The 230,686-nt window shown below is 61.4% G+C and carries 196 protein-coding genes, 1 tRNA gene and 1 riboswitch (2 of these 198 only partly in view); of the genes, 93 read left to right on the top strand and 104 right to left on the bottom strand.

Annotation, left to right across the window (positions count from 1 at the left end; translation table 11 throughout):
- Window positions 1-113, bottom strand: partial view of a serine/threonine protein kinase gene (locus tag JIN84_RS04265; protein WP_325099553.1) — the 5' end (the start) only. Its footprint begins 2,083 nt before the window's first position; only the first 113 of its 2,196 coding nucleotides appear in the window; it begins with the start codon at window positions 111-113; the stop codon falls past the left edge of the window.
- Window positions 114-445: 332 nt separating this feature from the next.
- Here JIN84_RS04265 and JIN84_RS04260 point away from each other — a divergent pair, with 332 nt between their 5' ends.
- The gene (locus tag JIN84_RS04260) at window positions 446-5,287 is read left to right on the top strand and encodes a beta strand repeat-containing protein (protein WP_200349764.1); all 4,842 of its coding nucleotides are present in this window, start codon (window positions 446-448) and stop codon (window positions 5,285-5,287) included.
- A 94-nt stretch (window positions 5,288-5,381) separates the two neighbouring features.
- Here JIN84_RS04260 and JIN84_RS04255 read toward each other — a convergent pair whose 3' ends face one another.
- The 10 genes from JIN84_RS04255 to murG form a co-directional block, all read right to left on the bottom strand.
- Window positions 5,382-5,936: an ECF-type sigma factor gene (locus JIN84_RS04255; protein WP_200349763.1), complete on the bottom strand. Its 555-nt coding sequence runs from the start codon at window positions 5,934-5,936 to the stop codon at window positions 5,382-5,384.
- Between the two features lie 62 nt (window positions 5,937-5,998).
- On the bottom strand, window positions 5,999-7,312 hold the full coding sequence (locus JIN84_RS04250; RefSeq protein WP_200349762.1) for a DUF1552 domain-containing protein: 1,314 nt from the start codon (window positions 7,310-7,312) through the stop codon (window positions 5,999-6,001).
- The gene (locus tag JIN84_RS04245) at window positions 7,309-9,618 is read right to left on the bottom strand and encodes a DUF1592 domain-containing protein (protein WP_200349761.1); all 2,310 of its coding nucleotides are present in this window, start codon (window positions 9,616-9,618) and stop codon (window positions 7,309-7,311) included. The genes JIN84_RS04250 and JIN84_RS04245 overlap by 4 nt, the downstream gene beginning before the upstream one ends.
- Before the next feature lie 108 nt (window positions 9,619-9,726).
- A complete protein-coding gene (locus JIN84_RS04240; RefSeq protein ID WP_200349760.1) occupies window positions 9,727-10,587 on the bottom strand; it encodes a D-hexose-6-phosphate mutarotase in 861 nt (286 codons plus the stop codon).
- 7 nt (window positions 10,588-10,594) lie between these two features.
- The gene (locus JIN84_RS04235) at window positions 10,595-12,412 is read right to left on the bottom strand and encodes a cell division protein FtsZ (protein ID WP_200349759.1); all 1,818 of its coding nucleotides are present in this window, start codon (window positions 12,410-12,412) and stop codon (window positions 10,595-10,597) included.
- A gap of 52 nt (window positions 12,413-12,464) precedes the next feature.
- Window positions 12,465-13,679 carry a cell division protein FtsA gene (gene ftsA, locus JIN84_RS04230; protein ID WP_200349758.1) on the bottom strand — a complete coding sequence of 405 codons (1,215 nt, stop codon included), beginning with the start codon at window positions 13,677-13,679 and terminating at the stop codon, window positions 12,465-12,467.
- Window positions 13,680-13,700: 21 nt separating this feature from the next.
- Window positions 13,701-14,684, bottom strand: a complete 984-nt coding sequence (locus JIN84_RS04225) for a cell division protein FtsQ/DivIB (protein ID WP_200349757.1) — start codon at window positions 14,682-14,684, stop codon at window positions 13,701-13,703.
- A 1-nt stretch (window position 14,685) separates the two neighbouring features.
- Window positions 14,686-15,606: a D-alanine--D-alanine ligase gene (locus JIN84_RS04220; protein WP_200349756.1), complete on the bottom strand. Its 921-nt coding sequence runs from the start codon at window positions 15,604-15,606 to the stop codon at window positions 14,686-14,688.
- Window positions 15,607-15,625: 19 nt separating this feature from the next.
- A complete protein-coding gene (gene murC, locus JIN84_RS04215; protein WP_200349755.1) occupies window positions 15,626-17,926 on the bottom strand; it encodes a UDP-N-acetylmuramate--L-alanine ligase in 2,301 nt (766 codons plus the stop codon).
- Window positions 17,923-19,020 carry an undecaprenyldiphospho-muramoylpentapeptide beta-N-acetylglucosaminyltransferase gene (gene murG / locus JIN84_RS04210; protein ID WP_200349754.1) on the bottom strand — a complete coding sequence of 366 codons (1,098 nt, stop codon included), beginning with the start codon at window positions 19,018-19,020 and terminating at the stop codon, window positions 17,923-17,925. The genes murC and murG overlap by 4 nt, the downstream gene beginning before the upstream one ends.
- A 409-nt stretch (window positions 19,021-19,429) precedes the next feature.
- Here murG and JIN84_RS04205 point away from each other — a divergent pair, with 409 nt between their 5' ends.
- On the top strand, window positions 19,430-22,855 hold the full coding sequence (locus JIN84_RS04205) for a response regulator (protein ID WP_200349753.1): 3,426 nt from the start codon (window positions 19,430-19,432) through the stop codon (window positions 22,853-22,855).
- Window positions 22,856-22,886: 31 nt separating this feature from the next.
- On the opposite strand, the gene JIN84_RS04200 is transcribed toward JIN84_RS04205, so the two are convergent.
- Window positions 22,887-23,348, bottom strand: a complete 462-nt coding sequence (locus tag JIN84_RS04200; RefSeq protein ID WP_200349752.1) for a hypothetical protein — start codon at window positions 23,346-23,348, stop codon at window positions 22,887-22,889.
- A 272-nt stretch (window positions 23,349-23,620) separates the two neighbouring features.
- Between JIN84_RS04200 and JIN84_RS04195 the strand changes: the two genes are divergently transcribed.
- Both JIN84_RS04195 and JIN84_RS23345 read left to right on the top strand, forming a co-directional pair.
- Complete coding sequence (locus tag JIN84_RS04195) at window positions 23,621-24,847, top strand: aspartate kinase (protein WP_200349751.1); 1,227 nt, start codon at window positions 23,621-23,623, stop codon at window positions 24,845-24,847.
- A 59-nt stretch (window positions 24,848-24,906) separates the two neighbouring features.
- Entirely contained in the window at window positions 24,907-26,151 is a 1,245-nt protein-coding gene (locus tag JIN84_RS23345; protein ID WP_200349750.1) for a GNAT family N-acetyltransferase, read from the top strand.
- A 62-nt stretch (window positions 26,152-26,213) separates the two neighbouring features.
- Here the strand turns inward: JIN84_RS23345 and JIN84_RS04185 are convergent, their stop codons facing one another.
- Entirely contained in the window at window positions 26,214-26,810 is a 597-nt protein-coding gene (locus tag JIN84_RS04185; protein ID WP_200349749.1) for a redoxin family protein, read from the bottom strand.
- Between the two features lie 67 nt (window positions 26,811-26,877).
- Window positions 26,878-27,660, bottom strand: coding sequence for a protein-disulfide reductase DsbD domain-containing protein (locus JIN84_RS04180; protein ID WP_200349748.1), 783 nt, complete (start codon window positions 27,658-27,660; stop codon window positions 26,878-26,880).
- Window positions 27,661-27,794: 134 nt separating this feature from the next.
- Here JIN84_RS04180 and JIN84_RS04175 point away from each other — a divergent pair, with 134 nt between their 5' ends.
- Together JIN84_RS04175 and JIN84_RS04170 are read left to right on the top strand one after the other, a co-directional pair.
- Window positions 27,795-28,715 (top strand): alpha/beta hydrolase, encoded by a 921-nt coding sequence (locus JIN84_RS04175; RefSeq protein WP_200349747.1) that lies wholly within the window; start codon window positions 27,795-27,797, stop codon window positions 28,713-28,715.
- Between the two features lie 194 nt (window positions 28,716-28,909).
- Entirely contained in the window at window positions 28,910-29,260 is a 351-nt protein-coding gene (locus tag JIN84_RS04170) for a hypothetical protein (RefSeq protein ID WP_200349746.1), read from the top strand.
- A gap of 7 nt (window positions 29,261-29,267) precedes the next feature.
- On the opposite strand, the gene JIN84_RS04165 is transcribed toward JIN84_RS04170, so the two are convergent.
- From JIN84_RS04165 to JIN84_RS04135, 6 genes are all read right to left on the bottom strand, one after another.
- Complete coding sequence (locus JIN84_RS04165; RefSeq protein WP_200349745.1) at window positions 29,268-30,110, bottom strand: TIGR03915 family putative DNA repair protein; 843 nt, start codon at window positions 30,108-30,110, stop codon at window positions 29,268-29,270.
- Entirely contained in the window at window positions 30,107-31,336 is a 1,230-nt protein-coding gene (locus JIN84_RS04160) for a putative DNA modification/repair radical SAM protein (RefSeq protein ID WP_200349744.1), read from the bottom strand. Before JIN84_RS04160 ends, JIN84_RS04165 begins: the two co-directional genes overlap by 4 nt.
- 51 nt (window positions 31,337-31,387) lie before the next feature.
- Window positions 31,388-32,107: a hypothetical protein gene (locus JIN84_RS04155; protein ID WP_200349743.1), complete on the bottom strand. Its 720-nt coding sequence runs from the start codon at window positions 32,105-32,107 to the stop codon at window positions 31,388-31,390.
- Window positions 32,108-32,146: 39 nt separating this feature from the next.
- A complete protein-coding gene (locus JIN84_RS04150; protein ID WP_200349742.1) occupies window positions 32,147-32,773 on the bottom strand; it encodes a hypothetical protein in 627 nt (208 codons plus the stop codon).
- A 759-nt stretch (window positions 32,774-33,532) separates the two neighbouring features.
- A complete protein-coding gene (polA, locus tag JIN84_RS04140) occupies window positions 33,533-36,310 on the bottom strand; it encodes a DNA polymerase I (RefSeq protein WP_234043177.1) in 2,778 nt (925 codons plus the stop codon).
- Window positions 36,311-36,350: 40 nt separating this feature from the next.
- Window positions 36,351-37,436, bottom strand: a complete 1,086-nt coding sequence (locus JIN84_RS04135) for a hypothetical protein (RefSeq protein WP_234043176.1) — start codon at window positions 37,434-37,436, stop codon at window positions 36,351-36,353.
- A 35-nt stretch (window positions 37,437-37,471) separates the two neighbouring features.
- Between JIN84_RS04135 and JIN84_RS04130 the strand changes: the two genes are divergently transcribed.
- Window positions 37,472-38,662: a metallophosphoesterase family protein gene (locus tag JIN84_RS04130; RefSeq protein WP_200349739.1), complete on the top strand. Its 1,191-nt coding sequence runs from the start codon at window positions 37,472-37,474 to the stop codon at window positions 38,660-38,662.
- Between the two features lie 6 nt (window positions 38,663-38,668).
- Here JIN84_RS04130 and argF read toward each other — a convergent pair whose 3' ends face one another.
- The 5 genes from argF to JIN84_RS04105 all read right to left on the bottom strand — a co-directional run bounded on the left by argF (window position 38,669) and on the right by JIN84_RS04105 (window position 43,362).
- Window positions 38,669-39,565, bottom strand: a complete 897-nt coding sequence (gene argF / locus JIN84_RS04125) for an ornithine carbamoyltransferase (protein ID WP_200349738.1) — start codon at window positions 39,563-39,565, stop codon at window positions 38,669-38,671.
- A 14-nt stretch (window positions 39,566-39,579) separates the two neighbouring features.
- Window positions 39,580-40,830, bottom strand: coding sequence for an aspartate aminotransferase family protein (locus tag JIN84_RS04120; RefSeq protein ID WP_200349737.1), 1,251 nt, complete (start codon window positions 40,828-40,830; stop codon window positions 39,580-39,582).
- Window positions 40,831-40,955: 125 nt separating this feature from the next.
- Entirely contained in the window at window positions 40,956-41,225 is a 270-nt protein-coding gene (locus tag JIN84_RS04115) for a hypothetical protein (RefSeq protein WP_200349736.1), read from the bottom strand.
- Window positions 41,226-41,337: 112 nt separating this feature from the next.
- The gene (locus JIN84_RS04110) at window positions 41,338-41,877 is read right to left on the bottom strand and encodes a hypothetical protein (protein ID WP_200349735.1); all 540 of its coding nucleotides are present in this window, start codon (window positions 41,875-41,877) and stop codon (window positions 41,338-41,340) included.
- Between the two features lie 387 nt (window positions 41,878-42,264).
- Window positions 42,265-43,362 carry a sugar kinase gene (locus JIN84_RS04105; protein WP_200349734.1) on the bottom strand — a complete coding sequence of 366 codons (1,098 nt, stop codon included), beginning with the start codon at window positions 43,360-43,362 and terminating at the stop codon, window positions 42,265-42,267.
- A gap of 209 nt (window positions 43,363-43,571) precedes the next feature.
- Here JIN84_RS04105 and JIN84_RS04100 point away from each other — a divergent pair, with 209 nt between their 5' ends.
- Both JIN84_RS04100 and JIN84_RS04095 read left to right on the top strand, forming a co-directional pair.
- Window positions 43,572-44,750 carry a J domain-containing protein gene (locus tag JIN84_RS04100; RefSeq protein ID WP_200349733.1) on the top strand — a complete coding sequence of 393 codons (1,179 nt, stop codon included), beginning with the start codon at window positions 43,572-43,574 and terminating at the stop codon, window positions 44,748-44,750.
- A 53-nt stretch (window positions 44,751-44,803) separates the two neighbouring features.
- Window positions 44,804-45,571, top strand: coding sequence for an endonuclease/exonuclease/phosphatase family protein (locus JIN84_RS04095; protein ID WP_200349732.1), 768 nt, complete (start codon window positions 44,804-44,806; stop codon window positions 45,569-45,571).
- Between the two features lie 12 nt (window positions 45,572-45,583).
- Here the strand turns inward: JIN84_RS04095 and JIN84_RS04090 are convergent, their stop codons facing one another.
- Window positions 45,584-46,630, bottom strand: a complete 1,047-nt coding sequence (locus tag JIN84_RS04090) for a tetratricopeptide repeat protein (protein WP_200349731.1) — start codon at window positions 46,628-46,630, stop codon at window positions 45,584-45,586.
- 242 nt (window positions 46,631-46,872) lie between these two features.
- On the opposite strand from JIN84_RS04090, the gene menA reads away from it, so the two are divergent.
- The 10 genes from menA (at window position 46,873) to JIN84_RS04040 (ending at window position 57,673) form a co-directional block, all read left to right on the top strand.
- Window positions 46,873-47,757, top strand: a complete 885-nt coding sequence (gene menA, locus JIN84_RS04085; protein ID WP_200349730.1) for a 1,4-dihydroxy-2-naphthoate octaprenyltransferase — start codon at window positions 46,873-46,875, stop codon at window positions 47,755-47,757.
- A 1-nt stretch (window position 47,758) separates the two neighbouring features.
- Window positions 47,759-48,727, top strand: coding sequence for an enolase C-terminal domain-like protein (locus JIN84_RS04080; protein ID WP_200349729.1), 969 nt, complete (start codon window positions 47,759-47,761; stop codon window positions 48,725-48,727).
- A complete protein-coding gene (locus tag JIN84_RS04075) occupies window positions 48,709-49,794 on the top strand; it encodes an AMP-binding protein (protein ID WP_200349728.1) in 1,086 nt (361 codons plus the stop codon). The genes JIN84_RS04080 and JIN84_RS04075 overlap by 19 nt, the downstream gene beginning before the upstream one ends.
- A 324-nt stretch (window positions 49,795-50,118) precedes the next feature.
- Window positions 50,119-51,654: a PhoH family protein gene (locus JIN84_RS04070; protein ID WP_200349727.1), complete on the top strand. Its 1,536-nt coding sequence runs from the start codon at window positions 50,119-50,121 to the stop codon at window positions 51,652-51,654.
- 343 nt (window positions 51,655-51,997) lie between these two features.
- Complete coding sequence (locus JIN84_RS04065; RefSeq protein WP_200349726.1) at window positions 51,998-52,933, top strand: family 2A encapsulin nanocompartment shell protein; 936 nt, start codon at window positions 51,998-52,000, stop codon at window positions 52,931-52,933.
- Entirely contained in the window at window positions 52,926-54,710 is a 1,785-nt protein-coding gene (locus tag JIN84_RS04060; protein WP_200349725.1) for a cysteine desulfurase, read from the top strand. Before JIN84_RS04065 ends, JIN84_RS04060 begins: the two co-directional genes overlap by 8 nt.
- A gap of 19 nt (window positions 54,711-54,729) precedes the next feature.
- Entirely contained in the window at window positions 54,730-55,200 is a 471-nt protein-coding gene (locus JIN84_RS04055) for an HAD family hydrolase (protein WP_200349724.1), read from the top strand.
- A 3-nt stretch (window positions 55,201-55,203) separates the two neighbouring features.
- Window positions 55,204-55,740, top strand: coding sequence for a rhodanese-like domain-containing protein (locus JIN84_RS04050; protein WP_200349723.1), 537 nt, complete (start codon window positions 55,204-55,206; stop codon window positions 55,738-55,740).
- Window positions 55,716-56,690 carry a serine O-acetyltransferase EpsC gene (epsC, locus tag JIN84_RS04045; protein ID WP_234043175.1) on the top strand — a complete coding sequence of 325 codons (975 nt, stop codon included), beginning with the start codon at window positions 55,716-55,718 and terminating at the stop codon, window positions 56,688-56,690. Before JIN84_RS04050 ends, epsC begins: the two co-directional genes overlap by 25 nt.
- Window positions 56,691-56,704: 14 nt before the next feature.
- The gene (locus JIN84_RS04040; RefSeq protein WP_200349722.1) at window positions 56,705-57,673 is read left to right on the top strand and encodes a cysteine synthase A; all 969 of its coding nucleotides are present in this window, start codon (window positions 56,705-56,707) and stop codon (window positions 57,671-57,673) included.
- A gap of 19 nt (window positions 57,674-57,692) precedes the next feature.
- On the opposite strand, the gene JIN84_RS04035 is transcribed toward JIN84_RS04040, so the two are convergent.
- The 4 genes from JIN84_RS04035 to JIN84_RS04020 are packed head-to-tail and all read right to left on the bottom strand — an operon-like array spanning window position 57,693 to window position 63,156.
- Window positions 57,693-61,046: a hypothetical protein gene (locus JIN84_RS04035; protein ID WP_200349721.1), complete on the bottom strand. Its 3,354-nt coding sequence runs from the start codon at window positions 61,044-61,046 to the stop codon at window positions 57,693-57,695.
- 50 nt (window positions 61,047-61,096) lie between these two features.
- Window positions 61,097-62,500 (bottom strand): DUF3142 domain-containing protein, encoded by a 1,404-nt coding sequence (locus JIN84_RS04030; protein ID WP_200349720.1) that lies wholly within the window; start codon window positions 62,498-62,500, stop codon window positions 61,097-61,099.
- A 34-nt stretch (window positions 62,501-62,534) separates the two neighbouring features.
- Window positions 62,535-62,921: a molybdopterin synthase catalytic subunit gene (locus tag JIN84_RS04025; RefSeq protein WP_200349719.1), complete on the bottom strand. Its 387-nt coding sequence runs from the start codon at window positions 62,919-62,921 to the stop codon at window positions 62,535-62,537.
- Window positions 62,922-62,925: 4 nt separating this feature from the next.
- Window positions 62,926-63,156: a MoaD/ThiS family protein gene (locus JIN84_RS04020; protein WP_200349718.1), complete on the bottom strand. Its 231-nt coding sequence runs from the start codon at window positions 63,154-63,156 to the stop codon at window positions 62,926-62,928.
- A gap of 78 nt (window positions 63,157-63,234) precedes the next feature.
- Here JIN84_RS04020 and JIN84_RS04015 point away from each other — a divergent pair, with 78 nt between their 5' ends.
- Genes JIN84_RS04015 through mog form a run of 3 tightly spaced genes read left to right on the top strand, consistent with a single transcriptional unit; the run spans window position 63,235 to window position 65,353 of the window.
- Window positions 63,235-64,419 (top strand): molybdopterin molybdotransferase MoeA, encoded by a 1,185-nt coding sequence (locus tag JIN84_RS04015; RefSeq protein WP_200349717.1) that lies wholly within the window; start codon window positions 63,235-63,237, stop codon window positions 64,417-64,419.
- 14 nt (window positions 64,420-64,433) lie between these two features.
- Window positions 64,434-64,886 (top strand): cyclic pyranopterin monophosphate synthase MoaC, encoded by a 453-nt coding sequence (gene moaC / locus JIN84_RS04010; protein WP_200349716.1) that lies wholly within the window; start codon window positions 64,434-64,436, stop codon window positions 64,884-64,886.
- Window positions 64,883-65,353 carry a molybdopterin adenylyltransferase gene (gene mog, locus JIN84_RS04005; RefSeq protein ID WP_200349715.1) on the top strand — a complete coding sequence of 157 codons (471 nt, stop codon included), beginning with the start codon at window positions 64,883-64,885 and terminating at the stop codon, window positions 65,351-65,353. The genes moaC and mog overlap by 4 nt, the downstream gene beginning before the upstream one ends.
- A gap of 25 nt (window positions 65,354-65,378) precedes the next feature.
- Here mog and moaA read toward each other — a convergent pair whose 3' ends face one another.
- The 4 genes from moaA to ald all read right to left on the bottom strand — a co-directional run bounded on the left by moaA (window position 65,379) and on the right by ald (window position 69,885).
- Window positions 65,379-66,434 (bottom strand): GTP 3',8-cyclase MoaA, encoded by a 1,056-nt coding sequence (gene moaA / locus JIN84_RS04000; protein WP_425602304.1) that lies wholly within the window; start codon window positions 66,432-66,434, stop codon window positions 65,379-65,381.
- A gap of 102 nt (window positions 66,435-66,536) precedes the next feature.
- Window positions 66,537-67,790: a sulfite oxidase gene (locus tag JIN84_RS03995; RefSeq protein ID WP_200349713.1), complete on the bottom strand. Its 1,254-nt coding sequence runs from the start codon at window positions 67,788-67,790 to the stop codon at window positions 66,537-66,539.
- Window positions 67,791-67,821: 31 nt separating this feature from the next.
- Window positions 67,822-68,478 (bottom strand): PEP-CTERM sorting domain-containing protein, encoded by a 657-nt coding sequence (locus JIN84_RS03990; RefSeq protein WP_200349712.1) that lies wholly within the window; start codon window positions 68,476-68,478, stop codon window positions 67,822-67,824.
- A 300-nt stretch (window positions 68,479-68,778) separates the two neighbouring features.
- Complete coding sequence (ald, locus tag JIN84_RS03985; RefSeq protein ID WP_200349711.1) at window positions 68,779-69,885, bottom strand: alanine dehydrogenase; 1,107 nt, start codon at window positions 69,883-69,885, stop codon at window positions 68,779-68,781.
- Between the two features lie 140 nt (window positions 69,886-70,025).
- Between ald and JIN84_RS03980 the strand changes: the two genes are divergently transcribed.
- The 3 genes from JIN84_RS03980 to JIN84_RS03970 are packed head-to-tail and all read left to right on the top strand — an operon-like array spanning window position 70,026 to window position 72,321.
- Window positions 70,026-70,586 carry an RbsD/FucU domain-containing protein gene (locus JIN84_RS03980; RefSeq protein ID WP_200349710.1) on the top strand — a complete coding sequence of 187 codons (561 nt, stop codon included), beginning with the start codon at window positions 70,026-70,028 and terminating at the stop codon, window positions 70,584-70,586.
- 19 nt (window positions 70,587-70,605) lie between these two features.
- Window positions 70,606-70,896, top strand: a complete 291-nt coding sequence (locus JIN84_RS03975; protein ID WP_200349709.1) for a ribonuclease III domain-containing protein — start codon at window positions 70,606-70,608, stop codon at window positions 70,894-70,896.
- A 24-nt stretch (window positions 70,897-70,920) separates the two neighbouring features.
- Complete coding sequence (locus JIN84_RS03970) at window positions 70,921-72,321, top strand: DUF2868 domain-containing protein (RefSeq protein ID WP_200349708.1); 1,401 nt, start codon at window positions 70,921-70,923, stop codon at window positions 72,319-72,321.
- A 13-nt stretch (window positions 72,322-72,334) separates the two neighbouring features.
- Here JIN84_RS03970 and JIN84_RS03965 read toward each other — a convergent pair whose 3' ends face one another.
- Together JIN84_RS03965 and JIN84_RS03960 are read right to left on the bottom strand one after the other, a co-directional pair.
- Window positions 72,335-73,462 (bottom strand): PIN/TRAM domain-containing protein, encoded by a 1,128-nt coding sequence (locus JIN84_RS03965; RefSeq protein WP_200349707.1) that lies wholly within the window; start codon window positions 73,460-73,462, stop codon window positions 72,335-72,337.
- Window positions 73,463-73,521: 59 nt separating this feature from the next.
- Entirely contained in the window at window positions 73,522-73,731 is a 210-nt protein-coding gene (locus JIN84_RS03960) for an RNA-binding protein (RefSeq protein WP_200349706.1), read from the bottom strand.
- A 113-nt stretch (window positions 73,732-73,844) separates the two neighbouring features.
- Between JIN84_RS03960 and JIN84_RS03955 the strand changes: the two genes are divergently transcribed.
- Window positions 73,845-74,897 (top strand): tRNA dihydrouridine synthase, encoded by a 1,053-nt coding sequence (locus JIN84_RS03955; protein ID WP_200349705.1) that lies wholly within the window; start codon window positions 73,845-73,847, stop codon window positions 74,895-74,897.
- A gap of 52 nt (window positions 74,898-74,949) precedes the next feature.
- On the opposite strand, the gene JIN84_RS03950 is transcribed toward JIN84_RS03955, so the two are convergent.
- From JIN84_RS03950 to JIN84_RS03940, 3 genes are read right to left on the bottom strand one after another with little or no spacing between them, the layout of a single operon-like run.
- Entirely contained in the window at window positions 74,950-75,360 is a 411-nt protein-coding gene (locus JIN84_RS03950; protein WP_200349704.1) for a hypothetical protein, read from the bottom strand.
- Window positions 75,357-76,178, bottom strand: a complete 822-nt coding sequence (locus tag JIN84_RS03945; RefSeq protein ID WP_200349703.1) for a hypothetical protein — start codon at window positions 76,176-76,178, stop codon at window positions 75,357-75,359. Before JIN84_RS03945 ends, JIN84_RS03950 begins: the two co-directional genes overlap by 4 nt.
- Complete coding sequence (locus tag JIN84_RS03940) at window positions 76,175-76,852, bottom strand: hypothetical protein (RefSeq protein ID WP_200349702.1); 678 nt, start codon at window positions 76,850-76,852, stop codon at window positions 76,175-76,177. Before JIN84_RS03940 ends, JIN84_RS03945 begins: the two co-directional genes overlap by 4 nt.
- A 95-nt stretch (window positions 76,853-76,947) precedes the next feature.
- Between JIN84_RS03940 and JIN84_RS03935 the strand changes: the two genes are divergently transcribed.
- Window positions 76,948-77,289 (top strand): hypothetical protein, encoded by a 342-nt coding sequence (locus tag JIN84_RS03935; RefSeq protein ID WP_200349701.1) that lies wholly within the window; start codon window positions 76,948-76,950, stop codon window positions 77,287-77,289.
- A 71-nt stretch (window positions 77,290-77,360) separates the two neighbouring features.
- Here the strand turns inward: JIN84_RS03935 and argB are convergent, their stop codons facing one another.
- From argB to JIN84_RS23190, 5 genes are read right to left on the bottom strand one after another with little or no spacing between them, the layout of a single operon-like run.
- Window positions 77,361-78,230 (bottom strand): acetylglutamate kinase, encoded by an 870-nt coding sequence (argB, locus tag JIN84_RS03930; RefSeq protein ID WP_200349700.1) that lies wholly within the window; start codon window positions 78,228-78,230, stop codon window positions 77,361-77,363.
- 13 nt (window positions 78,231-78,243) lie between these two features.
- Window positions 78,244-79,587, bottom strand: coding sequence for a hypothetical protein (locus JIN84_RS03925; protein ID WP_200349699.1), 1,344 nt, complete (start codon window positions 79,585-79,587; stop codon window positions 78,244-78,246).
- Entirely contained in the window at window positions 79,584-80,552 is a 969-nt protein-coding gene (locus tag JIN84_RS03920) for a phosphotransferase (protein WP_200349698.1), read from the bottom strand. Before JIN84_RS03920 ends, JIN84_RS03925 begins: the two co-directional genes overlap by 4 nt.
- 55 nt (window positions 80,553-80,607) lie before the next feature.
- Entirely contained in the window at window positions 80,608-80,820 is a 213-nt protein-coding gene (locus JIN84_RS03915) for a hypothetical protein (protein WP_200349697.1), read from the bottom strand.
- A gap of 16 nt (window positions 80,821-80,836) precedes the next feature.
- A complete protein-coding gene (locus JIN84_RS23190) occupies window positions 80,837-80,965 on the bottom strand; it encodes a hypothetical protein (RefSeq protein ID WP_267908156.1) in 129 nt (42 codons plus the stop codon).
- A gap of 21 nt (window positions 80,966-80,986) precedes the next feature.
- Between JIN84_RS23190 and JIN84_RS03910 the strand changes: the two genes are divergently transcribed.
- The 3 genes from JIN84_RS03910 to JIN84_RS03900 all read left to right on the top strand — a co-directional run bounded on the left by JIN84_RS03910 (window position 80,987) and on the right by JIN84_RS03900 (window position 87,434).
- Window positions 80,987-82,129 (top strand): serine hydrolase domain-containing protein, encoded by a 1,143-nt coding sequence (locus tag JIN84_RS03910; RefSeq protein ID WP_200349696.1) that lies wholly within the window; start codon window positions 80,987-80,989, stop codon window positions 82,127-82,129.
- A 24-nt stretch (window positions 82,130-82,153) separates the two neighbouring features.
- Complete coding sequence (locus tag JIN84_RS03905; RefSeq protein WP_200349695.1) at window positions 82,154-82,969, top strand: NAD-dependent epimerase/dehydratase family protein; 816 nt, start codon at window positions 82,154-82,156, stop codon at window positions 82,967-82,969.
- A gap of 67 nt (window positions 82,970-83,036) precedes the next feature.
- Window positions 83,037-87,434: a DUF7133 domain-containing protein gene (locus JIN84_RS03900; RefSeq protein WP_200349694.1), complete on the top strand. Its 4,398-nt coding sequence runs from the start codon at window positions 83,037-83,039 to the stop codon at window positions 87,432-87,434.
- A gap of 6 nt (window positions 87,435-87,440) precedes the next feature.
- On the opposite strand, the gene JIN84_RS03895 is transcribed toward JIN84_RS03900, so the two are convergent.
- Window positions 87,441-87,857, bottom strand: a complete 417-nt coding sequence (locus JIN84_RS03895; RefSeq protein ID WP_200349693.1) for a hypothetical protein — start codon at window positions 87,855-87,857, stop codon at window positions 87,441-87,443.
- 110 nt (window positions 87,858-87,967) lie between these two features.
- On the opposite strand from JIN84_RS03895, the gene pheS reads away from it, so the two are divergent.
- From pheS to JIN84_RS03865, 6 genes are all read left to right on the top strand, one after another.
- Window positions 87,968-88,984 carry a phenylalanine--tRNA ligase subunit alpha gene (pheS, locus tag JIN84_RS03890; protein ID WP_200349692.1) on the top strand — a complete coding sequence of 339 codons (1,017 nt, stop codon included), beginning with the start codon at window positions 87,968-87,970 and terminating at the stop codon, window positions 88,982-88,984.
- A gap of 121 nt (window positions 88,985-89,105) precedes the next feature.
- Window positions 89,106-89,420, top strand: a complete 315-nt coding sequence (locus JIN84_RS03885; protein ID WP_234043173.1) for a four helix bundle protein — start codon at window positions 89,106-89,108, stop codon at window positions 89,418-89,420.
- A 52-nt stretch (window positions 89,421-89,472) separates the two neighbouring features.
- The gene (pheT, locus tag JIN84_RS03880) at window positions 89,473-91,851 is read left to right on the top strand and encodes a phenylalanine--tRNA ligase subunit beta (RefSeq protein WP_200349690.1); all 2,379 of its coding nucleotides are present in this window, start codon (window positions 89,473-89,475) and stop codon (window positions 91,849-91,851) included.
- Window positions 91,852-92,351: 500 nt separating this feature from the next.
- Window positions 92,352-94,412, top strand: a complete 2,061-nt coding sequence (locus tag JIN84_RS03875; protein WP_234043172.1) for a S46 family peptidase — start codon at window positions 92,352-92,354, stop codon at window positions 94,410-94,412.
- A 65-nt stretch (window positions 94,413-94,477) separates the two neighbouring features.
- A complete protein-coding gene (locus tag JIN84_RS03870) occupies window positions 94,478-95,797 on the top strand; it encodes a hypothetical protein (RefSeq protein WP_234043171.1) in 1,320 nt (439 codons plus the stop codon).
- A 68-nt stretch (window positions 95,798-95,865) separates the two neighbouring features.
- Window positions 95,866-96,606, top strand: coding sequence for a dienelactone hydrolase family protein (locus JIN84_RS03865; protein WP_200349688.1), 741 nt, complete (start codon window positions 95,866-95,868; stop codon window positions 96,604-96,606).
- Between the two features lie 94 nt (window positions 96,607-96,700).
- On the opposite strand, the gene JIN84_RS03860 is transcribed toward JIN84_RS03865, so the two are convergent.
- Window positions 96,701-98,491, bottom strand: coding sequence for a TonB-dependent receptor plug domain-containing protein (locus tag JIN84_RS03860; protein WP_200349687.1), 1,791 nt, complete (start codon window positions 98,489-98,491; stop codon window positions 96,701-96,703).
- Window positions 98,492-98,524: 33 nt separating this feature from the next.
- Window positions 98,525-98,673, bottom strand: a riboswitch (cobalamin riboswitch).
- Between the two features lie 180 nt (window positions 98,674-98,853).
- Here JIN84_RS03860 and JIN84_RS03855 point away from each other — a divergent pair.
- The 3 genes from JIN84_RS03855 to JIN84_RS03845 all read left to right on the top strand — a co-directional run bounded on the left by JIN84_RS03855 (window position 98,854) and on the right by JIN84_RS03845 (window position 100,369).
- Window positions 98,854-99,201: an aspartate 1-decarboxylase gene (locus JIN84_RS03855; protein WP_200349686.1), complete on the top strand. Its 348-nt coding sequence runs from the start codon at window positions 98,854-98,856 to the stop codon at window positions 99,199-99,201.
- Between the two features lie 64 nt (window positions 99,202-99,265).
- Window positions 99,266-99,910, top strand: coding sequence for an SH3 domain-containing protein (locus JIN84_RS03850; protein WP_200349685.1), 645 nt, complete (start codon window positions 99,266-99,268; stop codon window positions 99,908-99,910).
- 21 nt (window positions 99,911-99,931) lie between these two features.
- A complete protein-coding gene (locus JIN84_RS03845) occupies window positions 99,932-100,369 on the top strand; it encodes a DUF5069 domain-containing protein (protein ID WP_200349684.1) in 438 nt (145 codons plus the stop codon).
- On the opposite strand, the gene JIN84_RS03840 is transcribed toward JIN84_RS03845, so the two are convergent.
- Window positions 100,347-102,857, bottom strand: a complete 2,511-nt coding sequence (locus JIN84_RS03840) for a M16 family metallopeptidase (RefSeq protein ID WP_200349683.1) — start codon at window positions 102,855-102,857, stop codon at window positions 100,347-100,349. The two genes, JIN84_RS03845 and JIN84_RS03840, sit on opposite strands and share 23 nt — an antisense overlap.
- A 47-nt stretch (window positions 102,858-102,904) precedes the next feature.
- On the opposite strand from JIN84_RS03840, the gene JIN84_RS03835 reads away from it, so the two are divergent.
- Window positions 102,905-103,351: a hypothetical protein gene (locus JIN84_RS03835; RefSeq protein WP_200349682.1), complete on the top strand. Its 447-nt coding sequence runs from the start codon at window positions 102,905-102,907 to the stop codon at window positions 103,349-103,351.
- A 39-nt stretch (window positions 103,352-103,390) separates the two neighbouring features.
- Here JIN84_RS03835 and JIN84_RS03830 read toward each other — a convergent pair whose 3' ends face one another.
- The 6 genes from JIN84_RS03830 to JIN84_RS03805 form a co-directional block, all read right to left on the bottom strand.
- A complete protein-coding gene (locus tag JIN84_RS03830) occupies window positions 103,391-104,062 on the bottom strand; it encodes a response regulator transcription factor (RefSeq protein ID WP_200349681.1) in 672 nt (223 codons plus the stop codon).
- Window positions 104,059-105,582, bottom strand: coding sequence for a sensor histidine kinase (locus tag JIN84_RS03825; protein WP_200349680.1), 1,524 nt, complete (start codon window positions 105,580-105,582; stop codon window positions 104,059-104,061). Before JIN84_RS03825 ends, JIN84_RS03830 begins: the two co-directional genes overlap by 4 nt.
- 32 nt (window positions 105,583-105,614) lie before the next feature.
- On the bottom strand, window positions 105,615-106,997 hold the full coding sequence (locus JIN84_RS03820; RefSeq protein ID WP_200349679.1) for a hypothetical protein: 1,383 nt from the start codon (window positions 106,995-106,997) through the stop codon (window positions 105,615-105,617).
- 24 nt (window positions 106,998-107,021) lie between these two features.
- Complete coding sequence (locus JIN84_RS03815; protein WP_200349678.1) at window positions 107,022-108,476, bottom strand: hypothetical protein; 1,455 nt, start codon at window positions 108,474-108,476, stop codon at window positions 107,022-107,024.
- Between the two features lie 215 nt (window positions 108,477-108,691).
- Entirely contained in the window at window positions 108,692-109,336 is a 645-nt protein-coding gene (locus JIN84_RS03810) for an NAD(P)H-dependent oxidoreductase (RefSeq protein ID WP_200349677.1), read from the bottom strand.
- A 10-nt stretch (window positions 109,337-109,346) separates the two neighbouring features.
- On the bottom strand, window positions 109,347-111,803 hold the full coding sequence (locus JIN84_RS03805) for an LPS-assembly protein LptD (protein WP_200349676.1): 2,457 nt from the start codon (window positions 111,801-111,803) through the stop codon (window positions 109,347-109,349).
- A 145-nt stretch (window positions 111,804-111,948) separates the two neighbouring features.
- Between JIN84_RS03805 and JIN84_RS03800 the strand changes: the two genes are divergently transcribed.
- Window positions 111,949-112,845, top strand: coding sequence for a TIGR01777 family oxidoreductase (locus JIN84_RS03800; protein ID WP_200349675.1), 897 nt, complete (start codon window positions 111,949-111,951; stop codon window positions 112,843-112,845).
- On the opposite strand, the gene JIN84_RS03795 is transcribed toward JIN84_RS03800, so the two are convergent.
- Both JIN84_RS03795 and JIN84_RS03790 read right to left on the bottom strand, forming a co-directional pair.
- Window positions 112,825-113,574, bottom strand: a complete 750-nt coding sequence (locus JIN84_RS03795; protein WP_200349674.1) for a M14 family metallopeptidase — start codon at window positions 113,572-113,574, stop codon at window positions 112,825-112,827. The two genes, JIN84_RS03800 and JIN84_RS03795, sit on opposite strands and share 21 nt — an antisense overlap.
- Before the next feature lie 19 nt (window positions 113,575-113,593).
- Entirely contained in the window at window positions 113,594-114,373 is a 780-nt protein-coding gene (locus JIN84_RS03790) for a dienelactone hydrolase family protein (protein WP_200349673.1), read from the bottom strand.
- Between the two features lie 196 nt (window positions 114,374-114,569).
- Between JIN84_RS03790 and JIN84_RS03785 the strand changes: the two genes are divergently transcribed.
- Complete coding sequence (locus tag JIN84_RS03785) at window positions 114,570-115,223, top strand: OmpH/Skp family outer membrane protein (RefSeq protein WP_200349672.1); 654 nt, start codon at window positions 114,570-114,572, stop codon at window positions 115,221-115,223.
- A 16-nt stretch (window positions 115,224-115,239) separates the two neighbouring features.
- Window positions 115,240-116,289, top strand: coding sequence for a UDP-3-O-(3-hydroxymyristoyl)glucosamine N-acyltransferase (gene lpxD / locus JIN84_RS03780; protein WP_200349671.1), 1,050 nt, complete (start codon window positions 115,240-115,242; stop codon window positions 116,287-116,289).
- Between the two features lie 187 nt (window positions 116,290-116,476).
- On the opposite strand, the gene JIN84_RS03775 is transcribed toward lpxD, so the two are convergent.
- Window positions 116,477-117,220: an SDR family oxidoreductase gene (locus JIN84_RS03775; protein WP_345715834.1), complete on the bottom strand. Its 744-nt coding sequence runs from the start codon at window positions 117,218-117,220 to the stop codon at window positions 116,477-116,479.
- 98 nt (window positions 117,221-117,318) lie between these two features.
- Here JIN84_RS03775 and JIN84_RS03770 point away from each other — a divergent pair, with 98 nt between their 5' ends.
- Window positions 117,319-118,242: a LysR family transcriptional regulator gene (locus JIN84_RS03770; protein ID WP_200349669.1), complete on the top strand. Its 924-nt coding sequence runs from the start codon at window positions 117,319-117,321 to the stop codon at window positions 118,240-118,242.
- A 75-nt stretch (window positions 118,243-118,317) separates the two neighbouring features.
- On the opposite strand, the gene JIN84_RS03765 is transcribed toward JIN84_RS03770, so the two are convergent.
- The 7 genes from JIN84_RS03765 to JIN84_RS03735 form a co-directional block, all read right to left on the bottom strand.
- Entirely contained in the window at window positions 118,318-118,680 is a 363-nt protein-coding gene (locus JIN84_RS03765; protein WP_200349668.1) for a putative quinol monooxygenase, read from the bottom strand.
- 75 nt (window positions 118,681-118,755) lie between these two features.
- Window positions 118,756-119,424 carry a D-Ala-D-Ala carboxypeptidase family metallohydrolase gene (locus JIN84_RS03760; protein WP_200349667.1) on the bottom strand — a complete coding sequence of 223 codons (669 nt, stop codon included), beginning with the start codon at window positions 119,422-119,424 and terminating at the stop codon, window positions 118,756-118,758.
- A 128-nt stretch (window positions 119,425-119,552) separates the two neighbouring features.
- The gene (gene lnt / locus JIN84_RS03755) at window positions 119,553-121,232 is read right to left on the bottom strand and encodes an apolipoprotein N-acyltransferase (RefSeq protein ID WP_200349666.1); all 1,680 of its coding nucleotides are present in this window, start codon (window positions 121,230-121,232) and stop codon (window positions 119,553-119,555) included.
- Window positions 121,233-121,274: 42 nt separating this feature from the next.
- Complete coding sequence (locus JIN84_RS03750) at window positions 121,275-121,595, bottom strand: low molecular weight protein tyrosine phosphatase family protein (protein ID WP_200349665.1); 321 nt, start codon at window positions 121,593-121,595, stop codon at window positions 121,275-121,277.
- Window positions 121,596-121,597: 2 nt separating this feature from the next.
- Window positions 121,598-122,440 carry an alpha/beta hydrolase gene (locus JIN84_RS03745; protein ID WP_200349664.1) on the bottom strand — a complete coding sequence of 281 codons (843 nt, stop codon included), beginning with the start codon at window positions 122,438-122,440 and terminating at the stop codon, window positions 121,598-121,600.
- 33 nt (window positions 122,441-122,473) lie between these two features.
- The gene (locus tag JIN84_RS03740; protein ID WP_200349663.1) at window positions 122,474-123,841 is read right to left on the bottom strand and encodes a DUF1552 domain-containing protein; all 1,368 of its coding nucleotides are present in this window, start codon (window positions 123,839-123,841) and stop codon (window positions 122,474-122,476) included.
- A complete protein-coding gene (locus JIN84_RS03735) occupies window positions 123,838-126,369 on the bottom strand; it encodes a DUF1592 domain-containing protein (protein WP_200349662.1) in 2,532 nt (843 codons plus the stop codon). Before JIN84_RS03735 ends, JIN84_RS03740 begins: the two co-directional genes overlap by 4 nt.
- Window positions 126,370-126,555: 186 nt before the next feature.
- Between JIN84_RS03735 and JIN84_RS03730 the strand changes: the two genes are divergently transcribed.
- The gene (locus JIN84_RS03730; RefSeq protein ID WP_200349661.1) at window positions 126,556-127,806 is read left to right on the top strand and encodes an NAD(P)/FAD-dependent oxidoreductase; all 1,251 of its coding nucleotides are present in this window, start codon (window positions 126,556-126,558) and stop codon (window positions 127,804-127,806) included.
- Window positions 127,807-127,833: 27 nt separating this feature from the next.
- Here JIN84_RS03730 and JIN84_RS03725 read toward each other — a convergent pair whose 3' ends face one another.
- Window positions 127,834-128,580: an AraC family transcriptional regulator gene (locus JIN84_RS03725; RefSeq protein ID WP_200349660.1), complete on the bottom strand. Its 747-nt coding sequence runs from the start codon at window positions 128,578-128,580 to the stop codon at window positions 127,834-127,836.
- Between the two features lie 92 nt (window positions 128,581-128,672).
- On the opposite strand from JIN84_RS03725, the gene JIN84_RS03720 reads away from it, so the two are divergent.
- The 4 genes from JIN84_RS03720 to JIN84_RS03705 all read left to right on the top strand — a co-directional run bounded on the left by JIN84_RS03720 (window position 128,673) and on the right by JIN84_RS03705 (window position 132,683).
- Entirely contained in the window at window positions 128,673-129,644 is a 972-nt protein-coding gene (locus JIN84_RS03720) for a proline racemase family protein (RefSeq protein WP_345715832.1), read from the top strand.
- Window positions 129,641-130,546: a dihydrodipicolinate synthase family protein gene (locus JIN84_RS03715; RefSeq protein ID WP_200349659.1), complete on the top strand. Its 906-nt coding sequence runs from the start codon at window positions 129,641-129,643 to the stop codon at window positions 130,544-130,546. The genes JIN84_RS03720 and JIN84_RS03715 overlap by 4 nt, the downstream gene beginning before the upstream one ends.
- 77 nt (window positions 130,547-130,623) lie before the next feature.
- Window positions 130,624-132,183, top strand: a complete 1,560-nt coding sequence (locus JIN84_RS03710; RefSeq protein ID WP_200349658.1) for an aldehyde dehydrogenase (NADP(+)) — start codon at window positions 130,624-130,626, stop codon at window positions 132,181-132,183.
- Between the two features lie 44 nt (window positions 132,184-132,227).
- On the top strand, window positions 132,228-132,683 hold the full coding sequence (locus tag JIN84_RS03705; protein WP_200349657.1) for a hypothetical protein: 456 nt from the start codon (window positions 132,228-132,230) through the stop codon (window positions 132,681-132,683).
- Between the two features lie 61 nt (window positions 132,684-132,744).
- On the opposite strand, the gene JIN84_RS03700 is transcribed toward JIN84_RS03705, so the two are convergent.
- The 4 genes from JIN84_RS03700 to proB are packed head-to-tail and all read right to left on the bottom strand — an operon-like array spanning window position 132,745 to window position 135,316.
- Complete coding sequence (locus JIN84_RS03700) at window positions 132,745-133,989, bottom strand: glutamate-5-semialdehyde dehydrogenase (protein WP_200349656.1); 1,245 nt, start codon at window positions 133,987-133,989, stop codon at window positions 132,745-132,747.
- Window positions 133,990-133,995: 6 nt separating this feature from the next.
- Complete coding sequence (locus JIN84_RS03695) at window positions 133,996-134,304, bottom strand: type II toxin-antitoxin system RelE/ParE family toxin (RefSeq protein ID WP_200349655.1); 309 nt, start codon at window positions 134,302-134,304, stop codon at window positions 133,996-133,998.
- Window positions 134,297-134,515: an addiction module protein gene (locus tag JIN84_RS03690; protein WP_200349654.1), complete on the bottom strand. Its 219-nt coding sequence runs from the start codon at window positions 134,513-134,515 to the stop codon at window positions 134,297-134,299. Before JIN84_RS03690 ends, JIN84_RS03695 begins: the two co-directional genes overlap by 8 nt.
- A 30-nt stretch (window positions 134,516-134,545) precedes the next feature.
- Window positions 134,546-135,316, bottom strand: coding sequence for a glutamate 5-kinase (proB, locus tag JIN84_RS03685; RefSeq protein WP_200349653.1), 771 nt, complete (start codon window positions 135,314-135,316; stop codon window positions 134,546-134,548).
- 163 nt (window positions 135,317-135,479) lie between these two features.
- On the opposite strand from proB, the gene JIN84_RS03680 reads away from it, so the two are divergent.
- Window positions 135,480-137,729, top strand: coding sequence for a hypothetical protein (locus JIN84_RS03680; protein WP_200349652.1), 2,250 nt, complete (start codon window positions 135,480-135,482; stop codon window positions 137,727-137,729).
- 71 nt (window positions 137,730-137,800) lie between these two features.
- Complete coding sequence (locus JIN84_RS03675) at window positions 137,801-138,535, top strand: hypothetical protein (protein WP_200349651.1); 735 nt, start codon at window positions 137,801-137,803, stop codon at window positions 138,533-138,535.
- A 68-nt stretch (window positions 138,536-138,603) separates the two neighbouring features.
- Here JIN84_RS03675 and prfB read toward each other — a convergent pair.
- Window positions 138,604-139,744 (bottom strand): peptide chain release factor 2 gene (gene prfB / locus JIN84_RS03670; protein WP_200349650.1). Its coding sequence is split into 2 segments (ribosomal slippage): window positions 138,604-139,665 and window positions 139,667-139,744, totalling 1,140 coding nucleotides; the frame shifts between segments, so codons are not numbered across the junction.
- Between the two features lie 190 nt (window positions 139,745-139,934).
- Here prfB and JIN84_RS03665 point away from each other — a divergent pair.
- The 5 genes from JIN84_RS03665 to JIN84_RS03645 all read left to right on the top strand — a co-directional run bounded on the left by JIN84_RS03665 (window position 139,935) and on the right by JIN84_RS03645 (window position 142,455).
- Window positions 139,935-140,318, top strand: a complete 384-nt coding sequence (locus tag JIN84_RS03665) for a hypothetical protein (RefSeq protein WP_200349649.1) — start codon at window positions 139,935-139,937, stop codon at window positions 140,316-140,318.
- Window positions 140,318-140,521: a helix-turn-helix transcriptional regulator gene (locus JIN84_RS03660; protein WP_234043168.1), complete on the top strand. Its 204-nt coding sequence runs from the start codon at window positions 140,318-140,320 to the stop codon at window positions 140,519-140,521. Before JIN84_RS03665 ends, JIN84_RS03660 begins: the two co-directional genes overlap by 1 nt.
- A 69-nt stretch (window positions 140,522-140,590) precedes the next feature.
- Window positions 140,591-140,956, top strand: a complete 366-nt coding sequence (gene rsfS / locus JIN84_RS03655) for a ribosome silencing factor (RefSeq protein ID WP_234043166.1) — start codon at window positions 140,591-140,593, stop codon at window positions 140,954-140,956.
- 73 nt (window positions 140,957-141,029) lie between these two features.
- Window positions 141,030-141,578, top strand: a complete 549-nt coding sequence (locus JIN84_RS03650) for an RNA polymerase sigma factor (protein WP_200349648.1) — start codon at window positions 141,030-141,032, stop codon at window positions 141,576-141,578.
- The gene (locus tag JIN84_RS03645) at window positions 141,571-142,455 is read left to right on the top strand and encodes a hypothetical protein (RefSeq protein WP_200349647.1); all 885 of its coding nucleotides are present in this window, start codon (window positions 141,571-141,573) and stop codon (window positions 142,453-142,455) included. Before JIN84_RS03650 ends, JIN84_RS03645 begins: the two co-directional genes overlap by 8 nt.
- 75 nt (window positions 142,456-142,530) lie before the next feature.
- Here JIN84_RS03645 and JIN84_RS03640 read toward each other — a convergent pair whose 3' ends face one another.
- On the bottom strand, window positions 142,531-144,807 hold the full coding sequence (locus JIN84_RS03640) for a hypothetical protein (protein WP_200349646.1): 2,277 nt from the start codon (window positions 144,805-144,807) through the stop codon (window positions 142,531-142,533).
- Between the two features lie 169 nt (window positions 144,808-144,976).
- Here JIN84_RS03640 and JIN84_RS03635 point away from each other — a divergent pair, with 169 nt between their 5' ends.
- Both JIN84_RS03635 and JIN84_RS03630 read left to right on the top strand, forming a co-directional pair.
- A complete protein-coding gene (locus JIN84_RS03635) occupies window positions 144,977-145,549 on the top strand; it encodes a sigma-70 family RNA polymerase sigma factor (RefSeq protein ID WP_267908154.1) in 573 nt (190 codons plus the stop codon).
- A 51-nt stretch (window positions 145,550-145,600) separates the two neighbouring features.
- Window positions 145,601-147,130, top strand: a complete 1,530-nt coding sequence (locus tag JIN84_RS03630) for a FecR family protein (RefSeq protein ID WP_200349644.1) — start codon at window positions 145,601-145,603, stop codon at window positions 147,128-147,130.
- Window positions 147,131-147,135: 5 nt separating this feature from the next.
- Here JIN84_RS03630 and JIN84_RS03625 read toward each other — a convergent pair whose 3' ends face one another.
- The 3 genes from JIN84_RS03625 to JIN84_RS03615 are packed head-to-tail and all read right to left on the bottom strand — an operon-like array spanning window position 147,136 to window position 150,115.
- Window positions 147,136-148,590 (bottom strand): GTPase/DUF3482 domain-containing protein, encoded by a 1,455-nt coding sequence (locus tag JIN84_RS03625; protein WP_200349643.1) that lies wholly within the window; start codon window positions 148,588-148,590, stop codon window positions 147,136-147,138.
- Window positions 148,587-149,468, bottom strand: a complete 882-nt coding sequence (locus JIN84_RS03620; RefSeq protein WP_200349642.1) for a serine/threonine-protein kinase — start codon at window positions 149,466-149,468, stop codon at window positions 148,587-148,589. Before JIN84_RS03620 ends, JIN84_RS03625 begins: the two co-directional genes overlap by 4 nt.
- Window positions 149,469-149,509: 41 nt before the next feature.
- Window positions 149,510-150,115: a DOMON domain-containing protein gene (locus JIN84_RS03615; protein ID WP_200349641.1), complete on the bottom strand. Its 606-nt coding sequence runs from the start codon at window positions 150,113-150,115 to the stop codon at window positions 149,510-149,512.
- A gap of 130 nt (window positions 150,116-150,245) precedes the next feature.
- Between JIN84_RS03615 and JIN84_RS03610 the strand changes: the two genes are divergently transcribed.
- On the top strand, window positions 150,246-151,001 hold the full coding sequence (locus tag JIN84_RS03610) for a DUF1287 domain-containing protein (RefSeq protein WP_200349640.1): 756 nt from the start codon (window positions 150,246-150,248) through the stop codon (window positions 150,999-151,001).
- An 82-nt stretch (window positions 151,002-151,083) separates the two neighbouring features.
- Here the strand turns inward: JIN84_RS03610 and JIN84_RS03605 are convergent, their stop codons facing one another.
- The 3 genes from JIN84_RS03605 to JIN84_RS03595 all read right to left on the bottom strand — a co-directional run bounded on the left by JIN84_RS03605 (window position 151,084) and on the right by JIN84_RS03595 (window position 153,838).
- On the bottom strand, window positions 151,084-152,058 hold the full coding sequence (locus JIN84_RS03605; protein ID WP_200349639.1) for a 5-formyltetrahydrofolate cyclo-ligase family protein: 975 nt from the start codon (window positions 152,056-152,058) through the stop codon (window positions 151,084-151,086).
- A gap of 93 nt (window positions 152,059-152,151) precedes the next feature.
- Entirely contained in the window at window positions 152,152-153,477 is a 1,326-nt protein-coding gene (locus tag JIN84_RS03600) for a homoserine dehydrogenase (RefSeq protein ID WP_325099552.1), read from the bottom strand.
- 52 nt (window positions 153,478-153,529) lie between these two features.
- A complete protein-coding gene (locus tag JIN84_RS03595) occupies window positions 153,530-153,838 on the bottom strand; it encodes a hypothetical protein (RefSeq protein ID WP_200349637.1) in 309 nt (102 codons plus the stop codon).
- Between the two features lie 197 nt (window positions 153,839-154,035).
- Between JIN84_RS03595 and JIN84_RS03590 the strand changes: the two genes are divergently transcribed.
- The 4 genes from JIN84_RS03590 (at window position 154,036) to JIN84_RS03575 (ending at window position 159,494) form a co-directional block, all read left to right on the top strand.
- A complete protein-coding gene (locus JIN84_RS03590) occupies window positions 154,036-155,322 on the top strand; it encodes an OmpA family protein (protein WP_200349636.1) in 1,287 nt (428 codons plus the stop codon).
- Window positions 155,323-155,447: 125 nt separating this feature from the next.
- Window positions 155,448-158,294, top strand: coding sequence for an alanine--tRNA ligase (alaS, locus tag JIN84_RS03585; protein WP_200349635.1), 2,847 nt, complete (start codon window positions 155,448-155,450; stop codon window positions 158,292-158,294).
- A 150-nt stretch (window positions 158,295-158,444) separates the two neighbouring features.
- Complete coding sequence (locus tag JIN84_RS03580; RefSeq protein ID WP_200349634.1) at window positions 158,445-158,717, top strand: GNAT family N-acetyltransferase; 273 nt, start codon at window positions 158,445-158,447, stop codon at window positions 158,715-158,717.
- Window positions 158,718-158,777: 60 nt separating this feature from the next.
- Window positions 158,778-159,494 carry a Bax inhibitor-1/YccA family protein gene (locus JIN84_RS03575; RefSeq protein ID WP_200349633.1) on the top strand — a complete coding sequence of 239 codons (717 nt, stop codon included), beginning with the start codon at window positions 158,778-158,780 and terminating at the stop codon, window positions 159,492-159,494.
- A 252-nt stretch (window positions 159,495-159,746) separates the two neighbouring features.
- On the opposite strand, the gene menB is transcribed toward JIN84_RS03575, so the two are convergent.
- Window positions 159,747-160,562 (bottom strand): 1,4-dihydroxy-2-naphthoyl-CoA synthase, encoded by an 816-nt coding sequence (gene menB, locus JIN84_RS03570; protein WP_200350018.1) that lies wholly within the window; start codon window positions 160,560-160,562, stop codon window positions 159,747-159,749.
- 264 nt (window positions 160,563-160,826) lie between these two features.
- On the opposite strand from menB, the gene carB reads away from it, so the two are divergent.
- Together carB and JIN84_RS03560 are read left to right on the top strand one after the other, a co-directional pair.
- Complete coding sequence (carB, locus tag JIN84_RS03565; protein WP_200349632.1) at window positions 160,827-164,120, top strand: carbamoyl-phosphate synthase large subunit; 3,294 nt, start codon at window positions 160,827-160,829, stop codon at window positions 164,118-164,120.
- A gap of 109 nt (window positions 164,121-164,229) precedes the next feature.
- Entirely contained in the window at window positions 164,230-165,231 is a 1,002-nt protein-coding gene (locus JIN84_RS03560) for a hypothetical protein (RefSeq protein WP_200349631.1), read from the top strand.
- A 6-nt stretch (window positions 165,232-165,237) separates the two neighbouring features.
- Here JIN84_RS03560 and JIN84_RS03555 read toward each other — a convergent pair whose 3' ends face one another.
- From JIN84_RS03555 to JIN84_RS03525, 7 genes are all read right to left on the bottom strand, one after another.
- Window positions 165,238-166,086, bottom strand: coding sequence for an ABC transporter permease (locus JIN84_RS03555; RefSeq protein WP_200349630.1), 849 nt, complete (start codon window positions 166,084-166,086; stop codon window positions 165,238-165,240).
- A 58-nt stretch (window positions 166,087-166,144) separates the two neighbouring features.
- A complete protein-coding gene (gene murJ / locus JIN84_RS03550) occupies window positions 166,145-167,770 on the bottom strand; it encodes a murein biosynthesis integral membrane protein MurJ (protein WP_200349629.1) in 1,626 nt (541 codons plus the stop codon).
- A 194-nt stretch (window positions 167,771-167,964) separates the two neighbouring features.
- Window positions 167,965-168,861 carry an ABC transporter ATP-binding protein gene (locus JIN84_RS03545; RefSeq protein ID WP_200349628.1) on the bottom strand — a complete coding sequence of 299 codons (897 nt, stop codon included), beginning with the start codon at window positions 168,859-168,861 and terminating at the stop codon, window positions 167,965-167,967.
- A 13-nt stretch (window positions 168,862-168,874) separates the two neighbouring features.
- Entirely contained in the window at window positions 168,875-169,387 is a 513-nt protein-coding gene (locus tag JIN84_RS03540; RefSeq protein WP_234043162.1) for a type II secretion system protein, read from the bottom strand.
- Complete coding sequence (locus JIN84_RS03535; protein ID WP_200349626.1) at window positions 169,384-170,010, bottom strand: hypothetical protein; 627 nt, start codon at window positions 170,008-170,010, stop codon at window positions 169,384-169,386. Before JIN84_RS03535 ends, JIN84_RS03540 begins: the two co-directional genes overlap by 4 nt.
- A 109-nt stretch (window positions 170,011-170,119) precedes the next feature.
- A complete protein-coding gene (locus tag JIN84_RS03530; RefSeq protein WP_200349625.1) occupies window positions 170,120-171,736 on the bottom strand; it encodes a hypothetical protein in 1,617 nt (538 codons plus the stop codon).
- On the bottom strand, window positions 171,733-172,503 hold the full coding sequence (locus JIN84_RS03525) for an ABC transporter ATP-binding protein (RefSeq protein ID WP_200349624.1): 771 nt from the start codon (window positions 172,501-172,503) through the stop codon (window positions 171,733-171,735). Before JIN84_RS03525 ends, JIN84_RS03530 begins: the two co-directional genes overlap by 4 nt.
- A 119-nt stretch (window positions 172,504-172,622) precedes the next feature.
- Between JIN84_RS03525 and rfbB the strand changes: the two genes are divergently transcribed.
- Complete coding sequence (gene rfbB, locus JIN84_RS03520) at window positions 172,623-173,699, top strand: dTDP-glucose 4,6-dehydratase (RefSeq protein WP_345715830.1); 1,077 nt, start codon at window positions 172,623-172,625, stop codon at window positions 173,697-173,699.
- Window positions 173,700-173,747: 48 nt separating this feature from the next.
- On the opposite strand, the gene JIN84_RS03515 is transcribed toward rfbB, so the two are convergent.
- The 3 genes from JIN84_RS03515 to nth form a co-directional block, all read right to left on the bottom strand.
- The gene (locus JIN84_RS03515) at window positions 173,748-174,761 is read right to left on the bottom strand and encodes a metallophosphoesterase (RefSeq protein WP_200349622.1); all 1,014 of its coding nucleotides are present in this window, start codon (window positions 174,759-174,761) and stop codon (window positions 173,748-173,750) included.
- Between the two features lie 70 nt (window positions 174,762-174,831).
- The gene (locus tag JIN84_RS03510; RefSeq protein WP_200349621.1) at window positions 174,832-176,574 is read right to left on the bottom strand and encodes a tetratricopeptide repeat protein; all 1,743 of its coding nucleotides are present in this window, start codon (window positions 176,572-176,574) and stop codon (window positions 174,832-174,834) included.
- Between the two features lie 77 nt (window positions 176,575-176,651).
- Window positions 176,652-177,275, bottom strand: a complete 624-nt coding sequence (nth, locus tag JIN84_RS03505) for an endonuclease III (protein ID WP_200349620.1) — start codon at window positions 177,273-177,275, stop codon at window positions 176,652-176,654.
- Between the two features lie 53 nt (window positions 177,276-177,328).
- On the opposite strand from nth, the gene JIN84_RS03500 reads away from it, so the two are divergent.
- The 4 genes from JIN84_RS03500 to JIN84_RS03485 all read left to right on the top strand — a co-directional run bounded on the left by JIN84_RS03500 (window position 177,329) and on the right by JIN84_RS03485 (window position 180,386).
- Window positions 177,329-178,102: a hypothetical protein gene (locus tag JIN84_RS03500; protein WP_200349619.1), complete on the top strand. Its 774-nt coding sequence runs from the start codon at window positions 177,329-177,331 to the stop codon at window positions 178,100-178,102.
- Window positions 178,103-178,209: 107 nt separating this feature from the next.
- Window positions 178,210-178,692, top strand: a complete 483-nt coding sequence (locus JIN84_RS03495) for a DUF6530 family protein (RefSeq protein ID WP_200349618.1) — start codon at window positions 178,210-178,212, stop codon at window positions 178,690-178,692.
- Window positions 178,693-178,833: 141 nt separating this feature from the next.
- A complete protein-coding gene (locus JIN84_RS03490; RefSeq protein WP_200349617.1) occupies window positions 178,834-179,601 on the top strand; it encodes a DUF4339 domain-containing protein in 768 nt (255 codons plus the stop codon).
- A complete protein-coding gene (locus JIN84_RS03485; protein ID WP_200349616.1) occupies window positions 179,598-180,386 on the top strand; it encodes an alpha/beta fold hydrolase in 789 nt (262 codons plus the stop codon). The genes JIN84_RS03490 and JIN84_RS03485 overlap by 4 nt, the downstream gene beginning before the upstream one ends.
- Before the next feature lie 23 nt (window positions 180,387-180,409).
- Here JIN84_RS03485 and JIN84_RS03480 read toward each other — a convergent pair whose 3' ends face one another.
- Window positions 180,410-180,934, bottom strand: coding sequence for an NUDIX hydrolase (locus JIN84_RS03480; RefSeq protein ID WP_200349615.1), 525 nt, complete (start codon window positions 180,932-180,934; stop codon window positions 180,410-180,412).
- Between the two features lie 68 nt (window positions 180,935-181,002).
- Between JIN84_RS03480 and JIN84_RS03475 the strand changes: the two genes are divergently transcribed.
- From JIN84_RS03475 to JIN84_RS03450, 6 genes are all read left to right on the top strand, one after another.
- Window positions 181,003-182,154 carry a 3-dehydroquinate synthase gene (locus JIN84_RS03475; protein WP_200349614.1) on the top strand — a complete coding sequence of 384 codons (1,152 nt, stop codon included), beginning with the start codon at window positions 181,003-181,005 and terminating at the stop codon, window positions 182,152-182,154.
- A 51-nt stretch (window positions 182,155-182,205) separates the two neighbouring features.
- Window positions 182,206-183,759, top strand: coding sequence for a tetratricopeptide repeat protein (locus JIN84_RS03470; RefSeq protein ID WP_200349613.1), 1,554 nt, complete (start codon window positions 182,206-182,208; stop codon window positions 183,757-183,759).
- A 101-nt stretch (window positions 183,760-183,860) separates the two neighbouring features.
- On the top strand, window positions 183,861-184,508 hold the full coding sequence (locus tag JIN84_RS03465) for a phosphopantothenoylcysteine decarboxylase domain-containing protein (protein ID WP_200349612.1): 648 nt from the start codon (window positions 183,861-183,863) through the stop codon (window positions 184,506-184,508).
- Between the two features lie 92 nt (window positions 184,509-184,600).
- Window positions 184,601-185,350, top strand: coding sequence for an inositol monophosphatase family protein (locus JIN84_RS03460; RefSeq protein ID WP_200349611.1), 750 nt, complete (start codon window positions 184,601-184,603; stop codon window positions 185,348-185,350).
- Window positions 185,351-185,420: 70 nt separating this feature from the next.
- Window positions 185,421-185,885, top strand: a complete 465-nt coding sequence (gene ispF, locus JIN84_RS03455) for a 2-C-methyl-D-erythritol 2,4-cyclodiphosphate synthase (protein WP_234043208.1) — start codon at window positions 185,421-185,423, stop codon at window positions 185,883-185,885.
- Between the two features lie 624 nt (window positions 185,886-186,509).
- A complete protein-coding gene (locus JIN84_RS03450; RefSeq protein WP_200349609.1) occupies window positions 186,510-187,823 on the top strand; it encodes a PcfJ domain-containing protein in 1,314 nt (437 codons plus the stop codon).
- A gap of 65 nt (window positions 187,824-187,888) precedes the next feature.
- On the opposite strand, the gene JIN84_RS03445 is transcribed toward JIN84_RS03450, so the two are convergent.
- Together JIN84_RS03445 and recO are read right to left on the bottom strand one after the other, a co-directional pair.
- Complete coding sequence (locus JIN84_RS03445) at window positions 187,889-188,785, bottom strand: tetratricopeptide repeat protein (RefSeq protein WP_200349608.1); 897 nt, start codon at window positions 188,783-188,785, stop codon at window positions 187,889-187,891.
- 56 nt (window positions 188,786-188,841) lie between these two features.
- Window positions 188,842-189,378, bottom strand: a complete 537-nt coding sequence (gene recO, locus JIN84_RS03440) for a DNA repair protein RecO (protein ID WP_200349607.1) — start codon at window positions 189,376-189,378, stop codon at window positions 188,842-188,844.
- Window positions 189,379-189,600: 222 nt separating this feature from the next.
- On the opposite strand from recO, the gene JIN84_RS03435 reads away from it, so the two are divergent.
- Complete coding sequence (locus JIN84_RS03435) at window positions 189,601-189,984, top strand: helix-turn-helix domain-containing protein (RefSeq protein WP_234043161.1); 384 nt, start codon at window positions 189,601-189,603, stop codon at window positions 189,982-189,984.
- A gap of 18 nt (window positions 189,985-190,002) precedes the next feature.
- On the opposite strand, the gene JIN84_RS03430 is transcribed toward JIN84_RS03435, so the two are convergent.
- Window positions 190,003-190,608: a LysM peptidoglycan-binding domain-containing protein gene (locus tag JIN84_RS03430; protein WP_200349605.1), complete on the bottom strand. Its 606-nt coding sequence runs from the start codon at window positions 190,606-190,608 to the stop codon at window positions 190,003-190,005.
- A gap of 150 nt (window positions 190,609-190,758) precedes the next feature.
- On the opposite strand from JIN84_RS03430, the gene JIN84_RS03425 reads away from it, so the two are divergent.
- Window positions 190,759-190,831, top strand: a tRNA-Ala gene (locus tag JIN84_RS03425).
- Window positions 190,832-191,051: 220 nt separating this feature from the next.
- Here the strand turns inward: JIN84_RS03425 and JIN84_RS03420 are convergent.
- The gene (locus JIN84_RS03420) at window positions 191,052-193,778 is read right to left on the bottom strand and encodes a hypothetical protein (RefSeq protein WP_200349604.1); all 2,727 of its coding nucleotides are present in this window, start codon (window positions 193,776-193,778) and stop codon (window positions 191,052-191,054) included.
- A gap of 197 nt (window positions 193,779-193,975) precedes the next feature.
- Between JIN84_RS03420 and JIN84_RS03415 the strand changes: the two genes are divergently transcribed.
- Complete coding sequence (locus JIN84_RS03415) at window positions 193,976-196,942, top strand: glycoside hydrolase domain-containing protein (protein WP_200349603.1); 2,967 nt, start codon at window positions 193,976-193,978, stop codon at window positions 196,940-196,942.
- Here JIN84_RS03415 and JIN84_RS03410 read toward each other — a convergent pair.
- The 4 genes from JIN84_RS03410 to JIN84_RS03395 form a co-directional block, all read right to left on the bottom strand.
- Entirely contained in the window at window positions 196,896-198,449 is a 1,554-nt protein-coding gene (locus tag JIN84_RS03410) for a sulfatase family protein (protein WP_200349602.1), read from the bottom strand. The genes JIN84_RS03415 and JIN84_RS03410 overlap by 47 nt on opposite strands.
- A 116-nt stretch (window positions 198,450-198,565) precedes the next feature.
- The gene (locus JIN84_RS03405; RefSeq protein WP_200349601.1) at window positions 198,566-200,635 is read right to left on the bottom strand and encodes an arylsulfatase; all 2,070 of its coding nucleotides are present in this window, start codon (window positions 200,633-200,635) and stop codon (window positions 198,566-198,568) included.
- A gap of 45 nt (window positions 200,636-200,680) precedes the next feature.
- Window positions 200,681-202,081, bottom strand: a complete 1,401-nt coding sequence (locus tag JIN84_RS03400; RefSeq protein WP_200349600.1) for a sulfatase — start codon at window positions 202,079-202,081, stop codon at window positions 200,681-200,683.
- 11 nt (window positions 202,082-202,092) lie between these two features.
- Window positions 202,093-203,466: an arylsulfatase B gene (locus tag JIN84_RS03395; protein WP_200349599.1), complete on the bottom strand. Its 1,374-nt coding sequence runs from the start codon at window positions 203,464-203,466 to the stop codon at window positions 202,093-202,095.
- A gap of 665 nt (window positions 203,467-204,131) precedes the next feature.
- Here JIN84_RS03395 and JIN84_RS03390 point away from each other — a divergent pair.
- The 8 genes from JIN84_RS03390 (at window position 204,132) to JIN84_RS03355 (ending at window position 219,283) form a co-directional block, all read left to right on the top strand.
- A complete protein-coding gene (locus JIN84_RS03390) occupies window positions 204,132-207,677 on the top strand; it encodes a LamG-like jellyroll fold domain-containing protein (protein WP_200349598.1) in 3,546 nt (1,181 codons plus the stop codon).
- Window positions 207,678-207,723: 46 nt separating this feature from the next.
- The gene (locus JIN84_RS03385; protein WP_200349597.1) at window positions 207,724-211,188 is read left to right on the top strand and encodes a pilus assembly PilX family protein; all 3,465 of its coding nucleotides are present in this window, start codon (window positions 207,724-207,726) and stop codon (window positions 211,186-211,188) included.
- Window positions 211,185-211,886, top strand: a complete 702-nt coding sequence (locus JIN84_RS03380) for a hypothetical protein (protein ID WP_200349596.1) — start codon at window positions 211,185-211,187, stop codon at window positions 211,884-211,886. The genes JIN84_RS03385 and JIN84_RS03380 overlap by 4 nt, the downstream gene beginning before the upstream one ends.
- 95 nt (window positions 211,887-211,981) lie before the next feature.
- Complete coding sequence (locus JIN84_RS03375; RefSeq protein WP_200349595.1) at window positions 211,982-213,832, top strand: sulfatase-like hydrolase/transferase; 1,851 nt, start codon at window positions 211,982-211,984, stop codon at window positions 213,830-213,832.
- An 18-nt stretch (window positions 213,833-213,850) separates the two neighbouring features.
- Window positions 213,851-216,442 carry a PSD1 and planctomycete cytochrome C domain-containing protein gene (locus JIN84_RS03370; RefSeq protein ID WP_200349594.1) on the top strand — a complete coding sequence of 864 codons (2,592 nt, stop codon included), beginning with the start codon at window positions 213,851-213,853 and terminating at the stop codon, window positions 216,440-216,442.
- Between the two features lie 150 nt (window positions 216,443-216,592).
- Window positions 216,593-217,963 (top strand): DUF1501 domain-containing protein, encoded by a 1,371-nt coding sequence (locus JIN84_RS03365; protein ID WP_200349593.1) that lies wholly within the window; start codon window positions 216,593-216,595, stop codon window positions 217,961-217,963.
- Window positions 217,964-218,339: 376 nt separating this feature from the next.
- Window positions 218,340-218,675, top strand: a complete 336-nt coding sequence (locus JIN84_RS03360) for a hypothetical protein (protein ID WP_200349592.1) — start codon at window positions 218,340-218,342, stop codon at window positions 218,673-218,675.
- Between the two features lie 11 nt (window positions 218,676-218,686).
- On the top strand, window positions 218,687-219,283 hold the full coding sequence (locus JIN84_RS03355) for a hypothetical protein (protein WP_200349591.1): 597 nt from the start codon (window positions 218,687-218,689) through the stop codon (window positions 219,281-219,283).
- A 76-nt stretch (window positions 219,284-219,359) separates the two neighbouring features.
- On the opposite strand, the gene JIN84_RS03350 is transcribed toward JIN84_RS03355, so the two are convergent.
- From JIN84_RS03350 to JIN84_RS03320, 7 genes are all read right to left on the bottom strand, one after another.
- The gene (locus JIN84_RS03350; protein WP_200349590.1) at window positions 219,360-219,539 is read right to left on the bottom strand and encodes a hypothetical protein; all 180 of its coding nucleotides are present in this window, start codon (window positions 219,537-219,539) and stop codon (window positions 219,360-219,362) included.
- A gap of 71 nt (window positions 219,540-219,610) precedes the next feature.
- Window positions 219,611-220,213 carry a YiiX/YebB-like N1pC/P60 family cysteine hydrolase gene (locus tag JIN84_RS03345; RefSeq protein WP_200349589.1) on the bottom strand — a complete coding sequence of 201 codons (603 nt, stop codon included), beginning with the start codon at window positions 220,211-220,213 and terminating at the stop codon, window positions 219,611-219,613.
- A gap of 33 nt (window positions 220,214-220,246) precedes the next feature.
- The gene (locus tag JIN84_RS03340) at window positions 220,247-220,795 is read right to left on the bottom strand and encodes a hypothetical protein (RefSeq protein ID WP_200349588.1); all 549 of its coding nucleotides are present in this window, start codon (window positions 220,793-220,795) and stop codon (window positions 220,247-220,249) included.
- A 195-nt stretch (window positions 220,796-220,990) separates the two neighbouring features.
- A complete protein-coding gene (locus JIN84_RS03335) occupies window positions 220,991-222,517 on the bottom strand; it encodes a family 43 glycosylhydrolase (protein WP_200349587.1) in 1,527 nt (508 codons plus the stop codon).
- Window positions 222,518-222,595: 78 nt separating this feature from the next.
- A complete protein-coding gene (locus tag JIN84_RS03330) occupies window positions 222,596-222,766 on the bottom strand; it encodes a hypothetical protein (RefSeq protein ID WP_200349586.1) in 171 nt (56 codons plus the stop codon).
- Between the two features lie 34 nt (window positions 222,767-222,800).
- A complete protein-coding gene (locus JIN84_RS03325; protein ID WP_200349585.1) occupies window positions 222,801-223,376 on the bottom strand; it encodes a hypothetical protein in 576 nt (191 codons plus the stop codon).
- Window positions 223,377-223,385: 9 nt separating this feature from the next.
- Complete coding sequence (locus JIN84_RS03320) at window positions 223,386-224,618, bottom strand: LL-diaminopimelate aminotransferase (RefSeq protein ID WP_200349584.1); 1,233 nt, start codon at window positions 224,616-224,618, stop codon at window positions 223,386-223,388.
- Window positions 224,619-224,831: 213 nt separating this feature from the next.
- Here JIN84_RS03320 and JIN84_RS03315 point away from each other — a divergent pair, with 213 nt between their 5' ends.
- Window positions 224,832-225,746 (top strand): alkaline phosphatase family protein, encoded by a 915-nt coding sequence (locus tag JIN84_RS03315; protein ID WP_200349583.1) that lies wholly within the window; start codon window positions 224,832-224,834, stop codon window positions 225,744-225,746.
- Between the two features lie 130 nt (window positions 225,747-225,876).
- Window positions 225,877-226,482 carry a hypothetical protein gene (locus JIN84_RS03310; protein ID WP_200349582.1) on the top strand — a complete coding sequence of 202 codons (606 nt, stop codon included), beginning with the start codon at window positions 225,877-225,879 and terminating at the stop codon, window positions 226,480-226,482.
- A 13-nt stretch (window positions 226,483-226,495) separates the two neighbouring features.
- On the opposite strand, the gene JIN84_RS03305 is transcribed toward JIN84_RS03310, so the two are convergent.
- On the bottom strand, window positions 226,496-227,500 hold the full coding sequence (locus tag JIN84_RS03305; protein WP_200349581.1) for an MDR family NADPH-dependent oxidoreductase: 1,005 nt from the start codon (window positions 227,498-227,500) through the stop codon (window positions 226,496-226,498).
- Window positions 227,501-227,668: 168 nt separating this feature from the next.
- On the opposite strand from JIN84_RS03305, the gene JIN84_RS03300 reads away from it, so the two are divergent.
- From JIN84_RS03300 to JIN84_RS03285, 4 genes are all read left to right on the top strand, one after another.
- Window positions 227,669-228,412 carry a hypothetical protein gene (locus JIN84_RS03300; RefSeq protein ID WP_200349580.1) on the top strand — a complete coding sequence of 248 codons (744 nt, stop codon included), beginning with the start codon at window positions 227,669-227,671 and terminating at the stop codon, window positions 228,410-228,412.
- 54 nt (window positions 228,413-228,466) lie between these two features.
- Window positions 228,467-228,820 carry a hypothetical protein gene (locus JIN84_RS03295; protein WP_200349579.1) on the top strand — a complete coding sequence of 118 codons (354 nt, stop codon included), beginning with the start codon at window positions 228,467-228,469 and terminating at the stop codon, window positions 228,818-228,820.
- 139 nt (window positions 228,821-228,959) lie between these two features.
- Window positions 228,960-230,186 carry a TolC family protein gene (locus tag JIN84_RS03290; protein ID WP_200349578.1) on the top strand — a complete coding sequence of 409 codons (1,227 nt, stop codon included), beginning with the start codon at window positions 228,960-228,962 and terminating at the stop codon, window positions 230,184-230,186.
- A gap of 20 nt (window positions 230,187-230,206) precedes the next feature.
- A protein-coding gene (locus tag JIN84_RS03285) for an efflux RND transporter periplasmic adaptor subunit (RefSeq protein WP_200349577.1) crosses the window boundary here: on the top strand, window positions 230,207-230,686 show its start. Its footprint extends 675 nt past the window's final position; 480 of the gene's 1,155 nt are visible here — the first part of the coding sequence; it begins with the start codon at window positions 230,207-230,209; the stop codon falls past the right edge of the window.

The raw sequence follows: 230,686 nt of genomic DNA, 5'->3' as shown, positions 1-230,686 counted from the left end.
AGAATCCTCATTTCGGAAAGTCCCTCCGCGTCGTTCTGGAACGTTCGCGTCAGAAACTCCCTCCGCGCCTCTTCATCAAGCGACAACGCGACCTCCAGAATCGCGCATTCCACCTCTCTTGAAGACTCGGCTTTTGTCACTGGGGGTTGGGATTTGAAAATGTCGGGCCGGACTTTTTGCGGGATCCGCAGGCGTTCTTTTCGCCACGGCTTTCCGCAACGGGGCCAGCGGGAGATTGCGCGGAGTTCGGGCCGGGGCGCAATGCCTTTAAACCCAAAAAGCCCAACCTGCTGATCATCAGGATAATCGTTGGCGGATTCTGCCAAAAGAAACTTTTTTGATCTTTTTTGGCGGAAATCGGCAGGGGACGTCGCAGTCCGTCGGAATTCCCCGATTGAGAGGATCGCGATTCGAAAATCCACAAAACCATACAAACCCACATTTCATGAAGTCTAAGCCAAATTTATTCGGGCGGGCCGCCCGATTCCCCCTCGCCGCCAGTTCCGCCGCCGTGTCCATCTGCTTCGGGGGTGCGGCGTTCGCAACCGTCTGGGACGGCACCGGCACCGTGGTGACGGAGTGGAACGACAACGGCAACTGGGTAGGTGACATTGGCACCACCGGTTCGGCCGCCACCATCAACATCAGTTCGCCGGTCGCCACCATTTCCTCGAACATCACGACCCAGCCGGCGGATATCCTGATCGGTGCGGGAGCCTCCACCAATGGCCGGTTGGATCAAACCGCCGGCACGGCACAAACGGGCAGCGGCAACTGGATGAAAATCGGTCACAACGGCGGCACCGGCGTGTTCAACCTGGCCAACACCGCGGCGACCGGCGGAACCCTCACCGGATTCGGCCAAGGCTCCGGCAGCATGAACGTGCGGGGGGAGCTCCGCATCGGCGGTGGTGACGGGGGCAGCGGCGGCAACGGCCGGGTGAACGTCCACACCACGGGGACGCTTTCCTCCACCAGCGCGCTTCACGTCGGCACGAATACCAGCACCGGGGTTCTGAACATCGACAGCGGCACGGTGGCCCCCAATGGCACGGTCAATATCGGCAACGGCGCCGCAGGTGCCGGCGGCGTCACCGGAACACTCAACATGTCCGGCGGGGCTTTCACCAAAACCGGTGCCAACAATTTCATCGTCGGTGATGCCGGAGGAAACGGCTTCGTGAACCTGAATGGCGGAACCATCACCAGTAACAACAACTTCGCGGCAGCCCAGGCCGGAGGAAAGGCCACGGTCACCGTCAACGGCGGAACCATCAGCAACAACGGCGAGTTCTGGGTCGGCACCGGCGCGGGAAGCATCGGAACCGCGACGTTGAAGAGCGGAGTGATCAACACGAACAGCTGGTTCTGCGTGGGACGGCAGACCGGAACCGGGACCCTGAATGTCGAGGGAGGCACCATCAACAAAACCAACAATGGAGGAGCCTTCATCGTGGGAGACGGCGCGAACGGCACCCTGAATCAGACGAACGGGACGATCTCGGTGAATGGAGCGGAGTTCTGGGTTGGATCGGGAGCCGGCGCCAGCGGGACCTACGCGATGAGCGGAGGAACGCTCAACCTGGGCAACTGGGTGGTCATCGGGCGCAATGGCGGCGCGGCCTCTTTCACCCAGACCGGCGGAACCATCAACAAGAGCGGTACCGGGGACTTCATCCTCGCCGCGGGTGGCGGAAACGGCGGTTCGACGGCGGATTACACGTTCAAGGGCGGCTTGGTCGATGTGACTGGCGGGGTCACCCACATCGGCAAGGAGGCCAACAACACGGCCGTGCTCACGATGAAGGAAACGGCGGTTTTCCGCACTTCCCAGATGGTCGTCGGGTTCTCGGGCAGCACCGGAACCGTCAATCTTTCCGGCGGAACACTTGAAACCCCCAGCCTCATCGGCGGATCGGGGACTTCCACCGCCCACTTCGACGGCACCACCCTCCGTGCGACGGCAAGCACCGACTCGCTGGTCTCCGGAATCAGCACGGCGGACATCGTCACCGGTGGCGCGCTCATCGACACCCAGGGATTCACCGCCACGGCCTCCCAGGTCTTCGGCGGCGGCGGCACTCTCACCAAGCTCGGCAGCGGCACGCTGAATCTCACAGGCGACAGCACCCACACCGGTCCCACCCAGGTGACCGATGGCAAGCTTGTCGTCACAACCCGGAACACGGAGGCGGGCGCTTTCACCGTGGCGAACGGCAAGACGCTCGGCGTGACACGCCGCTCGGCGGGCCAGTCCCTGAACGTGTCCAATCTCACGTTGGGAACGTCGGCGTCGGCCACCACGCTCGAGATGAATCTGGGGAGCTTCGGCAATCCGGGATCCGCGACGTTGAATGTCGTGGGAAATCTCGCCGTCAACGGGACCACGACCATCAATATCAGCAACGGCTACCCCGAGGTCGGATCACTGCCATTGATCCAGTTCGGCTCCAAGTCCGGCACGGGCACGTTCGTTCTCGGCTCCCTGCCACCGGGCGTGGTTGCCGAGCTGGACACCACCACGGATCCCAACATCGTCTATCTGGTCATCGACCAGGCGAAATTGCTGGAATGGGATGATTCGGAACTCACCGGCGGGGTCTGGAATACGGCGAATACGAATTGGAACGACGTCCTCACCGGAGCCCCGGCGCCGTTCACCACCGGCGCCCCGGTGGCGTTCCTGGATCGCGGGCTCGTCGATTTTGAGAATCCGCCGAATCCGGATGTGGTCATCGCCGCGGAGGGAGTGAGTCCCGGGCTCGTGACTTTCAACAACGACGTCATCAGTTATTCGATCACCGGCGCGGGCGGCATCAATGGAACAGCCAGCGTGCTCAAGCAAGGTCCCGGAACCGTGACCATCAGCACCCCGAACGCCTATACTGGCGTGACCCGCATCGAGGCCGGCACCCTGAGTGTGGGCGGCATCGCGAACGCTGGAAGCCCGAGCGGCATCGGAGCTTCTCCGGTCAATCCGGCGAACCTCGTGCTGGCCGGCGGCAAGCTGAGTTACACCGGCCCCGCGGCGACCACGGACCGTGGCTTCACCATTGCGGCAAGCAACAGCGCGATCGAGGTCGCGAATTCACTCACGGTGGGTGGAACGGTCACCGCCACCGCGGGACTGTGGGCCAAAACCGGCGCCGGAACGCTCAGGCTGACAAACCCCGGTGCGAATATTCTCGCCGGTGGTCTCAGCCCCGGCGTCCGGGTCGAACAAGGCAGCCTGGTGCTGAGCGGCGGCGGCACCCAGACGAACTCCGTCACCGGTGACGTATGGGTAGGCACCGTGCTCACTTCCGGTGCGGACCTGGTGCTGGACCACACCACGCTGAACAGCACCGGTTACCTGGCGCTCGCCCGTGGCAACGGAACGGAGGGACACGTGTCCACCGCCACGTTCACGAGTTCGACGGTCGCCACCGCCAATCTATCCCTCGGCTATAACAACGGATTGGCCGAATACGTTGGAACCTCCGTCCTCACGCTGAACGACTCCAGTTATACCACGGGATTCAGCAAGATCGGTGAAAGCTCCGGAGCCACCGCGACGGTGACCCTCAACGGCGCCTCCTCCATGGTCTCCGACAATACCGACGTGGCCCAGAACACCGGCTCGACCGGGACGCTGAATATCAAAGGTACATCGACCTATCGCTCGAACAACCGTCTGTGGATCGCTCCGAGTGTTGGAACCACCGGCTCGGTCTCTCTGGAAAACTCCGGCAGTCTGACCGTCCTGGCCGATGCGGATGTCGGTCGCGGTGGAAGCGGCAGCCTGAGCCTCAAGGACAACGCCTCATTCAGCACCACCGGGAGCTTGTATGTCGGAAGGGATGTCACCCAGCAGGGGACCGTCACCCAGACGGGCGGCACCGTGACAGGCGGCGGAAACGAATTCCAGATCGGTAAATCCGGCACCGGCACCTGGCTGCAAAGCGGCGGTGTCACCAACGCCGGAGGCTGGGTCGCCATCGCGCGTGAAACCGCCGGTGTCGGCGTGCTGACCGTCTCCGGAACAGGAACATTCAACCAAACCGGAGCGGACCGTGCCATCGTCGTCGGGGAAAATGGAAACGGAACCCTGAACATCCAGGGAACCGGCACGGTTTCTTCCGTCGGCTCGGGAGGAATCATCCTTTCCCGTGGCGGAGCCACCGCCGCGGTGAATCTTGACGGAGGAACGCTCGTCGCCCTGAAAATCAGCGACGCGGGTGGTACCAGCAGCTTCAGTTTTAACGGCGGCCTGCTCAAGGCCGGCACCGGAGCTGCGGCCGAATTCATGACGGGCATCGACACGGTGACGGTGAAGGCCGGAGGGGCGAAAATCGACACCAACGGCAATTCGATCACGATCGCACAACAACTGCTGGATGGCGAGACCGGTGGCGGCCTCGTCAAATCAGGAGCGGGAGTGCTGACCCTGACCGGTTCCAACACCTACGCCGGCGCCACGCTCGTGAACGCGGGCAAACTGGTGGTGGATGCGAACTATTACGGCCAGGGGAACTTCACCGTCGCGGACGGTGCGGCGCTCGGGGTGAATCTTGTTTCCCCAGGCACCCAGTTGTCGGTGAACCATCTCACCTTGGGTACCTCCGCTTCCTCCACCCTGGATATCAGCTTGGTCAGCGATGCGCCGGATCCGGCCTTTGCCCCGGTGAATGTGGCGGGAAATCTCACGGTGAACGGCACCGTGACCATCAACGTCACCAATCCGGCACCTGTGCTCGGCCAGTTCCCGTTGATCAAATATGACGGCTCCAAGGTCGGAACCGGCACGTTTGTCCTCGGAACCCTCCCGGCGGGACTTGGTGCCATGCTGGTCGTCAACAACGGCAACAAATCCATCGACCTGCAGATCAACACGCTGCCGGGCACTCCTTATGGCAGCTTCGAGGCCAGCAACGGCATTGCCGGAGCCGGAGCGGGGGCGGACTCCGACCAGGATGGGATCAAGAATGGCATCGAGTTCGTCATCGGCGGCGATCCATCCGGACCGGGTTCCGACTCCAGCGCGTTGTTGCCCACGTCGAAGGTCAACGGAGCCTATCTCGACTTCGTCTACCGCCGCACCTCGGTATCCGCCAGCAGCAATCCCTATGTGGAGTATGGCTCGGACCTGACGGGTTGGACGACCGCGGTGGCTGGTACGAACGGGGTCGTCATCAACGTGGAGGCGAACGGCTTCGGCACCGGAGTGGACAAGGTCACCGTACGTATTCCGCAATCCCTCGCGACCAATTCCAAACTGTTCGCCAAGCTCGGCATCCGGATCCCGTGATCCGGAGAACCGCCCGCTGAAAATCAGAAGGCCTCCCGGTTCCGCCGGGAGGTCTTTTTTCTTGCGGAGGGTGCGGTGCGGGAGATGCCGCCGCTCACGTCAGGTGTTTCGTGATCAGGCGGTACAGCTGTGCCTTCGCGAACATCCATTGGCGTTCGACGGAACGCACGCTGCGTCCGGTGATCTGGCCGATCTCGCCGCTGCTCAATCCACCGTAGAATTTCAACAAAACCACTTTCGCGGATTCCGGATCACTTTTCTCCAGAAGTGTGAGGCACTCGTGGATCATGATGATGTGGTCGTCGTTCTCCACCCAGTCCTGATCCATGAAGGACAGGTCGTCCGGGCGTCTCCGTTTGATGCGGGCCTTGCTCCTCGCCCTCTCGACCAGGATCCGCCGCATCGCCAGGGCTGCCGCGTTGAAGAAATGGATCTGGTCATCCCACGATCTCTCCTCGTTCCCCGAGATACGGAGCCACGCCTCGTGCACCAGCGCGGTCGGCTGGAGGGTTTGATTGCCCATCTCGTTTTTCAAGCGGAACGCCGCCAGGCGCCGGAGTTCTTCGTAAACCAACGGCAACAGTTTGTCGGATGCGGAAATATCCGCGGTTCCGCTGAACTCGAAGGCATGGGTGGCCGAATCCGACATGCACGCACGTTAGAGGCGGGATCTTGGGGCGCAAGCCGAATGAAAACGAGGGGACGTGCGCGTCACGCCAGCGCCAGCGCCCCGCCCTCGCAGAATTTTTCCTGCCCGAAGACGGGAATATGGTGACCGAACGCATGCGCGATGGAAAGCCACAGCCGGTTGTGGGCCACGTTGTCGAACTGCATGGCCTGCCCTGTCTTGAAACCGAGTCCCCCGCCGAGCAGGACGAAGGGAATGTTGTCCAGACTGTGGCTGTTGCCTTTCCCAAGCTCGTTGGTCCAGACAATGGTGGTGTGGTCCAGCATCGTCCCCTGGCCACCGGGTTCGGGGATGCTTTCCAGTTTCTTCGCGAGGTAGGCGAGTTGTTCGCAGAGCCAGGTGTTGATCTTCACCAGTTTTTCCTGGGCGTCGGCATTGTTGTCCGGCTCATGGGAGAGGTGGTGGTGGTCGTCATGAATGTCCAGCCAGCGCATGCGGGCCTGGCCGACGCTGTTGGTGTATTGCAGCGTGGCGACACGGGCCATGCCGTTCGCCATCGCATTCACCAGAAGGTCCGCCTGCATGGTGCTGATCTTCGGGATTCCGTCGTTGTCCAGCGCGACTCCCTGTTCGAGGGAAGGTGGCGGAAGCAGCAGGTTTGTCGTCCCGCTGCTCTGCAGGTCCTTCTCCATGTCCCGCACGAAGGTTACGTGCTGGTCCAGCAGGTCCCTTTCCTCGCGATCCACCTTCGCGGCGATGCTGCTGAGGTCCTCACGCACTTCATCCAGAACGCTGCCGAGATTTTCACGATCCTTGGTACTGCCGTAGAGTTTCTCAAACAGCGCGTAGGGATCGCTGGCGGGAGCCAGCGGCTGGTTCGGGCCCGCGTAGGATTCGCGGGTCCACGGGTCCGCCCGGTTCGGCACCGCCACGCCGAGTTCCAGCGAGCCGAAGCGTGTCGCGGTTTCCTTGCGGGCTTGCAGGAAATTGCGGATTTCCTGGTCGATGGAGATGTTCCTCGCCCATCCGGCGGGCTTGTCGCTGCCGCCCTGGATGTTTCCCGGCAGAAGCTCGTCCGCCGTGAGAAGGCAGCTGATGCCGCGCATGTGGCCGTCGCCGTCGCCCCGGATCTTGTTGCAGACGCCCTTGAGCGTCATCAGGCGGTTTTTGAACGGATCCAGCGGAGCGAGGATGCGCTTGAGCTTGAAGTCCGCGCCCACCTGGTCCGGCCAGAATTCCGGAGGCACGGTTCCGTTGGGGGTGAAGAGGAAGATGATCCGTTGCATTTTCGAACCGGCGGCATCCTGCGCGAGGGAGGGCAAGGCGGGAAGGAACGGAAGCGCGGCGGCGGACAATCCGAGCTGGCGGAGAAACGAGCGGCGGGTGGTGATGTTCATCGTTTTGCTTGGTCTGGATTCGGGATGCCCTGCAGGGCGGCGACGGTGTTGATTTCGGCGAAGAGATTCCGGACGTGGTAGCCGGAGGCGGTGAAAGAGGCGTCGAGCTTGCGGACGGCGTCGTAGCCGTAGACGGCGGGATTCTGTTTGATGGTGCTCTGGAACAGCTGGCGGATGAAACCCTGCCGCGCGGTGTCGGATCTCACCGCGTACGCGGCCACATCGCGCGGTCCCGCGAGATGCAGGATCTCGCCCTCGGTGGTGGGAAACTCCGAGGCGGGGTTGATCGGTTTCCCGCCATCCAGCGTGCGGAAGCGTCCTACGGGGTCGAAGTTCTCCAGCGAGAATCCGAGCGGGTTGATCGTCTCGTGGCAGGTCATGCATGAGGCGTTGCGCGTCATTTCGGCCACCTTTTCCCGCATGGTCAGTTTGGGATCGAACTTGTGGTCTTCAAAGGCGATGGCCTCCGGCGGCGGCTTGAGGATGCCACCCAGCACGTTCCGCGAGAGAAACACCCCGCGGTGGATGGGAGAGGTGATGTTGGGATGGGCGAGCCGTGCCAGCAGATAAGGATGGGTGAGGACGCCCGCCCGCTCGGAGGGATCGAATTTCACCGGTTTGAATCCGCCTCCATCCGGCACCGGCATTCCATAAAATTCCGCCAGACGGTCGTTGAAGAGCAGGTAGTCCGCTTCGATCAGCTCGCGGTAGTCGGATTTGTCACTCCAGACGACGCCTTCCACAAATAGCTCCAACGACCGCCGCAGATCGGCGACAAGCGGGGCGTCGAAGCCGGGAAATGCGGCGGGGTCCTTGCTCAGCTCGCTCTCCACATCCAGCTTCAGCCAGCGTTGGAAAAACTCCCCGAGCTTTGCCCTGGCCCGGGCGTCGGAAGCCATCCGGCGCGCCTGGGCCGCCACCTGTTCCGGGGTGTGGAGCTGGCCGGCTTTTGCCAGATCCAGCAACGTCTGGTCCGGCAGCGAATCCCAAAGACCGAGGGCCAGCCGGTTGGCGACGGTGAAATCATCGTGTTCCCCACCCACTTCGGGATAGAGGAACCGCGGTGATTTCAAGACGAGGATGACCGCGCGCTTCACCGACTGATCCGGCGTCAGATCTCCGGTGAACGGCCGCTCGACGTAGATTTGCCGGAGTTCGTCGGTGAGCGGCCGGCGGAAGGCCCGCTCGGCGAAGGTGGCGACCCATTGTTTCAATTTCGCCACCCTGTCTTCCGCATCCATCCTGACGTTGGCCAGAATCTCCAGGCGGTCCGTCACCTGGTTCGCCGCCTCGATGGCCGCGGCGGTGGTGGCCTCGTGCCAGTCTTTTGAGATCCCGGTCCCACGTTCGTAACCTTCGCTCGCGTCATCCGCCGGGAAGGTGGTGGAAATCACCGGGACATGTGCGGCTCCGGCGGGCGAGAGATAAGGTGTCGAAACCACGGTCCAGCCGCCACGCGGGAGCTTCCACTCCAGGCTCACCATCCCCTTCTTGTCCTGGTATTTGAAGTAGTCGAAACGCATCGCGTAGCCGCGCCCGCCCAGCAGATAGACGCGCGCGGCGGACTCGCGGACATCCGTGCCGGAGCTCACCCAGGAATCGATGAGCGCCACCTGCCTCTTCGCGCCGCTGTCATCACGATGGTTGCCATCACCCGCCTGCCGGTCGCGGTTCAGATAGAGGCGCGCGCCGTTCGGCGTGCGGATCCTGAACTCATACCACCCCGTTTCCGGCGCGATGAGCGAGCCGTCCCAGGCGATGGAAAACTGATCCGCCGTGATGCCGTCCGCCGGCGAACCCTCGCCGAAATCGAACGAGATCCGCGCATCCTGGCGGTCCATCACCTTGCGCGCCTTCTTGTTCATCCCGTCGGATTGGAAATACTGCCCCTTCAATCCGGTCCCCTCCCCCGGCGCTGTGGTTTCTCCGAAACTTCCTATCAGGTCCGCCACCGATTCGCGGAACTGGCGGTTGGTGAGACGGGCGAAGGCGGCCTTGGGCGGCGGCGAGTTCCTCGCACGAGCCTCGGGTGAATAAAACGCGCCGTAGATGTATTCCGCCACCCGTTGGGACTGCTCGGCATCAAGTAGTTCCGGATGGTCCTCCGGCATGCGTTTGTCGATGTAGCGGCTGAGCGAGGCCAGCGAACGCTCGCCGATCAATGGTTCGTCCACCTCGTCCTCCACCCCCTCCCCGTTTTTGCCATGGCAAGACGCGCAGTGCTCCGCATAGATCGCCGGGCCGTCCTGCGCGGACAGCACACCCGTCAATCCGAGCAGGAGATGGCAGGAAAGGCGACGTATCACCCGGACGAATACGGCACCTCCCGGAGAATTCTACCGGAAAATAAAATCTCCGGAAGCACCGGCCCCGCCGTCGGGTTCACCAAAGGGCGGGGACGGTGGAAACGATGCTCACAGCGCGCTGCTGGAAATCTCCACCTTCAGGGTGGAGCTGGCGGATGGCGCGAGGGTGATCTGGTTTTTGGCAATGTTTCCGGATTCCACGCAGAGCATTTGCAGGTACTCCTCGTCACCGAAGTCGGGCATGCGGATGGACTTGTCGATCCATGGGTTCCACACGACGGTCGAATTGGAGCCGGATTTCGCAACGTGGATGGTGCGGCCCAGCGATGGATCGTGGATGTCGACCGTGGCGGTGGTGTCCTGATAGATGCGGTCCACCTCCCGGTCGATGAGGATGGAGGGCCCGGCCTCGACTTCGGATCGGGCGGTGAGCGAGTCCGTATAACCGGTGCCCTGCAGGCCGCTGATGGAAACCTTGTGGATGTCGCCGACCTGGAAATAAGTGTGCAGGCAGTTCGCGAAGGATCGCCCGGCGTCACCCGTATTTTTCACGGTCAGCTCCATGCCGAGGCTGTCGCCCGCGGTGACGACGAAACCGACCTCGAAATCGTCCGCTCCGGCCAGCGCGAGATCCACCCGCACGGAGCCGTCAGGCAGCAGCGCCGTCTGAAGGATGGTCCACTCGCTGAGGCGGGCGGTGCCATGGGACGGAAACCCCTCGCGCGGGCCGAACCATGGGAAAATGACCGGTACGCCGCCACGGATCGGAGCTCCGGCGACAAACTCGCTCCTGGCGCTCATGAAAAGCAACGGCGGTTCACCCTTTTTCTGAAACCCCGTGACGTGCGCGCCGTGCAGATAGATCTCCGCGGTGCTTCCTCCGGTTTCGATCAGAAGTTTCGGCAGGCCGCCGTTGCCCGGTGTGATCCGGAGATGTCCGGGGATTTCGAATTTTTCGAGGTCGCTCATGGTGGTGTTATTTTTTCTTCCGCAGGAACGGAGGAAGATCGAGATCCTCCCCGTCGAAAACGTTCGGTGACTCGCCTTCGAAACGGCCCCGTGGTGCGGAGTCGAGGGAAAGCTCGCTCTGGGAACCGCCGGATTTGATGCCGAGTTTCAGCTTTGGCAGCTCTGCCTCGACAGGTGCCGCCGCGGCAGGCTCCGGGGCGGCGAATGCCTCGGGTTCCACCGGTGGAGCGGGCTCCGCCAGGTCCTCGGGGAATTCCGCAGGTTTGGTCTTGCCCCACGGGATCGAGATCGAAGGACGTCTTTTCGGTCCCGGAACGAATACGGCGGGCTGGGGCACCGCTTCGATGGCTTCGATCGGCTCGGGGTCGGGCTCGTCCGCCTCGGCATAGACAGGTTCGGTGCGGGCCGCGGTTGGAGCTTCATCCGTGGCAGCCGGTTCCGGAGCGGGTTCCGCGAAGGTGAAGGCGTCCATCGGAGACTCGGGTTCCGGCTCGGGCGCGGGTGGCGCCGCCTGCTCCGGTTTCGTGGCGTAGTCTGGTTCGGCGAAGGGGCGCTCGTCGTCGAACAAGGAAGGAATCGCGGCGACCGTGGCGGCCGCGCGGCGGAACTTGGAGAGCGGAGAAACGGCGGCGGGTTCCGTCGCGGGCGCGGCTGCCGGTTCCGGGGCGGCTGTGAACTCAGGGATGGGAGCGATGAAATTCCTGACCGGTTCCGGTTCCGGCCGGGGCTCGGCAGCCTTCACCACCTCGGGCTCCACGGTTTTTTCGGCAGGCGGGGTGAACCCTTGGCTGGGATCCAGCAGCGGGTTTTCCGGCGTGTGGTGGCTCAGCGACTCCCGGGGGGCGCTGGCGAGATAATCCTCGGGCAGGGCGCTGATGAGGGTGATGGAGAGGGAGTCCCCCATCGCCGGGTCGATCGCGGCGCCGAACAGGACGTGGGCCTTGTCCGGAACGAACTTTTGCAGGCGCTGCATGAGCAGCTCGATTTCGAAAAGTGTCAGGTCCTCGCCACCGGAAAGATGGACGAGCACGGTTTGTGCGTCCTTCAGCAGCGCGCCCTGATCCAGCAACGGGCTGTTGAGGGCGTTTTTGAGAGCCTTCGACGCCCGGTCCTTGCCGGATGAAATGCCGGAACCGAACAGGCAGCGCGAGCGGTTCGTGCGCAGCGCGCTCATGAGATCGTCGAGGCCCACGTTGATCAGTCCGGGCCTTACCACCAGGCGGATGACCGCCTTGATGGACTCGCAGATCATGTGGTCCGCGGCGGCGAAAGCCTCGTGTATTCCTTGTTTCGCCAGCACGAGCTCGCCCATGCGGTTGTTGTCGAAAGTGACCAGCGCGTTTGACAGGACCGCGAGCTCGTTGAGAGCGGTCTCGGCCTGTTCGCGGCGGCGTTTGCCCTCGAAGGCGAAGGGCATGGTGGCGAAGACAACGACAAACGCGCCTTCCTCCCGGGCGATCCGGGTGATGATGGGAGCCGCGCCGGAACCGGTGCCGCCACCGAGCCCGGTGCAGAGGAAGACAATGCGGCGGCCCTGGATGGCGGCGCGGATCTGTTCCTCCGACTCCAGAATCGCCTGGTGCCCGAGCACCGGATCCCCACCGGCACCGAGGCCCTTGGTGAGGTTCACGCCCAGTTGGATCTTTTCCCGGGCGAGGCACGAGGCCAGCGTGCGGATGTCCGTGTTCAGGGCCAGCAGTTCGGCGCCCTCCATGCCGTCGAGGGCGATCCTCTCCAACATGTTCGCCCCCGCCCCGCCGAGGCCGATGATTTTGACTGCGGAGGTGGGGATCGTTTGCTGGGGATCTCGGGTGTAGGGGATCATGGAGATGGGAAGGTTGGACGTTGGTTGTTGGAAATGGTCAGGGGTGCCACCGTCATTTTCCGAACGGCCAGAACATGCGGCCGATCTTTCCGATGATTCCCGGCGGGGTGGCGCGCTCGGTTTCGAGAATCTGCGCGTAGCGGATGAGGCCGATGGCGGTGGCGTAGTGGGGATCCTTGAAACTCGCCTGCACGCCGCTGATCTCCGGAGTCTCGGGACGGTAGATGTCGCGGCCGAAGACGTCGAACGCGAGACCGTCGAACCCGCGCATGAGGCTGGTGCCGCCTGTCAGGAATATTCCGGCACCGATGTTTTCAACGGCACCGATGGGCAGGCGCGCGCGGACGAGCTTCAGCGTCTCCTCAAGCCGCTGGCGGATGATTTCGTTGAGCACGCCGCGGCCGACCTCCACTTCCGCGAAGCCGCGGTCGTCGGTGAGTTTCGCCGTGCCGACGGATTTCACCGGATCCGCGGAGGCATCCCCTTCCAGGATCTTCAGCCGGTCCGCTTTCGAAAACGGCAGGCCGGTGACCAGGTGGATGTCATTCGTCACGTGGTCTCCGCCGACGGGAATGCAGCCGGACGCGGCGATGGCGCCGTTCAGATAGAGCGCGTAATCCGTGGTCCCCGCCCCGATGTCGATGACGAGGGCTCCACGCTCCCGCTGCTCGCGGTCCAGCGCCATCTGCGCGGTGGCGATGGGTGAGAAGACGATGTCATCCACCTCCAGCGGCATTTCCCTCACCAGCTTGATGCTGTTCTGAATGCGCGTGCCGATGCCGTGGACGATGTGGAAATCCGCCTCGACGGTTTTTCCGAACAATCCGACCGGGGAGGTCGAGTGTTCGAGTCCGTCCAGCCAGTAGTTCCGGATGATGGGGTGCAGATAGACGTGGTCCTGCGGGATGTGAACCTCGCGGGCGATGGTGCGGGCTTCCTCGACGTGCTCGGGAGCGACGGTGGGTTCTCCATCCGGCAGGCGGAAGGTGCCGCGGTTGTTGACGCCCTGGATGTGGGAGCCGGTCACCGCGAGGAAAACGCTGCCGATGACCACGTCGCTTGCGTCTTCCGCCTTGGCGAGCGCGTCTTTCAGACAGGCGCGGGCCTGGGAGAAATCATAGATCTCCCCTTTCCGGACACCCGCGGTTTTCGTCACTCCGATGCCGAGGATCTTTACGGCGCTGTCCGGCTTCACCTCGCCGACGACCATGCAGGTCTTGCTGGTGCCGATTTCGAGTCCGACATGAATTTTCGTGCGACGGGCCATGGGTAAATTGAACGGAGGAAATCAGTTGCGGTTGAGAAGGGTCTTGAGATCGCTGGAGCGGCGCTGCTCGCGAAGCTCCCCTGCGGTCGGCTCGGCGATGGGGACCGCCCGGGGAGGCGTGGCCTCGGTCCGCAGTGTGATGGGGATGTTGTGCTTCGGAATGAGATTGATGGTGGCGATGTCGTAACCCTCCTCGCCCGAGTGATCCATCGCGGCGCGCAGGCTGGCGATCTGGCGCTCGTGGTCTCCGAGCCCGAAGGTGGCGGAGATGCCTTCACGGGTGACGAGCAGCAGGGACCATGCGTTCACCTGTTTCACCGAGTCGATCCAGTGGATGGCGTCGGGATCGGCGGCGCGGGCGGACTCCAGCAGCCGGAAACAATGCGCGAGTTCGGGGTGCGGGATCCTGCCGCCGGGTTGGATCGGGTGTTCCTCCGATGAAGGCAGTTGGATGCATGGCAGGTTTGCCGCGGACTCAAGCTGCAGTTCCGGACACGGGTACGCGACACCGTCTTGATCGACCAGCATCGCACCGGCGCCGCGGGTGTCTTGCAAGCCCGCCTCCGGACAGGAGATCCAGGCACGGGGGGTGCGGGGACTGACACGGACCACGAGTTTTCCCGGCAGGTGCCGCTCGACATGGGCTTCCCGAATGGCCGGCATCGCCTTGAGCTTTGCTGTCACCGCGTCCACGTCGATGTCGAACAGGCTGCCGGTCAGGTTGATTTCCGCCACCTCGGCCACACCACCTTCGTCGATAACCGGATTCGGGTTGAGGTCGATGACCTGCAGCCGGAAATCCGGATTTTTATAAAACGCCTGCTGGATGCCGAGCCAGCATCCCCAGCCGATGCCGCCGAGAATGGCGAGAAGGCAGGCGATCTTGGCAAGCTTTCCCACGATCCGGAGGAAACCAAACCAAACAATGCGCGGCGACATGACGCGGACTTCCAGAATCTGGGAGCGCGAGCGGCGGCGGGGTTTGCTGGTCTGGCGTTTGAACATGTCAGGAACGGAGTTTGAGCGACAGCTCGGCGATGGTCACGCAGAGCTCGGGAAAGGGAATCCCGGCGGCGGCGGCGGATTTGGGCAACAAGCTGGTGGCAGTCATACCGGGGATGGTGTTCGCCTCTAACACGAACGGCCGGTTTTCGGAATCCAGCAGGACATCGACACGTGAGTAAACCTCGATGCCCAGCGCGCGGTGCGCGGCGGCGGCGGCGGCTTGCACGGCCATGGTGGTCTCCAGGTCGAGATCGGCGGGGCATTGGTATTCGCTGCCTTTTTTGCCGCTGAGCCATGGATACTTGCTGTCCATGTCATAGACCCCCTCGGGTGGGGTGATCTGGACGATGGGCATGGCCTTGCCGTCAAGAATGCCCACGGTCAGCTCTTTTCCTTCGATGAACTCCTCGACGAGGACGGTGCCGTACTTCTCCGCCGCCTTCGCGAGGGCGGCGGGGAGATCCGCCTGGGATTTGACGATCTGGATGCCGACGCTGGACCCTTCGAGCGGTGGCTTGATGACGAGCGGTGCGCTGATGGTCAGGGTTGGAATGGTGCCGGGAGCGAGTGCGACCGTTTCCGAACGTGCGGTCGGCACTCCGGCGGCGACGAATTTTTCCTTCGCCAGGGTTTTGTCGATGGCGAGCTTGCTGCTGGCGGGACCGGCGCCGGTGTAGGGCACGCCCAGCCGCTCCATCGCGTCCTGGAGCTGGCCATCTTCACCGAATGTCCCGTGGATGACGTTGTAGGCAAGGTCGGTACCTTCCGGCAGATGGATCTCCGTGGTGGTGACATCGACGGGCGTGGCGTCCAGGCCCAGATCCAGCAGTGCCTCGAGCACGGCTTTTCCCGAGACCAGCGAGACTTCCCGCTCGGCTCCGGGGCCACCCATCAGGACGGCGATTTTTTTTCCAGTAAGCATTTTGGTGAATTGTTGGATATCAGAAGGCGGGTTCGTCATCGCCGAGGATCTTGACCTCCGTTTCGAGGGTCACGCTGCGTTCTTCCTGTGCTTTTTCCTGGATGAATTCGATGAGGGTCAGGATTTCCAATGCGGTGGCTCCGCCCTGGTTGACGACGAAATTTCCATGCACCTCCGAAACCGCGGCGTGACCGCAGGTGGAGCCTTTCAGTCCGAGCGAGTCGATCACGCGGCCGGCCGGAATATATTCGAGATTCTTGAACGTGCAGCCAGCGGATGCGGCGATCGGCTGTGAGAGTTTCCGCTTCTCGCGCGAGGCGTCCCAACGGGCCTTGATGTTCTCGGCACTGTCGTTCTTGCCCTTGAAAACGGCCTGTAGGGCGAAGTTCCGCCGCAGTTCGGGGACGTTCCGGTACTGGCTGACGATCTCCGCCCGCTCGCGGGTGCGGATGACGCCGTCTTCATCGAGGAAGGTGACCCGCACCACCTGGTCGAAGGTTTCCACACCCATCGCTCCGGCGTTCATGCGGAGCGCTCCTCCGACATTGCCGGGGATGCCTTCCATCCATTCGAAGCCGCCGATTCCGCTGCCCCCCGCGATGCTGGCGAGCTTTTTCAAGCGCACGCCGGCTCCGGCGGTGATTTCCCCACGGGTGCCGACGGAAACTTCGGAGAAGACGCCGCCTGTCGGGTGGATGACGGCACCGCGGATGCCCCCGTCGCGGACAAGAAGATTGGACCCGCGGCCCACCACCCGGACAGGGATGCCGCGCTCGCGACAGTAATCGACGAGGAAGGCGAAGCCATAGAAGCTGTGGGGCTCGATCCAGAATTGCGCCGGTCCGCCCACCAGCAGGGTCGTGTGGCGCGACATCGGCTCGTAGAGCTTTCCGTCGATCTCGCCGGGAGGCATGAGACCGCGCATTTCCTCAAGGATCTTCAGGTCCGCGGCGAGGCGGGTGCCCGCTTCGTGCACGTTTCCTGCGCCCAGCGTGATCAGCAGGTCCCCCGGCTGCAGGGCATGTCCGAGCGCGTGGTGTGCGGTATCGAGGTCCGGCAGGTACGTCGCGGGGATGTCGCCGTGGGCTTGCATCGCATCCACGATGGTCTGGCCGGAGATGCCCTTGATGGGCTTCTCGGACGCCGCGTAAACGTCGGTGACAAAAACAACATCCGCATCCTGGAGGACTTTGCCGAAATCATCCGCGAGCGCCTTCGTCCGCGAATAACGGTGCGGCTGGAACAGGACGATGATGCGCTTCGACTTCAGCGAACGCGCCGTCTGGAGCGTGGCGGCGAGCTCGGACGGGTGGTGGCCGTAGTCGTCGATGATGCGGTAGGCGGGTGAAAGATACTTGGTTTCGAAACGGCGCTTGGCTCCGGCAAAGGTGGCGAGCGCCCGCGCGACGAGGGCGAACTCCGCGCCGCAACTGTCCGCCAGGGCGATGGCCGCCAGCGAGTTGAGAATGTTGTGGTTCCCGGGAATGCCCAGTTCCACATCGCCCAGAACGACGCCGTTCTTCTTCACGGTGAAAGCGGAGGAGCCCTTGAGATCCCGGATGTCCGTGGCGGTGTAGTCCGCATCTTCCCAGCCGTAGGAAATGGCGTTTTCACGGCTGGCACAGACTTCCGTCGCGACCGGATCCTCGGCGCAGTAAACGAGTTTCCCGGTCGTCTGGTCCGCCAGCTTGGAAAAGACTTCCTTGATGTGGTCGATGCCTTTGTAGAAATCGAGATGCTCGGCCTCGATGTTGAGGATGACGGCATGCTCCGGGTGGTAGAGGGCGAGCGTGCCATCGGATTCATCCCCTTCGGCGACCATGTGCTCGCCGTCCTTCGACCATTTCGCATTGGCTCCCAGGATCGGGATTTCCGCGCCTACGTAATGGGATGGCTTCTGGCCGGCCTCGCGCAGGACATGGGCGGTCATGGAGGACGTCGTGGTCTTGCCGTGTGTTCCGGAGATGACGATGCCTTTTTTCGTATGCAGGATGGCGGCAAGGCACTCGGCGCGGCGGAGCAGCGGGATCTTCGCTTTTTTCGCGGCGGAGTAGGCCGGATTGTCGGATTTGATCGCGGAGGAATAAACCACCAGGTCCGCGCCCTTCACGGCGGCGGCGGCGTGTGGCGACGAGAAAATGAGACCCACGCCCTGCATGCGCTCGGTTTCCGCCGTGGTCACGCGGTCCGAACCACTCACCTTGTGACCCATTCCCAGCAGGAGCAGGGCAAGTCCGCTCATGCCGGAACCGGCCACGCCGATGAGGTGGATGTGAAGCGGATTGCTCCGGTCGGTGAGGCGCTGGCTGAGATCGGTCATGATGAGGTGAGAGTGGCTTCGATTGCGGCGCACACCCGGTCCGCTGCGTCGGGGACGGCGAGTGCGTGGGCCGCTTTTGCCATGCGTTTGTAGGTTGGCAAGTCTTGCAAAATGGAAGTTGCGAGTCCGGCCAGCTTTTCCGCGTCCAGATCACGCTCTTGAACGAGAATGGAAGCTCCGGCATTCGCGAAAACCTCCGCATTCCGCGTCTGGTGGTCGTCCGCCGCATACGGGAATGGAACAAGAATGGACGGGTGTCCGGCGATGGAGATCTCCGTCAGGCTGGAAGCGCCGGATCGGGCGATGACGAGATCCGCCACGGCGTAGGCGGATGGCATCTGGTCGCAGAACCCCAGCACCTTGTATCCTTCACGGCCTTGGGTGATTTCGGTGACCCGTTGGAAATCAAGCGCTCCCGCGATGTGGAGCACCTGCGTCTGGGGTGGAAGGCTTGCGGCCGCCTGGGCGCAAAGTTCGTTCAGGCGTTTCGCTCCCTGGCTGCCGCCGGTGACGACGATGGTGGGGCGGCCGACCTCCAGTCCGAACGTCGCTGCAGCCTCTTCCAACGAAGGAAGATGGATGATTTCCGGGCGCACCGGTGTACCGGTTGTCACGGTCTCCCGATTCGGGAAAAAACTCTTCGCCGGTTCCAGACCGAGGAACACCCGTGTGCAGAAACGGCTCGTCAGGACATTCGCGCGACCGGGCCGGGCGTTGGAGTCGTGGATGAACGTCTTCAACCCCATCTTGTGTCCCGCGTAAACCGGCGGCAATGAAGTGAAGCCGCCCATTCCCAGCACCGCATCCGCCTTGAATCCACGGATGACCTTCCTGCAATGCCTCACGCTGCCCCACATTTTCCAGAGAAACGGCAGCATCCGCAACGACAAGGTCGGCGGCTTTGCCACCGCGGGCATGGTCTTGAAGGTCAGATGCTTGTACTTCGCCGATGCCTCGGAATCCACCTTCTTCTCCGAGATCAGCAGGAGCACTTCATGACCCCGCGCGAGCAGGGCTTCCGCCACGGCGATGCCGGGGAACAAATGGCCGCCCGTGCCGCCACAGGCGATGAGAATTTTTAGGGATCGAGACACGCGCGGAAGAGTGAAAAGCCATCGCCAGGTGTTGGGAAACCTTTTCCCGCACCTCTCCGGCAGAAATTACGCAAATCGGTATTATCCGGCAATCCTGAAAGTGAATCGAGCTTCTGAAGTCCACTGCCGGCAAAGCGGAATCAGGCGAAGGATGATTGATGGGATCTTCTGAAAACAAGCACGCGGAGGGCGGCCATTTTGTATGGCCATTTTGATGTTAAATGATTCCAAATGAATTGACTGTGTATCTGACGGTTCCTTGCCAGACTTGACACAGGGGGGCATCCAATTTACGCCCGTCGCCCCCCATCACCAATGTTGGAAATTCCTGATTTTCAGGTTGGTGAGTTTTGTTGAGTCCATGCCCCCCGATAAGTTATACAGAAAATTGGCTGTTTCATGTGGAATTGTGGTGATTCTGCTCGGGCTGACAGTTCTCGTCGGGTGGCATTTGCAATACGTCGCCTTGCTGCAGATAAGGCCGGGTTATGCCTACATGCAGTATTCCACCGCGTTGGGATTCATCCTCTGCGGTGTCGCATTGGTCCTGACTGTGGTATGGGGAAGATCCAAAATCGCGATGCTCTGTGGCGGTTGTGCGGGCCTTGTCGGCCTGCTCCGGTGCCTGGAGCATGTGCTGGGAGTTGATTTGGGCGTGGGACTGATCGTCGACATGCTTCCTTCGTTCGCGGGGCGTTTTCCCATCCGGCCCGCCCCATCGACCGCAAGTTGCTTTTTTGTTTGTGGAAGCACCTTGGCGGCATTGGCTTCAAACATCTCCCAAGGGGAGAAACGGGTGATTGTCTGGCTCGCCGGTTCCGTGGTGCTTGCGATGTGTTCGATGGCGATGTTCGGCTACGTTACGAGGTTGAGGGAAACCCTCGAGTGGGGCGGGTTCGCGGGGATGGCCGTTCACACGGTGGCGGGGATGACAATGCTCAGTCTCGGAATCCTGCTGACACAGATGTTCACCGCGGAAGGGCGGAATCTGAGGGAGGATCGCTGGCTGCCGGTGCCCATCGTCACCGCGACGGCCACGATATCGCTGATCCTCTGGCAGTCCCTTCTGATCGAACAGCAGAATGCGGCCAAAATGGCGGCGGAAACGGTGGTTCATTCACTTGGCATCGATATGGAGGCGAGGCTGGAATTCCGGCTCAAGGCCCTGCAACGGATGGCCGGGCGATGGGAGGCGGCCGGCGGACTTCCCGAGGGCAGCTGGCGGGCGGATGCCAATACCTACCTGCGGGAGGAAAAAATCTTCGAGTCCATCCAGCGGGTGGACTCCGCCCTGCGGGTCCGATGGGTCATGCCGGCCACGGGAAACACGGGCATCGTGGGCATGGACCTGGCCAAGGACAACCGCTGGCCCGCGGCGGCGGGCCTTCGCGAGGCTGCGGCGAAGCGGCAGAGCGTTCTTTCCCCGATCATCAGGATCAGGCAGGGCGGATGGGGTTTCGTGGCCTATGTGCCGGTATCGCTCCCCAGCGGGTTTGATGGTTTCACCGCAGGGGTGATCAATCTGGAGGATTTTCTGCGCGATATTGTTTCCGAGGCCCAGGGAAATGACTACTATATCAGTATCGTTTTTGATGACCAGCTCATCTACAGCAACATCACCAAGGATGTCGTGACGCCGCGGAAGATGGCTGAAAAATCGGTGACTTTCACCGGGAGGACGTTGCGGATCTCGGCGAGACCACGTGACAAGCCCGGCTTGAACGGGGGCACCGCACACATCATCTTGTTCACGGGGCTGGCGCTCTCCGCGGCGATGGGGATCGCGGTCCGCAGCCAGCAGATATCCAAGATCCGCGCCGCGGCCCTGCAGGATTCCTATCTCAAGCTGCAAACGACCCACTCCCTGTTGGAGGCTGCGGGGAGGATCTCGCGTTTGGGACATTGGGAAGTGATGCTTGATGGCAACAGCCCGGTCTGGTCGGACATGACCTACGCCATCCACGAGGTGCCGGCGGGCACTCCTGTTTCCTTGGACGAGGCGCTGGCATTTTTCGCGCCGGAGGGTCGCCAGATCATCCGCAACCACCTGCAGAGGAGTATCGAAACAGGAGAGCTTTTCGAATATGAGCTGCCGCTGACGACCCGTTCGGGCAATTCGATCTGGGTCTATTCCAGAGGCGAGCCGGTAAGCGACGGAAACGGAAAAGTGATCGGCCTGCGGGGCGTTCTCCAGGACATCAGCGAGCGCCACAGGGCCTCCGAACTGCTCATCCAACGGAACATCGAGCTCCAGGCAGCCACGCAGAAGGCGGAGAACGCGGACAAGGCGAAGGCCGAGTTCCTGGCAAACATGAGTCATGAGATCCGCACGCCGCTGAATGCGATGATCGGAATGTCGGATCTTCTCAATGACACGACCTTGGAGGATCAGCAGCGCGAGATGGTGAACACCGTCAGGCTCAGCGGGGACATTTTGCTGACACTCATCAACGATATCCTGGATTTCTCGAAAATCGAAGCCGGACGTCTGGAACTGGAGCGGGTGGCGGTGGACATCCATGAGTGCGTGGAGTCGGCGCTGGATATCGCCTCCTCACTGGCGTCCCACAAGAAGTTGGATCTGTTTTACTGGATCGATCCGGAGGTGCCGGGATGTCTGAAAGGCGACATGACCCGGCTGCGCCAGGTGCTGGTGAACCTCGTGACGAACGCGGTCAAATTCACCGAACAAGGGGAGGTGTTCGTAAAGATGACAAAACTGGGCGGAGGCGGGAAGGATCTCCTGCGGGTGTCCGTACGTGATACCGGGATAGGAATTCCCCCCGACAGGTTGCACCGTCTGTTCAAGGCGTTCAGCCAGGTGGACTCCTCGACCAGCCGCAAATTCGGCGGCACCGGCTTGGGACTTGCGATCTGTTACAAGATCGTTCACGTGATGGGTGGCAGGATCTGGGTGGACTCGGTGGAAGGACACGGAGCGGATTTTCAATTTGAAATACCCTTGGAATCGGCCGGCCTTGCGAAGCCCGCGATCTACCAACGGAGGGATCTGGAGGGAGTGAGGGTTCTGATCCTGGCTCAAAGCGGCACGAACCGCTGGATCCTGCGTGAACGGATGAACGCCTGGGGCATGCGGCCGAAAGAAGCCGCGGATCCGCTGGAGGCTCTCGAATGGATCGAACGGGGTGATCCTTTCGACATGGTGATCACGGCGGGCCACGCGCCTCTTGAGGATGGGTCCGGGTTCGCCACACGGATGCGGGAACTGCAGGCCCGGCGCAATCTTCCGGTGCTGGTTTTGTCCGCCACGGAAAGTTCCCGGGATGATGCGGGGCAGGGAGCCTCATCGCATGTGAGGGTGAAATCCGTCCGAGTTTCCACGCTTTTTGAAAGCATGAAAGCCAATCTTCCGACCGGAAGAAAGGTCCGGCAGGCGGTGCCGGAGGAGGAGAAGCTGTTCCTTTCGCACGACCACCCGTTGAAAATCCTCATCGCGGAGGACAACAAGGTCAACCAGAGGGTCATCACGCTTGTTCTGGAAAAACTGGGATACGGCTGTGAGATGACCGAAAACGGCCTGGAAGTTCTCGAGGCTTTGAAACGGAAAAGGTTCGATGTCCTCCTGCTTGACGTGCAGATGCCCGAGATGGACGGCCTCCAGGCGGCGCGGGAGATCTGCCGTCTGTATCCCCGGGACGAACGTCCCCGCATCATCGCGCTCACCGCGGACGTCAGCGCCGAGGACCGGGAAAGATGCATCGCCTCCGGCATGGATGATTATCTCAGCAAGCCTGTCCGGAGGGACGAGCTCGTGAAAGCGCTGAAGGTTGCTTACCGCACGAAATGCGAAAACGGCGCGGTCATTGAAATCTGAAGGTTGGCGGAGTCCCATGTGGGCGGTTCCTTCATGTCAGCTTGAGATTCAATTTGTCACAAAGGAGGTTCGCGAGAGATCGGGCTTCCGCTTCGTGCCGGTTGTCCGAGGCCCGAAAGGACGCTGGAAAAATCGATAGGATCCAGACGCCAAGTCCCGAGGGAGTCGAAGCCGTGCCGCGGAACGCCGCGAGGGGATAAACCGTGCCCGTTGATTTGGATCTCAGCCCGACCCTGAATTCCTCATGTTCGTGATCCATTCCTTCCTGGGAGATGGAACCCAGAAGCTGGTAGGAATACTCGACGGCATCAAAGGTCTGGAGCTCATATCTCCGGACGGAGATTTTTGAAATCCGGATGGTTTTTTCCTCAAGGCTTCCCAGTGAAAAGTCCAGGGAGAGGATTCTTCTCCAATTTCCGAAGGTGATGATATCCAGGAAGGAGCGGGTCCTGATGATGATGCGCTGGGTTTCGAGCTGTATTTCCGGATTCATCCATTTGAGATTTCCCAAAAAAATCCCTGAGGCCGAGTAAGAGCCTTTCACCCGGAACCCGGAAGTGGAATCCATTTCCATTTTCACACCTGCCGGCAAAACCCCGCATGGCATCCTCCCGTTTTGCCGATCGAGGCGGTGAAAAGTCTTCGTGCCGGCGATTTGGCGGACACGGACGGGTATTATTCAGCACAGGGCAGCCTCTCAACCCGTTGATTTCAATTTCTTGCCAAGATTGAGAAGTTCCCCTTCACTGCGGCCCGCTCCCAGCCATGGCACTCATCGTTCAAAAATACGGCGGCACGTCCGTCGGCACCATCGATCGCATCCGCAATGTCGCCGCGCGTATGAAACGCACGCGCGACGAGGGAAATCAGGTCCTCGCCGTCGTCTCCGCGATGTCCGGCGTCACCGACAACCTGATCAAGATGGCGAAGGAAATTTCCGAAAACCCATCCGAGCGCGAGCTGGACGTGCTTCTCGCCACAGGCGAGCAACAATCGATTGCTCTGGTTTCCATGGCATTGCAGGAACTCGGCGTGGACTCCGCGTCCATCACCGGTCGCCAGGCGGGCATCATGACCACCGGCTCCCACACGCGTGGCCGCATCCTGAACATGGATCCCACCCTGATGCAGCGCTTTCTGGATGAGGGCAAATCCCTCGTGGTCGCCGGTTTCCAAGGAGTCACTCCGGATGGCATGATCCACACCCTGGGCCGTGGAGGTTCCGACCTCACCGCCATCGCCGTGGCCGCCGCGCTCAAGGCGGATGTCTGCCAGATCCTCACCGATGTGGACGGCGTCTACACCTGCGACCCCCGCATCGTCAAAAACGCCCGCAAGCTGCCGGAGATCTCCTATGACGAAATGCTGGAAATGGCGTCGTCCGGCTCCAAGGTCATGCAATCCCGCTCCGTCGAATTCGCGAAAAAATTCGGCGTCGTTTTCGAAGTCCGCTCCTCACTCAACGACAATCCCGGAACCCTCGTGTTAGAAGAACATCCCAACATGGAAAACGTCGTCATCCGCGGCGTATCGATCGAGCGCTCGCAAGCGCGTGTCACCATCACCGGCATCCCCGACGAGCCCGGCATGTCCGGCCGCATCCTCGGCGCGCTGGGTGATGCGGAGATCAACCTCGACATGATCGTCTCGAACATCGCGCACGACGGCTTCGCCCGCCACTCGTTCACGATGCATTCCAGCGACCTCGGCAAGGCCCAGGCCGCGCTCAAGCCAGTGCTCGCCGATCTCGCGCCCACCGCGAAGATTGAAACCGAGGCCGGCATCGCCAAGCTTTCCGCCGTCGGCATCGGCATGCGTTCCCACTCGGGCGTCGCTGCCACCATGTTCAAGGCGCTCGGCGACGCGGACATCAACATCGGCATGATCTCCACCTCGGAAATCAAGATCGCCGTCACCGTGGAGGAGCCCCGCATCGAAGACGCGGCCCGCGCGGTGCATGATGCGTTCGGGTTGGACAAGGTGCCTGCCTGACAGGGGCCGTTGACTGATTCGAAATTGAATTGTCCGGAGGGTTTTTATATTCCTCTGCTGTGAAAATCATTTCAAAGACCCTCGCCATCCGCGAGGCGGTCGCCGAACGCAAACGTCTTCGCGGTCCGGCGCGATTGGAATACGCGATTGCGGACCGGCTGGGGATGCTTGATGCGCGAGCTTGGAACCTGCTGACGGCGGATGCGGGATTCTTCATGTCGCACGCTTATCTCGTCGCGTTGGAAGCCGTGTTGCCCGCGAATCTCGCACCGAGATATGCGTTGATTTTCGATGGCGGACAGCGGCCGGTCGCCGCGGTTTACATGCAGTTGGTCGATATCGGTGTGGCACAAGTACGGCCGTCAAAGGCATCGAAGGTGGAGACGCCCTCACGCGCCGCACTGGACAAGCTGGCCGCGCGGGTCACCCAGCGGGTGCTGACGTGCGGCAATTTGCTGAGCTACGGCCAGCACAGTGTCGCCTTCGCACCGGATGCCGATCCGGATGTCGCATGGCACGGTGTGGCCGAAGTGCTGTACCGCGTTCGTGCGGCGGACAAACTTCGAGGCTCCGCTCATTTCGTGCTGATCAAGGACATCCACGAACCCCACAAGCGAAACTCATCGAGCCTGTCCAATCTGAGCTACCGCTATGTCGAGACCGAGCCCAACATGGTTCTGACATTGGATGCCGCTTGGAAAAGCCACGACGACTATCTCGCGAGCCTCGCGTCCAAATATCGCAGCGGAATCCGCAACAGCGTTTTCAAGCCCATCGACGAAGCCGGTTGCACGATCGAGTCGATGCCCGACATCACGGCGATGCGGTCCCGCATCCACGAACTCTATCAGGCGGTCCAGCGCAACGCGGACTTCCGGCCGTATGAATTGAAGGAGGATTATTTTCCTGTGCTCCAGCGCGTGGCGGGAGATCGGTTGCGATGCGGCATTTTGAAGCGCGACGGCGCGGTGCTCGGCTTTCTGATCACCCTCGCAGATGGCGAAACCGCCGTCGCCTATCATATCGGATTCGACCGTGAGGCGGCGGCAGGCCTTCCGATCTATCTGCGGCTGCTGCATGTCGGCATCAGCGACGCGATCCTGCTCGGCTGCAAACGTATTTCATTCGGGCGCACCGCGCTTGAGCCGAAAGCAGCACTCGGTGCGAAACCCGAAACGTTCGGCATCCTGCTGCGCCATCGCCAGCCGGTGCTCAACAAACTCATCAAACGCCTGCTGGCAGGCATCGGGCATGATGACGCTCCGGACCGCAACCCGTTCAAAAAAACGGCGGATGCGGGTTGAACGGAAACACCCCCTGCCGGTGAGGCGCGGGGGTGTCTGAAGTTTCAACGATTACGGGAGGCTTAGTACTTCACGCCGCAGCCATATGGCTGGTTCTTGGCGTTTTCCACCGTCTTGCCCGCGAGAACGGCGTCCGCCGCATTTGCGAAGAGCTTGTCGGCGGTGTCCACGTCGGCGACCTCCGTGGTCGCCTTCGAGTCGATCGCGCCATTGTAGGCGAGCTTGCCCTCCTTATCGATGATGAACAGGTGGGGAGTCACCTTGGCATCGTAGGCCTTGCCGATCTTTCCATCGCCGTCGGCGATGATGTGGCTGGCTTTGCTGCCTTTCGAGGAGGCGAGTTCACCGAGTTTGGATGGCTCGACATAGGCGTCCTTGCCCTCGGCGGCGGAGCTGATGGTCAGCCAGACCACGCCTTTGGCGGTGTAGTCGGCCTGGAGCTTCTGGAGATTTCCGCTGCCGTAGTGCTTCTTGACGAACGGGCAGTCGAAGTTGACCCATTCGAGCACGACGACTTTTCCTTTCTGGTCCGCGAGCGAAACGGTCGCGCCCTTGGCGTCCTTCGCGGTGAAGGCTGGGGCTGGCTTGCCGATTTCCGCGGCATGGGCGGTGACGAACGCGCAGGCGGAAACGAGGGTGGTAAGGATGATGGATTTCATAAATTTAGGGATTTGAGACAATACAGCGCCAAACGTGGCGCAAGATTGGGACGTGTCGAACGGAGTTTTATTCCGATTTCCAGGTGACCGTGTGCGGAAGCCTGCCGTTTTTTCCCGCGAGGACGAGGGTGAGGGAGGTGAGGGGAGGGGTGAGATACTCGCTTTTTTTGACCTCCGTCCGCCATTCCTCACCCTCTTTCACGAAAGTGTAGGAAGCGGCGGCGTCCACGATTTGGCGGGTTTCCGGGAAAATATCGAAATTCTTGGGATCGAAAGACTTGTCCTCCGAGTTCTTGATGGAGAGGAGCAGGGTTTCGGGCTTTTCCGCGACGGTCAGAGTGACGGCCGGCAGGGGTCTCGGGACTTTTGCCAGCGCTTCCGAAATGGTTTTTGCCGCAGGCGTGGATTCGGGAGCTCCGGGGCGCGCGGATATCACAAGTTCCGCATTGCCAGGCACGCAGTTCGCCTCGTTGCAGGTCAGCCACGAAATTTTTCCTTTCAACGTCGCCTCACCCGCAAAACCGGCGGGAGGGGTGAATGCCACCGGGAAAACCACCGTACCCTCGTAGCCGAAGCCCGGCAGATCTCCGGTCATGAAGCGCTTGGGCACCGGATGTTCCAGATCGCCCGCCGTCCACCCTGCGGGGAGTTCCCATTTCACGGAAATTTCCATTCCGCCCTCACCTGGGTTCCTCCAGTAGGTGTGCCAGCCTTCATCCACCACCAGCCGCACCGCAGTCTGGAAAGGCCTTCCGGCCTCGTACGTGGCGGACGTGCTGATCCAGTCCGCCTCCGCTTTTCCGGAGCGCACGGCGGCGTGCGAGGCGAGACAGGCGGCTGCGGAAATCATGACGGTTCGGAAAATCATAGATCGCAAGCTAGCAGCCATTTTTCCCACGGCAAGCGGGGGATCGCCGTGGCAGGCGGGGCGGTGTGGGCGGCTTGCCCTCGACAAACCTCCATCCAGGTGTTCATTCTATCATCATGTCCATCCGACTCATCGGCCTCTCGCTCGCAGCCGCGGGCATCGCCACCGCACAGGATCCCGCCACCGCGGATTCCATCCGGGAGCTGTTGAATGATCCGAACAGCGATGTGGCGAAACTCGCGAAACAGTACGCCGGGAAGAGCGGCGGCAACCAGCTCTTCTATTTTCCCACCCGTGACGAACCCGCCACACCCCGGATGTGGGGACTGAAATACGAGTCCGTCGATTTCAAGTCCGCCGATGGCACCGCCTTGCATGGTTGGTTCATCCCGGCGAAAAGCAAGACCCCGCAAACGGCGAAAGGCACCGTTGTTTTCTCCCACGGAAATACCGGATCCGTCGGCCACCACCTTGGTTTCTGTGTCTGGCTTGCCGAGGCCGGCTACAATGTGCTGCTGTACGATTACCGTGGCTTCGGGAAATCCGGTGGCTCGGTGGACCGGCGCGGCATGATCGACGATGTGAAGGCCGCGTTCGCCTACGTCAGGAAGCGTCCGGACATCGACCCGGAAAAACTCATTTCCTACGGCCACAGCCTCGGCGGCGCACAGTCCGTCACCGCCCTCGGTGAATCGCCGGTCAAAGGGTTGCGGGCCATCGTCATCGACGGTGCGTTCGCCTCCTATCAGGCGATGGCCCGCATCATCGGCGGCCAGCTCGGAGCCAGCCTCGTCACCGACGAACTCTCGCCGCGTGATTTTGTCAAAAAGCTCACGCCGACCCCGCTGTTGGTGGTGCATGGCACAAGGGACGAGATCGTGCCCGTTTCCCAAGGAAAGCAGCTCTACGAAGCGGCAGGGGAACCGAAAACACTCTTCGAAGTGAAGGCCGGCCGCCACGGCACCGCGCTCTCGAACGACAACGGAGCGTATCGTAAAAAGATGATCGAGTGGCTGGATGGCGTGATGAAGGGGTGAGGCCGAACCCTCCGCATGACCGGACCCGATCAAACGGCGAAAGACATGCTTGCGGAGAATGACGGATTTGTGGAGGTTGCTCGCGTGCTTTGTCCCTACCACAAGCAGCAGACGATCCCTCTCATGTTGCTAGTGATGGTTGGCATGGGACCATCGTCGCGGCGTTTTTGCACCGGGGTTTTAATCCCATCCTGTTGAGCTTCCTGCCGGGGCTGGCATTCAGCGTGTTCTACTGCATGTGTATCTTTGGAAGACATCGCCAGGCGTGGCATCAGAGGGTGTGGAAGCTATCCATCTGGTGGAGCGGAATCTGGCTGGGGTGTTTTGTCCTCGGTTTCGTGATCCCTCTGGCGAGTTTCGGTGGCCCGCTCACCTCGCTCATGTATGTCGCCCTGATACCGGCCGGGTGGAGTGAGGCATGCGGGATCAATCCGTTTCTTGCCGTCGGCCTTCACCTGCTCGCATGGGGATGTTCCCGGGATGCCTCCAGCAATGAAATCCTGGTGGCATACGATCCATGCGAAAAAGAAACGGACCCACGATAAGGCGGCCTCAGTCGGCCTCCTCCGCGGACAGAGCCCGCAGCTTGTCCAGATAGGCGTTCTTCGGCCTGGGTTTCACCGGGCGCGGTTCCTCCGCCAGCATCCCCGCCACCCGGTTGTTGCTTCCTGAGATGAGTTCGTGGATGAGATCCGCCTCGGGCAGGTTCTTCCAATAACGGACCGGCATCTCCTGTTTCATCATCTTCACCTTGAGGCGCGCCGGGTTGAAGATGCTGCGGTAGTAGGTCCGCCACGCGGCTTCCAGTTCGTCGTGGCTTTTGGTGGGATCATGCGGAATGCCGGGGGTGAAGGTGAGATGTTCTCCGTCCCAGTGCGCGCAGGACTTGGGACTGAAAATGCTCCAGTCCATGTTTGAGAAGCGTTTTTTAAAAAACGGAGCACCGGCCTCGATGACATGGTGATCCGGCTCGAACCACGCCGCGTAGCGTTCGCGGCCTGTTTCATCCGCGTCGATGAGCCTGAACCGGACGAACGCGTGCATCTTGTGGATCTCCTTGCGCACCGCCCTGGCGAAAAGGAGGGCCTGTGACACATCAGGATCGCTGGCGATGGAAACCAGATGTTTTTCCCCATTCCGCACGATGCGCCAGAGGATCTGGTAAAGCAGCGCCCAGCGTGACGGATCATTGTGGCACGAGACATTTTGCGCCAGATCCACGAACGCGGCGGGCACTTTCAGTTTCTCCGGCGGGGTGCCATTCGTCACCACGGCGGGAAACAACCCGCGTTCCGCCTCCCACAAGATTTCCTCCGGCGGCACGTGGTCCGCCAGCATCCGGCGGGCGGCATCGCGCCATGAGATGAAGCTTTTCCCGGGATCGACGGATCTCATTTGGCGAAGAGTTCGAGCTGCTTGGGCTTCGGTAGGAAACGGGCGCGGAGGCGGTCGGAATCCAGCAGATAGGCCGATGGATTGTGATCCGCCGTTTTGAGGAAAGGCTGGATCTTTGCCAGCGAGATTCGCAGCCGCAGGAGGTCCGCCTGGCGGATGCGGGTGTGGCGGCGGATCTGCAGAATGCGCTGCACGCTGGTTCCGCCCAGACCGGGCACCCGGAGCAACGCCTCACGACTCGCTGTCTGGACATCCACGGGGAAGTCCTGCCGGTTCCTCAGGGCCCACGCGAGTTTCGGATCGAGCTCCAGATCCAGATTCGGCGTCTCCGGGGTCAGGATCTCCGACGTCTTGAAACCGTAGAAACGCATCAACCAATCCGCTTGGTAGAGCCGGTGTTCGCGGACCAGCGGCGGCGGCTTCACCGGCAGGATGCTTGATGGCTCGGGGATCGGGCTGAACGCGGAATAGTAAACCCGGCGCAACTTGAAATTTCCGTAAAGGTCGTCCGAACGGGCGAGGAAATCCGCGTCTGTGGATTCATCCGCGCCCACGATCACCTGTGTGCTCTGGCCGGTGGCGTGGCGGAGCTTTTTATCGCCGTTTTTCCTGCGGTCATGCGCCTCGTCCAGCCTGTTGCGGATGCGTCCCATCGCGTGCCGCGTCCGGACGATGCTTTTTTCCGGCGCGAGCACATCGAGGGACTTCTGCGTCGGCAGTTCCAGATTGATGCTGATGCGGTCCGCATACCGCGCGGCGATCTCGATCAGCCCGGGCGAGGCTTCCGGGATGGTTTTCAAATGAATGTAGCCACGGAAGTCATACGCCTCGCGCAAGGTCCGGGCCACATCGATGACCATCTCCATCGTGTGATCCGCATTGCGGATGATGCCGGAGCTGAGAAACAATCCCTCGATGTAGTTCCGTTTGTAGAAATCGAGCGTGAGTTTCACCACCTCCTCCGCGGTGAAGGCCGCGCGGCGCACGTTGCTGGAGCGGCGGTTGATGCAGTAGTGGCAATCGTAGATGCACAGGTTGGTGAGCAGGACCTTCAGCAGGGAGATGCACCGGCCATCCGGCGCGTAGCTGTGGCAGATGCCCATGCCGCCGGTGGAGCCCACACCCTTGCCATCAAGCGAATTCACTTTCACCGCGCCCGAGCTGGCGCAGGACGCGTCGTATTTGGCGGCGTCCGCGAGAATGGCGAGTTTCGATTGCAGCTCCATAAGTTCGCATGAACACTGCTCGAAAGCTCAGGAAAATCCAGCGCTAAAATTTCATTCCGTGGAAATCGTCCGTTGCTCGCTCATCCACGTGTAGATGATGACCCACAGTGAAAGCGCCAGGCCGAACAAGGGAATCTGTAGCAGGGAGGGCAGGGAATACAGGATCGCGACCACCGGAATCCACACGCCCCATGTCGCGAACAGGGTCGGTACGACAACGTCGCGGTAATATCCGACCGTGAAAAACGCGCCGACACCCTCCGTTCGGAATCCCCGGTTTTTCCAATCGTAAAGCCAGGCCGTCACCGGAGCGGCGTAAAGCGGGTTGTAGAGAAACTGGTCCACCAGAACCTTTTTCAAAACCACGGCGAATGTGGGTTCCGATCCGAACCAACCCACCTGACAGCGGTACAAGAAATCCACCACCAGGCCCATCACACACCAGAACGGCACGGTGAACAACAGGTTCGAAACATTGGATCTCCGCAGCCTTCTCTTTTGAAAAACCAGGATGCGCAGCAATTCCGGAATCACCGCTCCCGCGATGATGGCATTCGCCGCCGAGTAGCCGTAGCCCCGGCGTGCCTTGATATCCGCCAGGTCGTTCAGTATACCCCGCATCGGCGGGTGGAAATAATAGGCCAGCAATACGGACAGCATCAGGCCTTGCAGGATCAGCCCCGGAACCAGATTCGCACGGGCCGCCTGAATACCGGCCGTCCACGGTGCTTCGCGCGGGGCCGGAGGAGAAATGGATGTGTCGTCAGGCACGATTGCGGACCCTGTTTTCCAAGCGTGAAATCATTCTATCTATTCCGCCAGCCGGATGGTCAGTTTGCCGGGTTCCACCTTGAATTCCTCCACTCCGGCGATCTTTCCATTTTTACCCCCACCAAGAACCTCGCCCAGCAGATCACGCCCCTTCAGTCCGCCCAGCCAGTCATTCGGCAGAGAAACTCCCCAGATCGTCACGTCATCCAGCACGAAGCTGGATTGACCGGGTGCGTTTTTAACAAAAAACCGCGCGCGGGCCTTGAGATGCCTGCCGCCGATGACAGGCAGATCGGGGTCGAGATCCGTTTCAACCCGGGCGTGGACCGCATCCGTCGCGAGTTCGAAGCTCACCGTTTTTCCCAAGGAGGTATTTTCATTCAGCAGGCCGTTCAACTCCCGTTCCGTCAGAACGATCTCCCGCGAGCCCTTCTGATATTTCGGCTCCGCGGGCGGTGTCGCGGCAGCCTGTGGTTGCTGGATCGCCTCCACCTTCGCCTCGACCGTCGCTTTTTCCTGTGCCGTCAGGATCACGGGTCGGATCGGGCGGTTGATCCACCACCAGAGACCGCCCATGACGAGCAACAGGACCGCTAGAACAATCGCGCCCTTGGCGAGTGCCGGCAAGCCTCGTTTCGGCAGCGCGGGTGGAGGGTTTTCAGTCATGGCGGTACCATAAGGAGAATGGACGCCCCCGTCCATTCATAAGGAGAGAACAGCGTGTTCCGGTCAGCTGATCCTCAAAGCCCTTTCGCTTTGCCACAATGTGAAATCCGTTTCCGGCAATCTCGCTTTTGTCGGATTCCGCCGGATGTATTGGACCGCGTTCGTGAAATGATCTCCGTCCCGAATCATTGTGTCCCGACAGTTCGCTTGCCAGATCGGACGGGTGGCGATTCTTCGTGCGGAAATGGATTTCCAGGTTTGTATGAGCGATTCAAGCGGAGCCAAGGGCTTGAACAACAAATGAACGTGATTCGGCATGATGACCCACGCGTGGTGTTCATATTTCCTGCCTTCATCAAACATGAGAATTTTTTCAAGAATCCCACGATTGGTGGAATCTCTCAGCAAACATGATCCTGCCCCGGCATCCAGCCATTTTTCCAGCCTGTAGGTGAAACGGCGGTGGTAGTCGGCTTCTTGTTCCGGAGTCCATGGTTTCGGCCATGTTTGATTCCATGCATTTCTCTGGGTTTTCCATAACTCTTTTTTCTCTTCGGGAAGGGAATCGCCCAAGCGGAAAGTCACGAATTGCATCGCTTCGTCCTGCTGCCAATGGGGGAGTTTCAGCCCGTGTTTCCGGATCGGCTGATATGGATGCAGATAGTCGCGGGACATGGCTGCTGATACGGAAGGTGGAAATCCACGTCCATCCAAATTGATGGGACGGGGGCGTCCCATCTCCAAATCCGGCCGATCGCGTCAATGCGCCGCCAGCCAGTTCGCGCCGGTTCCTGCTGAAACGTCGATGGGCACGCCGTTCGGCAGCGGCAGGGCGGTCTTCATGGCGTCCAGGATCTTCGGCACCAGCTCTTCCTGTTCATCGAGCGCGAGGTCGAAGACGAGTTCGTCGTGCACCTGGAGGAGCATCTTCGTTTGGTACGGCTTTTCCCGTAGCAAGGAGTCCACCCGGATCATCGCCAGCTTGATCATGTCCGCCGCGGTGCCCTGGATGGGGGTGTTGATGGCGGCGCGTTCGGCGTTGCCCCTGAGGTTCTGGTTGCCGGAGGTCAGATCCGGAAAATAGCGGCGGCGGCCGGCGATGGTGCCGACATAGCCGGACTCCCGCGCCTCGTTCACGGTGCGGTCCATGAACTCGCGGATGGCGGGGTATTCACGGAAATAGGCGTCGATGATGTTGGCGGCCTCGGTGCGCGGAATGGCCAGGCGCTGGCTGAGGCCGAAGGCGGAGATGCCGTAGATGATCCCGAAATTCACCATCTTCGCCGTGCGGCGCATGTCCGAGGTGACGTTCTCCGGATCGACGACGAAGACCTTCGATGCCGTGATGGTGTGGATGTCGGCGTCGTTCTGGAACGCCTCGATCATCGTGGCGTCCTGCGACAGGGCGGCCATCACGCGCAGTTCGATCTGCGAATAATCGCAGGAGAGCAGGGTGAACCCCTCGCGCGGGACGAACGCCTTGCGGATCTTCCGCCCGGCCTCGGACCTGACAGGGATGTTCTGCAAATTCGGATCGGTGGAAGCGAGCCGTCCGGTCGCCGCGACGAGCTGGTGGAACGTCGTGTGGATGCGCCTGGTTTCCGCGACGATGTGGTTCGGCAGCGCGTCGAGATAGGTGGACTTCAGTTTCGTCGCCTCACGCCATGACAGGATGTCGGTGATGATGGGATGTTTTCCTTCGAGCGTCGCGAGCGTCTGCTCGTCGGTCTTGTATTGGCCGGTCTTGGTTTTCTTCGCCTTGTCCGCGAGTCCCAGCTGGTCGAACAGGATCTCGCCCAGCTGCTTTGGCGAGGCGATGTTGAACGAACGGTCCGCGTGGGCGTGGATGGACTTGGCCAATCCGTCGATCTGGATCTGCAACTCGTCGCCGATCACGGTGAGGGCGGCGGGATCGATGGCGATGCCTTCCATCTCCATCGCCACCAGCACGGTCTGCAACGGTCCTTCGATGTTGGTCAGGACGGTCTGCTGGCCGGAAGCCTCCAGCAGGGGGCGGATCTTTTGCGCCAGTTGGAAAGTGACGTCGGCATCCTCCGCCGCATATTCCGCCAGGACCGCGAGCGGGATGGCGGCGATGTCGAGATCCTTGGATGCCTTGGTTTTTTCCGCGTGGGCGAAAAGGTCGAGGGACGCCGCGGCCTCCGGCTCCACCACGGGCTTGGAAATGTGCGCGAGCTTCACAGGACTGTAACCCAGCAGGATCTCCGAAAGATAGTCCATCGAGTGGCGGCGCTCCGGCGCGACCAGCGTATCCGCCAGCATCGTGTCGAAAAACGGTCCGGTCACCCGGATGCCGTGATGGAGGAGAATGGAAAGGTCGAACTTGAGGTTATGGCCGATCTTTTCCGCAGGCGAAGTGAGGACCTTGCGGAGTTCCGGAAGCAGTGACTCGGAATAGGGGAGATACCAGCCGGTGTGTTCCTGCCAGGAAAAGGCGATGCCCAGCAGTTTCGAAGTGAAACGGTCCAGCCCGGTGGTCTCGATGTCGAAGCAAAAGGATTTCTGCCGGGCGAGCTCGGTGAAAAGTTGGTTCTGGAGTTCGGGCGTGTCCGCGAGATGGTAGGTGTGGCTTACGTCCCGGATGGTTTTGAACGTTTCGAAAATCGTCGGCGTCGCGGCTTCTTTGTCCGGCGGGGATTCCGGGTTTCCGGAGGAAAAAAGCCGTTTGGAGAGGGTGCGGAATTCGAATTCGTTGAAGAGTGCCTTGAGCGCCTCGTCATCGCGTTGTGACAAAACGAGGTCGTCCCAGCCCACCTCCACCGGCACATCGAGGAGGATGGTGGCAAGTTCCTTGGAAAGAAGCGCCATGTCGGCGTGGGTCTCCAGGTTCTCCTTCTGCTTGCCCTTGAGCTTCGAGGTGTTCGCCAGCAGGTTTTCAATCGAGCCGAAATCCGCGATGAGCTTCTGCGCGGTCTTCGGCCCGATGCCGGGGACGCCGGGAATGTTGTCCACGGAATCACCCATCAGGCCCAGCAGGTCGATAATCTGGTGGGCATCGGCCACGCCCCAGATTTCGGGCAACTGTGGCAGGCCGATCACTTCGTGATCATTGCCCTTGCGACCGGGTTTCCACATGAAGGTGCTCGCGGAGAGCAACTGCGCGAAGTCCTTGTCCGGAGTGACCATGAAGGACTCGAAACCATCCGGCTCGGCGCGTTTCACCAGCGTGCCGATGATGTCGTCCGCCTCGTAGCCGTCGAGTTCCAGCACCGGAATGTGGAACGCCCGGCAGAGCGCCTTCACATGCGGGATCGCCGCGGCGAGTTCCTCCGGCATCTCATCCCGCTGTGCCTTGTAAGCGGGGAACCTGACATGCCGTGGCGTGGGGGCGGAGGTGTCGAACGCCACACCGATGTGGGTGGGATTCTCCTTTTCCAGGATGAACAGCAGCGTGTTGATGAAACCGTAGAGCGCGGAGGTGTTCGTTCCCTTCGAGTTGCGGATGGGGTTCTGAATGAACGCGAAATGGGCGCGGTAAACCAAGGCCATGCCGTCGAGCAGGAAAAGACGATTCATGGCGGCAGTCTGGCCGCACATGAGGCGGGAGTCCAGCCCCTCAAGACGGAGGATTCAAAACGACGTTCGACGGCTTGATGTCGAGCATCAGGGAAATGTGCATGGCGGTGAGCTCGCCCATCGACTGGCAGTCGCCGAATCCGCTCGTCGCATGCATGCGGTCCAGCTCGCGGGCCAGCGTGACGACGTGCTCGCGCGGGGCGATGTCCTCGCGCCGCATCACGCCGAGCAACGCCCGCAGGCGGCCGCTCTCCACCTTGGCGCGCCGCGCCATCTGCGCGTGCTCCTCGGCCACGTATTGGTCGATGCTCTTGCGGTTCAACACCTCGAAGGCGAGGCGGGTGACCTTCCGGTTCGAGTTGAACCGGAAGGCGAGATAGATGTTTCCATTTCCTTCGTACGACTGCTGGTCGAAATCGATGGCCCGCACCCGGTACTGCACCTCCTCGAAATCCGGAGTGACCTCCACCACATAGTTCACGCTGCGCATGTCGCCCAGCAGCCGGATGAAACTGCGCTCGGTGAATTTCGTGAATTCCTTGGCGATCCGCACCTTGTTGAGTCCCGGACGGTTCAGGTAATCACGCAGGAAAACGTCACCCGGCACACCGGAGATGTGCTCCTCGATGAGGGTGTTGCCATTGACCAGATAGTTGATCCGGTTCGGCGACAGGATATGTTCAAGCTCCAGCCCGTAGATGCGCGAGGCGTCCGCCTGTTTCACATAGAAATAGTCCGAGTTGTCATTGAAGAGATTCGTCACCCGGACACGGAAGGGTTTGGAATTTCCGAAATCACCGAAGTCGATGCGGTCCACCACGAGGTGCTCGTGCTGTGCGGTGTCGCGTCCCAGCTTCAGCTCGGTATAGATGCTGGTCAGGCGGGGCCGCAGCTCCCTGATGACTTCCGGCGGATACATGACCGTCAGCCACAGGGTCTCGCGGCCGGAGGGATCCTCGTAAGGCATCGCGCCGGTGAACCGGCCCAGCTCGTCATAGACCTTCGGAATCTCCCGCTGGCGGTCGAAGTGGTAGAGATACTGTCGCAGGGAAGGGGAGACGGGGTATTTGATTTTTTGCCGCGCGATCACAGGGCCAAGACTAGCCCGGTATTTTCGCAGGGCCATGAAATTCCCTGCCGGGGCCGGCAGTATGCCCTCGAATGAAGAGACGTTCGTTTTTGACAGGATCGGTTGCTGGAGGAGTCGGCGTGATCGCGCTGGGAGCGGACGGGCCGGCCGCAGCGCCGGAGCCTGGACCGTTGCTGGTGACGCCGGCGATGGTGATGGCCCCACGGACGGATGGGGTGGAAATCATCTGGGCCGTCGGACGACTGGCCCGTGGCTGGGTGGAGTGGCGGGAAAAAGGCGGCGCGATCCGCACCCTCGCGGCGGATGATTTCGGATTCGTTCCACAAGGAGATTCGGTGATGCGGGTGAGGTTGGAACAACTTCAAGCGGGGAAATTTTATGAAGCGAGAGTGGTGGTGGAAGCGGGTGACGGAGAGAAAGCGCGCGAGGAAACGCCGTGGAAAACCTTCCGCACGCTCGATCCCTCGGCATCCTCCGCCCGTTTCGTGGTTTGGAATGACACGCACGAGAATGCGGAGACCATCCGCCGCCTGCATGAAGCCACTCCGCCCGCGGACTTCCTGCTATGGAACGGGGACACCTGTAACAACTGGAACGAGGAATCGTGGCTGATCCCGACATTGCTTCATCCCGCCGGACAGGACATCAGCGCGGGCCGCCCCTTGTTGCTGACCATGGGAAATCACGACGTGCGCGGCAAGTGGGCGTTCAAGGTGAAGGAGATGGTGGCGATGCCGCAGGGCCGGCCGTTCTATGCCTTCAGGAACGGGCCGGTCGCTTTCATCTGCCTGCATACCGGCGAGGACAAGCCCGACGACCATCCCAGCTTCGGCGGGCGGGTGGCGTTCGAGCCGCTGCGACGCGAGCAGACCGCATGGTTGGAGAAAGTCACCGCACAGCCGGAAATCCGCGACGCACCCCACAAGGTCGTGTTCTGCCACATCCCGCTGCGTTGGAAAGCGGAGGCCCCTTCCGTGGATTACGCCACTGGCGGCTTCGACCATTTCGCCCGGGAATGCCGTGCCGCCTGGCATGATGCCTTGGTGAAATGGGGTGCCCAGGTGGTCATCTCCGGACACACCCACGAGGATGCCTGGCTGCCTGCCGATGAAAAATTCCCCTATGCCCAGCTCGTCTCCGGCGGACCAAAACCGGACGCCGCCCGCTGGATCGAGGGCACCGCCGATGCCTCCGGATTGAAACTCATGATGCGGGATCTGGGCGGAAAGGTGATACGGGAGAATGTGATTCCTCCCGCGTGAGGGGACTCATTTCCTCGCCAGCGCCACCAGCACCGCCTTCTGGGCGTGCAGACGGTTTTCAGCCTGTTGGAAAATGGTGCCCGCGTGGAGTTCCAGCACTTCCTCACTGATTTCCTTCCCGCGATAGGCAGGCAGGCAGTGAAGCACGATGTGGCCCGGTGCGGCATGGGCGAGAAGCTCCGCGTTCACCTGGAATCCGGCGAACTCGAGCTCCTTCTCCTTCTGGTCTTCCTGACCCATGGAGAGCCACACATCCGTGTTGATGACATGCGCGCCCTTTGCGGCCACGGCGGGATCCGTGGTGATGCTGACGTTCGGTGCGGCGAGTTTCGCGAGGAAATCCGCAGGTGGCTGGCAGGTGGCGGGAGCGGCGACGGCCAGCTCGAAGCCGAGGTGCTTGGCCGCCCACATCCAGGAAATGGTCATGTTGGAAAATCCATCGCCGATGAACGCGACCTTTTTACCCTCCCAGCCGCCGAGCTTTTCCTGGATGGTGAGCAGGTCCGCCAGGATCTGGCAGGGATGCTCGTCATCCGTGAGCGCGTTGATCGTCGGAAGTTTCGAATACTCCGCGAAGTCCACCACGTCCTGCTGGGCGAAGGTCCGGATGATGACTCCGTGCACCATGCGGCCCAGCACGCGCGCCGTGTCCTTGATGGGTTCACCACGCCCGAGCTGGATGTCGTTCTTCGAGAGAAACATCGGAAATCCGCCGAGTTCGCGGATGCCGACTTCGAAAGACACCCGCGTCCGCGTGGACGACTTGGTGAAAATCAGCGCCCAGGTCTGTCCGGCGAGAACCTGACCGTCGCGCCCGCGCTGGAGTTTCAAGTGCGCGGCGGATTCCAGCAGGCGCTGGATTTCCCTGGCGCTGAGTTGTTCGATGGAAAGCAGGTGTTGCATGAGCAGGGGAAGTGTTAGAGCTCGGAAAGGACGGAGTGAATGATGGACAATGCTTCGTCCACTTCCGCATCGGTGACGTTGAGCGGAGGCAGCAGACGGAACGCGTTGGGACCCGCTGGTGGAACCAAAAGACCGTGCTCCATCAATTTGTTGACCACCACAAGAGCGGGAGTTTTCCCTTCCGGCGTCGGAATGAGTGCGGGATCAAGCGCGATGCCCAGCAGCAGGCCTTGGCCGCGCACCGCGGTGACCACGGGAAGATTCCACGATTTCACGGTCTCGCGGATGCGGACTTCCTGAAGGATGGCGTTCACCGCCAGCTCCTTCTCCCGGATCTCTTTCAGGACCGCGAGGGAAGCAGCGCAGACGAGCGGGTTTCCGCCGTAGGTGGAGCCGTGAGAACCCGGACCCATCAGCGAGGAAAGCGCGGTGCCGTCTTCGGAGACGGCACGGTCGCTGAGCCAGAAGGCGCCGATCGGCACGCCGCCACCCAGCCCCTTCGCCCATGAAATGCCGTCGGGTTGGACTTCGGGGGCGATCATGCGCCAGCCCATCGCATCGCCGAGGCGGCCGAAGCCGGTTTGCACCTCGTCGATGAGCAAAAGGATGTCATGTTTCTTGCACAATGCCGCGACCGCGCGGAAAAACTCGGGCGTGGCCATGTTCACACCGCCCTCGCCTTGGATCGGCTCGAGCAGGATGGCGGCCGTTTCAGGGCGCACGGCGTTTTCCAACGCGGCGATGTCATTGAACGGAAGATAACGGAATCCGGGCAACAGGGGATCGAAGCCTTCCTGGATCTTCGCCTGACCCGTCGCGGACATCGCGCCGAGCGTGCGTCCGTGGAAGGACTGCAGGAAGGTCACCACCTCGTAGCGTTGGGAGCCATCCGCCTGCGGGCGTTTCAGGCCGAAGCGCCTTGCTGACTTGATGAGCCCGTCATTTGCTTCGGCACCGGAGTTCGAGAAGAAGACCTTGCCCGCCAGCTTCACGTGGCGGGTGTTGATTTCCTCCGCCAGTTCCGCCTGCAGCGGATTCTGATAGAGGTTGGAGACATGCATCAGCTCGCCCGCCTGGTGGCGGATGGCCTCCACCAGCAACGGATGGCAATGGCCGAGCGAACACACGGCGATGCCCATGCAGAAATCGAGGTAACTCTTTCCCGTGTCGTCCCAAAGTCGCGCGCCCGCACCTCGCACAGGGACAAGCGGAAACCGCCCGTAAGTGGGAAGAACGTGTTGCGCGTAGAGGTCGGGAGTCGTCATGTTTGGTCGGGAAAGGGGCGGACCCTAGCCTGTTTCCCGCAAATGGCAATGCGGGAGATTCACACGCTTTCGCGTCGAGCCCGCCCGGGGCGACCATCATGCCGTGACTCCGGAACCCGGAGGGTTTACGCCGCTCCGCCTTTGAGTTTCTCCACCCGGGATTTCGCGAACGAGACGAAACCGAATGCGAGCAATCCAAGCACGGTCAGCACCCCGCCGGCCTGCCACCGCTCCGAAACATCGGAAACCGCTCCGATCTGGAAAAATAGCACACTGATGGCCAGGGCGAAGAGTCCCAATCCGATCAGCAGGCCGTTGTAGAAGACAAGCCGCGCCACCAACAAGGCGGTGCTGCGGGCGGAGGGTGACAACGTCTGAGGGGTGATGGTTGGCATGGATTCAAACGAAACATAGCCCGCCGCATGCCAGATCGGACTCCTTTTTTGAAAACGGTTTTTCAACGCCCTGACAATGAGTCGGGACGCAGGAGGTTCGGGAGCCTCCGGCTCACCAGGAGCTTCCGCCGGAAACGGCTGCCAGCTCGCGTCTCACCGTGCGGACCGGTGTGGGTTTCTCCGGCCGATGGTTGGAAAGCAGCGGCGCGAAACTCTTGATGTAGGTACCGGCGCTGTCCGTCCCGCTGGATTTGCCCGCCGCCTTTTCATCCTCCTTGCCGATGAGCGAGAGACTTTCTTCCAGCAGGTCCGCGAGATCTTCACGATCCTCGGCGGCGGTGAAAACGGAGGCCAGCACATCATGCGAGGCCTTCGCCACCGCCGCATAGGCCGCCTCGATGCTGGAGCCCTCCGAGATCTCCTTGAAAAGATGGCCGTTGCCGGGATCGATGACGGAATGGATCGCATCGTGGACCGCGAGCAGGCGGATCGAGCGGACACGGCCCGCCAGAATGCGGTTTGTACGGATGCGGCTGAGATAGCGCTCGGCGATGTGGTTCCAAGTGAGTTGGATGAGATCGAGCTTTGGAGAGGAAACCGTGGTGGAGAGCGGTTCGGCGGATGGGATGAGTCGGGAAGTGGAAAAGTTCATGAGGGTGGAATGAGTTTTGGGTCAGCGGTTCCCGCTCCGGGAATCCCGGAGCGGGTCGCATTAATCGAGCCAACCACGGCTATGGAAAAAATTTGGTGTGAAAAACATTACCGCGAACGTGCGGCATGGATGAACCGAGGAACCGGAAAACCGGCACGGCCCCGTGATCAAGCACATCGACAACGGAAAGCCACGGCAGCGTGGTTTCCGGTTCGGGCGATCGTGTTCGGGAGTTTCATGGGGAACGGCCTGAAACAAACACCGATTGATCCCGCCGTCAACAGTTAAAATACTAAATTGCCTATTTTAGTAATAAAATTCGACAAAGCAAAAAAAGAGCCCGCCGCAAACACGACGGGCTCTTCGAGATCAAACGGAGTTTTGAAATCAGCGCACCACGCGGGCACCGCCACCGCCGATTTGTTTTTCCACTTCCTTGCGGGTGGCCATCGAGGTGTCGCCAGGAGTGGTGGATGCCAGCGCGCCGTGGGCGGCACCATACTCGACGGCCTTTTGCGCGTCGTTGAACTCCATGAAACCGAACTGCACGCCGGATGCGAAGGAATCACCGCCGCCGACGCGGTCGAGGATTTCGAGGTCCGGGTATTTGCGTGATTCGTGGAACTGTCCATCGTGCCACAGGATGGCGGACCAGTCGTTGATCGTCGCGGTCTTCACTCCGCGCAGGGTGGTGGCGGCGACCTTGAAATTCGGGAACTCCTTCACGGCGGTCTCGATCATCGCCTTGAACGCATCCAGTTCGATGGTGGAAATGTTGTGGTCCACGCCCTCGACCTCGAAGCCGAGCGACGCGGTGAAGTCCTCTTCGTTGCCGATCATGACATCCACATATTTCGCGATCTCGCGGTTCACCTCCTGGGCTTTCGCGAGGCCGCCGATGGTTTTCCACAGCGACGGGCGGTAGTTGAGGTCGTAGGAAACCACGGTGCCGTATTTGTTGGCGGCTTTCACCGCCTCGACGGTGAGGGCGGCGGTGGTTTCCGAGAGAGCCGCGTAGATGCCACCGGTGTGGAACCAGCGCACGCCGAGTTTTCCAAAGATGTGGTCCCAGTCCACGTCGCCCGGCTTGAGCTGCGAGGCGGCGGTGTTGCCACGGTCGGGGTTGCCGACCGCGCCACGTACGCCGAAGCCGCGCTCGGTGAAGTTCAGGCCGTTTCTCACGTTCCGGCCGATGCCGTCATCCTCGCGCCACTGGATGAAATCCGTGGCCACGCCGCCTTGCATGATGAAGTCCTCGATGAGGTGGCCCACCTCGTTGTCCACGAACGCGGTCACCACGGCGGTCTTGTAGCCGAAGCATTTCCGCAGGCCGCGGGATGTGTTGTATTCGCCGCCGCCTTCCCAAGCGGCGAAATTCCGTGCGGTGCGGATCCGGCCTTCGCCGGGATCGAGACGGAGCATGACCTCGCCGAGCGAGAGCTGGTCGAAGGCGCATTCGGATTTTGGTTTGATGGTGAGGGGCATGGATATTTTTGTGTTTTGGACTGTTGGACAATCGTTGTCCGACGAAGGTCGGATAAAAAGAACGGTGGAACCTTGGGAAGAATCCGCCACCCGTGCAATACACACTTGGGGTTAAGCAAATTTCCATGGAAAATCAGGAATGGCTGTCGGGTTTTGCGGGATTTTCGCGTTAAGTTGACGCGGGAAGGGCGAACAGGGATTTTCACCTCATGAAGCGCAGGAAACCGATGGCGAAACCCGAGGACAAGAAGGTGCTCGTCATCCGCACCGGCAGGGGTGGAGCGCTCGGCCGCACCCAGACCGAATTCAACCGGCTGATGAAAAGTCTGGAAGAGGCCAGGGCCCGCCATCTCAACGAACAAAAGCGGCTTGATGAGGTGCTTGCCATCTCGATCAACGACCTGATGCCGCTTGTGGAGGAAATCAACCGCACGAACCGGAATATCGTTTTCCACGGCTACAAAGCTCTGCAAACGCTGAAGCTCACGGCCAGATGCCGGGAGTCGTTCACCCACCTGCTGTGCGGTCATGCGGAAAACCTGCTGAACGATCCCGTGGGCCTTGGTGAGGATGATCTTTCGGAACTGGAGGTGATCCTCGAAACCATCGAGCCAAGCCAGGACGGGAAAGGGAACGAGGTGGGTATGCCGGATCAGACAGAATTCGACATGTTCCGCTCCATGATCCAGCAGATGGCACGCAACGCGGGCGTTGATCTCGATCTCAGCGGCCTGGACGCCAATACGGATCCGGAGGAATTCAAACGACTCATCGCCGGAAAGTTCGACGCGGCGGAAGGCGTTTCTCCTTCCCCGCATCCCGCTGCGAAACCCGGCCGCAAGCAGACCAAGGCGCGGATGGAAAAAGAGCGGAAGCGCCTCGAACTTGAGAAAGCCAAGAGCCGCGACCTCAAATCCCTATTCAAGCAACTCGCGAAAGCCTTCCACCCGGACCTCGAACCGGAACCACAGCTCAAGGAACATAAGAAAATCTGGATGCAACGGCTGAACACGGCGTACGCCGCCGCCGATCTTCGTGAAATGCTCCAGCTCGAAATGGAATGGCTGGGCGAGGAGTCGGCGAACCTCGCCACCGCGGGCGATGAAAAGCTCAAGGTCTACTGCATGGTGCTCAAGGAGCAGATTGCGGAACTGAAACAGCAGACCCACCATCTCCTGAACGAGCCCCAGTACGGACCGCTCAACCGCTTCCGCGATCCCTATTTCGGCACGCTCGCAAAGCCGGAGACTGTTGGAAGGGAGCTGCGCCTGCGGTTGGCGGCAGATCGTCTGATCCTGGAAGCCCTTGGCGCCGGAAATGCCCGGGCCCGCAAGATCATCAACGAACTGGTGGACGAACATCAGTATCGGCTGCGGCGAATGGATTGACCTGTCTGGCCGTGGTTTGAATTCTTTTGTGGAAAGCGGCGTATCCGACCGGGATGAAATTCCTGTTGCTGGTTTCCGTTCTGCTATTTCCCGCCGGGTTGGTCCGGTCGGAAGAGAAATCCACCTCCTTGAAGGTGCTGTGTTGGAACATCCACCACGGCAGGGGAGCGGATGACAAGGTGGATCTCGAACGCATCGCGGCGGTGATCCGGGGCCGGGAACCGGATGTCATGATGCTTCAGGAGGTTGACAAGAACTGCGAACGCAGCGGAAAAGTCGATCAACCCGCCGAACTCGCCCGGCTGACCGGCATGAAGCAGGTTTTCGGGAAAGCCATGGATTTCCAAGGTGGCGAATACGGGCAGGCGTTGCTCTCGCGGTTTCCGCTCGCCGGTTTGAAAATCCACCGGCTGCCGGGCGACGGTGAGCCGCGTGTCGCCATTTCCGCCATGGTGGAGACCCCGCTCGGACCGGTCATGATCGCCGGCCTTCACCTGGATCACAAAAACCCGGCCACACGGGACAAACAAGCGGAGGTGGTGTCCGTCGGCCTGCTGAAAGAGACCACAGGTCCAATCATCCTCGCTGGGGATTTCAACGCGACCCCCGACTCGGGGACGTTGGCGGTATTCAGACAGCCTCCCTGGTCGGTGGTCGCGAAAGAAGAACCGTCCGCCACTTGCCCTGCGGACAATCCCAAGGTTGAAATCGATTTCACCGTTCTCCGCGGACTGCGTCAGGAGAAACCCTCCATCGTGCTGCCGGAGTCGATAGCGTCGGATCACCGGCCCGTTCTCACGATTGTCGCGAAACCGGAATGATGGGCATGGAATTCATGGTTCCGGGTGCTTTTCCAAAAACCAGGTGCTCGCCGCCTTGTCTCCGAAGAGCTTGACCCGGTCGAAGTAAAGCAGCCAATCCGATTCAGGCACGGAAGAGCTGGCCATCAGGTCGGTGATTCGTTTTTGATCGGCGAACATGGCGTCGCGTTCCTGCTGGATCGTTTCAAGCCGTGCCTGGGATTCCGGCGTGTCGATTTCTTTCAAAACCCCCTTTTCCACGCTCATGGCCACAAGCGAGTCGACCGGAAAGCCTCCGCTACGGATCTGATCCGCCATTCCGAGCTGGAGACTCCGGAAGTGCTGCAGCGCCTCCTCATTTCCAACGTGTGCCGCCCGCTGTTTTTTGAGTGCGTCCGCCACATGACGAAGCTGGATGGTGAGGAATTTGGAGGCTCCGTTGAGCGCCGCCATTTTTGCTTCCAGAGGCGAAAATCCCGCGGACAGGTAGGCTTCTTCGGCATTCTGGCAGGAGGGTATCATATAGTCCTGAAATGGCTTGCCCATGGATTCCGACAGCGCGGCCATGGCTTCCTCCTGTTTCCCGAGTTCGAAAAGGGCGCGCGCGGCCAGGCAATCGCCGAGGCCGTTGCCGGGATCCGTGAGTTTGAGCTTGGCAAGAGTTTCCAACTGTTTCTCAGGGAGACCGCTTGTGATCAGAAGCGAGGTTAGCAGCACCTGCGGGTCATTGGGAAATTTTTCCATCGCCTCGACAAGAAACGCCTGGTCTCTGCTCAGATGGTGGGCTGCGAGGAGGGAGCCCGCGCTGCGGTTTTGTGCCCGCAGGTAAGCGTCGATCTGTCCGCGGGTGAGTTTCGGGAGTTCGCCTTTTTCCGCAAGTTGGGCCAAATGAGCAAGAGTCCGGACCTGTTTGGAAGGTGGCGCGGGAGCCGGCAAGGTGGTCCGCTGGTGGGAACGGGTGGATGCCACGGGGGGAGGGGGGACGACGGGGGAGCGCGAGCCACCCGGCCAAAAAACAAACACGAGCACGACGAGCCACAGGCCGGCGATGAGACAGTAGAGGTTACGGCGGGTTTTCATCTGGTGCCGGATGGGCGGGGGACAAGGTTGATTTCCTACGTGAAGCCGCGCCGGGATATCCGGAAATACCGCGAATTCCGCGCATGGGTTCATCGGATAGACAGGGCCGCCCTGCTTTGGTCACGCAAACTGGAATATTTTCCGCCTTTTTTCTCCCGGGGCTTCATGAAACGGGCAGGGGGGCCGAAGGGACCTGACGAAATGGGTCGATTTCCTCGTGGGGTCCGGGTTTCACTGCCGCCGTGCCCGCCACCTTGAAATCCTGCATCCTCGCCGCACGACCGAAAACGCTGCCCGCCGCCATCGTGCCGGTGTGGGTGGGTTGCGTGCTTGCCTGGAAAATCACCGGACAGTTCAGCCTGCTGCTGGCGCTCTGCACGCTCGGTGGCTCGGTCGCCATCCAGATCGCGACGAATTTTTTCAATGACGCCATCGACGCGGAAAAGGGCGCGGACACCGAGCGGCGGCTCGGCCCCACCCGCGTGACGGCTTCGGGCCTCATGCGGCCGCGCACGGTGATGGGCATCGCCTCGGCATTCCTCGGACTGGCGGTGATCTGTGGAGCCGTGCTGTTCCAGGCGCGTGGCTGGCCCATCATCGCGATCGGCATCCCCTCGTTGTTCCTCGCGTATGGCTATACCGGCGGACCCTTCCCTCTGGCATACCGTGGGTTGGGCGAGATTTTCGTGATCCTTTTCTTCGGCTTCGTCGCGGTGGCCGGCACGGTGTTTGTCCAGACCGGCGAATGGCGGCCCGAGGCGCTCTTGCTCGGGTTGCAGATCGGCCTGCTGTCCGCCATCCTCATCTCCATCAACAACCTCCGCGACCGGGAGGAGGATGCGGGTACGGGAAAAAGAACGCTCGCTGTCCGGTTCGGACCGAAGGCAGCGGTGGCGGTCATCTGGCTTGAGGTGAAAATCGCGGTGTTTGCCGGCCTCGGGTGGATCGCCTTCGGCCAGCCGCCGCTGGCCATCGCGAGCGCGCCGGTGTTCCTTCTGGGACTGCGCATCATCTGGGGGGTGCTCACTTTTCCGCCCTCGGCGTTCAACCGGTTGCTGGCGTTGGGCGGAGTGCAGTTGATTGTTTTCGCCGCCGCCTTTCATTTCGCCGCCGCCATGGCCCGCTGACATGCATCTGATCGAACAAAAACCACTCGTCTCCCGCTACCGTCTGAAGGCGCGGGGCTTTCTCAATTCCATCTCGAACAGACGGGAGTTCGAAGGCGCGCTGATCCAGGTGGACGGTGGTTACGGTTGTATCCACCCGTGGCCGGAGCTGGGCGATCCGACATTGGACAAATGCCTCGCCGACCTCGCGGGAGCGCGCCGGTGGCCCATCGTCCGCCGCGCGCTGCGCTGCGCGGAGTACGACCGCACCGCCCGTGGGTTCGAGAACTCGTTGTTCGAGGAAATGGAGGTGCCCCGCAGTCATGCGACGCTGGCGAAGGGGGACGTCACGGAAATCGCGTTCGCGGTGGACGCGGGTTTCACCGTGATCAAATTGAAAACGGGCAGGGATCTGGTATCGGAAGCGAGGTTTCTCGAGGACATGGTGGCGGAGTATCCATCGCTGCAATGGCGGCTGGACTTCAATGAAAGCCTCACCCCTGCCGCCGCGGTGGAATTTTTGTCAGGTCTCACGGAAAAGGCCCGGGCCGCCATCGATTTCGTGGAAGACCCGTGTCCGTATTCCGAAACGGCGTGGAAGGAAATCCGTAGCACCACGCGCGTGAAGCTGGCGGTGGATCGCGAGGCGGCCCCGCTTTCATCCGCCGCGCAGGTGATGGTCGTAAAGCCGGCGATCGACGAGCCTTTCCTGTTGGGCGAAAGCGCCATCAGCCACAGCCAGCGCGTCGTCATGACCAGCTACATGGACCATCCGCTGGGCCAGGCGTTCGCGGCGTGGGAGGCGGCACGGTTGGAATTGCAGTTTCCCGGACTCGTCGGACTGTGTGGCCTGCAAACCCACCACCTGTTCGAACCTGACGAATTCTCCGAAGCTCTCGGCCCATGGTCGCCGGATTTCAAAATTCCGGATGGCATGGGGCTGGGATTCGACGATCTTCTCGCCGCCCTGCCATGGACTCGTCTGTATTAACCTGTGATGCCTTCTGGAATGATCCGCGGCCCTTCGCCGCCGGGGAGATTCCGGACCTGGCGGAGCTTGCGGGGCACGTGCTTTTCGAGACGTCCGGGAGTTCGGGAAATCCCAAGTGGGTCGCGCTTTCCAAACAGGCGCTGCTCGTTTCCGCAAGAGCGGTGAACGAGCATCTCCAGGTAACGGAGGAATCCCGCTGGGGGCTGGCTCTGCCTCTCAACCATGTCGGCGGATTCGGCGTCGCGGCACGGAGTTATGCCGCGGGATGCGGGATGGAGACATACCGCGGACGTTGGAATCCCATATTGTTCGGCGGGTGGGTCGCGCGTGCCGGTGTCACCCATACCTCCCTCGTTCCGACACAGGTTCATGATCTGGTGAAAGCCGGCCTGGAAGCTCCTCCGGCTCTCAAGGCCATCGTCGTCGGGGGCGGGCATCTGGACCCCGCCACGGGCCGGGCGGCGCGCGATCTCGGCTGGCCGGTGCTGGCGAGCTATGGCATGTCCGAGGCCGCGTCCCAGATCGCCACCCAGGGGCTTGATCTACTGGAAATGCCGTACCAATCGGCGCCCATTCCGCTGCTGCCGGTCTGGCAGGCGGAGACCTCGCCGGAAGGATTGCTCTCGATCGCGGGCCCCGCCCTCTTTTCCGGTTATGTGAGGGATGGTTGTTTCACCCCGCGCACGTCGCCCTGGCACCTGACGACCGACCGCGTGCTGCTGGAGGACCGCCAGCTCACGCCCATGGGCCGCGCCGACAACCGGGTGAAGGTCCTCGGCGAGCTGGTCGATCCGGAATCCATCGAGCGCGAGCTGGCGGAGCTTTCGGGTGGCCGGCTGTCTCCCGGAACCTATGCCGTCGTCGCGGTTCCGGACGAACGCGCCGGAAACGTGTTACTGCCCGTTTTCGAATCAGCCTTGGACCCCGCGCTCGTCGCGTCGGTGCTGGAACTTTATGACAAGCGGGCCGCGGGTTTCCGCAGATTGAGATCCGCACGTTTCATATCGGATATCCCACACAGCGGATTGGGCAAGATCAAACGCGCGGAGTTGATGAAATTGATATAATAGGAGCATGAGGAAGAGATATATATTCCAACTGATAGTAAAAAAGAACATACTGTCACACATGCAGGCTTGTCATTGCCGGATCTGACGACAGGACCGCTGGTTTCACGCTCCCGATTCCAATTTGAAATGCCTCTGGCGCCGCATGGGGATTTCCGAAAAACGAATTTCTGAGTTGCCATCGTCACGATAACGGCGATAGTCAGGTTATCTTGATTAAGTGGATTAAAGATTCGTTGTCACGATTTGGCATTGCGCATGCTGGCCGACGGTCTGGTGTGAGGCACATCCCAACCACCGTCAAAATACCCAGCACCCATACCGATGATCCATCGCACCGAGGAAGGTCAGTCCGCACTGTTTGAAGAAGCCCCTGAGGAAGGTGGCGGCACCCGGAAAAAACGAGCGGCAGGCAAAACTCCCCAGCCAACAGACCTTGGCCTCATGGCCCCCTCGCAGTTGGCCAAGAATTTCGTATTGGACACCAATGTCCTGCTGCACGATCCGGCGGCCCTCGACCGGTTTCAGGACAACCACCTGTGCATCCTTGTCGATGTCCTGTCCGAGTTGGACAAATTCAAGTCCGAGCAAAGCGAGCGCGGAGCGAACGCCCGCCGAGTCCACCGCCGTCTCACGGAAATGTTCTCCTGCACGAACAAGGTCACGCAGGGTGTCACCACCGCCTTCGGCGGCACCATCCGCCTTGTGATCTACGATCCCTCCAACTGCCCGAAAAACTCGGACATGCTCGACAGGTTCCACCGCATTTTCCCGGACCGCGAGCGCGTGGACCACCGTATCCTGGCCGCCAGCTTGCTACTGATGCAGTACAATGACGCGCCCGTGGTGCTCGTCACCAAAGACATCAACATGCAGCTCAAGGCGCGGGCCGTAGGCATCGAGTGCCAGGACTATCTCAATGACAAGGTGGACGCCCGCGAGGTCTCGAACTACGAGGTTCGTCGTATCGAGGTGGATCCGAATGAACTGCAACGCTTCTCCAGCACCGGTGAGATCACCCTTTCCGACGAACGTCTCCCCGGTGTGGCGGTGAATGAATATGTGCTGCTGGGAACGGGGGAGAAACAAACCATCCCGGCCCGCCTCACCGCGGACGGAAGGTTCGTGAGGCTGGAGATCCCGGACGTTCTCAAGATCCCGGACGGCCAGTCGCTCAAGCCGCTCAATCTCGGCCAGCGCTGCCTGATCGACGCCCTGCTGAACCCGGACATCTCCCTGGTGACCTGTTATGGCCATGCCGGCACCGGCAAGACTCTTGTCGCGGTCGCGGCCGGCCTGCATGAGATGTTCAATCGGAAATACAACGGCATCACCGTCAGCCGCCCTGTGGTGGCCATGGGGGATCAACTGGGTTTCCTTCCCGGATCACTGGATGAGAAAATGCGCCCGTGGCTGCAACCGATCCATGACGCGCTCGATCTCCTGATGCGCCCGAACACCCCCTTGGGTCCCCGCCGCAAGCAGCAGGCGAAAGCCACAGGCGCTCCGCCGGTCGCCGCGAAGAAGCCGTACGAGCTTCTCATGGAACAGGGCATTCTCGAAATCGAGGCGCTTTGCTACATCCGCGGACGCTCGATTCCCAACCGCTTCTTCATTCTGGACGAAGCCCAGCAGCTCACTCCGCAGGAGGCGAAGACCATCGTGACCCGGATGTCCCGCGACTCGAAACTCGTGCTCGTGGGGGACCCGGCGCAGATCGACAATCCCTATGTGGACAGCCGCAGCAATGGTCTCGTTTACACGCGGAACCGTTTGAAGGGCCAGCCCTTCGTCGCCCACGTGGCCCTGAACCGCGGCGAGCGTTCGGAGCTGGCGGAGGCCGGCGCGCAGTTGATGTGAGCCAGCGGATTTCAACCAGCCTTCCGGTCCCGTACCGGAAGGCTTTTTCGTTGGATAAAAATAGGTGTGATTTGTTGGAATCCCGTCAGATAAGGAATTTGACGTTGACCCCAACCGTCTAACAGATGCAGACTACGCCGACAATTTTGGATCGGGGAGAATTGGAGAGCTCACGTGAGCAGCGTCTTTTTCCCGGTTGATGGGTCCAGCCGACCCCGAAGCAGGGAGGCTGGCCGGGACATCACTGGAATTTCAAATGCCTTTCCAGCGTGAGGAACCGCCGTGTACCCGCGCGTGGCGATCCTTATCCTATCTTTCACCTCAAGCATCATTTCCATCGCTCATGAGCCACTCCAATCATTATCCGTCCGGCCTCAGCCTCAGCGCCGAGACCGCCCGCAATCTTGCGAACGCCACCGTCACCCCGCCGCAATGGGATGACATCACACCACGCTGGCTGCACATCCTCCTGCCATGGGTGGATGTCGATGGCGGCGTCTATCGCGTGAACCGCGTGAAGCGCAAGGAAAGCGGCGTCGCCATCGAACTCCTGACCGTGGACGATGGCGAACCCAAGCTGCCGACCACTTTCGTGGATTACGAGAACGATCCCCACGAGTACCATCTCAGTTCGATCCAGACCGTGCTGAACACCCATACGCGTGTCACGGACCTGTATTCGAACGCGGTGGACCAGCTTCGCGAGCAGGTGCGCCTCACCGTGGAAGCGGTGAAGGAGCGCGAGGAGTCCGAGCTCCTCAACCACCCCGAATTCGGCCTCGTGAACGTGGTCGCCGAATCCCAGACCATCAAGACCCGCAAGGGCACCCCGACGCCGGACGACCTGGACGAACTCATCAAGCTCGTTTGGAAGAAGCCGGCGTTTTTCCTCGCCCATCCCTATGCCATCGCCGCCTTCGGACGCGAGGCCACGCGCCGTGGCGTGCCACCGCCGACCGTGACCCTTTTCGGCTCGCCCTTCATCACCTGGCGCGGCATCCCGCTCATCCCCAGCAACAAGCTGGCCATTGATGAAAACGGCAAGACCAGCATCCTCCTGCTGCGCGTGGGTGAGAAGCAGCGCGGCATCGTCGGTCTTCAGAAAGCCGGGGTGACCGGTGAGATCGAGCCGGGCCTCTCGGTGCGCTACATGGGCACGAACGAGCACTCCATCGCCTCGCACCTGGTGACCCGTTATTTCTCCGTGGCAAAGCTTGGCGACGACGCGATCGCCCGTCTCGACGACGTTTCCATCAACAACTACCACGAGTATGTCTGAAAACCGCCTCCATCCCGGCCTGCTCGAGGCTGATCCGGGAACGGGCGATCCTTTCGGCAACGACCTGATCTCGCGGCTGGCGAATGAGATTTTCGCCAGCTCGAACCGCGTGCCTTCCGTGCCCGACGCACCTGTCACTCCGCCCGCCACCGTGGCCGGTGTCCCCGCCCATGTGCCGTCGTCGCCATCGGGTCCCACGACGGGTTCGCGGGAGATCGATTTGTCGGGCGGGTTTCCTTCGTCGCATTCCCCGGACGCGCCTCCACCCGTGCATCCTACGGTGGTTGCCGCGGAACCGGACAGGGACGTGCCGGGTGGGTCGACCCCACAGGGAGGGCATGTCCCCGGATCGAAGGATTCGCACGAATTCGGCGAACCGTATTCCTACTCGAAAAACTTCAATAACCCGGCCTCCTCACGGTCCGCCGCCGGAAGTCATTTCGAGTTGCCCGGTTTCGAACTGTTGGAGAGCGGATCGCAATTCTACTTCCTCGAGGGCATCGGATCCAGCGGCGTGCCGAAGGATGTGGCGTATCCGTCAACCGCGTTGGAGGCTCCTTTGGCAGGTTTCGACGTGGAAGGGGTGCGCAGGGATTTTCCGGCCCTGCACCAGCGGGTGAACGGCCATCCCCTCATCTGGCTGGACAATGCCGCCACCACCCACAAGCCGCAGAGCGTGCTTGACGCGACCTCCAGCTACTATGGCCGGGACAATTCCAACATCCATCGTGCGGCACACACGCTGGCGGGCCGCTCGACCGAGCTTTTCGAGTCCGGCCGTGAAAAGGTCCGCCAGTTTCTCGGCGCGGGGGATGCGAAGGAAATCGTGTTTGTCCGTGGCACCACGGAAGCGATCAACCTCGTCGCACAGAGTTATGGAAAACAGAACATCGGCGAAGGGGACGAGATCATCCTCAGCGTGCTGGAGCACCACGCCAACATCGTGCCATGGCAGCTTCTCGCCGCACAAACCGGTGCGAAGATCCGCGTGATTCCCGCGAATGACCGTGGGGAGCTGCTGTTGGAGGAGGTGCCCGGGCTGTTCAACGCCCGCACGAAGATCGTTTCCATCACGCAGGTGTCCAACGCGCTCGGCACGATCAACCCCGTCGAAGAGATCATCGCCATCGCCCACAGCCATGGCGTCCCGGTCCTGGTGGATGGCGCGCAGTCCACTCCCCACATTCCGATCAACGTTCAGGCCATGGATGCGGATTTCTTCGTGTTTTCCGGCCACAAGGTGTTCGGTCCCACCGGCATCGGCGCGTTGTACGGGAAGTCGCATCTTTTGGAAGCCATGCCTCCATGGCAGGGCGGCGGCCACATGATCCGCGATGTGACGTTCGAAAAGACGGTTTATAACAACGCTCCGGAGAAATTCGAAGCCGGCACGCCGGATATCGCCGGAGTCGTCGGTCTGGGCGCGGCCATCGACTACCTCTTCAGCGTCGGCATCCCGGCCCTCGCCGCATACGAGCACTCGTTGTTGGAATATGCGACCGCCGCGCTCGCTTCCGTCCCGGGCCTGCGTCCGATCGGCACCGCGCATCACAAGGCGAGCGTGCTCGGATTCGTCATCCCGGGCATTGAGAACGCGCTCATCGCGAAACACCTCGACCAGCAAGGCATCGCCGTGCGGGCCGGGCACCACTGCGCCATGCCCGCCCTCCGGCACTTCGGTGTCGAGACGACCGTGAGACCGTCGCTGGCGTTCTATAACACATTTGCGGAAGTGGATGCCCTGGTCCACGGTCTCCACCAGATCGTAAAACGCTGAACCCGACATCCCACCCGCCATGATCGACCTGGACATCCCCGGCTTCGGAGCCTTCACCATCAAATACCTCGTTGTGGATTACAACGGGACACTCGCGCTGGACGGAAACCTCCTGCCGGGAGTCCGCGAAGTGCTTGGCATGCTGGCTCCTTCGCTGGAAATCCATGTCGTCACGGCGGACACCTTCGGGCTGGCCGCGCAGCATTTGTCGGACCTGCCGGTCACGCTGACCATTCTTCCCCCAAGCCAGCAGGCCGAGGCCAAGCTCGATTATCTGAAGGGGCTTGGCGCGGAGTCCGCCATCGCCATCGGCAACGGCCGCAACGACCGCAAGATGTTGGAAGCAGCGGCGGTGGGCATTTTCACCCTTCAGAAAGAAGGAGGATCCCTGCGGGCGCTCAGCCGGGCGGATGTCGTCACCACGAACATTCTCGACGCGCTGGAACTGCTTCGTTATCCCAAGAGACTCATCGCCACACTCCGGTCCTGATTCATGAAATCCATCACTCCCAAAGAACTTTCGCAGCTTCTTGCAACCCGGCCGGATCTTCCGCTCATCGATGTCCGGACGGCTGTGGAATACGACGCGACCCATGTGAAGGAGGCGGTCAATGTCCCCTTGGACGAACTCTCGCCCAAGGCGCTGGTGGCCGGAGGAAAAGTGCCGGAGAACCAGCCCGTCTACATCCTCTGCCGCTCCGGACAACGTGCCACCAAGGCCGCCGACCAGTTTGCCAGGGAGGGATTTGGAAATGCCGTGGTCGTCGAAGGCGGGACCTTGGCATGGATCGCCGCAGGGCTGCCGGTGGAAAACGGACAGGGTTCCGTCATCAGCCTCGAGCGCCAGGTGCGCATCGGAGCGGGTTCGCTCGTCCTGTCAGGAGTGTTGCTGGGATATTTCATTCATCCGGGATTTTACGGAATCCCCGCTTTAGTCGGTTCCGGACTCATCTTCGCCGGCATCACGGATTGGTGCGGCATGGGCCTCCTGCTCGCCAAAGCTCCATGGAACAAGCGCCGCCCGGCATGAGCAACCATCCATCCCTTCCCCCGGCAACGGAAATACCGGTCTCCCAGCACGACGAGATCGTCAGGAAATTGCTGGCGTCCTACCAGAACTTCGGCGGTCTGAACCACAGCGAGTCGCTCAACCTGCCGTCGAAACACGCGGTGGGAGAGATTTGCGAAAGCCTGCTGCAACTGCTTTTCCCCGGTTTCCATGACAATGACGTCATCCGCGAGGGTTCCATCGCAGACCTGACATCCAAGCGGCTCGCGGAACTGGTCGTCCGCCTGGAAGACCAGATCCGCAAGAGCGTGCGCATCGGCGATCCGCAGCGCCCGACCGGCAGGACCAAGCCGATCATCCAGAAATTCTGCAAGGCGCTCCACATCGTCCGCGAGGTGCTGCGCACGGACATCGAGGCGGCATACAAGAACGATCCCTCGGCAAGAAGCCATGAGGAGATCATCCTTTCCTATCCGTTCATCGAGGCCATCTCCATCCAGCGTCTCGCCCACCGGCTCTATCGCGCGGGCGCGCCCATGATTCCGCGGATGATGACGGAGTGGGCGCACAGCCGCACGGGCATCGACATCCATCCCGGAGCGAGCATCGGCGCGCACTTTTTCATCGATCACGGCACGGGTGTCGTCATCGGGGAGACGTGCAACATCGGCAACCACTGCAAGATCTATCACGGCGTCACCCTCGGCGCACGGTCCTTCATCAAGGATGACGCGGGCTCGGTCATCAAGGGTCTCAAGCGCCACCCGAACCTCGGCGACAACGTCACCATCTACCCGAACTCCACCATCCTCGGCGGAGAGACCATCATCGGCTCGAACTCCACCATCGGTGCGAACGTCTTCCTCATGCACAGCATCCCTCCCGATTCATTGGTGATCTACGAGGAGAAAAACCTGTCCATCCGCAGCAAGATCCACCGCGAGCATGCCGACCTATCCTGGTCCATCTGACAATCTGACATTTTATGAGCTACCACGGACTCGACCACTTCGTCGGCAACACCCCGCTTATCCGGCTGAACAGGATCTCCGACCTCACCGGCTGCGAGATCCTCGGCAAGGCGGAATTCATGAACCCCGGCGGCTCCGTCAAGGACCGCGCCGCGCTCGGCATCATCCGGCAGGCGGAGAAGGACGGCCTGCTGTTTCCCGGCAGTACGATCGTGGAGGGAACCGCTGGAAACACCGGCATCGGCCTCACCATCATCGGACAGGCGCGGGGATATAAAAGCGTCATCATCATTCCGGAAACCCAGGCCCCGGAAAAAATCGCGTTGCTCCGCGCCCTTGGCGCCGAGGTCATCCCGGTGCCCGCCAAGCCCTACAGCGATCCGGACAACTACAACCACATCGCACGCCGCCTCGCGGCGGAAAAGGGTTGGTTCTGGGCGAACCAGTTTGACAACCTCGCGAACCGCCAGGCCCACTTCGACACCACCGGTCCTGAAATCCTCGCCCAGACCGACGGCACCGTGAACGCCTTCGTCGCCGCCATCGGGACCGGCGGCACGCTTGCGGGAACCTCGCTCTTCCTGAAAAGCAGGAACCCGAACATCGCGACGGTCTGTGCGGATCCGTACGGTGCCGCCATGTGGGGATGGTTCACCCAGAAGCGTCTCGACCTCGACGACGGTGACTCTTTCGCGGAAGGCATCGGGCAGGGCCGCGTGACAAAAAATATCGAGGATCTCCAGGTGGACAAATCCTACCGGATCGACGACCACACGGCCATTTCCCTCATCCACCAGCTCCTGCGTGAGGAAGGTCTTTTCCTCGGACTCTCCAGCGGCATCAACATCGGCGGGGCGCTCCGCTACGCCCAGGACCATGGCCCGGGAAAAACCATCGTCACCATCCTCTGCGACACCGGACAGAAGTACCAGTCCAAGCTGTATAATCCGGAGTGGCTGGCGGAGAATGATCTGGTGCCGTGAGACATCCCGGTTTGAGGCTTTACCGGATCACCGACTCCAGCCACCTCATCATGGGTTTGAGACGGGAGAGGAATGTATCGCCATGAACCAGCAGCTTGAGCCTCGGGAAGGCATCCGGATTTTCCCTGAACGCGGTGACGACCTGGTCTCTCTGCGTTGAATCAAGCAAGCGCTGGTTGATGTCACAGAAATCCAGGGCCGCGATGGGGTGGAGGTCTCCGGTCAAAGGATCATCCAGAATTCCGAGCAGCAGGGAGAGCGCTGGAGACAGCCGACCCTTGTCGATCAGGCATTCCGCTTTCAACAGATTGATGTCCTGCCGGTACCTCCCGTCGGGAAACCGCTGCTCATGGACGGCCAGCATTCCCAGGATCTTTTCGGGATCGGATTTGTACCATGCCCCGCCAAGGCGGACGTGCTTGTAACCGCCCGGGATCGGAGCTTCAGGGAAAGCAAACGCTCCGATGGCCACCCTGCCACGGGATTGGCGTGCGACCATGCGGATGAGTCGCAGGGACGCGGCTTCCGCTTTCGGACTGTCCGGCCAGGTGTCGAGATATTCTTTCCAGCCAGCGATGGCGGCATTGGTTTTGTCATTATCCGTTTCATCAACAGATGCCTGGATGCTGGCCCGGTTGCGGAAATCGACGAAGCTCTTGAACGATGCGGGAAGTTGATGGCTGCGTTCGTCCCGGTAGTTGAGGAAATCCACCGCCGTGATGTCCGCCAGGGATGCCGCGGATATCAGATCGTCCAGTCTGTCCACCGAGGTGACGATGCCGAGGCTGTCGAGCGGGTTCATTTTTTTCCGCAGTTCGTTCTGACGAAGTTTTTCGGCGGACAGGAGATTCCGTATCTCCGGCATGGCCATCCCGGGGACCACCCTTGAAAGGGCTTTGTTCAAGACAGCGTTTTCCCTGACCCACTGGGCCTGTTCGTCTGATTCGGATAGTTTCGGCTTCGAGCTACCGGTTGCCAGAATGTCCAGGATCTCGTTCGTGGAATTCGAGGGGCTGTGGTCTCCGGGCATCCATCCACCCGGAATGGGTTGGAAATCGTATTTCACCGCTGACTTCGATCGGGTGAGTTGATTCAAGCGGTCCGCCAGATCGGCGGACAAACGGCTGTCGTCCCTTTCCAAGGCCCGGCTCAGCTGATACAGTGAGAACTCCGCACGGCGGAAGAGGCATTCGTTCGCCAGTTCGAGCGCCGCCCGGGCGACCGCCGGATCGGTGCTCTTGGCTGCTTCGAGCGCATGGGCCAGCGCATGGGTCGCTTCATCCCGTGAATCGAGCTCCTTGTTGACCGCCTCCTGGCCATATCCGAGCTGGATGCCGTTCTGGCGTCGGAGCAGCTCGCGCTTCTCTCTTTCATCGTCATGATAAACCGCTGCCTCCAGCGCCGGCATGGTGAGGTTCCCCCTGTGTTTCCACCAGTGGAGGGCGACGATCAAATGCAGCGCGGGTTTATCAATGTTCGATGCGGGGTCGTTCAACAGTTTCATCGCATCCTCAAGCGGTGCGATATCCTCCCGCCACTCCGCATCTTCGGGAAGTGTGGTGTCTGATGTTTGCGAATCCGGCTCATCGGATGGGGCCGGGTTCCAAGGGGACGCATACCTTCGGGCGGTCGGAAAGTCCCCGGCGGAGAGAGCGCGTGCGCGGATGACATTCCGAATGGTCGTCGCCGCGGGATGATCCTCGGGAAGCTGGGGAAGCGCGGTGGCAAGTTGATCCAAGGATGCGAACTGAAGGATGGTATCCGTCCATTGGGGATGATAGTAACCGGGGGACAGGCCGATATCGGAGTCCTCGGGATCGACTCCTGATTCCAGCAAACCCACCAGAGCCAGACCCGCCTGGCCGCTGTGAAATAGCGAAATGCTCCTGCGCTGCGGGAGTTCCTCTACCAACGGGCTTGATGGGAAATTCAGGTTCAACAGATCAAAGGCGGCCACCGCCTCCTTGTGCCTGCCGAGCCGCTGCAGGATGATGGCGCGCGCGTGCAACACTTCGTCGCGCGCGGTTTCGGCGGGAACCCGGTCGAGCAGTGCGAGGGCCTGGGCATGCTCGCCCGATCCGGACGCGGACCAGGCCAGGACGGTGAGCGTGGTTTGGTCCGTGGGATCGTTGCGGAGCAGCAGTTCCGAGCCCAGCTCCCGGAGGGCCGTGGCGACCCATTTTTGGGAGCGGAGGGTTCTCTTCTTCAGGAATTCGATGGTGTCCCGGTCAGCCGGTTCACCCCGGTCCAAACGGAGGTCCAGCATTTCGGCTGCGGCGGGATCGAGCGCGTGCTGGACAAACAACCGGGCCACAAGCGGGTGCCGGGCCACCGACTTCGCGTCGAAATCATGTTTGTCGCTGAGCCACTCGTCGGACATTTCCTTCTCATCGCGAGCGAACAACCTTTCGAAAATGGAATCGCATTCGCGCAATACCGAACCCAGGACCTCCCGTGTCTGCTGGCGTTCCAGGCGATCGAGCTGATGTTTCACGGCCAGGCCGAGGTCATCTCTTTCGAGAGCCACCGCTCCGAGCCAGCCGCAGGCATCGGAAGTAAAACGACCGGTCGGATGACCGGCGATGTATTCATTCAACAAGGTTTCCGATCGGTCCAGAGACTCCATCACCCCGTCACCTTGGAAAAGGTTTCCTGATTCGGAATCCGTCCGCCTCATTTCACGTGCCTGCATCAGGAAGCACAGGGCATGCATGAGACCGGCGGATTCGGCACGGGGGTGGTTTGGATGGCTTTCAACCACCGCCGCGAACAGCCGTCCGGCGGTCTGGTATTCGCGGCTCCGGTATTCGAACGCCGCCTGCTGCACCTGCCAATAGGGAAGTAGCGCCGGTGGGGAGGTGGCCAGCTCGCGGACGAATGATTCCCTTTTTAACAACAGATCGTTCCGATGGTTCTCACGCGCCTTGGCGTATTCCGCCTCATCCATATCCCACGGCTTCTGGCTTGGAAGCGGAGTGACGGACACCGACGGATTCCTGACACGCCAATCGAGGTAATGGGTTGAAACATCGAAGAGCGCCGGATCGGCGGCCAGCTCGCGGCATTCATGAAGCAGGTTCGCGGTGAGCCGTGAATAATCACCTCCACGATTGATCTCGATCAGGCGGTCGATCTCCGCCAGCCGTGCCGCCGTATCCATCGGCTTGAGGGTTTCGGGAAGCTTCAGGCAGGATTCCTCCATCGCTTTCCTGTCCGGGAGAAGGGGGGCCCCGGGTGATGATTCCGTGAACAAGTCCTCCCACCGTTTTGTCGCGAGACGCTCGGGGTATTCCGCGATGGGAGGTGGTGCCTGATAAAAAAACGGCCCGCAGGAGATAAGCAGAATCAATGAAAACGGAACGCTCGCACGCATGATGATGCGCTACCGCCGCGCCATGGGAAATCGAGCAAAATTCCTGAATATTATTCCTTTGGTTTCACCGTGCCTTCCATATCTGTTCCGGCGAGACTCCAGCGTAGGGAATGTCCATTGGTGAGGAGGGCCGCCGAGGTGATCGACCCGCCGCTTTCCAGTTTTGAAAAATGAAGGACAAGGTTGGAGGCGAGTTCCGGCGGGGCGTTACCGGGCACCGTCAGTCGGGCGAATTCCCCGGGTGGGCCGCTGCGGAATTTCCCCATGCCTTCCGCCTTCACTTCGAGCCGCCATCCTCCGGTAGTTGCATTCGGAGGAAGGTCGGACCCGCCCCGGTTGCTCAGGACGATGGCACCGCTTTTGTCAAAACAGACCTCCAACCGCGGTGCCGGATGTCCGGCGAGATGGCCCGCCGAGTAAGCCGCCCGCATTCCCGGACCGGGCAGCGCGAAATAGATCACTCCCATGGCCCCGGCGCGTTCGGCGGATGCCTGGAGCGATGCCAGCACCTCCGCGTCCGGCAGGCGATGGATCACTTTCGAACCCTCCGGTATTTCGGTTCCATCCAGCCGGCAATCCCTGTCGGCTTGATAGAGCGTCACCCCTTCGCCGAGTGGAGATGCTTTCAGGCTTTCATGGAAAAACAGACGGTCATGGGACCAGTTCCTCAAATGCCCGGCCAGCTTTCCGTCTTTGTCATAGAGAGTGACCCTTTCGAAGTTCGGCAGGCCCGCCTGCCAAGGCACCGGGCATGCCGACCATGCCTCGATGAGTTCCCGCGTTCTTTTGTCAGCCAGCGGTTGGAAACGATTCTCCCGGACCTCCCCGGGGGCATCGGCATACAGGTCGTAAAACATCGGAGCCATCGACCGGACGGAGCGGGCCAGTTTCAGGAAATCCGGGTGTTGTGGCCATGAGGCCAGGGCGGTGATGGAAATTTCCGCGGGAGCCACATGCTCGCCGAGTTCCCGCAGGAATTTCCCGTAGCGATCCAACAGGCGGACCGGGCAGTCTAAGTCGATCTGCAGTTCCTGATAGGTGGCCCCATCCGCCCATAAGGTGAAAAGCCGGCCGAGCGCCTTCGCGGCATCCGGGTTCTCCAAAAACGCGGTGTCGGGCTTGATGCGGAAAACAGGTATCACCGCGATCCCCTCGGGCCGGGGGAACGATTTGGAAATACGGACGGCATCCCATTTGCCATCCTTCCACCCACATTCCACAGCCTGCCAGCAGAGTCTTTTTGTTCCGGCATGATGGAGTTCGGAAAGCTCCTTTCCCGTCAACCGGCTGCTCCGATGCCAAACCCAGTAGGCCGGTGCCTCGAATGGAACGCGAGGCGGATTCGCGACCTGCCGTTTTCCGCAGGATCCTGTCGCCAGGAAGACACACGCGAGAATGGAATATCTGGAAAACATCGCTTCAACCGCCGGACTTGCCAGCGGATTCAAAATCACCTCCCGGGCGACGGAAAGTGAATTCCGGAGTGATTCAGGCAGGCCGCTCCGTCCGCTTCCAGATCGGAACGTCCAGCTTCAGCCGGTCGATCGAGTCCGCAAGAAATCGCAACGCCTCCGCCCGGTGTGAGCTGAGCACGCGGATGTGGAGCGATGCCTCGCCCACGGGAACCCAGCCGATGCGGTGGATGAAATGCACCGCGTCGCAGCCATGGATTTTCCCCAACTCCTCCAGATGTCTGGCAAGAACCTTGCGGGCCATCGTCTCGTAAGCTTCGTAAAAAAGTCCGGGCAGCGCGCGGTCACCCTCGATCTCGCGGACGAGGCCCTGGAAATCGACCACCGCGCCGATTTCCTTATTGGGAAGCGTGGTGTCCGGGACGACGATGGGATCGTGGGTGAAATGAATGTCGATGATCATGGAATCAACCTCCGGAAACGGGTGGAATGAAGGCGAGCTCGCGGGCGTCCCTCACCGGAGTGTCCCATGTCGTGAATTCGCAATCCAACGCGACACGGAGACTTCCGATGTCCACTTGTGGGGCGATCCGCCGGACAATGGTCAGCGGCGTGTCATCCGGATCACAGGAAACCTGCCGGCTGGTGAAGCCGAAGGCGTCGCTGGAACTGGCGAAAGCAAGTAAGGAAATCTCCATGAAAATAATCGTTGCGGGGGTGAAAGGAGTTTAACTATCCTTGATTGGATTGTCACTCTTAAGTTATTCTCGGGCGTTATGATTTCTCTGGAAGAAGCGCGTCAAAAGATCCTCTCCCACGTCGGGAACGCCGGCGTCATCGAGGTCGGTCTCGCCGACGCCTGGGGTGGTATCCTGGCCGAACAACTCGTCGCAGACGCCTACTATCCGACTGCGGATCGCTCGACGATGGACGGTTATGTGATCGGTGGCGATGAGGTACCCGGCACCTTCCATGTCATCGGAGAAATCCCGGCGGGCACATTTCCCGAGATTCCCTTGGGCAAGGGCGAAGCGCTGCGGATTTTCACCGGTGCCTTGATCCCGCAAGGTGGCGGACGTGTCGTCATGCAGGAAGATGTGACGCGGGATGGAGATCATGTCTCCATAAAGGCGTTTTCGGAAAACCGCTTCATCCGTGAAAAAGGGAGCGAGGCGGCGCCGGGTGATGTGGTGCTGGAGAAGGGCACGAAGCTCGGCGGTGCCGAACTGGCGATTCTCGCCCAGATCGGCGAGGTGAGGCCGAAGATTTTGAGAAAGCCCGTCGTCCGTCATATCGCCACCGGGAGCGAACTGGTCGCTCCCGACCAGATCCCCGGCCGGGGTGAGATCCGCGATACCAATTCAAACCTGCTTGCGGGTTTGTTCAAATCGCTGGGAGTGGAGATCTCCGACTCCCGGCGTGTCGCGGATGATCCGCAGGCCATTTCGGAAATCGCGGAGGGGGACTGGGACCTGCTGCTCATCTCAGGTGGTGCGAGTGTCGGTGACTATGACTTTGGTGCGGAGACCTTGAAGCGGCTTGGGTTCACCATTCATTTCGACAAGGTGAACCTCCGTCCGGGGAAACCGCTGATCTTCGCCACGCGGGGGAATCAGGTCGCGTTCGTGATTCCAGGAAATCCGATCTCGCATTTCGTCAGTTTCCACGTCGCCATCCGGCTGGCGGTGGAAAGACTGGCCGGACTGCCGTGCCATTGGAATTTCCTGCCGTTGGAAATCCGTGGCGGTGAGCCGCTGCGGCCTGATCCACGCGATTCATTCTGGGTGGCGCGGGTTTCGGTGGAGGACGGGAAACTGTTCGTCACGCCGAAAAGCTGGTCCACCTCGGGCAACACCTTCTCCCTTGCGGGAACGAACGCGCTGGTGCGGGTGAAATCCGGCGCACCAGCGGACGGCGTTGTGGAAACCCTGTTGCTGGACCTTCCCGAATCCATCGCATAGTTCTTCAATCCACCATGTCATCTCCTCAATTCTCACACCTCGACGCCCAGGGAACCGCCCGCATGGTCGATGTCGGGGCGAAGCCGGTCCAGCGCCGCACCGCCGTCGCCACCGGATTCATCGAATGTGCTCCCGCCACGGTGCTCGCACTGAGGGACCGTGCGCTGCCGAAGGGTGATGTGCTCACGGTCGCGCGCGTCGCGGCGATCCAGGCGGCGAAGATCACGGACAAGCTCATCCCGCTCTGCCACGGGCTTCCGCTGGACCGGGTGGATATCGATTTCGAAATCCAGGACCGGGGCGTCGCCATCCGCGCGACCTCCGTGGTCTCCGCGAAAACAGGGGTGGAGATGGAAGCGCTCACCGCCGTCTCGGTGGCCGCGTTGACCATCTACGACATGTGCAAGGCCGTGGACAAGGGTATGGTGATCGGATCGATCCAGGTGGTGGAAAAAATCAAGGAATGAAAGTAGCGCGATTGACACTCAGCGACCGGGCGAGCGCCGGCGTTTACGAAGACCGCAGCGGCCCGGAAATCGAGCGGGTGTTCGGCGGGAGCGGTACCGGCGACATCGAATGGGTGCGCGTCGTGATGCCGGACGAACGCCGGGAAATCGAAGACCTCCTGCGCCGGCTTTGTGATGAAGATGGCTGCGATCTCGTGCTGACCACCGGCGGCACCGGGCCGTCCCGGCGCGACGTGACGCCGGAAGCCACCAAGGCGGTCATCGAGCGGGAACTGCCGGGCTTCGGAGAGATCATGCGGAGCCGGAGCTTCGACAAGGTGCCGACGGCGATCCTGTCACGCTCCACCGCAGGCACGCGCGGCAGAAGCCTCATCGTGAACCTGCCGGGAAATCCGAAAGCCATCGGCGAATGCCTGCCGCTGGTCATTCCGGCCATCCGCGAGGCCCTGAAGCATCTGAACGAGTGACGGAGCGCTACCGGTGGTGGAGCCATCACCCGCCGATGGCGCTCATTTCGATCTTGCGCGGCTTCGGGCCTGCCGCGGTGCGGAGTTCCGAATAGCGGTCGCCACGGAGCTCCCAGGTCGCGCGGATGATTTCCGCGATCTCATGATCCGATGCTCCGGCACGCAGCGGCCCCCGCAGATCGGTGCCGTGCGACCCGAAGAGGCAGGTGTAGAGCCTGCCATCCGAGCTCAGGCGGGCGCGGTTGCAGTTCTTGCAAAATGGCTGCGTGACGCTGGCGATGATGCCGATCTCCCCACCGCGGGCGGTCCGGAATCGCCTCGCGACTTCGCCGATTTCGCGCGGAGGCAGTGGCGAAAGCGATCCATCCATTTCCAAACGTGCGGCGATCTCACTGGCGGGCACCACATCCTGCATGCGCCAGCCGTTGCTGTTGCCGACGTCCATGTACTCGATGAAACGCACGATGTGATCCGGTCCGGAAAACCGGTCCGCGAGTTGTTCGATGGCGTGTTCGTTGACGCCCCGGCGGATGACGCTGTTGATTTTCACCGGGGAGAATCCGGCGGCTACGGCGGCATCGATTCCTTCGACCACACGCGACACCGGCACGTCGGCGTCGTTCATCTTCATGAAGGTGGCGTCATCCAAGGCGTCGAGGCTGACGGAAACGCGATGCAGTCCTGCCGCATGGAGATCTCCGGCGAACCGCGCCAGCAGCGAGCCGTTCGTGGTCAATGCGAGTTCCACCTCCGGTGCGCGTCTTCTGAGCTGGCTGACGAGCTCCGGGACATTGCGACGCATCAGCGGCTCACCACCCGTCAGCCGGATCTTGCGGGTGCCAAGGGCGGAGAAGATGCCGACCAGGCGGGTGATTTCCTCGAAATCCAGCAGATCCCTGCGGTGCAGGTATTCATACCCCGGTCCGAAGACCTCGCGCGGCATGCAGTAGGTGCAGCGGAAGTTGCAACGGTCCGTCAGTGAAATCCGCAGATCCCTGAGCGGCCGGCGGAGACGATCCAACAGAACGGAACCGGCTGCGGATGCAACGGCACCACCAGGGGGAGGCATCGCTAAAACCATGGGTGGGTGGAGAAAAAGGATTCGCCGCAGCCCGGACTCCGGCTTTCCCGTAAGGGGCGGGAGGCGGAGCCCGGACTGCGGCAGTTGCGGAGGGGAGACTTGTCAGGACACGACCGCCGGGTGACGGACGATGGCGTCGAACTGGTAGCCGTTGGTATTGAATGGAGTCGTGACGGGTTGCACATTTCCCGCGCTGTCGGTCGCCCTTGCCTTGAGTCCGTAGCTGCCCGCCTTGGCATTCCACTGGACCTGCCACTCGACCCATCCCTGTGGATCATTTCCCCGGTTTTTCAATACCGCGCGCGTCCAGGTCGTGCCTTCGTCGAAGCTGACATCCACGCGCTTGATGGTGCCGTGTGCGGACCACGAGCGGCCGGTGATGAGTTTGAGACCCGCCGTGAAAGTCGCGGGGAAGGGAAGTTCGAAGGCGCTCTTGACCACCTGGCGGCCCAGCACTGGCGAGGATGGACCGAGCGGCCCGTAGCTGCCTCCGATGAAGGTGTATTGGGTGGTGTTGAAATAGTTGAAGAGCGCCTCTTCGGCGACGGTGATTTTTCCAAGCCACTTGATGTTCGCGATGCCGATCCAGCCCGGAACGAGCAATCGTGCGGGATATCCGTGATCCTGGGGCAATGTCTCGCCATTGAGCTTCGTCACCACCAGCACATCGTCATCCGTCGCCCGTTCGATGGGGAGCGGACGGCTGACGTGGGTGCCTGCGGCGGGGAAAACATCGTCCAGGCCTTCCGGGAGAATATCGACGGCGGTGTTTTTCAGGCCGGCGAGTTCCAGCAAGGTGGACAGACGGACGCCGGTCCAGGTGCCGACGCCGATCGCGCCAAGTCTCCACGCCGTTCCCGAGCCTGCGGTGCCCTGCTGGCTGCCGTAGAAACTGCGTCCGTTCCCCGCGCACTCGATGGCCCGCGTCTGGGTCACCTGTGGGAGCGCTTCGAGATCGGCGAGTGTGAAATTCCGTGGATTGGTGACGCCGGGTCCTTCAATGCGCAGACTCCATGTCGCGCCGTCGATGCGCGGCGTGGTGGTGTGGTTGCGGATGAAGAACAACGCCGCGGGGGTCACCTCACCCACGCCTTTCAGCGCCTCGAACCGGGTTTCACGGTTGGTGCTGAGGGTGATGAATTTGTCGTTCGGCGTCGGTTTGACGATGGGAGGCAGCGGCTCGGCCGCATATGCCCGGCCGGTGAAGGCAGCCGCCGACGCCAGACCGACAGAGGCACCGAAGAGTTTCTTGAGGATTTCGCGGCGCGACAGGCCGGTCTCCTGTTCCTGTTTCCGGACATAGCGTTCGAGGCGGTCCTGTTCGTAAGTCGCCTCGTCTCTCAGGGAAGGGTTCATTGGAATGGATGATTGGGTTGTTGATGGGAAATCAGTGGCGGCGCTTGCGGATGAAAAGCGCGGTCACGCCGATCAGTCCGAGAACGGAGGTCGCCGGCTCGGGAACGGCGGAGACCCGGACGCTGAGAGGAGCGGCGGCACCGCCCGCGCCGGTGTAGCGGAGTTCCTTGATGATGAAGAGATCCGTCCCGGCGGTCAGCGGATCGAAAGTAAAGCTGGCGGTGGCGCCATTCAGCAGGACCTGCAGGCCGGGAACTTCCGAGGAGGTGTTGTTGTCGAAGATGCTCGCCGCCACCCATTCCCAACCGGGAGTGACGATCTCCTGCTTCCAGTTGTCCACGGGGAAACCGCCTGGGGAAATTTGGACGAGTTCCTGGATGTTGAAGATATCGCCGGTGATCAGACTGGGGAATGCGGCCGGGAACGTCAGCTCCTGGGTCCACCAACCCACGGCGATGCCGGTGGTGACCTGGATCGGATCCGGAGCATCGGGATCCACGCTGAAATCCGCGAGGAACCACGCGCTGTAGTCCTCGCTGTACTCGTGGGTAGTGGTGGTGCTGCTGCCGGACACCGGGCCGAGACTGAGTGCCGCCGCATCGGCGGATGGGGCTTGGAGGGCAAGCAGAAGCGAGGGAAGGGCAAAAAGGCTACGACGGATGGAGAAATGGAGTGGGGTTGATTTCATGGTCCAAAATGCGGTTGCCGCAGGCTGAGAAGCCACGACGGGGGTGGGTTCCGGTTCGCATCGGGGATCGGAGAGCGGCCACGTGGCTCGTCAGTTCCGGTCGCTCGGGTCAGCGTCTCTCCACGTGGAGTCGGCTGGGCGGCCGAATAGCCGCGCACAGGTGATGGGTCGTCCCATTCAACTCGAACGGGACGACTCTACAAATCAGTAGAATATCAGCAAGAAATTTTTAGAATTAATTTGGGCAGTTTGGTAAACTTAAGTTTTACTTCGATCACCAAACCGCCCCGGAAGCCCGGCTCAGCCCACCAGGTCCATGATGGAGGTGCCTTCGATGCCATGGGCGTTGGCCACCGGAGGGCAGGTGAGTCCTCCATTCATGACATTGATGCCGCCGAGCAGTTCCTTCCGGGTCTGGCAGGCGCCGGTGAGACCTTTTTCGGCGATCATGAGCGTCCATGGATGGGTGACGTTGTTGAGTGCCTGGGTGGCGGTGCGGGAGTAGGCGCCCGGCATGTTCGCCACGCAGTAATGAAGCACCCCTTCCTCTTCGAAAGTGGGGTTGTCATGCGTCGTGGGACGGGTTGTTTCCGCGCAGCCACCCTGGTCCACGGCGATGTCCACGAAAACGCTGCCGCGCGGCATGAGCCGGAGCATTTCCCGGGTGATGAGTTTCGGTGCTTTCGCGCCGGGAACGAGGACCGCGCCGATGACGAGGTCCACCCGTGGCAGGAGGTCCGCCAGGTTCGCTTCGTTCGAATACACCGTGTGCGAACCCATCGTGATGTCGAGAAACCGCATGCGCTCGAAGTCCACCTCCAGAATGGTGACGTCCGCGCCGATGCCCGTGGCCACGCGTGCGGCATTCACCCCTGCGGTTCCACCGCCGAGGACGACCACCCGGCCCGGGGCCACTCCGGGAACGCCGCCGAGCAACGAGCCGCGGCCGCCGCAGTGTTTTGCCAGATGATATGAGCCGACGATGGCCGACATGCGTCCGGCGATCTCGCTCATCGGCTCCAGCAGGGGGAGGTGGCGGTTCACCTCGATGGTCTCGTAGGCGATGGCGGTGCAGCCGGACGCCATCAGGCTCTCCGTGAGTGTCTTGTTCGCGGCGAGGTGGAGGTAGGTGAACAGGATGTGCTGGGGTCCGAGCAGTGCGACTTCGGCAGGCTGCGGCTCCTTCACCTTCACAATCAGCTGGGCTTCCTGGAAAACCGCTTCCGGCGATTCCACGATTTCCGCACCTGCGGCGAGGTATTGTTCGTCGGAGTAACTCGCGCCCTCGCCCGCGCCGCGTTCGACGAGGATCCGGTGACCGCGTTTGGCGAGTTCCGCGACCGATCCGGGGACCATGCTGACGCGGTTTTCCTGTGCCTTGATTTCTTTCGGGATGCCTATGTTCATGTGATGGGAAGTGTGCGCGCCCTGTGCAAACCCCATGCCAACCACCGCCACGCGGCACAGCATGGATATGAAATCCACGAGGGCAGCGCGTTGACAGGCAGAGGTGTGACACATCATAATGGGCCATGCAGTTTTGTCGCGTGTTACTTGCTTCCGTTGCGGCCCTGCTGTCGTTCGGTTGCGCGGGCATGAATGATGGCCGGAACTGGCAGGCGGCGGTGGATCATCAGGTCGCGCAGCTTGGCTACCGCAACTGGATCGTCATCGCGGAGGCCTCGTTTCCCGCACACAACCGTGCCGGAATCCGCCAGGTGACCGCTTCCGCGGACGTGCCGGAAGTGGTGGATTATGTGCTGAAGACCCTCGAACAAACGGAGAATGTGAAGCCACAGGTCTACGTGGCCCGCGAACTGCGTTCGGTGGAAAACGACTTCGCGCCGGGCATCGACGATCTCCGCAAGCGCGAGCGGGATTCATTCCACGGCCACGAGCCCACGGAGCTGGACCACCAATCGCTGCTCACGCTGCTGGAGGATGCGAACCGCAGTTTCGACGTGCTCGTCATCCGCACTCCCACGGCGCTGCCCTACTCCTCGGTGTTTCTCGAACTCCAGCCCGGATACTGGGACGTCGATTCGGAAACGAGGTTGCGCGAGCGCATCGAACGCGAGCGGTTGGAAAAAATCGTGCGACCTTTCTAGGAACGTGCATTCTCTCCGCGTGAGCCGTAAAGACGAAGAACTCCGCCAAGAACGTGAAGCAGCCTGGGTCGGCGATGCCGTGCTAGCACTTTTCGCCCGCCAATTTGTCCTCCGTGAGCGAAACGCGATGGATGGTGAGTGGTTTACCCGATTGACTTCCAATGACTTCCTGAGCGCGTTCGGGAACCCTACCCGCGTGGAGGCATCCATCGGAAAACTCTACCTCGCCGGTGGCCTCGACGCCGCATTCACCTGGATGGACGCCGAACTGGTGCCCCTTTTCCGCAAGCAGATCGCGAAAAAAGGCTGATCGCGTTCAGGTCCACCCAATTCGATGGCCAAGGAAACACAGCGGTGGACATTGGAAAACTTGGTCGATTTCGAACAAGCGGTCGCTTCATCCACCCCAACAACCGGCGAGACCCGCCACGAGGTGCTGAAGGCCATAGGCGGGTCGGAGGGAGGAGCGGCGCGCCGTCTCGGCCTGCGCGTCTGGCTTGAAGCCGCCGGAACAAAATCCGCGGGAAGGAAATTCTCATCGGCGCTCTCGCTTGTGGGCGGAGGGCTGGGGCTGTTCATGTTGGTGACCGGGATCACCGCCGTAGCGGGACTGCTGGATCGTGACCGGGGCGGGATCAATGTGACGCTCTTTCTCGCGATCCTCATCGGTGGTCAATGGCTGGTGCTCCTGCTTGCCACACTGGCATGGCTGTTGCGGCGGAAAGCCGGGGATGGATTCAGCGCCATGCAGGCGCTGGTAGGGAAGGCGGTCCGCCGTTTCAGCGGGAATCGCGATGACACGTGGTGGCACCCGCTGATTGATAGCGGCGGCGCGCCGCGTGCCGCATTGCTCTGGAGATTCGCCAGGATGGTCCAAGGCGCGGGGATTTGTTTCAATCTCGGTATCATCCTCGGGCTGGCGGGTCTGGTTCTGGTCAGGCACGTGGATTTCTATTGGGAGAGCACCACCGAGTCCGCCATGCGCTCGATCTTGGAAAACGCGGTGAGGTTCCTGTCCTCGCCTTGGGCGGCATGGTCTCCGGATGCCGTGCCCGGCAGGGAGGTCATCGAGTCCTCGCGCTGGCGTCCGGGCCGGCATGTCTCGCTGCGGGTGGATGAATCCTGGTGGTTTTTCCTTCATCTGGTGGTGCTGGTGTGGGGTCTTCTGCCACGTGCGGTGCTCTGGTGCGTCGCCCATCGCGCGGGGAACAAGGCCCTCGGAAGTCTCGATTTCCAAGGCCGGCACCACCGGGCGTTGTGGCGGGAAATCACCGGCAGCGGTCGTGTGGAAACGGATGAAAAACCGCTCGATGGCGTGCTGGTGCTGGACGTGGGTGGCACAGGCCTGCCGGAATCCGAACTGCGGCCGTTTCTGCTGCAACGGCTGCGGGTCCACCCTGCGGCATGGCTGCCGGTCGCGGTGTTGGATTCGGGGAAAGAAGACGAGGCCGCAGGCGCGCTGGCAAAAGCGCCCGCGGGAGTCGTTCTGCTTGCGGAAGGTTGGTCGCTCGCCCCGCCACGCATGAACGCGCTGCATGCGAAGATCCGTTCCTGCACCCGTGCCGGGACTTCCATCAAGTTTCTCGTCGCGAACGCGGGCCCGGGGAATCAACCCGCCGCCGTGACCGCGCAAGAGCGGCAGGAGTGGGAGAGATATGTGGACTCCCTGCGCGACGCGGCGGCCGAAGTCTATTTTTACGAATCACGGGAGCTTGCCCCGATCCCCTCCGCCTGAGCGATCCCCGCATTCAACGTTCCGCCGGTACGGGCAGGACGCCTGGACCGGCCGTCCGGATTGCCATGCCCGATGGCTTGTATAACTCGGCGAAGACCATCGTCCCGCTGGCTGTCTGCAGGGTGCTGACGACGATGACATCCGCCGTGGAACCAATCTTGGAGACCGCATGGTTCACCACGATCATCGCCCCATCGGGCAGGTAGCCCACGGCCTGGTGGTCTTCCTTGCCCGTCCGGACGAGGGCCAGCCGGATCCGCTCGCCTACGGCGACAGCGGGCTTCAAAGCGTCATCAAGCTCGTGGATGTTCAACACGTCCACCCCTTGGATTTTTGCGATTTTCGCCAGGTTCTCATCCACGGTCATCAGGCGCGCGCCGAGCAGGCGGGTGGTTTCGATCAGGTGGGTGTTCAGCGTGTCCGATTCCCCGCTGACCAGCGTGTCATGGATGGACACGTTGATGTCCGTGGCCTTCTGCATCAGTTCCAGACTGTCCAAACCGCGTTGGGCGCGCTGCCGTTCGCCATTGGTGCCCGCCGCGACACGCGCCTGCAGGTCATCCAGCACGAAGCGTGGCACGATCAACCGGCCGTGGAGAAATCCCGAGCGGAAGATCGCCAGCACCCGTCCGTCCGTCACGGCCTCCGCGTCCAGCACCACCGGCTGGCCGGTGGACGAATCCTGGCGGAACCTCACATAGGGAATGATGAATGCGAAGTCGTCGCGATTGCTCCGCAACGCCAGCACCGCACCGAGGAAACCGAGGCTCGCGAACAACGTGACATTGATGGTCAGGCGGAGCACATCGAGCTCCACCCCGGCGACGCCGCCTTCATCCTGCAACCGGTTCCGGAACGCCAGCTCCAGCAGTCCCGTGATTTCCACCCGCGTGAGCAGCCACGCGCAGAACAAGCCCACCCCCAGTCCGAAGCTCGCCGTCGAGAATCCCCGCAGCGTGAAGCTTTTCATCAACGACTCGATCCAGATGAAAAACGCCGCGACTCCGAGCCCGCCGAGCAAACCGGTGCCGATGGAGATGTCCATCAGCCCCTTCGTGCTGAGGGCGATGGCCACACCCGCCGCCTCACATACTAACAGGTAGATGAGGCGGGCGACGTTGACGGACGGATGGGAAGCCATGGGAAGAACTTAAGAAATACCTTTTTCCGTTCCTCCTGTTTCAGCAAGGCCAAACGGTGTCACCCCTGCTCGTCCGCCGTCAGCTTGATGTCGGTCAGGGCGGCGATGAAATCTCCCAGAATCTCGGCCGGTACCATGATGGTGTCGCGGTTGCCTCCCACGTCTTCGGTGATCTTCACCACCATGCCGCGCGAGTTCTGTTTCAGGTCCAGGTAAAATGTTTTCCGGTCCGCGAGAATTTTTTCCGTGTGTAGTAAATCAGCGTCCAATTCGTCCTCCCGTGTTAATTTAACTAAAACGTAGAATCCAGTGCACACAGTGGAAGTCAATTGAATTTCTTGACCCCGGAACGCGCGCGCTGTGCGATGCGGGCCATTTTTCCATGCGTGATTTCCTTCCAACCCACCGCCCCGCTTTGGTGCTCGCGCCGATGCAGGACGTGACGGATCTGCCCTTCATGCGGATCATCGCACGGCGGGGCGCGCCGGACTGGTTCGTGACCGAGTACTTCCGGGTGCACCCGGATTCCCATCTGAACCGCTACATCCTGCGTTCGATCACCGAGAATGAAACAGGCAGGCCGGTGTTCGCCCAGATGATCGGCAAGGATCTGCCCAGCCTCATCCGCACCGCACATGAACTGGCGGAATATCCCATCGCCGGCATCGACCTGAATCTCGGCTGCCCCGCGCCCATCGTCTGCCGCAAGGATGCGGGAGGAGGGCTCCTGCGGACCCCTGAAACAGTGAACCGGCTCATCGGTTCGCTGCGCGAGGCCATACCGGGGAAATTCACCGTCAAGACACGTGTCGGCTACACCACGCCGGAGGAGTTTCCCCAGCTGTTGGAAATCTTCCGCAGCCACGCCATCGACGGTCTCACCATCCATGGCCGCACCGTTACGGAACGTTACCAGACCCCCGTCCATCCGGACCGCGTGCGCACGGCGGTGGAGATGATGCCATGCCCCGTCATCGCGAACGGGAATGTGGTGGATGTGGAAACGGGTCTTTCCTATCTCGGACAAACCGCCGCCGCGGGCCTCATGGTCGGGCGTGGGGCGATCCGGAATCCATGGATCTTCACACAACTGGCGTCCGCCTTCGAAGGCAAGCCAGCACCCGCGCCCAGCTATCGCGATCTATGGGAATATGTGTTGGAACTCTATGATGAAATCGGTCGTGAAACCGAGAAGTTCAACGCGATGGCCCACGTGCAGCGGATGAAGAAAACCCTGTCCTATATCAGCCACGGATTGGAGGGGGAATTCGAGCATGACATGCGGCGGATGAAGACGCCGGAGGATTTCCAGGAGATTTGCAAACGCCACCTCGATCACGACACCCCGCTCCCCGCCAAACCGCCGGTGGATTCGAAGCTGTTCTGCGGATTCGAGGCGCTGGTGGACGCGAGGGCGGAGTTGCCCGCCAAATGAATGAACTTACGGTAAGCCCGCGCCAGAGCCTGTGGCATGTTTTTGCTTCCCGCTAGCGTACTTCAATCCAATGCACCTGCCTCAGCAGTTCCCACTGCAGGATCACACCCGGCACGATGAATGAAATGGCGAATGAGACCGGCAGCAGCGCCATGACACAGAAGGTCGAGGCCAGGCTCCAGTGGCGGCTTTTCCTGGTGAACCATGATTTTAAAAATCGATGTATCACGACCGTGGCCAACAAAAACGCGCCAACTCCCGGTCCCCATGTGCCGGCGTCCCAGGAGATGGCAGGGAGGTTCTCGCCGAGGAAATAATAGAAGCCGCAAACAAACTCCAGGAACAGGAGATCATAGCCACCGTAGGGAGAGAAAACATACAGTAAGTTTGCCGTCACGAACAGACCCACCAGGATCAGGACAATGGTTCCGATGAACCGGATCGCTTTCCAGAAAAGTTTCATCGTGCTTCCGGCTGTCGGGGTTGACGCGTTTCCAGTCCCCGCAGGATGGCCCCCAGTTGTTCCTGAGGCACGATTGTCACGTTGCCGTCCGAATATCCAACGACAATCCTACCGTCGTTTGGAATCACAGGAGAAACGATCAGCGGTTCGATTTTTTTCGGTATGGCACCACCCGGATGGAGAAGAACGAAAGGCTCGGGAACACTGTCCCACCGATTCCGGAACCACGCAATTGGCGAGGTTCCACGAAATTCCGCCTCGGATTCATTCTCAAGTTCACGCAGTGAATTCGGGAGCCGGCCTTTGGTCTCTCCGAATTCATCGATGGAATATGCCAACTGGCGGGCATTGTTCATCGCGACGACGATGTTGGTTTTTCTGCTGCGGTCTTCAATCACGGGAGAGCCTGCCAGCCATGCGATCTGATGCGCCACTCCGCTCAGGGCGATGGCGGCGGCGCAGCCCGACAACAGCAGCAACAGGGACGCGATGGTGTCCTTCGCACGCCAGATGATTGATGTTTCTTTAGCAACAAGCGTATTCCGGACGAAGCGGTGGAGCAGGATCCCGGCGAGACAAAGACAGCAGGCGGGCAGGAGAATCGAACGCGCGCCGGTTGACAGCGCGGGCGAGACTTCATGGGCATGCGACAACCAGCCCAATGTGATGTGAAACGGGATTTCGATGATGAAGCGGTTGCGGACGGCCGCCAGAAGGAAGAGGAACGACACAACCAACAATCCCACGACCATCCAGGCGATCCGGAGCAGCCGTCGTCCGGGAGATGCGTTTCCATCCACGGTCGTTTTTTCGTTCACCGTTTCAATTGCTCGTTGAGCTGGGTTTTCAAGGTTCCTTCCGGCCGGTCCTCGATGCTGCCGTCCGCGAGCAACACGAATCTCCGCGCACCTGCGGAGGAGGGTTCATAGATCAGGACGTCCCGTCCCACGCCGGGTTTCACATCCGGCATCAGGCAGTAGAGTCCGCCACCTTGGAAACTCCAGAGGGCGGGATCGATGTCCTTCACGAACGGGCTTGCCGGAGCGTTGCCCTCGTGGCTTTTGGCATAACTCCAGATGACGCTTTGAATTTCACGCAGCGCTTCCCTGCGGGCTTCCTTGTCGGGCAGGGCGGGGCCGCCCTCACGCATACGGTAGCCTGTTCCCTGTTTTTCCCATGCTCCCGGTGTGAGCAGTTCACGGGCACCGGAGATCATGGTGAGCACCACGTAGAACAACAGTCCGGTGATGAACACCACGCCGAGAGCCTGGAGATATTTCAGCCGGGGCAGGGAGGTGAAGGTTTTGGCGAGCTGGTTCCAAATGAGTTTCACCACCCAGGCGATCACCAGATACGTGAAGAGAAAAAACGAAAGCGCGTCGATGCGCGCGCGGGCCACGTCGGTGAGTGTGACCACGGTCATCCCGGCGGCGGCGTGGCTGACGGCGGCGAGCCAGACGATGGCGACGAGGCCGGTGGCGGAGGGTTTCATGGACTGTTTATGATGGTTGTCAGACACATTCGGTTTTGGCAAGATCCCGAAGTCCGGGTTTGAGTCCAAACCGGACGGCAGCCTTGGCCAAATCGATGAATGAAGAGCAATCAGCGGAACAGTTCCCGGTAAACCCGGTTTATTCCTGGCTACGTGTGATCCTTTGGCTGATTCCCACAAGTTTTTTCCTTTTTGGCGGGATCGTGGCGGTTGTGGGGCGACGCCTTGGGTTGGACCCGGCCATCGCAGACCTTCTCGGTTATTCTGTGATCGGGTTGTTCCTCGTCGGTGCCGGATGGAGCGACTTCAAACTGGCAGGCGCGGAATGGAAGCAATCTTTCAACTTGGTCGGTTGGATTGCTTTCTATATTTTTTGCCAGGTGATCCTGGTAATGATTCTTTGTCTGGTTCTGGCCGGCAGCGGGTTTTTGGACTGAATCGGGTTCCTGGCCATGCCTGTCCAACCGCCGGCGATGCCGAAGCTGTGGTTCGTCGCGGCACCCACGGTCTATCTCACGACTTCAGTACCGACGCCACCGTCGGTGAAGATTTCCAGCAGGAGAGCGTGGGGCAGGCGGCCATCGACGAAGTGGACCTTGCGGACTCCGGCGTTCAGCGCGTCCACGGCGCTGCGGATTTTCGGAATCATGCCGCCGGAGATGGTGCCATCGGTGATCATGGCGTCCGCTTCTTTGCGGGTGACGGATTTGATGAGCGTGCTTGGGTCCTTGGGATCGGAGAGCAGGCCGGGGACGTCGGAAAGGTAGACGAGCTTCGCGACGCGGAGCTCCTTCGCCAGCGCGGCGGCGGCGAGATCGGCGTTGATGTTCAGAGGGCGGCCGGTGGCGAGCTCGGCGGCGAGGGGTGAAATGACGGGGACGATGCCGGCGTGGTGCGCGGCGTCCATGTGGGCCATCTGACAGCCCACGACCTCGCCGACGCGGCCGATGTCGACGCGCCTGCCCTCGCTGTCGGTGCCCTTGATCTTCTCCCCGAGGAAAACGTCGTTGCCGGGGATGCCGACGGCTTTGCCGCCGAAGTTTCGGATCATGCGGACCAGGCCGGGGTTGATTTCCTCGGAAAGAACGCGGGAGACGATGTCGATGGCCTCATCCGTGGTGACGCGGAAGCCCCCCACGAATTTCGCTTCGAGCCCCGCCGCCTCCATCGCGGCTGAGATCGCTTTGCCTCCGCCGTGGACGACGATGGGATTGATGCCGGCGACCTCGAGGAAAACGATGTCGCGCATGACCTTCGCGACGAGATCGGGATCTTCCATCGCGGAGCCACCCATTTTGATGAGGAATGTTTTCCCCCTGAACGCTTGCAGGTAGGGAAGTGCTTCGATGAGGGAATCGGCTTTTTCGGTGGGATCCATGGCAGGTTCGGGGTCAGGATTTTTCGGACAATGTTTCAGAGTTGCGGGATTCTCCGGAAGGCACCTGTGGAGATTCCATGGTGCCAGGCGGCGTGGATTTCACCCCGATCACCAGAGAGACCAGGGTGGCTCCAAGCACTGCGGCGAGCATGGCCGGTCCCGGCAGCCACGTGGACGCCATGCCGAGCGCGATCCATTGGGCGATGAGAATGAAGGCGGCGAGCACGATGAAGGTGACGGTGCGTGTGAAATTTCCCGCGCCGCAGAGAGCGGTGAGAAAGAGAACCACGACACCCAGGATTCCCAGTTCCCAATTCTGTGGTAGTCTGGGAAATGCGGTGCTGGGCGCGAGGCCGTTCTCGGAGGCGATGGCGGCGATGGTGGTGGAAAGCTGGCGGGAAAAAGCCCGTGTGGCCGGCTCGGCGGCGGTGCGGTCGTCCCGGAGGATGACGGGGTCCGGCGCGTTCTTCGGAAAAAGATCATCACCTCCATTGATGAGGGCCTCGGCGGAAATCTCGGCGATGGCGGAAAGCTGGCGGCCCGGCGTGGCAAGGCGGCCATAGCGGTCGATGGGAACGACCGGGCCTTGCGGGCTCAGCCTGATGACTTCTCCTGGGCGGATTTCCATGCCTTCCACGGGCAGATCAAGCCGCTGGAGCATGGTGAGCAGCGGAAATGCGAAGACCACCCGGTCTTCCCAGCGGGCGAGAAGCGGCAGATTGGTCGAGGATTCCTCGGATTCGAGCACCGAGAAGCCCGCGGTCGGCTTGTTCCGGCCAAGCGCCACATTGGGCAGGGGAATGCGGTTGACCTTGGGAATGTCCGAGCCATCTCCGGCGATGGAGGCAAACGGCACGGACGCGCGGCGGAAGGCGGGAGGGATCGGTTCGGCGACGGCACCCCGTGACAGCGGGGCGGCGAGCACGAGGGAATCAAAGCCCTCCATGGATTTCTCGAAGGCGATGAAGGCGATCGGGTCCGGGTTTTCCCATGCGAGTACGGCGGCGTTCGCCGCTTTTTTCGCCCCGAGACGTTGGAAATTGCTGAAAATGACCGCGAAGTCGATGGGCGCGGGCGGGTTGGATTGGAAGAAGTTCTCCAAGTCATCGCCGAGCGACACGATGACCGGGGCCTCCCGTGGATCCGGCCGGGATTCGGAGGAAAAGGTTCGTAATTTCCAAGGGGCCGCGTGGGTCCCGCCGCCATCGACGAACAAGGGAGGATTTGCAAATCCCCTGACGACCGAGGTGAAGGCGACGCGGTCGGCTTGGGTGCCGGGGACGGATTTCCAGACGCCGAATGCCGCTGCCGAGGAGGCGAGCAGAACGCAAAGACGGCGCTGGAGCGAACCGGTCACGGATTCTTTTTACGGATCGCCGAGAGGACAGGTGCCAGCGGTGCTTCCAAAGCGGTTCCCGCCGTGACTTCACCCAGCAGGCGGGCGGCGGTGGCGATGTGGGGGCGATACCAGTCATCGCCACGGTTTTTCACGATATTGCCATAAGCACCAAGGGCTTGCATGAGCCGCTGGGCGGCGCATTCGTGGAAGAGCTTTTCCAACGGCCTCTCGTCGGCGATGTCTTCCCAGAGTGTGAGGAGCTGTTCGCGTTCCTCGGCGGTGTGGTCGAGGTAAGGGTCGAAAATCAGCGAGGCGAGGTCGTATTCCTGACGGCCGCGGCGCAAGCCTTGGAAGTCGATGAGCCAGACCTTGTCGTCCTTGATCATCAGGTTCTGCGACTGGAAATCGCGGTGCACCAGGTGGCGGGCGACGGTGCCGAGGCGTTCGGCCAGTTCGTTGAAAACGGGATTTTTTTTCAAGCCGTCGGCCACTCCGTAGAGATCGAGGAACTCCTCGACCATGAATTCAAAGAAATACTCCTGCTCCCAACGGTAGAGCGAGGCATCGAAAGGGGGCATGAGGTGGAAATCCTTCGCCGGCTTCGCGTAAAACAGCTTGTCCACCTGCTCGAAGGCCGAGCGGTAATACGGCAGCCGCTCCTCGAACGGGCGATCCTTCAACGACAGCAAGTCCTTGTCGCCCAGGTCCTCGACCAGCGCGACGCGGTACCTGGCCCGCTCATGGATGATCTCCGGAACGCGCAGTTTCGCCTGTTTCAGGAACTGTGCGACGGGGATGAACTGGGAATTGTCCTCACGCTCCTCCGTCCAGTGGATTCCGATGAACGGCTCGCGGCTGGCGGTTTTCACCCGCACGATCGTCCGGCCCGAGGCGCCGCGCTTGATCGGCTCCAGGGTGATGGGCACGGCCGGGTCCACACCAAGGAACTGGCGCGTGGTGGAGAGGATCGCTTCGGTTGGCATGGGCGCGGGAAACTAGAGTGAAAAAGGGTGATTCTCCAAGGGAAATCCGGTGGGTTCACTCATCGTGGTAGAACCAAAGCAACACCAGCAGGCCCGTGCACAGGCCGCAAAGCATCCAAAAATTGTAAATCACGAACGGGATGAGCATCAATCCCGCGCCGATCACCTGTGGTTGCCAGAGACGGAGTTTTTTCCCATAGCCGAACGCTCCGAGACCGACCGCGCCGAAAAGGGTCCCGGCGATGAGGGTGGAGATGAAGTTGCTCATGGATCAGGGCGCTTTTTCAAAGGATCGGGAAACAATAACGGGATCGGATCACCGGAATAACGCCGCCGGGGGGAAAGTCTGTCTTTCGGCGTCCCATTTCATATTCCGGAAGCTCGGCCCCGTTTTCAGGATTGTCGGCGGTCATGATTTTCAGTTGCCTCACGACATGACAAAAAACCTGGGTCTGTCGGTTCTGTGCGCTTGTGCGCTGGTGTCTCCGCTCCATGCCGCTCCGCCGGTCAATGAGGAGGTGGCGAAGAGCATCCGCTCCTTCATCGAAGCGAAGGAAATCGCCGGAGCGGTCACGCTCGTGGCCGACGGGGAAAAGATCCTCCATCTCTCGGCGGACGGATTCTCCGACATCGATTCGAAAAAGCCGATGGCGGAGGACTCGGTTTTCTGGATCGCGTCCATGAGCAAGCCTGTCACCGCCACCGCCGTGATGATGATGCAGGACGAGGGAAAACTCTCGGTGGATGATCCGGTCTCGAAATATCTGCCGGAGTTCAGCGGCGACAAATCCGGCATCACCATCAAGCAGTGCCTCACCCACAGCAGCGGCCTGAGCGATCTGTCAGGCGAGGAGGTGAAGGGCGTCACCACGCTCAAGGATCTGGTCCCCCTCTTCACCGCCAAGCCCCTGCAGTTCGCTCCGGACAGCAAGTGGTCGTATTGCCAGACTGGAATCAACACCGCCGCCCGGGTGGTGGAGGTGGTTTCGGGGAAATCCTTTCCGGAATTTCTCCAGGAGCGGTTGTTCGATCCGCTCGGCATGAAGGACACGAGTTTCTATCCCGGTGAGGAAACCAGTTCGCGCCTCGCGTCCGCCTACAAGCGGACGGAAGCCGGGGAGCTCGAAAAGGCTCCGCTGTTTTTCCTCGGCGGCAGCCCGCCTTGGGTGAAAAACCGCTATCCCATGGCGAATGGCGGCCTCTTCTCCACCGCCGGAGACTACGCCAAATTCGCACAAATGATCCTCAACGGGGGAGAATCAGGCGGGAAACGTTACGTGAAATCCGAGACCGTGAAACAAATGACCACGGTGCAAAGCGGGGATCTCGCCACCGGATTCACTCCCGGAAACGGTTGGGGTCTGGGCTGGTGCGTCGTGCGCGAGCCCCAGGGCATCACCGCCGCGCTCTCGTCCGGCACCTTCGGCCACGGCGGACTCTTCGGCACCCAGGCATGGATCGATCCGGTGAAGAAGCGAATCTACCTGTTGCTGATCCAACGGGCGAATTTCACCAATCAAGGCGGTTCGGATGGCTCGGACATCCGCCGGGATTTCCAGAACGCCGCTGCCAAATAAAGCCGCAGGTTTCCGACAGACCCCATGAAATTGCTCCTCATCGGCCACGGTTATCTGGGCCAGGCCATCACCCGCGAATTCCGCGCGGGGGGCTGGGAGGTCACGGCCGTTTCTCTCTCTGGTGGAGGCGGTTCGCTTGCCTGTGATGTCGGCAGTCCGGAGGATGTGAAAAGACTGCCACCTGCCGATTTCATCGTCCATTGCGCCGCCTCGGGCCGTGGCGGTGAGGAGGCCTACCGGCATGTCTATGTGGAGGGGTGCCGGAATTTGACCGACGCATTCCCCGGCACGCCGCTGCTTTTCACCTCCAGCACTTCGGTTTACGCACAGGTGGACGGCTCGGTCGTCACCGAGGAAAGCGAGGCGTCACCGGACCGCGGAACCGGAAGATTATTGCTGGAGGCCGAGGCCGTCATCCTCGCCGCCGGTGGCATCGTCACCCGGCTTTCGGGCATCTACGGACCGGACCGCAGCGTCATTTTACGGAAATTCCTCAGTGGCGAGGCGATGATCGAGGAGGACGGGGGCCGTTTCCTCAACCAAATCCATCGTGACGACGCGGCGCGTGCCATCTTCCATCTCGCGGGCGCGGAAAGCCGGAGAGGGATTTTCAACCTCAGCGATTCCACGCCTCTCACCCAGCTCGAATGTTATACCGGACTAGGGCGGATCTTTTCCAAGCCATTGCCACCCAGTGGTCCGAGGGATCTCAACCGCAAGCGCGGCTGGACCCACAAACAGGTCGGCAATGCCAGGCTGCGTGCCACGGGGTGGCAGCCGCTTTTCCCGTCATTTCTCGACGCCGCTCCCACGCTTTTCCCGGTCAAGCCTCCACTGTAACCTTTTTAGGGGACAGGTTTGGTGAATAACTCCCGCTTTATTCGCAGTAGATCATCAGCTCATCGCTATGAAACCCATCTTCCGAATCAGCATCGCCGCTCTTGCCGTGTCCTACCCTGTCCAGGCATTCGGACAGTTGTTGGACATCAAAAAGGGCGACCACATCGCCATCGTCGGCAGTGGCCTGGCGGACCGTCAACAGCACCAGGCGGCGTTCGAGGCGCTCATCCACCGCGCTTATCCGGATGCGGATCTCATAGTGCGGAACCTTGGATTCGCGGCGGATGAGATCAATGTCCACCCGCGTTCCAAGGACGTGCCTTCCACGGATTGGTTTCTCGCGATGAAGACGGGCGAGACGACGGTGGAGGGAAAGCCGGATTTGAAATACCAGGCCGGCGCCGATTTCGGAGCGGACGTGATTTTCGCCTACTGGGGCTTCAACGAATCGTTCCGGGGCCCGCAGGGGCTGGACGGATTCCGCAAAAACCTGGCGGCCTATCTGGGGAAATTGAAAGCGGCGAAATACAATGGAGAGAGCGCCCCGCGCATCGTCCTCTTTTCCCCGATCGCCCACGAGGACCTGAAAAACCCGAATTTCTCCGACGGTGCGGAAAACAACCGGAACCTCGGCCTCTACACCCAGGCCATGGCGGAGGTGGCGAAGGAAAACGGGGTGCCGTTCGTGGATCTTTTCAAACCTTCACAAGAGCTGTTTGAAAAAACCGACCACCCGCTTTCCATCAATGGCATCCACCTGACGGACGAAGGCGACGCGCTGCTGGCTCCCATCCAGTTCAAGGCGGTCTTTGGCAAGGATCCGGTGCCCGGAACCGACCCGCTGGTAGCGAAAATCAAGGCGGCGGTTCTGGAAAAGAACAAGGAATGGCACCACCGCTACCGTACGGTGGACCAGTATAACATCTTCGGCGACCGTGGCCTCATCGCCTACGAGGGTGTCACGAACAACACGATCCTCAATCAGGAACTCGCCCAGCGTGATGTGAAAACCGCCAACCGGGACAAGCTCGTCTGGGCCGTGGCCAGGGGGGGGACGCTGCAGGTCGCTGATGATAATCTCCCGCCCGTCAGCTCCACCCCGACCAACAGGCCGGAAAAAGTTCCCTACGACGATCCCCAGGAGGTCATCAAGCACCTCAAGCTTCCCGCGAACTGCAAGGTGGAGTTCATCGCTTCCGAGAAGGAATTTCCCGAGCTGGTGAACCCGGTGCAGATGAGCTTCGACACCAAGGGCCGCCTTTGGATCGCCGCATGGCCAGCCTATCCGGAAACCTCTCCGACCACCAAGGTGTTCGACAAGCTGCTTGTTTTCGACCTCGACCCGAAGACCGGAAAAGTCGCGAAGATGACCACCTTCGCCGATGGCCTGAACTGCCCCACCGGCTTCCAGTTTTACAAGGACGGCATCATCATGATCCAGTCCCCGGACCTGATCTACCTGCGCGACACCGACGGTGATGGCAAGGCGGACACCCGCGAGCGTCTGCTCCACGGACTCGATGCCGCGGACTCGCACCATGAAACGAACTCGATCTGTTACGAGCCCGGTGGCGCGATGTATCTGAGCGACGGCATCTTCCACCGCAGCAATGTGGAAACCTTCAACGGGCCTATCCGGAACACGGACGGGGCGATCTACCGCTACGAGCCGGTTACCGGGAAATTCGACCGCCACGCTCCCTACGGATTCGCGAATCCCCATGGCCGTGTCTTCGACTACTGGGGAAACGACCTCATCACCGACGCGACCGGGAACGACAACTACTTCGGCCCCGCGATGAGCGGTCATCTTGATTCGGGTGCCCACGCGCGCATGAAGACATTCTGGGACCGTCCTTCCCGCCCGTGCCCCGGCACGGCCATTCTGACAAGCCGCCATTTCCCGGACGACTGGCAGGGGCTTTTCCTCAATACCAACGTCATCAGCATCCAGGGGATTTTCCGTGCGAAAATCACCGAGGAGGGCTCGGGCCTCAAGGGCGAGACACTGGAGCATCTCATTTCCTCTGACATCGAGAAGGTGCCGAATTTCCGCCCCTCCGGCATCACGGTGGCGCCGGACGGCTCGCTCTATTTCATGGACTGGTCGCAGATGCTCATCGGACACCTGCAACACCACCTCCGCGATCCGAACCGGGACCACCAGCACGGCCGCCTCTATCGCATCACCTATCAGGGGCGTCCGCTGATGGTGCCGAAGAAAATCGACGGCCAGCCGGTACCCGCGCTGCTGGACCTGCTGAAGGAGCCGGAAAACGACGTCCGCCTGCGCGCGAAGATCGAGCTTGGAAAACACGACGCCAGACAGGTCGCCGATGCCGCCGTCGCATGGGTGAAGACGCTCGATGCCAAGGCCCCCACCTACGAGCACGACCTGCTGGAAGCGCTCTGGGTCCACCAGTGGCACAACATCGTGAATATCGACCTGCTCAAGCGGGTCCTCAAATCTCCCGAACCACGTGCCCGCGCCCAGGGTGTCCGCGTGCTCGGCTACTGGCGTGACCGCGTGCCGGATGCGCTGGCTTCGCTGAAAACCGCCGCCGAAGATGAATCGCCGCGCGTCCGCCTCGAGGCCGTCCGTGTCGCCAGCTTTTTCCGCGAGACCGCCGCGGCGGATGTGGCCCTCGCCATTCTCAAGAAACCGACCGACTACTACCTCGACTATTGTTTCAAGGAAACCATGCGCCAGCTCAAGCCCTGGTGGCAGAACGCCATCGCCGAGGGCAAGGACATCGCATCGGACAACCCGGCCGGTATCAGTTTTCTGCTGGATTCCGTCCCCAGCGGCGACCTGCCGAAGCTGCCGAAATCCGCGGCCACGCTCACGGCGATGCTGACCCGCCCGGACGTGGAACTTCCACAAAGGACCCAGGCCCTGGCGGAACTCGCGGCGCTTAAAAAAGCCTCCAGCGCGCAGACACTTGCCAATATCCTTGCCAGCCAGGCGCGTCAGGACGACGCCGGCACCGTGGCACTCTGCAAGCTGCTCCTTCAGCAATCTCCGGCGGATCTGAAAAGCATCCGTGGCCCGTTGGACGAACTCGCGGCCACGGGCAGCGCTGTTTCCAGCAGTGCGGCTGCGGCGGCCATCGTGGCGGACGGTTCGCTGGAGCCCGCGTGGAAGGCCGCACGCAAGTCGCCGGAAGCCCTCACCGCGTTTCTGACCGCCCTGCCGCTGGTGCCGGATGCCAAGCTCCGCGCCGCCGCATTCGCACCCGTCGGCAAACTTCTCACGGAACTCCCCCCTGAACTGAATGCCGCGGTGAAGAACCAGAAAGGAGTCTCAGGCCGCTACATCCGTATCGCCCTGCCACGCACGGGCACCCTCTCCATCGCTGAAGTCCAGGTGATGAGCGGCGGGAAAAACATCGCCTCCGCAGGTAAGGCCAGCCAGATCAACACCGGCTTCGACGGGGACGCGGGCCGAGCCATTGATGGGAAAACCACCGGTGTTTATGGTGAGGATTCCACCACCCACACCCGCGAGAACATCGAGAATCCCTGGTGGGAGCTCGACCTCGGCTCCGAACAACCCGTCGAATCCATCTCCATCTGGAACCGCACCGACGAGGAGTTCTGGACCCGCATGGACGGCTTCGATCTCACGGTGTTCGATGGCAAACACGGCGAGATTTTCAAAAAAGGCTCTGTCGCCGCGACCAAGGATGTGAACCAGATCGCCCTCCAGCGCGACGCGCTCGGCACCATCCGCCGCGCGGCCATCCGGGCGCTTGCCAGTGTGGGCAATGAAAAATCCGTCTTCACCGCGATGACCAACCTCGTCGGGAAGGGTGATGAGGTCGTCACGGCCGCCCATACCATTTCCGTGCTTCCGGCGGAGGCCTGGAGCAAGGAGCAGGCCGCCATCGCCGTGAAGGGGTTGGTCACCTGGGCGAACGGAATCCCCACCGAAGGCCGCACCGCGGCAACCTACACTGCCACGGTCCAGGTGGCGAACCGGCTCATCGGACTTCTTTCCCCCGCTGAAGCGGAAGCCGCCGGAAAGTCGCTTGGCAGCCTGAGTGTGAAGGTCATCACCCTCAAGACCGTGCCCGAGCAGCTCCGTTACGATACCGCCCGTCTGGTGGTGGAGGCGGGCAAGCCCTTCGAGGTGATCTTTGAAAACCCGGACGCCATGCCGCACAACCTCGTCTTCGTCCAACCAGGGACGTTGCAGGAGGTCGCCACCGCCGTGCAGGCCCAGGCCCCCGACAAGCTCGACAGCAAGGGCCGCGCCTACGTGCCGGACAACGACCCGCGTGTGCTCGCGGCCACGAAACTCGTCGAAGCCGGGAAATCCGAAACCCTCGCCATGACAGCGCCCGCCGCCGAAGGTGCCTACCAATACGTCTGCACCTTCCCCGGCCACTGGGCGATCATGAAGGGTGAGCTCATCGTCACCAAAGACGTGGCGGCGTATTTGAAGGCGCACCCGGAGAAATAGGCTCTGTCACCGTTGCATCCGTCCGAGCGTTAACAAGATGTTCCAGACAGCGAAACACCCTTTCCCGGATTCCACGGGAAGGAGGTGTTCCACCAAGTCTTTCGTCACGACGGCGAGGGCATCGAAATCAACTTTTCTTTTTGTCCCGATACATGGGGATGAAATTCTGTCCATTTCATCAATCGCGATTCGTACACCATCGTCATAACCCGGGGTCATGATCTCCTCGGTCCCGATGACTGTCGCCATTTCGCCACAGTCCGATACCGAATAGAGCACCGGATTTACAAAATTTGCCGGAAAATCAGCTTGTAACCAATCTGGTGAATCCTCCCAAAAACCCGTCCTTGATGTGGGCAACCCGTGTTTGGCGGCCCGCCAACGGATCCGACCGATGATGAAATCCGGAGAGTGTCCATGCATGGGGGCTATTTATCGGGAAAATTCCGATTGCACACCATTTACCATCAGGACCTGGCCCACAGCTTGGCTTTGACCTCGGGCGGGTTTCCGTCTATTTCCGGCGCTTTCCCATGAACGAGCAAATCGAAGCCATCCAAACTGAAGCGCTTGCGCAAATTTCCGCCGCGGCGGACGAACGTTCGCTCGACGACGCGCGCGTGGCCGTGCTCGGCAAAAAAGGCACCCTCACCCTCGTCGCCGCAGGCATCAAGGATGTGCCGAAGGAAGACAAGGCCGCCGTCGGCCAGCTTCTCAACGCCGCCCGTACCGCCATCACCGCCGCGCTTGAAGAAAAGCAGGTCGCCCTCCGTGAGATCGCGGACCGCGCCGCGCTCGCCGGCATCGACGTCACGCTGCCCGCCCGTTCCCAGCATGTCGGATCGCTTCACCCGCTCACCATCATCCGTGACGAGGCCATCCGCATCCTCCGCCGCATGGGCTTCGCGCTCGCGGAAGGACCTGAAATCGAGGACGAGTTCCATTGCTTCGACGCGCTGAACACGCCTGCCGACCACCCGGCGAGGAACGAGAAGGACACGTTCTATTTCGACTCCGGAAAACTCCTCCGCACCCACACCTCCAGCGTGCAGGTCCGCACGATGGAATCACAGGCGCCGCCGATCCGCATCATCGCACCCGGTTCCGCCTACCGTCGTGACGAGATCGATGCGACGCACCTCTCCGTCTTCAACCAGCTCGAAGGCCTCTACGTCGGCACGGATGTCTCGCTGCCCGATCTCAAAGGCACGTTGGAATATTTCCTCCGCGAGCTCTTCGGCACCAACACCGAAGTCCGCTTCCGCCCGCACTTCTTCCCCTTCACCGAGCCGAGTTTTGAAATCGACGTGAAGCTCACCGTGAAAGGCCAGGCTCCCAAGTGGATCGAGATCGCCGGTTGCGGCATGGTGGATCCCGCCGTCTTCGAAGCCATCAACAAGTCCCGCAAGGACAACGCCTTCGACCCCGAAAAAGTCACCGGCTTCGCCTTCGGCATGGGCCTCGACCGCCTCGCCATGATCCGCTGGGGTATCAAGGACATCCGTCTGCTCATCGAAAACGACGCGCGTTTCCTCAAGCAGTTCGCATGACATGGATCGTGGATTGTAGATGGAAGATCGTAGATGAAAGACTATGGATGCGACATCGTTCGGCTACAAAAAGCTTCGGATCTGGGAACAATCCCGTGAACTAGTGATTGAAATTCACCGCATGACTCTCACCGCATTGCCCAAGTTCGAAATGTATGAAGAAGGATCGCAGATCCGCCGCAGCGTGAAATCGATCAAATCCAACATCGTCGAAGGTTACGGCCGCCGCCGTTACAAAGCGGAATATATCCGTTTTTTGGATTTTTCCTATGCCTCCGCGCTGGAAACCATCGACCATCTCGAAACACTCCGCGAAACGGAATCATTGAGCGACCTCGATCTCTTCGCATCCTTGCACGAACGTCTCACTCAGCTCTCCAAATCCATTTATCTCTTCACACGTGGTGTGGAAACCCACCATAACGAGGATCGCTGATCATCCTCTTTCATCCACGATCTACAATCCAAGATCCCCAATCCTTCTTCCCATGAACGTCTCACTCAACTGGCTCGCCACGCACCTCGATCTCTCCGGCAAATCCATCAAGGAAATCGACGATCTCTTCACCTTTGCGGGCGTCGAGGTCGAAGGCATTGTTTCCAAAGGCATCGCTTCGGAGAAAATCGTCGTCGCGCAGATCATGGAAGCCGTCCAGCATCCCCATGCGGATCGTTTGAAAGTAACGCAGGTGAACTGCGGCGAGGCCACGCTCCGCCAGATCGTCTGCGGCGCCCAGAATTACAAGGTGGGCGACAAGGTGCCCTGCGCGCTCCCCGGCACCGTGTTGCCGAACGGCTTCACCATCGGCGAGGCGGTCATGCGGAAGGTGGAGTCGAAGGGCATGCTCTGCTCGGCTGAGGAAATCGGCCTGCCTGCGGGGGTGGACGGCCTGCTCATCCTGCCGGAGGATTCGGAAATCGGCAAACCGGTGAAACAGCTTTTCGATTCCGACACCCTGCTGGAACTGGAAGTCACACCGAACCGTCCGGACCTTCTCAGCCATCGCGGCATGGCCCGCGAACTCGCGACGCTGCTCAAGACGCCTTTGCTCCCGTTGGAAATTCCTTCCCGTGAAACGACTGCGGCGAAAGACATCCGCATCGACTCTCCGGAAGCCTGCCCGCTCTATACCGCGGTCAGGATTTCCGGCGTTACCGTCAAGGAATCGCCGGATTGGTTGAAGCAACGGCTCGAATCCATCGGCCTGCGTCCCATCAACAACATCGTGGACGTCACCAACTACGTTCTCCACGAACTCGGCCAACCCCTGCACGCCTTCGATGCCGCGAAACTCACGGGTTCCATCATCGTCCGCAACGCCGCCGAGGGCGAGAATTTCCTCGCGCTGGATGATTCCAAGCACCTGCTGACCACCGACGATCTCCTCATCTCCGACGAATCCGGCGCGGCGCTCGCCCTCGCCGGAGTCATGGGTGGTGCGGAAAGCGGAGTGACGGAAACCACCACGGACATCCTGCTGGAGTCGGCGTATTTCACTCCGCAAGGCATCCGCCGCACCTCGCGCCGCACGGCGCTTTCCTCGGATTCCTCGTATCGCTTCGAACGCGGTGTCGATCCGGCGGGTGTCGTGAGCGCGTCCGCATTCGCCGTCAAACTCATCCTTGAAGTTGCGGGCGGCACCGCCGAAGCCGCGACCCAGCTCGCGGGCGAGGCACCCGTGCTTGTCCGCTCCGTCACGCTGGATGCCAAGAAACTCGACCAGCTCATGGGCGGCTCCATCGCCCTCCCGGATGCGGAGGAGATCCTCACCCGCCTCGGTCTGACCAAGCTCGCCGACGGCACCTGGGATGTCCCGTCGTTCCGTGCCGACCTCCAGCGCCACATCGACCTCGTCGAGGAAATCGCCCGCGTCCACGGCCTCGACAACGTGCCGTCCCGTTTCCAGGGAACCTTCGTTCCCGCCAGCGCGGTGGATGCCGCCTATGATGCGGACATGGTCCTGCGCCGTCGCCTCGCCGCGCTCGGCCTGCACGAGTGCCAGACCATCAAGCTCATTTCCGACGCACAGGTTTCCGACATCCTGCCGCTGCGCCCGCTGCAGGATGGCGACGTCATCCGCGTGAAGCTCCCGCTCAGCGAGGATCACGCCGTCATGCGCCCCAGCATCGTTCCCGGCCTCATCTCCTCCGCCGCGAGAAACGTCCGCCAGCAGGCGAAATCCCTGCGCTTCTTCGAGATGGGCCGTGTCTTCCGCAACGCTGGCGGCGGCAAGGCGAAGGACCAGGAAAGCGAAACCCTCGCCCTGCTCCTTTCGGGTTCCGCACAACCCACCGGCTGGTCGCAGGCCGACCGCACGGCGGATCTCTACGACCTGAAAGCCATCCTCTCCGCGCTGCTCGGTGACCGCAGGATCACCTTCGCGCCGAAAGAGCGCTCCGGCTTCGTGCTTGCCAGCGACATCAAGGTGGACGACCAGAACATCGGCGTCTTCGCCCGTCTCACGCCCGCCCGCGAACGCGAGCTGGATTTCACCACGCCCGTCTTCGTCGCGGAACTCGACCTTGGAAAACTCCGCAAACTCCTCAACGGCATCAGCCACGTCGAGGATCTCCCGCAGTTCCCCGGCTCCTCCCGTGACGCGGCGATGGAACTCCCGCTCACCACGCCGAACTCACAGATCGAGGCCGTCATCGCCAAGATCGCCGAGCCGCTGCTCATCTCCAGCGAGTGCTTCGACGTCTTCACCGACGCCACCGGCCAGAAGATCTCCGCCGACAGCAAGTCCGTGGCCTATCGCTTCCACTACCGCGAGGGCACCCGCACCCTCAAGGCCGAGGAAATCGACACCGCCCACCAGAAGGTGCTTGAAGCGCTGACGAAGGGGCTCGGGGTGAAGTTCCGATAAGGTTGTCCAAGACGTGTGAAATGATGGGGGCGGGCGGTCATGTGTCGCCCGCCAATATCAAAACGCGCGTTCGCTCCGCATCGGTCAAAAGATAAAGAAAGTCGCCCGGCATATGCGCGGAATGGATCTCAAGTCCGTTCCATGTCTTTGGTTGCGGCCATTCCTTTGGCAAAGTGATTCCACCAATGGGAACCTGATAGAGTGTTCCCATATCCGGATCGAGCAGCGGAATGTGAACAGGTAGCAGGAGCCCCCCGCAACGTGGGAATATCAAGCTTTGAACGCGATGGCATCGTTTGTTCCGGTGGTGAACCTCCGTGCGCTCTGCAGGGTGTTTTTAAAAGCTGGGTGGGAAGAGGCGTGGGGAGCCGCCTTCATGTGAAGACGGTATCATTCGGGGGCCATGCGGCAGAAGCCGGGAATCATTTCGCAGAAACCGGGTATAGCATGGTGTGTCTAGGTATTGCCAAAACGGGCGGAGCTTCCTACTCATCAAGGCGATGAAATTGAGAACCGGGGGAATGTTGGGAATTTTGCTGCTGTCTCCACTGCAAACGCGTGCCGACGAAGGCATGTGGTTGTTCAACCGTCCGCCAATCAAGCAGGTGGAGAAAAAGTATGGATTCCGCATCGAACAGGCGTGGCTGGATCATCTGCAGAAATCATCAGTGCGTTTCAATACCGGAGGATCGGGATCGTTCATTTCCAAAAACGGGCTTCTTCTGACCAACCACCACGTGGGCGCGGGCATCATCAATTCACTGAGCACGGCGGGGAAGAACCTGATGGAGGATGGATTCCTGGCACGGGACCAGTCCCAGGAGCTGCCATGCAACGACCTCGAGTTGAACGTGCTCATGTCCATCCGCGACGTGACGGCGGAGGTTGAGGCGGTGGTGACGGACAAGATGAGCACGGAAGAAGCCGTGGCGGCGCGGCGGGCGATCATTGCGAAACTGCAGGAAGTGCCATCTGATGAAACCGCCACGAAGCGGCGGGATGTGGTGACTCTCTATCAGGGCGGGGCCTATCACTTGTATGAATACCGGCGTTATTCGGACGTGCGGCTGGTCTTCGCTCCGGAGCGTCGGCTTGGCGCGTTCGGTGGCGATCCGGACAATTTCGAGTTTCCCCGCTACTGCCTGGATTGTTGTTTTTTCCGCGCCTATGAAAACGGGAAGCCTGCGGTGGTGGAAAACTATCTCAAGTGGAACAGGAACGGCGCACGGGATGGAGAATTGGTTTTCGTCTCCGGCCACCCGGGCACGACGAACCGCGAGCTGACCCAGGCGCAGGTGGAACGCATGCGGGACAACGGTTTGCCTTACTATCTGGAGAGATCGAACCGCAAGGAGGTATTGCTCTCCGCATGGAGTGAGAAGGACAAGGAGAACAAGCGTCGAGCGCTTGGCGCGTTGGTCGGCACGCAGAACGGGCGGAAGGCGAGAACCGCCTCGTTGCACGGACTGCTGGATCCGAAGTTCATGGAAACACGGGGCAGCGCGGAGAATGAATTCCGCGAGTCGTTGAAATCCGACAAATCCACCGCAGAGGTGGATGAGGCTTTTGCGACCATTGAAAAAGAGATCAATAAGGACGATGCCTCGCGCCTGCGGTTCGCCCTGTTGGGGAGGGACGCTTTCGACAGCACGCTTTTCGGCATCGCGCGGACATTGGTGCAGGCGGCGGACGAGTCGCTGAAGCCGGACGCGGAGCGGCTTGCGGGGTTCAACGAGGCACGTCGCAAGATTCTCGAACTCGGACTGTTTTCGGACGATCCGGTTTACAAGGATTTCGAGATCCTGCGGTTGGCGGATTCGCTGGCCTTTCTTTGCAACAAGCTCGGCAGCGATGACCCGACGGTGAAGGCGGTGCTTGGCGGCCTCTCGCCGGCAAGGCGGGCCGAGCAACTCGTGAACGGCACCGCTTTGGAAGACATCGCCAGGCGCAAGGCCCTGTATGAAGGCGGCAAGGCGGCGGTGGATGCCTCCGCGGATCCGATGATCCTGCTGGCCAGAATGGTGGACGGGGAAATCCGCCGGTTGCGCAAGATGGAGGAGGCGTCGGACGAGGTCGTCAAGCAAGCTCATGCGAAGATCGCGAAGGCGCGGTTCGCCCTTGCGGGAGAATCACGTTATCCGGACGCGACGTTTTCCCTGCGCCTTTCCGTCGGACGGGTCACGGGCATCCCGAGCCAAAAGGTTCCGTTTCACACGACGTATGACGGTCTTTTCGCGAGATCGGCGGACCAGGATGGCAAGCCGCCCTTCGACCTGCCGGAGAGCTGGAAGGAAAAACGTGGTGCCATCGGCAAGGATGTGGCGATGAATTTCATCAGCACGAACGACATCACCGGCGGGAATTCCGGCAGCCCCATCGTCGATAGGAATGGCGAACTGGTGGGGGTGATCTTCGACGGCAACTTCGACAGCCTCGTGAACAACGTGGCATACGATGAAAAGACCGCGCGCGCCGTATCGGTGGACTCGGCGGGAATCTGGGAAGCGTTGGACAAGGTCTATGGCGCGGAGAATCTGCTGGATGAACTGAATGCGGAATGAGGTCGCCGGATTCCGCATGCTGAAATCCGCTTGCCAACCGGTCGCGGATTTCCAGCATGCGGATCGTGAAGAAAAGGATTTTCATTGTTGCGGGTGTGGCACTTGTGGGCGTCTGCCTGTGGCTGGGCACGCGGGGAGGCGATGTCGAACGGTCCCACCGGGATGAGGGCAATACGTCCCGTCACTCGGGATCGGTGGATTCATCAGACGCCCATGGCACTGCGGCGGTTCTGAAAACCAAGTCTGCCATCCGCGATACCGGTAAGCCCCGTTCCACGCACGGCCCCGAGCGGCTGAAGGAGTTTTATCTGCCCGTGGTGGACATCAATGGACTGACCCTGCGGGAAGCCCTTGCCAAACTGATGGCCGCCTATGAGGACGCATGTGCGAAAGCTGGCGAGGTGCCCATCCCCTTGACTTTCGATGTGCCGCCCACAGCCACGAAAAAACTGCGACTCAGGCTCTCTCCGGGAAACTTCAGTTCATCCGTCCGGTTCCTCGCCACCTATGCCGGAATGAAGGTGAACCGTGACAAGACGGTGTATCGGTTCGAGCCTTTTGCGGATGAACGCGGTGAGGTGAAACGCAGCGTTTCCTTACCGCCGGATTTCGCAACGCGCCTGAGTGAACAGACCAGCCTCTCTTCTGGATCGGAATCCGATTCTCCGATTGGTGAGGGTGAAGGCTCCCCGAGGAAAGCGGTTCCTGTCAGAATGACCATCGCTGAAATCCTCAAGGCGTCCGGATTGGAACTCGACCCATCGACACGGCTGTCTGTCAAACCATCAGGAGAACTGATACTGGAGACACCGAGCGGAGCGGATGCGGCGGCGATTTCCGCGCTTGAGGACTCGCTCAAAAATGATGTTCCGATCCAGAACAAGTTCACTACAAAAGTTCTCCACATCCCGGCCGATCTCGACTGGGCCGCTCCGGACACCTCGCAGATGACCGACTCGGAAATCCAGTTGTTCATGAGGCAGATGTCCCAGAAGAAAGGAGTGGATCTGCTGACATTGCCAGAGGTCACAGCCCGGGGCAATCAGGACGCCAGTATAGAGAATGTGAGGGAGTTGATCTATCCGACGAATGCCGAGGGAACGGAATTTGAAAAGCAGCAGATCGGAGTCACGATGCAGATGAAGGGTGACGCGTTGGCTTTCGGCCACGATGTCGATTTCCAGTTCACCCATACCACCGGGGGATTGGACAATCCTCTTGAAAAACCGGTGATCGAAAAACACACGGTTTCAGGTGCCGGATATACCGGAGACCGTGGAGCGAGGCTGGCCGTGGAAACCCAGCCGGATGGATCCCGAGTGGTGGTGTTGCTCAGCGCGACGATGATCGACGCCACGGGACAGCCCCTGCACGGAGCGGAGTGATCCGCAGCCTGATGGCCTGGTGCCATGATTTGCTGGATCGGTCTCGGGAAAAATGACGATACTCCGCCATGGCCACGCTCACGGAATCCTTTGCCGATCTTGAAACCACCCGTGGGAAAATGCGGGTGCATCTCTTCATCCCGGACGGTGGGAAGCGATATCCCGCGGTGATTTTCTACTCGGAGATTTTCCAAGCCACCGGCCCGATACGCCGGACGGCGGCGGCGCTGGCGGGCGAGGGGTATCTGGTCGCGGTGCCGGAAGTGTATCATGAGTTCGAGCCGTTAGGCACGGTGCTCGCCTATGATACGGAAGGCACCGCACGGGGCAATGAGCTGAAGATCACCAAGGAGATTTCCTCTTATGACGAAGACACGGATGTGGCCGTCGCATTCCTGCGGGAGCATGAATCCTGCACGGGAAGGATCGCGAGCTTCGGTGTGTGCCTCGGCGGTCATCTGGCGGTGAGGGCGGGGTTGCGTCCGCATGTTTCCGCCGTTGGTGCGTTTTATCCGACGGACATCCACACCGGCACGCTCGGCTTGGGGAAATGTGATGATACGCTGGCGCGGCTGCCCGGGATGGAGGCATCGCTCCTCATCCTGTTCGGCAGGCAGGACCCGCATGTGCCCCTTGAAGGGCGGAGGTTGATCCGCCAGACTTTGGAAGACGGAGGCGTGGATTTCGAATGGCATGAGTTCAATGCCGCGCACGCCTTCCTGCGGGACGAGGGCGTCCGTTACAACCCGGCTTTGGCAAGGGTCACGATGTCGCTGCTGCTGCGTTTCCTTGCGGAGAAGATCGGCTGAGGCAAACCCCGGCTGCCTCAAATAAAAAAACACGCCGGAGCGGACTCCGGCGTGCTTGAAGAATTCGCGCGGAATGATTTCCGCGCTCCCGTTGTCACCAATCCACCGTGATGCCGGCGTAGGCACCGGTGCCGGCACCTTCGATGGTGGAACCGAAGAAGCTGGCGAGCTCGTAGTCCGCGTCGAAGGCGTTTTCCAAGCGGGCGTGGAGCTTCACCTTGTCCGTCACCTGATAGGAGGCGAAGAGGCGCGCCACGGTGTAGGAGTCGATGGGATCACCACCCCACGAATGGGAGGCGAGGTGGGTGGCTCCGATGCCGACGAGCGACTTGTCCGTCGGCTTCCAGTCGATGGAAGCGGTGGCGGCGTTGCGCGGCTGGTCGCTCAGGCTTTCGTGGAGGTAGGTCCAGGCGAGGCGGTAGCCCACCGTGTCCCCGAGGAAATCACCGCGCAGTCCGAGTTCGAGTCCGTCCGTGTCGGAATCGCCGGAAATGTTGACCGGTGGTGCCGGGCTCGACTGGATCTGGTCGGTGATGTGGTTGTGAAACCAGGTTGCTTCGATGCGGTGGTTCGCGCCGATCTTCTGCTCCACGCCGATGTCCCAGCCGATGGACGATTCCGCCTCGAGGTCGGGATTGCCCGCGCCGAAGGAGGAACCGAAGAGGTCCAGATACGATGGAGAACGGAACGAGCTGCCGACACCGCCACGGATGCTGGTGCCGGTGGAGGCGATGTTGTAGATCGAGCCGACACGCCAGGTGAGCTCGTCGCCGTAGGCATCGTAGTCCTCCCAGCGCAGGGCCGCCGTGCCGGTGAGGTTTTCGATGATGTCCCATTCCAGCGCGGTGTGCACGCCGTAGCGTTCGCGGGATTCGTCCGTGCCGATGGTGTTTTCGTAGGAGCTTTCATGGAAGAAGGCTCCGGCGAGCAGGCGGAGGTTTTCCGCGAGAGTGATTTCCTGATCGGTGGAAACGCTGCCCGCGCGCAGGTCGGTGCCGAAGTTGCCGTAGGACGAGTCACTGTCGTAGAATTCCTGCTGGTAGCCGGCGTGGAAACGCGAGGTCCAGCGGTCGGAGATTTTCCCGGTGGCGTAGATGGTGGCCAATGCGGAATCCAGATGGTCCTGGGAATTGCCGGAATTGTCGTAGGAGGAGTCGATGGCGCGGAATGTGGTGCCGACCGTCCACACGGAGTCGATCTTGCCTTCCACGCGCAGGGCGGTGTTGGCCTGGTGGAAACTTTGCCGGGGGCCGTCGTTGTCCGTTTCCTCGTAGCCGCCGGAGAGGTAGTAGGAAACATCACCGGTCCGGCCTTGGAACATGCCATGGGCGGAGAGGGAATTGAAAGAGCCGGCTTCGAAAGTGGTCGAGCCATGCGGATCGCCGGATCCGTAGGGCGTCTCCATCCAGAGCACCCCGCCGATGGATTCCCCGCCGTAGATCGCGCCTTGCGGTCCGCGCAGGATTTCGATGCGGCCGACGTCGTAGGTCCGGCCCGCGCCGAGCACGTTGCCGAGCGGCGTGGTGGAATCGCTCAAACGCATGCCGTCGAGGACGAGCTGCGAGTAGGCGGTCGTGGTGCCACGGATGAAGAGCGATCCGACGGCACCGGTCTGGCCGCCGGTGGAGGTGGAGATGACACCGGGGGATGCGTTCAACGCGTCGCGGAGCTGGAAGAGTCCCTCGTTTTGCAACTCCACCGGATCCAGCACGGTCACGGCGGAGGTGACGGTGGCGTTGTCACGCGGGATACGCAGGGCGGAAATGACGAGCGGTTCGAGTTCCTGTTTTTTCTCCTCCGCCTGGGCGGGGACGTGGGAAAGCAGGGCGAGCAGTGCGATGGCACTCCGGTAGGAGCCTCTGAGAGGCGTTTTCTGGTATTTCATGTGTGGATTCCTGTGTCTGTAAGTCGCAGACCTTCGAAAAATCCCCCCCAGGCTGGCGATCTGGCTTACCGGAGCGCTCGCGCGTCCCGGAATCACAGTGGCGATTACCGCGCCGGAATTTCACCGGCTTCCCCATGGATCCGCTACCTTGGCGGATGGTTTCCTGAAGAGAGTCGGCCTTACACCGACGGGCTGTGACTAGGGAGAAAGCCGGATCCGTGCAAGGGGAACGTGGAAATTTTGGCGCAAATCGCGGCGATATCTGGTGACAGGGGCATTAAAATCGTCATTCCGGCCTCCTCCGGCTCCTGTCGGATCGCTTGGCGCTTGACCGCCACCCGCTTGGGCATTTCCTTCCCGCCATGTTCCGCGAGGTCCTGAAGTCCAAACTCCACCGCGCCATGATCACCGGCTCGGACGTCGATTACGAAGGCAGCATCGAAATCCCCACCGACCTCATGGCCGCGGCGGACCTGTGGCCTGGGGAAAAAGTGCTCGTCGCCTCGATCACCACCGGTGCCCGGTTGGAAACCTACGTGCTTCCGGGCGCACCCGGCACCGGGCACATCCTCATCAATGGCGGCGCGGCCCACCTCATCAAGGCCGGCGAGCGGGTGGCCATCATGTGCTTCGCCCTCTCCGAGACCCCCGTCGTTTCGCAAAACCTTCTGCTGGACGAGAAGAACAACATCGTGCGCCAGAGCCGCTAGCCTTTTTCCTGCAGGTTGAAATGCCGTTGACCGGCTTGCACGGACGTGCCAGCTTGTGGGCTATATGAAGTGCACACCGGTTCTTTCCGTCGCCGCTGTTCTGGCTCTCGCTTCCTGCGGTACCACGATGGTCCCCCTCAATCCCGACGGTTACGACCCACTCGGTCCTCCGGGAGGAAAAATCAACAATTCGGTCGCCCTGAGCGGAGCCAACTTCAAGGCCGGGCAATTCGTCCGTGCCGCGATGGACAACACCGCGCTCTTCAAGGTCCGTCCCAAGGGCGATGCCGACGCCGACAAGCTTCTCAAGCGCGGCACCTCCATGAAGGTGATTTCCAACAGCGGTAGCTACGTGAAGGTGGAGTTGGACAGCGGTGAGATCGGTTTCGTCCCCTCCGTCATGGTGGAAGATCCGAACGCGCTTCCCGCCACCCCGACCACTTCTGCCGGCGAGGTTCAGGTTTATCCGCCCCTGCCCGGAGTAGCTCCTGCGGGTGAGGCCCTGCCGTCCTTGGATCCGGCCGGGCTGCCACCGGAAGGGGCCATCCCCACGGTGATCGATCCGGATGCTCCGTCTCCCACCGCCCCGGTTCCACCCGTGACGCCTGGAACGGGTGAAACATTCCCTGCTCCCACGACTCCTCCTGTGGCTCCCACGCCACCTGTCGAGCCAAGTTCCGTTCCTCTGCCGTCTAACGGCGAGGAGTGAGGCAGGCGGTTTTTTACGGAGATGGTGCTGCCACGTCCCACGGACCGGCTTGTCGATTGCGTCTGGTTGCCGCGCATCCTGGCGAAGGCGCGGCTGCTTGCCGTGGACGAGCTTCCCGAGGAATACGCCTCCCGCTTCTGCCACCCGTCCGGTGTCGACGGGCAGTTCATCGCGTTCTTCAACCTTACCCGCGATGAGCTTCCCGCGGTCTGTGGACGCGGAGACGGTGAGATTGGCGAGTGGTTCCTGTCGTCCCCGGAGAGAAAATCCCGAATCCAGGAATGGAACCGGATCGCCGTGAATTTGGGCAGGGCGGGTTTTCCAATGGCGGAACGTCTGCCGGTGGCCCTTTCCACCAGCTACCGGCACCTGGCCGACCGGAAATTGGAAACGGTCTTCCAGGTGCTTGAAGCGGATGAGGAGGGCGGCCCGGAGCTCACTCCTCCGGCAGGACCGTGACCACCGTGGCATCCACCGAAAAAATGCGGATGGCGACTTCCCGAACCTGTGCGCAGGTCAGAGCGTTGTAGGCGGCGGGCAGCAGGCGGTGCTGGTCCGCGGGGTGCCCGAACAGCAGGTCCAGCACCACGTGCCGGGCGACGGCCGCCGGTGACTGCTGCTGGATGGCGAGACCGCTGAGCACGGTGGAGCGCACCCGGTCGAACGTTTCCTCCGGAATGCCATGTGCGGCGATTTTGGCGATCTCGGCCAACAGCTCGCGCCGGGCGAGTTCCGCTTGGTCCGGTGCGGTGGCGAGGTAGTAGGTGAACAGGCCGGTATCGTAACCGAGGAACTGGGTTCCCCCGACTTGGTAAGCGAGGCCGAGTTCCTCACGGATGCGGGTGAAAAGCGGGCCGGCCATGTCGGATGCATACTCCTGGATCATCGCGAGGGCGAAGCGATCGGTTCCGCTCACCGTGGTGCCCGGGTAGCCGATGGTGATGACCGCTTGCTTCTTCGGCAGATGCCTGGTCGAGTTTCCTGCCGTGCCCAGATGGCTCGCGGGCGGTGTCCACGCATCGCCCGCGGGCAGGGTGGAAAAGAGGTCCGTCAGAAGCGCGAGGGTGGAGGCTGGTTCGAAATCACCCGCCACGGATATCGCGATGTTCGACGCGTTGAAAAGCCTCGAATGATGCTCCTTCAACGCGGCTTGATCCAGCGCGGTGAGGCTCTCCACCGAACCGAGCGCGTCCAACCCGTAGCCGCTGCCGTTGAAAACCGCCTCGCGCAGGCTGCTGAATCCCGTGTGCAACGGATCCTGCAGGGCCTCCTCCAGGCTGGCGAGCTGGCTGGCTTTTTCCCGGTGGATCGCGTCGTTCGACAAGGAAGGCGAGATGATGACTTCCGCGAACACGTCCGCGATGGTGGCGAAATCCGGCGCGAGTCCGGCGGCCTGGATGAGCAACGCGTTGTTTCCGGTATTCGCGGAAATGGAGGCACCGAGCGACTCCAGCGTCACCGCGATTTCCTGAGCGCTGCGGGTGCGCGTGCCCTTGGGCAGGGTGGAGGCGAGGAGCTGGTTGAGGCCATTGGTCCCGGGCGTTTCGGAAGGCAGGCCTCCACGCACGGCGGCCTGCAGGTGCACGAGCGGCACCCGGCGATCCGGGATCAGCGCGAGGGTTAGACCGTTTGGCAGTGTATGAACCTGGATTTCCTCACGCACCCGTCCGGTTTTCGCCACGCGGGCGGGAGCCTCGGCTTCAAGGGGATCGAGAACCGTGAGGCTGAGCCGCTCGTCGGACAAAGTCGCAGCCACCCGGCGGATGTCATCCGCGGTGACGGCTTGGATCGCGGCGAGGTAGCGGCGGGTGAAATCCAGATCACGCGCCTCATGCCAGTTCGACGCGAGGTCGGACGCCCGGCCGGACGCGGTGGTGAGGCTGCGGAACTGGCTGGCCGCGATCTGGCGTTTCGCCTTCGCCAGGTCATCGTCCAGATCGCTCGCGGCCACGGAGGCGACTTCATGGAGGGCCGCTTCGATCAATCCGTCACGTTTGGCCGTTTCCGCGTCCGCGGAAATGGCCAGCAGTCCTTCGCGCCCCGGTCCGGTCCACGAAAACGCGGAAATCTCCAACGCCAGTTCCTGTTCCTCGCGCAGGCTGCGATGCAGGCGGGACGCCCGGCCGCGTCCGAGGATGCCCGCGAGCACGTCATAGGCGGGAGCATCCGGGTGATCCAGCGCGGGCGTTTTCCAAGCCAGGGAAATCCGGCTCGTCGGGATGGCGAAGGTATCGCGCCCGCGACGCGGCCCGATCTGCGGCGCGTCCTTGCTGACAAGCGGTTCAAGCCCGCAGCCCGTGAGGCAGGGAGCGGTCAGTTCCTCGATCATCTTGCGCGCTTCCGCCGCATCGAAGTCACCGGAAACCACCGCGAAGCAGCGGTCCGGTGTGTAGCGTTCACGGTGATAGGCGGTGAGATCGTCGTAGCGGATCGCATCGAACAGATGCCGGTGGCCGATGACCGGATGGCGTCGTGGATCGAGCGTGAAAACCGTGGAAAACAGCAGACGCGAAGCCGCGTTGTCAGGATCATCCAGTCCCATGTCGATCTCGCGGCGGATCACGTCCTTTTCCTTCTCGAACTCGCTCTCGGGCAGGTTCGGGAAAAACACGAGATTGACGAGCGTCTTCACGAAGGTCGGCAACGAATCAGATGGTCCGTCGATATAATACACCGTCCGATCGAAGCTTGTATAAGCGTTCCAGTGTCCGCCCGCCGCCTGCACCGTGTCAGCCAGCGTGTCCGCGTCATAGTCACGGGTGCCCTTGAAAACCATGTGCTCCAGAAAATGGGAGATACCGGCGCCCAGGTGTTTGCCCTCGTGCATGCTGCCGGTGGCCACCCAGATCTGGGTGCTGACGACGGGGGCGGTGGGATCCGGATCGAGGATGAGGGTCAGTCCGTTTGGCAGGGTCTCGACGGTGGCGGCGGTGGCGGGATATTCCATGAAGTTCTGGCTTGGATGCGCGGGTGGATGGCCTATAACAGCCTGTCATGCAACGTTGGATCGTAACGGGCGTCTTGGCGATGTTTCTCTTGGTCGGCGGTGGATACGCTTATTGGAGTTACAAGCAGAACCTGCCATCCCCCATATGGGTTCCCATCCCAATGAACCACGAGCTGCCCTTGGAGCAACGGGAAAAATTCGCCAAGGAACTGAAGGCCAAAATCGCCACCCCGGAGATCCTCAACCAGGTGAGCCAGGACCTTGATCTCGCCGCGAAATGGAAGCTCGCCAATACGGATGCCGCCACCGCCGAACTGAAAAAACGGCTCTTCGTCCGCGCCGGCGAAATGGATTCCCCGGGAGGCAAGGTCCCCTCGATGAACATCGGCGTGGAAGGACCGAGGAAAGACAACGCCATTTCCCAGCAAATCGCGATGCGTGTCATGGACGACGTCTGGAAGATCATCGGGATCAAACCTCCGCCGAAGAGGTAGGTGGTCGCGGAGGTCGCTTGCCTCCCGCACCCCGCTCTTTCACGGAAACCGATAACCCGCGCCGCGGACGGTCTCGATCAGCACCGGGCGCGATGGATCGTCTTCGATCTTTTTCCGGAGATTGAGGATATGTTGATCCAGCGTTCGGGACTCGGGGTAATATTCGAGTCCCCAGCAGGCGTTGAGCAGCTCATCGCGGCTGACGACCTCGCCGCGGCGGCGGGTGAGAATCTGGATGACCTTCACCTCACGCACGGTCAGCTCGATGCGGATCCCATCCTTTTCCGCGACAAGACGCTTCGGATGGATCCGCCATGGTCCGAACGCCATCATTTCGCCCGCGGCAGGTTCTTCAAGACGCCGGAGGACCGCACGGACGCGGGCGAGCAGCTCGTGCTTGCCGAAGGGTTTTCGCAGGAAATCGTCTGCACCGAGTTCCAGGCCGAGCACCACATCCACTTCCTCGGATTTCGCGGAAAGGAAAACGACGGGTGTGCGCCGGTCGCCGCTCCGGATGGCGCGGCAAACCTCGTATCCACTCGCGCCGGGCATCATGATGTCGAGCAGGACGATGTCCGGCCGTTGGGATTTCCACGTGGCGATGGCTTCCAGACCGTTTTTCGCGGCGATGACGTGGTGGCCGTCAGCTTCCAGCAACTCCTTCACCGCCTCGCGCGTCACCGGGTCGTCCTCCGCGATCAGGATGGTCATGCGCCGCTCCTTTCCCCAAGTGGCAGCACGAGGCGGAATTTCGCGCCTTGGGAAGTGCAGAGCAACTCCAGCCGCCCGCCCATCTGCCGTGCGAGATCACGGCTGATCGACAGCCCGAGACCGGTTCCCGTCGCACCTTCGTTCACACGCGATCCCGCCCGTTCGAACGGTAGGAAAATCCGGGTCCTCGCATCCGCCGGAATGCCGGGTCCGTCGTCCTCGACCTCCACGACGAGATGGCCCGCCTCTTCGGAAATGGCGACCCGGGCTTTCGCGGATTCGCCCGCGTATTTTTCCACATTCGAGAGCAGGTTCGAGAGGATCTGCGAAAGTGCGTCCTGATCCACCGTGACCTTGCGGGAGAGCTGGAAATCGAACCCGCAATGGATCGACTTGCGGGCGAAGAGCGGGGCGAAATTTTCCCACAGGCCGTTGGCGAGTTTTTCCACATCACACGGAGCGGTGTGGATCTCATGCTTCCCTCGCTCCCCACGGGCGAAGGTTTGCACATTGTCCACGATCCGGGAGAGGCGTGCGGTTTCCTCACGGATGAGTCCGAGCCTGCGGCGGATTCCCTCATGGTCTCCAGTGAGGCTGTCCAGCGCGAGGTCGGTATTGAGCAGGAGATTCGTAAGCGGTGTGCGGAGTTCGTGCGACACACGATTCACGAAGCTGACGCGCTGCTCCGCGAGGCGCGTGGCCTTGCGTTGCCATGAAATGACCGCAGCACCACCTGCGAGCAGGAGTGCGGCCAGCGTGAATGATCCGGCGAGGACCGGCGGCCTGTAACTCGTCACGACTTTGACCGGATAATGCCGTCGCAGCGTCCAATCCCCGAAACGCGAGACATGGCGGAGGATTTCGTCAGGTGTCGCGCCGGGAGCGGGTTTGCCTGTGGAGAGGAATACGTCCCCACCTGGATCGGTCCAGGTGAGCGTGCCGGGTTCGTCGTTCGGGAGATTCACGTTCACTTGTCTGGCCAGATCGCTTCGCACGATCCCGACCGCCTCCTGTGGATCGAGCTGCAGGATGACGGAGGTCCTGCCATTTCCCTGCCGCCACGAGAGGGGGTGGCCCGGAGTTTCGATCCAACCGGAACCGTTGATGACTTCATTCGCGGAGAAAATCCATTCCCCCGGTTCACCCTTTGCGAACCGGTCGAGAATGGGCCGGATGCGAGGTTCGCTCCCATCCATGAGGCGGTGGGCGCGCGAGGGGTCGGAAAATCCCGGGTTCAACCAGGAACATTGCACCACGCCGACGACGGTGGATTCCACCTCGCGGGTATTCGTTTCCAGCAAACGCCTGGCTTCCGCCTCCAGCGCGGATTGCCACATGCCGTCGAGTGCGTCGATGCGGCGCGCGGTCTCGCGGAACGCGTCATCCACACGATTTCCCGGAGGCTTTTCCGCCACGCGTTCGATCCGGCGGGAAAGGACGAAACCCGTGCCTGCGACGAGCGCGGCGGCAAGCGTGGAAACCAACAAGGTTCCGATCCACGGTGGTGTCGCTTGTCGCATGAGTGGGTCTGATGTGAAGCGATGGATCGCGGTTAGTCGAGTTTGATGAATGCGAGCACCGAGTGTTGGGGATCCAGCCTGCCTTTCCCATCGGTGGCGGCCCCACTGCCGACGAGCAACCATTCGCCGCGTTTGACGCGAAGCTGGGAGCTCCAGTGGTTCGTGGCGAAGATGGGCATGGTCATGTCCGTCTTCCACTGGCCGTCGCGGAAAATCCGTTGATGGACGGATTTGCCACTTTCGGTGACCCGTTTGATCTCGAACTGGACGATGGCACCTCCCGCGTCAGGCAAAATTTCGACTTCGGTGGAAGTTCCCACATTACGGGTGTCGAAGGCGGTCGGCTCGCTGAATTCCAGTTGTGCGGGTTTTCCACCGGTGGCGGGTGTCAATCTGCCTGGCTCCCATTCGGTGGGGTAGCTCACCTCGTCAACAGCGCCTGCGATTCCCTTCGAGCCGGAGTGGGTCGCGGTGGTGAGGCTCCCGATGGTTTCCGTGGTCCCCTGGTTTTGCCAACCCATGGCGGCCGCCCAGGCAAGATCCGGGATTCTGAACAGATCATTTTCCTGGATCCATGCGGAGAAAACGGAGTGCGGCAGTCGGATGATTTTAATCGATAGGTGATTGATTGCCACGGAATCATCCTCGGATGGCTCCGTCCGCCGCAGGATGTTTCCTTGGAAGAAAATCAGCCGGACGAGGTGGTGCGGCTCTCCGGGCGGAGGTTCGGTGTGGTCATTCGCTTCCCGTGAGACGAGATAGGTTTTTCCGGGGGCGAACCGGAGCTGGTCCGCGCCGATGGGGAATTTCTTCTCTGAAGATAACGGATTTCCGGCGGCATCCACCACCGGCCGTGCGTAGCGGGAGCCGCGAAATCGCGGAAGGAAAACATCGTCAGGCTGGCGGGTTCGTTCCGTGAGAGGGTCCCATGCTTGTTGTGGCAGTATCATCTCGTACCAGTCCATCTTGGATCTGAGGATCATTTTCCCGTCCTCGACTTCCGCGCCGCCATTCTGGCTGTAACCCAGGTTTCTGGACTGGAATGCGGTGGGTATAGGCCATTCGCCGGGCTTGGGCGGGATGTATTCGGTGGCGTAGATTTGTTCCCAGATGGATGAATTGGAAAATTCCCGGCCTGCGATGCCGGTTGAGAGCGCGGTGTGGTCCAGCCGGGCGGTTTTCTCTTTGATCCAAACCCGCGCCTGTTTGCGGAGGCTGGAGGCGTCTTCGGAAAGTGGATTTTTTTTCATCCATGTGTCGAGTTGATCCGCGGGAACAAGGATGTGCTCGATAAGGCTGACGAACTGCTCTCCGCCGGGCGGGCCGGAGGATTTGGCAACTTCCGACTCCGGATCGTCGGCGTGGCTGGCGGAAGTGAATGCCAACAGGGCGGCGATGATGCGTAAGATTTTCATGATCGTAACGGGCAAGGTTCCGGATCAGTCGAGTTTGATGAATGCGAGGATCACATGTTCCGGGTCGGGTTTCCGCCGATCATCGACGCCCGTGCCGCTGCCGACGAGCAGCCATGCGCCACGTTTGACACGCGCTTCGGAGTTCCAACGGTTGACAGCGAAGATGGGCATCGTCATGTCCGTCTTCCACTCGCCATCGCGGAAAATCCGGTGATGCACGGATCTGCCGCAATCGGTGACCTGGCTGACTTCGAATTTACAAATAGCCCCTTTCGGATCAGGGCTGATTACAGCGGAGAACTCTGTTCCACAGTTTCTGGTGTCGAAGGCACAGGCCAGGCTGTATTCTCTCTGCGCAGGCTTTCCGTCAGTGGCGGGCACCAATTTGCCAGGCATATATTCCGTCGGGTAAATCACTTCCACATGGCTGTCCAAAACACACTTGGAGCCAGCGTGATTCGCGGTGGTTAGACTGACGGTGGTTTCGGCGGAGCCGTTTTTTTCCCAGTCCGCTACGGCGGACCATGCGTGCTCCTGGGTTTCGAGCAGGTCGTTTTCCTGGACCCAATTTGAAAAAGCGAGGTGGGGCACCCGGACGAGCTTGAGGGAAAGGTGATTGATTTCCAAGGATTCATCTTTGGTTGATTCTGCCGGAGGGAGGATGTTTCCCCTGAAAAAAATCAGCCGGACGAGGTGGTGTGGATCTTTGGGAGAGGGTTTGACGGTTGTGTCAGGATGAGGGCTCACTTTGGGCTCTTGGGACTCATTGTCCTCCCGCGAAACAAGGTAGGTTTTACCGGGATCGAAGCGGAGCTGGTCCGAGCCGGGGGGGAATTCCGCCCTTTCCTTGGGCTCGATGAAAGGGTCCGGCTCCGCCCGGTTTCCGGCGGCATCTTCGCGCTGCCGTGAAACCTGGATGCTGCGGAAACGAGGGATGAAAACATCGTCCGGTTGGCGGGTCTGTTCCGCGAGGGGGTTCCATGCGTGATGGGGCAACAACATTTCAACCCAGCCCGTTTGCGCCCGAAGGACCATCGCTCCATCTTCGATTCCGGCACTGCCACCGGAAACGTAGCCGAGATTTCTTGTATCAAATGCGGTCGGCGGCGACCACTCGCCGGGATCGGCAGGCTCATATTCGGTGGCATAGATCCGCTCCAAATTGGATTCGTTGGAAAACTCACGGCCTGCGATCCCTGTCGAGAGCGCCGTATGGTCGAGCCGTGCGGTTTTCTCCGCGACCCAAGCCTGGGCCTGCCTGCGGAGGGCGGAGGCGTCTCCTGCGAGAGGGTTCTTGTCCAACCAGGCATCGAGCTGGTCGGCAGGCACGAGGATGTGTTCGACAAGGCTGACGAACGAATCTCCGCTGGGCGGAGCGGGGGATTTTTCCGAATCCCTTTTCACAAAAGGATTCGGTTCTCCGGCGTGACAACAAAACGCGAATGCCGACAGCGCGGCAATGGTGGATGGGATTTTCATGATCGTGGCGGAGCGGGATGTCTGCTCCGGGCCTGATGGAAGCCGGTTTTACAAAGCCCCGCGCCAAACCACGATGAATGTTGTGCAAAAATTCTGCAAAAGAGGGAGAGAAGCGTCGCCCCGGCCCGGGATGAGCCGGGCCATCGCATGACCCGTCACGACGAGGATACATCAGGAAGTCCCGGAAGGCGCCGTGTCCCGCCGCGCTCCGGACCTCAGATATGCCTCACCACCTGCCCGCGCTTGAAGCGAGCCTTCGGGATGCTTGCGTATTTGTCCTCGGCCGAGCGGTAGCCCAGGGCGCAGGCGACGATGGTGGTGTAGCCGCTGCCTTCCAGCCCGAGGATCTTGTCGTAGCCGGCGGTGCTGATGCCTTCCATCGGGCAGGCGTCGATGCCGAGCAACGCCGCGTTCGACATGAGCTGGCCGAGGGCGATGTAAAGCTGGCGCACGTTCCATGCGTGGCGCGCTTCATGGGTCATCGTTTGGGCGAAGCCCTGGATCATCCCCTTGAGCGGAGCGAGGCCTTCCGCCGTGCCGCCCTGCTGCTCGGCCATGCGCTCGATCCAGACATCGATGTCGTTCGCATCGAGATCGGTGCGCGCGGTGAAAACGACGAGGTGGGATGCGTCCGTGACCTGGGATTGGTTCCAGGACTCGGGCCGGAGGTTCGCCCGCACGCCGGGGTCCTGGATGATGAGGAATCTCCACGGTTGGAGTCCGAAGGAGGATGGCGTGAGCACGAGCGATTCCTCGATGGCGTCCCACGTTTCCGCTGGGATCTTCCGGGTGGCGTCGAAGCTCTTGGTGGCGTAGCGCCAGTTGAGTGATGAGATGAGTTGGTCGGTGGAAAGGCTCATGTGCCGCAGGTTAGTCCGTATCGAGCTCCAATGGCAAGGAGACGTCGGGGAAATCCTTGAGGGTCAGGCTGAAAATCACGCCATATTCCTCCTCAAGCCGGTTGTCCCGGTGTGTCACCCCCATGCCCGCGACCCAGTTGCCGAGGTCCCGGTGGATGGTGTATTGCTGGAGTTCCAGCGTGCTGTCGTCGAGTTCCAGGATGTGGCGGGTGCCGATCCCCCAGTTTTCGTTCAGGCGGGTGTAGGTCTGAACGTCGAAGCGGTCCGAATCCACCATCACAGGGTGTCCGTTCAGATAGCGGTAACCGAGGGAGAACTCGAAGCCCTCTGTCGGCATGAAGCGCAGGCGGCTGGAAAATTCGTTGAAACCGGACCCGCCGCTGACGACGGGGAATTGTGTTTCGAAGTCTACGCCCATCCATGGCAGGGGCTCCCAGCGCACGTCGTTGTAGAGGTTCGAGTAGTTTCTCTTTCCTTCGGGATCGTTGATGAAGGCGTCGATGTAGGTATTCAGGAACAACCACTCGAAGCTCTGCTGGTCCCGCTGGGTAAGCAGGCGGTTGCGGCTTCCGAACCGGACGACATTCCAGCTTTGCAGCTGATCGACCGCGGTGAAGCGGGTCGGGTCCAGCGGGCGCGGGCGGGTCGTCGGCGTCAGGCGGTCCACCTGCGGATCCTCCAGATCGAAGTCATCGGTGGAGACGACCGACCAGAGGGAATAGGGTTGGAAGATGTGTTGGAGTCCGTCCAGCCCCCACTGTGGATTACGGAAATCACCAAGGTCCTTGGAAAACTTCACCGATGTCTCGGTTCCGAAGTGGAGCAGTGTTTTGTCGGAACTGTCGACGGGGCCGTCCACCGCGCCGTAGCGTGTGTAGCCGAGACCGGCCTCGGGTGTGATGTTGAAAAATCCTCCCAGGGTGACCGGCATCGAGAGTTCCTGGTAGGTGTTGAATCTCGTGTAGCTGGCGTCCAGCAATTGTGTGCGGATCGCCTCGCGACGCGGATCACCCACGGGCAGCGCGAGGATCCTTTCCGCAAGCTGGCGGTCGAAGCCGCTGAGCTGCCGGAGCAATGGCTTGGTCGCCGGGTCGCCGGCGGTGAGGTTCAACAGCGGATTGAGAATCGCATTGCGCGTCGGATCCGCGGCCTTCTCGCCGATGACGCCGAAGGAGGTGCTTCCTTCGTGCAGGATGGGCAGGTCGAAAAGCGGGGCACGGGCACGGTCGTAGGCCACTTCCGGCAGCCGTGTGTCCGCCCGGTAGAAGTCATTGGTGCGGAATCTCCCGTAGAGTGAAAGCAACGAGTCCTCATCCGTCCGGTAGATGCCCAGCGTGTTGTCCGGTGCGGGATTCGTGCGGTATTCGCGCGGTTCGAAGTCCTCGAGGAAGTGTTCGTCACTGAGCTTGGAAAAATTCGTATCCAGCCGCCAGCTTGCGTCGTCGGGCAGATCGAATTCCAGGCGGTGCTTGAATTCCAGCTTGTAGCGGTCCTCGTTCACCACGCCGCGCGGAATTCCGGTGCGGTTGATCTGGGGATCGAGGTCGTTCAAGTAATAAAAACTCAGGCCGCTGATCTCCTCCTTGTTCTCGATGCGGGTGTCGACGAGATCCACCCCCGTGCCGACGCCGCGGCGCGACATGAGGTCGAAGTGCCAGCGGGAAAGCAGCCACTGGTTTTCCGTTGCTCCGGTCGTTTCATCATGATCGCCACCGAGCATGATGCCGTAGGTGTTCTGGAGGAAGACGCCCCAGGTGGAGCGGGAACCGGGAATGAAATGGTAGCCGAGCTCCGCGTCCAGCGGCTGGCTCAGGTAGGGAAGCCAGAAAACCGGGGTGTCACCGACGTAGAGTTTCAGGTCATTGAAGACGATCTTATCGTTGGGAAAGATCGTCGTCTTCTTCGACCGCACCCAGAAATTCGGGTGCTCCGCGTCATCCGTGGTGATCCCCGCATCCTCGCCGACATAGACCTTTTTTCCGCCGCGGTCCTCGACGGTGAATTTTCCCGACTCCAACAGGATGGGGTCCAGCGAGGCCCGCAGTCCGCTGGCATCGAGGATTTTTTTCTTATAGTAATACACCGCGCGGTCGCCGCGCTGGAGGGAGTTGCCCTGATAGACGCTCACATTTCCTTCGAGGGTCACGGATTCCGTCTTGAAGTCCACCCGCGCGCGGTCCGCGAAAACTTCCAAGCCGTTGTCACCCGCGAGCTTGAGATCCGGACCGTTCAGTTGCGCGCCCTCGTTCTGGGTGAATTCCGCGGGGCCGCTCCATGTGATGTTCAGCTCCTTCGGCATGACCGAATCCGTCCCGATGGTCGGCGTGCCGAAAGGGAGTTCCGGAGACGGAACAGGCGTGATCGCATCCACCGGTGGCGTTACCGGCACATTCTCGGGGAGAACGTCCTGCGCGGCGAGCGGTAGCAGAAGAAACGGAGAAATGACCCATGCACCTAGTTTCAGCATCGCCGTGATAAGAGAGTTCCCGGCGGCCCAAGTAAAGGGCGGAAAAAGGCGGACGGGGATCAACCGACGGAATCCCGCAGGGTTTTTTGCAGCGGGTGGGGAAAATCAGCGTTGTCTTGCTGGCATTCGCGTCCACCTTGACCCCATGCAGCCGAGCGAGCGAGCCGCCATCGTGGGTGTGACCGGATTCATCGGCCGGGGTTTGCCCGCGCTGCTCGCACGGCACGGAATGGCCACCACCGGAATCAGCCGCGCGGGTGGAGGTTCGGTCGAGGGCGTGGACCGCTGGCAATCGACGGATTCCATGGATTTTTCCGGACACCGCGCCATTATCAACCTTGCCGGAGAACGGATCGACCGCCGCTGGACGGAGAAAAACCGCCGGCTGTTCCACGAAAGCCGGGTGGGACTCACGACCCGTATTGTCGAAGCGATCGCCAGGCTCCCTGAGCAAGAACGGCCGGAAGTGCTGGTCAACGCGTCCGCCGTCGGCATTTACGGTGACCGGGGGGACGAGATCCTGTCCGAGGAGGCGGCAGTGGGGACCGATTACATGGCGGGCTTGTGTGACGATTGGGAGCATGCGGCGCAAAAGGCCGATGAGCTTGGCGTGCGGGTGGTGACGCTGAGAATCGGTGTCGTCCTCGGGCCGGATGGGCCGGCGTTTGAAAAACTCGGACGTGTCATCAGGCTCGGTCTCGGCGGACGGCTCGGCTCCGGAAAACAATGGATGCCATGGGTGCATCACGATGATCTGCGTGCCGCCATCTCCCACGCCGTTTTTTCGGGAAGCCTCAGGGGACCGGTGAATGGCAGCGCGCCGCACCCCGAACGCAACGGTGATTTCACCCGCAAGTTCGCCGCCGCCTTGCATCGTCCCGCCATCTTCGCGGCACCCGCCGTGGTGTTGCGTCTGGTGTTGGGAGAATTCAGCACCGCACTGCTCTCCAGCTACCGTGTTGTTCCCTCCGCCCTCGAGCGGGACGGATTCCGGTTCCGTTATCCGAGGCTGGAGGATGCGTTAGGAGATCTCATCCGCTAGCGTTTCACAAGCCACCCGCACCGCCGCGGTGTGTGCGGCGACGCGTTGTTCGAGCGGAGCGTGGCTCGGGGTCTCGAAGGTGAAGGAAATGGGGCAGCCTTTTTTTGCCAGATAGATCGCCTCAGGCCAGCCTTCCGGCAGATCGGGCTCGGCGGCGTGGTAGATCCAGCCGTCCTCGCGGGATTCATGACCGTCGATGAGAGGCCCCTTCTCGGGTGGAAACCATGGCCGGACGGCGTCGAGGATGCGATGCGCCCGCCCGGGCTGGTCCTCCCGCAGGTTGATCTCGTAAAAATAAAATCCGGTCGTTTCCCAGTCCTCATGGAGGGAGATGAACAGGTCCGGCATCGCGAGTGCGTCGATCCAGCAGGCGTGGGCGATGATTTCCGCCGTCTGGCGCAGCCAGTAGTCACGGTTCAGGTCCACGCCACCGGAATTTTCGCGGGTGCGGGCCACAAGGCCGGAAGGGTTGAGGGCCGGGCAGATGAACCAATGGAAGTCATCGGTGAAAAAATCCGCGAGCAGCAGTTCGAGCAAGGCGAGCGGCCCGGCCGGTTCATCCCCGTGAATGCCTGCGGAAAGGTAGACGCAGGGCCCCGTGCCAGGTTTTTCCCATGCCAGCAACTGCCCTGCGGGAAGATCCGCGAGCAATGACGGAGTGAATCCCGCCAGCTCCGCCGCGCCGCGGAACGCCGTCTGGAAATGAAGCAAATCAAAAACCCCGTTCATGCCCCGGCCGACCGCGCGTTCATTTGAAGATCTCAGCGAAAAACGCCTGCATGGCAGCCCACGAACGATGGTCCGCGGCAGCGTTGTAAGCGGCACCCTTCGATGGATCATCGCCCGCTTCCACGTGGGTGAAGCTGTGGACGGCACCGCCGTAGGAGACCAGCTGCCAGTCCGCCTTCGCGCCGGTCATTTCCTTTTCAAATGCCGCCACCTGGGCCGCCGGCACATATGGGTCCACCGCACCGTGCAGCACCAGTACCTTCGCGGGGATTCTTTCTTCCGTCGCATCCAGTCCCGGGGCGGAATCCAGTCCGCCGTGGAAGGATACGACACCGGCGATCTCGGTCCCGGCGCGGGCGAGTTCCAGCACGCCCGTTCCGCCGAAGCAGTAACCGATGGCGGCGATTTTCGATGGATTCGTGCGTTCATCCGCCTTGAGGAGATCTAGGGCCGCCAGCATGCGCGCGCGGTAGAGAGGACGGTCGCCCTTGTATTTTCCCGCGGTCTTGCCCGCCTCGGGCGGCTGCGGACGGACACCCTTGCCGTAAACGTCCGCGGCGAAGACATTGTAACCCATTTCCGCAAGCATCCGGCTGCGGCGTTTCTCGTATTCGGAGAGGCCCGTCCATTGATGGACCACGAGCACGGCGGGGCGCTGGCCCTGCACCGCGTCATCATAAACCTGGAAGCCTTCCAACTCCGTGTCCCCCTGTTTGTAGGTGACGCTTTTCTCCACCAGCGCCGCTTGGATGCCGGTGAGCATGGAGGCGAACAAAACCAGACAAGGCAGCAGTTTCATGGCATGCACCAAAGCCACGGAAACTCAGGCCGTCAATGCGGGAAATCGGCCATCCGCCGCTTCATCAAGCTTCCCCCTCCGTCCGGAACCTTTTCTCCCGCCATGGAAGTAACAGCGCATGGAGCGTTGACGGGTGAGGATTTTCGTTCATCATTTGGGACGTAATCCGTTTTTGGAACCTCAACTTACCCATCAGATGACTCTTATTCGTCGTTTTTTCACCCTCGTTTTCGCGGCGTCGCTCGCCACCATGGCTGTTGCCCAGGATGGCAAGCTCAACATCGCCACCGTCGACATGCAGGAGCTTTTCAAGCAATACTACCGGACGAATGAGGCTCAGAAGCAGATCAATGTGGAGCGCGCCCGCATCCAAAAGGACAACAACGAGCGCCTCGCCCGCATCCGCGAACTGGAAGAAACGCTCGGCAAGCTCCGCAAGCAGCTGGAAGACCCGGCCCTGAACGACTCCAAGAAGCAGACCCTTTTCAAGGAATGGCAGATGCAGCAGCAGGAAGGCATCGCGCTTGACCGCGAGCGCCGTGAGTTCCTCCAACGCCGCAACCAGGCCCTCAACGAGAAGATGGTGCAGCGCATGAAGGGTATCCTTGAGGAAATCCGCAAGCTGGTGGAGGAAAAGGCCAAGGTGGACAACTACGACTACGTCTTCGACAAGTCCGGTCTCAGCACCTCGCAGGTTCCTTTCCTTCTCTACACCAAGGACGCCACGGACATCACCGCCGGTCTCCTGAAGGACCTGAACAAGGACGCCCCGGCCGATTCCCTTCCTGTCGAAGGTGATCCGAAGCCCGAAATTCCGGCTCCGGCGACCGAAACACCTGCGGGAGAGTAATTTCACATTTCCCGAGTTGGCATTCGCCCTCACACTTTCCGAGCTCGCCCGTTGGGTCGATGGTGACATCGTCCGGGGCGGGCTCGATTTGTCTCTGACCGGAATGGCCGCGCTCGACGCGGCCAGCCCCCATGACGTGAGCTTCCTCGGCAACGAGAAGTATTACGGCCAGTTTCTCGAAACGAAAGCCGCGGCGGTCATCGTCCCGCGCGGCGTGACCAGCGGACCCGAGGGCACGGCCCTCATCGCGGTGGAGAATCCCTCGCTTGCCTTCGCGGTCGTGGTGCGCCACTTCGCCGCCGCGGTCCGTAAATTTGCTCCCGGCGTGCATCCACGCGCTTTTGTCGACCCTTCTGCCGTGTTCGACCCTGCCAAAGTCCGCATCCAGGCCGGAGCGGTGGTTCTGGCCGGCGTGACCATCGGCGATGGCTCGGACATCGGCCCGAACAGCGTGATCTCCGACGATGCCGTGATCGGCAGGGACTGCCGTCTCATGGCGAATTCCAGCGTGCGCGAACGTTGCGTGCTGGGAGACCGGGTGATCCTCCAGCCGGGAGCGGTGATCGGGTCCGACGGCTACGGCTACGAATTTTCCGAAGGCCGCCACATGAAGATCGACCAGGTCGGCATCGTGGAAATCGGCGATGATGTCGAGATCGGCGCGAACACGAGCATCGATCGTGCGCGTTTCGGCAAGACGATCATCGGCGAGGGCACCAAAATCGACAATCTCGTGCAGATCGGCCACAACGTGGTGATTGGCAAACACTGCCTCGTCGTTTCCCAAACCGGCATTTCCGGCAGCACCAAGCTCGGTGACTACGTCACCTGCGCGGGGCAGGTCGGCATCGTCGGCCACGTGACCATCGGTGACAAGGTAACCCTCACCGCGCGGACGGGTGTCACGACGGACCTTGCCGCCGGCCAGATCTACTCTGGCAAACCCGCCCGCCCGATGCGCGAGGCGATGAAAATCGAAGCCTACTCCCGCCGTCTGCCCAAACTCATCGATCGGGTGAAAGCATTGGAAAAAGCGCTGGGGGATACGGTTGCGGAAAGGGAGTGAGAACGAATCCGGCGGTTCGGGAGAATCGTCACCAGATCCTCCGCATCGTCGTCCCGCCGCTTGGTTGGGAAAACCAATGGTGGTGGCGTAAAACCTCCCGGCACCTTGCCCGGGCCATGCCGGCTTCCTGCCAGAGTCATTCCATTGATCCGGGATCCATCCCCGGTGACCGGATCCGCATGAGCCATCACGACCGTGCCAGCCAGTCGCCGAAACGCGTGGGGCCGAGGATGGGATTTTCGCCAGGAGTGAGACTTTGATCATTCAGGAGGATGCCGTAGTAACGGGCACCAGGATCGGTCACGACCTGCCGGTTGTCCTGCTTGGCCCGGAGGTATTGACGGACGAGCTCGTCCTGACGGATGGCTTCGGGGCCGGCGAGTTCGACGATGCCGTTGTGCGGCTCGCCGAGAGCGATTTCAGCCAAGGCGGCGGCGACGTCGTCCGAGAGGATCGGTTGCATCATGGCTTCCGGCACCCGGACGGTTTCTCCATCGGTGGCGGATTGGGCGATGCTGCCGACGAATTCGAAGAACTGGGTGGCGCGGACGATGGTGTGGGGGATGGTGCTGGCCTTGATGCCATTTTCCTGTGCCAGTTTCGCCCGGAAATAGCCGCTGGAGAGCAGGCGGTCCGTGCCCACGACGGAGAGCGCCACGTGATGGCTGACTCCCGCGGCGACTTCCGCCGCGGCAAGGTTCCGTGTGGAGGATTCGAAGAAGTCGAGCACGTCCTGGTCCGCCCAAGAGGGGGAGTTGGCCACATCCACGACGACTTTCGCTCCGGCCAAGGCTTCAGCGAGACCCTCGCCGGTGACCGCGTTCACGCCGGAGGATGGCGACGCGGCGATGACCTCGTGCCCCTCTTGGCGAAGCTTTGAAACGAGACTGCGGCCGATGAGGCCGCTGCCGCCGATGACCACGATCCTGATAGGGCTGTGTGAGTTGTTTTTCATAACGACAGGAGCATTGCCTGGATTTGAAATTCCGTGTAGCCGTCGGTTTGGCATATCACCCATTCACAAATTGAATGACCGCATTTGATGATCTTTCCCTGCTCCGAGCCTTTGTCTGTATTGTGGAATGCGGTAGCATTTCCGCCGGAGCCAGGAGCCTGAAGCTTCCGCAACCGACGTTGAGCCGTCATCTGCGCCTGCTGGAGGAGCGTTGTGGTGCCGCGTTGCTGCGGCGGGACACCCACCAGATGAGTCTGACGGAGACGGGGCAGCGGTTTTTGGCCGACGCCAGGATCGTGCTGGGACATGCGGATCAAGCGGACCAGAGGCTCCGGCAGGATCAAACGACGTTGAGCGGCCACCTGCGGCTGTTCGCGACCATCGACTGCGGGCAATTCATCGTCACGCGCCTGGTCAGCCGTTTTTTGCAGAAACACCCGAAGGTCACGGCGTCGCTTGGCATTTCAAACCGGCCGCTGCACATGATCCAGGAAGGCTGTGATGTCGGAATCCAGCCCGGGAGAATTACGGACGAGAGCGTCATCGCACGGCCTGCGGGAATGATCCGGCTCCACCTCGCCGCGTCACCTTCCCTGGCGGCGAGGTTTCCTGCGGCGGAAAAGCCCGGGGATTTGAAATCCTGGCCGTGGATCGGTCTGGCCGGGTCGCAGTTCTGGAGTGCGAAGGAAATCCACCTTTCCGCCCCCGGGCGTGCCGAGCGGTCGCTTCCGATCTCCCCGGTGCTGGTGTGCGAAGGGGTGACGAGCATCCGTGAGGCGGTCTTGTCCGGCCTCGGCGTGTCGGTCCTGCCGGAATGGATGATCAAAGAGGAGTTGCTCGCTGGAAAGCTGGTCCGCATCCTGCCGGAATGGAGCGCGAGGGACCTGCCCGTGCACGTGGTGTATGCGGGCCACCGCCTGTTGCCGGTACGGGTCAGCGCGTTCATCGACTTCGCCGTGGACTACCTGACGCGGGAGCTGGCGGCTCCCGAAGCTTGATGAATATCCGTCCGATCCATCTGGGCCTGATCCGCCCATGGAGCGCCCGACCGTTTGAATCAGACGGTTTCGATCTCAGCGCTCCAGAGCACGCTTCAGCACGAAGAATCCCGGATTCAGATGACCGAGCGGTTCGCGGAGCTTGTCGATTTCCTCCGCAGAGCCGTGGAACTCCAGGCGGGTCAGATCGGCGATGGTCAGCATTTCGCCGAGCACGGCACCCACATTCTCCAAGTGATGGAGCACGCCGGCGGCACCGGCATAGCCTTCACGGCAGAAGACCTCGTCCCCCAGCACGGTGAACTCATAGAAGAGGCAAAGCTCCTCGCCACGGGTGGTGGCGACGAATTTCTCCATCACCGCGTCCGCCTCGGTCTCCTTGCCCGGATGGACTTTGAAATACGGGTGGATCGTAACGAGGTTGGTTGGCAGGCTCATGGTGGGTAAAGGGTATGAAAAGAAGGCCGTAGGTCAACCCGGGGCTGTCGGACAGCGGAACCGTTCCTGACGGGCTTACCAGTCGATGTTCTCTCCGCGCGTGTCGATGTGCGTGAAGTTCCAGTAGCCGCCGATGCCGCCTCTGAACAACCCGCGATCCCTTAGGTTCCGGGCCGTGGAAGCCACCTTCGAGGCGGAAATCGGGAATTTCAGATCCACGGCCACGTTCGCCTGGTGCCAGGAACGGGACTTGGCCCCTTCGCAGTGGGCGTTGTAAGCGGGGCAGCGGTAGGCGGAGATGATTTCGACATCCGTGACGTTCATTTCCTGAGCCACCCGGTCGGCGACACGGAGTGTGTAGCCCATCCGGGTCCACCACATTTTCGGCGGGAGGGTGTTCCAGATGGAGCCCTTGTTCTTGGCGTGGGCCTTGATGACCTGGGCCGGTGAGATGTTCTTCAGCTTGAGATTGTTGATGTAGCGCGTGTATTCCGTAAGGAGGGAACCTTGGTTCCGCGCCCAGTCCGGCGGCAGGTCGCTGAGGTCGATACGCTGCGTCATCTGGGGGGCGGCGCTGGTGGCAACCGGGCCCCGGACCGTCACTTTGGGTCCTGCGTTCGCGGTGAAGGCGCCAGCGGTGGCTGAGGTTGCCAGCAAGCCGAGGCCCGCGAGGCTGAGGCCGCCGATCACCTGGCGGCGGCCGATCAGGCCGTCGGAGATTTCGGGAAATTCGGGAAAGGTCATGATCGAATCAATGAGGGTTTTGCGGACCAAAGCGGATTGCGTGCCGAGACGCGAATTTCGCCGTGGAAAAGGCAATGAGTCCGTGGACCAAAGCAGACGGGGCTGGTGCGGCAAGAAAAAAAGCCCGGTCAGCGACTTTCCTGAAAGGTCCCCGGCTCCGTTTTTTTCGTAAAAATCGCCATGAACAACCCCAACAACGCCAGTCCGATCAGCCCCCAGTCACCGATCGCCGCATACAGCGAAAACGACGGGTTCAGCGGGACCTTCAGCTCGGTGAGCAGCGATCCGCGGGTGAAATGGCTGCCGTTTTCGTCCGTGAGGATCTGTGTCTTGCCGGTGACGGGGTGCTTCGTCGAACCCGTGGTGTCGATGGCCGCGCTGACACCGCTGTTGGCGGAGCGGAGCATGGGCCGCCGCAGTTCGATGGCGCGGAAGCGTGCGTATTGGAAATGCTGTTCGGCGGCGGCGGACTCCTTGAACCAGCCGTCGTTCGTGACGTTCACGATCACCTGCGGACCGGGTCGGACGAATTTCCGGGTGAGCCGTGGCACCGAGTCCTCGAAGCAGACGGTCGGGATCCCGCCGATTTCCCGCCCGCCGACCTGCAGGGTGAGCGGTTCCAGCGAATCTCCGGGGGTCATGGAGCCGTAATACTCCGCGCCCGCCTGCTGTTCGTAAATTTTCCGGAGGAAAGGGACGCTATCGATCAACGGCACTGTTTCGCCGAAGATGACCAGATGGCGCTTGCGATAGGTCTGCAGGTCGTTGTCCGGCGTGGCGACGGCGAGGGAATTGTAGGTGTTTCCCTTGTCCTTGAGCGCCAGTTGGTCGCCATGCTTCTCCCCATCCAGCTCCACCACGCCGTAGATCAGGGAGAACGGGCCCGCCGAATAAACCTGGGCCAGGGTGTCCTGATTGATCTGCGCCGTCCCCCAGTCACCATCCGGGGCACGCAGGATCCGTCCGGTAAGGGCACATTCCGGCCACATCACCCAGTCCGGCCAATCCGGAGAAAACCTGCCTTCGGGAGATTTCAGCGCGTCGAGGGCTTTCAAGGTTTCATCTTCATAGCCCTGATGGGTTTCGAGATCCGTCCACAACATGTGTCCTGCGTCCTGTGGGATGTTGAGCTGCACCAGCAGTGTCTTCAGTTTCAGAGACTCGGCCTTGTTTTCGTGGTGGATGCGGAAGATTCCGTAAAGCGCGAGCAGGGCGAGCACCCGGACCATGACCCTGATTCCCTGCCAACTCCGCCGCGCCGCCGCCTGCACCAGCATGGCTTGGAAAAAAACCAGGACCATGGAAAGTCCCGCCACGCCGAAAATATCCGCCGCCTGGGCCATCACCGGGGTATCGTGAAACGTCGTGCCGAGCACGTTCCAGCCGATGCCGGTGATCACCCAACCGCGCAGGAGTTCGCAACCCGCCCATACCGCGCCGTGGCAGAAGGCGGTTTTCACCAAGTGTGCCGTATTTCCCGGTTTCCAAGGATTCCCGATCTTCGCCGCGAAAATCCCGAACAGCCCCCAGTACACCGCCAGATACATCGGCAGCAGGATCGCGCCGAGCCATGAGACGGAGGCCACCCAGTTGAACTGGACCAGACAGGCCGCAAGCCCCGCCAGATAGCCGATGCCGAAACCCTTCCGGCCCAGGTGGGTTCCCTCGAGCGACCACAACGCCCACAATACCGGCATCATGCCGATCCACACCAGCCAGGTGAAATCCAGCGGGGGAAACGCTCCCGCGACCAACAAGCCGCCAACCACCGCCGCCGCGATACGCATCCACCAGGAACCCTTCGTCATGCGCCGAGTCTCAACCGTCCGGTGCGGCGGGTCCACTGCGAATCACAGGTAAGGTGCCACCTTCTTTTTCAGCAACTCCACCAACGCCGGGTCCATGTAGGCGTAGTCATCCGGGATGCCGAGGACGATCACCCGCTGGCCGTTCAGGTGGCGTTTGAATTTCCGGTTCAGTTTGGACCGGTGCTCCTTTTCCATGACGAAGATCAGGTCCGCCCACGTCACCTGCTCCGGCACCAGCGGGACGATGGCGTCGTTGTTCAGTCCTGCGGAATCCACGTCCACGCCGGACAGCTCCGCGAACACCGCCTCCGCCGTGGGACTGCGGAGCTTGTTTTGCGAACAGATGAAGAGGAGGTTTTTCAAACTCAGTTCCGGGTGAACTTCCGATCCTCCAGCCATTCGTCGAAACGCTCGATCCAGTGGCTCACCGGTCCGGTGTTTTTCGCGCGGTAGCCGAAGCCGTGTCCGCCGTCGGCATAGAGGTGAAGCGCGACCGGGACGCCCGCCTTTTTGAAATCCAGGTAAACCTTGGTCAAGCCTTCGGAAATATCCGGCCTGTCGTTGGAGGACGCCGCGAGAAACGCGGGCGGGGATTCCTTCGTCGGGACGATGCGGAACGAACGGCCCGGATAAATGAGGGCCTGGAAATCCGGCTTGTCGCTGAAATGGTCGAGAGGATCGGCGGCGTCCTCTTTTCCCGCATCGAAGTGCATGCTGGAGATGGCGCACACCTCGCCGCCTGCGGAAAATCCCATCACGCCGACGGCGGCGGCATTGATGTTCCACTCCGTGGCCCGGCTTCTGACCAGGCGGATCGCGCGGTGCATGTCGCCGACGGCGTGTTCGTCCACCGTGTAGGTGGAGCCGGGTTCGCTGGCCAAACGGTATTTCAAGACAAACGCGGCGGTGCCATGTGCCGCGAGCCACTCCGCGACGTTGCCGCCCTCATGGGTGGTGCAGAGCAGCTTGTGGCCGCCCCCGGGTGCGACGATGACGGCGGCTCCGTTCGCCTTTCCCTTCTGCGGCAGGTAAACCGTGATGCTCGGCTTGTGGATGTTCGTCACCGTCTCCTCACCGTTTTTGGAAACCTCCACGACTTCAGGTGTGGTCTTTCCCTCCGAGCCGGGTGCGCCATCCGGCCAGAGGAGGATGGTTTCGGGCGCGGCGCAGGCGAGGGATGCGAGGCAAAGGAAGAGCAGGGTTTTCATAAAGCTTCGGAGCGCCGGCCGGCGCGCTGTTGCTCAAATGCCCGCGAGGCGGCCCGTGCTGTCGCCGAAGCGGTCGAGCTTGGGGACGCCCATGCGGTCGAGCATGTCCAGATAGAGGTTGCACATCGGCGTCGCCTTGGCCGAGAGGTGGCGGCCGGTCTGGAAGGTGCCGCCGCCATTTCCCGCCAACACGACGGGCAGGTTCGAGTGCGTGTGGCGGTTGCCATCGGAGTTGCCGCAGCCGTAGACGATCATCGAGTTGTGCAGGATGGAGTTGCCGTCGGAATCCTGCTTCGAATCCAACATGACGAGGAACTCCGCGAGCCGGTCCGCATAGAAACGGTCGATCTGCGCGACCTTGCGGATCATGTCCGTGTCGTCGCGGTGGTGGGAGAGGCTGTGGTGGCCCTCCGCGATCTCGATTTCCGGGAAGGTCCGGTTGCTGCCATCGTGGGCGAGCAGCAGGGTGGAGACACGGGTGGCATCCGTCTCGAAGGCGAGCGCGAGCATCTGGAACATCAGGCGGATGTATTCGTCGTAAGCTGTCGGGATCCCGTCCGGCGAAGGCATGTTCGGGTCCGGGATGTCGGTGAAACCTTCCGCCGTGACGATGCGCTGCTCGATTTCCCGCAGGCCTGTCAGGTACTCGTCCATCTTCGCCTTGTCGCGGTGCGTGAGTTTTTTCTCCACGGCTTTCGCATCGTCCATGACGAAGTCCAGGATGGAGCGCTGTTGCGCGCGCCGCTGGACGAGATTGGCCCCGCGCTGGCCGTGGACTCCGGCACCGAAGAGCCGCTCGAAGACAAGGCGGGGGTTCGATTCCGGTGAGAGCGGAGAGGTCGCGGTGCGCCACGCCAGGTTCGACTCGTAGGCGCAGGAGTAGCCGGAATCGCAACCGCCGGACTTGCGGTGCGGATCGGTGGAAAGTTCCAGCGAGGCGAAGCGGGTCGCGTTGCCGATGTGCTGGGCGGCGATCTGGTCCACCGAGATCCCGGCGTAGATGTCGCTGCCCGCGGTTTTCTTCACCCGCACGCCGGTCAGGAAGGTGCCGTTCGCCCGGGCGTGGTCGCCCGCGCCGTCATTTCCCGCCTCGGCATTGAGATGCTCCAGGCCGGAGATCATCTGCACGTGGTCGCGCAGGGGTTCCAGCGGGGTGAGGGTGTTTCCGAATTTGAAATCGCTGCCGGTGCCCACCGGGTTCCACTGGTCCGGGATGGCGCCGTTCGGGAAATAGAGGAATGCCATGCGCAGCGGTGCTCCGGTCGCGGTGGTCGCGACTCTGGATGCGGCGGCCTCGGCTGCGAACACGCGGCCCGGCAGCATGGCTTCAAAGGCGGGCAGGGCGATGCAGGCTCCCATTCCACGCAGGAAGGAGCGGCGGTTGGTGTGTGGGAGTTTCATAGGGTCGTGCGTTGGCGTCTTTGGAAGGCGGGGGATTCGATGATCCCGAGAATGAGTGAGGAAAATTTACCCTGGGTGCTTTCCAACTGGTCCACTACGGCGTCCACGGTGGAAATATCGCATGGCTGCGGGCCACGGCCGAGCGAGTAGGTGAGGAGTTTTTCCGTGAGGCAGCGATAATAGTCCGTGCGGCGCGCGGTGACCAGCAGATGCTTCAGCTCCCTGACATCGGCGAACGGCTCGCCGGTGATGAGCTTGCCGCTCGGCGGTTCGAGCTGCTGCCCGCGCTCCTTGTCCCGCCAGCTTCCCATGGCGTTGAAGTTTTCCAGCGCGAGACCGAGCGGATCCATGCGGTTGTGGCACGACGAGCAGAGCGGTTGCTCGCGGTGCAGCGCGAGCGCCTCGCGCAGCGTGCGGTCATCGCCATTGGTTTTCTTCTCCGAGGCCTCCAGCGACGGGATGTCCGGCGGCGCGGGCGGCGGCGGGGTGCCGAGCAGGTTGTCGAGGATGAAAAGCCCGCGCTTCACCGGGGAGGTGCGGGTGGGGTTGGAGGTGACGGCGAGCACCGTGCCCATGGTGATCACACCACCCCGCTGACTGTCCGGCGGCAGCTTCACCAGACGCATGTTCCCACCTTCCACCCCGGGGACACCGTAGTGGTTCGCGAGTTCCTCGTTGAGGAATGTGGAATCGTTCTCCACCAGGCCCAACACGCTGCCATCGGTACGGAGCAGGTGGCGGAAGAGCATCTCCGCCTCACGGCGCATGGCGGTGCGGAGCGATCCTCCGAACTCGACGCGCCTGCCGTTGTTGCCGAACTTCGCGCGCATCTCGGCGCGTTGCGCCTTCAATACCTCCACCTTCGCGGTCTCGTGGTTCTTTTCCGCCTCATCGATCTCGCGGTTCAACCGGCGGAATGTCTCAAAGCGTTCGCGCTGGTCCTTTTCCTGACCGGCGTCGCGTGCGAGGACCACCCGCGCGTCGATGCTCACGCTCTCCACATCGCGCGTCTGCAACCATTGGCCGGCGAAGTTTTTGACAAACTCGTCGGATTTCTCGTCCTCCAGCATCCGGGAGACCTGGGCGGACAGGTTCTTCCGCAACTCGCCGCGTTCCGCCAGTTGATAGAGTGTCTCGTCCGGCATGGTGGACCACAGGAAATAGGAAAGCCGCGATGCGATCGCGTATTCGTCAAGCAGGGGGTGGACCTGCGGGTTCGCTTCCGGCAGGGTCTCCTCCATGCGGAAGAGGAAACGCGGCGAGGCGAGCACGGCGGTGAACGCCCGGGCGATGCCCCGCTCGAACGAGCCTCCCGGCATTTTCGCCGATTCGATGGCGAGTCCGGACAATTTTTCAACGGTGCCTTCGTCCGCCGGCTGACGGAACGCCCGCGTCACGAAACGCCGGAGGATTTCCCGGGCATATTCCAGACGCCCCGCCTCATCCTGCGGGACGGAATCCCGGGGGAAAAAACGTTCGTAATTTTTCGGGCGCTCGGCGTATTCCGGTTCCAGCGGCCCGACCAAAGTACAGCCCTTGAATTTCAGATCCACGTTCGGCGGCCCGTCACCGGGTTTTTCCGCGGGCTTCTTATCCTTGCCGACGAGCGGCTTCATCGTGAAACGCACGGGATACTCCCCTTTTTCCCATTTCACCTCAAAGGAGGAGTCCAGCCTCATGCCGTCCTCCCATTTCAATTCCTTCTGATAGACCTGTTTGCCATCCACGAACCATCCGGCATCCGCGCGACCGGGATCGAAGGCGAACGAACCGCGCACGGTGGCGTCCAGGATGATCCGGTAGGTGCCGGGCTTGGAAATCTTCACCATCGCGCTGACGTCCGCCGGATCGTAGAGCGACACGCTCATCTCGTAGTCATCGCGATCGGTGAATTGCTTCACGGGGATCCTCCGCTCAGGAGTGACGCTGCTTTCCAAGGGAACGGCCTTCGCCACGATGGCTTCCGCCGCCTGCATGTATTTTTCCAGCAGCAGCGGCGAGGTGGTGAGCACGTCTCCGATGGTGTCGAAGCCATAACCGGTGTCGTCCGCTGGGAATTCCTCGTCCGTGCGGAAGTCGATGCCCATGAGATCGCGGATGGTGTTGCGGTATTCCACCCGGTTCAGGCGGCGCAGGGTGACACGGCCGGGGTCCGGGTTCGCCGGGTCCAGCTTGAGCGGAGCGCGTTTGATCCAGCTCTCCAGCTTCGCGAAATCCTCCGCGGGAATCCGGTCCTTCTTTGTCGGCGGCATGAGCCCGCTGCGGATGTTTTTAAGAACGTGGACCCAGAGCTCCTGCTGCTTCATCAGGTCGGCCGTCGAGCCGAAGGTGTCCAGCGTGACCTTGCCCTTGTCCTCGCCGTCACCGTGGCAGCTGTAACAATTGTCCTCCAGGATCGGCAGGATCTCCTTCTCGAACACCGCGACATCATCCGTCTCTCCATGGGCCGCGGGCGTCATCGCGGCGCAGGTGAGCAAGGCGAGGACATGGGATCGCCGGAGGATGGAAAGCGTGTGGGACGGGCGCATCGTGCGTGACGGGATCTGATGGGAAAAAGCTGTGGAGACCGCTACTACGTCGGTATTTTCAGGAATTGTGCAGGAAGAATGCATTCCCCCCCGAACGGGGTAGTAACCGGGCATCCGCGCGATTGTTGCCATTTCCACAGGGATTTCTGGATTCCCAAGCAAGACGGGTGCTTTAGATTGGGCGGAATGAAAACGGATCAAGTGGTCATCGTGGGCGGCGGAGTCATCGGATTGTGCTCGGCCTACTATGCCCTGAAGCGGGGGTTTTCCGTGACCGTCATCGAACGCGAGGCGGCGGGCGGCGACAATTGTTCGATGGGAAACGCGGGAATGATCGTGCCCAGCCACTTCACACCCCTTGCCGCACCGGGAATGATTTCCAAGGGATTGCGGTGGATGTTCAATCCGGAAAGTCCGTTCTATGTGCGCCCGCGGGTGAATCCCGACCTGATGAAGTGGGGGTGGCTTTTCCATCAGAACTCCAACGCGCGCCATGTCGCGGCATCGCGCGAATTGCTGCGGGACCTGAATCTGGAAAGCCGCCGCTTGTTCGCCGAACTTTCCACAGAGGGGGATTTCGGCCTGAAACAACGCGGACTGCTGATGCTCTGCAAGACGCAGAAGGGGCTGGATGAGGAGGCGCAAGTCGCACGGGAGGCCCACGAAATCGGACTTCAGGCGGAGGTGCTCGATGCCGCCGCCACCGCGGAACTCGATCCTTCGATCACGATGGATGTCACGGGCGCCGTTTATTTTCCCCAGGATTGCCACCTGGAGCCGAAGAGGTTCATGGCGGAAATGCGCAGACGGGTGCTCAGTCTGGGCGGCGTGATCGAGAGCGGCGTTGGAATAGACAACATCGCGACATCCGGCGGGCGGGTATCCTCCGTTTCGGGAAATGGCAGGAGTTTCGAAGGAAAGCAGTTCGTTGTCGCCGGTGGTTCGTGGACGCCGGAATTGCTGAAACTGGCGGGTATCAAACTTCCCCTGCAGGCGGGGAAAGGATATTCCCTGACACTGCCCGAACCGCCCGAACTGCCGCAGCTCTGCTCCATCTTCGCGGAGGCCAAGGTCGCGATCACCCCGATGGGAAGCGGCCTGCGCTTCGGCGGGACCATGGAAGTCGGCGGGCTGGACCTGTCGGTCAATCCCTCGCGCGTGCGGGGAATCGTGAAATCCGTGAACGCCTATTTTCCGAAGTTCTCCGAGCTGGACTTCGCCGGGATAAAGCCGTGGGCGGGGCTGCGTCCCGTGTCGCCGGACGGCGTTCCCTATCTCGGGAAATCCGGCAGATTCCCCAATCTCACCATCGCATCCGGCCACGCGATGATGGGCCTCAGCCTCGGTCCCGTCAGCGGCAGGGTGGTGGCGGACCTGCTTGCCGGAGATCCGCCGTTCCGGCCCATCGACGGCATGTCCGCCGACCGGTTCAGTTAGATTCCATGCCGGCCCGGTCGCCGCAAGTCACGGCGTGATCTTCTTCCGGTAGGCCATCGGGCTGATGCCCACCGCCTGCTTGAACTGGCGGGAAAAAGCGGACTGGTCCGAGTAACCGCACGCAAGGGCGATCTGTGCGATGGCTTCATCCGTCCCGGCGAGCCTCTGGCAAGCGGCATCGATGCGGACCTTCACGAGATATTGTCCGGCGGTGACGTGGAAGAGCGCGCGGATGCGCTGGTCGAACTGGTAGACGGACAGCCCGGCCATTTCCGCGAGCACGGGCAGCCGCAAGGCTTCATCGTAGTGGCGGTGGATGTGGTCGACCACGCCGGACAGCGCGGCGAATTCCTCGTCCTGTTCCCCGGGTGAATGGAGGTCGCGTGAGATTCCACAGATGCCGGCGACCGCACCGTTTTTTCCGATCACGGGTTCCTTGTAGGTAAGACACCATCCGCTGCGCCCGCCGGGATAAAGGTGGAGTTCCAGATGGTCGCGGATCGGGTTTCCTCCGCGCAGGATTTCCCGGTCCTGCAGCACGAAGGCGTTTCCGAGCGGCGCGGGAAACAGCTTGTCCGCTGTCAGGCCGAGGGCGGCGTCCTTGTTCGCCAGGCCGCAGCGCGCGGCGAGAGTGTCGTTCACCGCCATGTAGCGGCCGGCGGAGTCCTTGACGAAAAACACGATGTCCGGCACTCCATCGAAGAGACGGTCCACCGGCAGCATCCCTTGAAGCGACTCGAAGAACGATTTACGAAGCGATGCGGATTGGCTCATGGTGGTTTCCTTCGGCACGCGTTTCCTATACGGAATCGGGAGCCTTCGCTAGCGCATTCGCCAAGACCCCCCTGTTATATATCATGAAAACCATGGCACACGTTTCTCTCCGAGTCATCGATTCCCACACCGAAGGCGAACCCACGCGGGTGGTCGTTTCGGGGGCGCCGGATCTCGGGACAGGTACCATGGCGGAGAAGTCCAGGCGCCTGCGCGAGGGCCACGACTGGCTCCGCAGCGCGGTGTGCAACGAACCCCGCGGCCACGACGCGATGGTAGGAGCCCTCATCTGCGAACCCGGCGAGCCGGACTGCGTGTGCGGAGTGATTTTCTTCAACAATCTCTCCACGCTCAACATGTGCATCCACGGCACCATCGGCCTCGCGGTGACACTCGCCCACATGGGGAAAATCGGTCCCGGTTCGCATCGCATCGACACACCGGTCGGGGTTGTGGTGGCGACGTTGAACGAGGATGGCTCGGTGGAGGTCGCGAATGTCCCGAGCTATCGCCATGCCGCGGATGTCCCGGTGGAGGTTCCGGGATACGGCACCATTCACGGAGACATCGCATGGGGAGGAAACTGGTTTTTCCTCATCGACCGGCAAGGGCCCGGGGTTCATTTCCATAACCTCGACGCGTTGATGGATTTCACGATCCAGGTCCGCCGCGAGCTCGAAAACCAGGGCATCACCGGCGGCAATGATATGGAAATCGATCACATCGAGGTATTCGGTCCGCCGTCCGACACCGCCCTGGCGGACAGCAGGAATTTCGTCCTCTGCCCGGGAAAAGCTTATGACCGCTCGCCCTGCGGCACCGGGACCAGCGCCAAGCTCGCCTGCCTCCATGCCGATGGAAAACTCGGGCCCGGTGGTGTCTGGCGGCAGGCCGGCATTCTCGACACCGTCTTCCGAGGCTCCATCGAAGAACTGCCCGACGGAAAAATCATTCCACGCGTCAGCGGACGGGCCTGGGTGAATGGCGAGAGCACCTATCATTTCCATCCGTCCGATCCATTCAGGAACGGCATACCCTCCAACATCCAACACATACCATCATGAGCATCACATGGAAGGGCGTCATGCCCGCGACACTCACCCAGTTCAACGCAGACCTCACCATCGACCACGGCCTCATGGCCGCGCATGGCAGGTGGCTGGTTGAAAACGGCTGCACCGCCATCGTCTGCCACGGATCGCTCGGTGAAGGCGCGACGCTGTCGTTTGATGAGAAAATCGCGCTGCAGAAAACCTATGTGGCGGCATTGCCGGACACGCCGATCATCCCCGGTGTCGCGGCGCTTTCCACCAGGGAAGCCGTGGACATCGCGAAAGCTGCCAAGGACAACGGCTGTCGGGGACTCATGGTCCTGCCTCCTTATCTCTATGCCTCCGACTGGCGGGAAATGAAAACCCACATGAAGGCCGTCATCGATGCGACGGACCTGCCCTGCATCATCTATAACAACCCCGTCGCCTACAAAACCGACTTCACCCCGGCCCACATCAAGGAACTCGCGGACGAGTGCGGGAACGTGGAGTCGGTGAAGGAATCCTCCACCGACGCCCGCCGCATCGCCGGCATCCGCGAGGTCTGCGGGGACCGCCTTGCGCTCGGAGTCGGCGTGGACGATTGCGCGCTCGAAGGTGCGGCCATGGGAGCGAAATTCTGGATCACCGGCGTCGGCGGGGCATTCCCCAAGCATAACGTGAAGTTCTGGGATCTCGCCACCAGCGGGAAAATCGAGGAGGCCATGCCGATCTATCACTGGATGCTGCCGATGCTCCGGATGGACACGGTGGTGAAATTCGTGCAGCTCATCAAACTCCAGCAGAACCTCGCGAGCGGCGGGAAACTCGGCAACAATCTGGTCCGTCCGCCACGCCTCGAACTTGCCGGAGCGGAGCTTGCGGAGGCCACCGCCATCATCGAGCTTGCCCTGGCGACCGCTCCTGAAATCTGAATGTGACAGGAGCATGCTGCTCCGGTCCGTTGCCGGGGTATCTTGCCCCGCGTTTTCCATTTCCAACCCACCATCCCATGACCACCTCACTTCTCGGCACCTCCTTCATCGGCTATTCCCGCTCGACCGGCAATGAACCGCATTGCAACGCGGTTCAGCTTGGCACCGGTGCAAAGCTGGAGCCGGTTTATCTTTCGGCCACGCCGGATGAGGTGGAGAAGGCCATGGCACTGGCTGCTGCGGCGTTTCCTATCTATTCCAATTTTTCGGGAAAGACGCGCGCCGGTTTCCTCCGCGCCATTGCTACGGAAATCGAAGGCGCGGTTGAGGACATCGTCGCCCGTGGCCAGCTCGAAACGGCCCTGCCGGAACCACGCCTGCGCGGGGAGACCGGACGGACCGTAGGCCAGCTCCGCATGTTCGCCACGCAGATCGAGGAAGGTTCATGGGTGGACGCCCGCATCGAGCGTGCGGAACCGGACCGCAAACCGGTTCCGAAAGTGGATCTCCGCTCGATGCTGCGTCCTCTCGGTCCCGTCGCGGTTTTTTGTGCGAGCAATTTCCCGCTGGCGTACTCCGTCGCGGGGGGGGACACCGCGTCGGCGCTTGCGGCGGGCTGTCCCGTGGTCGTCATCGCACACGAGGCGCACCCGGGAGTTGCGGAAATCGTCGCCGCTGCGGTGATCCGTGCTGCGAAACTGACGGACATGCCGGAGGGTGTGTTCTCCGTGCTCTACGGCGGTGGCCGCACCGTCGGCCAGGCCGTGGTGAAACATCCCGTGACGCAAGCGGTCGGCTTCACCGGTTCCAGAGCCGGTGGCACCGCGCTGATGGACATCGCCGCCAACCGTCCGCAACCCATCCCGGTCTATGCGGAAATGAGTTCGATCAATCCCATCGTCATCCTGCCCGGCGCGCTTGAACGGGGCGAGGAGGCGCTGGCGGAATCGTTCTTCGGATCGCTGACTTTGGGAGTCGGCCAATTCTGCACGAACCCGGGCCTCGTCTTTCTGCCCACAGGCGAAGGCCGGACGTTTTTGGCAAAACTCAAGTCGCTCATCGAAGCCAGCGGCCCGGGGATGATGCTCCACGCTGGTATCTCAAAATCCTACGCCGGGTCCAAATCCGCCGTCGCCGCCGCGCCCGGAGTGGAAACACTGGCGGCATCCCGAAGCACCGTGGCGGATGGACAAGGGGCTTCCGCGGTTTTCACCGTCGCCATCGCGGATTTCCTGAAAAACGAATCCCTCCAAAAGGAAATGTTCGGTCCCGCCACGTTGATCGTCCGGGGAACGGTGGAGGAAATCGAAGCCGCGATTCCGAAACTCGAAGGCCAGCTCACCGCCAGTCTCCACGCGACCGACGATGAACTCGCCAACCACGGTCCGCTCGTCCAGGCGCTGCAACGGCGCGCGGGCCGGCTCATTTTCAATGGCTACCCGACAGGGGTGGAAGTCTGCCACAGCATCGTCCACGGCGGACCGTTTCCCGCGACTTCGGATGGACGTAGTACTTCCGTCGGCACCATGGCCATCTATCGCTTCTGCCGCCCCGTGGCATGGCAGAGCTTCCCGGATGCCGCGCTTCCGCCGGAGCTCCAGGAGGCGAATCCCCTCGGGATCAAAAGGATGGAGTGATTTCCATCTCGACAGGCGCGTTTGGATTGTTAGGGTCGCCGGTCATGAGGATCTCAATAGCTTTGCTGGTGACGTTCGTTGGCTGGGTGGGAGTGACGAAATTCTCAGACTTTCTCCCGCCGCCTCCCGACGAGCAGACCTGGATGCTGGTCACCGTGACTCTCGCAATGGCCTTCTTGGTCAGCCTGACAGCGGTCTTCGCACGCGCCGGGAAAATCCTGCTGCAAAAAGATCAACTGGTGGTGAGCACGCCGCTGGGATCCGCCTCGATTCCCTATTCCCAGATCGAAACGATCCGCCGCTGCCGCCGTAGCGGCAGGCAGCAACACCTGCAGATCATTTTCAAATCCGACGAAGATCGGAAAATCCTGAAAATCCGTCCGAGCCAGGTTTCCGATTTCGCGGCACAGCTCCGTAGGAAATGCCCGCATTTGTCGTCATCCTCGGACCAGACCCTCATCAGGCAGAGCGGGCAGGAAAAACTCCTGCATTCGCTGTGATCCTCCCATCAGGCCGGATGGTCTGATGGATCGATGGTGCCGGAGGATCGCGCGCCCTGGTTCACCCTTTCACCTGTCCGTTGCCCCGCACGCGGTATTGGTAGCTCGTCAGCTCGCGCAACCCCATCGGACCGCGGGCGTGGAGCTTGTCGGTGGAAATGCCGATCTCCGCGCCGAAGCCGAACTCTCCGCCGTCGGCGAAGCGGGTGGAGCAGTTGTGGAACACGCAGGCGGAATCGACCGAACCGAGGAATTGCTCCGCAGCCACCTCGTCCCGGGTGACGATGACATCGGTGTGGTGGGAGCCGTGCTCGTTGATGTGGGCGACGGCTTCTTCCAATGAATCGACGATTTTCACCGCGATGATGAGTTCGAGAAATTCCGTGTCCCAGTCTTCCGCCGTGGCGGGTTTGGCATCCGGCAGGATTTCCAGCACATTCGCACATCCTCGGATTTCCACATTCTTCTCCCGCAGCGCGGTGGCAACCTTTGGCAGGAAACCGGTGGCGATGTCGCGGTGGACGAGCAGGATCTCCAGCGCGTTGCAGACACCGGGTTTCTGGGTCTTCGAATTCACCGCGAGCGTGGAGGCCATTTCGAGGTCGGCATCCTTGTCCGCGAAAAGATGGCAGATGCCGTCGTAGTGCTTGATGACGGGCATGCGGGCGAGCGAAACGACGGTCTCGATGAGCCCCTTGCCCCCACGCGGAATGATGAGATCCAGCCACTTGTCCATGCCCGCGAGGACCGCGACACTCTCGCGGTCCGTGAACGGGATGAGCTGGATGGCATGCTCCGGCGCGCCCGCTTCCGCCAGTGCGGAGGCGATGGCGACGTTCGAGTGGATCGCCTCGCTGCCGCCACGGAGGATGGTGGCGTTTCCAGTTTTGAAGCACAGCACGGCGGCGTCCGCAGTGACGTTCGGACGGCTCTCGTAAATGATGCCGATGGTGCCGATGGGCACGCGGGTCTGAGAGATGCGGATACCGTTCGGACGGTCCCAAGCATCCATGATCTCGCCCACGGGGTCGGGCAATGTCGCGACCTGGTCGATTCCGGCGGCCATTGCCTCGATGCGCTTTTCATCAAGCTTCAGCCGGTCGAGCATCGCGTTGGAAAGCCCCTTGGCCTCGCCTGCCGCGAGATCGAGCACGTTCGCCGCGAGCAGTTCCGGCGTCCTGCGGCGGATGGCGGCGGCCATGGCGCGGAGGATGTCGTTCTTCTCGTCGCTCGTGAGCTGGGCGAGCTTGTAGGCGGCCGCCCGTGCTTGGCGACCCATTTGGTGGATGGTTTCCTGGATGGACATGTCAGTTCAAAATTCGCGCCTCAACAGATCCCGAACGCGCCGGGGATTTCTAGCACCATGAATGATCGCAATGACAACGATCTTCTCATCAAAGATCTGGAAATATACCGCGTAGGGGAATTTCCTCATCAAAGCCTTTCGGAAAACGGCGTGACTGGTAGGAAATGAAAATGGCCGCATCCGTATGTTTTCCAAGAGATGCAGCAATTGCCTGTCAAAATAGCGACCTGCTCCTTGCTCCTGCCTCTCATACCATTCGTAGGCTGCGTCGGAATCTGAATCAGCACCGACGGTCAGTTCGATGGCTTTAAGCACCACGACTCAAGAGTTTGGCTTTCACCGTTTCCCAAGGAATCGCCGTGGAGGGATCCGCGTGATAGGCTTCCAACCGGCGCTCGAGTTCGGCCAGCAACTCCGGTGGTTCCTGATAATCGCTTTCTTCTTCTTCAATTGTGATCTGAAGCTCCTGAACGATCTGTTTTCTTTCCTCGATCGGCAGTTTCTTGAGTTCATCGAGTGCGATCATGGAGGAATTCTACATCAACCGGACACCCTCTCAAGAAGCAATTCCCGCGTGGAATCTCGTGGAAATCCCGTTGCCCGCGACGATTCCGGCGAGTCGTTCCGGGTGGCGGCCGTGGGCGATGTGGGTCTCGATGCCCGCGTCCACTGCAAATTTCACGGCGGCGAGCTTGGAAGCCATGCCGCCCATGGAGAAGCGGCCCTTGTCCTCGCGGACGTGGCGGAAAACGTTGTCGATATCCTCGACTTCCGGGATGAGTTCGTTGGTGGCGGGGTCCAGCAGGCCGTCCACGCTGGTGAGCAGGATGATGCGTTTCGCCCCGGCGAGCTTCGCCACCCGGACGGAGAGCATGTCATTGTCGCCGAATTTCAGCTCCTCGACCGCCACGGAATCGTTCTCGTTGATGATCGGCAGGATGTTCGGCTCCATCAGCAGTCGGCGGAAGGTGTCGCTCACGTAGCCCGCACGCTCGGGCGTGCCGAGGTCGGCGGCGGTGAGCAGCACCTGGGCGATGGTGATGTCGAAATTCGAGAAAAGGCTGCTGTAGGTCTGCATGAGCCGTGCCTGGCCGATGGCCGCGCAGGCCTGGCGGGTCGCTGTTTCCTTGGGGTATTCCGTGAGACCGAGAGCGGAAACTCCCGAACCGACCGCGCCGGACGAGACGAAAAGGCAGCGCTCCCCGGCATGCATCAGCCCGGAAATGGCGGAAACGAGATGCACAAGGGCGGCCTTGTCCAGCGTGCCATCGCTGGATTTCGTAAGAACACCGGTGCCTGCTTTGATCAGTGTGAGATCGGAACTCATGGGAAATGCGTCGTGAAGCGGGCGACGGAATAGCCGCTTCCCGCCACAGATGCCAGCGCGGGCTTTGGAAAATGTCATGCGGTAGAATCGGGAAGATCGCGAATCCACCTGCCGTATGGACCTTGCCTCATCGCTGGCAAGCAGTCGCGGAGGCTTTTTTCACATGAATTTCCTCTTCCGACTGGTTGCCTTCGCCACGTTGTCCGCCGCGCTCCATGCGCAGGACGCCGGGCTTTCATCCGGGCAAGCATCGCTGCAACTCAGACAGGATCCTGAAAACCGCAGCTACGCCCTGACTTTTACGATCGGCGGGAAAGTCCTGAACACCTACGCACCGGACAAACCTCTCTCGCTGGATGTGAATGGAGAGCGGCTGGATGGCGGATACGCGAAAGTTTCCCAGGAAAAAAATGACACACTGGTCTGCCAGGGAGTCATCACCACACCGCACGGAACCCGGTTTCTTTTCACCGACCGCTATCTGGTGGAACAGCCCGGTGCGTTCGAGCTCCGGCGGAGCATCGTCATTCAGAACGCAAACCGGGCGGACCAGTTCTTCAATTCCCTCTTCGGCATCCAGGTCACGGAAAATGGTCCGCTTGAAGACAGCGAGTTTTTCGTGCCCGGTGTCTGGTATCGCACGAATTTCAAAACCCGGATGGCCGGCGCCTTGGCGAAGAATCCGGCCGATCACCATTTCCTCTTCCGCGAGGACCGCCTGCCGCTTCCGCTGGTCACCATGCGGGATCCCGGCAATGGCGACACCGTTTCTTTGATCCACGCGGCGGCGGAACCAGCGACCTTCACCGGAGACCGCGGTGGGGAGCGCGTCGTGGACGAGCGCATGCAATTCGGCTCCATCGGAGTGCGGCATCTGGACGGCACAACGCTCGCCTTCATGTTTCCCGGTTCGGAAGGTGAGAAAAACCACGTCGTCCGCCGGGCGTCGGATGGTTGGGCGCTGCGGAGCCATCCGGTGAAGGAGGGCGTCCAACATCACTACAAGCTCGTCATCCGTTTTTCAAAAACCGCGAGCTATCCCGACGCCGTCGAGACCACTTGGAAACACGCGTTCCAGCTCTATCAGCCGAAACCCCGTCCCGTGGATGTGAAAGCCGCGTTCACCGGATTGATCGACACGCTTGATCACTACTCGGTGGGCAAAGGCTACGATGCGCCGGGCTTTCCCTTCTCGGTCTATCTCCCGGGCGGTGATGTCCGGGTCTATAATTACCAGATGGGCTTCGTTGGCAGGCAGTTGCCGAACGCGTATTTCCTCATCCACCAGGGCATCGCGGAAAAACGCGCGGACCTGCGGCGGAAAGGCGTGGAAATCGTGGACTTCTGGGCGGAAAACTGCCTGCTCCCCTCCGGCCTGCCGCGCACCTGGTATGATCCCGCCACCGCGGAAGGTACCACAGGCTCATGGCGGAAAAACGACAACCCCAAAGGCGGCACCGCCATGCGCGTCGCCACCACCGGCATGGAAGGCATGCTCTCCGCGTGGCGGCTGATGGAACGCCATGGCACCGGACAACCCGGTTGGCTCGCCGCTTGCGGGAAATTCGGCGACTGGCTGGTCGCCAATCAAAACGACGACGGCAGCTACCATCTCGCCTACAGCCACGAGCTGACAGACGGAAAACACCTGCCCACCGAACCCGGCAAATCCACCACCACCAATCCCATCCGCTTCCTCGTCATGCTTCATCAAGCGACCGGTGACGCCCGCTACCGGGACGCCGCAATCCGGGCGGGAAAGTTCGCTCTGACCAACATCCACCAGCCCTACCACTACGTCGGCAGTGTGGTTGACAACCCGAACGTCATCGACCGCGAATCGGGCCAGGAGGCGATCTATGCCTTTCTCGCCCTGTATGATCTGACACAGGAAAAGTCCTGGCTGGACGCCGCCGTCCAAGCCGCCCGCTACACGGAGACATGGATGTATGCCTACGAGATCCCTGCGGAAACCGGCGCCGCCGCCACGGACTTCCCACAAGACCGCAGCATCGTCGGCCAGACGCTCATCGCCACCGGCCAATCCGCGGCCGATCTGGGCCTCGCGTTTTCCTCATTCGATTACTACCGGCTCCACTTGTTCACCGGTGATCCGCATTTCTTGGAAATCGCCAAACTGCTCGTCCACAACACCAAACAGTCCCTGAACTGGGACGGCTCCCTCTATCCCGGCAAACCAAAAGGCCTCCAGCTCGAAGCCTTCACCGTCACCATCCCGCGGCGCAAGGGCGTGATGGAATGCTTGAGTTGGAATTATGCCGCGCACCTCGACCCGCTGGTGAGATTTCAGGATGCGTTCGGGTCGATGGATATTGAGGCAATTGAAAAGCTGCCCATGTGGAAAAGGCGGGAGATCAATCAAAGTATTCTGAGAAACACACATCCGTTCTAGTGGTGTTACCGGCCCGGTGGATTACAAATAGGTTGGTTTTTCTGTTAGTGGCAGTCTTAGAATTCCGGCACATGAAAAAATTGATTCCTGTCGCATTGATGGCGCTTGTTCTGGCCAGTTGCCAGACCTCGATCCCCACAAATCTCACCGGTGTTCGCACGGTAGGTATTGCCAACGGCATGGGTGGCAAGCTCACGCGTAACAAGGTCGGGACGACTGTTTTCAACAACGCCTACGAATCAACGGAAGTTCCATCCATTACTTCCAAGGTTTCGGAAACCGCGGCACGCAACCTGAAATCCAGATTTTCGACAGTGAAAATACTTCCTGTCCAAGCCACCGCAGCGAAGCAGGGATTTCTGGCGACCAATCAGAATATCAATGAAGAGGCGTTCAAAGTGGCGGCGATCAATGCCGCAAAGCAGCAGAATCTGGATGCGGTTTGGGTTTTATATCCGAGAAAGTACGCCCCTTACCAGTCTCGTGGAGCGGCATTGTCGGGATACGAACACCGGCAGGACGGAATGCTTGGCTTTTCCAATGAGTCCGCCGCCTGCATCGCATACTCGGAGTTGCTCAATGTGGAGACCGGCCAGGTCATCGCAGCACCCTCCACCAGCTTCAATATGGCACCCACATTGCTGATCAGCAGCAGAGGTCTTCCTAGCAGGAAGTGGCAAAAACGCTTGTCCGATTATGATGCCGCCAGCCGCGCCGACATTATCAACGCCGCGACGGAGGCTGGCAGGGATCGGGTTGTATTTCTTCTGAACGCTTCGAACATCACCACTTCGGCGGCTCGCTGAGTTTGCTCCCTCAATCCCGCCTCTAGGAAAAGGCGGGATCGACCTCACGAAGGTGGTGGAGGATTAGATCAATCCTCCTCGTCCTTCACACCCTTCACGCGGACTTTTCCGCGCAGTTTCGCTTCGATGAAGGCGTCGATGTCGCCGTCCATGGTGGCCTGGATGTTGTTGGTTTCCTCACCGGTGCGGAGGTCGAGGACCTTCTGGTAGGGTTGGAAAACGTAGGAACGGATCTGGTTGCCCCATGAGACGTCGCCCTTCTCACCGTAGGCGCGGTCGGCCTCGGCCTTCTGCTTGTCTTCCTCGATGGTGTAGAGCTTGGCCTTGAGGATTTCGAAAGCGAGTTCGCGGTTCGCACCCTGGGTCCGGGCCGCGGTCGAGCGGATGAGGATGCCGGTGGGAAGGTGGCGCAGGATGACGGCGGTCTCCACCTTGTTGACGTTCTGACCGCCTTTGCCGCCGGAACGGGTGGTGGTGATCTCGATGTCCTTCTCGTTGATCTCGATCTTGATCTCCTTGGAAATCTCCGGGGTCGCATCAATGGAAGCGAAGGACGTGTGGCGTTTCGCGTTCGAGTCGAAGGGGGAGATCCGGACGAGGCGGTGGACGCCGCGTTCGTTTTTCAGGAAACCATAGGCGTGGTCGCCGGTGATCTTGAGCGTGGCGGTGCGCAGGCCGGCTTCATCACCATCCTGCCAGTCCAGCGTTTCCACGGTGTAGCCTTTCTGCTCGGCCCAGCGGGTGTACATGCGGTGGAGCATCTGTGCCCAGTCGCACGCTTCCGTGCCGCCGGCACCGGCGGAAATCACGAGGAAGCAGGGAGAAATGTCGCTCGGTTGGTCGAGCAGCGTGAGGAGTTCGTAGGCACGGATGTCGCTTTCCAGGCCGTTCGCGTTGGCGATGGCCTCGCGGGCGAGGTCCGCGTCGTCGTATTCCTTCGCGAGGGCCACGCCTTCGTCGATGTCTTCGACACGGGCTTCCAGTTTCAGGAAGCTTTCGAGCTTTTTCTTCAGGCCCGCCGCCTTGGAGCTGATGGTTTTCGCCTTGTCCGCGTCATTCCAGAACTCGGGCGCGCCCATCGCCTCCTCGAGTGTGTTGATTTCGTTTTCGAGGGTGGGGACGTCAAAGATACCTCCTGAGTTTCGACAGGCGGCTTTTCAAGCCAGCCGTGTCGAGCGCCAGGAGGTCAGCGGTAGGAAGTGAGGACATTGCGGGCGGAGGAAACGGCATGTCGGAGGATGAAGCAAGGCGGAACGTGCGGAGGCGATCCCGATGCCTGGCGTTGGTTCCTCAAGAAAATCTGCCTTTGGGCAATTATTTTTCCAAAATGTAATGTTGACCTGACATTGAAATATGTCAGGTTTGCCTTGCATTTGGTAATTCAAACCTTCCAAAAAATATGAGTACCACAGTCGATCAGAAATACAAAATCCGCACCGCCCTCTTCATGGGCGGGTATGTGCTGGTGAATGTCGCGGCGATTTTCGGCGCGTTCGATGATATGAAACCGCCGGGGACCTGGGCTTTCGCGCTGGTGGTCGCCGCTCCGGTGGCGGGGCATCTCTGGGCCTTGCTCAGGTGGATGCAGGACAGCGATGAGTTCGTCCGCGCCATCTCCGCCAAGCGTTTCATCGCGGCCACCGGAATCACCATGGCGCTTGTATCCGCGTGGGGTTTCATGGAGGTCTACGCCAAGGCTCCGCATTTCCCGCTGGTGATGGTCCTGCCCGGGTTCTGGGCAGTCTGGGGATTCACCGCACCCTTTATCCGCACCACCCACTGATGAAAAACCGTCTGAAAGTCCTCCGGGCCGAACGGAACTGGACACAGGAAGAACTCGGCAAGCGCGTGGGGGTGTCCCGGCAGGCTATCAACGCGCTGGAAACGGAAAAGCATGACCCCTCGCTGGATCTCGCCTACCGGATTTCCAAGGAATTCGGCACGCCGGTGGAGACGATTTTCACCAATCCCTACCAGCCGTCATGAAAATCGCGGGGAAATTTGGGTTGGTGTCGTTCGCTTAGTCCGCTAGAGTTCCGCCCCCGAAGGGAAATTATGGCGATACAAGGTGAAGAACTGGCTCTGGCTTGCGCGAAGGCGGCGGACGACATCAAGGCGGAAAACATCCGCGTATGGGACATGCGCGGGGTTTCCAACCTCACGGATTACATGGTCGTCTGCTCCGGCAGTTCCATGCCACAGCTGCGCGCCATCCTGCGGGATGTGGCGGGCCAGGTGGAGGAGGTCCACGGTGTGAAGCCGACGCTGACCGAGGGCAAGGCCGACACACGCTGGGTCGTGCTCGATTACATCGATGTCATGGTCCACGTGATGGACAACGAACTCCGCGAATACTACGGCCTCGAAGACCTTTGGAAGGATGCCAAGGAAGTTGCCTGGCAGCCCGCTGGCGAAAATTGAATTTTTCCTGTGGGGACGCCCGGCGGAACATTTTTCGGAATAGGACTCCGCTTGGAAACTCCCATGCCTGCCGATGAGTGAATTCGCCGAGTTAGTCGATACCCATTACCAAGCGTTGTTCCGCTTCGGGATGTCGCTGACGCGTGACGTGGACCGTGCGTCGGATCTGGTGCAGGAAACCTTCTGTATCTGGGCGGCGAAGGGCGACCAGCTCCGTGACCGCTCGAAGGCGAAGACGTGGCTCTTCACCACGCTGCACCGGGAGTTCCTCACCCAGCTCCGCCGCTCCGCGAAATATGCGGACGAACCGTTGGACGAATCCGCCGCCGAGGCCATCCCCGCACCCGAGGGCGATGCCGAACGACAGATGGACGGCCAGCGCGCCCTGGAGCTCCTGGGGTCGCTGGATGAAACCTACCGGGCGCCGCTCGCCCTCTTTTATCTTCAACAACACAGCTACAAGGAAATTGCTGAAATCCTGGATGTTCCGATCGGTACCGTCATGTCGCGGCTGTCACGCGGGAAGGAAATGCTCCGTCAGAAAATGACCACCGAGCCCTCCAGCGCGCCGAAAAACATCCTTCACCTCGAACCCGGAGGGATCCAGCACCGCCATGGATAAGGAGCAGGCACGTTTCATTCTCCGCAGCTTCCGCCCTGACGGCGCGGATGTGAACGACGCGGATTTCAGCGAGGCTCTCACCCTCGCGATGGAAAACCGCGAACTCGGCGAGTGGCTGGCGGAAGAGCGGGCCTTCGACTCCGCGTTTTCAACCGCCCTCGGTTCGGTGGACCTGCCGGAAAACCTGCGTGAGGACATCATGGCCTGTCTCGCCGGAGAGCGTGCGGATTTTCCACAGGCCGGGGAAAGCGACATGGCATGGATCGGTGCGCTCGCCTCCATCCAGCCGCCTGCCAAGCTGCGGGATGAACTGCTCGCAGCCATGGACCGCACCGCGGCCGGAACCATCGTGCGGCCGCAAATCTCCATCTTCCGCCGTCTCGCCGTGCCGCTTGCCGCGGCGGCGGGCATCGCGCTGGCATTTTTCGTCACGCACAATGGAGGCCCGGCGCATGTCGCGAAAGCGGTGCCCATCGAGGTCGTGCAGGCGGGATTTGTCCGCTCGTTCGAGTCGCCGAACTTCAATCTGGAGGAGAAGCAGGACAACAAACAAGTCCTCATCCGCCACCTGCAGGAGCGGAAGCTGCCCTGCCCCGGCTGCCTGCCACCCGGCTTGGAAAAACTCAAGGCCCTCGGCTGCCGTGAACTGGAAATCGATGGGAAAAGGGGATCCCTGCTTTGTTTCAAAGTCGGTGAAAAAGGCGTGGTCCACGTCGTGGTCTTCCGTCACGAGGACGTGAGCGGTGATTTTCCGCCGATGGAGAATCCGGAATTCGTCCGCGTGGGAGGCTGGTCATCGGCACGCTGGGAAAATGCCGGGAAGGTTTTCCTCATGATGAGCGACACCTGCGGCGAAGAGCTGCCGGATCTGTTCTGAGGTGGGACAGCTTTTTTCGCTGTCCCACCGGGGCTGTGAACGTCGCGCCTCCACTGGAGGAGGCCGTTGAACGGTTCAGTGACGATCCGCTTTCAAGCGTGCGAACACCTTTGATACGAAGCCGCCGCCCACCGTCACGGAGACCTCGATCTCATCCAAGGCCGGCGCGCTGGTGTCGGTGACCACATTGTCGGTGATCGTGGCGGTGATGCCACCGGCCGTCGCGCCGGAAGCATGCCAATTCACCAGGTCCTGCGACCATTCGTATGAGGCGGTCACGTCCGTTGCCATGGCATTGGTGCGTGTGTGACGGAAAGTGAACGAGCCGCCTGTGGCTGACGAAATATCGCGCACCCCACGGTTCGCATCGGCCGGACTCGAACCCAGCAGGTGCTCCACGCCATTGACCAGTCCATCATGATCGGGATCCTGATCAAATCCATTTTCACTCCCGACCGCATAGCCGCCGATCCACGAGAGATAGTCATCCGTTGTGGGGATCACGCCGGGGAAGATCGAGAGCGCCGACCATTGGCGGGCGACAACGGCATGGTCCCATTCGGTCCCATCGGTGCCGCCCGAGGCAAGCCGGAACCCGGTGGTCCATTGCGTGAGAGTGAAGGGCGCGGTAAGGGTGGGGGCGGGTTCCGGCGCGGTGAGATCCGGATTCACCCACAGGCTGATCAGGTCGTTCTCATAATCCAGCTTCACCACCAGTGTGTAATCGCGGCCGATGACCGGACTGATGCCGCTGTAAACCGGAGCGGGTGAAGGCGCTCCGATTCCGAATTCATAATTTCCAGATGCGGGGTTCACCACCCCGGGGACCCCGGCGAAGGCCCGCTCCACACCGAAGTCGAGCGCGGAAATACCACTCCAGGTTGTCGCCTCGCCGCGCTTCATGTCCGCGCGGAAATAAACCACACGTCCTTGGGTGGAGGCATCCTGGTTGACCGCGCCCACATGTTCGTCAGAACCGGCCACGGCCCCTCCGCCCGGTCCGTTGAACTCACGCTTCACACCGCCACCGAGGGTGACAAGCCTGCCGCCGGAAATCGCGTTGGTGCCCGAGACATCGTCCCAGTTGGATGTGCCGAGCCCGACATGGCCGATGTAGGGATCGTTTGCCGTGCTGTTGTCATAGTCGAAGCCGGTGCCGCCGGCCAGTCCGGCGACAGCGCCGTCTTCGTAAGCGAACGCGTCGGTGCCGACGACCGCAAGGTCCCCTGCGGAGGGAAACGAGGCCGCGGAGTTGGGATCCGTGCCGCGTAGCATTTCGAAATAATCGTTGTGGCTGTCCCCGTCCGTGTCGGCGAGGTTCGGATTCGTTCCGGGGTTGGATTCGTCAACAAACACTCCGCTGTTGGTTTCCTCGTAGTCATAGAACTTGTCCCCATCCGTGTCGACGAGCAGTGGATTGGTGCCCGTGTCGGACGCGTTGACATAAATGCCGGTGCCGGACTCCGCACCGTCGGAAATGGAGTCCCCGTCGGTGTCAGGGTTGTGGGGATCGGTGCTGCGCTGGTATTCACGCAGGTTGGAGGAGTTGTCGGTGTCGGGATCCCCGCCAGCGTCGTTGACACCCACCACCAGCCCGTTGGCAAGCTCCCAGGCGTCGAGCATGCCGTCGGCGTCGCTGTCGGATGCCACCACATCGGCGAGTTCGTCGCCGGCGGTGACCGCGTCAAAAGTCCAGCTTTCCGAAGTCACCGCGGCATCACCCTCGCCCGCCCGTATTCTCAGGGTGTTGAAAGACAGGTCGGCATCCGTCCGCGTGATCTGGGGAGCGCCAAGCGCCGCCACACTGCTGGTGTCCGCCGGATTGATCCACACATCGAGCGTGTCGGTGGCGGCATCCACCATCGTGATGCGGGCGATGATCTTGGTCAGCGCGAGTGTCGACACCGGCACCGCCGGTCCGACCAAGGTCCCGCCGACACCGGCCCTCCACTCGTAGGGGCCGGGCCACGCCTTGCCGATGAGGAGTTGTTCCGTGTTGTTCCGGTACAAGCCCAGGCCGCCATAGCTGTTCGTTGCGGTGGCTGGGGCGGCATTGGTGCTCTGGAGCGCCTCGAAAGACACCCAGACAATCTTGGTGCCGCCCAGGGGTGGTTCCTGGAGTTCGGAAATGAGGCGCGCTCCCTGCTGGTTGGTGATCGCGTCAACGGTGCCCTTGCCGCCGGTGACGGTGGGGACGCCGGCGGCATTGGTCCAGCCGGACGACCAGCCGAGGCCGCCGTTGCTTCCGGACAGATTGCCGTTGATATAGTTGAAATCCTCGCGGGCGAAGATCGCCGCATGGGTGTGGGAGGAAAATGCGATGAGACAGAAGACAAGCCGTTTTGGGTTCATGATCGATAGGTGGGTTTGAGCGCCGCAGGATTCACGGGGCGGCGTATGGCAGGGCTTACGTCACAAGTTTTCCCAGGTTACGGGTGGATCATGAAATTCCGTCCGCGCTGGATTTCACCGCAACCGGCGATTGCAATCTGAAACAATTCATGCATGGCTGCGCGCCTGCATGAGTGGCTCCGCTCCTAACAACTTTCCTCCGGACAGGAGGGATCACGGGAGCGTTCAAGAGTTCGACCCACTGCTGTTATCGCACCAGCACCGTATCTATTTCTTCATCCGTTCGATGGTGTTCAACCCCGACGACGCCCGTGACGTGCTGCAGGACGTCAACGCCATCATCATCCGCAAGCGTGACCGGTTTTCCCCGGGGACCGACTTCAAATCATGGTCCTTCGCCATCGCCCGTTATGAATGCCTGGCCTATCTCAGGCGGCACCAGGCCAAGCAGTCGGTTGCTTCGGACGGACTTTTGGAGTACCTCGCGGAGGAGGCGGAGCCACGCGCCGACGATGTCGACTCCTGGCTGAAGGCCCTCGCGGAATGCCGCAAGCTGCTGGCGGAGGAAAGCGATCGCCTGCTTGAGTTTCGCTACCAGAAACGGGTTCCTCTGGAGGAGATCGCCCGTCTCTGGAAGACCACCGAGGGCGCTCTCAAACAAAAACTTTTCCGGGTCCGCAACCAGCTGAAGAAGTGCGTTCTGAGGCGATTCGCGGAAACAACCGGAGAAGAATGCGATTGATCGTATAACCTGAGCCGGATTTCACAGTAAGCCTTTTAAGAGATATTGATCATGAACCACGACTGGCAACATTGGATCGACCGGCTGAAGTCGGACGACCTTACCGAAGCGGAACTGCGCGAGTTCGAGGAGGCCGTGCGTGCGGATCCTGCGAACCGCGAAGCCTACCTTTCCGCCTTGGTTGCAGAAGTGGCGCTCGAAGCGGATGGGCTCCCGGATCCGTTCGCAAAGCCGAAACCGGTTGAAACCCTCACACCCCGCTGGCCGCGGATCGCGGCGATGGCGGCGGGAATCGCGGCTCTGGCCGCCCTTTCTTATTTTGTCGGCGGCCATGCGAGCTCCTCGTCGGTTGTCGCCACCATCACCGACACGGACGACCTCGCGGAAAAGGCCGGCCTGCGGATTGGCCAGCCGCTGGAGGTGGGACGGATCACTTTGCCGGAAGGATCGGAGGTCGGGGTCGCGATGCGTGGCGGAGCGCGCCTGAAGATCCGCGGCCCTGCCAGCTTCGACATCGACGGCCCCGACAGGATCCGCTTGGACAAGGGCCGCCTGAGCACCTACGCGCCTTCCTATGCCCGTGGCTTCACGGTCGACACCGTGGATGGCAAGGTCATCGATTTGGGAACCCGTTTTGTAACCGCCGTGGACATGAATTCCGGGACGGAGATCCACGTGCTCGAAGGCCTGGTGACAGCCCATGGTGCGACGAGCGACCCGGCGTCCTACAGTCTGGAAGGGGAGCGGGCGGGAATACTCAGGCAGGGCCGGTTGGAACCCACCGAGTTCCTCGCCCAACGACTGCTCGTCCCGCTCGATCCGGTTTTACAGGATCGCGACTCCGACGGCTTTCCGGATGAGGTCGAAAACCATTACAACACACCTGCCGATGATCCGTCATCCCATCCCGAGCCCCTCCGGATTGAGGAAAGTTTCGCCGGATATCCGGCTGGTCCGTCGCGGAACGTCGTATTGAAGGCAAAGGGCGCTTCTTCCGGTTCCATCTGGGAAGGAGAGGGCATCTTCCAGACCCAGGGGCTTTCCTACACCTCCGGTACCACCTCCCTGCGGGCGACCGGAGGCTCGGTCGCCACCATTGGAGAACTTTCCGTAGGAGCCACCCTGCTGCCGGATCCCAAGGAATTATCTCCGATCGGCGTCACCTATGTGAGCTTCCTGATGAAGAATCCCGCCAGCAGGCCGCCCGGCTGTTTCGCGGGACTGCTGCTCTATCAAGATGACAGGGAGCAGTTTTTCGTCGGCAAGCTGAGTGTGGATGACTCCTATGGCTCCAGACTCAGATCTTCGCCCACCCAAGACAGCTACGGCCTTCCGATGGACGACGAACCGCACCTGTTCGTGATCCGGATCGACCGCACCCGTTTGGTTACGGATATCTATTTCGATCCCGTCCCCGGCCAGTCCGAGTCCTCGGCCACCCGGCGGTTCCGCTATCAGGCGGTTCCGGAATTCGACCGCATCGCCGTCCGGTCCGGCAGCAAGACGGAGATGTTCCCTTCGAGCTTCGACGAGATCCGCGTCGGTCTCACCTGGGATTCCGTGGTCCCTGGCGTGAAATGAACACGTTACTGATTATATTCGCCTGCTTCCGTCAGTGAGCTCAGCAGCGCTTCAAAAACCTCCGGTTCCAATGCCCGGTTCGGCGAGCCTTTGAGACAACTGTTGAACCATTTTCCCAATAAAGCGCGGCGGTCCGACGGGAAATGCCGGGTGAATCCCGACCCGTCGCCCGCTAGAATCTCCTCATCCCTTCGCCCGTGCGCGCGGGCGAGCATGCGGCGGTAGCGGGTGAGGACACCGTCCAACAACACCCAGGGGAAATTTTGATTTTTCGGCGGCCCCATGGTCAATGCCTTGCCTTCGCCGGTGGCGAGTTTCACCCCTCCGGTGAGTGAGATGCGGAGATCCGGCAAGCTGCCGCCTTTGAACCAGGCCGCTCCTCCACCCAACAGCGCGCCGATGACCGTGCCCGCGCCGTGGGAGAAAAAGACCGTGCCCACGTCCACCGCGAGTCCGGCTGAGGCACCGATGGCGGAGGACACGGCCACCAACTGGGTGCGGCTGAGGCCCAGTTTGCTCCATGTCTCCCGGCATTCCAGATCGATGCTTTGAAAGGTGTCCGCATCGTGATCCGCCTTGAGCAGGTGGTGGCGGTAAATCTTCAACAGGTCGGAAAAACAACCCCGCTCGATGTCCGCGAGCCGGCTGAAATATTTCTTGGAAAGCTCCTGCGCCTTTTTCTCGCGGCGGGCGGGGATGGACAAGTCCCGTTCTTCCAAGGTGGCGCGGACCTGCAGACCCAGTGCGGATTCGAGAAAGGTGATGATTGTTTCCGCCGCTTCCTCGCGGCGGCCGGACCATTCGTTTTCGATCAGGCGGATCGTCTCTTCCAACAGCGGGCGATGGGTTTCTTCGATTTCCAGCAACGCCTTGAGCAGGCGCAGCCGTTCGTCGTAGCGGGCGTGATGCGCGTCGAAAGTACGGACGAGATTGAAGGATGTGCCGAGCCGCGACCGCCATTCCTCTTCGTCCGGCCCCGTCGAGCCGTCGCGGCGGTTCAGCAGGCCGAGGCGGGGCCTGCCGGTCCAGCGGAGGATCTCCATCTCCGCCAGGAAATCATCCCGCAGCGGCTTTGCGGGATCCACGATGTAGAGGACGCCCGCTCCCTCCAGAAGCGGTTCCAGCAGCCGCTTTTCATCCCCGAAATCCTCGCCCGCCTCCGCGACGAATTTCCGCAGCGTTTCCAAGCCGGGAGTGCCCTCGCCATGGAGCCGCTGGATCGCGCGCAGGGCTTCGACCGGGCGGGAGAACCCGGGAGTGTCGATGAACCGCACGCACTCCTTGTCACCGAAAACCACGCGGTGCGGCTGGCAGCGGGTCGTCTCGCCCGGAGTGGGGCTGACTCGGACCAACTCGTTGTCGTCGATCTCCAGGAGTGTCGCGATTACCGCGGATTTCCCCATGTTCACACGTCCGACGACGGCGAATGCGGGGACATCGGCTGGCAAGGGGGGATTCATTCGACGATCCGAATCGAGGGCGGGGGAATTTCGGGAGGCTTTTTGTTGAGCGCTGTCCAGGTGCCGACGGCGGCGGCGAGAAGCACAAGTCCGGCGACCAGGATCCACAGCAGGTGGGATTTCGATCTCTTCTGTTGGAAGGCTTCGCGGTACAGCCGGGTGGCGGATGCCGGAGAATCCGCCCCGGTGCTGGCGGCCAGCATTTCCCTCACTTCCTGAAGGGTGGCGGTCGCCTTCGCGCCGCGCAGCCATTTCAACCAGAGGCCGAGTCCCTTGCCCGCGTGGTCGCTGACGCGTTTGCCGTGCCAGCCCATGAGAGTTTCCGTCAGTTCGACGATGCATTCCAGCCCGTGGCGGCTGTCATTTTTCCCCAGCCATTTCTGCGGGGCGATCCAGAAGGTGACGGTTCTGCCCGTTTTTTCGGCACCGATGACGATGGCCTCCAGCCCCGTCTCGATCCAGATTCCTTCCTCGCCAAGCACTCCCGACAGGATCTGGCTGACCTCCAAGGCCTGGGTCAGGACGTGTGCGACCTCTTCCGGAGTGATCGGTCCCTGTTCCAGGCAGGTACGGAGCCGGGACCCCTCGATCCACTCGGTGGCGATGTATGGCATGCCGTCGATCGGGTCGCAATCCCCGCTGATGATGGATCGCAGCGCGGGGTGGGTCACCGCGGCGAGGCGGCCGACGGTTTCCTGGTAGGCGTGCTGCTGTGCGGCATTCAGACCGCCCCCGTCGGCACCGGAAGGGAAAAACCTTCGCAAGGCCACGAAATCTCCGGTCTGCGTGTCCAGCGCGCGGAAAACGACGCCGGAGGCATCCTGGACGACGAGGTCCTCTATCTGAAAACGGTTGCTCACCTGGGTGACTTCTACCACGACTTTGCAAGGCCACCAAGCGGCGATGCCGGGATTGATGCTCAGGGATTTTCCGGCAGCGGGGAAAACCGGACTTCGCTGAATTTCCGTGGCTGGTGGAAATCCGGTTCGCCCGGACCCAGGTCCGTCGCGCTGACAAATCTTTGTTCGGGCGAGCCGAGGATCATCGACACGTTCAACCGCGTGGCGGGGCCGAAATCCAGCCGTGCCTTCAATAGATCGAGCGGGATCGCCATGGCGGCAAGCCACGAACCGTCCGGTGACATGTCCGAGAAGGTCGCCACCTCCGGCATGGCGATGTCCACCTCATCCGCCCGCACGCGGGGTGCGGTGAATTCACACGTCCACCATGCGCCGTTTGGCGCGAGATTGAACTCGAAATAGCGTCCGCTCGCCGGATCCGCGAGGAACAGCTCGGCGACGTCATATTTCCACAACTCGCTCTGGAACAGTCCGGGACGTGCCTTCGGGTGCACGTTGGCAGGTTTCCGGTGGTTCGCCAGGAACCACAGGTATCGCCCGTCGCTGACGAGGGAAAAAGCCACGGGAGGTTGGAGCGCCACGCCCGCCATATCCGCGCCAAGGCCGAAAAGCGGCACGTCGAGCTCTCCCCATACGAGCGGCTCAGGGCTGGTGAATATCGTCATGGCGCGATAGTGGAGGAGTTGGTGAATCCATGTCGAGGCGGGACATCGCGGGGGGTGGATGTGTTAGATTGAAAATTTAATGGCTGGTTGGCCGTATTTATGCTGATTCTTTTTCGTAAGAAACAATCTCATGCCTCGCCGCGGTTCAGGATTCTACAACACCATCGAGTACATCGGTCCACGTCCCCAGAAACCGAAGAGAAAAAACTTTTTCGGAGGATGGGTGATCATCGTGATCGCCGTGGGAATGGGGTATTATTTCGGCAAGCCGCTCATCTCCTCGCTGAATGCGAACAATGCGGAAGCGTCCATGGAGCAGGCGGACTCGCTCATTTCCACGCTGAGAACCTCGAAGACATTCGGCAACCAGCTCGCCGCCGCAGCCTTGGGCCAGACGGTGGTGTCCAGCCATTATGATCCGGCCTACTACAAGATCCCTTATCCGAATGGCGATGTGCCGGCGGACAAGGGCGTGGCGGCGGATGTGGTGGTGCGGACCTACCGGAAAATGGACATGGACCTGCAGCAACTGGTGCATGAGGACATGAGGCAGGACTTCCGCCCTTACCCGCAGCTTTGGGACGCGACCGCCCCGGACCCGAACATCGACCACCGCCGGGTCGAAAATCTGGCGAAATTTTTCGAACGCAAGGGCCAGACCCTGAGCACCTCGCGGAACGCGACCGACTACAAGCCCGGTGATGTTGTGGTGTGGACGTTGGCAAACGCGGAAACGCACATCGGCATCGTGGTCCCCGGTCCCGGCGAACATTCCGGCGAGCCATGGGTGGTGCACAATCTCAAGTCCGGCGTGAAATGGGAGAACGTGCTCTTCGATTACAGCATCCAGCGGCACTACCGCTTCCCTGCGGACGAGGTGAAGTGATTCTCCGCCGCCCGGTTGAACGCGGGTGGTGGTGATATCGCGTGTCAGGACCGTTACGCTCCGCGGTTTCGCTGAATCGTTTTCATTGGAAGAAGAACAGGGCCTCGATTTTCGCTTCCTCCGCTTCAATGGCTTCCCGGATTTTCACGATTTCTCCTTGAATCTGTTCCAGAAGCGGGGCCGCTTTTTTCTCGTAATCCTTCATGATCCTCGCCGCTCTCCCTTTCGAGACAACTCCTTGGGGATATTTGGCGATGGAACCGGCGCGGTACTGCGCGAAGAGCGTGTTCTTCTGGTCTTCCAGCTCACGAATCCGTTGGCGGATGGGCTTGGCTGCGATCTCGGCTTCCTTTCGTTGCCGGATGGAAAGTTCGAACGTTTCTTTCGCGCTACGGCTTTTGTCCCCTGCCGCTTGTTCGACCAGCGCGAGTTTGAGGGCGATCCTGCCGAGTTCCGTCTCCTGACGTAGCAGGTTTTTCTGGGCACTTTGAATGGCGTATTCGTTTTGGAGGGACGAGGCGTGCTGGAGACGCAGGGAATTTGCCATTTGCGAAACCGCGTCATCCAGTTCATCCAAGTAGGATTGGATATCCGATATTTGGGAGAGAGCGTCTGTGGACCCGACGAGGCTGCGTTTCATGGGGATGACTTTCCGCTCTACGAACGTCAGTCTCTCCTCCAATAGTGTCGAACGTTGGTACTCAAGATGAAGGAGCCAGCCGAGAGCCATGATCGCGGCGGACGCCGCCCACCCGAAAAGCGGGAACCGGCTGCGGATGACCGGAGGAGCCGCCGGTTCAGTGGCCGTCGCATCGGTGGCGATCGGGGCATCCTCCGCCTCCTGGCCTGCTCCGGAGGCTCCGAATACCCGTGTCGCATCGGAGGCGTCCACGTCAGGACTCCATTCGATGTCATTTTCGCCCGAATCATCTTCGTCGGTTTCGTCCAGCCTGAGCCGGGTCCTACAGACGGGGCACTCGATGATCTGGTCGATCATGTCGAGGGTGACCACGATTGCCTCGCCGCAGGAGATGCAGAAAACGTCCTTGTCGTCCATTACCCGAACCTTTTCAGGTTCTGAGGAATAGGTCTAGAAAGAAGCTGGAGGCCCCTTGATTTGCTAACAGATTCTTTCAGTCCGGAATGGTGGTTACCCCAGATTCTCGATCCGGAAGACCACGGGAGCGCTGTTGATGCAGTCGAGGGCCTCAATCTCGGTGAGTGCCTGCCGGAGCTTTCCGAACGGGCAGGTGTGGAGGAGGAAAACCATGTCCACGAACTCCGCGTCCGGGTTGCTCGGGTTCACGGGAGAGTGGGTGCCGGAGATGCCGATGCGGTGGTCCGCCAGCACACGGGCGATCTCGGCGACCACGCCGGGGCGGTCGGTGACATCGAAGCGCACATAGTAGGCCGTGGAGGTCTCGCCGACGGGAAGGATGTTGCCGATTTCCCGGTAAGGCAGGAATCCGCGGTGGCCGCTGGCCTGGCGCAGTCCGCGCGCGGCTTCGACCAGATCCGCGACGACAGAGGAGGCGGTGGGATCCTGGCCGGCGCCGCGACCATAAAAAAGTGACTCACCGGCGGCGTCGCCATGGACCGCGACGGCATTGAAGACCCCGTGGACGGAGGCCAGGATGTTCGTTTTTGCAATGAAAGAGGGCTGAATGCGAAGCTCCACCGCACCATCGCCATGCTCGCGGATCACGGCGAGCAGCTTGACCGCATAGCCGAGATTTTTCGCGAAATTGATATCGGTGGGGCGGACCTGTTCGATGCCGGAGACGTGGATGTCCGCAGGGGAGATGGGGAATCCGTAGGCGAGCGTGGCGAGCAGGATGGCCTTGTGGGCGGCGTCCCAACCGTTCACGTCCAGCGCGGGATCCGCCTCGGCGTAACCCAGCTTTTGCGCTTCGCCCAGCGCGTCCTCGAAGGTGAGCCCCGCGTCCGTCATGCGGCCGAGGATGTAGTTCGAAGTCCCGTTGATGATCCCGGAAAAGGAGTGGATGCGATTGCCTACGAACGAGTCCTGAACCGTCCGGATGATCGGAATGCCTCCGGCGACGGCGGCTTCAAAGTGGATCGGCGTGTCCATTTCGCGCGAGAGGGCGAAAAGTTCGACGCCGCGCTCGGCAAGCAAGGCTTTGTTGCCCGTCACAACGGGCTTTTTGGCACGGAGAGCGGCGGCGACGATTTCATACGCATCCGTTGTGCCGCCAATGAGTTCCACCACAATGTCGACGGCCGGGTCTTCAACAAGGGCGCGCCAGTTGGTGGTGAGGATGTCCGCAGGCGCGTCGCCATTGGTGGCCCGGGCCTTCGCGAGATCACGAACGAGGATTTTGGCAATGTGCAGCGTCACCCCGCCGCCGGTGCGGTCGGAAATGAGGGAGCCGTTGCGTTCCAAGGTGTTCCAAACGCCGGAACCCACGGTTCCGAAGCCAGCCAAACCGATGCCAAGTGAGGAGCAAGAAGTCACGCGGCGGACTGTGGCGGCGTTTCGCCCGCTGTCCAAGCCGGAAAATCGGAACTCAGGCCTGCTCGTTGAACTGGCGTTCGGCTTCCAGCCAGTCGCCATGCGAATCACCCGGCAAGCCCAGTTCGACACGGCGGCGGTAGTTGAGGTAGGCGGCGCGCGCGACGGCATCCAGCGAAGGTTTTACGGCGGCTTTTTTCGCGGCTGGAGCGGCCTCTTTCTTGGCGGCGGCCTTTTTGGGAGCGGCTTTTTCAGCGGCGGGCTTCACGCTCTTGGCGGCGGCTTTTTTTGCGGCCGGTTTTGGTGTGGATCCGGGTGTTGCTTCGGATTCCGTCGTCTTCTTAGCAGTTTTTTTTGCAGCCATGGTATCTGGAAAGTTGTTGAATTCCGAGCACGCGAGGTGCCAAGCGGATGATAATCCACGTTCGCGGGGATTGCCAGCTCATTAGATAAGCGTATAGTGCCGCCGTGGCGGACAGTTACACATGGAGTGAATCACGTACCGGGGGATCCCATCGGTTGCCCGGCCCGGATCACCTGGGCCTGTGGGCCACCGCGGCCATGCTTGTCTCCATCCTGCTGCACGTCATCGTATTCCTGTGGCTGGATGACATGAAGGTGGCCCTCAAGTTCGAGGAAGCGAGGGAACTCAGCACCCGTCCGATCGATACCCGGCGGGTGGAAATTCCACCGTTGGAGCAGGAGCAGGCGCTGCCGCCGGAGGACATCGTCACGCCCCCCACGGATACCGCCGCCCTGCTGGAGGACGTGGAGCTCCTCGACATCCTGCCGAAAGATCAGGAAATCGACATCAAGCCACAGATCGTCGAGCCTGAATACGCCATCCGCTTGCAGAATCCCGCCCGCGAGGGAACTCCGGATGCCGTGGCTTTGGAAATTTCCACAGGCTTGGAGATCGATACGGATCTCCCCGAGTTCGGCCGGCAGCCGGAGACCATCAAGCCCGCGGAGATCGGCCAGATCACCGTGGACGCCGGTGCCGTGCAGTCCGACGACACGGAAACCAGCCAGTTTTTGGAAAACCTCACCCGCCAAGGGGCCAATGGAAAGGTCGAGGCGGGCTCGCTGGATGGGATGACGTCCCTGGATAACATGCTCAACCTCCCGTCCAACGTCCTGTTGGGGGCGAAAACCATGTTGCCTAGCGACCTGCTGTTCGAATTCAACCGGGCGGAACTCCGGGAGAGTTCCAAGGTCGACCTCATGAAGCTGGTTTTCCTGATGGACCGGAACCCGGATCTCTATTGCTGGATCGAGGGCCATACGGACCTGGTCGGCGGTGATGAGCCGAATCTCAAGCTCTCCATCGCCCGTGCGGAGTCGGTGAAAAACTACCTCGTCCAGTCCTACCGCATCAATCCGGACAAAATCATCACCCGGGGGTTCGGCCGCTATCAACCCATCATCACCAGCGGGACGCCCGACGAGCAATCCGCGAACCGCCGGGTGGAAATCCGCATGCGCAAGACCCCGCCGACGAAGGAACAGATGAAGGTGGAGCCTCAGAAGGCGACGGTCATTGAGGAAGCGCCTTCGCCGAAAGCCGTGCTGGTGAAACCGAAGATTCCGATGCCGGTTCAGGAAGCTCCGCCTTCTCCGCCAAAAGCAGCGCCGGTGGAAACGCCCGCGCCCAAGGCCGCGCCGGTGGAAATGCCCGCTCCCCCCAAGGCGGCGCCGATCCAGGAAGCCCCGGCGGTGCCGAAAGCCGCTCCGGTGGAAATGCCCGCGCCTCTCAAGGCCGCTCCGGTGGAGCTGGCCCCGCCGCTCCGTGCCGAGCCTGTGGTCGAGGAAGTTCCCCGCGCCCAGACCATCGAGGATGAGGAGTGAGGCGGCCATTGCCGGCTGACGCCATTTTTACCCGAGGCTTTACACCGCCCCCGGCCCTCCTGCATCTTCGCGCCCCCTTGTGGCTGGTGCATCCACCCACCCATCATTTTCCAAGAACCGCCGCCATGACATCCGCCGAGATCCGCCAGAGCTTCCTCGATTTCTTCCGGGAGAAAGAGCACACCATCGTCCCTTCCGCCTCTCTGCTGCCGCAGTCGCCCGGCCTGCTGTTCACGAACGCGGGGATGAACCCGTTCGTGCCGTATTTCCTTGGTGTTGAGAAGGCTCCTTACGATCCACCACGTGCCGCGGACACCCAGAAGTGCATCCGTGCGGGCGGTAAACATAACGACCTGGAGGATGTCGGCTACGACACTTATCACCACACGTTCTTCGAAATGCTCGGGAACTGGTCGTTCGGAAACTATTTCAAGAAGGAAGCCATCGCCTGGGCATGGGAACTGGTCGTCGAGCGCTGGGGCCTGCCCGCCCACCGTCTTTACGCATCCGTGTACGCGCCGAAGGAGGGCGATCCTGGCAGCTTCGACCAGGAAGCCTACGACATCTGGGCCGAACTTTTCCGCTCCAAGGGTTGCGATCCCGCCATCCAGATCGTCCATGGCAACGTGAAGGACAACTTCTGGATGATGGGCGAGACCGGCCCCTGCGGTCCTTGTTCCGAACTCCACGTCGACCTCACCCCGGAAGGGAATCCCTTCACCGGCCGGAATCTCGTCAACAACGACTCCGACCTCTGCATCGAGATCTGGAACCTCGTTTTCATCCAGTATAATGCCGAGGCCGACGGCACGTTCCGTGAACTGCCCGCCAAACACGTCGATACCGGCATGGGCTTCGAGCGCGCCTGCTCGATCATCCAGAACACCAAGGGCTTCACGGATTTCTCCAAAAAGCCGAGCAACTACGCCACCGACGTTTTCCAACCGCTGTTCCGCAAGCTGGAAGAACTCAGCGGAAAAAGCTACGTGAACATCTATCCGGAACTCGGTGCCGACCGCGCCGCGTTCACCGAGGAGATGAAAACCGCGATCGCTTTCCGTGTCATCGCGGATCACCTGCGGACGCTCAGCTTCTCCATTGCGGACGGCATCATGCCGGGTAACAACGGGCGGAACTACGTCCTGCGCCGCATCCTGCGCCGCGCCGTGAGATACGGCCGCCAGCTCGGCTTCTCCGGCGAGAAGCCGTTCTTCGGCGCGTTGGTGGAAACGCTCGTTAACGAAATGGGTGGTGTTTTCCCGGAGCTGAAAAACCGTCAGGATGTCGTGCGCCAGACGCTGGAGCAGGAAGAGGCGAGCTTCAATCAGACGCTGGATCGTGGCCTGAAACGGTTTGAAGATAACGTGGCATCGACGTCTGCGGAAAATACCGACCCGACAGCTCTCGCCATTTTTGGAAACAGTTTTTCCGGAGTCGTCGCATTCGAACTTGAGGATACTTACGGATTCCCGATCGATCTGACCGAACTGCTGTGCGCCGAGCGAGGTCTGGTCCTCGATAAACCCGGATACGATCAAAGTAAAAAGGCCCAGCAGGAACGCTCCCGCGCCGCTCAAAAATCGAACATCGTCCGCGCCCTCGACATCTCCACCGAAGCCGTCACCGAGTTCGTCGGTTTTGAAACGGACGAGGTCGAAGCCACCATCCTGGAAATCCACCCACAGGAGGACTCGCTTTTCGTCATCACCGACAAGACCGTCTTCTATGCCGAAATGGGTGGCCAATCCGGCGACACCGGCACTCTCAACGGTGAGGTCGAAATCACCGGCGTCCAGCAGATCGGTAAGGCCCGTGCCGTCATCATCGACTCATCCGCTGCCGTCAAAGTCGGTGACACCGTCACGCTCAAGCTCGACGAAAAACGCCGCCGTCCCATTGAGGCCAACCACACCGCGACCCACCTTCTCCACTGGGCCTTGCACGAAGTCGTCTCGAAGGACGCCGCGCAGCAGGGTTCCTCGGTGGACGAGAACCGCCTGCGTTTTGATTTCAACAGCGCCGCCGTCACGCCCGAGCAGCTCGCGGCGATGGAAGAGAAGGTGAATGCCGCGATTTCCGCCAGGGATTCCGTGAGTTGGAAGGAAGTCCCGCACGCCTCCATCAAGGGACGTCCGGACATCATGCAGTTCTTCGGCGACAAGTACGGGGAAACCGTCCGCGTGGTCCAGATCGGCGGTGAGGCGCACGCGCTCAACGGCTATTCACAGGAACTCTGCGGCGGCACTCACGTCCGCAACACCGGCGAGATCGGCCTCTTCAAGATCAAGTCCGAGGGTGCCATCGCCTCCGGCGTCCGCCGCATCGAAGCCGTTTGCGGAGACGCGGCGTGGAACCATCTCAATGATCTCGCCGAAAAATGGAATGCCGAGCTCAAGGCCGCGCGCGCCAAGCTGTACGCCGCCAACGAGAAGCTGGCATCCCTCGGCGAGGAAGCTGTCGCGGTGAACGATTTCCCACACATCATGGGAGCCATGCTTGCCGAGCGTGCCGACATTTCACAGATCAACGCCACCTTCGCCCACGGCCAGCGCACGTTGGAGGAAACCCAGCAGGGTGCCATCGAGGCCGAGAAACGCATCAAGAAGATCCAGTCTTCCCAAGCCGCCAAACTCGCCGACGAAGCCCTGGCCGAACTCATCGCCAAAAACGAGCCCATCATCGTCTCCTTCGAGTCGGATGCATCGCTTCTTCAAGAGCTTCAGAACGGCCTCAAGAAAAAGGGCTTCGCGGGTCCCGCGCTGCTCATCGTGGACGATGGGGACAAGCTTCACATCGCCACCCACAGCGGTCCGGACGCGCTGGCGAAAGGTTTGAAGGCGGGTGACATCCTCCGCGACCTGGCCGCCCTCGCCGGTGGTAAAGGCGGTGGCAAACCGGATCAAGCCCGGGGTGCCGCGCCGGATCGCTCGAAGCTGGAGGAACTGAAAGCCGCCGCCGCCGCGAAATTCTGAACGGAACGCGTTCATTCCGAACGCTAGGTGCCGGGGACATCCTGTCCCCGGGGAGGCTGGTTCGAGGGGCAGGATGTCCCTCGGAGCAGTGGTCAGGATGACGACGCTCCGCTGCCTTTGACTTTCGTCCTCATTGGGGCATCAGTTCTCATGTCCCGGATCACCGACAACACGTCCCGCAGCCGTTTCGAACTCATTGAGGAGGGCAAGCTGGCGTTCGCGGATTATCGATTGGATGACGGCGTGTTGATTCTCCCACATGTGGAGGCGGATCCGGCCTTGCGGGGCAGGGGAGCCGCGGGGCGGCTGATGGACGGCGTGCTGACATTGGCCCGCGAACGTGGATGGAAGGTCCGTCCGATCTGTGGCTACGCGGTGGCCTATATCACCCGGCACCCGGAGTTCGCGGAATTGCAGGAATGAATTTTTGGCTGGTGGTCCAATCCCGAGACTGCCAGATTGTATCTAACACTTTCAAATCCCATGGAGCAATATAACAACCCTTATGTCGTCGGCACGGTTTCCGAGTCGCCGGAGTCCGAGCGCGCCGCGTTCATCCGCAAAACCTACTGGCACCTCGCGGGGGCCATCGGACTTTTCGCCGGCCTTGAGACCCTGCTCATCAGTTCGGGTCTTGGCATTCCGGCTCTGGGCCTGCTGGCCTCGACCAAATATTCGTGGCTTATGGTGATGGGGGCTTTCATGCTCGTTTCCTGGGTCGCGGAGCGTTGGGCGACGAACGGTTCTTCCCAAGCCATGCAATACGCGGGCCTGGCCCTCTACACCGTGGCGGAAGCGGTGATTTTCCTGCCCATCCTGATGATGGCGGTGGCCATGGCCGGAGACATGGGGCTGGTGCTGCAGGCCGGCCTGATCACGGTGGCGATGGTGATCGGCATCTCGACGGTCGCGCTGACGACGAAGAAGGATTTCAGTTTCCTCGGCGGCATGTTGAAGATCGGAGGATTCGTCGCGCTCGGCCTGATCGTGGCGTCGTTTTTCCTGCCGATCACTCTCGGTTTCTGGTTCTCCGCGGCAATGGTGATCTTCGCTTCGGGGGCGATCCTTTATAATACCAGCAACCTGCTCCACCGTTATGAGCCGGGCCAGCACGTGGCTGCCTCTCTTTCACTGTTCGCCAGCGTGGCGCTGCTGTTCTGGTACCTGCTCCGCCTGTTGATGAGCTTGAACCGGAACTGAGCTGGAATCAGATCCCGATGATTTGAAGCACCCGCCGGGATTCGTTCCAGCGGGTGATTTTTTTGGATCCGGGTGATGGCTTCGATCGCTGGCTTGCAAGAAGTCCCCTGAATACCTTCCAGTTCATGCCCCGAATTCAGCCCGCAGGGTGGCTTTCATTTTTTCCAGAGAAATTGAGGACGATGGATCGCGACGATGATCCTCCAGTCGTGTTGCGATGAGAACGTTCAAGGAGACTTGGCTGGGCGAGCTTCACGGCACGCGCGGGAATTTCGAGAAATCCGGTTTCCGCTTTTCAATGAACGCCTGTTTTCCTTCGCGGCCTTCCTCGCTCATGTAGTAGAGCAGGGTGGCGTTTCCGGCGAGATCGAGAAGACCCATCTGGCCGTCGCAGTCGGCGTTCAGGGCGGACTTGAGGCAGCGCAGGGCGAGCGGCGAGTGGGCGAGCATCTCGCGGCACCACTGGAGCGTTTCCTTTTCCAGGTCCGCGAGCGGGACCACGGTGTTGACGAGGCCCATGTCGAGCGCCTGTCGGGCGTCGTACTGGCGGCAGAGGTACCAGATTTCGCGGGCCTTCTTCTGGCCGACGATGCGGGCGAGATAGCTGGAACCCAGGCCTCCGTCGAAGGAGCCGACCTTCGGGCCGGTCTGGCCGAAGCGGGCGTTGTCCGCGGCGATGGTGAGATCGCACACGATGTGCAGGACATGTCCGCCGCCGATGGCGAATCCGGCGACCATGGCGACCACCGGTTTCGGCAGGGAGCGGATTTTCTTTTGAAGATCCAGCACGTTGAGGCGGGGAATGCCGTCCTCGCCGATGTAGCCGGCGTGGCCACGGACTTTCTGGTCGCCACCGGAACAGAAGGCCAGGTCTCCGGCACCGGTCAGGATGATGGCGCCGACCTTCGGATCCTCGTGGGCGAGGTCGAAGGCGATGAGCATTTCCTTCACCGTCAGCGGGCGGAAGGCATTGCGGACTTCCGGCCGGTTGATGGTGATCTTCGCAATGCTGCCCTCATCCGTCGTTTCATAACGGATGTCCTCGAATTCGCGCACGGTGGTCCACATGGCGGCGAGCTTGGACGATCCGTCCGCGGGCTGCAACCCGGAGGGTGAGGAAAAGTGCGGATCACGGGATTCCGTGGCCAGCCATGGAGCGGGCTCCCCATACCCCATGGGGACAGATTGGTGCCCAAGCATGCCCGGGGGGGCGTAAAAAATTTATTTAAGGCTTATCTTACCCGCATCCCGCCCTTTACAAGGTGCGAGAACCCTGCCACACACCTCGAAATTTAGCCGCCCGGCGGCGGTTTCCCGAACCTTCTCACGACCATGCCCAAAGACACCTCGATCCGCAAAATCCTCGTCATCGGCTCCGGCCCCATCGTCATCGGCCAGGGCTGCGAATTCGACTATTCCGGTGTGCAGGCTTGCAAGGCATTGAAGGAAGAGGGTTACGAGGTGGTCCTGGTGAATTCGAATCCGGCGACCATCATGACGGATCCGGAGTTCGCCCACCGCACCTACATCGAGCCGATCACGCCGGATGTGGTGGAAAAAATCATCATCCGCGAGAAACCGGACGCCCTGCTGCCGACGCTCGGCGGGCAGACGGCGCTGAACACCTCCATGTCGCTCTTCAAGTCCGGCGTGCTGGAAAAATACGGCGTCCGCATGATCGGTGCGAAGCCGGACGCGATCGACAAGGGCGAAGACCGCCACCTTTTCAAGGAAGCGATGATCAAGATCGGCCTCGACATGCCGCGCTCGGGCATCGCCCACACCATGGACGAGGCGAAGAAGGTGGCCGAGGAAATCGGCACCTTCCCGCTCATCATCCGCCCGGCGTTCACGCTCGGCGGCCAGGGAGGCGGCATCGCCTACAACCGCGAGGAGTATGAGGAGATTATCACCCGCGGGCTGGACCTTTCCCCGGTTTCCGAGGTGCTCATCGACGAATCGCTGCTCGGCTGGAAAGAGTACGAGATGGAGGTCATGCGTGACTGCGCCGACAACTGCGTGGTCATCTGTTCGATCGAAAACCTCGATCCGATGGGCGTCCACACCGGCGACTCCATCACCGTGGCTCCGATCCAGACCCTCACGGACCGCGAGTACCAGATCATGCGTGACGCGTCCTTCGCGGTCATCCGCGAGATCGGCGTGGAGACCGGCGGCTCGAACATCCAGTTCGCCACCGACCCGAAAACCGGCCGCATGATCGTCATCGAGATGAACCCGCGTGTCTCGCGTTCTTCCGCGCTGGCCTCGAAGGCCACGGGATTCCCCATCGCGAAGATCGCCGCCAAGCTCGCCGTCGGCTACACGCTCGACGAACTGCCGAACGACATCACCCGCGAGACACCCGCCTCGTTCGAGCCGACCATCGACTACGTGGTGACGAAGATCCCGCGTTTCACCTTCGAAAAATTCCCGACCGCGAATTCCGTCCTGACGACCTCCATGAAGTCCGTCGGTGAGGCGATGTCCATCGGCCGCACGTTCAAGGAGTCCATGCAGAAGTGCCTGCGCTCTCTGGAGACGGGCCGCTGGGGATTCGGCTTCGACAGCAAGGAGCCTCTGGCTCCGACCAAGGAGGAAATCACCCGCAAGCTCCAGATTCCCAATGCCGAGCGCATTTTCTGGCTGCAAACCGCGTTCGTTCATGGCTGGACCTTGGAAGAAGTCCAGGACGCCACTTCCATCGACCCATGGTTCCTCGGCCACCTCCAGCAGATTGCCAAGGAGGGCATGCAACTCGCCACGCTCGACTTGAAGCGTGCGAAGAAGCTCGGTTTCTCGGACCGCCAGATCGCGAAGGCCCGTGCCCACGCACCCGCCATTCACGACGTTTCCATCCACGGCGAGACCGACCAGCCCGCCGGTGCGCCTCCCCGTCCCGAGCCGGAACCGGCGATGGTGGACATCCCGACCGAAGACACCATCCGCGCCGAGCGCAAGGCGAAGGGAATCATCCCGACCTATCGCCTTGTGGATACCTGTGCGGCGGAATTCGAGGCCTACACCCCTTATTTCTACTCCACCTACGGCGACGAGAACGAAGCCCGCGAGTCGGACAAGAAGAAGATCATCATCCTCGGCGGCGGACCGAACCGCATCGGCCAAGGCATCGAGTTCGACTACTGCTGTGTGCACGCCGCTTTCGCCCTCAAAGAATTGGGTTACGAGACCATCATGGTGAACTCGAACCCCGAGACCGTCTCCACCGACTACGACACCTCGGACAAGCTCTTCTTCGAGCCGCTCACCCTCGAGGACGTGCTGAACATCTGCGATCAGGAAAAACCGCACGGCGTCATCGTCCAGTTCGGCGGCCAGACTCCGCTCAACCTTGCCGCGGACCTCGAACGCCACGGTGTCCCGATCATCGGCACTTCGCCGAAATCCATCGAACAGGCCGAGGACCGCAAATTCTTCTCCGCCCTCCTGGACAAGCTCAATCTCAAACAAGCCGAAGCCGGCACCGCGACCAATGAGGAGGAGGCTCTCGTCATCGCCAACCGCATCGGCTACCCGGTGCTGGTCCGTCCGTCCTTCGTGCTCGGCGGCCGCGGCATGATGATCGTTTATTGCGATTCCGAACTCACCCGCTACATGCGCGAGGCCGTCATCGCCTCGCCGGAGCGCCCTGTGCTGGTGGATCGTTTCCTCGACAACGCCACCGAAGTGGACGTGGACTGCATTTCCGACGGCGAAACCTCCGTGGTCGGCGCGATCATGCAGCACATCGAGCAGGCCGGCATCCACTCCGGCGATTCCGCCTGTGTCATTCCCGCGTTTTCCCTCTCGGACGAAATCAAGGCGGAAATCACCCGCGCGGCCATCGACCTCGCCCGCGAACTCAACGTGCGCGGCCTGATGAACATCCAGTTCGCCGTGAAGGACGAGCAGCTCTACGTCATCGAGGTGAATCCGCGTGCCTCCCGCACCGTGCCATTCGTCTCCAAGGCGACCGGCGTTTCCCTCGCCAAGCTTGCGGCGAAGGTCATGGTCGGTGAGAAACTCGTGGACCTCGGTTACACCGAGACGATCATCCCGCCGCATTTCTCGGTGAAGGAAGCCGTCTTCCCGTGGAACCGTTTCCCCGGCATCGACATCGTCCTTGGCCCGGAAATGAAATCCACCGGCGAGGTGATGGGCATCGATGCCGACTGGGGCATGGCCTACGCCAAGAGCCAGATCTCCGCCTTCAACCCGCTGCCCACCTCGGGCAATGTCTTCCTCTCCGTCTCGGACCGCGACAAGGAGCGCGCCGTCGCGGTCGCCCGCGACCTGGTGGAACTCGGCTACAAGGTCTACAGCACCGGTGGCACCCACACCCGCCTCACCGCCGAAGGCATTCCATGCAGCCGGGTTTACAAGGTTCTCGAGCAGGCCCGTCCGAACGTGATCGACATGATGAAGAACGGCGAGATCCACTTCATCATCAACACCCCGAGCACCCACGAGTCCCGCGCCGACGAGATCCTCATCCGCTCCACCGCCATCGCCCAGAAGATCTCCCACGCGACGAACCTCGCCGCCGCGGAAGCATCCGTGAAAGCCATGCGCTCGCTCAAGGAGAAGGAATTCACGGTGAAGAGCATCCAGGAGTATCACGCTTGAAATCCGCAGGCCGGGGCCCGGGGATGGTGTTATTTTGAAATCGACAGCACTCACCCGGGGCATCCATGATGCAGGCAGCAAGTTGCTTTCTAGCAGCCTGCCGGACGCCATGAAACCCTCCCTCCTCAAGCCTCTCGCCAGTGTCGCGCTGGCGACACTTCTCACCGCAGGTCTTGCGACTGCCGGAACCCGTGTGGCAGCGGCGGACCTGGATGGGGACGGCGTGGCAAATATCAACGACACGGACGTGGATGGCGACGGCATCCCCAACGGAAAAGACCGGAATGTGGATGGTGGTGTCTGCCGCCGTGGTCCGTTCAAGGGGCTTTATGTGGGGGATCGTTTTGCCAACGACTCGCCGCAGGAATTGGACATCGACGGCGATGGCAGGAACGACGACGCCGCAAACGAGAATGACATCGATGGCGACGGTATCAAAAACAAGTTGGATAAAGACCGTGATGGCGACGGGAAAAACGACGCCGTCGACAAGGATGATGACGGTGATGGCATCCCTGACAAAAAGGAACGCCGCCCTGCCACCGAAGGCCTGAAAATCATCATCGGTTCCGGGGTCATTCAGCCACCCCTTGCCGATCTCCCGACGGAAACCGGTGTTACGGACTCAATGGCGATCACGATCGGTTCCATCGACCAATTGTTGGGCGGGAGCGGATGGATCGTGGAACATGTGGGAGTTGAAAAACCAAAAAGGCTCGAGCCCGGATCAGGTGGTTCCGACGCCTTGGAGGTCTCTGCTGATCCTGCTCTCGGTTTGGTTGACAGCGGTGCGGACGCGCTGACGGTCGTTTCCGCAATCGAAGAAGGATCCTTGGGCATGATCACATCGAGCTTTGCAAGAATTGATCCCGAGAAGGCGGGCGAATGGCTGCTGTCACACTTCGAAAGCCTCCCGGGTGACCGTCAGTTTCCAGAAGGTTGGTTTGAAAGTTTGTTGGAAGGCTCACCAGACGAATCCCGGGAACGGTTGGACTTCCTTGAAGCGACGACCGCCGAGAGGCTGTCCCGCCGCGGCGGGCGGGAAACGCGATCCGATATGGAGGCAGAAGAGATCTTATCTGAAAATGATGGATCTCTGGTAAATGAATGATCCGCCCTAAGTCTTGAAATCCCTCGTCTGGAACGACAGCCAGCCGATCATGAAAAGCGTCGTGTTCAGTCCCAACAAGAAGGCGTAGGATTCGATGATCTTCGGCCATGAGAGGTGTTGTTCCATGAGGAAGACCCAGGCGCTCATGCGCCAGGTGACGAAGTAGGCTTCGTAGGGTTTGAAAAACGGGAAACGCTGGAGGATGAAATCCACGAAGAGGATGCTCAGCGTGACGATGGTCGCGGCGGCGGGCTTGATCCTGAAGCAGGAGAACATGAAGGCGATGGACGACAGCGTGATCATGCTGATGCCGATGCCCGCCGCGCCCAGTGAAAGCCTGGCCGCGCCCTCCCACCAGTCCGGATAGGCGGCGAAGACCTTCATCTGGGGCTCCATGACGAAAAGACCGCCCGCCCGTCCGACGGCGGCCACCGCCATTCCGTAACCGGTGATGCCGACGAAGAAGACGAAGGAAAAGGTGTAGATCGCCGTGGCGACATATTTCACGCCCAGCAAACGAAGCCGGCTGATGGGCCGGGCGAAGACCATGCGCAGGTTGCCATCTTCATTCTCCTTCGCGACGATGTCGCCCGCGACCAGCGCGAAATAGATCGAGCCCAGCATGAACATGCTGAAGAGCATGATGGAGAAGGTGATCGTCAGCGAGCTGTAGTAGCTGCCGAATTCCAGGCCGTTCGTCTCCATCATGCGCCGCATGTAGCGCTGGGTGCCTTCCAGTTTGAAGACGATGAGGATGACCGCCTCCATCAGGATGAACGCCCCGTAGCCCATCCAGGTGCGGGGCCGTGCGAAGAGTTTCCGCAGTTCGCAACGGAGCTGTTGGAGGAAAAGCATGGCCGCAGTATGGATGAGGATTTCCCGTTAACAACGTCCGGTGTCGGATTTTCCCAAATCAGCGGCGGAAACGGCGGGTGACGGAGCCAACCAGATCGCGGGCGTGGGGAACTCCCGACCACAAGGTGCCCAGCAAATAGATCACACCGAAGTCGGCGAAGACGATGGCCGCCAGAATGATGGGATGGAGATGGAGGGCCGGTTGGAAATGTTCCGCGAGCAGCTTCACCGCCCAGCCACCCGCCGCGGCGGCGAGAGCGGGCAGCCAGAGGCGGACAAGGAATGAGGCTTCGATTCCTGTCCTGCCGATTTTCGCATTCAAAGCGCGGCGGAGGAGGGAGAATTCCACCCACCCGGCGATGCCCGAGGTGGCGGTGAGGAACATGGCTCCCCAACTTTCATCGATGCCGAGCCAGCCGGGAACATACAGCGCGCCGATCCATCCGAGCGCCGTTGTCAGAGCCACCCTCACCAGTGCGAAACGCAGCGGGGTGCGGGTGTCCTGCAGGGCGTAGAATGTGGAGGAATACAGCCGGCCGAGTGTGGATGCGAGCAGTCCGACGGCGCTGCCCGCCAACATGAACCAGACCAAGCGGGCCTGCACCGGTCCGAACTTGCCGGTTTCGGTTTGAAAGAGGGCGGCCGCGATGATGTCTCCCAGGAAAATGAAGGCGGCGGTGGAGGGGACGATGAAAAAAGCGACCTGTTTCAGGCTGAGGTCGAGATGGCGTCGCAGATTTTGATTCGCGGTTTCCGGGTCGCTTTCCTCGCCGCGTTCGTGGGACATCCGCGCGAGACTTGTGGCGGATACGGACATCCCGAAGATGCTTCCCGGCAGCATGTAGATCATCTGTGCGTTCGCCAGCTGCAAGACGACCCCCCACGGCAGGCGGGTCGAGATCGCGCTGTCGATGAAGGCGCTGATTTGAACAACTCCGCGGCTGACTACCACGGAGCTGAAGCTGCCCAGCACGGTGCGGACATTTTGAGATGCCCACTCGGCGGAAAATTTGAGATCTGGCGCGAGTTTCAGCACGGTGGGCAACTGGATCGCCAGTTGGAGAAAGCTGCCCATCACCAATCCCCAGCATGCCGTTTTCGCCAGCTGATCCAGCGACTGGCTGCTTCCGAACCACCACATCGCGGCGATGATGGACAGATTCCAGATGACGGGGGCGACGTAGGAGAGGAAAAACCTGCGGTGGCTGTTGAGCACTCCGAGGCACCATGCGGACATCACCAAAAGAGCCACTCCCGGGAAAACGATCCGCACGCATTGGACGGTGAGCTCACGGTTCGCACCATCAAAGCCCCCGGCGATGACCGCCACCAGATAGGGCGAAAGCAGCATCCCTGCCAAGGCCAGCAGCGAGGTGACGATGGCCAGCAAGGTCGCGATCACTCCTGCGACCCGATCCGCTTCCACCCCACGTTTTTCACCCAGCAACCGTGCGTAAACGGGGATGAAGGAGGCGGAGAGGACGCCCTCGCCGAAGAGATTCTGCAGGAAGTTCGGGATCCGCATCGCTGCGGTAAACACGTCCCCTTCCGGAGTTCCCGCGAAATAATGGTTGAAGACGCGGGTCCTCACCAATCCCGCGATGCGGCTCAGGAAAATCCCGGCGGCGACGAATACCGCGCCGCCGCGAACGGCTTTGGCGGGTGGAGTTGGGGTGGCGGCCATGTCGGTGGGATGCGGGCGAAGCATCGCCATCCGGCCCGCGATGCCAAGACGGATTTATCGGTTCGAGGATCGAGGGAGGGGGATCCAGGAATCTCCCAAGCCGGTGGGGAGGATGCCGGGGAGCGAATGTCGGATTCATGCGCCACCCATGAATGTGGCGGATCGGAGTCCGCCGCTCCTTGTGGGGCGCAAGGTCAGTTCGGGCTGGGCGCGCCGTTGAGGATTTCCATGTAGAGATCCTCGAGCGAGCGGCGGACCGGTGAAAACGCGCGGACGCGGACTCCGGCCCCGACGAGTTTCTCCACCAGCGCCGCCGGGTCCGCTCCGGGTTTGAGGGCGATGCGCCTGTCCGCCAGGATCTCTCCGCCGAGGCAGTGGATGATGCCGCAGGCGGTGCCCCAGGGTTCCAGCTCCACCTCGAAGACCGGGGTGTCGTCATGCAGTCCTTGCACGGGGCCTTCGAAAACCCGCCTGCCCTCGCGGAGGATGGCCACGCGGTCGCACATCAGTTCCACCTCGCCCAGCAGGTGGGAGTTGAACAGGACCGTCATGCCCCGCTCGTCGCGGAGGTTGAGGATGAATTCCCGGAACCACTTGATTCCCTCCGGATCCAGTCCGTCGGTCGGTTCGTCCAGCAGCAGGACCTCGGGTTCCGGCAAAAGCGCCTGCGCGAGGGCGAGCCGCTGGCGCATGCCGTGGCTGTAGGTGCGGACCTTGGAATGCACGCGTTTCGTCAGGCCCACCCGGTCGATGACGGCGCGGGCCGCTTTTTCGTCAAAGCCGCCGGAATAGCTCATGAGGATCTTCAAATTCTCCCAGCCGCTGAGGTAGTCGTAGAAGGCGGGGGACTCGAAAATGGCACCCACCTTCCGCAAGGCCTTGGACCGGTCCTTGAGCACGGAGATCCCACCGATGGTGACATCGCCCTGGTCCGGCATGACCATGCCGAGGATGATGCCGAGCGAGGTGCTTTTCCCCGCGCCGTTGTGACCCAGCAAGCCGTAGATCTCGCCAGGCCGGACGTGGAACGAAACATCCGCGAGAGCGGGTTTCCCGGCGAATTTCTTGAAGAGGTTGTTGGCGACCAGCATGGGGAGACGGGTATCAGTTGCCGACGACGGTGCGGAATGTGTTGGAGCTGCTCATGTCGGCGTAGAGGAAGTTCACCTTGTTCGGATGGCAGGCTTCCTTGTCATAGATGAGCGGCACCTTGTCCGGGCGGTCCTTGATGCCGAAGATGGCGAGTTTCGAGATATGCAGTCCGTTCTGGGTGGAGTTCCAGAAATAACTGCAACCGGTTTTTTCAAACTCCATTTGATCCGCAGGGCAGTGGAACGCCTCGGCGGATTCCAGGTAGGGAAGCAGGACGGTTTCCAGCACCGGCTGCTCATCGGTCTTTGTCGCACGGCCCTGGGCGAGTTCCGGCATCATGTTGTTGTGCTCCTGCAGGTAGCTCTGGAGACCGGCTCCGACCGAGCGGAGCTTGGTCAGGCATGCGGTTTCCCGGGCTTTCCCCAGCATCGAGCGGGAGACGGGGTAGGCGATGCCCGCGAGAACGCCGATGATGGCGAGCACCACCAGCATTTCCATGAGGGTGAATCCGGAGCGTTTCATCATTGGCGGGGGCGGAATTCGTTGCCACGGAGACCTTGCATGGTCTCGTTCATCGCTTCCATCAGGGGGGCGAGATCGAGTTTGGTGTCCGCGCTGGATTTTTCAAAATAAGCCTTCATGCCTTGCTCGCTGATCTTGTCCAGCAGGTCCGCACCGAGGGCGTCCGCCCGGGCCATCTCCTCCTGGGTGCGGCCTTCGCTGATTTCCTTGAGCCCCTGTTCGACGAATTTTTTCCGTTGCTCCGGCTTCATCGCGTCCAGCGATTCCATGAAGCGGCTCATGGATTCCATGATGGTGAGGTCGATGAACAATCCTTTTTCCCTGGCGGACAGGGTGCGGAAAAACTTCTCCCCACCACGGTTCTCGCGGTTCTTCTCGCGTTCCTGGAAGTCGAGCCGGTTGAAGAGATCCGCGATCCTGCGGAGTTCGGTTTCCCGGCGGGCGGCCTCGGCGGTGTCGTTCCGGTCGTTTTCCGACCAGTCGGCGAAGCGGGCGTCGGAAATTTCCCGGTCGATCCGTTCGGCGGTGATTTTCCGGGATCCCGCGTAGGTGCGGACGCCCCAGACGCAGCCCCAGACAAGGAGCAGAACGACCGTGGCTTTTATGAAAACATCCCTGCGTGCCATTTCACCCGGAGGTTAGGCGATGAAATGCGGGGTGCAAGTGGACAAAAAAATAACGGCATGGGCACTTCGTCCCTGATGATCAGCGGAAGAATGCGCCCGCCCTCCCCAATCATTCACTCCGGGCCGTCCACGCCAACCGTCCGACCTTCAGATCCAGCAGTACCGCGAAGACACAGGTTGCGAGGAACTCCACCGCGAGAAGCGGGTAAAGGTAGCCATAACTTTTCGCCACGGCCGCCACGCCACCGATCGCGAGGGCGCTGAACATGCCAAGCATGACGTAGAGTCCCCGTCCCGCGGATTTCGCCTCCTCCCCGGGGACGGAGAGTGGCAGATGCTCCGCCCTGCAGGCGAGGATGCGGGAATAGATCGGCAGGGCGAGCAGGCCGGGCAGGATGGATTCAAGCGACCTGATGCTGCCGGTGATCCACCAGCAAACCGCCGCCACAACCAGGACGGCGGGCACCACCAGCAGACACGTGACCGCTTTTCTCGCCCCGATGATCAGATGGCCCGGCCCGGCGATGGGAGTCGCGTGAAAGATGTCGGTGGCCTGCCAGTCCTTTGAAAACCTGAGCAGGCTCATGCCCATCATCGGCACCAGCGGGAGATAGCTGCCCGCCATCAGGATCATGAAATCCTCCGTCCGGCCACGCGCGCCGTTGATCAGGAAAATGGCGGGCATCATCATCATCGGAGCGATGCCGGGGTAAAGCCGGAGTTTCACATCGCGGTCGCGCAGCATGTAGGCGGCGGTCAGGAGAAATCCGGCGCGCTCCAGCGGATGGCGCAACCACCAGCGGAGCAAAGGCAGGGCGGGCAGGCGGTCCAGCAGCTTCGCCTTTCCCGCGACCCGGGGTTTCATCGCCTTTTCCTCGTTGAGCATCCGCAGCCCGCTTTGATAGCTGCCGGCCAGTTTCCCGAACGCGAGAGCGAGCGTGATACCCGTGACGGCCGCACCGCAAATGGCCAGAGCCCACGAGCTGGCGGTGGCGCGTCCCATGAGCACCTCGTCGAGGCCGGAAAACCATGCCGGTGGCAGCAGGAAAAACCACCAGGTGTCCCCGGTGATCCTCACATCGCCCGGCAGGTATCGCGCGAGATGCGGTGCGGCCTGGCTGCCTGCCACGATCACGAGCGTCATGACCACCTGGGCGGTGGTCATCAGTCCATCAAGTTTCTCCCGGCCGAACCACCTCAGGCAGAGCTGATAGATCACCACCACGCTGCCGGTGCAGAAAAACGCCTCCATCACCGTGGAAACCGCGTGGGCGACGGCGTAGAGCGGGTGGGAGATCCCCATGAAGGAGCCTTTCCACATTCCCGGTGCGTTGTAAGCGACCGCGAGAAGCAACGAGACCTGCAGCAACACGGAAATTTTCGCCCACAACATGGCGCGGGGATTCACAGGGCGGTGCAGCAGGATCTCCGCCTCGTCCTTGTTGAACAAAACCTCCCCGGCGGAGGAGGCGACGAACATGCCGATGAACATCAGTGTCGAGGCATGGAGGTAAAGCGAGAGGCTGAAAAGAGTCGTATCACCCCACAGCAGACAGATGCCGCCGGCGAGGGCATAAAACAGCATGGTGGCGGCCAGCCGTTTGGTCACGGATTTCGGCAACTGTCTGGAGTCCAGGCCGCGTGAGGTCCGCCCGCGAAGGAACAACTTCAGGTAAAGCCCGCGCAACACCTTCGACTGCGGATCCGTGACAGAAGCCGCACTCATGCGCGGAAGGTCTTTGCGAAATCCTCCGCCCGTTGTTCAACATCGCCACCGCCTGTCAGGCGGGTGAACAGACGCTCCAGTGAAGGTGCGTCGTGGGATTTCACCAGCTCGTCCGGCGCTCCGTCCACCAGGACACGCCCCTTGTCGATGATGATCACGCGGTCGCAGACTCGCTCCACCACATCCAGCACATGAGAGCTGTAGACAATGGTCCGGCCTTCCCGCGCGAGTGTCTGGATGAGCGTCTTGAATCCCACGGCGGCGTTGGCGTCCAGCCCGTCGAGCGGTTCGTCGAAAAACACCACGGGCGGATTGTGCAGCAGCGCGGCGGTGATGACCACCTTGCGCCGCATGCCCTTGGAATACGCACCGAGCAGCTTGTCTGTCAGGACGTCGAATCCCAGATCGAAAAACGCGAGGAACTGCTTGATCCGTTCGCGCGCGGCCCCGGCCGGGATGCCGTAGAGCGCGGCGATCATTTCCAGATACTCCAGGCCTGTCAGTGACTCGAAGACCGCGCCGGAGTCCGGGACGAATCCCACCTTGCGTTTCACCTCCATGGGTTCCGACCGCAGGTCATGGCCACAGATCGCCGCCGTGCCGGAGGTGGGCTCCAGCATGCCGGTGAGCATCTTGAGCGTCGTGGATTTCCCCGCCCCGTTCGGGCCGAGCAGTCCGACGATCTGGCCCGCCGGGATTTCCAATGACAATCCATCCACCGCGACCTGTTGCCCGAAATGTTTCGTGAGCGAATGGAGCGAGATCATGCTCCATGTTTCTGGTCCCTCCGGGGCGGGATGACGAGGTGAAACTTGGAGCCGGAGGTCCATTCCGTCACACTTTGGATTTCCCCCTGAGGCGGGATTTTTGCAGACTGCGGGAAATGATGAGAATTCTCGTAACCGGAGGGGCCGGATTCATCGGCTCGAACCTCGTGCATCATCTGTTGGGGGAGGCATCGTCCGGGACGGAGACCCCGGTGGAGCGGGTCGTCACCCTCGACAAGTTCACCTATGCGGGGAGCCGCATGAACCTGGCGGACCTGGAATCCGATCCGCGGCACGTGCTGGTGGAGGGTGACATTTGTGATACGGAACTGGTGGGAAGGCTGCTCCGCGAACACGAAATCGACGCGATCATGCATCTCGCCGCGGAATCACACGTGGACCGCTCCATCGACAATCCGGAGGAGTTCATCATGACGAACTTCGTGGGGACCTACCGGCTGCTGGAGGCCTTCCGGGTCTATCTGTTGGAGCATGGTGGGGAAAACCGCGTGTTCCTTCATGTCTCCACCGACGAGGTTTTCGGTTCGTTGGGAGCGGATGACCCGCCGTTCTGCGAGACGACGCGTTATGCGCCGAACAGTCCGTACAGCGCGACGAAGGCGGGAAGCGATCATCTGGTGCGGGCCTACCACCACACCTACGGGCTGCCGGTGGTGACGACGCATTGTTCCAACAATTACGGTCCCTATCAATTTCCTGAAAAGCTGCTGCCGCTGATGATCGGCAAGGTTCTGAAAGGCGAGCCCCTGCCCATTTATGGAGATGGCAGCCAGATCCGCGACTGGTTGTATGTGGAGGATCATTGCCGGGGACTGGTGTCGGCGATGCGGCATGGGAAACGCGGTGAATGTTATGTCATCGGCGGCAAGTGCGAGATGCGGAACATCGACGTGGTGCGCGAACTGGTCGAAGCGGTGCGCGAGCGGGTGCCGGGCATCCGGCCGGCGGACGAGCTGATCATCCACGTGCAGGACCGGCCGGGACACGACCTGCGCTATGCCATCGATCCATCGAGGATTGAAACCGAACTGGGCTGGGCACCGCGGGAGAATTTCCCCTCGGGCCTGCGCAGGACGGTGGAGTGGTATCTCGCGAACGATGAGTGGGTGAGACACATCGAAGAGGGACCCTACCATGGGGAGCGGCTGGGGAGGCTTGCGCAGGGTGACAAGTGACGGGCCGGCCCCGATGGAAAGGTCGGCCGTAGTCCGACCCTCCGGTGGTCACGCCTCCACTTTCCAGTCATGCTTCACGCCCTTGCTGAAGGCGTGGAGGATTTTTCCGTTGGAGTCCACGTGGCGGAGTTGCAGCCGGTTGTCCGCGAGGGTGATGTGGGAGAATCCGTGGGCGTCGAAGACCGTGGAGCCTCCGCGGATCTTGTCATGGGAATGAAGGCGCGCGCCGCCCCCGCCTGAAACGACGAACGAGGTCTTCAGCCCTTCGAGTTCGAGGTGCTGGAGGTCGTGGTCATGCCCGCCGATGTAGAGGTGGACGCCGTGCTTTTCGAGCAACGGGCCGACCTCCTTCACCAGGATCGAGGTGTCGCCATGGCTGCCTTCGGAATAGATCGGGTGATGGCCCACGACGATGGTGAAGGGAGCGCGGGGGGAGTTGAGTTCTTTTTCAAACCAGACCATCTGGGCGTCCTTTTCCTCCGGACTCATCCAGCAGGGACGGTCGCCGTGGATGCGGCTGTTGATCTTCTGCCAGTTTGTATCGAGCATGAGCATCGTGACCTGGGGATTCACCGCGGGAAGGTCCACGCGGTAGTATTTTCCGGGCATGGTCCAGCGGGTCCTGCGCTTGAGCGAGGCGGCGTAGCCGAGCTGGACGAGCTCGTTGCCCGGTGTGTCGTGGTAATCGTGGTTGCCGAGAACCGGCCAGCAGGGACCGGGGTAGGTTTTGGAAGGGAAGACATCGGAGAAGCCGGTCTCCCAGCGCTCCGATTTCAGACCGTCCTTCATGGAGCCGTAGAAATTGTCGCCGAGCAGCAGCAGTCCGTCCGGTTTTTTGCCCAAGCCTTCGGTATAGCGGGCCATGCCACGGGCGACGGCCTTCTGGCGATCGTCGTTCGTGCCGAAATCGCCGATGGCGAGCAGGTCCAGCGCGCCGAGCGAGCCGATCTTGCTGCGTGCCTGTGCGGCCGCCTCCGGCGCGAGATTGAGCTGCATGGCAACGCTGGAGCAGAACAGCGTCTTGAGCATGCGGCGGCGGGAAATGGTCGGATCGGGTGACATGGTGTGGATTGAACGGTGGAAAACGGAAGGAAGTTGCAGGGAACGCGGGAGGTTCCGGGCTACGGCAGCATCATTTGAGAAACACGCGGAATTCGTGTGGCAGCGGCATTCCGGCACCGAGGGAGAATTCGAAAAGCGTGGCGACGGCGGCCGCCTCCTTCTGTTTGGGAGTGCCGGGGGTTTTGGATTCAGGATCCGCCAGCAGGATGCGCAGGACGTGCATGGCGGCGTCCCGTGCGATTTCCTCGGAGGCTCCGGCGTCCGCCGTCATGGCGGTGTTGAAGGCATTGAGCGCCTCCGAAGGCTGGCCGAGCGCTTCGAGGGCGAGGCCGTGGCAATGGGCGACCTGGGCGCGCTGGTCGTTGGGCAGGCGTTCGTTGTCGCGGCTGGCGGCGAGGGAGGCGAGGTCCTTCCAGTTTTTGTGCCGCACCGCGTCCCAGAGGGTATCGATCTCCAACTGCCGCAGCCGCCGCGGGCCAAGGCTGGCGCTTTTCCCCACGGACGGCAGCTCTTTCAGCATCCCGTCCAGATCCCCGATCTTGCGGAGGCATTCGCACAGATAGAATTTCGCCAGAATGCCGTTCTCACCCGGGGACGAAGCCAGCCGGGTGAACGCCGCCTTCGCTTCGTAATATTTGCGCCCCTGGAAGAAATCGATGGCCGCGACGAATCCGTCGATCCCCGGGACGGCGCTCAAGGCGAAGTCCGCCTTGTCCGGCACGGTGAACTCGACGGGAGGTCCGTTGTCGGGGAAGCCGATGCCCGCGTCCCGGACTTCCGCGAGATGGCCGGAAGCGGGAAACTCGCGCAACAGGTCGCCTGCGGCGTTCTCCGCGATCTCGTGCTCGCCGATCAGGGAGGCGGTGCGGACGAGTTGGTAGAGATGGTTCTCCCGGTTCGCCGTCTTCGGGAAATAGCGGACGATCTGCAGATAGGCGGCGGTGGCTCCCCGCACGTTGCCGCTTTGTTCGTGGATGAGGGCGAGGGCGGCGAGCTTGATGGCTTCCGTGGAATCCTCCCCGGTATCCGGCACGAACTGGTAGAGGGCCAGCGCGGAGCGTGTCATGCCCGCGGTGAGCGCGTCCCCGGCGAGCTTGAGGAACACCCCGGAAAATTTCTCCATCTCCGCCTGCGGGATGATGAGCTCACCACGGTTTTTCACGATGAAATCCAGCAGCACCTGCTCGTCACGTGCGGCGATGGCGGTTTCCATCATGGCTTGGAATCCGGCGACGATGCCCGTTTCCGGCGTGGGGAAGTTGGTTTTGTTGCGGATGGCGATCTCGAGGTGGTCGTTGCCCGCCGGGACCTGCCCGAGCTTGTAGTGGCAGATCGCGAGATTGATGTGGAAGGAGCCCTGGGGGAAAACGTCCTGCTCCGTGTTCCGCTCGTCGGAAAACTTCGTGAAACGGCTGAGGGCCAGCTCCCACTTCTCAGCGCCCATCGCGGACTCCCCCCATTTCAACAGGGCGAGTTTTTGATAGATGTTGTTCTGATCCGGGCCGCTGTTCGGGAAGTTCTGGTAGCAATCCTCAAACGAGCGCATGGCGTCCTCCCAGCGCTTGAGCTTCATCTCGCACAGTCCCTTGCGGTAATAGACGGTGCCGAACTGCGCGCCATAGAGACGGTAGGGATTATCCTGGCCGAAGCGGCTGATCACCCGCTTGTTCAGGTCCAGAGCCTCTTCCCAGAGTTCCGCGGTCATGGCGGTCCGGGCCTTTTTCACCAAGGCCTCCAGATTCGCGTTCTGTGACCGGGCCTGGCCGCCGGCGCACAGGAGCGCGATGACGAGCAGCGAACAGCGGATTCTCATATGGGGCAAACGGGTTCGGGTGGTGGGAACTTTCGGGAAGGGCGGGCTCTATCGCCGGGCGCAGGGAGGATTGGGAATCATTTCGCGAAAAGCTCGCGACAAAGCAGGCAGCGTTTTCCGTCGCAGCCACGGGCGGTGCAGTGCTCGCGGCCGTAGAAGATGATCTGCAGGTGCAGTCGGTTCCATGAATCGCGCGGGAAAAGTTTTTTCAAATCCCGCTCGGTCTCGACGACGTTTTTTCCGGAAGTGAGTTTCCAACGGGTGGCGAGCCGGTGGATGTGGGTATCCACCGGAAACGCCGGAACACCGAAGGCCTGGGCCATCACCACGGACGCGGTCTTGTGGCCCACGCCGGGCAGGGCTTCCAGCGCGGCGAAATCCTGCGGAACCCCGCCTCCGTGTTTTTCCACGAGGATCTTCGACAGCTCGGAAATGGCGGCGGATTTGCGGGGTGACAGGCCGCAGGGACGGATGATCGCCTGGATTTTCTCCACCGGCACGCGCATCATGTCGTACGGGTTGTCCGCGAGGGCGAAAAGCGCGGGCGTGACGAGAATCACGCGCACGTCGGTGCATTGGGCGGAGAGCAACACGGCGACGAGCAGGGTGTAGGCGTCCTTGTGGTCGAGCGGGATCGGGGTTTCCGGGTAGAGTTCCTGGAGCCGCCGCCGGACGTGGTCGGCGCGTTGTTGCTTGAGCATGCGGCGAGTTTCCCGGGCTTGTGGCGGCGGTGCAACCGTTTTAGGCTGCGGTCGTGCGAAAATCCGGACTGCTGATGATCCTGCTGCTGGCTTCGACCGCGGGTACGGTGTGGTTGTTGCGGGAGCCGCTGGCCAACGCATGGGGGAAGACGAAGGGTGGGGTGGACTTGGGATTCCGCCGGAAGTTCCAGCCGGATCCCGAAAAATATGGGGTGCTTATCAAGGACCTCGACCGCTGGCGGGTGGACCTCGCGGAGCGCCATCGGAAGGCGCGCAACCGGGCCGGGCGTGAGGCGGTGGAACATGACGCGCGGGTGATTCTGGAACAATGCCTGCCGGAAATGATGCGCTGCTGGCTCGGCACGCCGTGGGACTTCAACGGAACCGCAGGAGAGCCCGGCAGCGGGAAGATCGCCTGCGGTTATTTCGTCGCCACCGTTTTGAAAGACGCCGGATTCCGGGTGGACCGTTACCAACTCGCGCAGCAGCCGTCGGAAAACATCCTGCGCTCGTTCCTCCCCAAGGAGTCCTGCGCGCTCACCATCGGAAAGAATTACCAGGCCTTCGCCGGAGATGTTGCCAAGCTCGAGTCCGGAATTTATGTCATCGGGCTGGATACCCACGTCGCGTTCATTGTCGTGCGGAACGGTGATTTCCGTTTCATCCACTCCTCCGGTTCCAGTCCATGGTGTGTGGTGGATGAAGAACCCGCCGATGCGATCGTGCTCCAACGCTCGAACTGGCGGATGTTGGGAAACCTCACCGGCGCCCCGGGTGTCATCCGGACTTGGCTGAAAGCAGATAAAATCACGGTGCGGGGGACGTGAGTCTTTGAGCTGTGTGCCTTCTGAAGCTGGCATTTTGTTTTTTCAAACTCCGGCATATTTGCGTTGCAAGTGAAATTTACTACTCTAGTATTTTACTAAATTACTAAATGAAGATTCCCAACCACCTGAAACATAAAGCCGTCTTCGTGGCGGAAAATTACGATCGGATTGAGGCGAAAGGCGGTTCCGATGCCAAAGGTCTCTCGCTGGGGCTTGCCCAGTGGAATCAAAAAGGCAACGTGGATATTTCCGCGAAAGTCTGGAGGCACACGGGTGGCAAATGGTCCCGTCAATCTGAGGAAATGCCACTCCACCGGGTGCTCGATCTTGCCCTTCTGATCTGCAAGACGCAGAAATACATGAACGACGCATACCGCTTCGAAAAGCTGTACGATCCCGCATCACCCGCGATCGGAAGCATTGATCTTCAGGGAAGTATGATGGAAATTTCGGTCAATACGTCCAATACCGAAATTGATGAAGACATCGCGCTCTTCCGCGATTGTCTGGCGCGGGAAGGTGAGCGGATCGGTGAACGACTCACCCGTCTGGCTGCGGTTCTGAAGGAGTTGGGTTACGTAAACCCCTGAAATAATCCACATCAAGTGTAGGGAAAAAGGAACCTGATCCTCCGAATTCATCGGTCATGCGGCCTTGGTGGGAAGTCTACCCGATCCAAGCGGTGTCCTCCGCTGTTTGACAGGGTTTGGAAACTTGGATATTCAACTTCCATGGATGACATTGAAGGTGGAGCCTGGTTTTTCACCCGTGAGGGCGAGCGGATCGGTCCGGTGTCCTATGCGGATCTGCGGATCAAGGCCGCGAATTCCGAATTGAACCCACGCCTGGACATGGTTTGGACCCAGGGCATGGCCGAGTGGAAGCCCGCCGGAGAAGTCGAAGGATTGTTCGAGCGCGTCGCCCCGGTTAAAACCGATGCGGCTCCGGAGGTGAATCTGGATCCCTATGAGCCGCCGGAGCATGGATCGCTGGCCGATCAGGGAGCATGGCCGGGTGCGAGACGGCGCAGCTACCTTTTTGTCATACTGATCCTGCCCTTTTTGATCAGTTTCACCACGGGCCTCGCCACGCCTTTCCTCCTCGCCCGGCTGGGAGAAGAGATCACCCGCTGGATCGCCTTGGGAAGCTTGGTCCTGCCGGTCTTGTTCATGTTCCACTACGCTTTCCAGCGGCTGGTGAATCTGGGAATGAGCCGCTGGTGGATCATCGGCTACGTCATTCCGCCGGTCAGCATCTGGGTGGGCTACCGCTGTTTCGCCTGCCCCGCCGGATATGCCTTCCACAAGAAAATGGATGGCGCGGGCATCTTCCTGGCCATCATCTATTGGCTCGTCACCCTTCTCGCCCTCGTCGCCCTCGTGGCGGCGGTCGCCGTGATGATGGGTGCGGCGGGTTCCCCTGAGATCCAGCAACAGTTTCAGGACGCGCTCCGCGAACTCCAGGACGCGCGGGGCGCGTCCGCCTCCCCCCAGCCGTGATCCAATATTCGAAACAAACCGACGAACGGCGCGAGGCCGGCCCCATGGAATGCTGGTGCCTGCACGGAGCGGTGGGCATGGCGTCCGACTGGCGCGGTTTTGCGAAGAGTCTCGCGGCGGGAGGCATCGGCACCCGTGCGGTGGACTTGTGGCGGTTTTTGGATTGCTGTCCCATGTCGCTGCCGGAGTTTGGAAAGGCATTGAATGCCGACGCCAGCGGCGAGATTTCCAGGAACAGGGGCCGCGCCCTGCTCGGCTACTCCATGGGAGGACGGATGGCGCTGCACGCGCTGCTGGAAAACCCACATCCATGGCAGGCCGCCATCATTGTCGGCGCGCATCCGGGGTTGGAGGATGAAGCGGACCGCGCCAGCCGAAGGACCACGGATACCGCCTGGGCCTCGCGCGCGCTGGCGGGGAACTGGCAGGAATTTCAGGACGCTTGGAACGGGCAGCCCGTATTGGGGAAACCCATCGCGCGGGAAAAACAGGCATCCGGCAGCCTCATCATGCGCCGCCGTGAGATCGCCCGCAGCTTTGTCGACTGGTCGCTGGGAGCACAGCAGCCGCTGTGGGATCGCTTGGGCGAAATCACCATCCCCGTGTTGTGGGTCGTCGGGGAGAACGATGCGAAATTCCGCGAACTCGCCGGGCGGGCCGTTCCGCTGCTGCCGAACGGCCACCTCGCCATCGCCCCGGGCTCGGGGCACCGCGTGCCGTGGGAGGCGGATGAATGGTTTGCGGAGACCGTGTCCGGATTTCTCAAGCTCGGCAGCCTCCGCTGAGCTTGCCCGGCGGGGTGGGTTCCTCAGCAATGGACTCCCGCCAGCCAGAGAGCGGCGTGGATCTTGAAGTCGATGAGTTTCCCCTCGGCCTCCTGCCCGGCGAGCCACCCCCGCAGGTTGGAAAGCGGGACGTGATGGACGATGATGTTCTCTCCGTCCACTCCGCCGCCGTCGCCCTCGCGGACGAGATCCGTGGCGTGGAACAGATGGGTCGTTTCCGAGGTCATGCCTGAGGAAGTCGGGCTGGCAATCAGCGGGATGATGGTTCCCGCGCGGTAGCCTGTTTCCTCGAGAAGCTCGCGTCCGGCGCTTTCCGCGAGGGATTCGCCCGCGAATTCCGGCTCGTCGCCGACGAGTCCCGCAGGCACCTCGATGACCAGGCGTTGCATGGGAATGCGGTATTGCTCGACCAGCACGATCTCCTTTTCCGGGGTGATCGCGAGGATGCCGACCGCCGCGTCCGCATGGGGACGGCGGACGAATTCCCACTTGCCGATGCGGTGGAGGCTGAGCCAGCGGGACGCATAAAGTGTTTCAGGAGTCGGCATGGGGTGAATATTTGGGGCAAGAAACGGTGGCGCGGCGGCGTAAAGCGGGCTACTGCTCCCGCGTCCTGATGTCCCGCTACGATTTCCAGATTCCCGTCACCTTCAAGCACCGTATTGTTTTCACCCGTGATGCTTTCTCCCCCGCAAACCCCGCGCTTGCGGAAATCCTGAAGGAGGGCGGCGGCCGCAGGGCGATGATCTTCGTGGAAGAAACGGTTGCCGCGTTCTGGCCGGATCTGGTGGATGAAATCCAGGAATACTTCGCGGGGCTGGATCTGGATTTCCTCGGCACCACGATTTTTCCCGGTGGCGAGGCGGCGAAGGCCGACGACCACCTGGTGAAGGAAATCTGGGCCGCGATCGACGCGGCGCATCTGGACCGGCACTCCTACGCGCTGGTCATCGGCGGCGGGGCGTTCCTGGATGCGGTGGGCTACGCGACCGCGACCGCCCACCGCGGGGTGCGCCTCGTGAGGTTTCCTACCACCACCCTCTCCCAGGACGACAGCGGGGTGGGAGTGAAGTGCGCGATCAACTCGTTCGGGAAAAAGAACTGGGTCGGAGCGTTTTCAGTGCCCTACGCGGTGATCAATGATTTCAAATTCCTTCACAGCCAGGACGAGACGACCCGCCGCGCCGGGCTGATCGAGGCGGTGAAGGTGGCGCTCGTGCGCGATGCGGAGTTCTTCGGCTGGATCGAGGACAACCTTGCCGCCCTCTCCGAGTTGGAGCCCGGGGCTCTTGAGACGTGCGTGGAGAAATCCGCACTCCTGCACGCCCGCCACATCGCGACGGGAGGGGATCCGTTCGAGACGGGGTCCAGCAGGCCGCTGGACTTCGGTCACTGGGCGGCGCACAAGCTGGAGGCGATGACGCACTACTCGCTGTCGCACGCCCCTGCGGTCGGCGTCGGCCTGGCGCTGGACACGCTTTATTCGGCGCGGGCGGGGCTGTTGAAGTTTTCCGTCGCGGAGCAGATCCTGCGTGTGCTGGACGGGCTGCAACTCAGCATCTACCACCCGGCGCTGGATTGGCTGGATGACAACGGCCGGCGGCGCGTTTTCGATGGGTTGGACGAATTCCGCGAGCACCTCGGCGGCCAGCTCACCGTGCTGTTGCTGGAGGACGTGGGGCGTGGGGTCGACGTGCACGAGTTCGATGAAGTCCTGCTCGGCGAATGCGTCAACGAGCTCCGGACGCGCTGGGAAAGCAGGGGTTGAGCGGGTTTCATCGTGCTTGCATTTCCGAGGATTCCGCCGCTAGTTTGCGGAATGCGCCTCCGCTCACTCTCCCAACTGTTGCTGGCATCAGCGTTTACGGTTTCTGTCCATGCCGCGGTCTCCCTTCCATCGGACAATTCGGCCTCGCTTCCGGCAGCGGCCGAGGGCCCGGCCAAGGAAGCGATCGACGCTTTCCAAGCCGGTCGTCATACGAAGGCGGTCGAACTCGCCACTCCGCTTGCCGCGCAGGGCAATGCCGAGGCGCTCTACCTTCTCGGCTTTGCTTCCGAGTCCGGCAAGGGCGCGGAGATCTCCAAGGAAAAAGCCCTCGAATACTATCGCAAGGCTTCCGCGCTGAAGCACAAGGACGCCACCTACCGCCTCGCCTTCATCCTGCTTGCTTCCGAGAAGGAAGAGGAGCGCAACCAAGCCAAGGACGCGCTGGAAGCGGCCGCCAAGGATGATCCCGCCGTCGCCGCCCGTATTCTGGGAGAGGCCTACCTGCGTGGTCGTCTTTCGCCCACTGCCGACCCGGACAAGGCCGTTCATTGGTGGAAAAGCGCCTCTGATGCGGGCGACATCCCATCCATCCTCCTGCTCGCCCGTTTTTATGAGGGCCAGTTCGGCTTCCCGGAACTGAAGAATCCCAAGGAATCCTTCGCCTATTACGGCAAGGCCGCCGGTCTCGGGGACGCGGGTGCCATGGCCGCGCTCGGATCGCGCCTCCTCAGCGGTGACGAAAAGAGCCGCGACGAGAAGAAAGGCCGCGAGTGGCTGAAGAAAGCCATCGATGCCAAGGAGTATTCCGCCTACCTCGTGCTCGGCGACTATGAGGAGAACGTCAAAAAGGACCTGAAGGCCGCTCTCAGCGAGTATGAACGCGGCAAGGATGCGGGCCAGATCGACTGTATCCTGCGCACCGCGGATTTCTACATCCAGGGGAAAGGCACCGAAAAAGACCCCGCCCGTGGTCTCGCCTTGCTTGAAAAGGCCGCCGAGGGTGGAAACCCGGCCGCGAATTTCCGCCTCGCCGTGCAGACGCTCTCCACGGACAAGCCCGACCTGCTCGTCGGCTACAAATACCTGCTCGCCGCCGCGAACGGCAATCTCGCGGAAGCCCAGAACGAGCTCGGCCTGCTCTACCTTTCGGGAAAGCTCGCCAGCGCGGACAGCGCGGCCGGTGTCGCATGGCTCACCCGAGCGGCGCAGGGCGGTTATGCCCAGGCCCAGAACAATCTCGGCACCCTTTACGAGCGCGGCGCCGCCGGACTGCAGCAGAACATCGAAAATGCCGGCCAGCTCTACACGCTCGCCGCGAACCAAGGCAACGCACCGGCGACCCTTTCCCTCGCGCGGCTCCTCAACGAAGGCATCGGTACCAAGGCGGACCCCGTGAAGGCCTGGGCGCTGGCCTCCCTCGCCGAAGAACGCGGGGATGAGAATGCCAAAAAGCTTCTCGACGACATTTCCGGCAAGCTCGACGAAAAGGAGAAGGCGGAGGCGAAAAAGCAGCTTGAGGATATCAAGTCCGGCAAAAAGGCTCCCGAGCCGAAAGCCGGAGCAGCTCCCGCCGCGCCCGCACCCGCGCCGAAGAAGGCCAAATAAAGCGTCTCCATCCATGGCCCGCCCCGGTCGCCCGGCGGCGGGCTTTTTCGTGCCTCCGCATTCCCTCTTGCCACGTTTGCCGCTCCGTCCAAACTCTCTCCGTGAAAGTCCTCCTGACCGCCGGCCCGACCCGCGAACCGATTGATCCGGTGCGTTTCCTGACGAACCGTTCGTCCGGGAAGATGGGCTACACCCTCGCCGGTGCGTTCCTTCACGAAGGGCATTCGGTCCTGCTGATTTCCGGTCCCACGAATCTGGATGTGCCGGACGGTGTTGATTTCATTCCGGTCGAGACCGCCGCCGAAATGCATGATGCCGTCGCCCGCTACATCGGGAAAATGGATGTGGCGGTTTTTTCCGCCGCTGTTGCGGATTACACACCGTCAGGCGTCCGGTCGCAGAAGATCAAGAAGTCCGGCGACACCCTCACGCTGGAACTTGTCCGCACCGCCGACATCCTCGGCTCGGCCCGTGAGAAATTCGGATTTACCGGAACTCTTGTGGGTTTCGCCGCGGAGACCGAGAATCTCGAAGCGAACGCCCGCGAAAAGCTGGTGCGGAAGCAATGCGACCTCGTCATCGCCAACGATGTCTCCCAGCCGGGCATCGGCTTCGACTCAGATGAAAACCAGGTCCTTCTTGTCTATCCCGACCGCACCGAAACATTGCCACGCGCTTCGAAAGTGGAGCTTTCTCTCACACTGGTCGACGCCATCGTGGGTATTAAGAAGTTGAGGGTTGATGGTTGAGAGTTGATAGCAAAGAACCATCGCCCACTCGCTCTCACTCCGTCCGCTTCATCTTTCCCTCAACTTTCAACCATCAACTCCCAACCTCTTCCATGAACGACCTCGCCCTCGCCACCCACGCCGCCCACGAAGCGGGCAGACTTCTCCGCAAATACTTCGGCACCGACACCGTCGTCGATGAAGCTTCCGATCACGACATCAAGCTCGCGCTCGACAAGGAATCCCAGGATCTGATCACCCGGATCCTCCTCGGCGCGCGCGAGGGCGACGCGCTCTACGGCGAAGAGGGCATCGCCGGGAATCAGGAGTCCGACCGTCAATGGATCGTGGATCCCATAGACGGCACCGTGAATTTCTATTACGGCATCCCTCACTTCTGTGTTTCCATCGCGCTCCGCGTCGGCGGGGAAATCGTTGTCGGTGTGATCCATGATCCCATGGTGGGCGAGACGTGGACCGTCGAAAAGGGCGGCCCCGCCATGCTGAACGGCAAACCCGTCACCGCCAGCAAGCGTGACAAGCTCTCGGACTCCATCCTCTATGTGGGCAGTGGCAAAGATGGCGACTCCCTCCGCACCGGAGTGGAGCGTTTCCACCGTGCCTCCGTGCGCGCCCGCAAGATGCGCATGATGGGCTCCGCCGCCCTCGGGATGGCCTACCTCGCCAGCGGTCGTCTCGATGGTTATATCGAGTCCCGCATTTCCCTTTGGGACATCGCCGCGGGCCAGTTGCTGGTCGAGACGGCAGGAGGAAAGGTCGAACTCACTCCGATCGCCGGGAAAGGCGACGCGTATGGCATCGTCGCGACCAACGGACTGATTCCGGTGGACGAGATCCTCTGACATGACCGCGGCGGAGGATTCCATCGGGAGTTTTCCGCATTCCCATCCATCACCACCCATCACTCTTCCAATGACCGGCATCGGCTACGACGTCCACCAATTCGCAGAAAACCGCCCGCTGGTGCTCGGCGGTGTGACCATCCCCCACACCCACGGATTGGCCGGCCACTCGGATGCGGACGTGCTTTGCCATGCCATCGCGGATGCCTTGCTCGGAGCCATGGGGCAGCCGGACATCGGTTTCTTTTTCCCGCCCGGGGATCCGGCGTGCAAGGACATCAGCTCGTTGAAGATCCTCGTGAAGTGCCGCGAACTCGCCGCCGAAGCAGGGCTGAGGATCATCAACGTCGATTCCACTCTCATCGCGGAAGCGCCGAAAGTCCTGCCCCATCGCGACGCCATGCGGAGGAACATCGGCGAGGCGCTCGGCATCCCGCCCGAGCGGGTGGGCATCAAGGCGACCACGAACGAAACCATGGGTTTCATCGGTCGTAGGGAAGGCATCGCGGCGATGGCGGTGGCGCAGGTGGATTGAGTGGAGCGCCGGCTTCAACCGGCCCGCACGTCGGGACCCGTCGAACAATGCCGAAATGTGTTTGGTCGTGGCAGCCAGGCGGCTATCAGACCGGCGGCAGGCGGGTGCGTGGAAACCGGGGCGGAGTCCTCGGACCGCGTGCGGCTGGCCGCCGCTTTCCGTAATCCGCCTGCTGGCACGGAGGAGCCCAAGCGAATGACTCCATTACTCCGCCGGCTGTTGCAAAGGGGATGATATGCAATGATGCATCCGCACCGTCCGTCCGGCCAGCAAGCTGGCAGATAAAAGCGGCAGCGGGCTGCGCGCAGTCCAAGGTTTGGCGACTCAATCCGAAACTCACATCATACGATCATGTCGGTGGTGCCTGGCTTATCATGTTATCTCTAACATGGACTCATGGCCAAAGCATGTCCGACATATCAAGTAGGGGATTGACGGATGTCGTGTTTTCGTGCATCCCGGTTCGTCATGTTTTTGTTTCAATTTCATTCCTGATTCTTCCGGACGGCTCGCAGGGCGAGCCACCCGTTAGAACATGCGCACCGCGTTGGCGCGCATGACCTTGTTTCCGGCCGGCTGCTTTCCGCAGGGGCTGGTCATGTTCAAATTTATCAGGAAATCATCATGTCTCATTACCCGTATTCGGGAGAATCGCGCCTGTCCATATACATCACTCCGGCGATCGCTCGTGGAGAGCCTTGGACCGCGCGCCACCTATCCAACAACAATCTCCGCCAGCATTGCCACTCGCTTGCCCGGATCTTCCGTGGTCCGCATCCGCTGACACAACCCATCCGCGATCCCTGTGCCCGGCTTCTGGCCGCGATAGAAGAAAAATGCAACCTGCTCACCCGGGTCCACCCCTCGGAATATCAGCTCATCCCGGTTCTGACCCGTATTTCCGCCTATGCGGAGAAATGGATCCGCCAGCCCGAAACCTGGAGCGGAGACCGCTCGGAAGATCCGCGGGCCGTCATTCGCAGCCTTCTGGGCCACCTCTTCATGCTCTGGGAAGTGCCGGAGTTTTTTGACAACGCATGGCTGGTGAAAGGCGAGCTCCGCTATCTGGAGCGCGATTGGTACTGCCACTTCGCCCTTGGCGGAAGTTTGAGGAAAGTCCGGGGCATGCCGCCATCGATCACCTCGCGCGCGCTGCATCTGGCGATGCGGGCGCCCCGTGATCTGACCATCCGCCAGGCGTTGCGCTGGGGACAGGTGAGATCATCGGGCGGTGGGGAGGAATGGCTGGCGGAGGTATCATCCAGCAGGATGGTCAGGGATCTTTCCAATGATGCGATATGGTCGCGATTGCTGGAGAAACTGATCCGCGCGAAAGATTTCGATCCCGGGCATTTCGGATTGATCGCGGATACCTTGATCGAAGTCATGGAAAGGGAGCATGTTTCACGGGCGGAATCATTGACCGCATTGCCACTCGATGAACTGTTGCGATACAGCCGCCGCTATTGGCGGACATTGCTGAGGTTGGTCCGTATCGAAATGCCGGGCAGCCGCAATGATATCAACTGCCGGCACCTCAGAGCGGAGCTTCACCAGATGAATGGAAACCGATGGGCGTGTCTGCCACGTTCCAGGACATTTGAATCCGTGCACGAGGAAGGAGGCATGTCTTCCCGTTTCCGGATCGTGGAACTCACCCACCAATGGCAGCTCGTGGCAGAGAGCCGGGCGATGAAGCACTGTATCCATACCTATGGCCGGGCGTGCAAGGCGGGACGGTGTTCCATCTTCAGCGTCCGGCAGGAAGAGACGGTCGGAGGGAGAACCATCACCACCAGCCATCTCACCATCGAGGTCGACCGGCGGTCCCGCAGGATCCTTCAAACCCGGGGCCGCAGGAACCGGCTTGTCACGGCCCGTGAGATTCCCATGCTCCGCAAATGGGCGGATGCGATAGAGCTGACATTCCCGATTTAGAATATCGGCCAAAAATAGCCCGGTGGAGTTTCCACCGGGCGATTGTTGTGATTGTGTGAAATCGCTCAGGCGACGGCGGTGCCGAGCACTTCGCGCACCCGCCCGGCGATGACGTCGGCGAGCTGCGCCTCGCCTTCCTCGCGGAGGAAGTCGCAGTAATTCCCCGCGACGGCTTCGAGGTCGTCGGCGTATTCAGGGCCCAGCGCTTCGTAACCGGAAAGGGATTTTTCAAAATGGCGGCGCGCCCACGAGCGGTCACCGGTGTTCAACAGGGCGAGGGCGAGGTTGTTATGGGATTGGGCGGTATCCGGGTGTTCCTCGCCGAGCAGGTTCCGGCGGGTTTCCAAGGCGATCATGTGCATCTCGCGCGATTGCTCGTGGAAGCCCGCGGCCTGGTAGAGCGCTCCGAGGTTGCTGGAGACGGTGGCGGTTTGTTCGTGCTCCTGGCCTAGCTGGGAGTGTGAGATTTCCAGCGCCCTGAGGAAGTGGGATTCCGCGGTGTCCAGATCGCCGTTCGCCTTGGTGATGAAACCGAGGTTGTTCGAGATGGTGGCGATGTCCAGCAGCAGCGGGGGATCGTTTTTTTCGAAGAACTCGATGGCTTTCTGCCAATGGTTCACGGCGCGCGCCTCGATTCCCAGACCATCATAGGCCGCGCCGAGGGCGGCGTGCAGGCGGCCGACCTGGTCGAAGCGGTCGGGGCGATCCTGCAACTGGTCGATCGCCTGCCGGTAATCGTCCCGGGCTTCTTCAAATTTTCCCAATTCCCGCTGGATGTCGCCGCGGATTTCAAGAGCGGAGGCGAAGGCGTCGATGCTGTCGAGGTCGGGACCCAGGCTTTGCTGGGTTTTTTCCACGGCGGCGGATGCGGCGTGCAGCGCCTCGTTTAGATTTCCGGCGTCGCGCAAGGATTCCACGCGGTCTTGCAAAATGCCGATGAGGGTAGCGGTTGGAGAGTCCATGGTTTTTGGGATTGGAGCTAGTATCGGCGATTTTTTTGCTCTGACTAGCTGAAATCTCACAGCGGGCCGAGTCTTTCCAGAAGTTCCTTCCTTGAAGCGGGAAGTGTGCCGAGGGCGTCCCGGAGTGAGATTTCCGCCGGGCTGCGTTCATGGGAAACCCCGAGCAGGCGCGCGAGTTCCGTTTCAAAATGACGCAGCGCGCGCAAACTGGCCGGTGCGGCGTCCAAGTGGTCCAGCGCGCGCCGCAGCAGATCATGGAGTTCCGGTTCGGAATGTTCCGGCTCCACCGCGGATTCCAGCAGTTGGCAGCAGTAGGCGGCGAGCAGGGTGGAGCTGTAGCTTTTCCGGAGTCCCTCACGCCAATCAAGGATGGAGACTTCCCGCAGGGTGTGGAGTTCCCCGCCGCGCGAGCGGCTGAACGAGATCTCGCCTCCGAAAAACAAGTCGAGTTTTCCGGCGAAAGGACTTCTTGACCGTCTCGCTCCCTTGGCCACGGTTTTGACGAGTCCGTGTGCTCCGGTGAACCAATGCACGATGAGGCTGGTTTCGGTCAGGCGGGTGAGCCGGATGGCAATGGCGGCGGTGGTATCCACGGGATAAATTTCAATGATTTCCGGCAGAGCGGCGGGAGTTTTAACAACGGTCCCGGGCTTGAAATGTTACAGTATTGATATACGTTTAATATTGAATTGCTTGCGGGACACAAGCAGTCGCGGATGAAGGATGGGGCGGACTAAAAAGTGCCGAAAAGGTACATTGACCTTCCGGGGTATTGGCCATGAGATTTAGGGTCTTCTGTTTAAGAGTCTAACATTTTGCTAAGGATCATCCGGTCAAACCAAACGTGGCGTGTCGTCGAGTCAAACTCGGGGGAGAATCACTGCCTTGAGCGTCTTGCGTTCAGCAAGGGGTACCGGGTTGCGGACGTGTGCCGGGCGCTCGGTTGCAGCAACCGGTACCTGCACATCCTGTTCGTCCGGGATATCGGACTGCCGCCGAAGCACTGGATGAAGCTGGAGCGGATGGTGGTGGCCCGCAGGAAGTTGGAGGGCGGAAAATCTCCGGAGGAAGTCGCCAGGGATCTGGGATTCATGTCCCTGCACACCTTCTGCCGCCAGTTCTACCTCTATTATCAAACCTCACCGGACAAGTTCCAGCGGGACCGCCATGTGTTCGACCCGTCCAAGGGGCATTCGTGAGATGTGTTGAGGCGTTCGTCAGCGCTTCGGAATGACGAGCGACTGGCCGGGACGGATCAGGGTTCCGGAAATGCCGTTTTGTGCCTTGATGGCCGAGACCGAGGCTCCCGTGCGGCTGGCGATGGCGGAGAGAGAGTCGCCCTGTTTCACGACATAGCGGGTGGATTTGGGTTTGGGTTTTGGCTTGGCCTTGACCAGAACGGGCTTCGGCTTGGGCTTCGGTTTGGAGCTGCTGGCGGAGGGGGTTTCCAAGGGGCGTGTCCTGACCACCACCTGGGTGGGCTTGGCCGTCGTGGATTTGTTCTTCGCGATCTGGGTCTGGCCGATGGTCGGAACGGGCTTGTTCACAGAGGCGGAAGAGGTCACCAACGGCACCGAATTCTGCGGAGGCTGGTCGTTCCGGGCAATTTCCGGGAGCTCGTCGCTCTTGAGTTCGTGAGGCGAGGGGGAACCACCGCTCTTCCGCCATTTCGCGGGATTGTCAGCCCATTCTTCCACGTAATTGCCGTTTCGGTCGAATGGGCCGGTGGAGGCTTGGGGATTTCCACCGCCGCCACTGTTTCCACAGCTGGAAAGGGCGAGCGCGAACACGCAGGATACGAGCGTCCAAAGAACCGGTTTCATGCGCGGGATGATGATGCTTCGGGCGATTTTGGCAAAACATTGTTAAAGTGACCGAATATTTTTTGATGTGAAATCGGAAATGCGACCGCCTGAATTTCTGCCTTGTGCCGGTGGCCGTGGTCTGTCAGTGAATCGGAGGTAAGGACGTGAGGGGCATTAGCTCAGTTGGTAGAGCGCTTCGTTCGCAATGAAGAGGTCAGGAGTTCGAATCTCCTATGCTCCACGTCTTTGAATCCATTGGGATCCAGTGGTTTTTGTTGTTTATCCCATCTTCCCGGGAGACCGGTTGACCGTCTCTTTAGCCTGATCCGGCCAAAGAAAGAGGACGCTTTTCGAGGAGAGCTTTGCGAGGTGGAACCAGCAAAACAAACACCCGAAAAATGACACAGCGTGGAGCGGTCGTTCGGTCGGGAAATGGGCCAACCCCGCGTGCGGCGCATGGATCACAGCCCTTTGGAAAATTTCCAGGACATCAGGCACTTGATCATGTCTCCCTGCCTTACGTAGCGGTGCCACACGTAGGACAGGTCGAAAATCAGGATCGAGAGCCACCAGAGGTAGCAGAAGGCAAGCCAGGACAAGATCATCGGCCACACCGATGGGGTGACATTCAGGACCTTTAGAAAGTTGGCGTAGTCCTGTTGCACTTTCATGTAAGCCTTCACACGGAACTCCTTAGCGGCTGCCGCGGGCACCGCGGCATTCCCTCCCGTGACCCTTGGGGCTGGCACAGCCCTCTCCAGATCCGCCGCATCAGAAGGGGAGGGGGCCGGGTCGCCTTGGGAGGCATCGGCGCCAATATCTTTCTCGGCGAGTTGCTGGATAATTTGTTCGTTTTTCCGCTTCTCAAGATCTGAAAGCTGGATTTTTTCCGCCGTCTTTTCGGGCGATTCTGGTAGAGTCTCTTCGAGACGCCGTTCCACCTCATCGACAAACCCGACGATGAAACGGGGCATCCTTCGCCCTTTCTTGGTTTTCGACAGGTCTCGGATGATTTCGTCTCCATGCTCCTTGGAAGGCTCCGGCAGTTCCCCGGGTTTGTAGGCACCTGCGACAGTTAAGTGGTGGAGGTATTTCGCACTTATCGCCAGGCCCAGGTTCTCCCGATTCCGCCGCACATCACCCAACGACGGGACGAACGCCATGATCAGAGTGATAACGGCTCCCAACAGCACCAAAGGGCGGGCTCCTTTGAACAACCAGCGCAACCGCCGCTCCCGGGGATCGCTCCGGTGGGAAAACTCTTTTGCCGTTTTGGTCTTCTTCGCTTTTTTCCGCGGGGATTGTATCCTCCCCAGCTTGTCGCTCGCCACCATCACGCCGAGGCAGGTTACAATCAGGCCGGTCGTTAGCATTGGTTTCGTCAACAAAGGGCCGACATCCAGTAAGGTAAGAATCATCTTTCCATCCACCAGGGACGCGCCGAGGGAGATCATGACGAAGGAGACCGGCCACCAGATCCAGCGGGGCCCTCCCAAGCGGTGCACCCGCGCTCCTGTCGTCGTACCCGCGAGCATCAGTGCCCATGCGCCAAACTCGAGCAGCAGATAACGCGCCGTGTATTCCTCAGATGCCGAAGAATCGCCCGTCAGCATCATCCTCATATAGTGGTCAACCGGCTCGATCGCCGGGGCGTAGTAAGAGGTGACTCCGCGCAGGAGGATGAACGTGGCCGCGCAAAGGAAGGTGGCGCTCAGCAGGAAGGGCAGGACAGCGCTGATGAAGCCGGTCATCCGGCGTGTACGTGGCGGCTCCACAGCTTCCACCCCGGGGTCTTTGGAGCTCCCGTCCGGAGCATTCACCACGTCCTGGATGAAGTGATTGAATAGGTCGACATCATCCCAGTAGTCATTATGCGCCTTGCCCGGCAGCAGGTAGCGGGTGAAGCCGATGTCGTGATGGGCGTCCTTGAAATCCTCCGGATCCTTGAATTCGAAAAGCTTGCAGACGCGTTTTCGGTAGCGTTCCTCCGCCTCGGGGTTGTTGGCCGGCTGTTTGCTGAAACGGGGGAAAACGAAGGCCTTCCGCGCGCCACCGCCCGCCGCCGGGACCGGTTTATCCGTGAGTTTTTCACCGCGCTCCAGCCATAACCGGATCGTATCCAGCTTGTAGCCCACCGGGTCCGCCAGGTCATAGTAATTGCGCCACTTGATTTGATCGTTGAGCAGCCCCCCGGCGGTCATCAGCTCCGCGGAGCGTCCCAGATCGAACTTTTCAAACAACTTCGGCCACAGGAGGAAATGTTTGTCGATCGGCGAGCCGATTGTCATGAAGCCCTTCACGTTGCCGAGCCACTTCAAAGGCTGGGAGGCGGGGGGATCTTCTTTCGGGTCGGTCACCCGCCTGCCATCCGCATACACCGCCGGATGAACGCGCTGCCCATGCAGCGCATTCAGCAGGCCCAGGAACGCCACCACGGAGCCCTCGCTGTGCGCCACCACGTGGATCTCCGCACCGGGGTGGCTCAGATGGATCGTCTCCATCGCCTCATGAAAGCGGCCGACGATATCGTTCCGGTAATATGAGAACTCCGTCACCAACTGCACGTCGCCCAGATATTCGTCCATCACCTCCCGCACGTCGAAGGACATCAGACCGGCTTTCTCGGCGAGCCACGACAGGTTCTCCAGCACGTATACGGTGTCGATGATCTCATCCAGCACCTCGGCCGCCAGTCCGAAGTCGGGTTCGACCAGCTTCCTGTGTGCCCGGTCCGGCTTGCCCCCGTCCTTGCCGTTCTTTCGAACGCCGTTGCCGCCGTGCGCAGCCTGACCGTGGTGCCTTTCGTAAAGCCGTTGCGCCCGTGCGACCACCGTCCGCGCCCACTCCTTGCTTTCCTCCATCGTGCGGCTCTCCGCCATCACCCCCTGCGGAATGTCCGCCCAGAACACTTCCGAGAAGCCGATTCCGCTCAGCTTTTCATCTCCATCCGGAATTTCATCGAAGGGGGAAACATTTGCCGCGGCGCCCACACCGGATGAGTAAAAATATCCCAAGGGATAAGACGACGACACCACTCCCGGCGCACCGGGAAGGTTCTCCGCGGCCATCAGGGTGACTGAGCGGATGGTCGAATTCCGGCTCTGTTTGCCGATCCCGTGCACCGCTACGATGATCTTCTTGTAGGCCTTTTTATCAGCGGGGGGAGGGTAAGGTGGAACCGGTGCCATGACCCGTGACCCACTACTCTATTGTTAGAGTGGTGTCGAGATATGTCTTGACGATTCGTTGGCGGAGTCCGCCGATTTTTTCGGTCCGTTGTTCCGAGACTGCGCTCCTTGAGCCTTCCGTCCCTCGTAAAGCGATCGCCTTTGCCAAATCATCAGGTTTCACCGGCCGGAATCCAACACATCAGTTGATTTTCCGGATGAAAGTCTGCCAAATGCGGCGAATGACAAGCAAGGCACCCCGTCCGGTTCTGGTTCTCACCACGGCAATTTTGATGACCGGTGCCGTCACGGGCAGCGCGGACATCGTGGACCGCGACGGAGGCATTTCCGCCCGCGATACTTCCGCCGTGCTTCCCTCCGACACTCCGTTGGCCGACGTGGTGGACACGATGATCGGCGTGGCCGGGGGCGCTGGTACGGGTTCGACAGTGCCGGGTCCGTGCCTTCCGCAGTCGTCGCTTTATCCCAGCCCGGACACCGTTGTCGCGGCGGCGGGCGGGTTCGCGGCGGGCAGCGATGTGGTCGGCTTCTCCCAGCTCCATGCGACGGGAGCGGGATCGAGCACCATGTCATATGGAAATTTTCTCGTGTCTCCGAGGATCGGCGCGAACACCGGCACGCTGGAGGATGACAATGCTTCCCCGGTCGCCAACGTGGTCGCCCGCCCCTATTCGTATCGCGGCCGCCTCACCACGCCGGGCATCGACTGCACGATCGTGCCGACCGCGAATTGCGCGATCTACCAGTTCGATTTCCCGGCCTCGTCCGATGCCCGCCTCTATTTCGACGTGGCCCGCAAATTGAACGGTCCGACGGCACTCACCAACGGCTCCGTCGAGGTGGATCTGGCGAAGGGAACGATCAAGGGAGGAGGCGGTTTCGATGGCAACTGGAGCCCCGCCGCCTACAACCTCTATTTTTACGCGAAGGTGGACACCGCTCCAGCCGCCGGTGGAACGTGGATCAACGACACGCCTGCGGATGGCGTCCTGGCCGCCACGACATCCACCCGCCAGCGCATCGGTTCGTGGGTGCGTTTCGACACCCGCTCGAACCGCACGGTGCGCATGAAAATCGGCGTCTCCTTTCAATCGGTGGAAAAGGCGAGGGAGTATGTCGAGAGGGAGATTCCCGCATGGGACCTGGCCGGTTTGGAAACGGTTGCAAAGAGCCGTTGGAACGACGTGCTTTCCGCGGTGCGGACGCCGGGCATCCCCAAGGAAGAGGCGCGCAGGCTCTACACCGCTCTTTTCCACAGTCTCATCCAACCGCGCGACCGCACCGGTGATCCTGCCGGCTGGCCGGCGGACGCCTCGTTCTGGGATGACCAATACACGCCGTGGGATACCTGGCAGACCCTCTATCCGCTGCTGGCCATCATCAAGCCGGAGTCCGTCGCCTCGATCGTGAATTCATTCGGCGAGCGTCATGAACGGAACGGCAGGGCGGAAACGGCGTTCATCATGGGCAAGGACTTCCAGGTCGGGCAGGGTGGGGACGAGGTGGACCGCATCATCGCCGACGCCTGGGGGAAACGCATCCCCGGCATCAAGTGGGAGAAGATCTGGCCGCTTCTCAAATTCAACGCGGGCCGCCGGACGCCCGACTACCTCAAACTGGGTTACGTTTCAACCGATGGCAGGAGGAACGGCTACGACTCGCGGATGTCCTCGGCCTCGTCCACGATGGCGTTCGCGCATGGCGACTGGTGTGCGGCACAGGTCGCCGCAGGCCTCGGCCACACCACCGAGGCGCGTGCGCTGCTGGCCCGCTCGGCGAACTGGCGGAACGTGTGGGACGCATCCTTGGCGGGGGATGGTTTTTCCGGCTTCGTGCGTGGTCGGGCAAAGAACGGGAAATTCAGCACCACCGCTCCCACCGGGAACATGAAGGATTTTTATCAGGGAACGTGCTGGAACTATTCCTTCAATGTCTTCGACCGCGACGCGATGATCGGGCTGATGGGCGGGCGTGCCCGTTTCATCCAGCGGCTGGAGTTCGCGTTCGGCCGGAATGACACCAGCTATCTCGACTTCGGCAACGAGGTGAACCTTCAGGCGGTGCCGCTGCTGGCGCGCGTGTCCCGCCCGAACCTCGCGGCCTTCTGGGCCGACAACGTGCGCCGGCGTTATGGTGCCGATGGCTATCCCGGTGACGAAGATTCGGGCGCGATGGCATCGCTGTATTTTTTCCTCACCGCCGGATTCGTTCCCGCGGCCACCGAAGGAACCTACTACCTGCACGGCCCCCGCGTGCCGCGTCTCGAGTTCGGTGTCGGCGGAGGGAAATCCTTCACGATCACCGCTGAAAACGCGGGTGGCGCGAACATCTACGTGCGGTCCGCCACTCTGGACGGCCAGCCGCTCGACACACCCGTGATCCGGCATTCGGACATCACCGGTGGCAGGAAGCTGGCCTTCGTCATGGGACCGGAGCCCACCACCTGGGGGACCGGGGGAGACTTCGCCGCCCCGGCGCGACGGCACATCGGACATCCGGTCGAGGGTCCTTGGGTTGCTTCGCTTGGCTCGCCGTCGATTTCCGGTCCGTCCACCGATTCTCCGGCATGGGGTGGCGCGGACAAGACGGCGGTCCACTCCGCTTTTCCCCGCGTGACGCTTGATCGTGCTGGGGCTTCCGTCACCCTGGCGGCGGCGGTGAAATTCAGCGGCCTCGCCACCGGCGGGACCGCCTCTTCTCCGCCGTTCTCATGGGGGCTTTTCCACTCAAACGGTGGGAACGGGATCACGGGTTGGGCGGGCTATTCGGCAGGCGGCGGAACGGATGCCTCCGCAGGTCCGTCGATCTGGAGAAGGAATGATGGTGATGCGGCGGCGTATCACTCCCTGGCAGGGGCGACTCCGCTGGGATCCTCCACCCTGCCCGTGCCTGCGTTCAAGGATGACACGTATCGCCTGATCCTCACCTTGGCACGCACCGCCGCCGGAGGGCTCGACTATCACGCTGCGCTCATCCGGGAATCCGACAACGTCCTTTTCACACAGCTCACCGGTTCGGATCCGGCCCCGGCCACTTTCAGCTTCGACCACGTCGGCTTTCACGCGGGTGCCGTGGATTCGATCGAAGTGATCCGATGCGGCATCATCGGCGGCTCCGTCACCGCGGAGGAGAAGGCTGTCCAGCTTCCGGCGGTCGATCGTTGAGCGGGGTGTTGCCGTACCACAAGGGTGGGGTTGTCTCGGGAACCCGCAGGTCCGACCTGAGCTTTTGCAGGTCGCGGGTGAGTTCCTCGCGGGTGGCCGCATAGGCAGGATTGTCAAAGACGCTCAGCAGTTCCCGAGGATCGCTTGAGAGATCGAACATCTCCCAATAGGGAGCCGGTGCGCCTTCATAGCGGATGAGTTTGTAGCGGTCCGTGACGATGCCGTAGTGCGGACGGACGTGATGGGGCGTGGGAAATTCGTAGTACTGGTAGTAGAAGCTCTTCCGCCAGTCGGCGGGGGTGTTTCCGCCGAGCAGGGGCAGGAGGCTGCGGCCCTGCATGTCCGCCGGGACCGGTATTCCGGCGGCGTCCAGCAGCGTTTCGGCGAAATCGACATTCGAGACGATGGCACCGCTGCTGCCACCCGGCTTGGCATGGCCGGGCCACCGCACGAGCAGCGGCGTGCGGAGGGATTCCTCGAAGATCCAGCGCTTGTCGAACCAGCCGTGCTCGCCGAGGAAGAATCCCTGGTCGCTGGCATAGATGACGATGGTGTTTCCGGCGAGGCCCTCGTCGTCGAGGTATTTCAACACACGGCCCACGCTTTCATCGACGCCACGGACGCAGCCGAGGTAGTCGTGCATGTAGCGTTGGTATTTCCAACGGACCAGATCGTCCCCCACGGGAGGGTTTTTGCGGAATGTCTCGTTACGAGGTCCGTAGTAGTCATCCCACGGCTTTTTCTGTTCCGGTGTGAGCCGGGCGGGAGGGATGAGCTTGGTGTCCCGGTCCGTCAGCGTTTTCGCCAGGGTCATGTCCTGGTCGCGCACGGCGGCGCCGCGGCCCTTGTAGTCATCAAAGAGGGTGGGGGGCTCAGGGTAGACCCGGCCGGCGTCGTGATCCAGGTGGCGCAGGGCGGGTTCCCATTCGCGGTGGGGTGCCTTGTGCTGGCACATGAGGAGGAAGGGTTTCGTGCGGTCCCGGTCCTTGAGCCAGCGCAGGGATTCGTCGGTGATGAGATCCGTGACGTAGCCGGAAAGCGGGACGCGCTTGCCCATGCGGATCATCGGCGGGTTGTAATAAACACCCTGCCCGGGCAGGATCTGCCAGAAATCGAAACCGGTGGGGGCGCTTTCAAGGTGCCATTTTCCAACGAGCGCCGTCTGGTAGCCGGACGCCTGGAGAAGCTTGGGAAACGTGGTCTGCGAAGGATCGAACCGGGAGTTCGTGTTGTTCGGGAAACCGTTTAGATGGCTGTATTTCCCGGTGAGCACACAGGCGCGGCTGGGGCCGCAGATGGAGTTGGTGACGAGGCACCGGTCGAACCGCATGCCCTCCCTGCCGATGCGGTCGATGTTGGGTGTCTCGATGAGTTTCTTCGGGTCGTTGTAGGCGCTGATGGCCTGGTAGGCGTGGTCATCCGAAAAAATGAAGACGATGTTCGGAGGAGCCGCCGCCGCCGATCCCAGGCAGAAGAGGAGGAGGGTGGAGATCCGGAGGAATTTCATGGTCGGAAGTGTGAAGGGCAGGACAACGGCTCCGGAGAGATGGATCTTGCTGCGGAATGTCCGCAGGCCTCTCCGGCCTGCGGTCTTGTCCCGCCTGTTGTCATCCTGCCGCACTCTCATCTCGCCCCCAGCACCAGTTCCACCGATTCGATCTCCCCCTTGAACGGAACGGCTTTTTCGTAAGGGCCGACCGGTGCGGCATCGTCGCCACCCACTACCAGGCCGTCCTTCGGTGTGGCGGAAATGAGACCCGCCCGTTTGCCGGAGGCTTGTTTTTCACCGACGGAGAGGGTGGTCGTGCCATCCGCCTTCAGGGACGCGACGGCCGTCACCGTTCCGCCGACGGGTTCGTCCAGGGAAACGCTGCTGATGTTTCCCGGACTGCGGAGGAAAAACGTGAGTTTGCCTTTGTTGATCGAGAGCGAGTAGCCGAGATTCGCCCCGCCTTGGGAGATGATGACACCATCCTCACCGGTGGCGGTGAACTTCGCGGTGAGGTCCAGGCTGCGGTTGGCGACGTCCGGAGCGGCGCTGCGCTGGAGTTTCTCGCCGTTCTTGAGGGTGAAGCGGGTGTTCTTGTTCGGTTTCGCATCCTGGCCGTTGTTTTTACCACGCCATGCGCCGAGGGGCAGGACGTTCGATGCAGAGGCCCAGCCCTGCCATTTTTCGGAAAGGGATTTCACGACCTCTGGCCGCGAGGACGCGAGGTCGTTCTGCTCGCTGCGGTCGGTGGCGAGGTCGTAGAGACGCCAGGGTTGGTTTTCGAGGGCGACGAGTTTCAGGTCTCCGTAGCGGACGGCGCGGTTGCCTTCGTGTTCCCAGAAAAGCGGTTGGGTGCGGGCGAGTTTCTCGTGCTTGAACGCGGGTTGCAGGCTGATGCCGGCGCGCGGGGTGATGGCCTTGCCCTTGAATGTTTCCGGGTAGGCGGCACCGGCCACGTCAACACAAGTGGCGAGGATGTCGATGATGTGACCGGGCTGTTTTTCAAGCGCGCCGCGTTGGTGGGCGGCGATGCCCTTCGGCCAGTGGGCGATGAGCGGTGTCGAGATGCCGCCTTCGTCGGTGTAGTGCTTGTAGCGGGTGAACGGCGTGTTGTTCAGCGTGGCCCAGCACTGGCCGATGAAGACGGTGGAATCCACATCGCCGAGGTTCCTGCCGTCGGACCGGCCTTGCACGCCGGCCTCCGCATTGCCGCCGTTGTCGCTGAGGAAGAGGATGAGCGTGTTGTCGAGCTGGCCGCGCTGCTTGAGGCCGTTCACGAGATCGCCGACGGCGCGGTCCATGCGTTCCAGCACGGCGGCGTAGACGGCCATCAGGTGGTCGTAGCGGTCCTGTTGCTCGGGGGTGAGGCTATCCCAGGCGGGCACTTCCGCAGGACGTGGCGAGAGCGGCCAGCTTTTATCGACGAGGCCTGCGGCGATCTGGCGTTGGTAGCGCTCCTCGCGGAGCTTGTCCCAGCCTTTCTTGAATTTTCCGCGCCAGCGGGCGATGTCCTCGGCGGGGGCCTGCAGCGGGAAATGCGGCGCGTTGTGACCGGTGTAGAGGAAAAACGGCTTTTTGGCGGCGATGGCCTCGTCGATGAATTTCAGGCCGAAGGACGTCCACAGGTCGCTGGAATACCAGTCCTTGGGCAGGGGCTCGCCGTTGCTGCCGATGTCCTTGCCGTTGTAGAAGAGCCGGGCGTTCTTCGCCTCGGGGAAAAAGAATCCGCCTGCGGCCGCGGTGAGCGTGCGCTGGAACCCGCGCTGGTCCGGCGTCACGCCGTGGTTCTGTCCGACGTGCCATTTCCCGGTCATCGCGGTGAAGTATCCCGCTTCGCCGAGCACTTCAGGGATGGTCACGGAGGTGTCGTTCAGGCGGCCGCTGTAGCCCGGGTAGGTTTTCCCGGATTCGTCCTTGCGTTCTTCCGTCATGTGGCCGACGCCCGCCTGGTGGGCGTAGAGTCCCGTCAGCAGCGAGGCCCGGGTGGGGCAGCAGCGCGCGCCATTGTAGAACTGCGTGAAGCGCAGGCCGTCCTTCGCGAGCTGGTCGATGTTCGGGGTTTTCAGTTCGCTGCCGTAACAACCGAGGTCCGACCAACCCATGTCATCCACGAGAAGGACGACGATGTTCGGTTTTTCCGTTTGGGCGAAAAGCGGGCTGAGGGTGGCGAGCAGGGTGCCCGCGAGAAGATGGATGGTTTTCATGAAGATGGAAAAAGATGATGTGGGTGTGAATGGGGTGTCGCGCGGTCAGTCCGCGTCCTCGTTCTGCTTGCGTTTTCCGCCGCCGCCCTTGCCACTGCCGGGCTTGCCGAGACCGGGTTTGTCCTCGGTTGGCAGGAGTTTTTGGAATCCTGCCTTTACGGAGTCGAACTCGCTGTTCTTCGCGAGGTTTTTCCATTCGTAGGGATCTTTCTCCTCATCGTAGAGTTCCTCAGAACCGTCCGCATAGCGGGTGTAGCGCCATTGGCCGGTGCGGATGGAGTGGTTGCCCTTCAACCAGGTCGTGAGAGCGTGGCCGGACCATTCGGCTTCGGGGTTCGCGAGCAGGGGCCGCAGGCTTCCGGCCTTCACGTGTGCCGGGGTGGGGATGCCGGCGAGATCGGTGAGGGTGGGGTAGATGTTCATGAAATCGACGGGCCGCTTGCTGATCGTGCCCGCCTTGGACACACCCGGCGCGACCCAGATGAGCGGCGCGCGGGTCGCTTCCTCCCAGAGGGAGAACTTCCGCCAGTGTTCCTTCTCGCCGAAGTGCCAGCCGTGGTCGCCGAAGAGCACGACGATGGTGTCGTCCGCGTGTTCCGAAGATGCCAGGGCGTCCAGCAGCCTGCCGATCTCCGCATCCGCATAGGAAACCGCGGCGAGGTAGGCCTGGATGGCTTCCTTCCAGCGGCCGGAATCCAGTATTTTTTTGTGATCGCCGTTGGGCTGGGCGATGGCGACTCCGGCAGGCGGGATGTCGGACAGATCATTCTCCTGAACCGGTGGCAGCTTGATGCTGTCGAGCGGATGCAGGTCGAAATACTTCTTCGGCACGAACCACGGCATGTGCGGCTTGTGGAGGCCCACGGTCAGGAGAAACGGCTTGTCGTGTTTTTTCCCAAGCTGGGAGATGCCGTAATCCACGATGCGGTGGTCGCTCAGTTCCGAGTCGTCGGCATTGATCACGCCGAAACGGATGCCACCCACGCCCTTGTCGCCATCCGGCTGCGGGCCGAGCGGGCCTTCGTCCTTCAGGTAATCATCCCATTCCGAAGTCCGGTCGAATCCGCCGTGGTAGAGTTTTCCCGAGCCGAGCGTGACGTAGCCCGCCTTGCGGAACGTGCTGATGAGGGACAGTTCCGGGGCGACGACCTTGCGCCAGTCGTCGCCATTTCCATACACGCCCGTCTGGTTCGGACGCAGGCCGGAGAGCAGGGAGGCGCGGGACGCGTTGCAGACGGGGGCGGCGCAGTGGCTGTTGGTGAAACTGACGCCGCGTGCGGAAAGCTTGTCGATGTTCGGGGTGACCGTCTGCGGATTGCGGCCGGTGTAGGAGACCCAGTGGTTCAGGTCGTCCGCGGCGATGACGAGGATGTTCGGCTTCTTTTCGGTTTGGGCGAACGCGGCCGCCGCGCTGACAAGAAGGATGAGCGGAGAAAGGAATTTCATGGGAGAGAAGGTCAGAATTGTCCCCAGACGGCGGGGGATTTGAATCCGGCGGGCTTGGCCTCGCTCTTCGGGGCGACGGCTTGGGCGGCGAGAGCATCGTAGCGTTCCCGGAGCTGCTTTACCTTGTCAGGATTCGCGGCGGAAACGTCGGTCTTTTCCGAAACGTCGGTGGCGAGATTGAAGAGCTCGATCTTGGTGTCGCCCGCTTTACCTTCCGCTTTCCCGGCTTCGTCCTCGGCGATGCGCGCGCCGCCGTTGACGACGAGTTTCCAATCGCCGATGCGGATGGCACCTCCTTTCGGGTTGGTGTTGATGAGGATCTCCCGGTCCGCGATGGTGCCGCCTTCGGTCAGGACGGGCAGGATGTCGCGGCCATCGACGGGGAGTTTCTGTTCGTTGCCGGATCCCGTGAGCTTCAGCAGGGTGGGATACCAATCCGCGACATGGAGCGGTGTGGAGATCGAGCTGCCAGCCTTGATTTTCGCCGGCCACGTGGCGAACGCTGCCACTTTCACGCCGCCGTCATAGACGCTGCCCTTGCCCGCGCGGAGCCGGCCGTTGTCCGAGAGTTTCTTCGGATTCGGGCCACCGTTGTCGCTGGAGAAAATGATGAGCGTGTTTTCGCGCAGCTTCTCGTCGTCGATGGCCTTGACGATCTCGCCCACGGCGTCATCGAGCGCGGTGATCATCGCAGCGTAGATTTTCCGGTTGCCCGTCAGATTCGGGTAAAGGGTCAGATAGCGGTCCGGCACCTGATGAGGACTGTGGACGCCGTTGAAGGGGACGTAGAGGAACAGCGGCTTGGATTTGTCGCGTTCGCGGACGAGGCGGGCGGCCTCCTTGCCGACGAGCTCGGTGGAGTATCCCTCGTCATGGTTTTCCTTGTCGTCCTTGTGCCAGTCGAACCCGTCGTCGCGCACATGGGTGAAGTAATCGAGCGCGCCGTTGTAGTGGCCGTACTGGTGGTCGAAGCCACGGTTGGTCGGCAGGTAGGGAGGTTTGAAATGGCCGAGATGCCACTTGCCGGTGATGGCCGTTTCATATCCCGCCTTCTTGAGTCCCTGTGGCAGGATCTGTTCTTCAAGGGGCAGGCCGTATTGCGCCCACGGGCGGACGACGCCGGTTTGGAACCCATAGCGGAAAGGGTATCTCCCCGTCATCAGCGCCCCGCGGGTGGGGGAGCAGACGGGCTGCACGTAGTATTGGTCGAGTTTTGCGCCGCTGTTGGCGAGTTTGTCGAGGTTGGCGGTCTTGATTTCAGGGTTCCGCCAGCCGACGTCGTTGCCGCCGAGGTCGTCGGCGAGCAGATAGATGATGTTGGGTTTCACCGGCTCCGCGAACAGCGGAAGCGAGAACAGGAACGATACGAGGATTCGGAATTTCATAAAAGGGATGGTGGAAAGGGACGGTCTTAAACCACCTGATGGCGGAAGAAGTTGCCCTCGGAGATTCAAGGGTGTGGGAAAACCAGACGGCGGTATCCAGTGGACTGGTCTTTCTCCGTCTTGCGCCCGAATGACGCGGTGTGCTCCGGGAGGTCCCGTGGAGCGGTGCGTGATTCGCGTTGATATCGTGGAGCGATAGTGCCGCGCCGCGCTGCGAGCGCAGCTTAAGCGAACCAATTGGTAGGTCAATTAAATACATTATAAAAACAGGTAAATTGATAATGTAATTGCGATTTATTCCTATTTTTCTTGAATTTGACGCTATCGTCCATGATTTAAGTTACTTATAATAAGCGAAATAAAACAAATAAAATTTTCTCATTCGCATACTTGACTATCCTGCTTTTTTCAGGCAAGATTAGCCCGTCGGCACTGCCTACGCCAAGTTAAGGCGCGGTGGGGTCGTCGCCGCTTGCCAGATGTTGAGCCTTACGAGGCAGCCATCCTGGCAAGTCCGCAACCTCGGCTTTTTCACAAGCGCGAGAAGGAAAGACCCGATTCACGGGATTTCAGAAAGCAGGAAGCGATCCACCGGGTTCCTGCCCCCACATCACCACCCTCCGGCGGTTCTGGCTCTGTAAATCATACCAAATTATTTAACTTTCATGCATGCTCCCCGAAATTTTTTCAATGTCCTGACCTTGGCGACGGCGCTGCCGTTCCTCGGCACGGCGGACTCAGAGGCTGAGATCCTGGTCAACCTCACCCCTGCCGACCTCTCCCTTCTTTACGACAGCAATGTGGTGGGTGTGGTCAACGATGGCGGCAGCGGCCCGGCGGATGTCGCCGGCCACCTCTCGAAGATCCCCGTACTCGACACCGCGGAGCATGTGAAGGGATTCACCTTCAATATTGAATTCGTTCCCACCGCCGCGGATCTCAACGGCACGCGGCTGCTGATCGAGGTCGGAGCCACTTCAAACGGCTCTGGCCTCTATCTGATCAACGGTGTGCCGTCCTTCGTGGGAAAACAGGGCGCGTCGGACGCTGCCCTGCCCACGGGGTTGAACGACACCACGCTGAACACCATCGCGGTGCAGAGCTCTTCCGGGAAACTGCTGGCGAACACCGCCTATTCCGTTTCCGTCTCGTGGAACCACGCCGGCACGCTCGAGCTGAAGGTTGCAGAAGAAGGTGGTTCCGCGTTGCTGAACTCCTTCGCAATCTCCGGCACGCCGGGAAACTGGTCGGGAAATGACACGCTTTCGGTCAAGACTCTCGGCAGGGCGAACCTTGGCGGCTTGTCAGGAAACAACGCCTCCAGCGCCTTCGGACCGCCGTTCGATGTGGACGACACGCAGAACCTGCAAGGCACCGTCACCCGCGCGCTGTTCTGGAACGCATACGACGTCACGCCGCTGAAGCTCACCGCTCCGGTGGTGAAAGGTTTCCATGTGACCAAGCTTCCCTCCAGCAACAAGGTCCGCCTGCACTGGAATGTGTCGGAAGGAGGCCTGGCGAATCCCACCACGCTGGTCGTCAAGAACGCCGCCGACGAATCGACGGTTTACACGCCTTCAGGGTTGATCGGATTCGCGGACATTCCGGCCGGTGTCGACGGCTTCAAGCTCGTCGCGGCCAACAATACGGGCTCGGTAAGCGTCACTTCCGCCGTGGAAGCGGACAACTCGTTCACGGCGACGGTGCGCGGGGATTCTCCAACCGCCTGGTTCCGCTTCAATGAATTCGCCGGCTCCACGCTGCTGACGGATTCCTCGGAAAGCGCCGCACCGCATGACGGGTCGTTGCTCGGATCTCCGGTGACGGGCGGCACGAGCTTCATCGACGGCACCGGCGCCTTCGAAGGCGGCAGCGCGGTGACCAGCAACCCGATCCTGAACATCGGCACGCTGGCCGCGCCGGACCTGCGCAAGGGATTTTCGGTCGAAACCGTGGTGCGCCGCCGTACGGGAGCTTCCGGCAACCATGTCCTTGTCTCGCAAACGGATGTGAACGGCGTGGGCCGCGCCATCCTCGGCATTTCGGAAAACGGCACCATCTACAGCCAGGTCGGCGTTGCGACCCCGACGGCGGAAGGCGCGCCGAACGTGCCTGCGGAACGCAAGGAGGCGGATGAAAAACTCGACACCGACCGCTGGGCCCACCTGGTCCTCGTGGTGGACGCCGGCCTCACCGGCACCCCCGGCACCGCGGAAATCCGCTGGTATCTGGATGGTGTGAAAATCGGTTCCTCGCTCGACGGGGTGAACCCGGACGGCTCGTCATTCACCAAGGATTTCATTCTGGAAACCTCCAATGGCAACTGGGTCATCGGTTCCGGCAAATCGCTTTCATCAGAATTCTGGAAGGGTGACATCGACGATGTCGCGATCTATCCGAAATTGCTGGATGATCCGAATGGTGATGGTGACGTGGCGGATTCCACCGTGGCGGGACACCACAGCTCCTGGTATGCGAAAACCTCCGGGATCATTTCGTTCAAAGGATCGTCCCCAACGGTCACCACCGGCGGTGAAGTGGTTCTGACGGTGCGCGCCGGCGCGGATGTGAACCAGCTTTCGATCGATGGCGTGAATGTCGAACTGCACGACGGCGTCGGGACGTATTCCGTGTTCCCCACCGCCACGAAGACCTATCGCGCCACCGCCACCGGTACCGGCGGCACCTACACCCAGGATTTCACGGTGACCTACCAGCAGCTGACCGCGCCGGTCATCCTCGGATTTGAAAAGACCACCCTGCCCGGCACCGGCCAGGTGCGTCTCCACTGGCGCGTCTCCCCAGGCGCTTTCCCAACGCCGACGACGATCACGCTGGATTCCAACGGAACGGAAATTCCCAACAGCGGCGCGCTGACCGGCTTCGTGGACGTGTCCACCGCCGAGGGGGCGAATGTCACGTTGAAAGCGGAAAACTCGATCGATGAGGTCACCAGGACCGCGGGCGCCGCCGCAGAGGAAACCGCCTTTTCAGGACAAGTGCGTCTTGACAATCCGGTCGCCTGGTTCCGGTTCAACGAGCAGTCGGGATCGAACCTCATCGTGGACTCCGCGGAGAATGCCGCACCGCACAACGGAACTCCGCTGACCACCTCCGTGAGCTCCGGTGCCACCGGATTCGTCGACGGAGCCGCCACCTTCGATGGCGCGCAGGGAGTGATCGCCGATCGCATCCTGAGCCTGGGCGAGGTCGACACCGGCTTCACCATCGAGGCGATCGTCCGCGCCGAGCCCGTCGCCGGCGGTTCCGCCAACAGGGCCATCGTCGCCCAGCAGGACCTTAACGGCACGGGACGCCTGATCATTTCCGTGGACGAAAGCGGCACGATCCGTTCGGTGCTGGGCGCGGGTGTCAGGAAGGATGCGGACACGAAGGTCCCGGCCCGCGAATGGGCGCACCTCGTCATCGTGGCGAACGCGATCACCAATGAGATCCGCTGGTATGTCGATGGCGAGTATGCCGGAACCTCGAAGGACGGAAAGAATCCCGATGGTTCCGAGTTCGACCCGAACCTGCTGTTGGAAGCGTCCAACGGCGCATGGACCATCGGCGTCCACAAGACCCTGACGGGGAATTTCTGGAAGGGCCAGATCGACGAGATCGCCGTGTATGACACTGTCCTGGACGAGGTGCCGAATGTCGATCCGGATGCACCGGTGACCATCGATACCTCGCGCATCGTCGCGCACCGGAACGCCTGGTGGAGCGAGTCCACGGGCATCATCTCGACCACGGTTTCCGCAAGCACGATCAATTCGGGCGAGTCTTCCGAGATCAGCCTGCGCCTCGGTGCGGACGCCACTTCCGTGAGCGTCGATCCCTCCGTCGGCAACGTCCTGATCGTCGATGGAAAAGCGACCTTCACCGTGAACCCGACCGTCACGACGACCTATAACATCACCGTCACCGGCACGGGAGGAAGCGTGACAACGAGTGTGACGATCACCGTGAACGCACCGGCCTCGGCCACGCCACAGCTCGTCTCCTGGTCGCGGAACGGAGGGGACATCATCCTGAACTTCTCCGGCGCGGCGAACACGACCTACTACGTCCGTGGCAGCACCGACCTGCTCACCTTCCCGGTGAACCACGGCACCGTCGTGACGGATGGCGCGGGATTGGGCACGGCGACCGTCACGATCGATCCCGGAAAACCAAAAGAATTCTTCCGGGTGCAGACCACGCCTTGAACCGCCCGGCCACGGGCTTGCCTACACCACTCCGCCTTCCATCGTGATGAATTCCTCCGCTTTTCCAACGACACGCCCGCACCTCCGCGAGCAGGGCTTCGCCCTTGTGGCGACGCTTGCGATGCTGATCCTGCTGGTCGTCGTGGCCGTGGGGATGCTGGGCCTGTCCGCCGTCTCACTGAGGACCAGCGGCAGTGACTCGGCCACCCAGCGGGCGCGGGCGAACGCGCGGCTTGCCCTGCAGCTTGCCATCGGCGAGCTGCAGGCCGCCGCAGGGCCGGACAACCGGGTGACCGCCACCTCGGCCATCGGGAAGGCCGGACACGCCCAGAAGAACCTGACCGGCGTATGGGAAGGCTGGCAGTGGAAAGGCGAGGGAGACGCGCCGGACTGGGACAAGGAAAAGGAAAACCGCTTCAAGGGCTGGCTCGTCTCCAGCAACCTGCGGGAGGACTCGAAAAAGGAGTCCTACGTCGACAGCGAGGTATCCGGCGACAAGGTCACCCTGGTGGAAGCCGCCGGAGACGACGCCGGGGTGGACGCGCAGATCGTCAAGCTCTCGGACTCTCCCGGCAGAACCGGCGGAGGAATCGCCTGGGCGGTTTTCGACGAATCCCAGAAGGCGGACATCTCGCTTTCCGCCGAGAAACCGGCGGAGACCTATGAGGACAAGTACGACCGCATGACCGCGGCCCACGAGCTGGGTTTCCAGGCGGCCAAGGATTCCGCATGGAAAACCCTGTCGGAAAAGAAGGACGAGCGGGCGAAGCTGTTGTCCATCGAACAAACCCGGCTGCTCGGTGTGAAAAAGGAAGACGCGTCGTTTCATGACGTGACTTCCGGCAGCCTCGGGTTGCTCGCCAATGTGGTGGACGGCGGACTGGCCACCGATATCTCGCGCCTGTTCGACGAGGACGCGCTTCCGAAGTCATACGAATCGCGTTTCATCTACTCCGGCAAGGACACGCCGCTCGTGCCGCCTCCCGGCCGGTTCACCGGGGCGAATCCGCTGCCCAGCCCGGACCCTTCGTGGGCGCTGCTGCGCTCGCACTACCGGACCTACGATCTGTTCGGTTCTGGAGGCAAACCGGAGATCACCGCGAACGTCTCGAACATCGAGGAACGGCCGAAAGGCGCGAATGCTCCCGCCGGAGACGCGCTGCTGAGGCATCCGTCGTTCAACAAACAGCAGCTCGCGCCCGTCCTGGCGAAGGCGCAGTTCATCTTCAGCCTGAGCTTCGGCTACGGAGGCACTCTCGAGGACATGTGGAAGGCCGGCAGCGCGCGCACCAGCCCCGCCCGGCTGCGGGACAACTACATGACGTGGCTCGCCATCGATCCGGTCATCACGCTCTGGAATCCCTACAACGTGCCGATCCGTTTCAGCGAACAAACCATCGAGCTCTACCGGATCCCGCTCGCGTTCCGCCTTTATAAGAACGGCGTGCTCCTGAATGCCAACTACACGAGGCTGACGAACACCTACACCGTCGGAGACTTCGCCGACCGCAAGGAAAAGAACTACCTGTTGAAGGTCCTGCCCGAGACCGGCCAGCAGAGCGTGGTGCTGGAACCCGGCGAGCACATGGTTTTCACCGCGCACAACTGGAGGCCGCACGGCGACCAGAAAGCCAGCGAGGAGGGGCTGCTCCTGCGTCCCGGGTTCAACCCGCCCGCAGGCGCTGCGAGCAGCCCGGAGATCGGCGGAATCACGACGATGAATCTTTTCGTGGATTCGACCGGGGCGAAGTCCGGCACCGACTATGGAAAGAGCATCCGCACCGTGGCGGTGAAGGCGGGCGACAAGATCGAGGTCGAGGTGAAATCCGAACGCGCCGGCAATGACGTCCTGGCCGAGGCCGGAGGCAAGGAAGTGACCGGATTTCTCAAATACTACATGGGGAACGAAACCAACAAGAAGCTCATCGGCGGCATCGAACTGGACTACGGCGACCGCGAGAAAGAGTTCCTGCCTCCATATTCCCGGCACGAACTGCCGGCCATCGTCATCGATGGATCCATCCCGACGGCCACGCTGGCGGACGGCCTGGCGGCGATGCGATCGCTGCGTTACAAGGAGCCGTTCCTCATCGCGACCTTCCAACAGAAGACCGAGCGCGACTCCAAGTTTCCTTCCAGATCATGGCTGAACAACGCGCCCACGAACCTCTACGCGTCCGCCGGGCTCGACCAGACCGAGGAGTTCGCCCATCAGCAATATGAGCTGAAGTGGGAACCGATGTTCGACTGGCCGCCCGACAGCCCGACCATCGAGATCAGCACCAAGAGGAACCGCGGTTATGGCGGATCGGGCGTGTATGCCCAGACGGGCAGCGAGATCGCGTCGTTTTCCAGCCTGCCCCGTGCCCCGGCCCATTCGCTCGGCCAGTTCACCCATGCTCCTTTGAATTCGGGAGGGCAGCTTCCGCTCACGTCGCATGTCGTGGCGAACTCCTTCGCACCGCCGTTGCTCAAGTCGGACCGCGTGAGGGACACTTCCGGGAGCCGGACCTACCTAGATCACTCGTATCTTGCGAACAACGCGTTGTTCGACGGCTACTTCCTCTCCAGCGCCGCCGATCATCCGGCGTTGGAAGGCGGCAGCGCGCGCAAGGGGAATGACCTGCTGAAAGAGTTTTTCGAAGACAACAAGCGGCTGCCGAATTCGCGCTTCGTTCCCTATCTGGGCACCGAAGCGGCGGACGATGTCGCAGGACGCCTGCTGGACGACAAGGAGTCCCACCTCCACCTCGCGGCGAACCTCCTGCTCGAGGCTCCCTTCAACGTGAACTCCACCCGCGTGGCCGCATGGGAGGCGGTGCTCGCCTCCAACAACGACCAGGCGACTCCGCTCGCGGACGGCGGCCTGGACGAGGCGGAAGGGCTTCCGGTTTCACGGAACCTGCCCGCCACCGGTCCAAGCTATGAATCCGACGGCAGCGATCCGACAAAATGGACGGGTTACCGCAGGCTCACGGAGAAGCAGATCCAAAGACTCGCATTGGAAGTGGTGGAGGAAGTGAAGAAGCGCGGACCGTTCCAGTCGCTGGCCGAGTTCGTGAACCGCCGCCCCGGCAAGGGCGAACTGTCCCGCAGCGGCGCCCTGCAAGCCGCCATCGAGCGGGCCGAACTCAACAGCGGCGTGCTGGATCCGCAGTCGGAATTCGATGCGACGAGTGGTGCGAACACCGAGGCTGGTTCCGGAAACACCGCGGATGGCGCGCCCGGAGTCATCACCCAGAGCGACCTGCTCACTCCCATCCTTCCGCAGCTCCGCGCCCGGGGCGACACCTTCGTGATCCGCGCGTACGGCGAGGCGGTGGACAAGGCCGGCCGCAAGACCAGCGCCTGGTGCGAAGCCACTGTCCAGCGTTTCCCGGAATACGTGGACCCGGCGGATGCCGCGGCCGCCGCTCCCGCCGCCGCTCCCAACATCCTGTTCGGCCGCCGCTTCCAGGTCGTCTCCTTCCGCTGGGTGCAACCTTCCAAACTCCAACCTATCCATTCATGAAAACACTGCTCGCCCTGTTCGCCCTTGTCGTCCCGCTGCATGCCGCGGATGAAGTCCGCAACGTGGAGGTATCATTTTTCTGCCTCAAGTATGTGCCGGGCCTGGAAACCATCCATGTCGCCAATGGAAATGTTTCCTCCCCCGTGCGTCTTTCCACGGCGAATCTCACCGATCCCGTGACCGCGAGCGCCGTCAATGGTGACGTGATCTTGCGCAAGGACGCGACCACCGCTCCCGCCATCGGAAAAATCAAGATCCCCGCGGACATCGACAAGGCGCTGGTCGTGTTGGTTCCCGGAAAATCGGGCGCTGCCGAGCCATACAGCGCGCTGGTGATGGATCGTGGCGAACGTTTCCGGCTCGGGACGTATCGTGTGATCAATTTTTCCCCACGCAAGATCCGTGGCGGGATCGGCCGCAGTTATGTGGAGGCCGCGTCCGGTGCGACGGGCGATCTCGAACTGAAGGGCGAACCCGGTGCGGTGCAGGGTGTGCGCTTCGAGTTCGAGAAGGAAGGCCGCTGGAACCGTCTCACCGAGACGCGTTGCGCCGTGAGGAAGGACCGCCGCTGGCTGCTCTGCGTCTATCAGGACCCGGTCACCAACCGGGTGAACATGCGGAGCATCCCCGACCGCACGCTCCTGCTCACCGCCGCGAACCAGAGCGAGGAGCCGGACCTCACCTCCAACGACCTCTGACAGCGGCCTGACCGTCGCGTCACGGAGGCGTCCTCCTCCGCCAGCCCCGATCCGGGCACCATCAAGACCGAATTTTGTACCAATCCCTTATACCCATGAAACGAAACGCCCTCTACGCCGGCTTTTTTGCCATCCTCTCCCTTCCTGTTTTCTCCGCTGATAGAAAACCGAACGTCCTCCTCATCGTCGCCGACGACCTCGGTTATGGAGAGCTCGGAATCCAAGGATACAACAAGGACATCCCCACGCCGAACATCGACAGCATCGCGTCGAACGGTACCCGCTTCACCAGTGGCTATGTCAGCGGGCCGTATTGCAGCCCCACCCGCGCCGCGCTTCTCACCGGGAAGTACCAGCAGCGCTTCGGCCATGAGTTCAACCCGGGGCCACCGGTCGCGGGCAATGAGCCCATCGGACTTTCACTGGCGGAGACCACCATCGGCGACCGCTTTCGCAAGGCGGGATACGCGACCGGCTGGTTCGGGAAATCCCATTTGGGCAACACCCCGGAATACCATCCGCTCAGCCGTGGCTTCGACGAATTCTATGGCTTCCTCGGCGGTGCCCACAGTTATGTGAACGCCGGTGCGGAATCCAACAATCCCGTGCTGCGCGGGCGCGAGATCGTGAAGGATCCCGGTTATCTGACGGAGGCTTTCGCCAGGGAGGCCTCCGCATTCATCGAGCGGAAAAAGGATGAGCCGTGGTTCGTCTATCTTCCGTTCAACGCGGTGCACGCGCCGCTGGAAGTCACCGAGAAATATGAAAAGCGTTTCAGCTCCATCACCGACACCAAGCGCCGTCATTTCGCCGGGCTGCTCTCGTCGCTGGATGACGCGGTCGGCAGCGTGCTCGGGAAAATCCGCGAGCTGAAACTCGAGGAGGACACGCTGGTCATCTTCATCGCCGACAATGGCGGACCGACCGCGCAGACGACGTCCAGCAACGGACCCCTGCGTGGCTTCAAGTCGCAGACGTATGAGGGCGGGGTGCGCGTGCCGTTCGCCATCCAGTGGAAGGGCAAGCTTCCGGCTGCGAAGGTGGACGACCGCCCGGTGATCCAGATCGACCTGCTGCCGACCGCGCTCGCCGCCGCCGGTGTGGAGGCCGAGGCCGACTGGAAGCTCGATGGAGTCAACCTGCTGCCCTACATCAGGGGTGAGAAGACCGAGGCTCCGCACGACGCGCTTTACTGGCGTTTCGGCCAGCAGCTCGCCATTCGCAAGGGAGACTGGAAACTCGTGAAAGGCCCGGAAGCGAACGCCGCCCGGGGAGGGACCGCCGGCAAGGCCTCGACCGCCGGAGCCCAGCTCTACAACCTCGCCGACGACATCGGGGAGGTCAACGATCTCGCCAGCAAGAACCCGGAGAAGTTCAAGGAACTCGCGGCGCAATGGGATGCGTGGAACGCCCAGCTTGTCGATCCGAAGTGGCTGCCGAACCGTCGTGCCGGCGCGCGCAACAGGAACTCCGCGGAAAATTCCGCCGCACCGGCAAGCAAGTGGAAATCCGGTGACTCGTTCGAAGACGATCAGGCACCGCAGATCGCCAGCCGCGCGTTCACCATTTCCGCCCGCGTGGATGCGGCAGCTCCTTCGGGCGTGATCCTGTCCCAAGGTGGTCCGCAGCAGGGTTACTCGTTGCATGTGAAGGATGGGAAACTGGCCCTTTCCGTACGGGTGGCGAAGCAGCTTTCCACCGTTGTTTCAACGGAAGTCCTGCCCGCCGGGTCGCACCAGGTGGAAGCCGGAATCGCGCCCGACGGCGGAGTCACCTTGAAGGTGGACGGGAAAACCACCGGCGAGGGGAAACTCGCGAGCCTCATCCAGAAACAGCCCGGCGAAGGTCTGCACGTGGGAAATGACGGCGATGCCGCCGTCGGCGAATACACCGCGCCGGCGAATTTCTCGGGTTCCGTCGCCGAGGCTTCCGTGACCCTTCAGTAAAAATCGTTCCCGATCCCCATGCTTTCCAAGATCCTTCCGCAGCCCGCTGTCGTGCTGCTTTCCCTGATGTCGCCGCTTGCCGCCGCACCGGATGCGGCGGATCCCCGGCTCGAATTCTTCGAGAAAAAGGTCCGGCCCATCCTTACGGAAAATTGCTATAACTGTCACTCGGCCGACACCAAGGCTGCGGGAGGATTGCGGGTCGATGATCTCAACGGCCTGCTGGATGGCGGCGACGAAGGGCCGGCCCTCGTCAGGGGGGACGTGGAAAACAGCCTCATCCTCAAGCGGGTGAACCACACCACCGAGCGCCTCAGGATGCCCCGCGAGAGCGATCCGCTGACACCCGGGCAGATCGCGGATCTCACGACGTGGGTCCGTGACGGTGCGGCGTGGCCTGCGGAGAAGGTTCCGGACTACAGCCAGCAGAAGGAGAAATACCCGAAGCTGCGCGAATCCCACTGGGCGTGGCAGCCGCTGGTCAAGCCGCCCGTGCCGGCCTTGGAAAACACCGACTGGCCCGCGGGTGACGTGGACCGTTTCATTCTAGCCAAACTCCGGGAGAACAAGCTCGAGCCCGTGGCGGATGCGACGCCGGAAGTGTTGTTGCGGCGCATCACCTTCGATCTCACCGGACTGCCGCCGTCGGTGGAGGAGATCGCGGAATTCACCAAGGACCCGTCGCTGGGAAGATATACCGGGACGGTGGACCGTCTGCTCGCCTCCTCCGCGTTCGGCGAGCGCTGGGGACGGCACTGGCTGGACATCGCACGCTATGGCGAGTCCACCGGACCCTCGCGGAACATCCCGTATCCGCACGCCTGGAAATACCGGAACTATGTGCTGGATGCGGTGAACAAGGACATTCCCTTCAACCGCTTCGTCACCGAGCAGGTTGCCGGCGACCTGCTGCCCGCTGCGGATGATGACGAGCGCGACCGCCTCCTCACCGCCACCGGATTCCTCGCGCTCGGCGTGAAGGACGTGAACCAGCGGTTCAAGGTGCGCTTCCAGATGGACAACGTGGACGAGCAGATCGACACGGTCACGCGTTCGGTCCTCGGCGTGACGGTGAGCTGCGCGCGCTGCCATGACCACAAGTTCGACCCGATCCCGACGACCGACTATTACTCGCTGGCCGGGATCTTCACCAGCACCGACGACCGCGCGGGAGTGCGCAACAAGATGGGTGGCAACGGCCTGGATTATTATGATCCCGGCATGCTGGTCCGGCTTTCCTCGGACCTTCCTCCGCCGGACCCGGTGGAGGTCGCAAGGCTGCAGAAGAATGTGGAGGAGACCAAAAAAGAGTGGGATGCCATCCGTGGCACGCCGGAAGGCCTGAAACGTGCCGCGAACGGCCAGCCCACCCAGCGTCCTTTCCGCCTGAAATATGAGAAGGCCCAGGGCGAGCTGCTCGAACTCACGGACTCCGCCGCCCGTGGCCTCGCGGTCCATGGAGTCACGGATTCCAAGCGCATCGGCGACACCCAGATCCGCATCCGTGGCGAAGCCGAGCGCCTCGGACCGGAGGTGCCTCGCGGTTTCCTCTCCGTCTTCGACGTGCCCGGCGCGCCTGCGGTGAATCCCGCGCAGAGCGGGCGTCTCGAGCTGGCGCAGTGGCTCACCAGTCCGAACAATCCGCTCACGCCCCGCGTCGCGGTGAACCGCGTCTGGCAGCACCTTTTCGGCGAGGGCATCGTCACCACGGTGGATAACTTCGGCGTGAAGGGGGACATCCCGTCGCATCCCGAACTGCTCGACCACCTGGCCAGCCGGTTCATTGAAGACGGCTGGTCGGTGAAAAAGCTGGTGCGCGAACTCGTGCTCACCCGCGCCTACCGGCTCGGCTCCGAGTCCACTCCCGCCCAGGTCGGGGCGGATCCTGCGAACCGTTTGGTATGGCGTCACTCGCCGCGCCGGATGGAAGCCGAGGAGGTGCGCGATTCCATCCTCGCGGTTTCCGGCCGCCTGAACCTCACCGCCCCGGACGAGGCCGCGGTGAAAAAACTCCGCATGGTGGAAATCCGTGACAACGGCAAGGAAGCGGCGGATCTCCTCAAGGCGTCGAACCAGAGCACGAACCGAAGTCTCTATCTGCCGTTGCTGCGGGGAGTCACTCCGAAGTCGCTCGAGGCCTTCGATCCCGTCACCCAGTCGTTGGTCACCGGCAAACGCGACGCGACGACCGTCCCGACGCAGGCGCTCTTCATGCTGAACTCGACCTTCGTCCTCGAACAGTCGCTCGCGTTGGCGGAAGATGTCGCAGCGGAGAAAAACAAGAGCACGGATGAAAACATCGCGGGGCTTTACCTCCACTCGATGGGTCGTGAGGCCACCCCTGCGGAAATCGAGCGGGCGCGGCAGTTCCTCAGCGATTTCGCCGGAAGCTACGACGCGCCTGCCGGAGCGGACGAAACCCTCGCGGTCAACACCACCGGCAATGACGAGGCTCCGGGCGACAACACGCCCGTGAATCCCGACGACATTCCCCGTGACGACCAGACCATCGAAAACCGCAGCATCGTGGCGAAAGACAACAAGACCGCCGCATGGATGGCGCTCATCCAGTCGCTCTTCGCGTCCGCCGAATTCCGGTTCATCCGGTAAGACGACCTTATTTATCCACAAATCCTTTGCCACCAAGAGGCCGTCCGGAGTTCGCGCATTAGCGTGCTCTTCGCGAAGACAAGCTGAAGCTTGAACTCCGGACCACTCCAAGGACTGACACGCTTCGATCCCTTCATTCACACAAAAACCATGTCATTTCAGCATCTCAATCAATTTTCACGCCGCTCGGTCCTGCGCTCCGCCGGAGCGGGCTTCGCGCACCTCGCGCTCACCGGCTTGCTCGGCAACCAGTCCCTGCTGGCCGCGCAGGCTCCCGTCAATCCGCTGCTCCCCCGGAAGCCGCATTTTCCGGCCAAGGCGAAAAAGATAATCTTCATCTTCATGGAGGGCGCGATGTCCGGCGTGGATACCTTCGACTACAAGCCGGACCTCCAGAAAAACGACGGCAAGACCGGTCCCGGCGGCGGCACGCTGGTTGCCTCCAAATTCGCCTTCAAGCAATACGGCGAAACCGGATCATGGTTCTCGGAGCTGCTGCCAAACATCGCCACGCATGCCGACAAGTTTTGTTGGTTGCGTGGTCTCCACACCGACACTCCGGCCCACCCGCAGGCGGTCGTCCAGCTCCACACCGGCAGCGCGAACGCCGCGCTGACCCGCCCCAGCATGGGATCGTGGCTGCTCTACGGACTGGGCACGGACAACCAGGACCTGCCCGGCTACATCACGATCAACCCCTCGCCGAATTTCGGCGGCGCGGTGAACTACGGCAGCGCGTTTCTTCCCGCGCATTTCCAGGGAACACGCATCACCGACCAGGGTTTCCTCTCGAATCTCAAGGCCTCCGCAGCGGCGGACGCGCAGCGCAGGCAGCTCGATCTCATCCAGTCGATGAACCGCGACCTCGCCGCGAAATCCGGCGCGCCCGATCCGGTGGACGGCATCATCGCCTCCTACGAACTCGGCTTCCGCATGCAGGACAAGGTGCCCGCGCTGCTCGACATTTCCAAGGAGCCCGAGCACGTGAAGACCGCCTACGGCATCAAGGACGGTCCGGGCGGAGCGTTCGCCCGCCAGTGCCTCATGGCCCGCCGCCTCAGCGAGGCCGGCGTGAGGTTTGTGGAAATCTGCCAACCCGGCTGGGACCACCACAACAACCTCCACAAGGGGCTCATCGAGCGTACCGGAAACGTGGACCAGGCCACCGCCGCGCTGCTCACGGATCTAGACCAGCGCGGATTGCTTGAGGACACGCTCGTGCTCTTCGGCTCCGAGTTCGGCCGCCAGCCCACCTCGCAGGGCAAGGACGGCCGCGACCACAACATCACCGGTTATTCCATGTTCATGGCCGGAGCAGGCGTGAAAAAAGGCTACACCCACGGCGGCACCGACGAGTTCGGCATCCAGGCCGTCGATGGCCGCATGCACACGAACGACCTGCACGCCACACTCCTCGCCCTGATGGGCCTCGACCACGAGGACCTCACCTACCGCTACGCCGGTCGGGATTTTCGGCTGACGGATGTGGCAGGCAAGGTGGCGAAGGAGATATTCGCGTAAGGGGATGGTTCAAGGAAATCGCCGGAATGGGAAGTTTCAAGGAGTGGCGGGCTCGGATCCGCCGCAGCCCATGCGAGGACGATAAGAAGGGCCAAGGCGCGATTCATCGGCGGATCCATGAACGATGGCGATTCGGAGATCGCCGCTCCTTGTTCCTTTCGACGCGACCGGATCATCTGAAAGAGAAACCCTCTTTTTGGCGAACCCGCACCGTCCCGCCGGCTCGCCAAGGAAGATCCGGAAGGGACGTTCGACCCTCTGGAGGCTGGGAACATCCGGGTGTATGGGATGGAGAACCACTACATCTTTGTCGACGGGCTGCTCCAGACATGGGGGAGATGCGGATGGCGCGGCGGTCATGCGGCGGTTGCAAAAAATGAAACGTGGAGGTTCCCAACAGGACTTCTCCCTGCGTTTCAGCAGCTGTTGGACGAAGATCGACCCCGTCGCCGCCGCGGAAAACTTCGACGATCTGATCTACCTGAGGAACATGCAGGATCAGGGGGCGATGGTTTTCACCGGGAATGCCTACTCCGGGGAGATCGTCAGATCATGGAAGAGGAAGGATGAAAACGCGATGGGGGCCTACATCACGGCGCTTCCGGCGGGTGAAAAAAGGGTGACCTTTGAAAAGGCGGTGGGGGAATTGGAAGAATCGAAGTGGTTTCCACCACCGGAGATGGCACTTGAATGTTCCGCCCGACCGGACTAGTTGGAGGCCGCATGCATCCATACCAACTTCTGCCACTCTTCGCCACCGGTGTGGTGCTGGCCATCTGGCTCATCGGCGTTCACGCACTGATGCTTGCGAAGCCGGCCGCCGTGCAGGGATTCCTGAAAAAGTTCCCACGGGACCAGGCGTTGGGGCAGATCCTGCTCGGCATCGGCCTGGCGTGGTTCTGGCTGCTCATCGCGCCGGATGGCATGGGCAAGCTCAGCGCTCTCGCGATGGATCTCGGTGAGTTCAACGGTGTGAAAGGCCTCCTGAGGATACTCGTTCCGGCGTCGCTCATCCTTGTCAGCATGAGCGTGCGGGATTTCCTGGCGGTCCGCGCCTTGGGACTGCTCGGCCTGATGGTGGCCGCTCCCTTGCTGGGTGCCGCGTTCCTGAAGGATCCCCAGTCCCGTCTTCTGATTCCCATTTATGCCTACGCCGTGCTGACGGCCTCGCTGTTTTTCGTGGGAATGCCCTACCTCTTCCGGGATGCCGTGACCTGGGTGACGGCGGACCAGAAACGCTGGACCCTGGTGTCCGTGGCGGGCCTTGTCTATGGGATCGCCACACTTGTTTGTGCGTTCGCGTTCTGGCGCGGATATTGATATTTTGTTCTCTCCCCGGACAACAAAGCGGCGTCCGCCCCGATGAGGGGAGGACGCCGTGATTTTTTCAGGATCTTCAGTAAACAGGAGCGCCGGATGTGTCTCCGGACGAGGAACCGCCACCGGAGACCTTGTTCGCGGAGTTTTCCAAACCTTCGCCGCCGATGCGCATGTCACGGCCGAGGCCGATCATGGTATTGCAGGAGGTGAGCAGGACCGCCGCGCCGGCTACAGTGAGTAGTAGGATTGATTTCATCGGAATTTTTGGTAACGGATATTTCCCGGGCTGGGAAGGCATATTGTAAGGATTTCTTAAATTCCAGTGTCTTATGAACCGGTGGAAATGGTCACAAGTTGCGTGGAATTCGCGAGGTCTGACGGTGCGACGACTTTTTCATTCAATGGAATTTTTCCCATCCCGCCGTAGCGTTCGTCGATGATTTTCCTCACGCTCGGCTGCTCCAGATCGTAGTCGCGGAACCGGCGTGGTTCGCACAATTCCACGCCGGCGTGCTGGTAGATTTTCCAGACCAGTTCGGAGCAGTAGAGCTTGTCGTCGCCCCATTCGAAGCGGACATCGTAGTTCTTGCCGATCTGGGCCATCGCCCATGAGCGGGCCTCCTTGTATTTCCCAGGTGCCGGCGGTGTTTTGGGACGGCGGGCGAGGAAGGGGCCCGGACTGCCGGCGGCCTTGAAATCCGCCAGCGGGATGACGCCCACCGGTTGCACCGCCTCCAGGACCATCAGCCTGCCGTTTTTCTCGAAAACAATCCCGCAGTGGGTGTAGGGGGAGCCGGTTGCCGCGATGATCGCCCCGCCTTGTCCGCGCTTCGCGCCGGAAAAAACCACATCTCCCTCACGCAGCTTTTCCGCGGTGGCGGGCAGCACGGCAAGCGGGAGGATGGCAAACACCGGGAGGAGACGGGCCATTTTCATCAGTTGGAAACATGCGCGGGTCCGGAGTTATTTCAAGTCGGGGCCTTCGACCTCTTCCGCGGCGGACATTGCGGCCCGTTGGGCGCGCAGCATGGCGTTTTCCGCGCTGAGCTCCGCCATCGCACGGACCCACCGGTTCCTCATCATCTGGCAGTGCAGCCAGACCCCCGTCTCGGCCATGCCGAGGAGTAGGAGCCAGCAGGACCACGAGATGATCGCTTTCTTGGGGTCATCAAAATCCAGACACCACCCCAGCATCACGAAAAGCGATTCCATGCCGAGGATCAGTCCCCATGTCAGGTGGCCCGTGCCATCATTGACGAGCACCCAGATCAGCATGATCGCCAGGAAAGCGATGTTGGGAATGAGCCAGACATTGAACAGGAGTAGGGGGCTGTAATAAAATGCTTCGAGCAGACCCCTGACATCGGAAAGGTCCCAGTGGGTTTCCATTCCGACCATCCATGACAGTCCGCCGATCAGGCCTCCGATCCACAACGCGCTGATGAAAAAGAGCGCGGTCAGGACGATCCTGCCAATCGAACCTGCCAGCACGTCTTCGAAATCCAACCGCATGACAGGGTTCTAACAGGAGAGATGTTTCCACCACAAGAGTGGAGTTTCAGCCGATGCGGCGTGAGGTTTGGAATCTTGAGGAGATGAATGCCCACCACGGCCTTGGGTCCGGACGATGGACAAACCACGCGGTGCCGGGCCGCCGGGAGGAGGGGCTTTCACTTTTCATCCGGGTGGGCCGTAGTCCCACCCTCCTTATCGCGCCCCGGATGGCAGAGGTTGGAGTGAGGAGGTGGGACCGTGGATTTGAAGGATGTCAGGACCTCCGGCCGGATCCGGGACGAAGCGGACGCGGTCGATGGAAAGCGCGCGTGGCTCGGTTTCCTTGAGACTGCTGTGGCGGTGATAGACGATGAAGGTTTCCTTCCCATCCGGGGACGGGATGAAGCAGTGGTGCGCGGTGCCGTGGGCGTAGGCGGTGGATTTCATCACCGGGTTGAATTCGAATTTTTTCCACGGGCCGAGCGGGCTGTCCGAGGTGGCGTAGCCGACGGCGTATTCCGGACTCTCGAAGTGGCTGCCGGAGTAGGTAAGATAGTAGGTGCCCTTGTGCTTCAATATCTCAGGTCCTTCGGTGACGGCACCGTGGTGGCGTTCCCATGGCTGGTCCGGCTTCACCATTTGTTTCAAGGTGGAGGGATCGACCGTGATCATGTCGTTGTTCAGTTTGCCACCCCAGATCTCGTTTCCGTCGCCGAAGGTGACGTAGTAGAAGTAGCGTTGTCCGTCCCCGTCCTCGAAGACGTGTCCGTCGATCTTGATGCTGGACGGCTCCATCGGCTGCTCCTTCTCCTGCTTGAACGGGCCCGCCGGTGACTTGGCGGTGGCCACGCACATCCGTTCGTCGGCGGCGTAGTAGAGGTAGAAGGTGCCGTCTTTTTCGACGATGTCCGGCGCCCAGAATCGCGAATTGCCCCAGGTGTCCTGATTTTTCAGTACATATCCCTCGTCCTTCCAATCGACGAGATTGCTGGAAGTGTAGAGGCGGATGCCACGGGGCATGCGTGGGAAATCGGGAGTGTAGGTCGTGTAGGCGTAGTATTTCCCGCCGTGGTGGAGCACCACCGGGTCCGCCGCCCCCGTTTGAACGGGATTGGTGTATCCGCCGGTCAACGCCGGAACCCGATTGGGGGTGATCGTGAGATTGCGGAACGAGGCCGCGCCGTCCAGCGCGCGCAGGGCGACGCCGCCTTGGGCGAATGCCGTGTCGATGCCGTCGAATACCGGCCATGTCAGATCCGTGATCGGCACGTCGTCCACGTAGAGCTTGAGATTGTCCCCCTTCACGCGCAGGCGGAGGTGATACCAGGTGGCGGCCTTGATCTCAACCGGACGCACGGCGATGGCCCGCCACTTGGGATCATTCGCGCCCCACATGACGAGATTTCCTCCGGCCTTGATGCCGGTGAAATAACCCCGGAACGAGTCGATGCCCTCCGCGAAATCGCTGCCACGGATGACGACACCCGCCTGCGCGCCGTCGGTTTCCGGCCGCAGTTCCACATCCAGTTGGAAATCACCCGCCGCAAGCCCGTCGATCACCACTTTCGGACCGCTGCCGCCGCTGACCTTGAGAACGCCATCCGCCGCCGACCAATCACCACCGAGGGATTTCCAGGAGGAGGCGGGGAATTTCGAGAAGTCGGCCTTGAAGGGGAGCGTGGGCGCGGCGGAGGCGATGCCGACGGTCGCGATGAGCAGGGCGGTGATGCGGTGGATCATGCCGGAGCTTGGGACAGGATTCCGCCAGCGGCAAGCCAGGTTGGAGAAGAGTGTTACCAATCCAACAGGTCAAATAGGTCAATTTGATTGACTAACACTTTTACGGATAACGCCTTTATAAGGCTCACTTACATTTCCTTTCACCGTCAAAATGCCCGCACCTTTCAGTGTTTCCACTTTCTGAGCTGTGGTCATCGAGTGCAAGGTCTTGCGCGCCGCTTTCCAGATTTCTGCCGGGGAGGCGTCCATGCGGGTTTCTTTTCCTTGTCTGGCCACGCAACCATCATGGTCTGAAAAAGCCGACAATGCAAGTCGGTTCCCTCACTGCAATCTGGATGTGGCTCTTTTGACGAATAAAAGCACCTGGGAAAGCTGCTTCCCCTTCTTGAAATACTCCCCTGACGGTATCGATAGAAGTTCCCATCGCATTTTCATAGCGGTCCAAGGTCCAGTTGATAACCGCGCAGTCTCTCCGACGAATGAGCATGTCCGGATCTCCTGGAGCCAAAGGGAGGTTGACCGGGATTGTTTTTCCAGAAGAGCTGAGCACGCTTTCGAATTCCGGGTATGCCTCCCCAAGGACTTTTGTGTAACGAACATCCAAAAGGTCAAAGCAATGCCCAAGATTGATATAAGCTCCTAGAACGGAGGGGGTGTCGATTCTACCCCGCGCCTTCAGTTCCTCGGCCCACTCCAATGCTCTCTCCGGTCCAAATTCCCAAAAATAGAGTCCCCTACCAAGCCAGTCGTATTTGTTGTTACTCTGTTTGAGCGACATATCGCCCAAAAGGACGCGATCACGAAGGCCCCGATCACATCCGTGATAACCCATGACCAAGCGTTGATAGGGGGACTCCATGAAAAAATATCAAGCCACCAGCGCCTTCAGCCTGCGGCAGACTTCCTCGACATTCGCGCGGGAGTTGAAGGCGGAGATGCGGAAGTAGCCCTCGCCGGCGGAGCCGAAGCCCGAGCCGGGGGTGATGACGACCTGGGCTTCGCCGAGCATCTTGTCGAACATGTCCCACGAGGTGAGTCCGGCAGGGCAGCCGACCCAGACGTAAGGGGCGTTCTCACCACCGAAGACGGGAAGTCCGGCGGCGGCGGCGGCTTCGCGGAGAAGCTTGGCATTGCCCATGTAGTGCTCGATGAGCGCGCTGACCTGTTGTTTCCCTTCCGGGGAGAACACCGCGGCGGCGGCTTTCTGGACCGGGTAGCTGGCACCGTTGAACTTGGTGCTGTGGCGGCGGGACCAGAGCTGGTGGAGCGGCACGCGGGTGCCGTCGTCCGCCTTGGCGGTCACGGTTTTCGGGATGACGATGTAGCCGCAGCGCACGCCGGTGAAGCCGCCGTTCTTGGAAAAGCTGCGGAACTCGAGCGCCACGTCGCGCGCGCCTTCGATCTCGAAGATGGAGCGGGGGATGGCGGGGTCCTGGATGAATGCCTCGTAGGCGGCGTCGAAGAGGATGATCGCGTCGTTTTCCTTCGCGTATTTCACCCATGCCTCGAGCTGCGCGCGGGTGGCGACGGCTCCGGTCGGGTTGTTCGGGAAGCAGAGGTAGATGATGTCCGCCTTTTCCGCAGGAACGTCCGCGACGAAGTTGTTGGCGGCGTTGCAAGGCAGGTAGAGCAGGCCCTCGTAGGCGCCCTTCTCATCCGCGTCACCGGTGTTGCCGGCCATCACGTTCGTGTCGACGTAGACGGGGTAAACCGGGTCGGTGATGGCGATGACGTTGCCCTTGCCGAAGATGTCGAGGATGTTGCCGGTGTCGCACTTCGAGCCGTCTGAAATGAAAACCTCGTCGGCGGAGATGCCGAGATCGGCGAACTGGTTGTCGACGATGGCCTGGCGCAGGAATTCGTAACCCTGCTCCGGGCCGTAGCCCTTGAAGGTGGCGCGGTCCGCCATTTCCTCCACTCCTTCGTGCATCGCCTTCACGACGGCGGCGGGGAGGGGCTCGGTCACGTCGCCGATGCCGCAGCGGATGATGCGGGCGGCTTTGTCGGGATTTTCCTCGGTATAGACCCGGACGCGGCGGGCGATTTCAGGGAAAAGGTAACCGGCTTTCAGCTTGAGGAAATTGGAATTGATCGTGGCCATGCGGGCGGACGTTTAACGAGTGACGCGGGATCGTGCAAGTGGAAGAAGCCCCGGGGCGCGGGCAAGGTGCCGGGCGGAAGATCTTGTGAACCGGGAAAAGGGGGGGAACGGGTGGGGAATCCTCGACTCCATCTTGCCCGCCGGGCCGCCCAACCGGCGAAAAATCCATCCGCCCGGCTCCGTATGGGTGTTGTCTTCCTTCGCTTCCCTACCATGCACCTTGCCATTTCCCGACTTCTTCTCTCATCTCTCGTCCTCCTCATCTCCCGCGCGGAGGCTGCGGAAACTCCTGTGAAGCAACGCGCTGAGCACGTCTTCATCATCAGCTTCGACCAGGGCGCGCCCGCCGGCATCGCCAAGTCCGACATGCCGCTTTTCAAGGAAATGGCCGCGCAGGGAGCCCACACGTGGGAAGCCTATACCATCGTCCCCAGCATCACCCTGCCCTCCCACACCTCCATGCTCACCGGTGTGGGCATCCAGAAGCACCAGATCGATTGGAACAACTACAAGCCCGAAAAAGGCAAGGTCGGGGTGCCGACAATCTTCAGCCTCGCCAAGGAAAAGGGCATCAGCACCGGCATGTTCGTGGCGAAGGAGAAATTCCAGCACCTCAACCTGCCGGGCAGCGTGGACGTGTTCGATTTTCCTAAGGACGACGTCACCTGTGGCAGCGTCGCCCGCGAATTCGCCGCGAACGTCGGCACGCTCAAGCCGGGCCTGTGCTTCATCCATTTCGGGGATCCGGACGTGAAGGGCCACGAATTCGGCATGGATTCCCCTGAGAAAATCCAGGCCTTCGCCGATACCGACAAGGCGCTCAAGGTCATCCGCGACTCGGTTGACAAGGCGGGCCTGACGTCGACCAGTGTTTTCATCCTGACCGCGGATCACGGCGGCCACGACATCAAGGACAAGAACGGCATCACCCGCGGGACCCATGGCGACTCCACCCCGGATGACGTCACCATTCCCTGGATCGCCTGGGGCAAGGGCGTGAAGCCCGGTTTCACCATCACCGCGCCGGTCGTCCAGTATGACACCGCCGCCACCGCCCTCTGGCTGCTGGGCGTGCCGGTGCCCGAAGGATTCTGGGGCAGGCCCGTCACCTCCGCTTTTGTGGACTGAGCGATCCGGCCGGTCTTTGATTTTGGGACAGTCTCCGAGGGGGACTGTCGTCGGAATGGCGGCGCTCCTTACCTCATTTGGAAGCCTTGACCGTGTGGAAAAGAAACGGACACTCGTTTCCCATCATCGGATGAAAGCCTTCGGTCTCACGTTCCTTGTCCTAGCGTTGGTGGTTTCGCCGCCGCTGCCCGCCGCGGTCATTTCCTTCGCGGAGCGGCTGGACTCCACCGGAGCGAATCCGACTTTCCTCCTGACGCATTCGGCGAACAACTTCCGTCCGCACCTTCCGATCTATTACGATTATTCGTTCATCTACCGCAATGTGCCCGGCTACCTGCTCGGGGCGGATTCGGTGAAAACGCGCTATGGCGACAGCCAGGATGCGAACTACAGGCTTCGGCTCACACTGGATGTCCCGGCGAGGCTGTTTCTCATCATCGACGACCGGATCGAGGACATCGCGGCGACCATGCCGTGGCTGGCGACCATGGGATTTGTGGATACCGGGGACAACGCCGACTATCTTTACTCAGGCACCTTTGTCAGGACGCTCTCCATCTACCGCGCGGATTTCCCGGCGGGTGATGTCGTGCTGCCGGAACAAAACAGCCCGCTGGTGGGGACGGAACGGGGCGGGATGTACGTGATCGGCGCCGTTTCAACCATCCCCGAGCCGTGTGCGGCCCTGCTCCTTGCCGCCGCCGGCGCGATGTGGGTGCGGCGGCGGGTCAGGTGAAATCGATACCGTCCTACGGCACGAACAACACTTTCCCCGAACGCTCCGGAGCGTCCAACCGGGCGAGCGCGGTTTGGAAATCCTCCAGTGGAAATGTGGAGTCCACGGGTTGCACGAGTGTCCCGGCCGCCACACGGGCGGCGAGGTCTTGGTAAACCGCACGCACTTCCTCCAGCGGGGCGTTTTCGATCCAGCGGGTGACCCACAGGCCCCGGATCTCGATACCACGGAAAATGAGCAGGCCGTTCGGGATGGTAACGGGTTTGCGGCCCATCGCTCCGTAGGTGATGTGGGTGCCTCCCTCGCGAAGCAGTTTCATGAGGCGCAGGGCGCTTTCCCCGCCGACGGCGTTGAAGGCGAGGGCGGCATTCGCTCCAGCCATGACTTCCTTGGCGGCGACAGGCCCGGATTCGTCATCGAGGAAAACATGGTCGGCGCCGAGGGCGGTGAGTTCCCCGAACAATGACTCGCGCCTGACGAAGGAAATCGTGCGGATGCCGAGATCCCGCGCGAGCTGGATGACGCAGCGGCCCACGGCGGAATTGCCCACGTTCTGCACGATGAAATCGCCCTTTTCCAGGGCGGTGAAGCCGTGCAGCAACTGCCAGGCCGTCGCCGGATTCACCTTCAGCATCGCCGCCTGGAGCGGATCGATGGCGGAGGGGAGCTTGAAAAGCACGTCTCCCGGCACGCTCGTGTGCGAGGCCCAGGTCGACGCGCGGCGCAGGAAGATCACGCGGTCGCCTGGTGAGAAATCCGGGGAACCGCTCGCCTCCACCACACCACAGCCCTCGATGCCGGGCGTAGCGGGCAGGGGTGGTTTCACGCCGTAGGTCCCCTCCACGGTATTGAGATCCGCCGGGTTCAATGGTGCGGCGAGGATGCGGACGAGGACATCTCCCGGCTCGGGAGAGCGGGAGATCAGGATGTCCGTTTCCATTCCCAGGACCTCGGCGGGAGCTCCGGTCTCTCTGAAGACAAGTTGTTTTCCCAAGCTCGTGGAGTCGTCATCTTCCATGGAAGGAAGACTGCCACAGGAATGGTCCGCGCCAAGCGGGAAGTTCCGCCAACTCCGTTGGAAATCATCCGGTCATGGCAGGGTGGATGGAATATCGCCGTGGCTTTCGAATTGCCATTTCTAGCAGATTTCGTCAGAAAGCCTCTCATGTCACCTCCCCGTCATCGCATGACTCCGGCAATCCTCCTCGCGTGCTCCGCGCTGGCCACGACCGCGATGGGCGGGGAATTGCTGACGGTGGCCGACCAGAAAGGCCGTTCGCTGGTCATCGAGCTCGTCAACCTGGCGGATGAAACCGTCACGTTCACCCGCCAGGGGGACGCGAAGGAATACAAGCTGCCGATCTCGCAGTTCGACCAGGGTTCGCAGGACCGCATCCGCAAACAGGCGGAGGAAACAGCCGCCACCGGATACAGGCTCCAGCCGAGCGTGGTCATCGGCAAGCGCCGCCGCGACAAGGCCGGGAGCTACTACATGGAGATCCAGGAGATCACCTGCACGGTGAAGCTGGCGAACCTCAGCACCACGGTGCGCGCCGACGGCTTGAACGGAACCATCGTTTTTTTCGGGAGGAACACCCGCAAGCCGGATGTTTACAACGTGCTTTCCACGCAGAAATTCGAGGCGGCGGTGGACTCCAGCGGATCCTTCAGCAAGGACATGGAGCCGTTCAACACCACCTACGACAGCGACAACAAGGGAGCGGGCAATCTTGGCGGCTACCAATACTATGGATATGTTTTCGCGCTTTACGACAAAGCGGGAAAGCTTGTCCTTACGGAAACCGCGGCGGGCAACTTCCGCATGGCGCTCGCCGCGAAGGCCGGCCTTCTCGACGCCGTGCTGAAATACGCCAAGGGTGCCACCGTCTCGGACAAGCTCGAACCGGTGCCGAACAGCGGTGCCTACTAGCCCCCTTCATTTTTCTTGAAATAAACACCAGCCGCCGCACTCTCACGGCGTCTGATGAAATCAATCCTCGCATGGATCATGGTCCTTTGTGTGATGGCCGGGCTGAACGCCCGCGTCCTCGCGACGAATGCCGCCCATGCCGCGACCTGCGCGCATGCCGAGGAGGTCTGCTGCGACCATTCTCATGACGGGTCTTCCAAGGAATGCCAGCATGAGGGCGAGGACTGCCCCAAGGACCACCACCACCATCATCACAACTGCTGCTCCGCCGCGCAGCCGCTGACGGTGGGCAACGACCATTTTTTCCCGATGTGCCTGGCGGGTTCATCGCTTTCCGGCATCCGCCATGAAGGTGACATGCTGCCGGAAGAACCGTTTCTCAGTTCGGAGAAACCACCGTTGATCTGAGCGCCTGTACGCCGCGCTCCGCCGTGTCCTGAAGACACGGCGTCCTGTCTGCCTCCGGCCCGTTTTGCCGGGGGAGCCGTCCATCAACCTGTTTGGGGCGCCGGCCTGTTGCCGCGCCCGAGTTCCACCCGATCATTCAATGTCACGATTATCATTTTTAGCCGTGCTGGCGTCCGCCTGCATGATTCATCCGGCGCTTGCGGAGCCCGGAGTCGTCGTATCCCTCGCGGGTGTCGGCGATCGCGTCCGCGCCCAGAATCCCGATCTGGCGGCCGCCCGCCTGCGCATCCAGGAGGCGAACGGGCGCCTGACCCAGTCGGGCCGCCTGCAGAATCCCGAACTGGGATTCGAGCTGTCCCACGATCCCCGGTTCCGTGCCCGCACGGCGGAGGTTTCGTTTTCCCAGCGCTTCCCGCTCACCAACCGCCTCCAGTTGGAGAAATCGGTTTCCGCCACCGAGGTGAAGGTGGCGCAGGCCGAAGTCCGCGAGGTGGAGCGCCGGTTGATCTCCCAGGCGAGGGAGGGCATCGTCAATGTGCTGGCCGTCCGCCAGCGCCGCGAGCTGCTCCGTTCACAGGTCGAGGTTGCACAGCGTTTCACCGACACCTTGTCCGGAAACGCCGCCAAGGGCGAGGCATCCGTGCTGGATGCCGGACAGGCCAGATTGGAGACCGCCGGCATCAACCTGGAACTGCGTCAGCTCGACGCTGAGGAAGTTGCGGCGGTCGGCTCCATCAAGCCATTGCTGGGAATGCACCCCGGCGAGACCCTGTATGTCGGTGGCTCGCTGCCGGAAATGGTCCTGCCGGCGGATGCCGTCTCACCGTCCTCACGCCCGGATTTCCAAGCCACCCGGTTGGAGGCCCAGGCTGCCGGGCAAAGCGTCGCTCTCGAGCAGGCGAAACGCCGCGAGGATGTGCAGGGAGGGGTGTTCCTCAGTGTCGACCGCTCGGAGGACGAGCCCGGCGGCTATGACCGCGAGGGCATGGTGGGTGTCAGGTTCTCGCTGCCCCTGCCGTTCTGGAACAAGAACGAAGGTGCCATCCAGGAAGCGAAGGCCCGCGAGCAGCGCCTGAAACAGGAGACCGCCGCGCTGGGGCGCGGCATCCGTCTCGAGGCGGAGGCCGCCGTCGCGGAGATGCGGCAGTGGCTGACGCTGGCGAAGGAAACCGAGAGCACGCTCCTGCCGCTCGCCACCGAGCAGGCCGCCGCCGCCGAGGACGCCTATCAGAAGGGCCTTGGCGAACTGGTGACCGTGTTCCGCGCCCGGGAACGCCGCCTCCAGCTCCAGGCCTCCCGGCTTGATGCCGTGAAGCAGTTCCACCTCGCCCGTGTCCGTTACGAAACGGCCGCTGCCAAACCTTGAACCACTTTTTCAAAGACCACATGAAATTTTCCAACATCGTTTTTTCCTGCGTGGGAGCACTGCTCGTTTCCCACGCATCCCTACAGGCCGCCGGTGAAAGCGGGGCCGTGATCCTGACCGAGCAGGGCGTGAAGAACCTCGGGATCGAGACGGTCACGGTCGAGGAGTCCGACTTCGAGGATTCCGCCTTCGCGCTCGGCAGGATCGAGACCATCCCGGGCAGCACGGGTGCCGTCAGCAGCCGGATTTCCGGGCGTCTGGTGGAGCTTCCCGTTTCTCCCGGCGACACCGTTTCCAAAGATCAGGTTGTGGCCCAGGTGGAGAGCCGCCAGCCGGGTGATCCGCCGCCGGTCATTCCTCTCCGCGCACCGGTGGGAGGTCTTGTAATGCACTCGGACGCCCGTCTCGGAGATCCCGTGGAGCCTGACAAGGCACTGCTTGAGATCGCCGACCTGTCCAAGGTTTATGCCGTTGCCCGTGTGCCGGACTACCAGGCGGGA

This window comes from Luteolibacter yonseiensis (assembly GCF_016595465.1).
GTDB classification, from domain to species: Bacteria; Verrucomicrobiota; Verrucomicrobiia; order Verrucomicrobiales; family Akkermansiaceae; genus Luteolibacter; species Luteolibacter yonseiensis.
Note: the sequence above shows the minus strand (reverse complement) of the source record. Positions and strands in the feature narration are given on the sequence as shown.

Bases quoted from the DNA above. Each gene is read 5' to 3' on its own strand.
- JIN84_RS03300 (WP_200349580.1), top strand. From the start codon at position 227,669: ATGACTCCGGCAATCCTCCTCGCGTGCTCCGCGCTGGCCACGACCGCG.
- JIN84_RS03450 (WP_200349609.1), top strand. From the start codon at position 186,510: ATGTCTCATTACCCGTATTCGGGAGAATCGCGCCTGTCCATATACATC.
- JIN84_RS03730 (WP_200349661.1), top strand. From the start codon at position 126,556: ATGAAAACGGATCAAGTGGTCATCGTGGGCGGCGGAGTCATCGGATTG.
- JIN84_RS03350 (WP_200349590.1), bottom strand. From the start codon at position 219,539: ATGAAATCAATCCTACTACTCACTGTAGCCGGCGCGGCGGTCCTGCTC.
- JIN84_RS04195 (WP_200349751.1), top strand. From the start codon at position 23,621: ATGGCACTCATCGTTCAAAAATACGGCGGCACGTCCGTCGGCACCATC.
- JIN84_RS03680 (WP_200349652.1), top strand. From the start codon at position 135,480: ATGAATTTCCTCTTCCGACTGGTTGCCTTCGCCACGTTGTCCGCCGCG.
- JIN84_RS04025 (WP_200349719.1), bottom strand. From the start codon at position 62,921: ATGATCATCGACATTCATTTCACCCACGATCCCATCGTCGTCCCGGAC.
- JIN84_RS03850 (WP_200349685.1), top strand. From the start codon at position 99,266: ATGAAGTGCACACCGGTTCTTTCCGTCGCCGCTGTTCTGGCTCTCGCT.
- JIN84_RS04160 (WP_200349744.1), bottom strand. From the start codon at position 31,336: ATGGAGCTGCAATCGAAACTCGCCATTCTCGCGGACGCCGCCAAATAC.
- JIN84_RS03895 (WP_200349693.1), bottom strand. From the start codon at position 87,857: ATGCATGGACACTCTCCGGATTTCATCATCGGTCGGATCCGTTGGCGG.
- menB (WP_200350018.1), bottom strand. From the start codon at position 160,562: ATGTGGACCACCGTGCGCGAATTCGAGGACATCCGTTATGAAACGACG.
- JIN84_RS03800 (WP_200349675.1), top strand. From the start codon at position 111,949: ATGCAGCCGAGCGAGCGAGCCGCCATCGTGGGTGTGACCGGATTCATC.
- alaS (WP_200349635.1), top strand. From the start codon at position 155,448: ATGACATCCGCCGAGATCCGCCAGAGCTTCCTCGATTTCTTCCGGGAG.
- JIN84_RS03390 (WP_200349598.1), top strand. From the start codon at position 204,132: ATGCATGCTCCCCGAAATTTTTTCAATGTCCTGACCTTGGCGACGGCG.
- JIN84_RS04080 (WP_200349729.1), top strand. From the start codon at position 47,759: ATGCATCTGATCGAACAAAAACCACTCGTCTCCCGCTACCGTCTGAAG.
- JIN84_RS03875 (WP_234043172.1), top strand. From the start codon at position 92,352: ATGAAATTGAGAACCGGGGGAATGTTGGGAATTTTGCTGCTGTCTCCA.
- JIN84_RS03650 (WP_200349648.1), top strand. From the start codon at position 141,030: ATGAGTGAATTCGCCGAGTTAGTCGATACCCATTACCAAGCGTTGTTC.
- JIN84_RS03320 (WP_200349584.1), bottom strand. From the start codon at position 224,618: ATGGCCACGATCAATTCCAATTTCCTCAAGCTGAAAGCCGGTTACCTT.
- JIN84_RS03745 (WP_200349664.1), bottom strand. From the start codon at position 122,440: ATGAAAACCCTGCTCTTCCTTTGCCTCGCATCCCTCGCCTGCGCCGCG.
- JIN84_RS03375 (WP_200349595.1), top strand. From the start codon at position 211,982: ATGAAACGAAACGCCCTCTACGCCGGCTTTTTTGCCATCCTCTCCCTT.
- JIN84_RS03510 (WP_200349621.1), bottom strand. From the start codon at position 176,574: ATGAGAATCCGCTGTTCGCTGCTCGTCATCGCGCTCCTGTGCGCCGGC.
- proB (WP_200349653.1), bottom strand. From the start codon at position 135,316: ATGAGTTCCGATCTCACACTGATCAAAGCAGGCACCGGTGTTCTTACG.
- JIN84_RS03515 (WP_200349622.1), bottom strand. From the start codon at position 174,761: ATGTCACCCGATCCGACCATTTCCCGCCGCCGCATGCTCAAGACGCTG.
- JIN84_RS03905 (WP_200349695.1), top strand. From the start codon at position 82,154: ATGAAATTGCTCCTCATCGGCCACGGTTATCTGGGCCAGGCCATCACC.
- JIN84_RS03340 (WP_200349588.1), bottom strand. From the start codon at position 220,795: ATGCGGTTGGATTTCGAAGACGTGCTGGCAGGTTCGATTGGCAGGATC.
- argF (WP_200349738.1), bottom strand. From the start codon at position 39,565: ATGCAACACCTGCTTTCCATCGAACAACTCAGCGCCAGGGAAATCCAG.
- JIN84_RS03995 (WP_200349713.1), bottom strand. From the start codon at position 67,790: ATGAACCCTTCCCTGAGAGACGAGGCGACTTACGAACAGGACCGCCTC.
- JIN84_RS03480 (WP_200349615.1), bottom strand. From the start codon at position 180,934: ATGCCGACTCCTGAAACACTTTATGCGTCCCGCTGGCTCAGCCTCCAC.
- JIN84_RS03820 (WP_200349679.1), bottom strand. From the start codon at position 106,997: ATGAAAATCTTACGCATCATCGCCGCCCTGTTGGCATTCACTTCCGCC.
- JIN84_RS03675 (WP_200349651.1), top strand. From the start codon at position 137,801: ATGAAAAAATTGATTCCTGTCGCATTGATGGCGCTTGTTCTGGCCAGT.
- JIN84_RS03835 (WP_200349682.1), top strand. From the start codon at position 102,905: ATGCAACGTTGGATCGTAACGGGCGTCTTGGCGATGTTTCTCTTGGTC.
- JIN84_RS03865 (WP_200349688.1), top strand. From the start codon at position 95,866: ATGGCCACGCTCACGGAATCCTTTGCCGATCTTGAAACCACCCGTGGG.
- JIN84_RS04090 (WP_200349731.1), bottom strand. From the start codon at position 46,630: ATGAAAACCCGCCGTAACCTCTACTGTCTCATCGCCGGCCTGTGGCTC.
- epsC (WP_234043175.1), top strand. From the start codon at position 55,716: ATGGAACAAGCGCCGCCCGGCATGAGCAACCATCCATCCCTTCCCCCG.
- JIN84_RS04015 (WP_200349717.1), top strand. From the start codon at position 63,235: ATGATTTCTCTGGAAGAAGCGCGTCAAAAGATCCTCTCCCACGTCGGG.
- JIN84_RS03365 (WP_200349593.1), top strand. From the start codon at position 216,593: ATGTCATTTCAGCATCTCAATCAATTTTCACGCCGCTCGGTCCTGCGC.
- JIN84_RS03530 (WP_200349625.1), bottom strand. From the start codon at position 171,736: ATGAGTGCGGCTTCTGTCACGGATCCGCAGTCGAAGGTGTTGCGCGGG.
- JIN84_RS03885 (WP_234043173.1), top strand. From the start codon at position 89,106: ATGACTCTCACCGCATTGCCCAAGTTCGAAATGTATGAAGAAGGATCG.
- JIN84_RS03415 (WP_200349603.1), top strand. From the start codon at position 193,976: ATGAAAGTCTGCCAAATGCGGCGAATGACAAGCAAGGCACCCCGTCCG.
- JIN84_RS03575 (WP_200349633.1), top strand. From the start codon at position 158,778: ATGGAGCAATATAACAACCCTTATGTCGTCGGCACGGTTTCCGAGTCG.
- JIN84_RS04040 (WP_200349722.1), top strand. From the start codon at position 56,705: ATGAGCTACCACGGACTCGACCACTTCGTCGGCAACACCCCGCTTATC.
- JIN84_RS03590 (WP_200349636.1), top strand. From the start codon at position 154,036: ATGCTTGTCTCCATCCTGCTGCACGTCATCGTATTCCTGTGGCTGGAT.
- JIN84_RS04165 (WP_200349745.1), bottom strand. From the start codon at position 30,110: ATGAGATCCGTCGATCCCGGGAAAAGCTTCATCTCATGGCGCGATGCC.
- JIN84_RS04255 (WP_200349763.1), bottom strand. From the start codon at position 5,936: ATGTCGGATTCGGCCACCCATGCCTTCGAGTTCAGCGGAACCGCGGAT.
- JIN84_RS04070 (WP_200349727.1), top strand. From the start codon at position 50,119: ATGATCCATCGCACCGAGGAAGGTCAGTCCGCACTGTTTGAAGAAGCC.
- JIN84_RS03955 (WP_200349705.1), top strand. From the start codon at position 73,845: ATGCGTGATTTCCTTCCAACCCACCGCCCCGCTTTGGTGCTCGCGCCG.
- JIN84_RS03430 (WP_200349605.1), bottom strand. From the start codon at position 190,608: ATGAAACCGGTTCTTTGGACGCTCGTATCCTGCGTGTTCGCGCTCGCC.
- ispF (WP_234043208.1), top strand. From the start codon at position 185,421: ATGACCGGCATCGGCTACGACGTCCACCAATTCGCAGAAAACCGCCCG.
- JIN84_RS03735 (WP_200349662.1), bottom strand. From the start codon at position 126,369: ATGCGCCCGTCCCACACGCTTTCCATCCTCCGGCGATCCCATGTCCTC.
- JIN84_RS23190 (WP_267908156.1), bottom strand. From the start codon at position 80,965: ATGACCGCCGACAATCCTGAAAACGGGGCCGAGCTTCCGGAATATGAA.
- JIN84_RS03615 (WP_200349641.1), bottom strand. From the start codon at position 150,115: ATGACGATATTCACCAGCCCTGAGCCGCTCGTATGGGGAGAGCTCGAC.
- JIN84_RS03710 (WP_200349658.1), top strand. From the start codon at position 130,624: ATGACCACCTCACTTCTCGGCACCTCCTTCATCGGCTATTCCCGCTCG.
- JIN84_RS04055 (WP_200349724.1), top strand. From the start codon at position 54,730: ATGATCGACCTGGACATCCCCGGCTTCGGAGCCTTCACCATCAAATAC.
- JIN84_RS03610 (WP_200349640.1), top strand. From the start codon at position 150,246: ATGCCTCGCCGCGGTTCAGGATTCTACAACACCATCGAGTACATCGGT.
- JIN84_RS03345 (WP_200349589.1), bottom strand. From the start codon at position 220,213: ATGGCCCGTCTCCTCCCGGTGTTTGCCATCCTCCCGCTTGCCGTGCTG.
- JIN84_RS03840 (WP_200349683.1), bottom strand. From the start codon at position 102,857: ATGGAATATCCCGCCACCGCCGCCACCGTCGAGACCCTGCCAAACGGA.
- JIN84_RS04240 (WP_200349760.1), bottom strand. From the start codon at position 10,587: ATGAGCGACCTCGAAAAATTCGAAATCCCCGGACATCTCCGGATCACA.
- JIN84_RS03715 (WP_200349659.1), top strand. From the start codon at position 129,641: ATGAGCATCACATGGAAGGGCGTCATGCCCGCGACACTCACCCAGTTC.
- JIN84_RS03900 (WP_200349694.1), top strand. From the start codon at position 83,037: ATGAAACCCATCTTCCGAATCAGCATCGCCGCTCTTGCCGTGTCCTAC.
- JIN84_RS04250 (WP_200349762.1), bottom strand. From the start codon at position 7,312: ATGAACATCACCACCCGCCGCTCGTTTCTCCGCCAGCTCGGATTGTCC.
- lnt (WP_200349666.1), bottom strand. From the start codon at position 121,232: ATGACGAAGGGTTCCTGGTGGATGCGTATCGCGGCGGCGGTGGTTGGC.
- JIN84_RS03310 (WP_200349582.1), top strand. From the start codon at position 225,877: ATGAAAGCCTTCGGTCTCACGTTCCTTGTCCTAGCGTTGGTGGTTTCG.
- JIN84_RS03385 (WP_200349597.1), top strand. From the start codon at position 207,724: ATGAATTCCTCCGCTTTTCCAACGACACGCCCGCACCTCCGCGAGCAG.
- JIN84_RS04150 (WP_200349742.1), bottom strand. From the start codon at position 32,773: ATGACTGAAAACCCTCCACCCGCGCTGCCGAAACGAGGCTTGCCGGCA.
- JIN84_RS03935 (WP_200349701.1), top strand. From the start codon at position 76,948: ATGAATGAAGAGCAATCAGCGGAACAGTTCCCGGTAAACCCGGTTTAT.
- JIN84_RS03970 (WP_200349708.1), top strand. From the start codon at position 70,921: ATGGCCAAGGAAACACAGCGGTGGACATTGGAAAACTTGGTCGATTTC.
- JIN84_RS04065 (WP_200349726.1), top strand. From the start codon at position 51,998: ATGAGCCACTCCAATCATTATCCGTCCGGCCTCAGCCTCAGCGCCGAG.
- JIN84_RS03790 (WP_200349673.1), bottom strand. From the start codon at position 114,373: ATGAAACTGCTGCCTTGTCTGGTTTTGTTCGCCTCCATGCTCACCGGC.
- JIN84_RS03560 (WP_200349631.1), top strand. From the start codon at position 164,230: ATGAAACCCTCCCTCCTCAAGCCTCTCGCCAGTGTCGCGCTGGCGACA.
- JIN84_RS03915 (WP_200349697.1), bottom strand. From the start codon at position 80,820: ATGAGCAACTTCATCTCCACCCTCATCGCCGGGACCCTTTTCGGCGCG.
- JIN84_RS04110 (WP_200349735.1), bottom strand. From the start codon at position 41,877: ATGAACTTTTCCACTTCCCGACTCATCCCATCCGCCGAACCGCTCTCC.
- JIN84_RS03795 (WP_200349674.1), bottom strand. From the start codon at position 113,574: ATGAACGGGGTTTTTGATTTGCTTCATTTCCAGACGGCGTTCCGCGGC.
- JIN84_RS03380 (WP_200349596.1), top strand. From the start codon at position 211,185: ATGAAAACACTGCTCGCCCTGTTCGCCCTTGTCGTCCCGCTGCATGCC.
- JIN84_RS03645 (WP_200349647.1), top strand. From the start codon at position 141,571: ATGGATAAGGAGCAGGCACGTTTCATTCTCCGCAGCTTCCGCCCTGAC.
- JIN84_RS03360 (WP_200349592.1), top strand. From the start codon at position 218,340: ATGAAACGTGGAGGTTCCCAACAGGACTTCTCCCTGCGTTTCAGCAGC.
- JIN84_RS03825 (WP_200349680.1), bottom strand. From the start codon at position 105,582: ATGCGACAAGCGACACCACCGTGGATCGGAACCTTGTTGGTTTCCACG.
- JIN84_RS04035 (WP_200349721.1), bottom strand. From the start codon at position 61,046: ATGCGTGCGAGCGTTCCGTTTTCATTGATTCTGCTTATCTCCTGCGGG.
- JIN84_RS03690 (WP_200349654.1), bottom strand. From the start codon at position 134,515: ATGATCGCACTCGATGAACTCAAGAAACTGCCGATCGAGGAAAGAAAA.
- JIN84_RS04095 (WP_200349732.1), top strand. From the start codon at position 44,804: ATGAAATTCCTGTTGCTGGTTTCCGTTCTGCTATTTCCCGCCGGGTTG.
- JIN84_RS03760 (WP_200349667.1), bottom strand. From the start codon at position 119,424: ATGACCTTTCCCGAATTTCCCGAAATCTCCGACGGCCTGATCGGCCGC.
- JIN84_RS03910 (WP_200349696.1), top strand. From the start codon at position 80,987: ATGACAAAAAACCTGGGTCTGTCGGTTCTGTGCGCTTGTGCGCTGGTG.
- JIN84_RS04120 (WP_200349737.1), bottom strand. From the start codon at position 40,830: ATGACGACTCCCGACCTCTACGCGCAACACGTTCTTCCCACTTACGGG.
- JIN84_RS03330 (WP_200349586.1), bottom strand. From the start codon at position 222,766: ATGGACGCCTCCCCGGCAGAAATCTGGAAAGCGGCGCGCAAGACCTTG.
- JIN84_RS03940 (WP_200349702.1), bottom strand. From the start codon at position 76,852: ATGAAACCCTCCGCCACCGGCCTCGTCGCCATCGTCTGGCTCGCCGCC.
- JIN84_RS04185 (WP_200349749.1), bottom strand. From the start codon at position 26,810: ATGAAATCCATCATCCTTACCACCCTCGTTTCCGCCTGCGCGTTCGTC.
- JIN84_RS03950 (WP_200349704.1), bottom strand. From the start codon at position 75,360: ATGAAACTTTTCTGGAAAGCGATCCGGTTCATCGGAACCATTGTCCTG.
- JIN84_RS03395 (WP_200349599.1), bottom strand. From the start codon at position 203,466: ATGAAATTCCGAATCCTCGTATCGTTCCTGTTCTCGCTTCCGCTGTTC.
- mog (WP_200349715.1), top strand. From the start codon at position 64,883: ATGAAAGTAGCGCGATTGACACTCAGCGACCGGGCGAGCGCCGGCGTT.
- JIN84_RS03460 (WP_200349611.1), top strand. From the start codon at position 184,601: ATGAACGACCTCGCCCTCGCCACCCACGCCGCCCACGAAGCGGGCAGA.
- JIN84_RS03855 (WP_200349686.1), top strand. From the start codon at position 98,854: ATGTTCCGCGAGGTCCTGAAGTCCAAACTCCACCGCGCCATGATCACC.
- JIN84_RS03420 (WP_200349604.1), bottom strand. From the start codon at position 193,778: ATGGCACCGGTTCCACCTTACCCTCCCCCCGCTGATAAAAAGGCCTAC.
- JIN84_RS03605 (WP_200349639.1), bottom strand. From the start codon at position 152,058: ATGGACGACAAGGACGTTTTCTGCATCTCCTGCGGCGAGGCAATCGTG.
- JIN84_RS03370 (WP_200349594.1), top strand. From the start codon at position 213,851: ATGCTTTCCAAGATCCTTCCGCAGCCCGCTGTCGTGCTGCTTTCCCTG.
- JIN84_RS04135 (WP_234043176.1), bottom strand. From the start codon at position 37,436: ATGGCCCTGCGAAAATACCGGGCTAGTCTTGGCCCTGTGATCGCGCGG.
- JIN84_RS03545 (WP_200349628.1), bottom strand. From the start codon at position 168,861: ATGCTGGTCGCCAACAACCTCTTCAAGAAATTCGCCGGGAAACCCGCT.
- JIN84_RS04100 (WP_200349733.1), top strand. From the start codon at position 43,572: ATGAAGCGCAGGAAACCGATGGCGAAACCCGAGGACAAGAAGGTGCTC.
- murJ (WP_200349629.1), bottom strand. From the start codon at position 167,770: ATGGCCGCCACCCCAACTCCACCCGCCAAAGCCGTTCGCGGCGGCGCG.
- JIN84_RS03535 (WP_200349626.1), bottom strand. From the start codon at position 170,010: ATGGCACGCAGGGATGTTTTCATAAAAGCCACGGTCGTTCTGCTCCTT.
- JIN84_RS03580 (WP_200349634.1), top strand. From the start codon at position 158,445: ATGTCCCGGATCACCGACAACACGTCCCGCAGCCGTTTCGAACTCATT.
- murC (WP_200349755.1), bottom strand. From the start codon at position 17,926: ATGACCGATCTCAGCCAGCGCCTCACCGACCGGAGCAATCCGCTTCAC.
- JIN84_RS03295 (WP_200349579.1), top strand. From the start codon at position 228,467: ATGAAATCAATCCTCGCATGGATCATGGTCCTTTGTGTGATGGCCGGG.
- JIN84_RS03785 (WP_200349672.1), top strand. From the start codon at position 114,570: ATGACTCTTATTCGTCGTTTTTTCACCCTCGTTTTCGCGGCGTCGCTC.
- moaA (WP_425602304.1), bottom strand. From the start codon at position 66,434: ATGGTTTTAGCGATGCCTCCCCCTGGTGGTGCCGTTGCATCCGCAGCC.
- carB (WP_200349632.1), top strand. From the start codon at position 160,827: ATGCCCAAAGACACCTCGATCCGCAAAATCCTCGTCATCGGCTCCGGC.
- JIN84_RS03765 (WP_200349668.1), bottom strand. From the start codon at position 118,680: ATGAGCCTGCCAACCAACCTCGTTACGATCCACCCGTATTTCAAAGTC.
- JIN84_RS03625 (WP_200349643.1), bottom strand. From the start codon at position 148,590: ATGAATCCCCCCTTGCCAGCCGATGTCCCCGCATTCGCCGTCGTCGGA.
- JIN84_RS03990 (WP_200349712.1), bottom strand. From the start codon at position 68,478: ATGAAATCAACCCCACTCCATTTCTCCATCCGTCGTAGCCTTTTTGCC.
- nth (WP_200349620.1), bottom strand. From the start codon at position 177,275: ATGCTCAAGCAACAACGCGCCGACCACGTCCGGCGGCGGCTCCAGGAA.
- JIN84_RS04105 (WP_200349734.1), bottom strand. From the start codon at position 43,362: ATGCCCCTCACCATCAAACCAAAATCCGAATGCGCCTTCGACCAGCTC.
- JIN84_RS03305 (WP_200349581.1), bottom strand. From the start codon at position 227,500: ATGGAAGATGACGACTCCACGAGCTTGGGAAAACAACTTGTCTTCAGA.
- JIN84_RS03640 (WP_200349646.1), bottom strand. From the start codon at position 144,807: ATGAACCCAAAACGGCTTGTCTTCTGTCTCATCGCATTTTCCTCCCAC.
- JIN84_RS03445 (WP_200349608.1), bottom strand. From the start codon at position 188,785: ATGGACTCTCCAACCGCTACCCTCATCGGCATTTTGCAAGACCGCGTG.
- JIN84_RS04115 (WP_200349736.1), bottom strand. From the start codon at position 41,225: ATGCCAACCATCACCCCTCAGACGTTGTCACCCTCCGCCCGCAGCACC.
- ftsA (WP_200349758.1), bottom strand. From the start codon at position 13,679: ATGGCCCGTCGCACGAAAATTCATGTCGGACTCGAAATCGGCACCAGC.
- JIN84_RS03720 (WP_345715832.1), top strand. From the start codon at position 128,673: ATGGCACACGTTTCTCTCCGAGTCATCGATTCCCACACCGAAGGCGAA.
- JIN84_RS04180 (WP_200349748.1), bottom strand. From the start codon at position 27,660: ATGATTTCCGCAGCCGCCTGTCTCGCCTCGCACGCCGCCGTGCGCTCC.
- JIN84_RS03290 (WP_200349578.1), top strand. From the start codon at position 228,960: ATGTCACGATTATCATTTTTAGCCGTGCTGGCGTCCGCCTGCATGATT.
- JIN84_RS03315 (WP_200349583.1), top strand. From the start codon at position 224,832: ATGCACCTTGCCATTTCCCGACTTCTTCTCTCATCTCTCGTCCTCCTC.
- JIN84_RS04220 (WP_200349756.1), bottom strand. From the start codon at position 15,606: ATGCTTACTGGAAAAAAAATCGCCGTCCTGATGGGTGGCCCCGGAGCC.
- JIN84_RS03400 (WP_200349600.1), bottom strand. From the start codon at position 202,081: ATGAAATTCCTTTCTCCGCTCATCCTTCTTGTCAGCGCGGCGGCCGCG.
- JIN84_RS03920 (WP_200349698.1), bottom strand. From the start codon at position 80,552: ATGCCAACCGAAGCGATCCTCTCCACCACGCGCCAGTTCCTTGGTGTG.
- JIN84_RS03405 (WP_200349601.1), bottom strand. From the start codon at position 200,635: ATGAAAACCATCCATCTTCTCGCGGGCACCCTGCTCGCCACCCTCAGC.
- JIN84_RS03335 (WP_200349587.1), bottom strand. From the start codon at position 222,517: ATGATCCACCGCATCACCGCCCTGCTCATCGCGACCGTCGGCATCGCC.
- JIN84_RS03830 (WP_200349681.1), bottom strand. From the start codon at position 104,062: ATGACCATCCTGATCGCGGAGGACGACCCGGTGACGCGCGAGGCGGTG.
- JIN84_RS04260 (WP_200349764.1), top strand. From the start codon at position 446: ATGAAGTCTAAGCCAAATTTATTCGGGCGGGCCGCCCGATTCCCCCTC.
- JIN84_RS03595 (WP_200349637.1), bottom strand. From the start codon at position 153,838: ATGGCTGCAAAAAAAACTGCTAAGAAGACGACGGAATCCGAAGCAACA.
- JIN84_RS03860 (WP_200349687.1), bottom strand. From the start codon at position 98,491: ATGAAATACCAGAAAACGCCTCTCAGAGGCTCCTACCGGAGTGCCATC.
- JIN84_RS03665 (WP_200349649.1), top strand. From the start codon at position 139,935: ATGAGTACCACAGTCGATCAGAAATACAAAATCCGCACCGCCCTCTTC.
- argB (WP_200349700.1), bottom strand. From the start codon at position 78,230: ATGGATCCCACCGAAAAAGCCGATTCCCTCATCGAAGCACTTCCCTAC.
- JIN84_RS03845 (WP_200349684.1), top strand. From the start codon at position 99,932: ATGGTGCTGCCACGTCCCACGGACCGGCTTGTCGATTGCGTCTGGTTG.
- JIN84_RS03725 (WP_200349660.1), bottom strand. From the start codon at position 128,580: ATGAGCCAATCCGCATCGCTTCGTAAATCGTTCTTCGAGTCGCTTCAA.
- JIN84_RS03740 (WP_200349663.1), bottom strand. From the start codon at position 123,841: ATGAAACTCCCACACACCAACCGCCGCTCCTTCCTGCGTGGAATGGGA.
- JIN84_RS04050 (WP_200349723.1), top strand. From the start codon at position 55,204: ATGAAATCCATCACTCCCAAAGAACTTTCGCAGCTTCTTGCAACCCGG.
- moaC (WP_200349716.1), top strand. From the start codon at position 64,434: ATGTCATCTCCTCAATTCTCACACCTCGACGCCCAGGGAACCGCCCGC.
- JIN84_RS03700 (WP_200349656.1), bottom strand. From the start codon at position 133,989: ATGTCCATCCAGGAAACCATCCACCAAATGGGTCGCCAAGCACGGGCG.
- JIN84_RS03805 (WP_200349676.1), bottom strand. From the start codon at position 111,803: ATGCTGAAACTAGGTGCATGGGTCATTTCTCCGTTTCTTCTGCTACCG.
- JIN84_RS03810 (WP_200349677.1), bottom strand. From the start codon at position 109,336: ATGAGCCTTTCCACCGACCAACTCATCTCATCACTCAACTGGCGCTAC.
- pheS (WP_200349692.1), top strand. From the start codon at position 87,968: ATGAACGAGCAAATCGAAGCCATCCAAACTGAAGCGCTTGCGCAAATT.
- JIN84_RS04130 (WP_200349739.1), top strand. From the start codon at position 37,472: ATGAAGAGACGTTCGTTTTTGACAGGATCGGTTGCTGGAGGAGTCGGC.
- JIN84_RS03630 (WP_200349644.1), top strand. From the start codon at position 145,601: ATGAACCACGACTGGCAACATTGGATCGACCGGCTGAAGTCGGACGAC.
- ald (WP_200349711.1), bottom strand. From the start codon at position 69,885: ATGAACATAGGCATCCCGAAAGAAATCAAGGCACAGGAAAACCGCGTC.
- JIN84_RS03470 (WP_200349613.1), top strand. From the start codon at position 182,206: ATGCGCCTCCGCTCACTCTCCCAACTGTTGCTGGCATCAGCGTTTACG.
- JIN84_RS03705 (WP_200349657.1), top strand. From the start codon at position 132,228: ATGAGGATCTCAATAGCTTTGCTGGTGACGTTCGTTGGCTGGGTGGGA.
- JIN84_RS04175 (WP_200349747.1), top strand. From the start codon at position 27,795: ATGTCCATCCGACTCATCGGCCTCTCGCTCGCAGCCGCGGGCATCGCC.
- polA (WP_234043177.1), bottom strand. From the start codon at position 36,310: ATGAATCGTCTTTTCCTGCTCGACGGCATGGCCTTGGTTTACCGCGCC.
- JIN84_RS03965 (WP_200349707.1), bottom strand. From the start codon at position 73,462: ATGGCTTCCCATCCGTCCGTCAACGTCGCCCGCCTCATCTACCTGTTA.
- rsfS (WP_234043166.1), top strand. From the start codon at position 140,591: ATGGCGATACAAGGTGAAGAACTGGCTCTGGCTTGCGCGAAGGCGGCG.
- JIN84_RS03660 (WP_234043168.1), top strand. From the start codon at position 140,318: ATGAAAAACCGTCTGAAAGTCCTCCGGGCCGAACGGAACTGGACACAG.
- JIN84_RS03770 (WP_200349669.1), top strand. From the start codon at position 117,319: ATGACCGCATTTGATGATCTTTCCCTGCTCCGAGCCTTTGTCTGTATT.
- JIN84_RS03540 (WP_234043162.1), bottom strand. From the start codon at position 169,387: ATGATGAAACGCTCCGGATTCACCCTCATGGAAATGCTGGTGGTGCTC.
- JIN84_RS04075 (WP_200349728.1), top strand. From the start codon at position 48,709: ATGGACTCGTCTGTATTAACCTGTGATGCCTTCTGGAATGATCCGCGG.
- JIN84_RS03495 (WP_200349618.1), top strand. From the start codon at position 178,210: ATGAAGATTCCCAACCACCTGAAACATAAAGCCGTCTTCGTGGCGGAA.
- JIN84_RS04060 (WP_200349725.1), top strand. From the start codon at position 52,926: ATGTCTGAAAACCGCCTCCATCCCGGCCTGCTCGAGGCTGATCCGGGA.
- JIN84_RS03525 (WP_200349624.1), bottom strand. From the start codon at position 172,503: ATGATCTCGCTCCATTCGCTCACGAAACATTTCGGGCAACAGGTCGCG.
- JIN84_RS03325 (WP_200349585.1), bottom strand. From the start codon at position 223,376: ATGGAGTCCCCCTATCAACGCTTGGTCATGGGTTATCACGGATGTGAT.
- JIN84_RS03635 (WP_267908154.1), top strand. From the start codon at position 144,977: ATGAGTGGCTCCGCTCCTAACAACTTTCCTCCGGACAGGAGGGATCAC.
- JIN84_RS04020 (WP_200349718.1), bottom strand. From the start codon at position 63,156: ATGGAGATTTCCTTACTTGCTTTCGCCAGTTCCAGCGACGCCTTCGGC.
- JIN84_RS03355 (WP_200349591.1), top strand. From the start codon at position 218,687: ATGCATCCATACCAACTTCTGCCACTCTTCGCCACCGGTGTGGTGCTG.
- JIN84_RS03475 (WP_200349614.1), top strand. From the start codon at position 181,003: ATGTCCCGCTACGATTTCCAGATTCCCGTCACCTTCAAGCACCGTATT.
- JIN84_RS04235 (WP_200349759.1), bottom strand. From the start codon at position 12,412: ATGATCCCCTACACCCGAGATCCCCAGCAAACGATCCCCACCTCCGCA.
- JIN84_RS03410 (WP_200349602.1), bottom strand. From the start codon at position 198,449: ATGAAATTCCTCCGGATCTCCACCCTCCTCCTCTTCTGCCTGGGATCG.
- JIN84_RS03490 (WP_200349617.1), top strand. From the start codon at position 178,834: ATGGATGACATTGAAGGTGGAGCCTGGTTTTTCACCCGTGAGGGCGAG.
- pheT (WP_200349690.1), top strand. From the start codon at position 89,473: ATGAACGTCTCACTCAACTGGCTCGCCACGCACCTCGATCTCTCCGGC.
- JIN84_RS03815 (WP_200349678.1), bottom strand. From the start codon at position 108,476: ATGAAAATCCCATCCACCATTGCCGCGCTGTCGGCATTCGCGTTTTGT.
- JIN84_RS03555 (WP_200349630.1), bottom strand. From the start codon at position 166,086: ATGCTTTTCCTCCAACAGCTCCGTTGCGAACTGCGGAAACTCTTCGCA.
- JIN84_RS04225 (WP_200349757.1), bottom strand. From the start codon at position 14,684: ATGTTCAAACGCCAGACCAGCAAACCCCGCCGCCGCTCGCGCTCCCAG.
- rfbB (WP_345715830.1), top strand. From the start codon at position 172,623: ATGAGAATTCTCGTAACCGGAGGGGCCGGATTCATCGGCTCGAACCTC.
- JIN84_RS04200 (WP_200349752.1), bottom strand. From the start codon at position 23,348: ATGAATCCGGAAATACAGCTCGAAACCCAGCGCATCATCATCAGGACC.